Source organism: Actinopolyspora mortivallis DSM 44261, from assembly GCF_000384035.1.
GTDB lineage: Bacteria > Actinomycetota > Actinomycetes > Mycobacteriales > Pseudonocardiaceae > Actinopolyspora > Actinopolyspora mortivallis.
In genome coordinates this window covers 1,402,226-1,630,419 of record NZ_KB913024.1, presented here as the reverse complement: position 1 = coordinate 1,630,419, position 228,194 = coordinate 1,402,226, and the positions used below count along the sequence as shown (strand labels likewise).

The 228,194-nt window shown below is 68.4% G+C and carries 208 protein-coding genes and 5 pseudogenes (2 of these 213 running past the window's edge); 96 read left to right on the top strand and 117 right to left on the bottom strand.

Going from position 1 to position 228,194, the window contains the following annotated elements:
- A protein-coding gene (locus ACTMO_RS0107895) for a SulP family inorganic anion transporter (protein ID WP_019854140.1) crosses the window boundary here: on the top strand, positions 1–1,312 show its 3' portion. The gene continues 176 nt to the left of window position 1, outside the view; 1,312 of the gene's 1,488 nt are visible here — the last part of the coding sequence; its start codon lies beyond the left edge, outside the window; its stop codon occupies positions 1,310–1,312.
- Between the two features lie 143 nt (positions 1,313–1,455).
- Here the strand turns inward: ACTMO_RS0107895 and ACTMO_RS0107890 are convergent, their stop codons facing one another.
- A complete protein-coding gene (locus tag ACTMO_RS0107890) occupies positions 1,456–1,827 on the bottom strand; it encodes a MerR family transcriptional regulator (RefSeq protein WP_019854139.1) in 372 nt (123 codons plus the stop codon).
- Between the two features lie 232 nt (positions 1,828–2,059).
- On the opposite strand from ACTMO_RS0107890, the gene ACTMO_RS0107885 reads away from it, so the two are divergent.
- Positions 2,060–3,082: an MBL fold metallo-hydrolase gene (locus tag ACTMO_RS0107885; protein WP_019854138.1), complete on the top strand. Its 1,023-nt coding sequence runs from the start codon at positions 2,060–2,062 to the stop codon at positions 3,080–3,082.
- On the opposite strand, the gene ACTMO_RS20715 is transcribed toward ACTMO_RS0107885, so the two are convergent.
- Positions 3,067–4,185, bottom strand: coding sequence for an ABC-2 transporter permease (locus ACTMO_RS20715; RefSeq protein ID WP_169509052.1), 1,119 nt, complete (start codon positions 4,183–4,185; stop codon positions 3,067–3,069). The two genes, ACTMO_RS0107885 and ACTMO_RS20715, sit on opposite strands and share 16 nt — an antisense overlap.
- Positions 4,186–4,489: 304 nt before the next feature.
- Between ACTMO_RS20715 and ACTMO_RS0107875 the strand changes: the two genes are divergently transcribed.
- From ACTMO_RS0107875 to ACTMO_RS0107835, 8 genes are all read left to right on the top strand, one after another.
- A complete protein-coding gene (locus ACTMO_RS0107875) occupies positions 4,490–4,693 on the top strand; it encodes a cold-shock protein (protein ID WP_019854136.1) in 204 nt (67 codons plus the stop codon).
- 230 nt (positions 4,694–4,923) lie between these two features.
- The gene (locus ACTMO_RS0107870; protein WP_245556076.1) at positions 4,924–5,637 is read left to right on the top strand and encodes a hypothetical protein; all 714 of its coding nucleotides are present in this window, start codon (positions 4,924–4,926) and stop codon (positions 5,635–5,637) included.
- 324 nt (positions 5,638–5,961) lie between these two features.
- Entirely contained in the window at positions 5,962–6,981 is a 1,020-nt protein-coding gene (locus ACTMO_RS0107860; protein WP_019854133.1) for an NAD(P)-dependent oxidoreductase, read from the top strand.
- Positions 6,978–8,117 carry a DUF1015 family protein gene (locus ACTMO_RS0107855; protein ID WP_019854132.1) on the top strand — a complete coding sequence of 380 codons (1,140 nt, stop codon included), beginning with the start codon at positions 6,978–6,980 and terminating at the stop codon, positions 8,115–8,117. The genes ACTMO_RS0107860 and ACTMO_RS0107855 overlap by 4 nt, the downstream gene beginning before the upstream one ends.
- Before the next feature lie 314 nt (positions 8,118–8,431).
- Positions 8,432–9,346, top strand: coding sequence for a non-homologous end-joining DNA ligase (gene ligD / locus ACTMO_RS0107850; protein WP_019854131.1), 915 nt, complete (start codon positions 8,432–8,434; stop codon positions 9,344–9,346).
- Between the two features lie 84 nt (positions 9,347–9,430).
- Complete coding sequence (locus ACTMO_RS0107845; protein ID WP_019854130.1) at positions 9,431–9,727, top strand: hypothetical protein; 297 nt, start codon at positions 9,431–9,433, stop codon at positions 9,725–9,727.
- 90 nt (positions 9,728–9,817) lie between these two features.
- Positions 9,818–10,006, top strand: coding sequence for a hypothetical protein (locus tag ACTMO_RS0107840; protein ID WP_019854129.1), 189 nt, complete (start codon positions 9,818–9,820; stop codon positions 10,004–10,006).
- Complete coding sequence (locus ACTMO_RS0107835; protein WP_019854128.1) at positions 10,003–10,419, top strand: CBS domain-containing protein; 417 nt, start codon at positions 10,003–10,005, stop codon at positions 10,417–10,419. The genes ACTMO_RS0107840 and ACTMO_RS0107835 overlap by 4 nt, the downstream gene beginning before the upstream one ends.
- Before the next feature lie 29 nt (positions 10,420–10,448).
- Here the strand turns inward: ACTMO_RS0107835 and ACTMO_RS0107830 are convergent, their stop codons facing one another.
- The gene (locus ACTMO_RS0107830) at positions 10,449–11,471 is read right to left on the bottom strand and encodes a VIT1/CCC1 transporter family protein (protein WP_019854127.1); all 1,023 of its coding nucleotides are present in this window, start codon (positions 11,469–11,471) and stop codon (positions 10,449–10,451) included.
- A gap of 276 nt (positions 11,472–11,747) precedes the next feature.
- On the opposite strand from ACTMO_RS0107830, the gene ACTMO_RS0107825 reads away from it, so the two are divergent.
- From ACTMO_RS0107825 to ACTMO_RS0107815, 3 genes are all read left to right on the top strand, one after another.
- Positions 11,748–12,959 (top strand): cobalamin-independent methionine synthase II family protein, encoded by a 1,212-nt coding sequence (locus ACTMO_RS0107825; protein ID WP_019854126.1) that lies wholly within the window; start codon positions 11,748–11,750, stop codon positions 12,957–12,959.
- An 81-nt stretch (positions 12,960–13,040) separates the two neighbouring features.
- A complete protein-coding gene (locus tag ACTMO_RS21965; RefSeq protein WP_019854125.1) occupies positions 13,041–13,976 on the top strand; it encodes a helix-turn-helix domain-containing protein in 936 nt (311 codons plus the stop codon).
- A gap of 110 nt (positions 13,977–14,086) precedes the next feature.
- Positions 14,087–14,968 carry an intradiol ring-cleavage dioxygenase gene (locus ACTMO_RS0107815; protein WP_033401804.1) on the top strand — a complete coding sequence of 294 codons (882 nt, stop codon included), beginning with the start codon at positions 14,087–14,089 and terminating at the stop codon, positions 14,966–14,968.
- Between the two features lie 143 nt (positions 14,969–15,111).
- On the opposite strand, the gene ACTMO_RS0107810 is transcribed toward ACTMO_RS0107815, so the two are convergent.
- From ACTMO_RS0107810 to ACTMO_RS0107750, 13 genes are all read right to left on the bottom strand, one after another.
- The gene (locus tag ACTMO_RS0107810) at positions 15,112–16,728 is read right to left on the bottom strand and encodes a solute symporter family protein (protein WP_019854123.1); all 1,617 of its coding nucleotides are present in this window, start codon (positions 16,726–16,728) and stop codon (positions 15,112–15,114) included.
- Positions 16,725–17,069, bottom strand: a complete 345-nt coding sequence (locus tag ACTMO_RS0107805) for a DUF485 domain-containing protein (RefSeq protein ID WP_033401802.1) — start codon at positions 17,067–17,069, stop codon at positions 16,725–16,727. The genes ACTMO_RS0107810 and ACTMO_RS0107805 overlap by 4 nt, the downstream gene beginning before the upstream one ends.
- Before the next feature lie 182 nt (positions 17,070–17,251).
- Entirely contained in the window at positions 17,252–18,931 is a 1,680-nt protein-coding gene (locus tag ACTMO_RS0107800; RefSeq protein WP_019854121.1) for a sodium/solute symporter, read from the bottom strand.
- Positions 18,928–19,278 (bottom strand): hypothetical protein, encoded by a 351-nt coding sequence (locus tag ACTMO_RS0107795; protein ID WP_019854120.1) that lies wholly within the window; start codon positions 19,276–19,278, stop codon positions 18,928–18,930. The genes ACTMO_RS0107800 and ACTMO_RS0107795 overlap by 4 nt, the downstream gene beginning before the upstream one ends.
- Positions 19,275–20,057 (bottom strand): LytR/AlgR family response regulator transcription factor, encoded by a 783-nt coding sequence (locus ACTMO_RS0107790; RefSeq protein WP_026448979.1) that lies wholly within the window; start codon positions 20,055–20,057, stop codon positions 19,275–19,277. The genes ACTMO_RS0107795 and ACTMO_RS0107790 overlap by 4 nt, the downstream gene beginning before the upstream one ends.
- Positions 20,054–21,145, bottom strand: a complete 1,092-nt coding sequence (locus ACTMO_RS0107785) for a sensor histidine kinase (RefSeq protein WP_051099044.1) — start codon at positions 21,143–21,145, stop codon at positions 20,054–20,056. The genes ACTMO_RS0107790 and ACTMO_RS0107785 overlap by 4 nt, the downstream gene beginning before the upstream one ends.
- 145 nt (positions 21,146–21,290) lie before the next feature.
- Positions 21,291–22,394, bottom strand: a complete 1,104-nt coding sequence (locus ACTMO_RS0107780) for a cytochrome P450 family protein (protein WP_019854117.1) — start codon at positions 22,392–22,394, stop codon at positions 21,291–21,293.
- Positions 22,391–23,767: a cytochrome P450 family protein gene (locus ACTMO_RS0107775; RefSeq protein WP_019854116.1), complete on the bottom strand. Its 1,377-nt coding sequence runs from the start codon at positions 23,765–23,767 to the stop codon at positions 22,391–22,393. Before ACTMO_RS0107775 ends, ACTMO_RS0107780 begins: the two co-directional genes overlap by 4 nt.
- A complete protein-coding gene (locus tag ACTMO_RS0107770) occupies positions 23,764–24,369 on the bottom strand; it encodes a GTP-binding protein (RefSeq protein WP_026448977.1) in 606 nt (201 codons plus the stop codon). Before ACTMO_RS0107770 ends, ACTMO_RS0107775 begins: the two co-directional genes overlap by 4 nt.
- On the bottom strand, positions 24,347–24,706 hold the full coding sequence (locus ACTMO_RS0107765; protein WP_019854114.1) for a DUF742 domain-containing protein: 360 nt from the start codon (positions 24,704–24,706) through the stop codon (positions 24,347–24,349). The genes ACTMO_RS0107770 and ACTMO_RS0107765 overlap by 23 nt, the downstream gene beginning before the upstream one ends.
- Entirely contained in the window at positions 24,703–25,128 is a 426-nt protein-coding gene (locus tag ACTMO_RS0107760; RefSeq protein ID WP_019854113.1) for a roadblock/LC7 domain-containing protein, read from the bottom strand. The genes ACTMO_RS0107765 and ACTMO_RS0107760 overlap by 4 nt, the downstream gene beginning before the upstream one ends.
- On the bottom strand, positions 25,125–26,417 hold the full coding sequence (locus tag ACTMO_RS0107755; protein WP_019854112.1) for an ATP-binding protein: 1,293 nt from the start codon (positions 26,415–26,417) through the stop codon (positions 25,125–25,127). Before ACTMO_RS0107755 ends, ACTMO_RS0107760 begins: the two co-directional genes overlap by 4 nt.
- Before the next feature lie 338 nt (positions 26,418–26,755).
- On the bottom strand, positions 26,756–27,217 hold the full coding sequence (locus ACTMO_RS0107750) for an SRPBCC family protein (RefSeq protein WP_019854111.1): 462 nt from the start codon (positions 27,215–27,217) through the stop codon (positions 26,756–26,758).
- A 230-nt stretch (positions 27,218–27,447) separates the two neighbouring features.
- On the opposite strand from ACTMO_RS0107750, the gene ACTMO_RS0107745 reads away from it, so the two are divergent.
- Positions 27,448–29,061: a BCCT family transporter gene (locus tag ACTMO_RS0107745; protein WP_019854110.1), complete on the top strand. Its 1,614-nt coding sequence runs from the start codon at positions 27,448–27,450 to the stop codon at positions 29,059–29,061.
- Between the two features lie 52 nt (positions 29,062–29,113).
- Here ACTMO_RS0107745 and ACTMO_RS0107740 read toward each other — a convergent pair whose 3' ends face one another.
- From ACTMO_RS0107740 to ACTMO_RS0107725, 4 genes are all read right to left on the bottom strand, one after another.
- The gene (locus tag ACTMO_RS0107740) at positions 29,114–30,091 is read right to left on the bottom strand and encodes an arabinan endo-1,5-alpha-L-arabinosidase (protein WP_026448976.1); all 978 of its coding nucleotides are present in this window, start codon (positions 30,089–30,091) and stop codon (positions 29,114–29,116) included.
- 234 nt (positions 30,092–30,325) lie between these two features.
- A complete protein-coding gene (locus tag ACTMO_RS0107735; protein ID WP_019854108.1) occupies positions 30,326–31,117 on the bottom strand; it encodes a VOC family protein in 792 nt (263 codons plus the stop codon).
- A gap of 150 nt (positions 31,118–31,267) precedes the next feature.
- Entirely contained in the window at positions 31,268–31,426 is a 159-nt protein-coding gene (locus ACTMO_RS23255; RefSeq protein WP_019854107.1) for a hypothetical protein, read from the bottom strand.
- A 69-nt stretch (positions 31,427–31,495) separates the two neighbouring features.
- Positions 31,496–32,242: a GntR family transcriptional regulator gene (locus ACTMO_RS0107725; protein ID WP_033401511.1), complete on the bottom strand. Its 747-nt coding sequence runs from the start codon at positions 32,240–32,242 to the stop codon at positions 31,496–31,498.
- A 291-nt stretch (positions 32,243–32,533) separates the two neighbouring features.
- Between ACTMO_RS0107725 and ACTMO_RS0107720 the strand changes: the two genes are divergently transcribed.
- A complete protein-coding gene (locus tag ACTMO_RS0107720) occupies positions 32,534–33,676 on the top strand; it encodes an adenosine deaminase (protein WP_019854105.1) in 1,143 nt (380 codons plus the stop codon).
- Positions 33,677–33,811: 135 nt separating this feature from the next.
- Here the strand turns inward: ACTMO_RS0107720 and ACTMO_RS0107715 are convergent, their stop codons facing one another.
- Together ACTMO_RS0107715 and ACTMO_RS0107710 are read right to left on the bottom strand one after the other, a co-directional pair.
- On the bottom strand, positions 33,812–36,163 hold the full coding sequence (locus tag ACTMO_RS0107715; protein WP_033401799.1) for a heavy metal translocating P-type ATPase: 2,352 nt from the start codon (positions 36,161–36,163) through the stop codon (positions 33,812–33,814).
- Between the two features lie 326 nt (positions 36,164–36,489).
- A complete protein-coding gene (locus ACTMO_RS0107710; RefSeq protein ID WP_019854103.1) occupies positions 36,490–36,771 on the bottom strand; it encodes a metal-sensitive transcriptional regulator in 282 nt (93 codons plus the stop codon).
- A gap of 373 nt (positions 36,772–37,144) precedes the next feature.
- Between ACTMO_RS0107710 and ACTMO_RS20700 the strand changes: the two genes are divergently transcribed.
- Positions 37,145–38,053: a cation diffusion facilitator family transporter gene (locus tag ACTMO_RS20700; RefSeq protein ID WP_019854102.1), complete on the top strand. Its 909-nt coding sequence runs from the start codon at positions 37,145–37,147 to the stop codon at positions 38,051–38,053.
- A 146-nt stretch (positions 38,054–38,199) separates the two neighbouring features.
- Positions 38,200–38,352, top strand: coding sequence for a hypothetical protein (locus ACTMO_RS22890; RefSeq protein ID WP_157062835.1), 153 nt, complete (start codon positions 38,200–38,202; stop codon positions 38,350–38,352).
- A gap of 115 nt (positions 38,353–38,467) precedes the next feature.
- Here the strand turns inward: ACTMO_RS22890 and ACTMO_RS0107695 are convergent, their stop codons facing one another.
- The 9 genes from ACTMO_RS0107695 to ACTMO_RS0107655 form a co-directional block, all read right to left on the bottom strand.
- Positions 38,468–38,779 carry a hypothetical protein gene (locus ACTMO_RS0107695; protein ID WP_019854100.1) on the bottom strand — a complete coding sequence of 104 codons (312 nt, stop codon included), beginning with the start codon at positions 38,777–38,779 and terminating at the stop codon, positions 38,468–38,470.
- Between the two features lie 206 nt (positions 38,780–38,985).
- Positions 38,986–40,398, bottom strand: coding sequence for an NADH-quinone oxidoreductase subunit N (locus tag ACTMO_RS0107690; RefSeq protein WP_019854099.1), 1,413 nt, complete (start codon positions 40,396–40,398; stop codon positions 38,986–38,988).
- A complete protein-coding gene (locus ACTMO_RS0107685) occupies positions 40,398–41,906 on the bottom strand; it encodes a complex I subunit 4 family protein (RefSeq protein WP_019854098.1) in 1,509 nt (502 codons plus the stop codon). Before ACTMO_RS0107685 ends, ACTMO_RS0107690 begins: the two co-directional genes overlap by 1 nt.
- A 3-nt stretch (positions 41,907–41,909) precedes the next feature.
- Positions 41,910–43,781 (bottom strand): NADH-quinone oxidoreductase subunit 5 family protein, encoded by a 1,872-nt coding sequence (locus ACTMO_RS0107680; protein ID WP_026448974.1) that lies wholly within the window; start codon positions 43,779–43,781, stop codon positions 41,910–41,912.
- A gap of 3 nt (positions 43,782–43,784) precedes the next feature.
- Complete coding sequence (gene nuoK, locus ACTMO_RS0107675; RefSeq protein ID WP_019854096.1) at positions 43,785–44,090, bottom strand: NADH-quinone oxidoreductase subunit NuoK; 306 nt, start codon at positions 44,088–44,090, stop codon at positions 43,785–43,787.
- Positions 44,087–44,671: an NADH-quinone oxidoreductase subunit J gene (locus tag ACTMO_RS0107670; protein WP_019854095.1), complete on the bottom strand. Its 585-nt coding sequence runs from the start codon at positions 44,669–44,671 to the stop codon at positions 44,087–44,089. Before ACTMO_RS0107670 ends, nuoK begins: the two co-directional genes overlap by 4 nt.
- Positions 44,672–44,680: 9 nt before the next feature.
- Positions 44,681–45,604 carry a complex I subunit 1 family protein gene (locus ACTMO_RS0107665; protein WP_019854094.1) on the bottom strand — a complete coding sequence of 308 codons (924 nt, stop codon included), beginning with the start codon at positions 45,602–45,604 and terminating at the stop codon, positions 44,681–44,683.
- Positions 45,597–46,835: a hypothetical protein gene (locus tag ACTMO_RS20695; RefSeq protein WP_019854093.1), complete on the bottom strand. Its 1,239-nt coding sequence runs from the start codon at positions 46,833–46,835 to the stop codon at positions 45,597–45,599. Before ACTMO_RS20695 ends, ACTMO_RS0107665 begins: the two co-directional genes overlap by 8 nt.
- Positions 46,832–47,182, bottom strand: coding sequence for an NADH-quinone oxidoreductase subunit A (locus tag ACTMO_RS0107655; RefSeq protein WP_026448973.1), 351 nt, complete (start codon positions 47,180–47,182; stop codon positions 46,832–46,834). Before ACTMO_RS0107655 ends, ACTMO_RS20695 begins: the two co-directional genes overlap by 4 nt.
- Before the next feature lie 403 nt (positions 47,183–47,585).
- Here ACTMO_RS0107655 and ACTMO_RS0107650 point away from each other — a divergent pair, with 403 nt between their 5' ends.
- Positions 47,586–48,041, top strand: coding sequence for an STAS domain-containing protein (locus ACTMO_RS0107650; RefSeq protein WP_019854091.1), 456 nt, complete (start codon positions 47,586–47,588; stop codon positions 48,039–48,041).
- A gap of 25 nt (positions 48,042–48,066) precedes the next feature.
- On the opposite strand, the gene ACTMO_RS20690 is transcribed toward ACTMO_RS0107650, so the two are convergent.
- The 3 genes from ACTMO_RS20690 to ACTMO_RS0107635 form a co-directional block, all read right to left on the bottom strand.
- Positions 48,067–49,053, bottom strand: a complete 987-nt coding sequence (locus ACTMO_RS20690; protein ID WP_033401510.1) for a TIGR03557 family F420-dependent LLM class oxidoreductase — start codon at positions 49,051–49,053, stop codon at positions 48,067–48,069.
- A 2-nt stretch (positions 49,054–49,055) separates the two neighbouring features.
- Positions 49,056–49,337: a hypothetical protein gene (locus ACTMO_RS0107640; protein WP_019854089.1), complete on the bottom strand. Its 282-nt coding sequence runs from the start codon at positions 49,335–49,337 to the stop codon at positions 49,056–49,058.
- Between the two features lie 89 nt (positions 49,338–49,426).
- A complete protein-coding gene (locus tag ACTMO_RS0107635) occupies positions 49,427–49,843 on the bottom strand; it encodes a DUF2267 domain-containing protein (RefSeq protein ID WP_019854088.1) in 417 nt (138 codons plus the stop codon).
- Between the two features lie 204 nt (positions 49,844–50,047).
- Between ACTMO_RS0107635 and ACTMO_RS0107630 the strand changes: the two genes are divergently transcribed.
- The 3 genes from ACTMO_RS0107630 to ACTMO_RS0107620 all read left to right on the top strand — a co-directional run bounded on the left by ACTMO_RS0107630 (position 50,048) and on the right by ACTMO_RS0107620 (position 52,163).
- Complete coding sequence (locus ACTMO_RS0107630) at positions 50,048–50,437, top strand: YidH family protein (RefSeq protein WP_019854087.1); 390 nt, start codon at positions 50,048–50,050, stop codon at positions 50,435–50,437.
- A 55-nt stretch (positions 50,438–50,492) separates the two neighbouring features.
- Positions 50,493–50,831, top strand: coding sequence for a DUF202 domain-containing protein (locus ACTMO_RS0107625; RefSeq protein ID WP_019854086.1), 339 nt, complete (start codon positions 50,493–50,495; stop codon positions 50,829–50,831).
- A 129-nt stretch (positions 50,832–50,960) separates the two neighbouring features.
- Positions 50,961–52,163: a site-2 protease family protein gene (locus ACTMO_RS0107620; protein ID WP_019854085.1), complete on the top strand. Its 1,203-nt coding sequence runs from the start codon at positions 50,961–50,963 to the stop codon at positions 52,161–52,163.
- 64 nt (positions 52,164–52,227) lie between these two features.
- Here ACTMO_RS0107620 and ACTMO_RS0107615 read toward each other — a convergent pair whose 3' ends face one another.
- Both ACTMO_RS0107615 and ACTMO_RS0107610 read right to left on the bottom strand, forming a co-directional pair.
- Positions 52,228–52,443 carry a hypothetical protein gene (locus ACTMO_RS0107615; protein ID WP_019854084.1) on the bottom strand — a complete coding sequence of 72 codons (216 nt, stop codon included), beginning with the start codon at positions 52,441–52,443 and terminating at the stop codon, positions 52,228–52,230.
- Positions 52,444–52,570: 127 nt separating this feature from the next.
- Positions 52,571–53,872 carry a S8 family serine peptidase gene (locus tag ACTMO_RS0107610; RefSeq protein ID WP_019854083.1) on the bottom strand — a complete coding sequence of 434 codons (1,302 nt, stop codon included), beginning with the start codon at positions 53,870–53,872 and terminating at the stop codon, positions 52,571–52,573.
- A 383-nt stretch (positions 53,873–54,255) separates the two neighbouring features.
- Here ACTMO_RS0107610 and ACTMO_RS0107605 point away from each other — a divergent pair, with 383 nt between their 5' ends.
- Together ACTMO_RS0107605 and ACTMO_RS0107600 are read left to right on the top strand one after the other, a co-directional pair.
- Complete coding sequence (locus tag ACTMO_RS0107605) at positions 54,256–54,501, top strand: RNA-binding S4 domain-containing protein (RefSeq protein WP_019854082.1); 246 nt, start codon at positions 54,256–54,258, stop codon at positions 54,499–54,501.
- Positions 54,502–54,548: 47 nt separating this feature from the next.
- Positions 54,549–55,439 (top strand): MBL fold metallo-hydrolase, encoded by an 891-nt coding sequence (locus ACTMO_RS0107600; RefSeq protein WP_019854081.1) that lies wholly within the window; start codon positions 54,549–54,551, stop codon positions 55,437–55,439.
- A 58-nt stretch (positions 55,440–55,497) separates the two neighbouring features.
- Here ACTMO_RS0107600 and ACTMO_RS23880 read toward each other — a convergent pair whose 3' ends face one another.
- Positions 55,498–55,629: a hypothetical protein gene (locus tag ACTMO_RS23880; RefSeq protein ID WP_281167486.1), complete on the bottom strand. Its 132-nt coding sequence runs from the start codon at positions 55,627–55,629 to the stop codon at positions 55,498–55,500.
- A 474-nt stretch (positions 55,630–56,103) separates the two neighbouring features.
- Here ACTMO_RS23880 and ACTMO_RS0107590 point away from each other — a divergent pair, with 474 nt between their 5' ends.
- On the top strand, positions 56,104–57,354 hold the full coding sequence (locus tag ACTMO_RS0107590) for a hypothetical protein (protein ID WP_019854079.1): 1,251 nt from the start codon (positions 56,104–56,106) through the stop codon (positions 57,352–57,354).
- Positions 57,355–57,449: 95 nt separating this feature from the next.
- Here the strand turns inward: ACTMO_RS0107590 and ACTMO_RS21690 are convergent.
- A pseudogene (locus ACTMO_RS21690) lies at positions 57,450–58,609 on the bottom strand (alpha-hydroxy-acid oxidizing protein).
- 212 nt (positions 58,610–58,821) lie between these two features.
- The gene (locus ACTMO_RS21960) at positions 58,822–59,556 is read right to left on the bottom strand and encodes a DUF4328 domain-containing protein (RefSeq protein WP_169509051.1); all 735 of its coding nucleotides are present in this window, start codon (positions 59,554–59,556) and stop codon (positions 58,822–58,824) included.
- Positions 59,557–60,240: 684 nt separating this feature from the next.
- Between ACTMO_RS21960 and ACTMO_RS21955 the strand changes: the two genes are divergently transcribed.
- Positions 60,241–60,648 (top strand): peptidoglycan-binding domain-containing protein, encoded by a 408-nt coding sequence (locus ACTMO_RS21955; protein ID WP_245556073.1) that lies wholly within the window; start codon positions 60,241–60,243, stop codon positions 60,646–60,648.
- A 274-nt stretch (positions 60,649–60,922) separates the two neighbouring features.
- On the opposite strand, the gene ACTMO_RS0107570 is transcribed toward ACTMO_RS21955, so the two are convergent.
- Both ACTMO_RS0107570 and ACTMO_RS22885 read right to left on the bottom strand, forming a co-directional pair.
- Entirely contained in the window at positions 60,923–61,171 is a 249-nt protein-coding gene (locus tag ACTMO_RS0107570) for an SGNH/GDSL hydrolase family protein (RefSeq protein WP_019854076.1), read from the bottom strand.
- A 197-nt stretch (positions 61,172–61,368) separates the two neighbouring features.
- Complete coding sequence (locus ACTMO_RS22885) at positions 61,369–61,509, bottom strand: hypothetical protein (protein ID WP_019854075.1); 141 nt, start codon at positions 61,507–61,509, stop codon at positions 61,369–61,371.
- 448 nt (positions 61,510–61,957) lie between these two features.
- On the opposite strand from ACTMO_RS22885, the gene ACTMO_RS20670 reads away from it, so the two are divergent.
- On the top strand, positions 61,958–64,057 hold the full coding sequence (locus tag ACTMO_RS20670) for a tetratricopeptide repeat protein (protein WP_157062832.1): 2,100 nt from the start codon (positions 61,958–61,960) through the stop codon (positions 64,055–64,057).
- A 283-nt stretch (positions 64,058–64,340) separates the two neighbouring features.
- Positions 64,341–64,934: a DUF6461 domain-containing protein gene (locus tag ACTMO_RS0107550; RefSeq protein ID WP_019854073.1), complete on the top strand. Its 594-nt coding sequence runs from the start codon at positions 64,341–64,343 to the stop codon at positions 64,932–64,934.
- 100 nt (positions 64,935–65,034) lie between these two features.
- On the opposite strand, the gene ACTMO_RS0107545 is transcribed toward ACTMO_RS0107550, so the two are convergent.
- The 3 genes from ACTMO_RS0107545 to ACTMO_RS0107535 are packed head-to-tail and all read right to left on the bottom strand — an operon-like array spanning position 65,035 to position 67,945.
- Positions 65,035–65,658, bottom strand: a complete 624-nt coding sequence (locus ACTMO_RS0107545) for a LutC/YkgG family protein (protein WP_019854072.1) — start codon at positions 65,656–65,658, stop codon at positions 65,035–65,037.
- The gene (locus ACTMO_RS0107540; protein ID WP_019854071.1) at positions 65,655–67,181 is read right to left on the bottom strand and encodes a lactate utilization protein B; all 1,527 of its coding nucleotides are present in this window, start codon (positions 67,179–67,181) and stop codon (positions 65,655–65,657) included. The genes ACTMO_RS0107545 and ACTMO_RS0107540 overlap by 4 nt, the downstream gene beginning before the upstream one ends.
- Positions 67,178–67,945, bottom strand: a complete 768-nt coding sequence (locus ACTMO_RS0107535; RefSeq protein WP_019854070.1) for a (Fe-S)-binding protein — start codon at positions 67,943–67,945, stop codon at positions 67,178–67,180. Before ACTMO_RS0107535 ends, ACTMO_RS0107540 begins: the two co-directional genes overlap by 4 nt.
- 156 nt (positions 67,946–68,101) lie before the next feature.
- Between ACTMO_RS0107535 and ACTMO_RS0107530 the strand changes: the two genes are divergently transcribed.
- Positions 68,102–68,806, top strand: a complete 705-nt coding sequence (locus ACTMO_RS0107530; RefSeq protein ID WP_019854069.1) for a FadR/GntR family transcriptional regulator — start codon at positions 68,102–68,104, stop codon at positions 68,804–68,806.
- Positions 68,807–69,016: 210 nt separating this feature from the next.
- On the opposite strand, the gene ACTMO_RS0107525 is transcribed toward ACTMO_RS0107530, so the two are convergent.
- Positions 69,017–70,048: a LacI family DNA-binding transcriptional regulator gene (locus tag ACTMO_RS0107525; protein WP_019854068.1), complete on the bottom strand. Its 1,032-nt coding sequence runs from the start codon at positions 70,046–70,048 to the stop codon at positions 69,017–69,019.
- 553 nt (positions 70,049–70,601) lie between these two features.
- Here ACTMO_RS0107525 and ACTMO_RS0107520 point away from each other — a divergent pair.
- From ACTMO_RS0107520 to ACTMO_RS0107505, 3 genes are all read left to right on the top strand, one after another.
- On the top strand, positions 70,602–71,813 hold the full coding sequence (locus tag ACTMO_RS0107520; RefSeq protein WP_051099040.1) for a right-handed parallel beta-helix repeat-containing protein: 1,212 nt from the start codon (positions 70,602–70,604) through the stop codon (positions 71,811–71,813).
- Between the two features lie 432 nt (positions 71,814–72,245).
- Positions 72,246–74,231, top strand: coding sequence for an FUSC family protein (locus ACTMO_RS0107515; RefSeq protein WP_019854066.1), 1,986 nt, complete (start codon positions 72,246–72,248; stop codon positions 74,229–74,231).
- Between the two features lie 579 nt (positions 74,232–74,810).
- Positions 74,811–75,905: a monodechloroaminopyrrolnitrin synthase PrnB family protein gene (locus tag ACTMO_RS0107505; protein ID WP_019854064.1), complete on the top strand. Its 1,095-nt coding sequence runs from the start codon at positions 74,811–74,813 to the stop codon at positions 75,903–75,905.
- A 4-nt stretch (positions 75,906–75,909) separates the two neighbouring features.
- On the opposite strand, the gene ACTMO_RS20660 is transcribed toward ACTMO_RS0107505, so the two are convergent.
- Positions 75,910–76,719, bottom strand: coding sequence for a class I SAM-dependent methyltransferase (locus ACTMO_RS20660; RefSeq protein ID WP_157062831.1), 810 nt, complete (start codon positions 76,717–76,719; stop codon positions 75,910–75,912).
- 333 nt (positions 76,720–77,052) lie between these two features.
- Between ACTMO_RS20660 and ACTMO_RS0107495 the strand changes: the two genes are divergently transcribed.
- The 18 genes from ACTMO_RS0107495 to ACTMO_RS0107410 all read left to right on the top strand — a co-directional run bounded on the left by ACTMO_RS0107495 (position 77,053) and on the right by ACTMO_RS0107410 (position 95,920).
- A complete protein-coding gene (locus ACTMO_RS0107495) occupies positions 77,053–77,277 on the top strand; it encodes a (2Fe-2S)-binding protein (protein ID WP_425394318.1) in 225 nt (74 codons plus the stop codon).
- Between the two features lie 107 nt (positions 77,278–77,384).
- Positions 77,385–77,870 carry a bacterioferritin gene (gene bfr, locus ACTMO_RS0107490; protein ID WP_019854061.1) on the top strand — a complete coding sequence of 162 codons (486 nt, stop codon included), beginning with the start codon at positions 77,385–77,387 and terminating at the stop codon, positions 77,868–77,870.
- A 221-nt stretch (positions 77,871–78,091) separates the two neighbouring features.
- Positions 78,092–79,579, top strand: a complete 1,488-nt coding sequence (locus ACTMO_RS0107485) for an amino acid permease (RefSeq protein ID WP_019854060.1) — start codon at positions 78,092–78,094, stop codon at positions 79,577–79,579.
- Between the two features lie 429 nt (positions 79,580–80,008).
- Positions 80,009–80,557: an Hsp20/alpha crystallin family protein gene (locus ACTMO_RS0107480; protein ID WP_033401508.1), complete on the top strand. Its 549-nt coding sequence runs from the start codon at positions 80,009–80,011 to the stop codon at positions 80,555–80,557.
- Between the two features lie 234 nt (positions 80,558–80,791).
- Entirely contained in the window at positions 80,792–82,219 is a 1,428-nt protein-coding gene (locus tag ACTMO_RS0107475; protein ID WP_033401793.1) for an amino acid permease, read from the top strand.
- 85 nt (positions 82,220–82,304) lie between these two features.
- Positions 82,305–83,087: a lipoate--protein ligase family protein gene (locus ACTMO_RS20655; RefSeq protein WP_051099038.1), complete on the top strand. Its 783-nt coding sequence runs from the start codon at positions 82,305–82,307 to the stop codon at positions 83,085–83,087.
- Positions 83,088–83,658: 571 nt separating this feature from the next.
- Positions 83,659–84,969, top strand: coding sequence for an ATP-grasp domain-containing protein (locus ACTMO_RS0107465; protein WP_019854056.1), 1,311 nt, complete (start codon positions 83,659–83,661; stop codon positions 84,967–84,969).
- A gap of 76 nt (positions 84,970–85,045) precedes the next feature.
- On the top strand, positions 85,046–85,237 hold the full coding sequence (locus ACTMO_RS0107460) for a hypothetical protein (RefSeq protein WP_019854055.1): 192 nt from the start codon (positions 85,046–85,048) through the stop codon (positions 85,235–85,237).
- Positions 85,234–86,133: a RimK family alpha-L-glutamate ligase gene (locus ACTMO_RS0107455; protein WP_019854054.1), complete on the top strand. Its 900-nt coding sequence runs from the start codon at positions 85,234–85,236 to the stop codon at positions 86,131–86,133. The genes ACTMO_RS0107460 and ACTMO_RS0107455 overlap by 4 nt, the downstream gene beginning before the upstream one ends.
- A 24-nt stretch (positions 86,134–86,157) precedes the next feature.
- Positions 86,158–86,811, top strand: coding sequence for a hypothetical protein (locus ACTMO_RS0107450; RefSeq protein WP_019854053.1), 654 nt, complete (start codon positions 86,158–86,160; stop codon positions 86,809–86,811).
- Positions 86,808–88,130 (top strand): aminotransferase class I/II-fold pyridoxal phosphate-dependent enzyme, encoded by a 1,323-nt coding sequence (locus ACTMO_RS0107445; protein WP_019854052.1) that lies wholly within the window; start codon positions 86,808–86,810, stop codon positions 88,128–88,130. Before ACTMO_RS0107450 ends, ACTMO_RS0107445 begins: the two co-directional genes overlap by 4 nt.
- Complete coding sequence (argC, locus tag ACTMO_RS0107440) at positions 88,123–89,163, top strand: N-acetyl-gamma-glutamyl-phosphate reductase (RefSeq protein ID WP_019854051.1); 1,041 nt, start codon at positions 88,123–88,125, stop codon at positions 89,161–89,163. The genes ACTMO_RS0107445 and argC overlap by 8 nt, the downstream gene beginning before the upstream one ends.
- On the top strand, positions 89,160–91,004 hold the full coding sequence (locus ACTMO_RS0107435) for a M20/M25/M40 family metallo-hydrolase (protein ID WP_019854050.1): 1,845 nt from the start codon (positions 89,160–89,162) through the stop codon (positions 91,002–91,004). The genes argC and ACTMO_RS0107435 overlap by 4 nt, the downstream gene beginning before the upstream one ends.
- Positions 91,004–91,822 (top strand): 1-deoxy-D-xylulose-5-phosphate synthase N-terminal domain-containing protein, encoded by an 819-nt coding sequence (locus tag ACTMO_RS0107430; protein WP_019854049.1) that lies wholly within the window; start codon positions 91,004–91,006, stop codon positions 91,820–91,822. Before ACTMO_RS0107435 ends, ACTMO_RS0107430 begins: the two co-directional genes overlap by 1 nt.
- Positions 91,819–92,763 carry a transketolase family protein gene (locus ACTMO_RS0107425; protein ID WP_019854048.1) on the top strand — a complete coding sequence of 315 codons (945 nt, stop codon included), beginning with the start codon at positions 91,819–91,821 and terminating at the stop codon, positions 92,761–92,763. Before ACTMO_RS0107430 ends, ACTMO_RS0107425 begins: the two co-directional genes overlap by 4 nt.
- Before the next feature lie 2 nt (positions 92,764–92,765).
- The gene (locus ACTMO_RS0107420) at positions 92,766–93,536 is read left to right on the top strand and encodes an SDR family NAD(P)-dependent oxidoreductase (protein WP_019854047.1); all 771 of its coding nucleotides are present in this window, start codon (positions 92,766–92,768) and stop codon (positions 93,534–93,536) included.
- A gap of 35 nt (positions 93,537–93,571) precedes the next feature.
- A complete protein-coding gene (locus tag ACTMO_RS0107415; RefSeq protein ID WP_051099036.1) occupies positions 93,572–94,822 on the top strand; it encodes an MDR family MFS transporter in 1,251 nt (416 codons plus the stop codon).
- A 219-nt stretch (positions 94,823–95,041) separates the two neighbouring features.
- Entirely contained in the window at positions 95,042–95,920 is an 879-nt protein-coding gene (locus ACTMO_RS0107410) for an SDR family oxidoreductase (protein ID WP_019854045.1), read from the top strand.
- 77 nt (positions 95,921–95,997) lie between these two features.
- On the opposite strand, the gene ACTMO_RS0107405 is transcribed toward ACTMO_RS0107410, so the two are convergent.
- Both ACTMO_RS0107405 and ACTMO_RS0107400 read right to left on the bottom strand, forming a co-directional pair.
- A complete protein-coding gene (locus tag ACTMO_RS0107405) occupies positions 95,998–96,963 on the bottom strand; it encodes an exonuclease domain-containing protein (protein ID WP_019854044.1) in 966 nt (321 codons plus the stop codon).
- A 263-nt stretch (positions 96,964–97,226) separates the two neighbouring features.
- Complete coding sequence (locus tag ACTMO_RS0107400; protein WP_019854043.1) at positions 97,227–97,919, bottom strand: glycoside hydrolase family 11 protein; 693 nt, start codon at positions 97,917–97,919, stop codon at positions 97,227–97,229.
- Positions 97,920–98,581: 662 nt separating this feature from the next.
- Here ACTMO_RS0107400 and ACTMO_RS0107395 point away from each other — a divergent pair.
- Positions 98,582–101,656 carry a non-ribosomal peptide synthetase family protein gene (locus ACTMO_RS0107395; RefSeq protein WP_019854042.1) on the top strand — a complete coding sequence of 1,025 codons (3,075 nt, stop codon included), beginning with the start codon at positions 98,582–98,584 and terminating at the stop codon, positions 101,654–101,656.
- A gap of 12 nt (positions 101,657–101,668) precedes the next feature.
- Positions 101,669–102,949 carry an FAD-dependent oxidoreductase gene (locus ACTMO_RS0107390; protein WP_019854041.1) on the top strand — a complete coding sequence of 427 codons (1,281 nt, stop codon included), beginning with the start codon at positions 101,669–101,671 and terminating at the stop codon, positions 102,947–102,949.
- Between the two features lie 64 nt (positions 102,950–103,013).
- Here the strand turns inward: ACTMO_RS0107390 and ACTMO_RS20650 are convergent, their stop codons facing one another.
- The 9 genes from ACTMO_RS20650 to ACTMO_RS0107345 all read right to left on the bottom strand — a co-directional run bounded on the left by ACTMO_RS20650 (position 103,014) and on the right by ACTMO_RS0107345 (position 111,815).
- Entirely contained in the window at positions 103,014–103,985 is a 972-nt protein-coding gene (locus ACTMO_RS20650; protein ID WP_019854040.1) for a zinc-dependent alcohol dehydrogenase family protein, read from the bottom strand.
- Positions 103,986–103,990: 5 nt separating this feature from the next.
- Complete coding sequence (locus tag ACTMO_RS20645) at positions 103,991–104,767, bottom strand: HisA/HisF-related TIM barrel protein (RefSeq protein ID WP_019854039.1); 777 nt, start codon at positions 104,765–104,767, stop codon at positions 103,991–103,993.
- On the bottom strand, positions 104,754–106,034 hold the full coding sequence (locus tag ACTMO_RS0107375) for an FAD-dependent oxidoreductase (protein WP_157062830.1): 1,281 nt from the start codon (positions 106,032–106,034) through the stop codon (positions 104,754–104,756). The genes ACTMO_RS20645 and ACTMO_RS0107375 overlap by 14 nt, the downstream gene beginning before the upstream one ends.
- 66 nt (positions 106,035–106,100) lie before the next feature.
- Positions 106,101–106,772 carry a heme oxygenase-like domain-containing protein gene (locus ACTMO_RS0107370; protein WP_019854037.1) on the bottom strand — a complete coding sequence of 224 codons (672 nt, stop codon included), beginning with the start codon at positions 106,770–106,772 and terminating at the stop codon, positions 106,101–106,103.
- Positions 106,773–107,189: 417 nt separating this feature from the next.
- The gene (locus ACTMO_RS0107365; protein ID WP_019854036.1) at positions 107,190–107,963 is read right to left on the bottom strand and encodes an anti-sigma factor; all 774 of its coding nucleotides are present in this window, start codon (positions 107,961–107,963) and stop codon (positions 107,190–107,192) included.
- Positions 107,960–108,565, bottom strand: coding sequence for an ECF RNA polymerase sigma factor SigK (gene sigK, locus ACTMO_RS0107360; RefSeq protein ID WP_019854035.1), 606 nt, complete (start codon positions 108,563–108,565; stop codon positions 107,960–107,962). The genes ACTMO_RS0107365 and sigK overlap by 4 nt, the downstream gene beginning before the upstream one ends.
- A 7-nt stretch (positions 108,566–108,572) precedes the next feature.
- Positions 108,573–109,826 carry an SAM-dependent methyltransferase gene (locus tag ACTMO_RS0107355; RefSeq protein ID WP_019854034.1) on the bottom strand — a complete coding sequence of 418 codons (1,254 nt, stop codon included), beginning with the start codon at positions 109,824–109,826 and terminating at the stop codon, positions 108,573–108,575.
- Positions 109,823–110,542, bottom strand: coding sequence for a DUF1365 domain-containing protein (locus ACTMO_RS0107350; protein WP_019854033.1), 720 nt, complete (start codon positions 110,540–110,542; stop codon positions 109,823–109,825). Before ACTMO_RS0107350 ends, ACTMO_RS0107355 begins: the two co-directional genes overlap by 4 nt.
- Positions 110,529–111,815: an NAD(P)/FAD-dependent oxidoreductase gene (locus ACTMO_RS0107345; protein ID WP_019854032.1), complete on the bottom strand. Its 1,287-nt coding sequence runs from the start codon at positions 111,813–111,815 to the stop codon at positions 110,529–110,531. The genes ACTMO_RS0107350 and ACTMO_RS0107345 overlap by 14 nt, the downstream gene beginning before the upstream one ends.
- Positions 111,816–112,071: 256 nt before the next feature.
- On the opposite strand from ACTMO_RS0107345, the gene ACTMO_RS0107340 reads away from it, so the two are divergent.
- Together ACTMO_RS0107340 and ACTMO_RS0107335 are read left to right on the top strand one after the other, a co-directional pair.
- The gene (locus ACTMO_RS0107340) at positions 112,072–113,340 is read left to right on the top strand and encodes a class I SAM-dependent methyltransferase (RefSeq protein ID WP_019854031.1); all 1,269 of its coding nucleotides are present in this window, start codon (positions 112,072–112,074) and stop codon (positions 113,338–113,340) included.
- Complete coding sequence (locus tag ACTMO_RS0107335; RefSeq protein WP_019854030.1) at positions 113,337–114,101, top strand: DUF1295 domain-containing protein; 765 nt, start codon at positions 113,337–113,339, stop codon at positions 114,099–114,101. The genes ACTMO_RS0107340 and ACTMO_RS0107335 overlap by 4 nt, the downstream gene beginning before the upstream one ends.
- A 113-nt stretch (positions 114,102–114,214) precedes the next feature.
- Here ACTMO_RS0107335 and ACTMO_RS0107330 read toward each other — a convergent pair whose 3' ends face one another.
- A complete protein-coding gene (locus tag ACTMO_RS0107330; RefSeq protein WP_019854029.1) occupies positions 114,215–115,021 on the bottom strand; it encodes an IclR family transcriptional regulator in 807 nt (268 codons plus the stop codon).
- Between the two features lie 404 nt (positions 115,022–115,425).
- Here ACTMO_RS0107330 and ilvB point away from each other — a divergent pair, with 404 nt between their 5' ends.
- From ilvB to ACTMO_RS0107315, 3 genes are all read left to right on the top strand, one after another.
- Complete coding sequence (gene ilvB / locus ACTMO_RS0107325; RefSeq protein ID WP_425394329.1) at positions 115,426–117,213, top strand: biosynthetic-type acetolactate synthase large subunit; 1,788 nt, start codon at positions 115,426–115,428, stop codon at positions 117,211–117,213.
- 57 nt (positions 117,214–117,270) lie between these two features.
- Positions 117,271–117,699: a cupin domain-containing protein gene (locus ACTMO_RS21950; RefSeq protein WP_019854027.1), complete on the top strand. Its 429-nt coding sequence runs from the start codon at positions 117,271–117,273 to the stop codon at positions 117,697–117,699.
- A 176-nt stretch (positions 117,700–117,875) separates the two neighbouring features.
- On the top strand, positions 117,876–118,919 hold the full coding sequence (locus ACTMO_RS0107315) for a zinc-binding dehydrogenase (protein WP_019854026.1): 1,044 nt from the start codon (positions 117,876–117,878) through the stop codon (positions 118,917–118,919).
- A gap of 94 nt (positions 118,920–119,013) precedes the next feature.
- On the opposite strand, the gene ACTMO_RS0107310 is transcribed toward ACTMO_RS0107315, so the two are convergent.
- Positions 119,014–119,463: a MarR family winged helix-turn-helix transcriptional regulator gene (locus ACTMO_RS0107310; RefSeq protein WP_019854025.1), complete on the bottom strand. Its 450-nt coding sequence runs from the start codon at positions 119,461–119,463 to the stop codon at positions 119,014–119,016.
- Positions 119,464–119,564: 101 nt separating this feature from the next.
- Between ACTMO_RS0107310 and ACTMO_RS0107305 the strand changes: the two genes are divergently transcribed.
- Both ACTMO_RS0107305 and ACTMO_RS0107300 read left to right on the top strand, forming a co-directional pair.
- Positions 119,565–120,122, top strand: coding sequence for a quercetin 2,3-dioxygenase (locus ACTMO_RS0107305; RefSeq protein ID WP_019854024.1), 558 nt, complete (start codon positions 119,565–119,567; stop codon positions 120,120–120,122).
- Entirely contained in the window at positions 120,119–121,006 is an 888-nt protein-coding gene (locus ACTMO_RS0107300; RefSeq protein ID WP_019854023.1) for an alpha/beta hydrolase, read from the top strand. The genes ACTMO_RS0107305 and ACTMO_RS0107300 overlap by 4 nt, the downstream gene beginning before the upstream one ends.
- A gap of 357 nt (positions 121,007–121,363) precedes the next feature.
- On the opposite strand, the gene ACTMO_RS0107295 is transcribed toward ACTMO_RS0107300, so the two are convergent.
- Complete coding sequence (locus ACTMO_RS0107295; RefSeq protein WP_019854022.1) at positions 121,364–121,753, bottom strand: hypothetical protein; 390 nt, start codon at positions 121,751–121,753, stop codon at positions 121,364–121,366.
- 454 nt (positions 121,754–122,207) lie between these two features.
- On the opposite strand from ACTMO_RS0107295, the gene ACTMO_RS0107290 reads away from it, so the two are divergent.
- Positions 122,208–123,497 carry a YncE family protein gene (locus ACTMO_RS0107290; protein ID WP_019854021.1) on the top strand — a complete coding sequence of 430 codons (1,290 nt, stop codon included), beginning with the start codon at positions 122,208–122,210 and terminating at the stop codon, positions 123,495–123,497.
- A 33-nt stretch (positions 123,498–123,530) separates the two neighbouring features.
- On the opposite strand, the gene ACTMO_RS0107285 is transcribed toward ACTMO_RS0107290, so the two are convergent.
- Positions 123,531–124,088: a PadR family transcriptional regulator gene (locus ACTMO_RS0107285; RefSeq protein WP_019854020.1), complete on the bottom strand. Its 558-nt coding sequence runs from the start codon at positions 124,086–124,088 to the stop codon at positions 123,531–123,533.
- A gap of 196 nt (positions 124,089–124,284) precedes the next feature.
- On the opposite strand from ACTMO_RS0107285, the gene ACTMO_RS0107275 reads away from it, so the two are divergent.
- Positions 124,285–125,370 carry an LLM class flavin-dependent oxidoreductase gene (locus ACTMO_RS0107275; protein WP_019854018.1) on the top strand — a complete coding sequence of 362 codons (1,086 nt, stop codon included), beginning with the start codon at positions 124,285–124,287 and terminating at the stop codon, positions 125,368–125,370.
- Positions 125,371–125,468: 98 nt separating this feature from the next.
- The gene (locus tag ACTMO_RS0107270; protein ID WP_019854017.1) at positions 125,469–126,560 is read left to right on the top strand and encodes a carboxylate-amine ligase; all 1,092 of its coding nucleotides are present in this window, start codon (positions 125,469–125,471) and stop codon (positions 126,558–126,560) included.
- A 55-nt stretch (positions 126,561–126,615) separates the two neighbouring features.
- On the opposite strand, the gene ACTMO_RS0107265 is transcribed toward ACTMO_RS0107270, so the two are convergent.
- The 12 genes from ACTMO_RS0107265 to fxlM form a co-directional block, all read right to left on the bottom strand.
- Positions 126,616–128,637, bottom strand: a complete 2,022-nt coding sequence (locus ACTMO_RS0107265; RefSeq protein ID WP_019854016.1) for an oxidoreductase — start codon at positions 128,635–128,637, stop codon at positions 126,616–126,618.
- 188 nt (positions 128,638–128,825) lie between these two features.
- Positions 128,826–130,109 carry an HAD-IIA family hydrolase gene (locus tag ACTMO_RS0107260; protein WP_051099034.1) on the bottom strand — a complete coding sequence of 428 codons (1,284 nt, stop codon included), beginning with the start codon at positions 130,107–130,109 and terminating at the stop codon, positions 128,826–128,828.
- The gene (locus ACTMO_RS0107255; RefSeq protein ID WP_019854014.1) at positions 130,106–130,375 is read right to left on the bottom strand and encodes a hypothetical protein; all 270 of its coding nucleotides are present in this window, start codon (positions 130,373–130,375) and stop codon (positions 130,106–130,108) included. Before ACTMO_RS0107255 ends, ACTMO_RS0107260 begins: the two co-directional genes overlap by 4 nt.
- Complete coding sequence (locus ACTMO_RS0107250; protein ID WP_019854013.1) at positions 130,372–131,106, bottom strand: class I SAM-dependent methyltransferase; 735 nt, start codon at positions 131,104–131,106, stop codon at positions 130,372–130,374. Before ACTMO_RS0107250 ends, ACTMO_RS0107255 begins: the two co-directional genes overlap by 4 nt.
- Positions 131,103–132,137: a thymidylate synthase gene (locus ACTMO_RS0107245; RefSeq protein ID WP_019854012.1), complete on the bottom strand. Its 1,035-nt coding sequence runs from the start codon at positions 132,135–132,137 to the stop codon at positions 131,103–131,105. Before ACTMO_RS0107245 ends, ACTMO_RS0107250 begins: the two co-directional genes overlap by 4 nt.
- Before the next feature lie 275 nt (positions 132,138–132,412).
- Positions 132,413–132,601: a DUF397 domain-containing protein gene (locus ACTMO_RS0107240; protein ID WP_026448965.1), complete on the bottom strand. Its 189-nt coding sequence runs from the start codon at positions 132,599–132,601 to the stop codon at positions 132,413–132,415.
- Between the two features lie 148 nt (positions 132,602–132,749).
- Positions 132,750–133,889, bottom strand: coding sequence for a hypothetical protein (locus ACTMO_RS21945; protein WP_019854010.1), 1,140 nt, complete (start codon positions 133,887–133,889; stop codon positions 132,750–132,752).
- Between the two features lie 192 nt (positions 133,890–134,081).
- Positions 134,082–134,735 carry a thiopeptide-type bacteriocin biosynthesis protein gene (locus ACTMO_RS20625; RefSeq protein ID WP_019854008.1) on the bottom strand — a complete coding sequence of 218 codons (654 nt, stop codon included), beginning with the start codon at positions 134,733–134,735 and terminating at the stop codon, positions 134,082–134,084.
- Between the two features lie 19 nt (positions 134,736–134,754).
- Entirely contained in the window at positions 134,755–135,984 is a 1,230-nt protein-coding gene (locus ACTMO_RS0107225) for a lanthionine synthetase C family protein (RefSeq protein WP_019854007.1), read from the bottom strand.
- Complete coding sequence (locus tag ACTMO_RS0107220; protein ID WP_033401782.1) at positions 135,981–139,055, bottom strand: thiopeptide-type bacteriocin biosynthesis protein; 3,075 nt, start codon at positions 139,053–139,055, stop codon at positions 135,981–135,983. The genes ACTMO_RS0107225 and ACTMO_RS0107220 overlap by 4 nt, the downstream gene beginning before the upstream one ends.
- 95 nt (positions 139,056–139,150) lie before the next feature.
- On the bottom strand, positions 139,151–139,318 hold the full coding sequence (locus tag ACTMO_RS24055) for an FxLD family lanthipeptide (RefSeq protein WP_342670124.1): 168 nt from the start codon (positions 139,316–139,318) through the stop codon (positions 139,151–139,153).
- Between the two features lie 79 nt (positions 139,319–139,397).
- Complete coding sequence (fxlM, locus tag ACTMO_RS0107210) at positions 139,398–140,612, bottom strand: methyltransferase, FxLD system (RefSeq protein ID WP_026448963.1); 1,215 nt, start codon at positions 140,610–140,612, stop codon at positions 139,398–139,400.
- Positions 140,613–140,866: 254 nt separating this feature from the next.
- Between fxlM and ACTMO_RS0107205 the strand changes: the two genes are divergently transcribed.
- From ACTMO_RS0107205 to ACTMO_RS22880, 3 genes are all read left to right on the top strand, one after another.
- Entirely contained in the window at positions 140,867–141,739 is an 873-nt protein-coding gene (locus tag ACTMO_RS0107205) for a helix-turn-helix domain-containing protein (protein ID WP_019854003.1), read from the top strand.
- A complete protein-coding gene (locus ACTMO_RS20615; protein ID WP_019854002.1) occupies positions 141,736–141,990 on the top strand; it encodes a DUF397 domain-containing protein in 255 nt (84 codons plus the stop codon). Before ACTMO_RS0107205 ends, ACTMO_RS20615 begins: the two co-directional genes overlap by 4 nt.
- A 135-nt stretch (positions 141,991–142,125) precedes the next feature.
- The gene (locus ACTMO_RS22880) at positions 142,126–142,278 is read left to right on the top strand and encodes a hypothetical protein (RefSeq protein WP_019854001.1); all 153 of its coding nucleotides are present in this window, start codon (positions 142,126–142,128) and stop codon (positions 142,276–142,278) included.
- Positions 142,279–142,570: 292 nt separating this feature from the next.
- Here the strand turns inward: ACTMO_RS22880 and ACTMO_RS22875 are convergent, their stop codons facing one another.
- The 5 genes from ACTMO_RS22875 to ACTMO_RS0107170 form a co-directional block, all read right to left on the bottom strand.
- Complete coding sequence (locus tag ACTMO_RS22875; RefSeq protein WP_157062829.1) at positions 142,571–142,891, bottom strand: hypothetical protein; 321 nt, start codon at positions 142,889–142,891, stop codon at positions 142,571–142,573.
- Between the two features lie 37 nt (positions 142,892–142,928).
- Entirely contained in the window at positions 142,929–144,680 is a 1,752-nt protein-coding gene (locus ACTMO_RS21940) for a hypothetical protein (protein WP_019853999.1), read from the bottom strand.
- 59 nt (positions 144,681–144,739) lie between these two features.
- Entirely contained in the window at positions 144,740–144,910 is a 171-nt protein-coding gene (locus tag ACTMO_RS0107180; protein ID WP_157062828.1) for a hypothetical protein, read from the bottom strand.
- Between the two features lie 244 nt (positions 144,911–145,154).
- The gene (locus ACTMO_RS0107175; protein ID WP_019853997.1) at positions 145,155–146,753 is read right to left on the bottom strand and encodes a serine hydrolase domain-containing protein; all 1,599 of its coding nucleotides are present in this window, start codon (positions 146,751–146,753) and stop codon (positions 145,155–145,157) included.
- 162 nt (positions 146,754–146,915) lie between these two features.
- Positions 146,916–147,614: a mycothiol-dependent nitroreductase Rv2466c family protein gene (locus ACTMO_RS0107170; RefSeq protein ID WP_019853996.1), complete on the bottom strand. Its 699-nt coding sequence runs from the start codon at positions 147,612–147,614 to the stop codon at positions 146,916–146,918.
- A gap of 186 nt (positions 147,615–147,800) precedes the next feature.
- On the opposite strand from ACTMO_RS0107170, the gene ACTMO_RS0107165 reads away from it, so the two are divergent.
- Complete coding sequence (locus tag ACTMO_RS0107165; protein WP_019853995.1) at positions 147,801–149,177, top strand: dihydrolipoyl dehydrogenase family protein; 1,377 nt, start codon at positions 147,801–147,803, stop codon at positions 149,175–149,177.
- A gap of 52 nt (positions 149,178–149,229) precedes the next feature.
- Here the strand turns inward: ACTMO_RS0107165 and ACTMO_RS0107160 are convergent, their stop codons facing one another.
- Positions 149,230–150,177 (bottom strand): LysR family transcriptional regulator, encoded by a 948-nt coding sequence (locus ACTMO_RS0107160; RefSeq protein ID WP_084792091.1) that lies wholly within the window; start codon positions 150,175–150,177, stop codon positions 149,230–149,232.
- Between the two features lie 123 nt (positions 150,178–150,300).
- Between ACTMO_RS0107160 and ACTMO_RS0107155 the strand changes: the two genes are divergently transcribed.
- The 5 genes from ACTMO_RS0107155 (at position 150,301) to ACTMO_RS0107135 (ending at position 154,778) form a co-directional block, all read left to right on the top strand.
- Positions 150,301–150,996, top strand: coding sequence for a type 1 glutamine amidotransferase domain-containing protein (locus tag ACTMO_RS0107155; RefSeq protein ID WP_019853993.1), 696 nt, complete (start codon positions 150,301–150,303; stop codon positions 150,994–150,996).
- A 94-nt stretch (positions 150,997–151,090) separates the two neighbouring features.
- A complete protein-coding gene (locus tag ACTMO_RS0107150; protein ID WP_026448961.1) occupies positions 151,091–151,759 on the top strand; it encodes an SDR family oxidoreductase in 669 nt (222 codons plus the stop codon).
- Between the two features lie 70 nt (positions 151,760–151,829).
- Positions 151,830–152,876 (top strand): zinc-dependent alcohol dehydrogenase family protein, encoded by a 1,047-nt coding sequence (locus ACTMO_RS0107145; protein ID WP_019853991.1) that lies wholly within the window; start codon positions 151,830–151,832, stop codon positions 152,874–152,876.
- Between the two features lie 68 nt (positions 152,877–152,944).
- A complete protein-coding gene (locus tag ACTMO_RS0107140) occupies positions 152,945–153,565 on the top strand; it encodes an L-threonylcarbamoyladenylate synthase (protein ID WP_019853990.1) in 621 nt (206 codons plus the stop codon).
- 52 nt (positions 153,566–153,617) lie between these two features.
- Entirely contained in the window at positions 153,618–154,778 is a 1,161-nt protein-coding gene (locus ACTMO_RS0107135; RefSeq protein WP_026448960.1) for a glycosyltransferase, read from the top strand.
- Positions 154,779–154,797: 19 nt separating this feature from the next.
- Here the strand turns inward: ACTMO_RS0107135 and mmuM are convergent, their stop codons facing one another.
- The gene (gene mmuM, locus ACTMO_RS0107130) at positions 154,798–155,697 is read right to left on the bottom strand and encodes a homocysteine S-methyltransferase (RefSeq protein ID WP_019853988.1); all 900 of its coding nucleotides are present in this window, start codon (positions 155,695–155,697) and stop codon (positions 154,798–154,800) included.
- A gap of 331 nt (positions 155,698–156,028) precedes the next feature.
- On the opposite strand from mmuM, the gene ACTMO_RS0107125 reads away from it, so the two are divergent.
- The 3 genes from ACTMO_RS0107125 to ACTMO_RS0107115 all read left to right on the top strand — a co-directional run bounded on the left by ACTMO_RS0107125 (position 156,029) and on the right by ACTMO_RS0107115 (position 158,991).
- Complete coding sequence (locus tag ACTMO_RS0107125; protein WP_019853987.1) at positions 156,029–156,859, top strand: NAD-dependent epimerase/dehydratase family protein; 831 nt, start codon at positions 156,029–156,031, stop codon at positions 156,857–156,859.
- A 446-nt stretch (positions 156,860–157,305) separates the two neighbouring features.
- The gene (locus ACTMO_RS0107120) at positions 157,306–157,872 is read left to right on the top strand and encodes a hypothetical protein (protein ID WP_019853986.1); all 567 of its coding nucleotides are present in this window, start codon (positions 157,306–157,308) and stop codon (positions 157,870–157,872) included.
- Between the two features lie 6 nt (positions 157,873–157,878).
- Positions 157,879–158,991 carry an MAB_1171c family putative transporter gene (locus tag ACTMO_RS0107115; RefSeq protein WP_019853985.1) on the top strand — a complete coding sequence of 371 codons (1,113 nt, stop codon included), beginning with the start codon at positions 157,879–157,881 and terminating at the stop codon, positions 158,989–158,991.
- A 44-nt stretch (positions 158,992–159,035) separates the two neighbouring features.
- Here ACTMO_RS0107115 and ACTMO_RS0107110 read toward each other — a convergent pair whose 3' ends face one another.
- Entirely contained in the window at positions 159,036–159,455 is a 420-nt protein-coding gene (locus ACTMO_RS0107110) for a helix-turn-helix domain-containing protein (protein ID WP_019853984.1), read from the bottom strand.
- 209 nt (positions 159,456–159,664) lie between these two features.
- Here ACTMO_RS0107110 and ACTMO_RS21935 point away from each other — a divergent pair, with 209 nt between their 5' ends.
- Positions 159,665–160,555, top strand: a complete 891-nt coding sequence (locus tag ACTMO_RS21935; protein WP_019853983.1) for a helix-turn-helix domain-containing protein — start codon at positions 159,665–159,667, stop codon at positions 160,553–160,555.
- Here ACTMO_RS21935 and ACTMO_RS0107100 read toward each other — a convergent pair.
- From ACTMO_RS0107100 to ACTMO_RS0107075, 6 genes are all read right to left on the bottom strand, one after another.
- Positions 160,520–161,515 (bottom strand): pyridoxal-phosphate dependent enzyme, encoded by a 996-nt coding sequence (locus tag ACTMO_RS0107100; protein ID WP_019853982.1) that lies wholly within the window; start codon positions 161,513–161,515, stop codon positions 160,520–160,522. The genes ACTMO_RS21935 and ACTMO_RS0107100 overlap by 36 nt on opposite strands.
- Positions 161,473–162,459, bottom strand: a complete 987-nt coding sequence (locus tag ACTMO_RS0107095) for a GHMP family kinase ATP-binding protein (protein WP_019853981.1) — start codon at positions 162,457–162,459, stop codon at positions 161,473–161,475. The genes ACTMO_RS0107100 and ACTMO_RS0107095 overlap by 43 nt, the downstream gene beginning before the upstream one ends.
- On the bottom strand, positions 162,456–163,286 hold the full coding sequence (locus ACTMO_RS0107090; protein WP_019853980.1) for a Rossmann-like domain-containing protein: 831 nt from the start codon (positions 163,284–163,286) through the stop codon (positions 162,456–162,458). The genes ACTMO_RS0107095 and ACTMO_RS0107090 overlap by 4 nt, the downstream gene beginning before the upstream one ends.
- A 90-nt stretch (positions 163,287–163,376) precedes the next feature.
- On the bottom strand, positions 163,377–164,366 hold the full coding sequence (locus tag ACTMO_RS0107085) for an ABC transporter substrate-binding protein (RefSeq protein ID WP_019853979.1): 990 nt from the start codon (positions 164,364–164,366) through the stop codon (positions 163,377–163,379).
- Positions 164,363–165,154, bottom strand: a complete 792-nt coding sequence (locus tag ACTMO_RS0107080) for an ABC transporter ATP-binding protein (protein ID WP_019853978.1) — start codon at positions 165,152–165,154, stop codon at positions 164,363–164,365. Before ACTMO_RS0107080 ends, ACTMO_RS0107085 begins: the two co-directional genes overlap by 4 nt.
- Position 165,155: 1 nt before the next feature.
- Entirely contained in the window at positions 165,156–166,196 is a 1,041-nt protein-coding gene (locus ACTMO_RS0107075; protein WP_026448957.1) for a FecCD family ABC transporter permease, read from the bottom strand.
- 303 nt (positions 166,197–166,499) lie between these two features.
- Between ACTMO_RS0107075 and ACTMO_RS0107070 the strand changes: the two genes are divergently transcribed.
- The 4 genes from ACTMO_RS0107070 (at position 166,500) to ACTMO_RS20600 (ending at position 171,652) form a co-directional block, all read left to right on the top strand.
- A complete protein-coding gene (locus ACTMO_RS0107070; RefSeq protein WP_019853976.1) occupies positions 166,500–167,741 on the top strand; it encodes an MFS transporter in 1,242 nt (413 codons plus the stop codon).
- 790 nt (positions 167,742–168,531) lie between these two features.
- A complete protein-coding gene (locus ACTMO_RS0107065) occupies positions 168,532–169,989 on the top strand; it encodes a glycoside hydrolase family 6 protein (RefSeq protein ID WP_211212919.1) in 1,458 nt (485 codons plus the stop codon).
- Positions 169,990–170,126: 137 nt separating this feature from the next.
- Positions 170,127–170,798 (top strand): lytic polysaccharide monooxygenase auxiliary activity family 9 protein, encoded by a 672-nt coding sequence (locus tag ACTMO_RS0107060; protein ID WP_019853974.1) that lies wholly within the window; start codon positions 170,127–170,129, stop codon positions 170,796–170,798.
- An 89-nt stretch (positions 170,799–170,887) separates the two neighbouring features.
- Positions 170,888–171,652: a GH12 family glycosyl hydrolase domain-containing protein gene (locus ACTMO_RS20600; RefSeq protein ID WP_157062827.1), complete on the top strand. Its 765-nt coding sequence runs from the start codon at positions 170,888–170,890 to the stop codon at positions 171,650–171,652.
- A 107-nt stretch (positions 171,653–171,759) separates the two neighbouring features.
- On the opposite strand, the gene ACTMO_RS0107050 is transcribed toward ACTMO_RS20600, so the two are convergent.
- The gene (locus ACTMO_RS0107050; protein ID WP_019853972.1) at positions 171,760–172,791 is read right to left on the bottom strand and encodes a LacI family DNA-binding transcriptional regulator; all 1,032 of its coding nucleotides are present in this window, start codon (positions 172,789–172,791) and stop codon (positions 171,760–171,762) included.
- 983 nt (positions 172,792–173,774) lie between these two features.
- Positions 173,775–174,764, bottom strand: a pseudogene (locus tag ACTMO_RS20595) (glutathione S-transferase family protein); the annotation flags it as partial.
- A 244-nt stretch (positions 174,765–175,008) separates the two neighbouring features.
- Between ACTMO_RS20595 and ACTMO_RS0107035 the strand changes: the two are divergent.
- Positions 175,009–175,761, top strand: a complete 753-nt coding sequence (locus ACTMO_RS0107035) for a DUF427 domain-containing protein (protein ID WP_019853970.1) — start codon at positions 175,009–175,011, stop codon at positions 175,759–175,761.
- Positions 175,762–175,887: 126 nt separating this feature from the next.
- Positions 175,888–176,055 (top strand): hypothetical protein, encoded by a 168-nt coding sequence (locus ACTMO_RS23250; protein WP_019853969.1) that lies wholly within the window; start codon positions 175,888–175,890, stop codon positions 176,053–176,055.
- 31 nt (positions 176,056–176,086) lie between these two features.
- On the opposite strand, the gene ACTMO_RS0107025 is transcribed toward ACTMO_RS23250, so the two are convergent.
- The 8 genes from ACTMO_RS0107025 to ACTMO_RS24225 form a co-directional block, all read right to left on the bottom strand.
- Positions 176,087–177,619, bottom strand: coding sequence for a serine/threonine-protein kinase (locus ACTMO_RS0107025; protein WP_019853968.1), 1,533 nt, complete (start codon positions 177,617–177,619; stop codon positions 176,087–176,089).
- An 805-nt stretch (positions 177,620–178,424) separates the two neighbouring features.
- The gene (locus ACTMO_RS0107020; RefSeq protein ID WP_019853967.1) at positions 178,425–178,619 is read right to left on the bottom strand and encodes a DUF397 domain-containing protein; all 195 of its coding nucleotides are present in this window, start codon (positions 178,617–178,619) and stop codon (positions 178,425–178,427) included.
- 275 nt (positions 178,620–178,894) lie between these two features.
- Positions 178,895–179,941 (bottom strand): NsdA family TPR-like regulatory protein, encoded by a 1,047-nt coding sequence (locus ACTMO_RS20590; RefSeq protein ID WP_157062826.1) that lies wholly within the window; start codon positions 179,939–179,941, stop codon positions 178,895–178,897.
- Positions 179,942–180,320: 379 nt separating this feature from the next.
- The gene (locus tag ACTMO_RS0107005) at positions 180,321–180,500 is read right to left on the bottom strand and encodes a DUF397 domain-containing protein (RefSeq protein ID WP_019853964.1); all 180 of its coding nucleotides are present in this window, start codon (positions 180,498–180,500) and stop codon (positions 180,321–180,323) included.
- A 26-nt stretch (positions 180,501–180,526) separates the two neighbouring features.
- Complete coding sequence (locus tag ACTMO_RS22870; RefSeq protein WP_157062825.1) at positions 180,527–180,805, bottom strand: Scr1 family TA system antitoxin-like transcriptional regulator; 279 nt, start codon at positions 180,803–180,805, stop codon at positions 180,527–180,529.
- A gap of 55 nt (positions 180,806–180,860) precedes the next feature.
- Entirely contained in the window at positions 180,861–181,055 is a 195-nt protein-coding gene (locus tag ACTMO_RS0106995; protein ID WP_019853962.1) for a DUF397 domain-containing protein, read from the bottom strand.
- A 6-nt stretch (positions 181,056–181,061) separates the two neighbouring features.
- The gene (locus tag ACTMO_RS21685; protein WP_019853961.1) at positions 181,062–181,760 is read right to left on the bottom strand and encodes a DUF5753 domain-containing protein; all 699 of its coding nucleotides are present in this window, start codon (positions 181,758–181,760) and stop codon (positions 181,062–181,064) included.
- On the bottom strand, positions 181,732–181,917 hold the full coding sequence (locus ACTMO_RS24225) for a helix-turn-helix domain-containing protein (protein WP_483756996.1): 186 nt from the start codon (positions 181,915–181,917) through the stop codon (positions 181,732–181,734). Before ACTMO_RS24225 ends, ACTMO_RS21685 begins: the two co-directional genes overlap by 29 nt.
- Before the next feature lie 90 nt (positions 181,918–182,007).
- On the opposite strand from ACTMO_RS24225, the gene ACTMO_RS0106985 reads away from it, so the two are divergent.
- From ACTMO_RS0106985 to ACTMO_RS0106950, 6 genes are all read left to right on the top strand, one after another.
- The gene (locus ACTMO_RS0106985) at positions 182,008–182,325 is read left to right on the top strand and encodes a hypothetical protein (RefSeq protein WP_245556065.1); all 318 of its coding nucleotides are present in this window, start codon (positions 182,008–182,010) and stop codon (positions 182,323–182,325) included.
- On the top strand, positions 182,322–182,624 hold the full coding sequence (locus tag ACTMO_RS0106980; RefSeq protein ID WP_019853959.1) for a hypothetical protein: 303 nt from the start codon (positions 182,322–182,324) through the stop codon (positions 182,622–182,624). Before ACTMO_RS0106985 ends, ACTMO_RS0106980 begins: the two co-directional genes overlap by 4 nt.
- An 850-nt stretch (positions 182,625–183,474) precedes the next feature.
- Positions 183,475–184,350 (top strand): DddA-like double-stranded DNA deaminase toxin, encoded by an 876-nt coding sequence (locus ACTMO_RS22330; protein ID WP_084792088.1) that lies wholly within the window; start codon positions 183,475–183,477, stop codon positions 184,348–184,350.
- Positions 184,347–184,802 carry an Imm1 family immunity protein gene (locus ACTMO_RS0106960; protein WP_019853955.1) on the top strand — a complete coding sequence of 152 codons (456 nt, stop codon included), beginning with the start codon at positions 184,347–184,349 and terminating at the stop codon, positions 184,800–184,802. Before ACTMO_RS22330 ends, ACTMO_RS0106960 begins: the two co-directional genes overlap by 4 nt.
- A gap of 244 nt (positions 184,803–185,046) precedes the next feature.
- Positions 185,047–185,271, top strand: a complete 225-nt coding sequence (locus tag ACTMO_RS23660; protein ID WP_019853954.1) for an Imm1 family immunity protein — start codon at positions 185,047–185,049, stop codon at positions 185,269–185,271.
- A 28-nt stretch (positions 185,272–185,299) separates the two neighbouring features.
- Positions 185,300–185,749 (top strand): NUDIX domain-containing protein, encoded by a 450-nt coding sequence (locus ACTMO_RS0106950; protein WP_019853953.1) that lies wholly within the window; start codon positions 185,300–185,302, stop codon positions 185,747–185,749.
- A gap of 215 nt (positions 185,750–185,964) precedes the next feature.
- On the opposite strand, the gene ACTMO_RS0106940 is transcribed toward ACTMO_RS0106950, so the two are convergent.
- A complete protein-coding gene (locus tag ACTMO_RS0106940) occupies positions 185,965–186,906 on the bottom strand; it encodes an HsdR family type I site-specific deoxyribonuclease (protein ID WP_019853951.1) in 942 nt (313 codons plus the stop codon).
- Positions 186,907–187,301: 395 nt separating this feature from the next.
- On the opposite strand from ACTMO_RS0106940, the gene ACTMO_RS23245 reads away from it, so the two are divergent.
- Positions 187,302–187,595, top strand: a complete 294-nt coding sequence (locus tag ACTMO_RS23245; protein ID WP_169509049.1) for a hypothetical protein — start codon at positions 187,302–187,304, stop codon at positions 187,593–187,595.
- Positions 187,596–187,881: 286 nt separating this feature from the next.
- On the opposite strand, the gene ACTMO_RS0106930 is transcribed toward ACTMO_RS23245, so the two are convergent.
- Entirely contained in the window at positions 187,882–189,774 is a 1,893-nt protein-coding gene (locus ACTMO_RS0106930; RefSeq protein WP_026448954.1) for a DUF2075 domain-containing protein, read from the bottom strand.
- A 358-nt stretch (positions 189,775–190,132) separates the two neighbouring features.
- Here ACTMO_RS0106930 and ACTMO_RS24050 point away from each other — a divergent pair.
- Positions 190,133–190,908 (top strand): annotated as a pseudogene (locus tag ACTMO_RS24050) (IS5 family transposase); the annotation flags it as partial.
- A 474-nt stretch (positions 190,909–191,382) separates the two neighbouring features.
- Here the strand turns inward: ACTMO_RS24050 and ACTMO_RS24045 are convergent.
- Positions 191,383–192,027, bottom strand: a pseudogene (locus ACTMO_RS24045) (HsdM family class I SAM-dependent methyltransferase); the annotation flags it as partial.
- 69 nt (positions 192,028–192,096) lie between these two features.
- Here ACTMO_RS24045 and ACTMO_RS20575 point away from each other — a divergent pair.
- The 4 genes from ACTMO_RS20575 to ACTMO_RS0106905 all read left to right on the top strand — a co-directional run bounded on the left by ACTMO_RS20575 (position 192,097) and on the right by ACTMO_RS0106905 (position 199,921).
- Positions 192,097–193,323, top strand: coding sequence for an AAA family ATPase (locus tag ACTMO_RS20575; RefSeq protein WP_019853945.1), 1,227 nt, complete (start codon positions 192,097–192,099; stop codon positions 193,321–193,323).
- Positions 193,320–193,676 (top strand): hypothetical protein, encoded by a 357-nt coding sequence (locus ACTMO_RS0106915; RefSeq protein ID WP_019853944.1) that lies wholly within the window; start codon positions 193,320–193,322, stop codon positions 193,674–193,676. Before ACTMO_RS20575 ends, ACTMO_RS0106915 begins: the two co-directional genes overlap by 4 nt.
- Before the next feature lie 242 nt (positions 193,677–193,918).
- Positions 193,919–199,261, top strand: coding sequence for an AAA domain-containing protein (locus ACTMO_RS0106910; RefSeq protein ID WP_245556061.1), 5,343 nt, complete (start codon positions 193,919–193,921; stop codon positions 199,259–199,261).
- Between the two features lie 390 nt (positions 199,262–199,651).
- Entirely contained in the window at positions 199,652–199,921 is a 270-nt protein-coding gene (locus ACTMO_RS0106905; protein WP_157062823.1) for a hypothetical protein, read from the top strand.
- A gap of 19 nt (positions 199,922–199,940) precedes the next feature.
- Here the strand turns inward: ACTMO_RS0106905 and ACTMO_RS0106900 are convergent, their stop codons facing one another.
- The 6 genes from ACTMO_RS0106900 to ACTMO_RS0106875 all read right to left on the bottom strand — a co-directional run bounded on the left by ACTMO_RS0106900 (position 199,941) and on the right by ACTMO_RS0106875 (position 206,385).
- A complete protein-coding gene (locus ACTMO_RS0106900; protein ID WP_019853941.1) occupies positions 199,941–200,744 on the bottom strand; it encodes an SAM-dependent methyltransferase in 804 nt (267 codons plus the stop codon).
- Positions 200,745–200,874: 130 nt separating this feature from the next.
- Positions 200,875–201,861 carry an LLM class flavin-dependent oxidoreductase gene (locus tag ACTMO_RS0106895; RefSeq protein ID WP_019853940.1) on the bottom strand — a complete coding sequence of 329 codons (987 nt, stop codon included), beginning with the start codon at positions 201,859–201,861 and terminating at the stop codon, positions 200,875–200,877.
- Between the two features lie 173 nt (positions 201,862–202,034).
- On the bottom strand, positions 202,035–202,790 hold the full coding sequence (cas6e, locus tag ACTMO_RS0106890; RefSeq protein WP_019853939.1) for a type I-E CRISPR-associated protein Cas6/Cse3/CasE: 756 nt from the start codon (positions 202,788–202,790) through the stop codon (positions 202,035–202,037).
- A 245-nt stretch (positions 202,791–203,035) separates the two neighbouring features.
- Positions 203,036–203,467: a hypothetical protein gene (locus tag ACTMO_RS0106885; protein WP_019853938.1), complete on the bottom strand. Its 432-nt coding sequence runs from the start codon at positions 203,465–203,467 to the stop codon at positions 203,036–203,038.
- 164 nt (positions 203,468–203,631) lie between these two features.
- The gene (locus ACTMO_RS0106880; protein ID WP_033401506.1) at positions 203,632–204,321 is read right to left on the bottom strand and encodes a GH12 family glycosyl hydrolase domain-containing protein; all 690 of its coding nucleotides are present in this window, start codon (positions 204,319–204,321) and stop codon (positions 203,632–203,634) included.
- A 63-nt stretch (positions 204,322–204,384) separates the two neighbouring features.
- Entirely contained in the window at positions 204,385–206,385 is a 2,001-nt protein-coding gene (locus ACTMO_RS0106875) for a glycoside hydrolase family 31 protein (protein WP_019853936.1), read from the bottom strand.
- 312 nt (positions 206,386–206,697) lie between these two features.
- Here ACTMO_RS0106875 and ACTMO_RS0106870 point away from each other — a divergent pair, with 312 nt between their 5' ends.
- The 3 genes from ACTMO_RS0106870 (at position 206,698) to ACTMO_RS0106860 (ending at position 212,389) form a co-directional block, all read left to right on the top strand.
- Entirely contained in the window at positions 206,698–209,694 is a 2,997-nt protein-coding gene (locus ACTMO_RS0106870; RefSeq protein WP_019853935.1) for a glycoside hydrolase family 3 protein, read from the top strand.
- 99 nt (positions 209,695–209,793) lie between these two features.
- Positions 209,794–211,188 (top strand): sugar porter family MFS transporter, encoded by a 1,395-nt coding sequence (locus ACTMO_RS0106865; RefSeq protein ID WP_019853934.1) that lies wholly within the window; start codon positions 209,794–209,796, stop codon positions 211,186–211,188.
- A 184-nt stretch (positions 211,189–211,372) separates the two neighbouring features.
- Entirely contained in the window at positions 211,373–212,389 is a 1,017-nt protein-coding gene (locus ACTMO_RS0106860; RefSeq protein ID WP_019853933.1) for a LacI family DNA-binding transcriptional regulator, read from the top strand.
- 129 nt (positions 212,390–212,518) lie between these two features.
- Here ACTMO_RS0106860 and ACTMO_RS0106855 read toward each other — a convergent pair whose 3' ends face one another.
- Entirely contained in the window at positions 212,519–213,817 is a 1,299-nt protein-coding gene (locus tag ACTMO_RS0106855) for an MFS transporter (protein ID WP_019853932.1), read from the bottom strand.
- A 697-nt stretch (positions 213,818–214,514) separates the two neighbouring features.
- A complete protein-coding gene (locus ACTMO_RS0106845; protein WP_019853930.1) occupies positions 214,515–215,540 on the bottom strand; it encodes a LacI family DNA-binding transcriptional regulator in 1,026 nt (341 codons plus the stop codon).
- 417 nt (positions 215,541–215,957) lie between these two features.
- On the opposite strand from ACTMO_RS0106845, the gene ACTMO_RS0106840 reads away from it, so the two are divergent.
- Complete coding sequence (locus tag ACTMO_RS0106840; protein WP_019853929.1) at positions 215,958–217,172, top strand: AGE family epimerase/isomerase; 1,215 nt, start codon at positions 215,958–215,960, stop codon at positions 217,170–217,172.
- Positions 217,173–217,269: 97 nt separating this feature from the next.
- On the opposite strand, the gene ACTMO_RS0106835 is transcribed toward ACTMO_RS0106840, so the two are convergent.
- From ACTMO_RS0106835 to ACTMO_RS0106790, 9 genes and pseudogenes are all read right to left on the bottom strand, one after another.
- Positions 217,270–218,676, bottom strand: a complete 1,407-nt coding sequence (locus ACTMO_RS0106835; RefSeq protein ID WP_051099216.1) for a GH1 family beta-glucosidase — start codon at positions 218,674–218,676, stop codon at positions 217,270–217,272.
- 74 nt (positions 218,677–218,750) lie between these two features.
- A complete protein-coding gene (locus ACTMO_RS0106830) occupies positions 218,751–219,725 on the bottom strand; it encodes an ABC transporter ATP-binding protein (RefSeq protein ID WP_019853927.1) in 975 nt (324 codons plus the stop codon).
- Positions 219,722–220,819 carry an ABC transporter ATP-binding protein gene (locus tag ACTMO_RS22860; protein ID WP_019853926.1) on the bottom strand — a complete coding sequence of 366 codons (1,098 nt, stop codon included), beginning with the start codon at positions 220,817–220,819 and terminating at the stop codon, positions 219,722–219,724. The genes ACTMO_RS0106830 and ACTMO_RS22860 overlap by 4 nt, the downstream gene beginning before the upstream one ends.
- Complete coding sequence (locus ACTMO_RS22855; protein WP_019853925.1) at positions 220,816–221,616, bottom strand: ABC transporter permease; 801 nt, start codon at positions 221,614–221,616, stop codon at positions 220,816–220,818. Before ACTMO_RS22855 ends, ACTMO_RS22860 begins: the two co-directional genes overlap by 4 nt.
- A gap of 176 nt (positions 221,617–221,792) precedes the next feature.
- Positions 221,793–222,782 (bottom strand): ABC transporter permease, encoded by a 990-nt coding sequence (locus tag ACTMO_RS0106815; RefSeq protein WP_019853924.1) that lies wholly within the window; start codon positions 222,780–222,782, stop codon positions 221,793–221,795.
- A gap of 7 nt (positions 222,783–222,789) precedes the next feature.
- The gene (locus tag ACTMO_RS0106810; RefSeq protein WP_157062821.1) at positions 222,790–224,463 is read right to left on the bottom strand and encodes an ABC transporter substrate-binding protein; all 1,674 of its coding nucleotides are present in this window, start codon (positions 224,461–224,463) and stop codon (positions 222,790–222,792) included.
- A 383-nt stretch (positions 224,464–224,846) separates the two neighbouring features.
- Positions 224,847–225,854 (bottom strand): annotated as a pseudogene (locus tag ACTMO_RS0106805) (glycoside hydrolase family 5 protein); the annotation flags it as partial.
- Between the two features lie 252 nt (positions 225,855–226,106).
- On the bottom strand, positions 226,107–227,078 hold the full coding sequence (locus ACTMO_RS0106800; RefSeq protein WP_019853921.1) for a carbohydrate kinase family protein: 972 nt from the start codon (positions 227,076–227,078) through the stop codon (positions 226,107–226,109).
- A 132-nt stretch (positions 227,079–227,210) separates the two neighbouring features.
- Positions 227,211–228,194, bottom strand: partial view of a cellulase family glycosylhydrolase gene (locus tag ACTMO_RS0106790; protein WP_019853919.1) — the 3' portion only. It continues 939 nt past the right edge of the window; the window shows 984 of its 1,923 coding nt (coding positions 940–1,923); the start codon falls outside the window, past its right edge; the stop codon is at positions 227,211–227,213.

Here is a 228,194-nt window from a genome sequence, read left to right as displayed (position 1 = left end):
GGCCGTGACCATCTCGGTCGCCGGGGGACGCCGCGCCATGATCTCGGGGGCCACCGGAGCGATCGCACTGGTGCTGATCCCCGTGGTCCACGAGTACGGCACGGACTACCTGATAGCCACCGTCCTGCTCGGCGGAGCCCTCCAGGCGCTGCTGGCGCTGCTCGGGGTCGCACGGTTGATGCGCTTCCTGCCGCGCAGCGTGATGGTCGGCTTCGTCAACGCACTGGCCGTTCTGATCCTCCTCGCGCAACTGCCGTACCTGACCGGTGTCCCGTGGAGTGTCTACGCGCTGGTCGCGGCAGGACTGGTCATCATGATCGGCCTGCCCCGCCTGACCACCGCGGTTCCCGCGCCCCTGGTCGCGATCGTGGCGCTGACCGCCGTCACCGTGATCGCGGGAATAACCGTGCCGACCGTCGGCGACCAGGGAGAACTCCCCCACACTCTGCCGGTTCCCGGCCTTCCCTCCGTGCCGCTCACCTTCGAGACCCTACGTGTCATCGCCCCGTACGCGGTGGGCATGGCCCTGGTGGGGCTCATGGAGTCGCTGATGACAGCCAAACTGGTCGACGACATCACTGACGAGCACTCCAACAAGACCCGCGAGTCCTGGGGGCAGGGACTGGCCAACATCGTCACCGGCTTCTTCGGCGGCATGGGTGGGTGCGCCATGATCGGCCAGACCATGATCAACGTGAAGTCCAGCGGCGCCCGCACCCGACTGTCCACGTTCCTGGCCGGGGTGTTCCTGCTGGTCCTCGTACTGGCGCTGGGGCCGGTCGTGGCAATCATTCCCATGGCGGCGCTGGTCGGAGTGATGATCATGGTTTCGATCGGCACCTTCGACTGGCACAGCATCCAGCCACGAACCCTGCGCAGGATGCCGAAGAGCGAAACGGCCGTCATGCTGGTGACCGTGGGGGTCACCGTGGCCACGCACAACCTCGCCATCGGCGTCGTGGTCGGGGTGGTCATGGCCATCGTCATGTTCGCCCAGCGGGTGGCCCACCTGGTCACCGTCGACAGTGTCCTCGACCCGGACGGCACCACCAAGATCTACCGGGTGACCGGTCAGCTGTTCTTCGCCTCCAGCAACGACCTGGTGTTCCAGTTCGACTACGCCGGTGATCCCGGCACCGTGGTCATCGACCTGTCGGGAGCCCACATCTGGGACGCCTCCACCGTGGCCGCGCTGGACGCCATCGAGACCAAGTACCGTCAACGCGGGACCACGGTCACCATCAACGGCATGAACGAGCCCAGCAAACGACGCCACCAGGCACTGGCCGGCCAACTGGGGGGCGGACACTAGAACCCAAGCGCCTCCCCGGGGGGCGACCACGTCACCGGGCGGGAGGTCTTTCCGCCTCCGCCGGGTGTCCCGCGGGACACCCGGCGGAGCTCATCACGCACCGGGCCTGCGCCGCGGCGTTCGCCCCGACCGGGGCGGAACGTTCACGGCAGACGTCGCCACAGTGTGTCCGCGAAGTCCTCTGCCGTGCGCAACTCGGCACGAAGACTCGTGCAGCGCTCCCGCACCGAGGTGTGGAACTCCTCGAGTCTGTCGCGACGCTGCTCCGTGAGCTCACCGTGTTCACGGTCGTCGAGGATCTCCAGTAGTTCCCTCATCTGGTCGAGCTGGAAGCCCAACGGCTTCATCCGTTTGATCATGTTCAGCCGTTCGACGTCCGGCTCGGTGTAGAGCCGGAAACCGCCCTGGCTGCGCGCGCTCGGCACCACCAGCCCGACTTCCTCGTAGTAGCGGATGGTGCGCAACGACAGACCGGTGCGCTCGGCGACCTCGCCGATCCGCATGTGTCCGGACACGGTCGCGCCCCTTTCCTGCTCACCGGATGTCGACCGGCCGAACCGTCTCGACTCCCCACCCGTGGCCGATCCACGGTCGTCCCCTCAGGATATTCGCCCCGGACGCGGGCGAGCTCCCACCGTCGCCCCGGCGGCGGCCCACGTGTCCGGTGACGTGCGTCGCACTCCCTCGATCACCTACCGACCGTATGGTATGCCTGCCGACCATCAAGTCCGTCCCACGGAGGTGCTCGTGTCCGACACAGCATGGACCCACCCGGGTGCCCACGAGGTCTCCCCCGGGGTGTACCGGATACCGCTGCCGATGCCCAGCGACGGGCTGCGCGCCGTCAACGTGTACGCACTGTGGGACTCCGCAGGGATCGCCCTGGTTGACGGAGGTTGGGCGCTGCCCGAGTCCCGACGGCTGCTGGGAGAGGCGCTGGAGACACTGGGGGCGCGTCCGGCGGACATCACCAGAATACTGGTCACCCACGCGCACCGTGACCACTACACCCAGGCGATCGCGCTGCGGGAGGAACTCGGCTGCCACGTCGCGCTCGGGGAGGGTGAGCGGGCCAACCTGGAACGGCTCGGCGCCCGGGACCACATCCCCCTGGAACGGCAACGCCGGGAACTGGTCGAGTGCGGGGCGGAGCACGTACTCGACGAACTGAGCGCGGAGTTCGACACCGGGACTCCGGAGCACGGACCCCACTGGCAGCAACCGGACGAATGGCTCAGTGACGGCACCGAACTCGTCCTCGCCGAGCGCACGCTCCGTGTGGTGAGCACTCCGGGACACACTCGGGGACACGTGGTGTTCCACGACGAGGACAACGGTCTGGTGTTCACGGGTGACCACGTACTGCCCGCCATCACCCCGTCGGTGGGTCTCGAACAGGCTCCCGGCCCCCTCCCCCTGCGGGACTACCTCGACTCGCTGCACCTGGTGCGGAAACTGCCCGACGACCGGATACTGCCCGCCCACGGTCCCGTACACGACAGCCTGCGCTCCCGGGTGGACGAACTGCTCTCCCACCACCAGCGGCGGCTCGACACCATGGCCGCCACCGTGGAGCGGGGAGCGAGCACCGCCTACGAGACCGCCCGCGCCCTGAACTGGACCCGGCACGAACGCACACTGGACGAGCTGGACGTCTTCAGCAGGATCCTGGCCGTGCTGGAGACCTCGGCGCATCTGAAACTGTTGGTCAGTCAGCGGCGCCTGGCCAGCGAACGGAGCGCGGGAGTGTTGCGCTACTCCTGCCGGTGATGTTTTCCGTGTGCCGTGCCATCGTCCTCCCGCGCCGGGGCCGGGACGGGGGCACGACGTGCGCGCAACACGGCACCGAGCAGCGCCACCACGGTTCCCCCCAACGCGTAAGCGGCTATGACCAGCACGTCGCCGGTCACATGGTGGGATCCGAAGTAGACGATGTTGCGCACCGCGTCCGTTCCCGCCCCGTTCGGCAGGGCGGTGCTGATCTCCCGCCAGAAGGCGGGCAGTAGTTCGGGGGCGTAGGCACCGCCCGCACTCGGGTTGCCCAGCACCACGAAGAGCAACACCGTGAGACCGATCCCCACCACCCCGAACAGCACCTGCAAGGCCATGGTCACCGCGGCGGCCGCGAACACCAGCAACGCTCCCAGCAACCACAGTCGGACCGGGTGTCCGGTGAGCGCTCCCAGCAGTGGACCGACGACCAGTGCGCCACCCAGACCGGAGAGCACCGCGTAAACCGCCACCGAGACGAGCCGGATCGCCGCCCGGCTCGGGTTGGCCGGCAGAGCACCGCGCGACACCCCCAGCAACGCGGCCACGAGGTAGCCGCCGACCGTCCATCCCACCACCAGGTAGAAACCGGTCAACCCCCGGGAGTCCCCACTCTGGACCGGTACCACGTCGCTGACCTCCAGCTGCCGCCCTTGTCGGGCCGCCATCCCACCGAGGACGCTCCGCACCGCCTCGGCCTTGGCCGAGCCCCCGGCGGTGGCCAACAACAACCGGTCCGCGGGCTCGGAGGGACGGAGCACGTACACACCCGCCGTCTCCCCGGAGGTGAGCGCCTCCCGGGCGGCCCGCGGGTCGGGAGCCGTCCGGGCCCGCAACGGCTCGTCCGGCAACGCGTTGATCCTGTCGACCATCCTGTCCGCGGCTGCCTCGGGTCCCGCCACCCGTACCGACAACCGGTGCGGAGAGGGATCGTGGAAGGCCCCCACATAGGACAGAATGAATCCCATCTGCAACAACAGCACCCCGACGATCAGCAGGAACGTCCGGAACGAAACGGCGTCCCGCACCTCGCCCGCCACCGCTCTTCTCGGGGCACTCCGCGTCCCGCCCGAGGTCCGCGTGTCGCCTTCCGGATCACTCACGCTCGTGACACCTCCCGCCCGAGGAGCCGTCGGCACCTGTCGGTCCTCACTGTGCACGACACGGAGGAGTTCGGCCGGGCGACATCCCGCTCGCCTCCGTGATGTCGGAACGGGTTTCGGTGTGTAGGATGGCGTCAGGTCGTTTTCTGAGTCGTGTCACACGCACGTTCGCAGATGTTTGGTGCGGGCGAGCCGCTGTCTTTGGTGTAGCTGGAGTAGGCGCCGTCTGAGATCCACGACCGAGGGTGGCCGCGAGAGGGTCGGCCACCGGTGACCTGCAGTCAGCTCCCGGAAGGAGACAGCCATGCCCCAAGGCACCGTGAAGTGGTTCAGCTCGGAGAAGGGCTTCGGTTTCATCGCCCCGGACGAGGGTGGCCCGGACGTGTTCGTGCACTATTCCGCGATCGACGCCCCCGGCTTCCGTACGCTGGACGAGGCTCAACAGGTGGAGTACACGGTCAGCCAGGGGTCGAAGGGGCCGCAGGCCGACACCGTCCGCGCTCTCTGAGGGCCTCTGCCCGGATTCTTAACCGCGTGGGTGAGCGTCTCCCGTGGGAGACGCTCACCCACGCGCGTTCGTGCGGTCACGTGCCCGGACTGTTTTCCCACATCACGGGAAAAACACGGATTCGCACCCCCTTTCGCCCTGTGCTGTGACGTGGATCGCGGCACCACCGGATTTCGTCGGGTAGACGTGGACGACCGATGGTCGCCCCACACTTCCGAACGGACTCGACGGTGGTCGAGCCGTTCCGTGACGCCGAGTACCCCGAGAACCCCTACCCGGGAGCTCGCCCCGACTGCTCCTTCGTCCACGTCGACGGGACGGGTTATCCGGTCCTTCCCGACGGGACGGCCCCCTCCGGCTGGCGGGTGGTGACGGACACCGAGCGCCCCTGCCTGAACCACTGGCTCACGACACGGGGGGCCGCTCCCCTCCACCGACGTCGCCCCGTACTCGCCTACGGCTCGAACGTCTGCCCGGAGAAGATCAGCTGGTTGCGTTCCGAGTTGGGACTGGCCGGCCCGGCCGTGGTTCTCCGGGCGAGCTGCACCGACATGGCCGCCGTGTGGTCGGCCGGGCTGCGTCCTCGGGACGGGCAACGTCCCGCCGTGCTCGCCTCGGCACCGGGAACGGTCGAGCAGCACGCGGTCTGGTACGCGACCGCCCAGCAACGGCGGGTGCTCGACCGCTGCGAGGGCCGGGGACGGCGTTACCGACTGGTCCGGCTGCACCGATCACACCCCGTCCGGTTGGATGACGGTACCGAACCCGAACGGCTGCTCGCCTACACCGCGGCGGACCGGGAGATGGCCCCGCTGCTCGTCGACGGGGCTCCGGTCCGCTGTTCCGAGGTGGAACAGTACGGTGCGCTCGCGCTGGACGGGACTCCGGCGGTGGGCGACGGTCTTCGCTGCACCGAGATCGTGGGAGAGCCCTCTCCGCGCTGAGCACTTCCCCGCCTCCGCCTCTCACCGCCGCGCTCCCTCCGGTCCGGCGGCCCCTCCTCGCGTCCGTGGTGTTCACCCGGAGACCGCGTGATCTTCATGCTGTCGGGCGAGTTCGTCTCCCGAAGTGGGGCGCGGCTGTTGACGTCCTCCCTCAGCACGGCCAATATTGCGTTATAAGCAATACTTTGCGTGATAAGCAACAATTTTTGGCCATCGTTACTCACGTGGCTCACGCGGACACGGCTCTCGGGTCACCGGCCCAGGCACGGTACGACCACCGAAACCACTCGCGGGAGGCCCGACCGATTCACGAGGGAGCAGCCGATGAGGATTCTTGTCGCCGACGCCTTCCCGGAAGACTCCCTGACCGCGCTCACCGAGGCGGGGGATGAGTGCCGCTACCTGCCGGAGACGACCCCAGAACGACTCGGGGAGTCCCTGCGAGGCTGCGAGGTTCTCGTCGTCCGCAGCACGCGGGTCCCCGCACCGGTGTTCGCCGAGGCCGACGCGCTGCGGTTGGTCATCAGAGCGGGTTCCGGCACCAACACCATCGACCGTGCCGCCGCGGGCGAACACGGTGTCCACGTGTGCAACGTACCCGGCAGGAACTCCACGGCCGTGGCCGAACTCGCGTTCGCCCTGCTGCTCGCACTGGACCGCAACATCGCCGACAACGTCGCCGACCTGAGGGCGGGACGCTGGGACAAACGACGCTACTCCCGGGCCCGCGGAATCCACGGGCGCAGGGTCGGCGTGCTCGGCCTCGGAGACATCGGGCTGGAGTTCGCCACTCGGGCCGCCGCCTTCGGGACCCATGTCCACGCGGTGGACAAACCCCGCCGCGACCCGGAAGTCCTCGAACGGGCTCGCTCCCTCGGCATCACCTTCCTTCCCAACACCGAGGAACTCGTCAGCACCTGCGACGTGCTCTCCCTGCACCTGCCACTCACGGAGGAGACCCGCGGGCTGGTCGACCACGAGCTGCTCTCCCGGGTACGGCCGGGGACGATCCTGCTCAACACCGCACGCGGAGAACTCGTCGACGAAGACGCCCTCATCGAGGCCATGGAGACCAAGGGAGTTCGCGCGGGTATCGACGTGTTCACGCACGAACCGGAAACGGCCACGGGCACCGTCGAGTCACGGCTGGCGAGCCACCCCAACGTCTACGGAACCCACCACATCGGGGCCTCGACCGAGCAGGCCCAGCGGGCCGTGGCGGCCGAGGTCGTCCGTATGGTCGAAGCCTTCCGGAACGGGACGGTGCTGCACTGCGTCAACGAGGACAGTCTGCGTAGCGGCCGCTCGACGCGGACGACCGCACCCACCGGTGGTGCGTCATGAGCGCCCCGCAACGACAGAGCCCCCGTGCCGTCGCGGAGGCCGGGGCAGGGGGGATCACCGTACGTCCGCCCCGAGTCTCGGTGATCGCCCCGCACGCGGTCGAGTCACTGGACGGATGTCTGGACCCGAACCGGGTACGCGACCTGCTGGAGACGGGAGGCTACGTCCGCCCGATGCTTCCCGCCGTGCTGGTGTACCGGCTGCGCAGCGGACGTCACGAACAGACGGGGGTCGTGGTCGAGGTCTCACTCGAGGACTACCGCAACGGGCGTATCCGACGTCACGAGGCCACCCGGCCGGACCGGGAACGCCGTATCGCCGAACTCACCGAAGCGAGCGGCGCCGAACAGATGCCGGTGATGCTCACCCATCCGGACCTGCCCGCACTCGCCTCCTCCCTGCGGGAGACGACCCGGCACACCCCGGACGTGGGCATCCTCTCCTCCGGAGGTGTGGAACACAGCGTCTGGATACGCCGGGACGCCGAGCTGGCCGGTTTGGTGCGGCGCGAACTGGGAGCCCTGTCGAGGGTGTACATCGCCGACGGCCACCACCGGATGGCCGTGGCGGAGCGCCGCTCGCGAACACGTCCGCACCGTGACACCGACACCCGCTCGTTCACCCTGGCCGCCCTGTTCCCGGGTAGCGAGATGCGGGTGCTCGGCTACCATCGCTGCCTGCCGGAACCCCCCGGTCTGTCCACCTCGGAGATACTGGACGTGCTGGCCGAGCACCCCACCGTGGCCCGGGTGGAGGAGTGCCCGCGCCACGCTCCGAGCAACCCGGCACCCGGCATGGTGCTCCTGCGACTGCACGACCGGTGTTTCCGCCTGTGGCTGGATCCCTCGGGCTCACCGGACCGCTCGGTCCGCGGGACGTTGGACGCGGTGGTGCTGGACGAACAGCTGTACCCGTACGTGGCACGTCTGGTGGACTCGGCGGGCTCCACCGTTCCGGCGGATCCCTCGGGAACGCGGTGCTGGTGCGCATCCAGGAACGCGGTCTGTTTCGTTCCCCGCCCTCCCGACGTCGAGCAGATCATGGCCGTCTCCGACACGGGCGCGGTGATGCCGCCGAAGTCCACCTGCTTCGACCCCAAGACGGCCCCGGGACTGTTCGTCCGCGAACTGCACTAGACAGCACTCGTTTCACCACCGACCACGGCGGGTAGCCCGACCGTACGCGGAACGGGTCCAGCCCAGGCGCGGGGAACGGCGTTGCCCGCCCCACGGAAAGGGACGCGGCTCCGGACACGATCGCCGAGCACGGGATACCACGGTGAACACGCTGTTCGAGGAACTCAGCACGGAGGGCCGCACGGCACTGCGACGAGGATCCCCCTCCGACCGGGAGGATCCGGCGCTGGCCACACTCGTGCACCGCCTGGGCCGTCTGCCGGTTGGTCGTGCCGGGAGGGCAGGGACCCCGCCTATGTGCTCAGGGAGGCGGGATGAGTAGCAGGACCATCCAGCTCGGCGGACACCGGGTCGAGGTGTCCAGGGCCGACAAGGTGCTGTTCCCCCGGGACGGGCTCACCAAGGGCGACATCGCTGAGTACTACCACCGGGTCGGTACCACCCTCGTGCGGTACACGAAGGACCGTCCCCTGGCCTCGGAGCGGTATCCGGACGGCATCGAGGGACAACGGATCTTCCAGAAGAACGTGTCCGAGCGGACCCCGCGATGGGTCCGTCGTGTCGAGGTCCCCAAAAGGGAGGGTGGGCGAAACCTCCAGGTGGTCTGCGAGGAACCCGACACACTGGTCCACCTGGCCGACCAGGGGTCCCTGACTCCGCACGTGTGGCTGTCCCGGATCGACGACCTCGAACGTCCGGACAGGATGGTCTTCGACCTGGACCCGTCCGACAACGGAGTCGAGGAACTCCGTTCCGCCGCCCACCACACCCGGCGGGTCCTGGAGGAGGTCGGGCTTCCCACCTTCGTCATGACCACAGGATCCCGTGGTTTCCACGTACTCGTCCCCCTCCGACGTGAGGACACCTTCCACCGGGTGCGCGAGTTCGCCCGCGGGATCGCCACGGTGCTGTCCGAGCGGAGTCCCGAGCTGCTGACCGCCGAGCAGCGCAAGGAGGACCGGGCGGGACGGATCTTCGTGGACTACCTGCGCAACTCCTACGCGCAGACCACGGTCGCCCCCTACTCGGTACGTGCCAGGAACACGGCCCCGGTGGCCATGCCGATCTCCTGGCACGAACTGGACGAGGCCAGTCCCCGCGGATTCACCGTCGGGGACGTTCCGCAACGGCTGGCCACCCACGGCGACGAGTGGTCCGGCATCGGAAACCGGGCCACCTCGCTCACCCGCCCACGCCAACGTCTCGCGGAACTTCATCCCGGATCCTGAACGAGCGACTTTCGGGAACCGGAAACACGGTCACGCGCGGTTGATGCTCGTTTCATCCGGGCGCACTACGGAAACACCGACCGTGTGAGCGACGAGGAGAAGGACACCGGCAACGGACGGGAACACTACGAGAAGGGACTTCCCGGCTACCACGACGTGCTGGGACGACTGACCGGGGCTCCGCCCGCATTGAGCGCCCTCACGCCGCGACTGTGGCTGGCGGCTTTCGGGGCCGTCTTCTGCCTCGGCTCGGGAGTGACGCTGCTCGTGACCATCGCGCCACTGCGCTGGTTCGGGGTGCTGCTCGTGGTGCTGGGGGTCGTGGCGGTGGTCGACCTGGCGTGGGTGGCACACCGCAAGCGGCGCGGGGAACCCGGGTGACGGCGGCGGACACCGGCGGGTTTCGAACCGCTCGGTGTGGGAAACCACGGGGGTGAGGGAAACGCACCCAGCCGAGGCCCGGAGACTCCGATGAGCACCACGAGAACCGCACCTCCACAGCGGGAGGACGTCGAGCTGGCCGATCCGCGCCAACTTCCCGACGACGGTCTCGGGCAGAGTCCCGGCCTCGAGACGATCTGGCTGCGGAAACCTCACCCCGACACGGACACCCGGCCGCAAGTCGATCACTCGGCCACGGACACCGGAGGTGAAACATGAGCACGGCGCGCGACGTGATGCAACCGAACCCCGAGTGCGTACGCACCGAGGAGACCGCGGCGGACGCGGCACGGAAAATGGCCCGGCTCGGGGTGGGAGCGTTGCCCATCTGCGGCAAGGACAACAAGGTCAAGGGCGTGGTCACCGACCGCGACCTGGTCATCAAGGTCGTCGCCCAGGGCAGGGACGCGGGAACCTTCCCCGCCGGGGACCTCAACCAGCAGGAGGCCGTGACGATCGGCGCCGACGACTCCTCCGAGGAGGCGCTGCGTCTGATGAGCGCGCACCAGATCCGCAGGCTTCCCGTCATCGACCAGCAGCGTCTGGTCGGCATCATCGCCGTGTCCGACCTGGCTCGCAACGTTCCGGAACCACGGGTGGGAGACCTCATGGAGGCACTCTCGGCGAGCTGATCGGCGGGGACGGCCCGTGCCGGAGGCAGTCACCCACCGGTGAGCACCCCGAAAGCGGTGCCGAGCAGATAGGTGGAGCCCGCCGCCGCCACACCGATGGCCAGCTGTCGCAGCGCACGCGAGGAGGGAGCGGCACCGGACAGCACTCCGACGACGGCACCGGTGAGCAACAACGCCGCTCCGCTCAAGACACCGGCCACGAACACGGCACCGAGCCCGTGGAGTCCCAGGAGGAAGGGCACCACGGGCAACAACGCCCCCACCGCGAAGGCGACGAAGCTCGACGAGGCGGCCCCCGCCGCGCTGCCCACCGCCTCGCCGGCGGAACCGTCCCCCTCCACGGCGGGCAGTCCGCCGGCGGAGTTCCGCAACACGGCGGCGGCGCTGCGCTCCGCCTCCTCGGCGGACAGCCCACGGGCACGGTACACCAGGGCCAGTTCGTTGGCGTTCACGTCGAGGTACGCCACGAAGCCGTGGGTTCTTTCGTCCGGGCGCGCGGCCGCGAGCAGTTCGCGCTGGGAACTGACCGAGACGTACTCCCCCGCCGCCATGGACAGGGCCCCGGCCAACAAACCGGAGAGCCCGGTCAGCAGCACCACCGTGGTCGTGGCTCCGCCGCCGATCACCCCGAGCACCAGCGCGAAGTTACTCACCAGACCGTCGTTGACCCCGAACACGGCGGCACGCAAGGTCCCGGACATGCGGGCACGGCCGCGCGCCGCCAGTCCACGGACCACCTCACCGTGGACGCGCTCGTCTGCCTCCATCGCCGCGGTGGCGTTCTCCTCGGAGCCGTAGGAGGAACGGTTCTCGGCGCGCTGGACCAGGGCCAGTACGAAAATCCATCCGAACCGCCGGGCCAACAGGGCCAACGTCCTCATGCGCAGGGTGGCCCGGCGTGGTTTCGCCTCCGACCCCAGCAACTTCCTCCAGTGCCCGGCGTGACGTTGCTCCGCCTCGGCCAGTCCGAGCAGGATCTCGCGTTCCACGCCCTGCCTGCGATCGGCGAGTTCGCGGTAGACCCTGGACTCCGCCAACTCGTCGGCCAGCATCCTGCGCCACGCCCGGATCTCGGCACGACGCGAGCGGCGACGTCCCGAAACACCTCTGTCGACCACGACCCGATGCTCGCACCGGCAGGACGGTTCCGCCGTCCGTGTGCACCTCACTTGCGGTCCGGACCGCAAATCCGTCGACACCGGAACGGGAAGCACCCGCGGCTCTCCCGTGGCCACGCGGCGATGAGCTGCGGTGTTCGTCGTTGTTTGCCTTTCCTGCCCGGAACGGAGAGATTGACCGCACGGCACCCGGAGGAAAGGAACGCGACAGTGCGCTCCAGCAGCGATCGAATCCTGACCACCCAGGTGGGCAGTCTCCCCCGCCCGGACGATGTTCTCGAACTCAACCGGCACCGTGCCGACGGATCCATCACCGAACAGCGTTATCGGAACGGTCTGGAACGGGCGACCGCGGATCTCGTCGAACGACAGCGTCGCATCGGGTTGGACGTCGTCGGCGACGGGGAGTTCGGCAAGGCCATGACCCAGAAAGTGGACTACGGCGCCTGGTGGTCCTACTCGTTCCAGCGTCTCGGCGGGTTGGAACTGGAGGACGTGTCCCTGTTCGACATCACCCACCGGCCCTCGAAGGCGGGAGACATCACCCTCGGCAGCTTCGGTGACCGACGTGACCGTGCTCTTTTCGCCGACGCCTACACCGACCCCACCTCCGGAGTGTTCACCAGCGGTGGACCCGCGATGGCTCCGGTGTGCCGGGGCCCGCTGGCCTACGTGGGGTACGAGGCCCTCCACACCGACATCGCCCGGTTCAGGAAAGCCCTGGACGAGTCCGGGGTGGACGAGGGCTTCATGACGTCGATCGGCCCGGGAAGCTGCTCACGGATCGGAAACGAGTACTACGAGGACGAGGAGGAGTTCCTCTACGCCTGCGCCGAGGCCATGCGGGAGGAGTACAAGGCGATCATCGACGCCGGTCTGATCCTGCAGTTGGACGATCCGGCCATCGCGGAGAACTGGGACCAGATCAACCCGGAACCCTCGGTGGAGGCCTACAAACGATTCACCATGAGCCGGGTGGAGGCCCTGAACCACGCGATCCGGGGCCTTCCGAAGGACCGCATCCGTTTCCACCTGTGCTGGGGGAGTTGGCACGGCCCCCACGTCACGGATCTGCCCATGCGGGATCTGGTCGACGTGCTGCTGGCGATCGACGTGCGGACCTACGCCTTCGAGGCGGGCAACGTCCGTCACGAACACGAGTGGAAGGTGTGGCGGGACGTCACGCTTCCGGAGGGGAAGTTGCTGCTTCCCGGAGTGGTCAGTCATGCCACCAACGTGGTCGAGCACCCCGAGCTCGTGGCCGACCGCATCGTCAAATTCGCCGAGTGCGTCGGGCGGGAGAACGTGTTGGCCTCCACCGACTGCGGGTTGGGAGGACGGCTGCACCCCCAGATCGCCTGGGCGAAACTCGAGGCGCTGCGCCAAGGAGCCGACCTGGCCACCGAGCGCCTGTGGTCCTGACTCGTCACGGGGGCGGAGGGCGTGCCCCGAAGCCCTTCCTCCCGGTTTTCCACGCGACCGACTGCCTGGTATCGACGTCTCATGAACACGACCTCGTTCGGCTCGCGAAAACCACTGGCGGTGTCGCGGCGGGAGCGGAACGAGCTGGTGCGCTGGATCGGCCTTCCCTCCACACCGCAGGCGGTGGTGCTGCGCTGCCACATCGTGCTCGCCTGCGCACGCGGCTCCAGTGACGCCGCCGTCGCCCGGGAACTGGGAGTCTCCGCGCAGTCGGTGGGCAAATGGCGACGGCGTTTCCTGGAGGGCGGTTTGGCCGCGCTCCGGGACCGCCCGCGTTCGGGAGCACCGCGTTCCCTGTCCTCGGGACAGGTCCGGAGCGTGCTGGAGGCGGCGCTGACCGAGCGCCCTCCGAACGGTCTGCGGTGGAGCAAACGTTCCCTGGCCGCCAGGACGGGAGTCTCCCCCTCCTCCGTGGTGCGCATCCTGCGGCGGGCAGGCGTCACTCCCCCGCCTGCGGAGGAGGAACACCGGCGGACTCCATCCGGATGGAGCGCCCTGTACGTCGCGCCTCCGGAGTCGGTCATGGCGGTGGCCGTGGACGAGCGGTCCGATCCCGAGAACGGGGCGGGCAGAGTGTTCGTTCCCGTCGAGGACTCCGGACAGCGGGCCCTGCGTTCCGAACTGGTGACACGCCTGTCCCGCCGTGACGTCCCGGAGCGGGGCGGGGAACTCTCCGGCTTCCTGCGTGACCTGGCACGTCACGTTTCCGGGCCCTACGACGTCCATCTCGTCTGTCACGGGCACGGAACCCACAAGATCGAGGCGATCCGCCGGTGGCAGGAGCAGCACCCCGGTCGGCACCTGCACTTCACCCCCACCAAGGAGCTGTGGATCAGGCTGGTGGAGCGGTACTTCCTCCCACCACAAGGCGGGGAGCAGGGCAGCTCGCTGGGGATGCTGGCCGAGGCCGTCCGCGGTTGCTCCCGTGGACCGCTCACCTGGTTCCGTCCCGGTTGACCCGGCCGTGGGGAGCCGGTCGTCCACGTCCGCACGCTCCGGGGCGGGCTGCGCGAACTTGTGGTCCACCGCGCTGGGACTCCCGCGGCGGAGCACCTACCGTGCCGGTCATGGTCGAACAGGACTCCGAGAACGGTTCCCCACGAAAGCCGCGGGAATCCACCCGCGCGAAGACCACGCGACGCGGGATCCTGGCCGCGTTCGGCGGGCTCGGCCTCGGCACGGCCGCGGCCGCGCTCGGTGGCTCCGGTTCCGTGGTCACCGCGGACGCCGAATCCGCCGGACCTACCAGAGGCGCCCCCTCCTGCGTCCTGGCTCCCGAACAGATGGAGGGGCCGTACTACCTGGACTACCGCATTCTGCGCGAAGACATCACCGAGGACCGACGCGGGTCGGGGCTGCTGTTGGACATCGTCGTGGTGGACGCGGTCGACTGCTCCCCGCTGCCGGGCATCGCCGTGGACGTCTGGCACTGCGACGCGCTGGGCGTCTACTCCTCCTACACCGGCTACGGCAACGACGAAACGCCCCCGCTGGACGAGGACGGTCACGCCCCACCGACCGACGACACGACCTGGTTACGCGGTGTCCGGCTCACCGACTCCGAGGGTGTCGCGAGTTTCCGCAGCATCGTCCCCGGCTGGTACCAGGGACGCACCGTCCACATCCACGTCAAGACGATCACCGGTGGACACCGTTCGGACGGCGTGTGGGAGGGCGGGCACACCTCGCACACGGGGCAGCTCTACTTTCCCGAGTCCTTCAACTCCCACCTCGCCCGCCTGTGGCCGTACTCGGGCAACACCGTCCCGAGAACCACCAACGAGCGGGACCTGCTCTACGACAGTGGGGACGAGGGACCGATGACCCTGCTCGACCTCGAACCGGCTCCTCCCCCGTTTCCTCCGGGGACGACACGGGCGCGGGTGGTGCTGGGAATCGACCCCACCGCCACCCCGCCCCCGGAAGGGATGCCGGAACGCGCCCGCTGAAAACGGGGAACGGCCGCGGTTCGGCCCACGTCCGCGCCGTTCCCCGAAACGATGCCGTCCCCGGAAGGCGAACCCGTCCTCGGGGGACGAACGGGGTGGGGTCGAGTCCGACGAGCGCCCCACCCCGTCACGGTGTCACGTCCTCAGTGCGTCGAGGCCTTCTCCGCACCCGCCCCGGTGAGCGAGCGCACCTCCATCTCCATGTACTTGGCCTCGTTGTGCTCACTGGACAGCAGCGTCCCGAGCCAACCGAGCAGGAACGAGGCCGGGATGGAGACCAGTCCCGGGTTCTCCAGGGGGAACCAGTGGAAGTCCACCCCGCTCAGCATCGCGCTCTCGCTGCCGGAGACCGCCGGTGAGAACACGATGAGCACCACGGCCACGGCCAGTCCTCCGTAGATGCTGCACAGCGCACCGGCGGTGTTGAACCGCCTCCAGAACAGCGAGTACAGCAGCGTGGGCAGGTTCGCCGAGGCCGCCACCGCGAACGCCAGGGAGACCAGGAAGGCCACGTTCTGGTTGCGCGCGAGGATCCCTCCGATGATGGCGAGAGCCCCGATCACCGCGGCCGTGATCCGGGCGACCCGCACCTCGGCCTGTTTGTCCTCCGCCTCGCCCTTCTTGATCACGTTGGCGTAGATGTCGTGGGCGAAGGAGGCGGAGGCCGTGATGGTCAACCCGGCCACCACGGCGAGGATGGTGGCGAAGGCCACCGCCGAGATGAAGCCGAGCAGCACCGGCCCGCCCAACGCCTGGGCCAGCAGCGGCGCTGCCGAGTTGGAGGCCCCCGGAGCGTCGCCGATGGTCTCGGGCCCCACGATCGCCGCCGCACCGTAGCCGAGCACCAGGGAGAACAGGTAGAACAACCCGATCAGGAAAATCGCCCACACCACGGAACGACGCGCCTCCCGCGAGGTGGGCACGGTGTAGAAGCGCATGAGCACGTGCGGCAGCCCCGCCGTGCCCAGCACCAGGGCGACTCCCAGGGACAGGAAGTCGAGTTTGCTGATCTCCGAGGTCCCGTACTTGGCTCCCGGTTCGAGCAACCGTTGACCGTCGGCGCCGGCCTTGTCGACGGCCCCCTGCAACAGCGCGGAGAAGTCGAAACCGTACCGGGCCAGCACCCACAGGGTCATCGCGGCGGCACCCGCTATCAGCAACGCGGCCTTGATGATCTGCACCCACGTGGTGCCCTTCATCCCGCCCACCAGCACGTAGACGATCATGATGACGCCCACGATCGCGATGACCACGCTCTGGCCCACGGCGCTGCCGATCCCCAGCAGCAGGGAGACGAGCACTCCGGCTCCGGCCATCTGCGCGAGCAGGTAGAAGAAGCTGACCGCCAGCGTCGAGGTGGCCGCGGCCGCGCGGACCGGGCGCTGCCTCATCCGGAAGGCCAGCACGTCACCCATGGTGAATTTCCCGGTGTTGCGCAGCAGCTCGGCGACGAGCAGCAACGCGACCAACCAGGCCACCAGAAAGCCGATGGAGTAGAGGAACCCGTCGTAGCCGTAGAGCGCTATCGCCCCCACGATGCCGAGGAAGGAGGCAGCCGAAAGGTAGTCGCCCGAGATGGCGATACCGTTCTGCGGCCCGGAGAAGGCCCTGCCCGCCGCGTAGTAGTCCGAGGCGGTCTTGGTGGTGCGGCTCGCCCGGAGCACCACCACGAGCGTCACCACCACGAAAGCCGCGAAGATGCTGATGTTGATGGCGGGGTTGCTGCCTTCCAGCCCCGCGTCCTGTGCCAGCCGGATCATTCTTCCTCTCCTTCGAGCTCGGTGCGGACCTTGCCGGCCAGCGGATCGAGTCGCCGGTTGGCGAAACGCACGTAGAGCGCGGTGATGCCGAAGGTGGAGACGAACTGCAACAGTCCCAGCACGAGTCCGACGTTGATGTTGCCGAACAGTTGGATGGACATGAATCCGTGGGCATAGTCGGCCAGCAGTACGTACAGCAGGTACCAGGCGAGGAACAGGACCGCCACCGGAAAGACGAAGCCGCGCAGACGACGCCGCAGCGCGACGAACTCCGCGCTGGAGTGGGCCCGGGCCCACTGCTCCGGCGCCGGAGCACGTTGTTCGAACTCATCGGTTGTCACGAAGGTGCCTCCTGACACGAACGGGTGATGCACGACACGTTAAGGAGGCGCCGTCCGTCTCGGGGAGAACCGTGGGCCCGACGGACGATCAAGCGCGACGAGCGGTGGACGAACGGTCGTCCGGACAGGACGGACGTGCCACCGTCCCGTTCGGGGAACAGCCGACGTCCGCGGGAACCGGGCTAGCGTGCCGGCGCGGCGGGTTCGTCCAGGTGCAGCCGCAGCATCTCGGTCCTCGCCCAGCCGGGGGCGCGAGTGTGGGCCGAGACGAGCAGCATGGTGACGAACGACAACGGCACCACCCACGGCGCCGGCTGCGCGGTCAACACCGCTTTCCAGCCGTCCAACGGTGGCCCGAACAGAGTAACCGCCATGCCCGCGGAGGACCCGACCAGCCCCACCGACATCCCACTCACCGCACCCGCGACGGTGAGTTCGGACCACCAGATACCCAGTACCAGCAACGGACAGAAGGTCGCGGCCGCGATCGTGAACGCCCAGGTGACCAGAATGTTGGTGTCCAGAAACACCGCGGGCAGGGCCAGCAGTACCGTCACGGCCGCCGCGAGCGGCGCGGTTCCCCGCAACCGGGTCACCCCGCCGGGCAGGAGATCGTGCGACAGCGCCCCCGAAACCACCAGCAGCAGGCCCAGCGAGGTCGCCAGGAACGCGGCGAAGGCACCGCCGGTCAACAACACGGTGAACAGGGTTGCCGACCAGCCGGTGTCCACCTGCGTCGGCAGGGCCACCACCACGGTGTCGGTGCCCCCGGACAGGTAGAGCTCGGGAAGCAGCACTCTGCCCAGCGCTCCGTAGACGCCGGGGAACAGGTAGAACAGGCTCAGCAACACCACGGTCAGCGCGGCGGTACGCCGGGCCGCCCTCCCGTCCGGGCTGGTGTGGAAACGAACCAGCACGTGCGGCAGTCCCATGGTGCCGCACACGGTCGCCACCAGTACCGCCCACGTTCCGAACAGGGGATGTCCGGCATCGGCGACGTTGAGCAGCGGCCTTCCCCAGTGCTCCCCTCCGGGAGGAGCGGCTCCGGGCACGGCGGGGACCTCCGCTCCCTCCGGGAAGACCAGCACCTGACCCGCCTCGACGTGGTGCTCCCCCGCCCGCAGGACCCGAGCGTTGCCTTCGGGGGAACGCACCTCGGTCGGTCGTCGCACCCGCAGGGTCGCCCCGACCCGGAACTCCACTCTGGTCCGTTCCTCGAACCTGGTGAACTCCGCTGGGTCGACCGCCTCCTGGCGGGTCTGTGCGCCCACCGTCACCACCAACCAGATCGCGGGCACGGCGAACAGCACCAGTTTCAGGCAGAACTGGAAGGCCTGCACGTAGGTGGCCGCACGCATTCCCCCCAGCGCCAGGGTCGTACTGATCACCCCTCCGGCGATCACCACGCCCACCCAGTAACTGACGTCCCCGACCACACTGAGCACCAGCCCCGCCGTGCGGAACTGGGGAACCAGGTAGAGCACCGCGATCACCAGCACCACCACCGCGCTCAGCCTGCGCAGCGCCGGAGACCCCAACCGCGTCTCGGCGAAGTCGGGCACCGTCAGGGCCCCGGAGCGGCGCATCGGCGCGGCGACCAGGCTCAGCATCGCCACGTAGCCGGCGGTGAATCCCACCGGATACCACAGGGCTCCCACCCCGTCCCGGACCATCATGCCCGCGACTCCGAGGAACGAGGCGGCCGAGAGGTACTCCCCCGACACGGCCGCCGCGTTGACCAACGGAGTGATCCCCCGCGAGGCGACCAGGAACTCCGAGGTGGTCCGCGTCGCCGAGATCCCCCGGAGCCCGACGAACAGGGTCAGCAGCACCACGGGAGACACCGCGAGCAGGGCCGTCATCGACGTCTCTCCAGCGACTCCGCCCGACGCGACTGGCACCACGCCAACAGCACCATCCCGGGGAAGGGCACCAGAACCAGCGCCACCCAGGAGAACGGAACCCCGAACAGCCGGAGCTGGCCCGCCGCGGCGAACAGCCCCAGCAGCGGCGGGAGACCGAACACCAGCACGACCAGCAGGCCCACCGTGCCCACGGCGTGACGACGCTGGGCCCGATACAGTCTTCCGGCCCGTTCCAACTCGTGCACCTCCAGCGGGGGCTTCCGCCACCGTCTGCCGGGCGTGGGCCGTGACCGGGCCAGCCTGGTCTGCGGGCTCATCACCACCGTTCTTCTGCCACCGCTCATCGGATCCGCCCGTCACCTCCGCTCTCGGTGCGCTGGGCGTGCCGTAGCAGCAGTTCCCGCAGCTGCCGCGCGTGTCTCCTGCTGACCGGGACGTCGCCGACCTCGGTGTGGGCGACGAGCCCTCCCGTCGAATCGCTGCGCAGTTCCCGCACCGCTGCCAACGCGAGGAGGTAACTGCGATGCACGCGGTGGAAACCGTGGTCCTGCCAGTACTCCTCGAGCCGCGATATGGGCATCCGCACCACGTGCTCGCCCGAGAGGGTGTGCAGTCGTACGTAGTCTCCGTCGGCGGAGACGAAGCACACCTCACCGCGCCGTACGTACCTGGTCCGCCCGGCGCTCTCCACCGGCAGGGCCGCCATGGCCTCGGGGGTGGGTTCCGCTTCCCCAGCACCCCGCCCGTTCGTGGTGGCCATCCTGGTCACCTTCTCCAGGGCCGCGGAGAGACGTTCCTGGCGCACCGGTTTGAGCAGATAGTCCACGGCACCGATGTCGTAGGCCGTCACGGCGTAATCGTCGTAGGCGGTCACGAAAACGATGGCCGGTGGAGAGTCGAGCCTGGCCAGCAACGATCCCAGTTCGATCCCGTCCAGGCCCGGCATCGAGATGTCCAGGAACACCGCGTCGAACCGGTCGCCCTGGATCAGTCGCAGGGCCTCCAACGCCTCCCCCGCGCCGAGGGTCCCCGCCACTCTGGGGGAGGTTCGCAGCAGTCGGCACAGCTCGTCGAGAGCCGGTCGCACGTCGTCCACGGCCAGCACGCGCAGACCTCGTCTCATCGCGGCACCACTCCCGGTTGGGACAGGGGGATCCGCACGGTCACCCGTGTACCGGCCCCTTCCGCCGTCTCGAGGACCAACCCGTACCACGATCCGTAGGCGGCACGGAGCCGACGGTCCACATTACTCAGACCGAGACCGTTGCCCCTGGTGTCTCCGGACAGGATCCTCTCCGCCAGGGCCGGGTCCATCCCCGCCCCGTCGTCCTCCACCACGGCCACCAGGTCGCCCTCCGCTGCCTCCCCGGAGACCTGCACGAGGCCGGTACGCCGTGGATCAGCCCCGAAGGCGGGCTCCACGCCGTGTCGCACCGCGTTCTCGACCAGCGGTTGCAGCACGAGGTACGGCAGCGGCACGGCGAGCACGTCGGGGGCGACTCTGATGCGCACCCGCAGCCGCTGTCCGAGCACGGCCCGCTGCAACGCCAGATAGGTCTCCACGGCGTGGAACTCGTCGGAGACCGTGGTGTACTCCCTGTCCCGAGCCAGGCCGTACCGGATGAACTCGGCGAAATCGAGCATGAGCTCGTGGGAGCGATCCGGGTCGGAACGGACCAGTGAACCGATCACGGTCAACGCGTTGTACACGAAGTGCGGCGAGATCTCGGCGCGCAGTGCCCGCAGTTCGGAACGGGCCGCCTGCTCGGCCGAGCACTCCAGCCTGGCCCGTTCCAGCGAGTCCTCCACCCACTCCGCGGCGTGTCGGACCTCGGACATCCGTACCTCGCCGCGGACCACCAACACCCCGGCCAGCTCCTCCTCCGGGCGGAGCGGCACGGCCACCAGCGGCGGTCTCCCCCGCCTGTTCTCGGTGCGCAACACCTCGCCCACCGCGCCCACAGCCTCGTCGGCGCCGCTCATCCGACCGGCCTGTTCCATGCGCCCGGACAAGTCCGCCAGCGCCACCGCGTCGGCCCGGAGCAGGCGACGTAACGCGCGCACAGCGGCCTGGGCCCTCGGTCCGGTGAGCCCGTCCCGGAGGTTGTCGGTGACCTTGCGTGCGATCCGTACCGCCTCCATCGGAGCGAGACGTTCCCGACCGGAACCGCCCGGCTCGGAGGTGATCACACGACCGGCGGATACGGGCATGAAAGCTCCCCTCGCTGTCGATACGGCCCGCCGGATGGTAGTCCGTGACGGGCCGGGTGCCGTAGGGATCTCCACCGAACTCCGTACCGGCGAACCGCGTCGTTCCCGCGAGCCCGACGAGCGGACGGGAACGTTGTTCGTGGGTTCACTCCTCCCGTAACACGGCGGGAAGCCGCCGGTGCCCGTTCGCGATGAACCCTCCCGCCGGAGGGATCTCCGCGGCGGGAACCGTCAGCCGGACCTCGGGGAAACGCGCGAAGAAGGCGGGCAGCGCGGTCTTGGCTTCCAGCCGGGCCAGCGAGGCACCGAGGCAGTAGTGCGCCCCGTGGCCGAAGGCCAGGTGGTCATCGTTGTCGTCTCGGGTGATGTCGAAGGAGTCCGGACTGTCGTAGCGCCGTGGGTCCCGGCAGGCGCCCGCGTAACCGGCGAGGATGGGTTCACCCCGTCCGATGACCACCCCGTCGTCGAGCTCGATGTCCTCGACCGCGTAACGCAGCGGCACGTTGGCCAGCGGGGGCTGCCAGCGCAGGGTTTCGGTGACCACCCGGTCCCAGGAGTACTCCCCCGCTCGCACGAGCTCCAGCTGCTCGGGATGGCTCAGCAACGCGACCACGGCGTGATCGAGCAGGTTGACCGTGGTTTCGTGTCCCGCGCCGATGAGCAGGATCAACGTGTCGACCAGTTCCCGCTCGTCCAGCCTGCCGTCCTGCTCGTCGCGGGCGGCCAGCAGGACGCTGGTCAGGTCGTCGGCGGGTGCCGCGCGTTTGTCGGCCACGAGTTCACCGAGCAGTTCGTACAGTTCGTGCTGGGTGGCCCGCACCTGTTCCGGGGTGGCCGAGGTGTCGAAGACGCCGTCGACGACCCGCCGCAATCCCGGACGCATCCGGTCGGGAACCCCGAACAGCCGGCAGATCACCGAGATCGGTAACGGATAGGCGAAGTTCTCCCGCAAGTCCACCTCGGCACCGGGCGGGATGTCGGCCAGCTCGTCGAGCAGCTCCTCGGTGATCTCCCGGACGTCGGGGTACAACGCGGTCACTCGGCGTGGGGTGAAGGCGGAGGAGACCAGCGAGCGGAGTCGGCGGTGCCGCTGGCCGTGCGCGGTGAACATGTTGCGCACCCCCACCCAGCCGGCCAACGCCCAGTCCTGGGGGATCGAGCCGTCGATCCAACTCGGCCAGTGCTGGGTGGGGTCCTTGGACACTCTGCTGTCGGAGAGCAGCTCACGTAATCGACGGTGGTCGGTCACCGCCCACGCAACCACTCCACCAGGGAGTTCCACCCGGGCAGCCGGTCCACGTTCGCGGAGGAACGTCGCCTCCGCGTGGACGTCACGCCCTGTCGGGTCCATTGTGTACGGGCAGGAAGAGTGCTCCACGAGTCACTGCCTCCAGTCGCTTCCTCGTCACGGTCGGGTACCGGGACCGGCGGAAAGTGCACCGGAAGCGCGGTCAGAGCTCGATGGAACGGGCCCGTTCTCCACTCCAGCCGCTCCACGGGCACGGCCAGGTCCATATCGGGCAAGGTATCCAAAACCGTCTCCATCGCGACAGAGGCGATCATGCGGGCGGTCCCACGGGCCGGACAGGTGTGCGCCCCCGCGCTCCACGCGAGATGGGCCCGGTTGCCGTCCCGCCGCGCCGAGCACAGCGCCGGATCGTTGTTCGCGGCGGCGATCCCGATCACCACGGGCCGGTGCGCCGGCAACACCCGTCCCGCCAGCTCCACGTCCTGGGGTGGGAAGGTGATGGCGTAGTTGGCCAGCGGGGGCTGCTGCCACAGCACCTCGTCGATGGCGTCCTCCACCGGCAGTCTGCCGCCCGAGAGGTTGCCGGCGAACCGTTCGTCGGACAGCCACAGCCGCAGCGCGTTGGCCACCAGGTTCTGCATCGGTTCGGCCCCGGCGCCCATGAGCACCACGAGCTGCTGGATCATCTCCTCGTCGTCCAGTCCCGCCTCGTGCTCCAACAGCCACGTGGTCACGTCCGCCGCGGGGTGTTCGCGGCGCAGCGCCACCACCTCGGCGACGCAGCTCCCCAGTTCCAGGTTGGCCTGTTCGGTGTCCACCCCGTCCCACAGCGCCGTGATCGCGTCGACCATGCGCGAGGTGATCTCGGGAGGGCTGCCGAAGAGCTTGGTCAGCACCAGCAACGGGAGTATCCGCGCGTAGTCGTTGAGCAGGTCGGCCTCACCCTTCGGGGCGAAGTCCCGGATAAGACTCTCCGCACTCTGACGCACGTACCGACGCAGGGTGAAGGAGTCCACCCTGCCCAGGGCGTCGGTGATCGCCTCACGCAGTCTGTCGTGCTCGGGACCGTCCTGGAACAGCACGTTGTCCCGGTACATCATCATCGCCACCACGGGGCTGTCCTGGGGGACGGTCCGTTGCCACACGCGGGAGTCCTTGGGGAAACGGGCCGGGTCCCGCAGCACGGAGAGCGCGGTGTCGTAGTCCAGCACGAGCGTCGCCGGAACACCGGGGGCCAGCTCCACGTCCGCCAGCGGCCCCTCGGCGCGCAGGCTCTCGTACACCCCGTCCGGGTCGTCGGCGAAAGTACGGTCGTGCAGCGGAGTTCGCCGCATCGGACACACCGGTGCGGCGGAGTCGTCAGATCGGGTCATGCGGACTCCTGGGACTGTTGTGGACAAACGGAAAGCACGTGTTCGACCAGTGAGATCATCGCCCGCGCCGCCGAGTCCCTCTCCCGAGCGTCGCAGGTGACGAGGGGAACCTCCGGAAGGAGGTCGAAAGCCTCGCGTAGTTCCTCGTCGGGAGGCATCTCCGCGTTGCGGAAGTCGTTGATGGCCACCGCGTAGGGCAGTCCCCGTTCCTCGAGGACGCCTATGATCTCGAAGGACTCCTCGATCCTGGCGATGTCGGCCAGCACGAGCGCCCCGAGGGAGCCGTAGGCGAGGTCCTCCCACAGAGACAGGAAACGACGCTGTCCCGGGGTGCCGAACATGTAGAGCACGAGCCGGTCGTTGAGGGTGCGACGCCCGAAGTCCAGCGCCACGGTGGTGGTCGTCTTTCCGGAGATCCCGTGCGGATCGTCGGCCACGGCACCCGTCCGGGTGATGGTCTCCTCCGTGTACAGCGGCGGGATCTCGGACAGGGTGCCGACGAAGGTGCTCTTGCCCACCGCGAAGGGCCCCAGCACCAGCACCTTGACGGCGGTGCGGACCGTGGGGGCCAGGTACACCTCATCGGAGGGCTCTGAGCCCATCAAGCACCTCCTGCAGCAGTTCCCGGTCCGGCGCCTGCTCGCGTCCACTGGACAGGACCTGCAACCGGTTCTCGTCGAGCAGATCCGCCACGATCACTCTGGTCACGCTGGCGGGCAGTTCGAGACGGGCGGCGATTTCGGCGACCGAGAGCGCTCCGCCGGAACACAGCCGCACCACACGTCGGTGTTCCGGCCCCAGTCCGAGCGACTCGGTCTCCGGGGCCGCCCGCACGAGTGTGGTGATGCCGAGCGATCCCACCGTCGGGTGAGCCCGGCCGCCGGTGATCAGATAGGGGCGTACCAACGCCTCCCGGTCCCGTCGCCGGGGTGGGCTCATGAGCGTTCACTGTCCCCGGACCTGGGAATCGTTCCGAGTTCGGCGCCCAGTTTCTGCACCACCGCGTGGAAGCGCTGAGTGGCCGGCCCCATGTCCACCTGTTTGGTCGTGGAGACACCCAGGTAGGCGTGCGGACCGGCGGCGATCAGGAAAACGTATCCCGTGCTCAGCTCCACGAGGGTCTGGTTCCACGCTGACTCGGAGGTGGAACCGTCCGTGCAGAACTCCGCGGAGGCGGCCGAAGCGGCGCGTAACGAGGCCAGGCAGGCGGCGAACCGGTCCGCGTCCGCCTCGTCGATCTCACCGGTCGCCGTGATGACCAGTCCGTCCCGGGCCAGCACCACTGCGCTGCGCACCTCCGGCAGCAGCACGTCGTCGAGCATCCACCGCAGTTCAGGCCGCCGAACCGTGTTCGTGTTCATGCTTCGCCGTCCTCCCCGTCGTCGTTCCCCCGGCCGGGGCTGTTCGCTTCGGTGGCCTGCTGCCAGGCGGCCAGTCCCACGGCGCTGCCGGAACTGTCCGGGGCAGCCGCCGGCGCCGGTCTCGCGGCGGCGTTCCGCTTCCGCCCACCGCGCTTCGGCAGACCACTGGAGGTCGTTTCCGTCCCGTTGCTCCCCGCTCCGGAGGCCGTCACCGTGCTCGCCGGTTGCCGGGTCTCCTCCGGCTCGGACTCCTCGGAGTCCAGGCGGGTGAGTAGTTCGTTGGGAACGAAGACGACCGCACGCACCCCGCCGTAGCTGGAGGGGGAGTCCACGGACACCCGCAGGCCGTACCGGGCGGCCAGCAGCCCGATCACCGCGAACCCCACCCGGGGCGGGTCACCGATCTCGTCCAGGGGAACCCGCTCGTTCGACAGCAGTCGGGCCGCACGACGCTGTTCCTCCAGCGGCATCCCCACCCCGGCGTCCTCGACCGTCACGGCGACCCCGTTGTGCGCGGGCTGCACCCCCACCCACACCTGCGCGTAGGGCGGCGAGTAGCGCGTGGCGTTGTCCAACAGCTCGGCGACCACGAGCACCAGCGGTTCCACCGCGCGGGTGACCACCCCGAGTTCCTCGGGACCACAGCCCAGCGACCGCGGACAGTGCGGACTGACCGTGACGCGTTGGTAGTCCCTGATCTGCGACTGGGCCCCGCGCAGTACCTCCTGGAGCAGGGTCGCCGAACGCTGCTGTCCGATCCACGCCCCGAACAGCACGGCGAACCCGCGTAATCTCCTGCTCAGTTGGGATCCCGCGTGGTCGATGGTGTACAGGTCGGCGAGCACGTCCGCGTCGTCGTGGCGGTGCTGCATCTCCGAGACCGCCATGTGCTGCTCGGCGGCGAGTCCGCGCACGGTGTCCAGCACCCCGGTGAGGGTCCTCCGCGAAGCCTGTTCGACGTGCTCCCTGGTCAGCCGCACCACTTCCTCGATGCCGCCCACGAGCGCCTCCAACGACTCCGCGGCACCGTTCTCGTCACCACCGCCCAGCGGCCCGGGAACACGGACGTGTGTCCCCCCGTTGAGGGACTCGGCCAGGGCGGGCAGCCGTTTGGTCCGCAGGTGTTCGAGCTCGGCTTCGTGGTTGTCGAGCTGTCTGAGCAGCTCCGCGATGCGGTTACGCTGGCGCAGTACGGTGACCGCCCCGGTCACCACCAGCGCGGCCAGGCCTGCGCCTACGGCCGAACGAACCACCGCCCCCCTGGCGGCACGCTGGGGGCTCGGAAACATTGGGTGTTGTTGTGTCATGCGTTCCTCGTGAACGAACGTGCGGGCATCATGCGCGATGACGGCCACGAAGGCGACATCCCGCCGGGGCCAGCGCCCACAGCAGACTCCGCTCCTCCGCGCGGGCGGGGAAGAACGGCCCGGCACGACTCCTGTCCGGTGGGAGCGCCGCAGTCAAGATCGTACGCACTCGCCCACACGCTTCGGCGCGGTGGCCGTCCACCCCGACTGTCGCCGGACTCCGCGGACCGTCCATCCCCGAGAACGAGCCGTTCCCGACGGAAAAACCGTGTCCACGGAAAACACCTCGGCTTTTCACACCTCGTCCGTCGGCGGACGGCTCACTCCCGTTCGGAGAACGCACGCAGCGCCCGCAGGGTTCGCTCGATGTTGCGCTGGTTCGCCGCCCCGCGTTCCGGTTCCCCGGTGGTTTCCGCGCTCACGGGGGTGTACCACTCGGGACGCCGGTCCCAGGTGCTCTCGACCACCACGCACCCGGTGTCGGTGGGGTGTATCTCGTACCGCCAGTGCGAGACGGGCGTGTCCCCGTCGTCGACGTCGAAAGCGAAACACCTTTCCGGATCCGCCACCCGCACGGTGGCCACCGTCGACCACGACCTGTCACCGTTGCGGTTGAACCCACGGAACCTGACTCCGGGGCGGGGCGGCGGCTCGTCCAACCACTCACAGGCGTGCACCTCGGCGGACACGGTGGCCAGCGTGTCGAGGTCGGTCACCATCCGGTAGGCCCGTTCCGCCGGGATCGGCAGTTCCAGCCGGGCGCTCGCGGTCGGTTCCACCATGTCACTTCCTTCCGAACTGTTCGGGAACCACCGGCAGGCTACCGCTCGGTCCACCACGGCCGCCGCGACCGACGGCCCTCCGGTCCCACTGTCCTGCACGACACGGTCGAATGAAGGACGATGGTTCCGGACCGAGTCCCTCGGTCCCGCGCCACAGGTGCCCCGCGGCCGCTCGGGGATGGTGATCAACAGTGATTCGAGAATACGTCAGAACCCACACGAACCCCCCGGTGTTCATCATCTCGGGGATCATAGCGGTGGCCTTCGTCCTCTGGGGGGTGCTGGCTCCGTCCAACGTCGCGACCGTTGCCGGGACGGTCAACGGCTTCATCACCACGAACTTCGGCTGGCTCTACATCCTGGCCGCCACGTTCTTCCTCGTCTTCGTCGTGGTGATCATGTTGAGCCGTTTCGGGAACATACGTCTGGGACCTCCCGACTCACGTCCCGAGTACGGCCGCATGCCCTGGTTCGCCATGCTGTTCACGGCGGGAATGGGAATCGGACTGGTCTACTACGCCGTCAGTGAACCCGTTTCGCATTACCTGAGTCCCCCCACCGGAACGGGAGGTACCCAGGAGGACGTCGCCGAGGCGATGAACCTCACCTTCTTCCACTGGGGACTGCATCCGTGGGCGATCTACATCGTGCTCGGGCTGTCCCTGGGGTACTTCGCCTTCCGCAAGGGACTGCCGCTGCGTCCCGCCGCCGCCTTCTATCCTCTGATCGGCAACCACATATACGGCTGGGTCGGACACCTGATCGACATCCTGGCGGTTTTCGGCACCCTGTTCGGGCTCGGTACCTCGCTGGGCATCGGTGGCCAGCAGGTGGGAGCCGGATTGGAGACCCTGTTCGGCATCGAGAACACCGCCGGGCTACAGGTGATCGTGATCCTGGCCATCACGGCCATCGCGGTCGTGTCGGTGATGCTCGGCATCGACCGGGGCATCCGCAACCTCTCCCTGGTCAACCTCTGGCTGGCCTTCGCCCTGATGGTCTTCGTGTTCGTGGTCGCCTCCTCCCGGGACATCGTCAACGCCCTGGCCACCAACATCGGGACGTACCTGCAGAACCTGCCGCTGACGAGTTTCGAGACCTATCCGGGCAACCAGCAGGCCCAGCAGTGGCAGGCGGACTGGACGCTGTTCTACTGGGGCTGGTGGATCTCCTGGTCCCCGTTCGTCGGGATGTTCCTGGCCCGCATCTCCTACGGCAGAACCATCCGGCAGTTCATCGGCGGAGCGCTGTTCGCCCCGGTGGGGGCCTCGATGGTGTGGCTGACGGTGTTCGGCGACGCCGCCTTGCAGCGTCTGCGGACCAACCCGAACAACCCGCTCGGGGACGCCAGTTCCGAAACGGCCATGTTCGTGCTGTTCAACCAGCTGCCGGTGGTCCAGTTCGTGAGTGTGATCGCCTCGGTGGTGGCGATCGTGGTGGTGGTGTTGTTCTTCGCCACCTCCTCGGACTCCGGATCGTTGGTGGTCGACATCCTCACCAACGGTGGTGACCCCCATCCGCGGTGGCAGCAGCGAATGTTCTGGGCCGTGTTGGAGGGTGTGATCGCCGCCGTGCTGCTGGCGGCCGGGGCGGTCAGCGGCGAGAACGCGCTGAGCGCGCTGCAGACCGCCTCCCTCGTCGCGGGGTTGCCGTTCTGCATCGTGCTGCTGATCATGTGTCTGGGGCTGAGCAAGGGGCTCAGCAACGAACGCCCCATGCTCCGACCGCAGGAGCCGAGTCCGTTGACCGGCCTGCGTGAGGCCACGGTCCGACACTCGGTCCGGCAACGCGCCGAAGGCGAGGAGGGCTCCGGACCGGGACGACACGAACGGCGCGAGCACTGAGGACCGGGCCGTGTCCGGCGCGGACACGTCGGACACGGCCCCGCCGAGCCGGTCACACCACTCGCGGCCATCCCTGCTGGTCCCATTCCAGCAGGTTGATCCCCAACGTGTGCGCGCCGTCGGCGTCGGCGTCGTAGTAGTGGTAGACCAGCAGTCGCTCGTCCCCGTCGCGGAGGATGCTCTGCCCACCGGGTCCGATGACGTTGTCGTGGCTGGCCAGAATCTCCGTTCCCCCGTTGCGCAGCATCGGCGTTCCCGAGCGGTCGGTGTAGGGACCGGTGGGGCTGGTTGACCGGCCCACCATGACGCGGTAGGTGCTGTCAGTGCCCTGACAGCACTGTCCGAACGAGACGAACAGGTAGTAGTAGTCACCGTGCCGGATGATCGCGGGAGCCTCCACGGCGTCGGATCCGGCCGGACCGTTGGCCAGGTGGTACAGCGTACGGTCACCGTCGTGTCTGTGCCCGGTGTCCGGATCGATTCTGATCATGCGGATCCCGCTCCAGAAGGAGCCGAAGGACAGCCACCAGCGCCCGGAGGCGTCGACCAGCAGGTTCGGGTCGATGGCGTTGTGGTCGTCGCCGCTGTCCGTGGCGTACACGATGCCCTGGTCCCGCCAGGTTCCGGGGTCCCCGGAGGTGCTGGTCGCCAGTCCGATCGCGGAGTCGTTCGTGCCGAAGGTGGAGGCGGCGTAGTACAGCCAGTACCTTCCGTTGTGGAAGGAGATGTCCGGGGCCCAGATATCCCCGGAGGAGTTGTAGTCGTACACCCAGTCGGGGACCTCGGCGAAGGCGTCACCGTCGCGTTCGAAACGAACGCGGTCGGTCGAGGTGCGCGTCTCGATGCCGCCACCGGTCGACATCAACAGGTAACCGGAGTCCCGGGACAGCATGGAGGGATCGTGGGCGGCCAGGTCCCCGGACACCGCTCCCGGCATCGGATAGTCGGCCGCCGAAGCGGGGGCGGCCCACAACAGTACGGTCAGGGCCGCCCCGAGTGCCACGGCGACCCGTCCGGAACGTGCACGCATGGAACGCAACACCTCCACCGGTTTTCCGGCGGTGGAAACCGAAAGGCTCTCAACACCGGAAACAATTGTCCGAAATATCGAAAATCATTCGAAACCTTTCGGAAACGAAAGGTAGAGGTGAAGTTATCCGAGGTCAACGCGCCTTGGTGCAACTGACTCCGGAATCCGGAGTCCTCCTGCCCGAAAGAGTGGACTCGATACACCGATTCGGGGTATCAGCGGTCGACGGACTCCTCACTCGTTCGTGGATTCCAGGACGACGAAATCCGCCCCGGAACGGTCGAGGCAGACCGCCATCCGTCCCACGTTCTCCGCGTTCTCCGGCCCCAGTTGGATACCGCCCCCGTGGGAGGTGACCCGGGAAACCGTGGCGTCGCACTCGCGCACCGCGAACACCGGGTGCCAGTACGGCAGCCCCTCGGCGAGGTCGAGATACTCCGAGGACACCTGCATCATCCCGCCGTGGGTGTGCTCCTGGTTCCCCCCGGCGGGAGTGAGCAGGGCGTAGGCACCCCCGCTGCCGGGAAGCGGCATGTCCTCCATGCTCCACCCGAACAGTTCGAAGTAGAACTCCTTGGCAGCGGCCACGTGGCTGGTGTACAGCTCGATCCAGTTCAGCGCGCCCGGTTCGTCCACGACCTCCAGTCCGCGGTCCGTTCCCGCCTGCCAGACCGCGAACTCGGCCCCCAACGGATCGGTGAACTGGGCCAGTCGCGCCCGTCCGTCGACGTCGAACGGCTCCCGACGCACCGTTCCCCCCAGCTCCCGCACCGTCCGGGCGGCCGCGTCGGCGTCGGTGGTGCTGAAGTAGATCATCCAGGCCGAACGCGCGTTCTCCTCGGTGAGCGGGCCGATCCCGGCGACCCTCCGCCCGTCGAGGCGGAAGACCCCGTACTCGCCGTCCTCGTCGAGTCCTTCGAACTCCCAGCCGAACACCGTTCCGTAGAACTCCACGGCTGCCCGCACGTCCGGGGCGCCGAGATCGATCCAGCACGGGGACCCGACAACGGCGTCAGTGGTGATCATGTGCTCCCCTTCGTCGACGTGTCCTCGACACCCGTCGCGGACGGATGTCCTACCAGGACACGGTGACACCCACCGGCGGTGCTCGCCCGCCGAGGAACGGGGCTCGCGCGACAGCGCCGGACCCGTCCCCGGCGGACCGGAGTCGGCGACTCACCGGCGTTCCCGCAGTTGGCGCATGTGGTCCTCGCCGCAGGCGGTGAGCACCACGTCGCCGACCCTCTCGTAGCGGGCGTTGTCCCGGTCGACAGGACGACCGCACAGGTCACAGAACTCGACCACGTCCCCGCTGTCCCGTGTGGAACCGTTCATGCGCCGAAGTATGCCCGCCGAAGCCCTCCACGGCCCGGTGGACGGAGACGACCACGGTGTGGTACGCGGTCAGCGGGACTGGAGCAGCGGCATCGCGGGGGCACCGCTGGGAAGGACGTACTTGGCGACGAGCACCGGAACACCGTCGGCGCTGACCACCTGGGTGACCAGCACCACCGGGGTTTCCGGAGGTCGTTCGAAGACTTCCCCGCGCTGCCTGCCCAGCAGGGTGGCGCTCAGTCCGCTCGACCCGTGCAGGGACAGGGCGGGCTCGTGGGAACCCAGCACGTCCAGCACTGTGCGCCTCCGGTCCACGGCGGCCTCCAGCTCGGCGGGCAGCTCCGCGTCCCTGTCCCGCAGCATGTCGTCGGGAAGCGTCCACTCCTGGACCAGACACGCCGCACGTCCGTCCGAGTCGACGACGCTCTCCCAGAACCGGACCTCGCGATGGGCGGGGACCGGCAGGTGTTGCAGCACCAGATCCGTGGGTTCCTCGGAGGAACGGGTCAACGCCCGCACCCGTGTCTGCCCCGGCAGCAGGTGCTCCACCGGGCACAGTCGTTCGAAGCCCTTGCGGGGCGTTCCGCTGCGCACGGTGCGCCCCACCCCACGGCGCACCGTGATCACCCCGTCCTCCTGCAGCAGGATCAGAGCCTCACGCAGGGCGGGGCGACTCACGCCCAGTTCCGCCGCGAGCGCGGGTTCGGAGGGCAGGGTGGATCCGGGAGGATACCGCCCGGACCGGATGGACTCGACGATCCGCTCGTAGAGATCCACCGCCGGCCTGCGTCGTGCTCGATGCCCCGACACCTTCACCTCACTCCCGAACGATGTCAGACAAGTTAGCCAATCCGGGTGGCCGCGTCAATCACTCCCCCTTCGCGTTTTCCCCGCTTCGGGAATCTCCGGAGTACACTGCGATCGAAGGACTCTCCGCGCGAGGCGCTTGACGGGGAGGAGCCGCATTGGTAGACACTCGGTCCAAACCGAGCTTGTCTGACAACAGACTCACTTTCCGGACCGCTGCGGGCCGAGTTCCCCGGTTCACTCGGCCACTGGACACACCCCATCGAGATCGACGCGCTTGACGAGGAGACACGGCTCGTGATGACGACTCCCACGATCGAACAGATCCGGCAGGCCCCGAAGGTCCTGCTGCACGATCACCTGGACGGCGGACTCCGCCCGCGCACCGTCGTGGAACTGGCCGAACGCACCGGGTACCGGCACCTGCCGACCAAGGACCTGGACGGGATCGAGCAGTGGTTCGCCGCGGCCACCAACGCCGGATCCCTCGAGGAGTACCTGGAGCGTTTCGTCCACACGGTGGGTGTGCTGCAGACCCCGGAGGCCCTGATCCGGGCCGCCTCCGAGTGCGCCGAGGACCTGGCGGCCGACGGTGTGGTCTACGCCGAGGTGCGCTACGCGCCCGAACTGAGCACCCAGGCCGGTATGGAACTCGACGAGGTCGTCGAGGCACTGCTGGAGGGCTTCAAACAGGGAACGGCACGGGCCGCCGAAGCGGGACGTCGCATCCGGATCGGCCTGTTGCTGTGCGCGATGCGTCAGGAGTCCCGGTCCTCCGAGATCGCCCGATTGGCCGTACGCTACCGCGACTCGGGGGTGGTCGGTTTCGACATCGCCGGACCGGAGGCCGGACACCCCCCGACCCAGTCCCTGGAGGCGTTCGAGTACCTGCGCAGGGAGAACTTCCACTTCACCATCCACGCCGGCGAAGGGTTCGGACTGCCCTCCATCTGGGAGGCCATCCAGTACTGCGGAGCCGCCCGGCTGGGCCACGGGGTGCGTATCCTCGACGACATCACCGTCGACGAACACGGCCGGGCCGCTCTCGGACGACTCGCCTCGTTCGTCCGGGACCGTCGGATACCGCTGGAGATGTGCCCCCGGTCCAACGTCCACACCGGCACGGTGGACTCACTGGCCGAACACCCCATCGCCCTGTTGCGGAAACTGCACTTCAGGGTGACGGTGAACACCGACAACAGGCTCATCAGCCAGACCAGCATGACCCGGGAGTTCTCCGAACTCATCGAGCACTTCGGCTACTCCCTGGACGACATGCAGTGGTTCACGGTCAACGCGATGAAGTCGGCCTTCCTGCCGTTCAACCAACGGCTGGCCCTCATCAACGAGGTCATCAAGCCGGGCTACGCCGCACTGCGCTCGGAGTCCCTGTTCGGCAAGGTCGACGACTCCGTGGGACCGCTTCCGACCGCAGGGCACTGAAGGAAAGAGCCGCGGTGGCCGGCCCGCGTGAGACCGGGGCGGACGGCGAACCGGCCCGCCCGACGGGAAGGGCGAGCTCCGTCGGGCGGGCCACCGCTCTGCCGCGGGTGCGGAATCACACCGAGGACGGAGCCCTCACCGGCTCGCGTGAACAGGGGAGCTCGGGATCCCACTCCGCTCGGACTCGTGTTCCGCCGGCTGCCCCGACCCGCTGCCGCGGAAACCACGCAGCCGGAGGCTGTTGCTGACCACGAACACGGAACTGCAGGCCATGGCCGCACCAGCGATCATCGGGTTGAGCAGACCCGCCGCCGCCAACGGAAGGGCGGCGACGTTGTAGGCGAAGGCCCAGAACAGGTTGCCCTTGATCGTGCGCAGGGTTCGGCGGGACAGCCTGATCGCGTCGACGACGGCCCGTGGATCCCCCCGCACCAGTGTGAGGTCCCCGGCCTCGATCGCCACGTCGGTGCCGGTCCCCATCGCCAACCCGAGGTCGGCCCGGGCCAGTGCCGCGGCGTCGTTGACCCCGTCACCGACCATGGCGACCGTGCTTCCCCGCTCTCTCAGCCGTTCGACGACGTCCGCCTTCTCCCGAGGCAGCACCTCGGCGACGACCTCCTCGACACCGATCCGGGAGGCGATCGCCTCGGCGGCGGCCCTGTTGTCCCCGGTGAGCAGCATCGGCTTCAGTCCGAGCTCACGCATCCCCCGAACGGCTTCGGCCGCCGTCGGTTTGACGGTGTCGGAGACGGCCAGCACCGCGCGGGCTCTTCCGTCCCAGGCCACCATGATCGCGGTGCCGCCCTTCCGTTCGGCCTCGTCCCTGGCCGTGTCCAACGAGTCGGGCACGACGACACCGTGCTGTTCGAGCAGACGCTGCCGCCCCACCAGCACCGTCCTCCCGTCGACGACGCCGCGGACACCGAGTCCTTCCACATTGGAGAACTCCTGGATCTCCGGCAGGTTCCGCACCCGTGTCCGTGCGGCGTCGACCACGGCCCGCGCCACGGGGTGCTCCGATCCGTCTTCCAGGGCCGCCGCGATCCGGAGCACCTCCTGTTCCGACTCACCGTCGGCGGGCCGGACGTCGACGAGTTCCATGCGTCCCTCGGTCACGGTCCCGGTCTTGTCCAACACCACCGTGTCGACCCTCTTGGTCGACTCCAGCACCTCGGGCCCCTTGATCAGGATTCCCGACCGGGCGCCCCGGCCGGTCCCGACCATCAGAGCGGTCGGAGTGGCCAGCCCGAGCGCGCAGGGGCAGGCGATGATCAGCACGGCCACGGCGGCGGTGAAGGCCGTGGTCACACCGCCGCCGGAGAGCAACCAGAACACCAGGGTTCCGAGGGCGAGCGCGATCACCACGGGGACGAACACGGCCGAGACGCGGTCGGCGAGCCGTTGGACCCGCGCCTTGCCCGCCTGGGCGTCCTCGACCAGCTTGGCCATCCGGGCCAACTGGGTGTCGGATCCGACCCGGGTGGCACGGACGACCAGCCTTCCTCCGGCGTTGACGGTGGCTCCCGTCACCGAGGAGCCGGGCCCCACCTCCAGCGGAACGGACTCCCCCGTCACCATGCTGGTGTCCACCGCCGAGGCACCGTCGACGACCACCCCGTCTGTGGCGATCTTCTCACCAGGCCGTACCACGAAGTGATCGTCCACCCCCAGTTCCTCCACGGGAACGCGCCGTTCCTGCCCCTCACGGAGGACGGTGACGTCCTTGGCGCCGAGTTGGAGCAGGGAACGCAGGGCGGCTCCCGAACGACGTTTGGCCCGGGACTCGAAGTACCTGCCGGCCAGGAGGAAGGTGGTCACTCCCGCGGCGACCTCCAGATATATCTGTTCCCCACCACCACCGCGTTCGGCCACGAACTCGAATCCGTGCGTCATCCCGGGGACACCGGCTCCGCCCAGCAGCAGCGCGTACAACGACCACCCGAAGGCAGCCAGGGTGCCCATCGAGATCAACGTGTCCATGGTGACCGCACCGTGGCGGAGATTGGTCCAACTCGCCCGGTGGAACGGCAGCGCCCCCCACACCACCACGGGGGCCGCCAGAGTGAGCGAGATCCACTGCCAGTAGGTGAACTGGAGGGCGGGAATCATCGCCAGCGCCACCACCGGCACGGACAACGACGCCGAGACGAGCAGTCGCACGCGCAACCCTTCGAGCTCGGTGTCGCGCTCCTCGGTGGAGGAGGGATCCTGCCGGGACGGTTCGGAGGCGCGGGAGTCCGCGGCCGGGGGGACGGCGTCGTAGCCGGCCGCCTTCACGGTGTCGACCAGCTCATCCGTGCCCATGCCCACCGGGTGGCGCACCCGGGCCTTCTCCGTGGCGTAGTTGACCGTGGCGGCGACCCCGTCGAGCCTGTTGAGTTTGCGCTCGATGCGTGCGGCGCACGAGGCGCAGGTCATCCCGCTTATGGACAGTTCCGTCTCGGTCGTGGTCGCCGCGGAGGCCGTGTCCTGTCGACCGGTCATCATCGGTCCCTTCCGCTGTGCCGTGTTCACCGGGAAGCCGGGAGGCACCGTGGAACAGTGCGCTTCGAGGACCCGGCTCCGGGCCGCTCGTGGGTCCGTCGTTCCGAACATCCCGGATGTTATACCCTACGGGGGTACCGTGTCAAAACGGAAAAGGGACCCCACCGGGGCACCATCACGGAACCGTCACCCTCCCGGCGTCCGCGCGACGCGGATCCTCCGGGGGCCTACCCAGTACCACAACGGGAGCGGGGTACCAGAGGGGACAGTCACCGGGAGGCGAGCTCGGAAACGGTCGTCACCGGAACGCACCCGGCGGACTCAGTGGCTCACGAACGGACCAGGCGCGCGATCGCGTCGCTGGCCTCGCGGACCTTCTCGTCGGCGTCCTGGCCACCCTCGGTCAAGGCCTCGGCGACACAGTGCTTGAGATGCTCGTCGAGCAGCCCGAGGGAGACGGCCTGCAGCCCCTTGGTGGCCGCCGAGATCTGGGTCAGCACGTCGATGCAGTACTCGTCGTTCTCGATCATGCGGGCCAGCCCTCGGACCTGCCCCTCGATACGCCGCAGCCGCTTGAGGTAGTCCTCCTTGTCCTGCGTGTATCCGCGCATCTCACACTCCCATCGCCCGCTCGACGGTCCAGCGCCCACGTTACCCGGGGCGACACCCGCGAACACGCGCCGAGCCACCCCGGAGGCTCCCTTCCATCATACGGTAGGGGGGTAAGGGGCCCGTAGGACGCGGAGGTGGAGCACGGAGGACAAACGCCTCGCTCCTCCGGTCGGGCCGCCCGGACGAAGGCCTCCTCGGCGACGGAAGGATCGGCCCACGGCAGCCGACACCTTGCACCAATAAGCGAATGTTTATATATTCATCGCCGAACGGATGCGTAAGTATTGATGAATTGGAGCCTCCTCGGTGCACCCGCGAGAGTCAGACTCCCCCACGACACAGCACGGCCACAGTCACGGTCACAGTCACGGGGTGAGTCCCCACGCCGACAGGAGAAAACTGCTCCTCGCCCTGCTCCTGCTGGGCGGGTTCATGGTCGGTGAGACCGTGGCGGCTCTCGTGGCCAACTCGCTGGCGCTGCTCTCGGACGCCGCGCACATGCTCAGTGACACGGCCTCGATCGCCTTCGCCCTGATCGCCATGACACTGAGCAGCTGGGGCAGCTTCGGCTCCTACACCTTCGGCCTCAAGCGCTCGGGCACCCTGGCCGCCTCGGTCAACGGCCTCACGCTCACCGCACTCGGCGGCTATCTCGGCTACGAAGGCATCACCCGCCTGATTGACCCACCCGAGGTGGGCGGACTCACCGTGTTGGTGGTGGGAAGCATCGGCGTCCTGGTGAACCTGCTCGCCACCTGGATCCTGGCGAAGGCCAACCGGGACAGCCTCAACATCGAAGGGGCCTTCCAGCACGTGCTCAACGACCTGTACGCCTTCCTCGGCACCACGGTCTCGGGAGTGCTCGTGTTGACCACGGGATTCATGCGCGCCGACGGACTGGCCGCACTGGTGGTCGCGGCCCTGATGCTCAAGTCCGGGCTCTCCCTGGTCGCCGAGTCCGCGCGGGTGTTCCTCCAGGCGGCCCCCAGGGGCCTCGATCCGGCCGAGATCCGCTCCGAGCTGCTCTCCGACCCCAGGGTCACCGGTATCGGCGATCTGCACGTCTGGGAAATCACCTCCGGTTTCCCGGCGCTCTCGGCCCACGTCGTCGTCCACGACCACTGCGATCCCGACGCCGTCCGGAAACACCTGAGCGAACTGCTGGACGAACGGTTCGACATCGACCACACCACGATCGAGGTCGCCCGGTCCTCCACCGCCCCCGCCGCCGAGAGAATCGCCTCACGCGGCTGCCCCCCGTTGCGGGAAGCCTCCCGGTAGTGGCGCTCGGCAGCGCATCCGGCTCACTCCGACCGACGACGGGTTCCCGAGGAACACGGGGCGACGAGGTTTGGCACCGCGCCCTCGCCGGGAATCCACCGGAAAACATCCCGCCGCAGCCAAACAGTTGGAGTGGAGTGATCGAGATGCGCCGCTCGTCGAATCCGCGAGAGCAGCACACCGCGGAGGAGGACCGCCGGGAGACGCGGGCCTCGACACCGTCGGCCGACGAGATCCGCGCGGAGTTCGACGAGGAGGAGGCGGAGCGGGACACCGTCATCACGCTCGGGTACAACTGAGCCGTCGGCGGGTGGCCCCGTCGCGCCGGACAGGTCGGCTCACTCGATTCCTCCGGCGCCGACCGGAACCTCCGTTCCGCTTCCGAAAGCACCGCAGGGGCCACCGTGGCCCGCGCTAACGACCGCCGGTGAGCAGTCGAGCGCGTTCCTGTTCCTCCGGGACCCTGCCCTCCAGGATCCGGCACAGTCGGGACTTCCCGGTGGCCGGGGACAGGCACTCCAGCCCGGTCGCCCTGGCCCGAGCCAGCCAGTATCCCTGCTCCGGAGTGCAGTCGCCGTCGAGCACGTCCTCGTCGGCGATCACGTACCGCACTTCCGGGTCCACTCTCCCGACGAGCCGGAAACCAGCCCGCCGTGCCCAGTCACGAAACCTCTCCAGCTCGGCGGAGTCACCTATCAGCAGGAGTTTCGTCGCGGTGAAGGGCATGGCCGCTCCCTGTGTCGATCGTCCGAAACACGCGGGGTGTCGTGCGTAGGCGTTGTCGGTCCCGGAGTCGTCGAAACCGGGCCGAGGGGTGAACCGACACCCCGGCCGGCCCGCTACCACTGAGTTCCCCGTTACGGAGGGCCGGCAAACCCGCGTGGGCGCCGGCCCCGGGAGACAGCGCGAACACCCGCCCGGCATTCCGCGGTTCAGGGCAACACCGGCCCGTCCAACAGCGGGAGGAACAGCCCGGCACCGATTCCGGCCAGCAGGGACACCGAGGCCGCGATCCCGCCGCCGAGAGCCGCCCGCCCTCCGGTGGGAACCGGACCGCCGTCCCGGGCGGACACCGCCGGCAGGAACACGGGAACGAGCCAACGCAGGTAGTAGAAGAGACTGATCACGGTGTTGACCACGGCGACCGCGGCCAACCACCCGTACCCACCGTCCACGGCCGCCACAAACACTCGCAGTTTGCCGAGGAAAACCGCTGTGGGAGGTGTTCCCACCAGCCCCAGCAGGCACACGAGCAGTACCACGGCCGCGCCCGGCCGCCATCGGGCCATCCCCCGATAGTCCCGGGGTGTCTCGGCGTACGGAAACCGGCACACCACGGCGAAAGCCCCGAGGTTGGTCACCGCGTAGGCGAGCAGATAGTACAGCAGCGCCGGTCCGGCGAACTCGCTCTCGCCGGCCACCGTCACCGCCAGCAGCAGGTACCCGACCTGGCTGATGGTGGAGTAGGCCAACAACCCCCGCACCGTCGGCTGGTTCAGCGCGGCGAGGTTGCCGAGCGTCATGGCCGCGGTGGCCAGGAGCGCGAACAGCACCGGCCATCCACCACCCGCCGGGAACACCCCTTCCACCAGGCGGAACAGGGCCACCAGTCCACCGATCTTCGGCAGGGTGGTCACGAGGGCGGCCACGGCCGCGTCCGCCCCTCTGGTCACGTCGGGGATCCAGAACTGGGTGGGCACCGCCCCGGCCTTGAACAGCAATCCGGCCAGCAGAGCCACGGCGGCGATCGCGACCACGCTCGGTGGGGCCGTGGGCAGAGTACGGGCGAGCACCGCGTAACCGGTGGAACGCCCCACCCCGTAGAGCAGGGTCGCCCCCGCGATCATGACGACCCCGAACAACGCCCCCAGCAGGTAGTACTTCAGCGCGGCCTCCGTTCCCACGGCATCCCCGCGGAACCCCGCCAGGGCGTACAGGGGGACCGAGGCGAGCAGATAGCCCGCGACCAGCAGGGACAGATCCGTGGCACCGAGCAGCACGAGCGTGCCCAACGCCCCGAGCTGCACGAGCACGTGGAACTCGGTCTCCCTGGGGTGGGAACGCACCGACTCCGCCGACAGCAGGATCACCAGCAAGGTGCCGCCCAGCACCACCACCCGGCCCGTCTGCGTGGCGACGTCCACCGCGTAGCTGCCCCCGAAGACCGGATGGGGAAGTGGTGGTGCCGCGAACACCGCGGCCAGTCCGAGCAGGCAGGCCAGTACCGCCATCAGCCGCACCGGCCACTGGTGTCGCAGCGGCAGCCAGGATCCCAGCAGCAAACCGAGGACGGCCCCCGTGGCCAGGATCGTCTCGGGCAGCAGTGCGGTGAATCCGGACTCCATCAACCGATCGCCCCGACGAGGTGGACGGCTCCGGCTTCGATGGGGGCGAGCAGCCAGCGGGGCAGCGTCCCGATCAGCAGGGCCGCACCGAGCAGCGGAAGCATCGCCGTCAGTTCGTTCGCTCGCAGGTCGGTGAAGTCGTGGGAGCCCTCCGTGGGGCGGGGAGGGATCGAAGGTCGTTCACCGAGGCAGATCCGGTGCAGCGCACGCAGCAGCAACGCGGCCGTGACCAGGATGCCCGGCAGCGCCAGGGCCGCGGCGAGGGTGGCGGTGGCCAGTGCTCCGGCGAGGATCTGGAACTCGGCGACGAACCCGGAAAACCCCGGTATCCCGAACGAGGCGAACACGGTCACGGCCGTGACACCGGCGAACACCGGCGCGGGTCCGGCCAGCCCGGAGTACTGTCCCATGGCGTGGGTTCCTCCCCGCGCGTACAGCGCTCCCGCGAGCAGGAACAGCACCCCGGTGAGCAGCCCGTGGCTGACCATCTGGGTGACGGCCCCGGTCACGGCCAGCACACGAGCCTGCTCCGCCGAGCCGACGGCCAACCCCGCCGAACCCAGGGCGAGGATCACGTATCCCATGTGGTTGACCGAGGTGTAGGCGACCATGCGTTTGAAGTCCTCCTGGGCGAAGGCGACCAGGGCTCCGTAGAGGACCGAGACCACCCCCAGCAGCACCACGAGCCAGGCGTACTCGTTCCAGGTTCGGGGCAGCAGGGGCATGGCGATCCGCACGAACCCGTAGGTGCCCATCTTCAACAGCACTCCGGCGAGGATCACCGAACCGACGGCGGGCGCGTCCGTGTGCGCGGGGGGCATCCAGGTGTGGAAGGGGAAGACCGGCGTCTTGATCAGCAGCCCCACCCCGATCGCTCCCAGTACCAGCGCGCCGAACACTCCCTGTCCCGACAGCGGGGCGGCCCGGGCGAGTTCGACGATGTCGAAGGTGTGCGGCTCGGCGGCCAGGTAGAGGCCGAGGAAACCCAGCAGCAGCGCCAGCGAACCGAGGAACGTGTACAGGAAGAACTTCAGGGCCGAGGGCCCGGCGTTGCCACTGCCCCAGCCGGCTATCACGAAGTACATCCCCACGATGGACAGGTCGAAGTAGACGAAGAAGAGGATCAGGTCCAGCGCGGTGAACAGTCCGAGACAGCACGTCTGCAGGAACAGGAACAGCAGCACGAATCCCTTGACGCCGCGCGTGCGGTGCACCGAGTGGACCGCACAGGCCAAAAACAGTGCGGAGGTGAGCCCCACCAGCGGCAGGGACAACCCGTCCACGCCGACGTGGTACCCCACCCCCGCTCCGGGGATCCAGGGCACCCGCTGTTCGAACGTGATGCCCGTACCCGCCGCGTGAACCAGCCACACCACGAGGACCAGCAGTGCGTCGACCGCCGCCGCGCACACCCACCCCACCGTGAACACCCGCGGGGAGACGGTGGAGGGAAGCGGGGCCAACGCCGCCGCCACCGCCAACGGGAGGAACACCACCAGACTCAGCACGGGTCACCTCACCACCAGCAGCAGCAACGCCAGCGCGAGGAGCGCGACCACGGCCTGGGCGTAGTACTGGTGCAGCAGGCCGGTCTGTGCCCGCCGGGCCGTCCGTCCGAGACCGCCCACGACGGCGGACAGCGTGTACACCCCTCCGTTCAACGGGCGTTCTACCGCCCGTTCGAGCGCACGTGCCGACCGGATCCCAGCCCCGGCCAGCGCGTGCACACCACGGTCGAGCACACGGTCGTCGAACGTCGCCAACGCGGCGGCCAGCGCGGCGAGCGCGCGTACGGGCAACCGAGCCAGTGGGGTTCCGAACACCCCCCAACGGCGCAGCCCGGAACGGATCCTGGCGGGAACGGGCGGCGGACGCCGCCCCCACCACCAGACCACCGCGGCCGTGACCACGGCGAGCGCGGCGGAGAACGCTCCTTCCGCCGGAGTGGGAACGGCCGGGGCGGAAACACCGATCGCGCGCGAAAGGCGCTCGGACGTCCACGGCAGGGTGAGGACTCCGAGCACGGCCGCCGCCGCGGACAACAGGGCCGGGGCGGGGATCGCGCGTCCAGGTGGGAGGCCTCCCCCGGATTCGGTCCCCTGCCGCACGACGGGCGGCCCACCCGGTGGGGGTGTCAGCACCAGCCGGACGGCTTTGACCCCGTAGAGCGTGGCCAGTGTCGCCGCCGCCGTTCCGAGGGAGTACAGCGCCGCGTCGTGTTCGCCGAGCCCGGCCAGAATCCCGTCCTTGGTCGCCCACAACGACAGCGGAGGCAGTCCGGCCAGCACCGCCGCGGCGAGCGTGAAAACCCCTCCGAGTCCACCCCGGACCCGCCCCACTCCCCGCAGTTCCACCAACCTCTCGGTGCCGAACCCGACCAGCCAGGCTCCGGCCACGAGGAACAGTGCCGCCTTCGTCGCCGCGTGCGCCACCAGATGCGCCGTACCGCCGAACACGCCGCCGGTACCAGCGGCGAGCACGACGAAACCCAGCTGGGCCGAGGTGGAGGCGGCCAACAACTGCTTGAGGTCCCGCTGGGCCACGGCCACCAGTCCCAGCACCAGCGCGGTGAGCGCCCCGATCCAGGCCGTGGCCGCAGCAACCCCGCTCTCCTCGGCGAGCAGGGGGTGCACGCGCAGCAGCAGGTACCCGCCCGCCGCGACCATGGTCGCCGAGTGCAACAGAGCCGAAACCCCGCTGGGACCTTCCATCGCCCGGGAGAGCCAGAAGTGGAACGGCAGTTGGGCCGACTTGCCCAGCGCGGCCACCACGAGTCCGCCCGCGGCCACGGTGGACCAGGGGGCCGCGAGCTCCGGAAGCTCGTCCAGGGCCAGCGAACCCGCTCCCCCGGCCAGGGCGGAACCGGCGGCCACGTACATCCCGAGGTCGGCGCTTCTGGTGGTGAGCAGTGCGGTGTTCGCGGCCCGCACGGCGGTGTTCCGCCGCCACCAGAAGCCGATCAGCGCCCAGCTCGTCGCCCCCATGACCTCCCAGCAGACGAGCAACGGGACCAACCCGGAGGCGGTGACGGTTCCCAGCATGGCCCCGGAGAACACCAGCATCAGCCCGGTGAACCTGGCCGCCGACTCGCGCGGGCCGATCGCCGTGGCGCAGAACCACAGCACCGCGAGGACCACCGCGGTGACCGGGACGAGCAACAGACCCGACGGACCCTCCACGGCCAGCCCGAACCCGATTCCCCGGAACAGCGGCACCTCGGAACTCGGACGCACGACCGTGGCCGCCACGGCCGCCACCAGATCCGCCGCGGCCACGGCGATCCCGACGGGAAAGGCGGGCACCGCACCGCGTGTGCCCGTACAGGCCAGCACGCCCCCGGTCAGGACGGGTAGCAGGACCAACGACCACACCAGGAAGGCCATCAACTACCCCCGCAGGTCGGCGGCCTGGTCGCTGGTGTCCACGTCCCTGGCCCGGAACAGGGCCGTGACCACGGCGAAACCCACCGCCATCTCCACCGCCATGGCGGTGACGGTCACCAGGACGAGCACCTGCCCCTCGGAGGCCTCCGGATTCACGAGGTGGTGGAACGCGGCCGCGGCGAGCACGACCCCGGCGATCATCAGCTCCAGCCCCATCATCAGCATCACGATCGACTGCTGGGACAGGGCCCCGTAGAGTCCCGTCGCGAACAGCGCGGAGGCGGTGAGCAGAAACGGTTCCGGAGTCATCGCCGCTCCCCCGGCGACACGGTCGTGGGGCCGAGGCCCCCCGGAACCGGGTCGGTGGGACGACCGCGCGGGCTCCCCCCGAAACGGTCGTAACGTCCCCTGGGCATAGACAGGGTCACCGTGGCGAGGATCGCGGCGAACAGCACCATGCCCAGAGTCATCATCGTCGGCATCTGGGAGGACATCAGTTCCGCCCCGAGCTCCGCTGTGGGATCGGACACGGGGCGTCCCACCCGTTCCGGCCAGTCCACGAGCAGGGTCCCGGCCGCCAGCAGGCAGAAGGTGCCGACCGAGACCGCCATCGCGCCCGCCCTGTTGTGGTACATGGCCATGGGCACCAGTCCGGCCGGGTTCATCATGTACATGACCATGAAAACGGCCATGATCACCATCTCCATGACCGTCATCAGCACGAGCACCACCCCGAGGTAGTTCAGCCCCAGCAGCAGCACCTCGAAGGCGACGAACAGGAACGAGGCCAGCAGGGCGAAGGTCACCCGGGCCATCGAGTCCAGCCGGAAGACCAGTAGGGCGCACACCACGGCGAGCACACCGAAACCCCAGGCAAGAACCGTCTGCACCGTTACTCCTCACCGGATCAGCACCATCACCGACACCACCAGCACCTGCAGCAGACTCGCCGGCAGCAGCACCGTCCAGGAGAACTCGGCGAACCTGTCCACGCGCACCGTCGGGAAACGACGGGACAGCCAGACGACACACGTCACCACCCCGGCCGTCTTGACCACGCTCCACAACCACGGCGGCAGCAGCGGTCCCTGTCCACCGCCCAGGAACAACGGCACGGAGAAGGCGAGGGCCACCACGAACAGCAGCCACCTGCCCGCCAGGAACAGCAGACGATCCACGCCGGACAGCTCCGTGGCCGCACCGCCGGCCAGGTCCGTGCCCACCGGGGCGCCGAACGGGGCCCGGAAAGCCATCGCGGCCGCACTGATCAGATACACCACGAACGCCACCGGCATCCACGCCACGAACCAGACGTTCCGCTGGGCCTCGACGACCTCCCCCACCCGCAACGTCCCCGCCGCCGTGGCCACGGCGATCAGGGCGAACATGTGCGGCAGCTCGTAACACAGTCCCTGGGCCACGAACCGATATCCACCGACCAGGGAGAAAACCGAGTTCGCCCCCCACCCAGCGGCCCACACGGCCGCCCATCCCAGAATCTCCGCCGCGTTGAACCACACGATCCCCACGTCGGGATCGGCCACGACGTACTTGCCGAGCGGCAGCACGAGCGCGGCCAACAACGCCGCCACGGGCACGGCCGCCACCCCCACCCGCCACAGCACCGTGTCGGCCGCGCGGGTTCCGCGCCGCTGGGTCACCAGCGACCGGACCGTCTCCCGCAGGGGTGTGAGGAGTTCCCTCCCGGAGGAAGTACCACCCGCCCGGGCCGAGAGCACCGAGTCGAAGGCGACCGCACCGCAGGCGAACCCGCCGAGTGCCACGGGCAGGACCGCCGGCCACCACAGCGGAGTCTCAAGCACCGGAGAACCCCCACCCCTCATCCGGCGGGGTCCCGGTGCCGCGCGGGTCGAGGCTGGCCACCGTCAGCCGCGCCGCCGACAGCTCGGCCCCCTCCAACAGAGCGGGCAACACCTCCAGTACCGGACCGGAACGAACCCAGGCGGGCGCCTCCGTGGTTCCGGAAAGGGCGGAGGTGTCGTCGACCTCGCGTGCCCCGCGCTCGATCTCGGTCAGCCACTCCCGCCACCGTGCCGCCACGTCGCCGCCGGCCCGGCTCGCCCGCAGCACGGTTCCACCGAAGCCGGCCCGGTGGGCCCTCCCCGTGGGGAGCACCCCGATGTCGCTGGTGAGCCAGGTCAGCGTCCGGCTACGTCGCAGCCTCCCGGCCAGGCGGGCGATCCGGGCACGCAGCCGTCTCCCCGGTCCTCCCGCCAACGTCTCGTCCCGGATCCTCCGGGCGAGTCCGGCCGGATCCGGCCATCCCACGACCGTGAGTAACCCCGCCAGGCTGTCCAGCCGGGCAGCCACCACCCGGCGTGCGGCCCGCCCCCTGGTAACACGGTGTCCTTCGGCGGCGTGGCGCCACGGTTCGCCCCAGAACTCTCCCTCGGCGTCGGGGTCGTCGAGCCGTTCCGCCTCGACCCGCTGAAGGACGTCTCCCTGCAGAACGGTGTGAACGAGCAGGCCGGGAGGCCATCCCGGAAGCGGCGGTCCGAGGGGGACGTGTAGCCGGTCGAGGGCGAGACCGTCCCGGTCCGGGCCGCGTCCGGCCATGGCGAGCCCCTCAGCAGTGCCCGCGTGGTGCTCGTGGCCCTCCGCCTCCCCGTGCGTTCCCCCGTGGGAAGCCGTCCGCCTCCCGGAGGAGTCCGAGTACCTTCTCTCTCCCCGGTTTTCCTCGGTCGTTCCGGCGTCGGCCCCGGACTCCGGAAGAGGGCTCCGTTGCCGCCCTCCCCCTGCCAGCTCGTCCCGCACGCTGTCGAAGAGGCGCGGAACCTCCCCGGCCTCCTCCACGTGGAGGAACAGCCGCGGCTCCGGTACGCGTCGCCACAGGGATCGGACCGTCCCGGCCAACCGGGCTCCCGCTGCCCCGGCCAGTACCAGCACGTCGGTGTCCGCCGGGGACAGAGCGCTCGGCCATCCGCGGCGACGCAGCTCATCGTCCACGGCCAGCCGGACCCGCGTCCCGCCCACTGCCTGGAGCACCATCACGTGCGGCCGGGCCAGGGCCAGGCGCAGCACGGTTCGACTCACACCCAACGCAGCGCCCCCTCGCGCCACGCGTGGACCACGCCGACGAGCAGGATGCCGAGGAAGACGAACATCTCCACGACCGCTCGTACGCCCACCGTGGACACCACCAGCGTCCACGGATACATGAACAGCATTTCCATCTCGAAGGCCAGATAGATCATCGCCAGCGTGTACCAGCGCACGTGGAACCGGCTGAAGGCGTGTTCGACCGGTTCCCCTCCGGGGAGGAACTGGTCGACGGACCGGTCCGGCCCCGCCACGGCCAACGCTCGCGCCGTCGCGTAGGCGATGCCCAGCCCCAGCAGTCCGATCCCGAACAACACCGGTAGCGCACCGAGACCGCTCATCGAAGCCCCCCCGCCACGGAAACGGCTCGCCACCAAGCGTGTCGTCCCTCACCCGGCCCGTGCACACTCTCACCCCCGCGGAACACCGCACCGATCCTCGCGCATCACAGGGGATCTCGCCCGTCGTCGAATGTTGTTCACATTCATCCGGACTCCGTACGAGGGCACCCGTGGGAGCGACGGGCCAGGCCGAGTCCGGCGGTCCCGCGGATCTCCTCCGAATTGCGCGACGCGGTGGAGGGTGCATCCTGGTGACACGGTTTCCCCACGGATCCGCGATGACCTCCCGCCGGTTTCCGCGCGGTTCGACCTCGCGTTGTCCCGGTGACCGCCCGGAACCGGACGAACGGCGGGAATCCGTCACCAGCAGCGGCCCGCGAACCCTCCCGATTGCGGGGAGAACATGTCCGAATTCGACATACCCGAGCAGAGCACCCGCACTCCGGAGATCGAGTCCCTTCCGGCCTACCGCCCCGGAGCGCGACCGGACAGACCTCTGCGCTGCGGTGATCACCATCCCGAAGCGGGAACGCTCGTGGTCTCGGCGAGCGGAACGCTGGACATGGCGGCCTCCACCGCCTTCGCCGAGTCCCTGCGGCGGCGCCTGGAAAGCGCGGCCGCCACCCTGGTACTCGACCTCTCCGACATCGAGTTCATCGACACCAACGGTGTGATCACACTGTTGGAGACCGCCGCACGTGCACGTCTACGGGGGGTCGAGCTCGTTCTCGTGCCGAGTCCCACGGTGACCCGACTGCTGACCCTGCTGGAGGTGGGCGACCGCTTCCTCCACGCGGACAGTGTCGAGCAGGCGACTGCCTCCTCGACGCGGGAAGCTGCCCGGCAACGCTCGCGGTGAGCACCGCCACCAGCGGTGGACAGTCCTACCGGCCGTCGCCTCCCAGCTCACGCAGCGCGGGGAGCAACTCTCTCTCGGCGAACCGGAAGAAGCCGACGGGATCGGTGTCGACTCCCACCTGTACGAGAGCCACGTCGGTGAAACCCGCGTCGAGGTAGGACGACACCGCGGAGACGATCGGCTCCACCTCGGGCCCGCACGGGATGGCCGTGGCCACGTCCTCGGGACGTACGTAGTGTGTCGCCGCGGCGAAAGCCGCCGGGCCGGGCAGTTCAGCGTTGACCTTCCACCCTCCGGCGAACCAACTGAACTGTTCGTGAGCCCGTTTCACCGCCGCCTCGCGGTCGGGGTCCCAGCAGACCGGCAGCTGCCCTATCTTGCGGTCCCCCACCCAGTGGGAACGACGCTCCCAGTCCGCGCAGAGCTGCCCGTCGGGCTGCACGGCGATCATGACATCGGACATCGGGGCGAACCGGTTCACCGACTGCGGCCCGGAAACCGCCGTTCCGATGGGGACCCTGCGGTCCGGAAGGTCCCACAGCCTGGCCGAGTCCACCCGGTAGTGGGTCCCGACGTAGTTGACGCTGCCGCCGTCGAACAGCGCGGAAATGATCTCGATGGCCTCGGAGAGCATCTCGTGCCGCAGGTTCACCGGGGGCCAGCCCCGTCCGACGACGTGCTCGTTGAGGTTCTCCCCGGCCCCGAGCCCGAGCAGGAACCGGTCTCCCGACAACAGGCCGACCGTCGCGGCCTTCTGGGCCACCACCACGGGGTGATACCGCATGATCGGCGCGGTCACGTAGGTCATCAGCTCGATGTCGCTGGTCGACTGGGTCACCGCTCCCAGCACACTCCACGCGTAGGGCGAGTGTCCCTGCGGCGTCAACCAGGGAAAGACGTGGTCACTGATCACCTCGAAGTCGAATCCGCTGCGTTCGGCCGCCGCGGCGTGCTCCACCAGGGAACGCGGCCCGGACTGTTCGGTCATCAGGGTGTATCCGATGCGCGCCATGCTCACCCCCCGAGTCGTGCGCGCAGCTCCGGGAGGAACCCGGCGTCGGCCTCCCGCAGCTCCTCCAGGTCGATGTCGTGTGGCAGCGCCGTGGAGGGACGCCGGTCCAGCAGGTACCGCACCGTCTCGGCCACCACGGTGCTCTCCTCGGGAGGTGGGGGTGCCAGATCGTCCAACACCTCCTGCCCGAGCACCACCCGGTGTTCGGTGGTGTGGCCGGCCTCGTGCACCTCGGCGGCGTAGCTGTGCTCACCCAGACGCATGACCTCGACGCTCTCGCTCATCACCTGCTCCCTTCCGGAACCCTTCCGGGGTAGGACAGTGTCGCGCCCGGGACCCACCACAGCGCGGCGCGGGCCGCGCGGACGGAGCCTCAGGCCGGGTGCATCTCACCGGTGCTGCCGGAATCCAGCAGTTCCCGCAGCTGTGGGGGCAGGGCGTGCCGCACCTTGTCCATCTGGCCGCCCTGAGTGGCCTCGCGCAGCACTTCCATGACCACGCGGCTGGAGTAGACGGCGCGGGGTTTCTCCAGCCCCGCCCTGGCTCCGACACGTTCGAGGAACTCGTCCAGGTCGAAACGCTCTCCGGTTCCCGTGCCGCTGAACACCTCGGTGCGGCGCAGGTGCTCACCGATCTCCCGGGGAAGCTGTGCGGCCACGTGCTCGGCGAGTCGCTCCGGAATCCTTTCACCCAGGGTCTCCAGCGTGGCGCGCGTGACGGCCTCGGCCGCGCCCCGGCTCGGGAGTTTCGCGCGTGCCTGGACCTGGCCGATGAAGGTGTCGTGTTGCATGGCTCCCCCTTCCGTGAACCCTTCCCTCCGGGGCTACCCAACGAGCGGCACCACCCAACCGGACCACCGAGGGTGTTTCGCGCTCCTCGCGGCGGAGGAAGGCACCCGGTGGGGTTCGGCAGCTCGGCCGCTGTCTCCGGCGGAGAGCGCGGACGGCCTCCACCGTCGTGACCACCGGGGTTTCGTCCCGGCTAGGATGGCGTCATGTCCGCGCCGTCCCACGGAACCCGGCGCTGGCCGCGCCGGGTCTACGAGGCCGGTACCGACCCCGACCCGCGTTTCTCCTTGGCCAACGAGCGGACCTTCCTCGCCTGGCTGCGTACCGCGATGGCGTTGATGGCCGCCGGGGTCGGGATCGAGATGCTGAACACGGGGGGTCTGCTGCGCACCCCGTTGGTCACCGTGCTGGCGGTGCTGTTGCTGCTCGGCGGAATCGTGGTCAGCGCCGTGGCGTTCACCCGCTGGGCCGTCACCGAACACGCGTTGCGCACCGGACGCTCGCTGCCGCCTCCCCGCCTGGGTGCTTTTCTCGGTTACGGACTCGCCGTGGTGGGACTCGTCGCCGTGGTGCTGCTGCTTCTGTCGGACAGATGAGGCACCTTCCCGTGGACGGACTCACGGCACGCACGGTCGCGGAGCGGAGCGAGGAATGTCCCGAGAGGGCGAAGAACGCCGGGGACCTCCCGGGCTGCCGACCGAGCGCACCGCCCTGGCCTGGTTGCGCACCTGCCTGGCCTTTCTCGGGGGCACCCTGGTGTTGCTCCGGTTGGTGGCCCACACGCGACCGGACCTCGCGGTGGGGGCGGCCTGCGTGCTGCTTCCCACGGCCGGGGTGGCCAGTGGTCTCGCCGTGCGGCGGTACCACGCCGGTAACCGGAAGGTTCCACCGGAGAACCAGTCGCTGCCCGACGGGCGGCTGCCGGCCGTGCTCACGCTACTGGCGATCCTGGTGGCCGCGCTGGGCACACTCCACGTGCTGTTCGGATGAGTCCGCGTGTGCGCACACCAGCCACCGGATGCTTGCCCCGGGACGGGAAGGCTGTGACGCTGGGGACGGAGGCACCCGAGCGGGGTTCCCCCGCGGTGCGAGACCTCCGGACGAGTTGGTTGATCGGCTATGACGGGCACGATTCCGCTGGGACACGTCGCCGGTATCCGTCTCGGCCTGCACTGGAGCGTGGCGGGCATCGTCGGCCTGATCGTGTTCCTGCTCGGCTCCTACTGGCTTCCGAGCACCTTCCCCGGCCATGCCGAGGTCCTCTACTGGCTGGCCGGGGTGGCCGCCGCGGCGCTGCTGGTGGTGTCGATACTGGTACACGAGCTGGCCCATGCGGTGGTGGCCGTGCGCAACGGCGTACCCGTGGACGGGATCACCCTGTGGCTGCTGGGTGGGATGGCTCGGCTGCGCGGAGAGGCGGCCACCCCCCGCAGCGATCTGCTCATAGCCGTGGTCGGCCCCGTGACCAGTGGGGCACTCGCGGTGGTCTTCGCCGGGGTTACCTGGATGCTGGCCCTCGTCCAGGCCGGTGAGCTCACCGTCGCGGTGGCCGGTTACCTGAGCGCGCTGAACCTGGTGGTGGCCGTGTTCAACCTGCTACCGGCCGCCCCGTTGGACGGGGGGCGCGTGCTGCGTGCCGCGCTGTGGTCCCGCACCGGGGACCGCTTCCGGGCCGCGGTCTGGGCCGCGCGTGCCGGTGCGGGGCTGGGGTTCCTGCTCGTCGCCTACGGATTCGTCAGCGTGCTCACTCGGGGGTTCGAGGGTGTCTGGGCGGTGCTCGTGGGGTTCTTCGTCATCCAGGCGGCGGGAGCGGAGAAACAGCAGGCCCGGGTGAGTGCCGCGCTCGCCGGAATCCGGGTCCGTGATCTCCCCGGGTCACGGATCATCCGCGCTGACGCCGACTCGACAGTGTGGTCCGCCTTCGAGTTCGGGGACCCTTCCGGGAACACGGCGCTGGCCGTGACCGGGACGCCGGAGGGGATAGTGACCCCGGAGCAGTTGCGTGCCGTGCCCCTGGCACGACGTACGCACACGAGACTGCGGGAACTCGCCCAACCACTCTCTAAGTTCGACTCCGCCACCTCGGACGAGCCACTCACGGCTCTGCTCGCCCGTCGCGGGAGTTCCACGTCCCGATCGGTGCTGGTCCTCGAGAACGAGCACCCGGTGGGCATGGTGCCGGCGGACCGGATCGAAAGGATCCTTCGGGAACGCCTGGCACGTGCCACCCGACAGAACTCAGCTGTCGGAAACACCGTCCCACCGGATACCGAACCCCCCGCGGACTGGTGGTACCCGGGTCAGGGCGAGCGGAACCGCTGAAACCATTCCCGGAGTTTCCCCACACCCCCACCGAGTGGAACCGTACGGGTCACCGACACCCCGGTCAGGGAATCCCGAAGGTCTCCTCGGTGTCGACGGAGGCGATTCCACGGATTCCCCGGATTCCCACGAAATCCGCCTGCCCCAAGGAACCGGTGATCACTCCGAGCTCTTCGAGTACCTGTTCCACGTGCATCCCGTTGCGGCGTAACTCCTCGGAGACGGTCGCGATGTCCGCCGCGCCCTCGTCGTCGAGAGTGACCACGATCCTGTCGGACACTGCCCTCCTTTCGGGGGTGTGACTTCCCTACCCGCTTCCCGGAGGGGCGGGGCAGGCGGCCGAGTACGTCTCGCACGAAGCGCTCCACCATGCGAATCTCATGTCCTGCGGGGATGCACCAGGGATGTCACAGCGGCGCCTTGACCAGCCCCGCCCCCACGTCCACAGACGGGATCTCGAGACGCTGAGCGGTACGCATCAGCCGCGCCCACAACGCCTCGCCGCTCGCTCCCGTTCGCTGTGCCCACAGCGCCGCGATGCCGGACACGTGTGGCGTGGCCATGCTCGTCCCCGAGATCGTGCGGTAGCGCCGGTCCAACGGCCAGGTGGAGTACACGTCCACCCCCGGGGCGGCGATGTCCACCTGTCCTCCCATGACCTGATTGCTGCGCGCCGAGAAGTTCGCGACGGCGATCCGAGGATCCACGGCCGCCACGGCCATGATGGAGGGGCTGTTCGCGGGAACTCCCACGAAGCCGGGATCCTCCTCCTCGCGGTTCGCGTTGTTTCCGGCGGCGGCGATGATCAACGATCCCCGCGCCAGGGCACGTCGTCCCACCATCTCGTACCGCCAGGAGACGGAACGGACATCGGCCCCCAGGGACATGGAGATGATGCGGCAGTCGTTGCGCACCGCCCAGTTGATCGCGGCGAGGATACCGGTCTCCGAACCGGATCCCTCGTCCCCGAGAACCTTTCCGACCAGGATCTCGGACTCCCCCGCCACCCCGTAACGCCGGCTGCCCGGAGGCTCGGGCGGATGCTGCGGACCGCAGGCCGTACCCGTGCAGTGGGTGCCGTGCCCGTTGCCGTCCTGGGCCCGCTCTCCCTGGACGAAGGACCGTGCGTGCAGCTCACGACCCGCGAAGTCCGGATGGTTGCGATCCACTCCCGTGTCCAGCACGGCCACGCTGATCCCCGCACCGGTCAGTGCGGAACTCGTGACCTCTGTGGCCCGCAGCCCCCAGGTGGCCTCGTCGGTGTCCTCGAACTCGGAGGGAGCGGCACGGACCGTGGACCACGCGCCGTTCGGGACACGCTCGGAGATGCCCGTGGTCGTCGGGCTCCTCTCCAGGGCGTACATGATGCGTTCGGATTCCACCGAGAGAATCCGGGAGTCCCCCTCGGCGGTCTGTCTGAGTCCTCGGGCACGCTCCGGATCGGCCCTGATCACGCCGATTCCGAGATCGGTGAACATCGTCGCCTCGGCACCGGAGGCCTGTTCGACGTCCAAGGCGCCGTGTTCGAAGTCGGTGGTGCTGGCGATGTCGACGGCTCCGCTCAACGAGCGCAACGTCTCGGCCTCGTCGGCCTCCCGGCCGAACACCTCGTCACTGAACACCACGACATACCGTCCTGTCGGGGACTCCCCGTTCTCGTCGGAGTCTCCGGCAGCCCCCTCGCCGGGAAACGGAGCGGAACCGTCCATGATCGCGTCTCTCCTTCGGAACGGCCGGATCGGTGGAAGGATCGGAAAAACACGACCCCATCCGAATCGATCACACTTTTCAGTGCGGAACGGCGGCACACCGAGCTCACGGGAAAATCATGGTCCCGCACGGCACGGTTTCGAGCCGACATGATCCACATCCGGCATCCTAACCCGCACCGGATCCGAGTATCCACCCTCGACGAGATGTTCCGAAAAATTCATTCGCACGAGTTAGCCCACTTTCCGCGAAGACGGAAACTCCGGGAAACCGCTCCGAACCCAAAAAGGAAGAATATTTCACAAAATAAATTCGCATCTCTCCGCCTCTCCAACCAGGGGCGCCCACCCGCATACGAAGCAGGTTCGGGACAATTCCCCACATGGAGGACGTGGAGATCAGCGACGGAAGCATCCGGCTGGGCCAGCTGCTGAAGCTGGCCGGGGTGGTCGAGCACGGCGCCGAGGCCAAGAGCCTGATCCAGGCTGGTGAGGCACGGGTCAACGGCGAGGTCGAGACCCGCCGAGGACGCCAGCTCGTACCGGGAGACGAGGTCTCGTTGTCCGGACGGGAACTACGAGTGACCGCGACACCGGGGGAGACGGGTGGCCCGCGGGTTCCGGGCTGACCCCCGACGTTCCGAACCACGACAGCCACGCGAAAGGAACTCGGACCATGTCCACTCCCGAGATCATCCGCCCGGGTGAGCGGGCCACGGTCTGTCTGCGCCTACCCGGAGGCTGGTTCCACAACAACACCGGCTGGATCCGCGGTGACGACCGCGTGCTGCTGGTGGACACCTGCGCCACGGAGGCACGCACCCGTCACCTGCTCGACAGTGTACGGGCGGAAGCCGGCGACCTTCCGTTGGAGGTCGTCCTCACCCACGCCCACGGGGACCACGCCAACGGCGCCGGACAGGTGGAACGCGCCGGCGGCACCGTCCACGGCACGCCGCGCACGGCCGAGGACGTCCACAGCGGTCCCCACACGCATCCGGAACTGCTCGGGGAACTCGACTGGGGGAACATCGCTCCTCCCGCCCGGATCGAACCGGTTCCCGCCACCCGCACACTGGAGCTGGGCAACGCTCGGGTGAGCCTGCATCCCGTCCCGGGGCGGGCCCACACCGCCGGCGACCTGGTGGTGCACCACGAGCGGGAGGGTGTGCTGTTCGCCGGGGACCTGCTGTTCTCCGGGGTCACCCCGCTGGCCCTACACGGCAGCATCGGCGGGTGGATCGAGGCACTCGACTGGCTGCGTGAGTTCGGAGCGGAGACGCTCGTACCCGGCCACGGCCCGATACCGCCCGTCGGGGAGAAACTGCTCGCCGAACAGCGTGCCTATCTGCGGTGGCTGCTGGAACACACCACCGAGGACGAGCCCGACCACGCCGCACTGGAACTGTGCGCCCGCGAACGCTGGCCGCAGTGGCACGATCCGGAACGCCATGCGGCCAACCTGCGCCTGGCCCACGCGGAGAACCACGGTCACGAGCCGGACGTGACCACGGCGGCCCGGGCCATGCTGAGTTCGGCGGGAGGCCACATCGCCGTCAGCCTCTGAACGGAAACCTCGGCCCTCCCGTGTGACGGGAGAGCGAGTGCCGTCGAGCGGGCGGAGTTCAGGAGATCGTCGTCTCCAGGAAGGTCCGTACCGACTCGGCGACGCGGCGCAGCATCGTCAGCCCGTGCTGCGCCGCCGCGGCGGCCTCCTGCGGGGATTCCGCCACCCACCACAACAGCAGCGCGAACACCAGCAGTGAAAGCAGTCCCCTCAGTGATCTCCCCCTTCTCCCGGTTTCCGGGCCGAACCGAGTGTCCCGGATTCCGGCGGAACTCGCTCGCGCGGAGCGGGGACGTGCGACAGCGACACGCCGGAACGAGCCGGAAGGTTCCCGCATCGTTGTCGAAGCTCTCCGAAGTCCGGGAAACGAACGGCCCGCCCCGTCCCGGCTCGCTCCGCCCGGTTGTCACCACCGACCCGCCTTTTCGTAAAAATCCTTTCGAGTTCCCCTCTTCCGCGAGGACAATGACTCCCCCGGAAGTAGCAACTCGCTCCCTCGGACGTATCAGGGTTCCTTCCCCCGAACGAAACCGACATGACGAGGAGAATTTTCCATTCCGTTCCCGTTCCGGAAACGGTGTTGACTCGCTCTCGACGTATCTCCGAGGATCCCTGCCGGAATTCACGAAATCGGCAACCGAACCGCCGCACGGAGGATTCGCTCATGAGATTCGACGAGTCGAAAGGCCCCGGAAGACCCGACGAGGGTTCCCTCGGGCGAAGGAATTTCCTGAAACTCGGCACGGTGGGTGCGGCGGGACTCGCCGTGGCGGGAACGGCGACGGGAACAGCCGCGGCCTCGACTCGTTCCACGGCCCGGCGGACCGCCGGAACGCTGGCGGTGGACACCCTTCCCGACCCGGCACCGGTGGACCTGAAACAGGGTGGCGGCAAGACCTACCACTCCAGTCCCGGTGACACCCCCTCCTTCTACGTCAGCGACTTCGACGGTCTGAAGAACGCTCTGGAGCAGGCCGGCGACGGCGACATCATCCGTGTCAGGGACGACGCACGGATCGACATGACCGGCGCCGAGAACACCCTGTCCATCGCCTCCGGAGTCATCCTGTCCGGGGGACGTGGCAACAACGGCAGCCTGGGCGGGCTGATCTACACCACCCGGGACCACAACCCGCAGGCGGACGTTCCCCTGCCCATGTTCCAGACCCGGGGTGACCGGGTCCGGTTCACCGGACTGCGCATCCAGGGCCCCCGCCTGGCCAACTACTGGGATCCCGAGGGCAACGTGGGCGACCCTGCCGACCACGAGGAGTACAAGCACTATCTGATCGGTGGAATCCACTTCCTCGGGGACAACTGCCGCGTGGACAACTGCCAGATGTACGGTTTCACGCACGCCGCGATCTCCGTGGGCGCACGGAACTACCCGGTCTCCGCGCGAGTGGATCACAGCAGCATCCACAACAACCCCATGGAGCACTTCGGCTACGGGGTGAACCTGTACAACGGTGAGTCCGTGATCGAGTGGAACTACTTCGACTACAACCGGCACTCGATCGCGGGATTCGGATACGAGAGCAACGGCTACACCGCCCGCTACAACCTGGTGGGGCCTCACCCCATCAGCCACGCCTTCGACATGCACGGGCTGAGCCAGAACAACGGTTCCGGCGAGGTCGCCGGGGGAACGATCAACATTCACCACAACACGTTCCAGTTCACCCACGACGTTCATCCGAACACCAGGCCGCAGGAGGCCGTCGCGATCCGCGGCATACCCGCCGACCGGTGCGACATCAACGAGAACTGGTTCTACCACGACTCGAAACCGGTCGAGGTCAACAAGCAGGGCAACGCCTACCGACAGGAGAACGAGAAGTGGATGCACATGTGGGCCTCGGGCAACCACTTCGGTCGCGGTGAGCCCGCCGCCGGGATCGGGCACCCGCGCTGAGCCCTTCCCCGGACACCCCGGGAGGCCTCGACGCCGTCCCGGGGTGTCCCACCCACCGGAGGCCCCGCACGAAGAGACCGGCCCGCCGAGGTGCTTCAGAGCCGACGCAGTCCCTCCCGGCGCAACGCGGCCAGATCCGGGTAGCCGTCCACGGCCATGAGCAGATCGGCCTCGGCCAACAGGGAACGCGACTGGTGCACCACGCCGTGCTCCCCTCCCACGGCCAGGGCGTAGGCGTAGGGTCTGCCGATCCCGACGGCCGTGGCCCCGAGCGCGAGGGCCTTGACCACGTCGGTTCCGCTGCGCACCCCGGAGTCGAACAGCACGGGCAGCTCCTCGGCGGCCTCGACGATCTCGGGCAGCATCCGCAGCGCGGGGATCCCCCCGTTGGCCTGCCTGCCACCGTGGTTGGAGCAGTGGATTCCGTCGACGCCGTGGTCCCTGGCGCGACGTACGTCGTCGGGATGCTGGATTCCCTTGAGCAGGACGGGCAGGTCGGTGGCCTCGCGAATCCAGTCGAGGTCCTGCCAACCGAGGGAACGGCCGAAGACGTTGACCCATTCCCCCACCACCGAGGAGGGATGCTCCTCGGGAGCCCCCGGAAGACGACAGCGAAAGACCGGGTCACTGGTGTAGTTGGCCAGGCAGTAGCCACGCAGCTGTGGGAAGTTGGCCGTGTTCAGGTCACGGGGGCGCCAGCCGGTCACCCAGGTGTCCACGGTGACGATCAGTGCGCGGTATCCGGCGTTCTCGGCACGGTGGATCAGGCTCAGGGCGAGATCACGGTCGTCTGGGGTGTAGAGCTGGAAGAATCCGGGGGTTTCACCGAGTTCGGTGGCCACCTCCTCCAGCGGGTCCTGGGTGAGGGTGGAGACGGTCAGGGGCACCCCGGTGCGGGCGCAGGCCCGCGCCGTGGCCAGGTCACCGTGGAAGTCCTGGGCACAGATACCCAGCACTCCGACAGGGGACAGGAACAGGGGTGCGGCAGAGTGAGTCCGAACAGCTCGACGGACAGGTCACGGTCATGGGCACCGTTGAGCATCCGCGGCACCAGTCCCCACCGATGGAACTCTGTGACGTTGAGGCGCTGAGTGTGTTCGTCCCCGGCTCCACCGGCCACATAGGAGTGGATCCAGCTGGGAAGCACTTCGGCGGCCTTGCGTTCGAGAGAGGGGAAGTCGACCGGATGCGCCGGGAGTTCTCCCGCGAGTCCGCCCGCGTAGATCTCGGTCTGGTAGTCGCCGTAGCGTGTCATCCTCGTCTGCCCTTCCACGCGAGCCGGCCGGAAACGAAACCCTGTCGGGTTGTTCGGCAGCATAGTAGGGAGTCGGCCGGACGTCTGCCTTCGTGATCCTCGTCCGACACACGGCGCCGGGAGGAAACTCCTCCGAACTCGCGCGTTCGCCTCCGCCACGGACGGAGGCTCCGGAGCGGGGAACCGGTGCTGTCCGGCTCCCCGGGACCACCTCAGTAACCGGCGAACGCGACGGCGCCGATTCGTCCGTCGTGGGGAGCGTGGTGCTGTTGCTGCCATTTCGTGATGCGCAGCACCACCAGCAGGGCCAGTACGGCGGCGGCCACGCTGATCGGGGAAAGGAGCATCCCCGAGACGGTCCAGTCCCGGTACAACCGGGTGACGTCGAGCGGATCCAGCGACCCCACACCCCGTCCGGGTCCGGTGTAGGCCATCTCCTGGATCTTGCTCACCCTGTCCGCGAGGAGATGAGCCCACCACAACAGCCACCACGCCCACAGCAGACCGGTTCCCCGAAACGATCCCCTCGCCCCCTCGCCTCCGGCGGAGACCCGGTTGTCCGGCTGGCTGGCACGCCAGATGTCGGTCACGATCTGCTTCGGAAACCAGAAGTTGACCACCGGAACGATCCATCCGGCGATGAGCCACCCCTTGGCACGGCGCTGCTTGACCGTACCCAGTCGTTCCGCGTTCGCCCGAACCCGGAACAACCACACCAGGAACACGACGGCCGTCGCCAGGAACACCGCGGCGATCAGGCAGAGTGAGACGAACTCGGCGATCTCGAACGGGGTCACGTCGGACGGGTAGATGTCCGAGTCCGGATCCAACAGCCCCTGGTACAGGTGGTAGCCCCACGCCCGCAGTGGAATCTGGAGTGTGAACAGCCCCGCGAGCACCCCCAACAGCCAGGCGGTGGCCAAGCCGAGACCACGGACCTGTTTCAACTCTCCGTTCCGGGGGGTCGAACCGAGGGGAACCGAGTGCGGGACCGCGCCCGTCCGCCCCACGGAGCCGCTCGGAGGCGAACTCGCGGCTCCCGCTGACTGTCCCGGCACCAACCCCGGCCCACCCAACGGGCAGCCGCACCCGGGACACGTCCCCTCCCAGGCCGACACGATCGCACCGCATCTCGAACAGGACACGAACTCTCCCAACACGACACGGGGACAAAAACGCCGTAGAACCTATCCGGCCGGGATCACCTCGGTCACCCGATTTACGGAACGCGGGCAGCGGCCTTCCCCTCCGTGCCCGACACCGGGGGATCGAGAACGGAACCGTCCTGTTGCCGACTCACAAGGGCTTCGCGTCTCTCGCCCCTGTCCTGTTCACCGCGACACCGGTGAACATCGGCTTCTCACGAGCGGGCCAGCACCCCTCCGTCAGCGTGGCCGGCGTCAACGGTAACTCCTCGGGTACGTAGCCACTCGACGGCGAGCACCCCGCCACCGCGCCGGAAAGCCGGACACCACTCCACAGTGCCCGGCTGGCTCAGACGTGCTCCGGAACCACCGTTCCCTCCGCCGGGAAACCGGACCGGGCGCACCGACTTGCCGATGTCCCCGGGGGACTGGCGTGTTCACGCCACGAAGGTCCCGACCGGGGAAGAACGTGTGATCATGGAGCACATGCAGAAAAGAATAAAGAGATTCATGGCCACTCTGGGGGTTTTCGCGGCGGCCGGGGCCATGAGCGTCACCGTCGCTCCCGCCGCCACGGCATCCACCGACACCACCACGGCACTGCCCACCTGCACGAAGGTGTTCCAGTACCTTCCGGCTTCCTCCGGCGACTCGTGGGACTGCCTGCTCTCCCAGGGGATCTCCAACAACGCCGTGCGCGCCCTGCAGGTGTCCCTGAACGAGTGCAACGGCCAGAGCCTGGCCGAGGACGGCATCTACGGACCGGCGACACGCTCCGCCGTGATGGATGTCCAGCGTTCGGCCGGGATCGCCGTGGACGGCGTGTACGGGCCGAACACGCGGAAGAACATGCTCTGGCTGACCGCCACCGGCTGCAACCCGCGGGACTGGTGAGACGGGCCCGCTGCGGAGGATCCCTCTCGGACCGTGTCGAACACGGGAGTCAACGTTCACCGAACCGCTGATTCCGACCGTTGGGACTCCGTGCCTCCGGTGCGGAAACGGGCTGTTCCCGCTTCCGCACCGGTGTGTTCGGCGGAGTGATACACCGTCTGTCCCGCTGGTCCGCTCACCGGGGCGCTCGGGGACGCGGTTGGGACAGTTCCACCGCCTCGGCCACCGCCCGGGCCCCGGCGGCGCCGGGATGCGGACCGTCCCCGCTGTCGTACTAGGAAGTGAGGGTGCCGCCGAGCACCCGTACTCCGTGTGCGTGGGCACGGCGAACCAGACGCTCGTATCCGCGGACGAGTTGCTCGGCCGTGGCGTCCTCGGAGACGTCGTTGATGCCCTCCAGCGGGATCACCGTCTCCACACCGCTCCGGCCGAACACCTCCCGGTCCACCCTGTCGAGCCCGGCGACTCCGGGGTAGGGATTGCCGGCCCGTTCGGTCAACAACCGGTTGCCGCTGATTCCCATCCAACAGCTGATCGTGTCGTGGTGCTCGCCACCGAACCGCTGCGGGTGGGCAGGGCCACCGTTGCGTTTCGGACGCCTCCCATACTGGTCAGCACCGCGTTGCGCACGGTCTGTCCCCGCAGTCCCTTCCCGGCGGGGCAGTCGGAACCGGGCACCTCCTCCCCTCGAACCGGGCTGGCCGCCCAGTCGGCCACACATCAGGGATGACCACCGGAGGACTCGTTTCCGGCCGTCACGACCGGCGCCGGCACCAGCATCACGGCCAGGGCCGTGACCAGGACGAACGGGGACAGTGAGCGGTGTTCCCGGGACAGGAGCGGATTCCGCGTTCGCGTCATGAGATCCCTCTGTCGTGATCGACTGCTGGAAAGCGCATCCCAGCACCCGGCCACATCCACCGACAAGGCGATCTTCCCGAAAGGAGCAACGGCTCCCCGGGACACCCACTCCGGCGAGGCCGAGCCCCCCGCCGTGGGTGATGCACGAACGCCCACATGGCGAGTTCCGTCGTTCGGACCGTCGAGGTGGGAAAAGCGCTCGGAGGGAACCACACGACTCGGTGTTTCACGGACTCGCCGGGCGAGATCCTTGTTCGCACGCTCCGCCGGTACTACCCACGACAAGGCGGACGGCGCGGTCGTCGAGGACGGTTCATCGAACACACGGCGGGAGGCGGGAGTGCCGCCAGGGCGGGGAACAGCAACCTCCGGGGAACACCCACCCGAAATCCGGGATGATTCCGCACCCGGCCACGTCACCCACGAGTGCCCCTCCGGTCGGATCCCGATGGTCACGAGCCACCACGAAACGGTCTCGCAGACGATTCCCCAACGCTGCGGTTTCCTGCCGGCACCGCCTCCTCCGTGGCTTCCCCCCGACCCCGGTCCGTTAGTGGGCCGGGACGCGGAACTCGCCACGCTCGACCAGTGGCGGGAGACCACGTCGGGGCCGCTGCTCGCCGTGGTCAGCGGCCCCGACGGGATCGGGAAAACAGCGCTGGCCCTGCGCTGGTCGCACCGACGGCGAGCTCACTTCCCCGACGGGCGGTTGTTCGTCGAAGGCCACGGCCCCTGTCCGGACACTCCGCGCCCGGCGGCCGAGATCCTCGGAAGTCTGCTGTGTGCCCTGGGGGTCCCGCCCAGCGGGATACCGCCGGACGTCGGGGAACGGCTGCGACGCTATCGCTGCCTGACCGAGGGAAGGTCCCTGGTCGTGCTCGTGGACAACGCCGCCTCCGCAGCCCAGGTGCGCCCCCTGCTGCCCCGTTCCCCCGACGCAGCCCTGTTGGTCACCAGTACGGAGCGGCTGAGCGGACTGGCCCACGACGGAGCACGCTTCCTCGAACCGTCCCCTCTGGACGATCGGGAAAGTCTGCGCGTGCTCTCCGGTACCCTCGGGCAACACTTCCCACCGAAGCATCCCGAAACGCCCGGCGAACAGACGGTGCCGGGCGGCGGCCTTCCCCTGGCCCTGGCCGTGCTCGCCGGTTGGCCGGACGAACGGCCACCGTGGAGTGCGGAAGAACGCCGGACCGCACTCCCACACGTGGAGGGCAACCGCTCCACCTCCGAGGATCGGTGGGCGGAACACCACGTGACCGCCGTTCTCGACCTTCGTCATCGACGGCTCTCCGCCGGAGCGGCGGCACTCCACCGGATCCTGTCCCGACATCCCGGGACCGGCCTTCCCACGGAACTGGTACGGCACCTGGCCGAACTCACCGGAATAGATCACTGCCCGGCTCTGGAGGAACTCACTCGCGCGCATCTGCTCGAGCACACCGGAGAGCGCTACCGGTTCCACGAGCGTGTGCTCACCCACACCCGGGCCATCGACGAGCACGCCGCCACCACCGGGCCCCGCACGGAAACCCTGTGGCACATCGTGTGCTGGTACCTGACTCGCGCCACCGAAGCCGACCTGGTCCTCACCCCGCGACGTCGGCGGTTCGGTCCCTCCCACGCACCGAGCTCGCGAAACCCCGAGCGCTGCGGGGCTGCCGAGGCACTCGCGTGGTTCGACCGTGAACACGCCAACCTCACCGCCGTGCTCCACGTGGCCCACCGGTGGGGATGGCAGCAGCAGGTCTGGCAGTTGTGCGAGGCGCTCGGAGGTTTTCTCGATCACCGGCGGTACCACCGCGCCCGGATCGCCACGCACCGCATCGGTGTCGCGGCGGCGAACGGGGTCGGCCACTCCCGAGCCGAAGCACGCCTGCGTTGTCGTCTCGGTGCCGCCCACCTCGAACTCGGACACTTCCGGAGAGTGCTCGACGTCTGCACCCCGGCGCTGCGGCTGGCCGAGTCCGCGTTCGACCGCGCCGGCATCTCCACGGCCCTGTCCCACCTCGCCGAGGCCGCCCACGGTGGTGGGGACCATGAGCTGGCCCTGCACTACGTCCGCCGGGCTCTACGCCTGAACGAGAACACCGGCGACCGGCACGGCATCGCCCTGTGCCACCGACGCATCGGCGTGCTGCTCTCCGAAACGGGGCACTACGCCGAAGCCGCCACCAGCCTGGACCGGGCACTCACCCTGTTGAACGAGCTCGATGAGCACCCCGGACGTGCCCGTGTCCTGATCGAACGAGGGAAGCTGCACCTGCGCCGTGGTGAGTTCGTCGGTGCCGAGACCTGTCTGACCGAGGCGTTGGCGGCGGCGCGGGAGTCGGGCTCGTCCACCTCCCAGGTCGAGGCACTCGGTGAACTGGGGGAACTCGCCGCGCTGCGGGGAGAGCCCGCAACGGCGTGGCGACACCGGGACCGAACGGAGCAGCCGCAGGAGGACTCCTCCCCTACCGCTGCGGAGCGGAGACCCCCAAACGGGAACGAGCTCGCCCGTGGCCCCGCGGACACGTCCTGGCGAAGCGAACGGAGGTACGGCTGAGCCAGCCCCGATCCGTCCCGTGTACTCCGGACGGAACCTCCCTCCACCGAGGCGGGTGGGCTTGCTCCCGACTTCCGGATACCGCCGTTCCACCGTGCGGAACGCGCCGGCACCTTAGGCAGGCACAACGGAACGACCGTCGGGAGAAACCAGCCGGACAGTGAGGTCTCCACCCTCCACGGTGCTGTTCGGGGGATTGCGAAACCCGCCCGTCACCCTTGTTATCGGTGAGGACGAAACACCCCTGGGAAGAAGAAATCGACACCACCGTGAGGTAGCACCCATGGCACAGGTGGACATGACGGAAATCTTCGGCGAAGGGTGGTGCGTGACGCTCACCCGAAGATCCCCCACGGAGACGTTGCACATGATGGGAGTGGAGCCGCGACGACAGCGGCCCGTGACAGTGGAGGAAGTGACCGCACGTCGGGACAGGATCGTCGACTACGAGGTGCCGGTCACCCTGCTGGCCCGCTCTCTCGGCAACGTCTGGTCCCTGGTTCTGGAACTGGAGGGATACTCCGGCTGGGTGGGAACCGCACCCGAGGTGCTCGAAACACTGTCCTCGGAGGGCGGACTGGCCGGTTCGGCGATGTATCTGCCCGACGAGCAGGAGGTGCTCTGCGCGCGGGACGGGAACGTGGCGGTGGGTGTCGACCCGCGCACCGGACGGCTGTGGGGCGGAAAGGCGGACACGTTCAGGCCGATGCTGAACGAAGCGGGGCTCGGCCGCGACGGCGACGGCTCCTGGCGACCGGGACTGGACGAGCTGTCGACGGCCCAGCGTGCCGTGCTGGCCCTGGAAACCGTGCTCGGGGTACGACTCGAACAGTCCATGTTGGAAGGACCATGGCGCGGGGGGCTCTCCTCGCGCTGAACGCGCTCCGGCTGTCCCTCGGGTACCCGGCCCGTACGGGTACCCACCCTCCCTGGACGTCCCGCCGGACCGAGGCGACACCACCGGCGAACGGGTTCGTTCACCGGTCCACCCGCACCACCACGCGGAGGGTACGAGGCCCGTGCACGCCCTCCACCCGGTCCAGCTCGATGTCCGAGGTGGCCGAAGGGCCGCTGATCATGGTGATCGGGCGCGTGGGTTCCAGTTCGGCCACCGCCTCCGGTATCCCGGCCACCACCGAGGACAGCTCCACCACGCACACGTGCAGATCCGGAACCAGGGTCAACGCTCGTCTGCCCTGGTCGGACGAGGCGTCCAGGAACACCGTTCCGGTCTCGGCGCAGGTCACCGCCGAGGAGGTGAGCACCCCGTCCACCTCGTCCAAGGCGCGCACCGAGAACTCACCGGAGTCGACCTCGACGCTGCCGGAGAACTCGGCCAACCAGGAACGATCCAGTCCCGGTGGCACCACGATCCGACGCGCGTCGGACAGCGCCGCGGCCACGGTGGTCGCGGTCTCCTCCGCACGGCACCGGTACACCCCGGCGCCGTACTCGGTGAGCCGGTCCACCACCATGTCCAGTCGCCGCTGGTCGGAAAGACCGCGTTCCCTCCGGTAGTCGCGGGGGATCTCCACCGGTCGGGGCGGAGCCGCCGCCAGCGCCTCGCGAACCCGTCCCAGCACCACGTCCCGTGCGTTCACCACTCACCTCGCTCCGCCTCACGGCGTGCCCGCGCCATCGCGGCACGTCCTTGCTCGGACTCCCACCACTCCCGGAACGTCTCACGCGGAGGGACGGGAAGATCGCGCGCCGAGGTCCACGCGGCGAACGGCGGGGGCAGTGCCGTGATCCGCCCGTCGGAGCCACCCAGTACCCGCCCCAGTCGGGAGGCGCGCTGCGCTTTGGTGAAACGTGTGGCCGAGGACATGGCCAGCGAGGCCGCCCGCATCATCGCCGCCTCGGCGGTGTATCGGCTCCGTTCCACGTGCTGGTGCCGCAGCTCCACCAGCAACGACGGGATGTCGATCTTGACCGGGCACACGTCGTAACACGCCCCGCACAGGCTGGAGGCGTACGGCAGGGAGGCGTTCGGGTCGTCGCGGGTCTCGTGCATCCCCGCCAGCTGCGGGGTGAGAACCGCCCCGATCGGCCCGGGATAGGTCGAGCCGTAGGCCTTGCCGCCGGTGCGTTCGTAGACCGGGCAGACGTTCAGGCACGCCGAGCAACGGATGCACCGCAGTGCCTCCCGTCCCACACCGTCGGCCAGGGTGGCGCTGCGTCCGTTGTCCAACAGCACCAGGTGGAACTCCCGCGGTCCGTCCCCGGCGGTGACACCCGTCCACATCGAGGTGTAGGGGTTCATCCGTTCTCCGGTGGAGGAGCGGGGCAACAGCTGGAGGAAGACCTCCAGGTCGGCGAAGCTCGGGACCAGCTTCTCGATTCCCATCACCGTGACGAGCGTCTCCGGCATGGTCAGACACATGCGCCCGTTGCCCTCGGACTCCACCACGCTCAGGGTGCCCGTGTCGGCGATCCCGAAGTTCGCCCCGGACACGGCCACCCGAGCGTCCATGAACTTGGCACGTAGGTACTTCCGCGCCTGTTCGGCCAGACTTCGTGGGTCGTCGTCGAGATCGGGATCCACGCCGGGCATCTCGCGCAGGAAGATGTCGCGGATCTCGGCACGGTTGCGGTGGATGGCCGGCACCAGGATGTGCGAGGGGCGGTCCCCGCCCAGTTGGACGATCAACTCCGCCAGGTCGGTCTCCACCGCGGAGATGCCCTCCGCCGCCAGGTGCTCGTTGAGTCCGATCTCCTGGGTGGCCATCGACTTGACCTTCAACACCTCGTCGGCCCCCCTGTCGGCGACCAGACGGGTGACGATCTCGTTGGCCTCGACCGCGTCGCGGGCCCAGTGCACCACGCCCCCGCGTTCGGTCACCGCGCTCTCGAAGCGTTCCAGCAGTTCGGGCAGCCGTGCCAGCGCGTCGGCCTTGATCGCGGCACCGGCCGAACGCAGCCGCTCCCAGTCGGGGACCTCCTCGACCATCCGGGCACGCTTGTCCCGGATGGTCCCGGTGGCCTTGCCCAGGTTGCGGCGCTGCTGGGAGTCCTCCAGCGCTGCGTGCGCCGCCGACGGGAAGGGGCGCTGCCCACGCAGGTATCCGGTGTCCCGGGGGGCACGAGGGGGTGGACCGGGAAGTCCCAGGAAGGCACGGCTCATACGATGACCTCCGGTTCGGCGAGGACGTGTTGCTCGGTGGAGGCCAGGATCTGCGCCAGGTGCACCGTACCCACGCCGGTGCGCAGCCTGGACAGTCCACCACCGATGTGCATCAGACAGGAGGAGTCGCCGGCACAGCAGAACTCGGCGTCGGTGGCGGTGATGTTGCGCATCTTGTCCGCGAGCATGGCCGTGGAGGTCTCGCTGTTCTTGAGCGCGAAGGTACCGCCGAAACCGCAGCACTGCTCGGCCTCGGGCAGTGTCACGAGGTCGAGGGCGCGGACCTGCCGGAGCAGCCGCAGAGGCTTGTCCCCGACGCGCAGCATCCGCAGCGAATGACACGTGGGGTGGTAGGTCACCCGGTGCGGGAAGTAGGCGCCGACGTCGGTGACCCCGAGCACGTCGACGAGGAACTCGGCCAGCTCGTAGGTCTTGCCCCCGGCCCGTCCCGCCCGCTCACGCAGTGCCGGTGTGCCGTGGTGCTCGGCGACGGTTCCGTGCTGGTGTCGGACCGAACCCACGCAGGAACCGGAGGGGGCGACCACGGCGTCGATCGACTCGTCGGCGAAGTCGGCCGCGTAGTTACGCACCAGCGGCAGCGCGTCGGCCTGGTAGCCGGTGTTGACGTGCATCTGCCCGCAACAGGTCTGCCCCGGAGGGAACACCACCTCCTGGCCGAGCCTGGTGAGCAGGATCGCGGTGGCTTTGACCGCCTCCGGGAACAGGGAGTCCCCCAGACAGGTGGCGAACAGTGCGACGCGCATCTCCGAGCCTCCCTCTGTGGTCTGACCACACCTCGGCTACCCTAGCGCGGACGGCTCCACCGGGGAAAGCGGGGGAACAGCCCTGTCCCGAGTGTGCGGGAGGACCAACACCGGAGCAGCGGGAACAGCACGCTCTCCGCCGATAGACTCACCCCTATGACCTCCGTGGCTCCGCGTGCTTGGGAACGGGTGCTCGCGCGTATCGAGTCCGATCTGCGCGACGGCAGGATCTCCCCCGGACAACGGATCCCCGGCGAACGCGCCCTGGCCAGTGACCTCAACGTGGGGCGTTCCTCGGTGCGCGAGGCGATGCGTGTACTGGAGGCCCTGGGTGTGCTGCGGGCCCAGACCGGCTCCGGCCCCGACTCCGGAGCGATCATCCTCACCCGGCCCACCGGCGGAATGAGCGCGCTGATGCGTCTGCAGGTGGCGGGACAGGGGTTCCCCGTCGCCGACGTGGTTCGCACCAGGGAGGTGTTGGAACGCTCGGCGGTGTCCGAACTGGCCTCCCGAGAGAGGACGGACCTGTCCGAGATCGACGAGCTGCTCGACGCGATGGAGAACAGGGATCTGTCCAGGGAGGAGTTCCTCGCGCTCGACGCCCAGTTCCACCTGAACCTGGCCGATGCCGCGGGCAACCGAGTGATCACGGCGATGATGAGCGGGCTGCGGGACTCCGTCGAGACCTACACCGGGCGGATCGCCGCCGCGTTGGAGTCGTGGGAGGAGACCGCCGACCGGCTGCGCGCCGAGCACCGGGGGATCACCGAAGCGGTGCGTCGGGGTGAACCGGCGTTGGCCGAGGAACGCGTGACCGCCCACATCCGCGGCTACTACGCCGAGGCGAGCCCGGAAGGATGAGTTCGCGCCGAGGGGTGGGGCGCCCGAACTGGGCGAGACCGTGCACGCGACCGTGCGCTCCCAGAGGAGGTGCACCCGTTCGACGCCGAGGGCGGGAGACGTCTGCACCGCTGACCGGAGCGGACTGCCGAGTGGGAGGTGACAGGTGGGCTCGCGCGGGGCCGTGGGGCACTTCGCGCGGCCACACCGGGCAACGCGCTTCTGCGGGTTTCAGCCCGAGCCCGGTGTGCTGGCCCGCACGACCACCTCACCGGAGAAGCGGCGGATCCGTGTCTGTTGGGCTGGTTCGTCGAGCAGGAAGTCCAGGGCCTGCTCTCCCAGTCGCTCCAGCGGGATCCGCACGGTGGTCAGCGAAGGCCACACGTCTCGCAGGCTGGCGATGTCGTCGAAACCGGCCACGGCCAGCTCCTCCGGAAGCCGTATTCCGCGGTCTCGGAACGCCGACAACGCTCCCACGGCCATGACGTCGTTGACCGCGAACACGCAGGATGCCCCGCTGCCCCGGTCGAGCAGTTCGGAGGCGGCCGCGTAGCCACCGTCCCGGGTGAAGGCACCGTGGACGACGTCCTGGGAAGCCAGGTCGACTCCACCGGCCCGCAGTCCCTCACGGAAACCGGTGAACCTGTCCCGCGCCGTGAGCAGGTCCGTGGGACCGGCCAGCACCGCGAAGTGCCGGTATCCCAGTCCGAGCAGCCGTTCGGCCAGGGAGCGCGCAGCCGCACGGTTCTCCACCACGACGGTGTCGGTGGGCAGTTTGTGCTGGCCGACCGCGGAAACCCTCCCCCCTGTGGCGGTGTAGGCCGCGATCTCCGCGCGCAGTTCCTCCAGTTGTCGGCGGTCGGTGGTGCGGCTGCCGACGAGCACGATGCCCCGTGCCTGCTGTCGACGCATCGAGGCCACGTACTCCGCCTCACGTTCGTGGCGGCGTTCCGTGCTGGCCAGGTTGATGATCAGGCCGTGGGGCTCGGCGGCGCGGACGATGCTGGCGGCTATGGTGGAGAAGTAGGGGTCGGCGATGTCCGGGACGACCAGCCCGACCACGTCGGTTCCGCCGCGGGCCATAGCCTGCGCCGGTGCACTGGGTGAGTAGTCCAGTTCGGACGCGGCCCGGCGCACCCGTTCCCGCAGTTCGTCGCCGACGCTGCGTGTGCTGCCGTTGAGCACCCGCGAGGCGGTGGCCAGCGAGACTCCGGCCCGACGTGCCACATCGATCAGATTCACTTTGCCGGACCCGCGTGGCATCCGTCCTCCCTGCCTGCGAAGTGGCTCGTAGTAGGACGTCGGTGCCTCGGTCGCGGAGGTCTCCCACCGGCGCCGCCACGGGCGTCCGCGTCTTCCGGCCCGAGGAGGTTTCTCGGCACCGCCACGTCGAGCACAACGACCTCGGCACCCGGACGACCGTACTCGACGAGGCACCGATAGTACCTTCCACCGGGCTCTCGTGGTGGCTGTCCGTGCGTTCCTTGCGCCCGGCAGGCGCAACGGCCTAGCATGTGGAAAGCGTTTTCCACACCTCGTCGAGACTTCGTGTCGCACACCGTCCGACTCCCCCACGTACGGTCCGGGGTCGCACGCGAGCTGGGTGCCACGAGCCAGTCGGTGCGCCGTTTCGAACCGAGGAGAGATCGCCGTCGATGACTGCGGGCCGAATCCAGGGTGCACGGTCGGGCGTAGCGACCGGAACGAACTCCTTGACAGTGTCGCACGTCACACGGATACTTCCACGCCATTGGTAAGCGCTTACCAAACACGGCTCCGGCCGTTGACGAAGTCGCCCCCTGGCACGGAGAGCACCATGACGAGCCGATTACTCTCCCCATCACGGGCAAGACACGTGTTCGCCGTCCTGTCCGTCGCGACACTGACAGCCCTGGGAGTCTCCGTTCCCGCCCAGGCAAGCCCGGAGAACGAACGACCGCACCGGAAAACGTCCGCCGCCCCCATGGAAACCCACCGGGAGTGCGGCACCGGGTCCTTCCAGGCCGAGGTGTTCTCGGACTCGGGAACCTGGACCGCGCGCAACGGCACCGAGGTGGTCCACCACGGTCCGGGGATGCGCGTGGCGATCCAAGCCGCCGTGGACAGCCTCACACCGGGACGACAGCACAAGGAGCGGGTGGTCGTCCGTGACTCGGGGACCATGCGTGCCGACCGCTCGATCGACCTGCCCAGCCACACCGTGCTGGACGTGTGCGGAACCATCGACGTGACCGGTCAGGCCACCGGGAACAACGCGGTGATCCGGGGCCGACACGTCACCGGCGTGGAGGTGCCCCATCTCAGTGTGACCGGATCCCCCTGGTTCGGGGTCTTCTTCCGCAACGTCAGCGACGTCCATCTCGGCCGGATCGACCTGCGACTGTCCGGGGGACTGGGAATCCGGGTGGACAACCACGCCGACCGCGACCGGCCCACCACCGACGTGCGCATCGACGACGTCCACGTCGCGGGCACCGACAACCACGGGGTGGAGACCTACGGCGTGGACGGTCTGACGATCGGCACCGTGACGGCCAGAGACGTCGCCTACTCGGGACTGCTGCTCAACGACACCACCAACGCCACGGTGGGAACCGTGGACGCCGAGAACACGGGCGCGGGAACCGGCTACGCGGCCTTCCGGATGGCCAACCGGAACGGGCGGATAAACGGCTCCTATCCGACCAATATTCACGTGGGAGAGGTGATCGCCCGCGGGGGCGGTCGCGGAGTGTTCTGCGTCTCGGAAAGCGGCGGGGTCGTGATCGACCGGGTCGACATCGCCGACACCGGCAACAACGCCGTTCTCGTGGAGAACTGCTACAACGTGGAAATAGCCGCGAACGGGGGGCGGGTCTCCGGGCCGGGGACGATCCGGCTGGCGGCCCGGGCGGAATTTCCGCTCACCAGGGACGTGACCATTCACAATCTGACGGTCACGGACTCGGAGATCGTGGAAAGACCCTGTGGACGAAACATCACCGTCGCCGACAACACCCTGGTGAACACACCGCTCAGGGTGTGCTGAGACCTCCACGGGATCTCCACCGGAGACAGCGGACGGCCCCGACCGGACCCGCCCTCGGGGCCGTCGCCGGTGAGAAGAAGCTATCGTCCACAAAGTACTGATCATGAAACGGCGCCCCACGGGACGGAGACGCTCTTTCCCGCGCAGGTGCGAAGCGTTTTCGTGAAAATCGCCACCCGCACACCGGTGATCTCGCACACGGAAACCACCGCTCCCGCTCGACACAATACCCGGGAAACATCCGGAAACATGACGCGTATCTCTTCATCGCGTTTTCAACGAATATTTACCGAGCACAGAAAGGTGACACACGACAAGGTGTGATGTGCGCCGTTTCCGGGGTCCGGCGACATATATTCGGGTAATAATGGGGAGAGCGAACGGACGAAAGATCAACACTTCGGACACCCCGAGAAAAGCATCGGAGGTCGGGTGCTTCCCGCCGATACGCTCTCGACGCGAGACTCCTGGTCGGCCGTACTGACACGACTGCTGAGAACGCTTCTTCCCGCCTGGCTCCTGCGGATGCTGCGCCCCTCTCCCATCTCCGTGGACGGGAGCCGTATCGGGGCGGCGGCCCTGGGGGTGGGTCTTCCCCCCGCCGTCGGTATGGCGACGGCCAACCTCGGCGAGGCCGTGCTGGTCTCCCTGGGAGGCCTGTGTATCACCTTCTCCGACCCCATCGGCTCCTACCACTACCGGCTGCGTCGCGTCGGCCTGACCGTGCTGCTGGGAGGCTTCGGTTTCGCCGCGGGCCTGCTCGCTCCCTCCCTCTGGACGGGCGCCCTGGTTGTGGTGGGTGTCTCCGTGCTGTCCGTGCTGTCCAGCCGCCTGGGTGACCTGTGGGGAGCGGCGGGGGCACAGATGTTGACCTTCTGCATCGTGGCCACCGGAACCCCTCTGGAGAACACCCCCGCCGGCGAGCAGATCGCCTGGTTCCTCGGCGGGGAACTGCTCACCTTCGGGCTGATCGCAACCACCTGGCCGTTCCGTCGCACCACCCCAGCCCGCCGAGCGGTGGCCCGGGTTTTCGAGTCCACGGCACGCATGCTCGAAGCCCCGTGTGAAGGCACCCGCACCGAACAACGACGTGTGCTGACCCGGGCGTTGAACGAGGCCCACGACATCCTGATCACGGTCACGGCGGGAGCCACGGCACGCAGCAGGATCCACGACAGGCTCTACATGGCACTCACCCACGCCACACCGGTGGTGGAGACCTCGGTGGCCCTGGCGCACCGGGCCACACCGGTGCCCGCCTCCCTGTTGGAGAACATGCGCGGCCTGGCGACGTGCCTGCGCACCGGATCCCTTCCCCCACCGCACACCCCGGCGACCGGGAGAACCCACTCCGCCACCCTGCGGGCCCTCGACCAGGAGCTCGCGGAGCTCACCGACTCACTGCGGAGTGCGAAGCTGGCCGAACCGACCAGGCTCGACACCACGAGGGGACGTCGTGCACGTTTCCGGATCTGGCGGGAGGGACTCGCCATAGGCCGAACCGGCTGGTTGCTGGCGATCCGTATGGCCCTGTGCCTGACCGTGGCCGAGGCGGTCGGTCTGGCTTTGCCTCTGGAACAACCGTACTGGGTCGCCCTGACGGTCGCCCTCGTGCTCAAGCCGAACTCGGGCTCGTTGTTCGCCCGTACCATGCTGCGTGGCATCGGCAGCGTGCTCGGAGTGGCGCTGGCCGTGTTGCTGTTGGCCGGACCCGCTCACGGATGGGGCATGTTGCCGTTCACGTTGCTGCTGGCCGCCCTGGTTCCCGACACGTTGAGCCGGAACTACGGGCTGTTCACCGGCGTGGTCACCTGTCTGGTGCTGCTGAAGATGAACCAGGTGGAGTCGATCCCCGACCTTCCCACCGTGCGTCTGGTGGACTCGCTGCTCGGGTGCGGCATCGTGCTGGTGGTCTGCCTCGTGCTGTCCCCGTTGTTCCGGCGTGCGCCTTTGGAACGGGGGATCGCCGCGTGTCTGAACACCGTGGCGGAGTACGTGTCGCGGTCCCTGTCGGGGGTGACGAGGGACCGCTCCGCGCTGCGCCGCCGCAGCTACCGTGAGCTGGCCGAGTTGCGTGCCACACTGCGCCAGCGGCTGGTGGAGCCGGCACCGGCCAGCAGGACGGCGGAGCGCTGGTGGCCCTCGATCGTCGTGCTCGAACGACTCGTCGACGAAGCGACGGCACGGGCGGTACACCTCGAACGAGGTGGCGGCGAGACCAACCCGCAACACACCCAGCTGCTCGTGTCCGGCCTGCGTTCGCTGGCCCGGCAACTGCGCAGCGAGGAAACCACGGAGTCCTGCCTGTCCCCCGAGCGAACGGCCGAGCGGCTCACCGAGCTCGAGGCCGGGATCAACGAGGCCCCGGAGCTCTCACCGAGCGCGGGGAACCGGGGAGTCGAACTCGTCGGGAGGTGAAGCCCCGGCCGAACCCGACCGGGGTGTCGTCGGCATCCGGCCTTTCGCGAAGCGTGTCGCCGTGCGGCTTCCCGCTCGACGAACGGAGCACGCCGCGGGAGGCGCTTTTCGGTGGGACTCGGCCACCTCGTCGAACCGGGTACTCCCTGTCCGCGTCGAGGATGATCCTTTCAGCGGAATCCTCCCCGAAAAGACGAACAATTGTCATGAATTTGCTCGTACATTCCGGTGAACCCGATTAACATCGGCTCCGGATGCCCGAGATCGAGCAGGCGGTGGACGAGGAACACCACCCGAACCTTTCGGCGACGACGGAAACGGCACCTCCCGGCCCCGAGAGTTTCGGCTTCTTCCGTGAAACGGAAAACACCGAACTCCCCCACACCCTCCCGTGTGCCGTAGCGTCTCGGGGAGAGGAGCGCGTTCCGCTCCCCACACCCTCCCCGGCACCCCCGTTCCTCGCCCGGAAGGACCTTCCCCACCAGGACGTGCCGTTCCGTGACGAGCACCACGACGGATCGCTTTTTCCGTGTCCGGACACACCTCGGGGTCCGCACCACGCGAGTTCGAGGAGACGAGATGAACGCTTCCCCCACAGCCGAATACGGCTCGCCGGAACAGCTCGAGGCCACCCGGTCGGCCGACCCGTTGGGAGCCGACGAAGTCTGCTCCCGACTACCGGAGATGAACGCCGAGGCCGACCTCGCCGCCTTGGCGGACGCTCTACGGGATCTGCTTCCCGGGTTCGATCGAGTGGCCGAACTGTCGACCGACGAGTGCCTCGCCGCTGTGCGCGATCTGGGCATGTTGCTGGGCTCGATCAAACGCCACGGCAGCGAGCCGGCCGTGCTCGTCCCCGAGGTCCTGCCGGTGCTGATGGAACTCGGCAGGCGCACCGACATGGTTCCCCGGGACACGGTGCTGCACTACTGCGTGTGGAATCCCGAAGGGACCCGACGGCGGATGTACACCGGTGATCCGCAGGAGCGCACCCTCCAGAACGCCGTGCGCCACGTGTTCCCCCACCTGCACGAGGGACTGCGGCTGTGTGCCGAACTCAACCGCACCTCGCCGGAGGACGAGCGGTTCGCTGTGCTGGCCACGAGGATCGACGGGAACGTGCGCACCATGCTCGAGTCCATCGACACGGTGCTCGCCGAGGTCAGCCCGGTGTTCTTCGCCCGTACGCTGCGCCCCTACTTCGAGGAGATCAGCCTGGGCGGGCAGAACTACCTGGGACCGGCAGCGGCCCAGGTGCCGCTGTGGCTCGTCGACGAGGTGGTGTGGTTGTCCGACCGCGGTATCGCCGAGTACGAGAAGTTCCTGCTCGACTCCGTTCCCTACGGCCTCCCGTTGTGGCGCGAACTGCACGCGGGCTGGCGTCACTCCCCCTCGGCGGTGACCCGGCTGATGGAGTCCTTCGAGCGGGCGGGGGGTCACGACCGTGCGGGAGCGCGATTACGCGACAGCGCAGCCGCCCTCGCCGGGGTACTCCGCACGGCCGTCACCTTCCGCGGACGCCACTACCGGATAGCCCGGCAGGCCTACCAGGAGGAGGTGCGGTTGTATCCGCTGGGAAGCGGTGGGGGAAGCGTCGATCTGCTGCACCGCGTGTTGCTGCTCACCCGGCAGAACTCCCGGATCGCGGAGGAACGGGCGAAGCGGGGGAGCTGAGGGGTCAGCTCCTGGTTCCCCACACCGACACCAGTGGGGCGGAAAGGACGAGGAAGTCGGGCTCCGCGAGGGCTTCCCAGGCCCGGTCGAAGGTCTTCTCGTCGACAGGGGTGTGTTCCAGGATCTGCGTGCGCAGCCTCAGGAAGGTGTGCCGGTAGAACTCCGCGGCCGCGCTGCCACCACGCACCAGTTCCCCGTCCGGTGAGGCGTCGATGGCGGTCATTCCGCGCGCCGCGAGAGCCGCGGGCATCCGGTGCGCGAAGCGGGAGTCGCAACCGTTGCGTGCCAGTACGGCCACCACCGCGTCGTGGACCCGCTGGAAGCGTTCGGCGTCGTCCACGGGAGGGGTCCGCTCGGCGAGCGAGGCTCCTTCGGCGTCGAACTCCGAGAGGATCACCCTTCCTCCCGGAGCACATAACTCGACCAGTTGGTCCAGCACGTCCTCCCGTTGGGGAAGGTGCGACAGGGTCATCCGAGCGTGCACCAGGTCGAACCGTTCGGTCGGTGGCGGGTCGTTCAGCAGGTCGTGGGTGCGGATCTCCACGGTCTCCGGCAACCGGGCCCGGTCCAGAAAACGCGTGTCGCTGTCGAGGGCGACGACGCGTCCGCTGGGACCCACGCACTCCGCGAGCATGCGGCTGACCGAACCCGCTCCCGCCCCCACGTCCAGGCAGACCTGCCCGGTTCCGAGCCCGAGTTTGCGCAGTGCCCGCCACGAGGCGGGATCCCAGAGCCCCTCCAAACAGCTCAGACGTTCGCGTTCGGCGTGCCACTCGGGAGCGAAGGTGTAGCTCTCCCCTGTTGTCGTGTCCATCACCGAGTACGCTAGGGCGGCCACGCTGCGAGAGCAACAACCCGAGAACGATCACTCGTCCGAGTGGTTTTCCTTGCCCGCTCCGTTCTCCGTCGAGGAATCCGCCCCACGACCTCGGGCCGCTGTTTCCGACGACGGCCGTTCCCGCCGAACCCGTCGAGATCGGAGTGTGAACCGCCTTACCGGGGGTTGCGATCTGCCCCGAATCTCTCGTTTACTTAGGTAAGGCTAAGCGCAATATCGCGAGGCTTACCTAAGAGGTCCTGGTGGCAGGGTTCCGCCCGCCGGAGCACGCGGCAACGGCCCTTCCACGAGGAACGCCAACGACCCCTGGTGGGACAGTGGAGGTCCGCTGCCGTGTACACGTGCATCTGCGCCGGAGTGACCGAACCCGAAGTCCGTGCGTGCATCCGCTCCGGAGCGGACACCGTCGAGCGGATCGGTGACAGCTGCCTGGCGGGCACCGGCTGCGGAACGTGCGTGGAGCAGCTGGAAACCCTGCTGGAGGAACACGCCGAGGACGGCGTTCTCGGCGAGGCACAACCCAGCGGGGTCTGAACTTTCCGGACACGCCCGTCACGCTCGCCCGCACACAGCCCCGCTGCCCGTACCGTGTCCCGCGTGCGGCCGGATCCGGCGACCCCACGGCAACGGGCGGAGGAGTCATGCGCGGCGACGAAGAAGTCATCTCGTTGCTCAACGAACAGCTCACCAGCGAACTGACCGCGATCAACCAGTACTTCCTGCACTCGAAGATGCAGGCCAACTGGGGCCTCACCAAGCTGGCCGAGCACACGCGCACCGAGTCGTTCGAGGAAATGCGACATGCCGAATGGCTCAGTGACCGCATCCTGTTCCTCGAGGCGCTGCCGAACTACCAGCGACTGTTCAGCCTGCGGATCGGACAGACCATCAAGGAACAGTTCGAGGCCGACCTCGCGATCGAACGCGAGGTGCTGGAGCGGCTCAAACCCGGGATCGCCCTGTGCCGGGAGAAGAGCGACATCACCACCGCCAACCTCTTCGAGGGCATCCTGCGCGACGAGGAACACCACATCGACTACCTGGAAACCCAGCTGGAACTGATCGAGACGCTGGGAACCGAGCTGTACCTGAGCCAACTCGTGGAACGCCCCCCGACGAACTCCTGACCCGGGGCGCACCGGCCCCCGGAACCCCACCGGGGGCCGAGCCCACTCCCGACGCCTCACCGCACAAGATCCGAAAGCGATGCCGGCTGATCACGCAACGTTCTCCGGGTTCGGGCGAAACAGGTGAACTCCTAGTGTTGCCCAATACCCATAACGTCGTTCACAACGTGTTGACAGCGCGGCCGCCGATCCGGAACTCACGAGGCCGTCGAGGAGCATCCGTGGAAGACCAACGCACCCCCGAATTCCCCCACGAGGCAGTCACAGCCGCCCCGACCGGGACGAGCCGCCCGGGGTGGGCCTCCAGGCTGGGGCGATGCAAACCGATCGACCAGCTGGCCCAGGAAACGGGCCAGCTACGGCGTTCGCTGGGGCTGGCCCAGCTCACCATGATCAGTATCGGTGCCACGCTGGGAACCGGGATCTTCGTCGTCCTCGGGGAGGCCGTGCCCAAGGCCGGCCCGGCCGTGGTGCTCTCCTTCGTCCTCGCCGGGGCGACCGCGCTGTTCTCCGCCCTGTCCTACGCCGAACTGGCCGGTATGATCCCCGCCTCCGGGTCCTCCTACTCCTACGCCTACGCCACGCTCGGCGAACTGGTCGCCTGGGTGTGCGGGTGGTGCCTGATCCTGGAGTACGGAGTCTCGGTCGCCGCCGTCGCGGTCGGATGGGGACAGTACCTGAACGAGCTGTTACGGCTCGTCGCGGGAGTCACGATTCCCGAGGTGCTCAGCCAACCTCCCGGAGAGGGCGGGGTGATCAACCTGCCCGCCGTCGCGGTGGTGGTGCTGGCCATGTTCCTGCTGTTCGGCGGAGCCAGGGAGAGCGCCCGCGCGAACGCGGTGATGGTCGTGATCAAGGTCCTCACCCTGCTGGTCTTCTGCGCGGTGGCTTTCACCGCCGTCGGCGACGGAAACTTCACCCCGTTCCTCCCCCTGGGCATGGCGGGAGTGAGTGCCGCGGGCGCGACCCTGTTCTTCTCCTACATCGGTTTCGACGCCGCCTCCACCGCCGGCGAGGAGGCCCGTGACGCCAAGCGGGACCTGCCCCGTGCGATCGTGCTGTCGCTGCTCGTGGTCACCGCGCTGTACTGTCTGGTCGCCCTCGCCGCGGTGGGCGCCATGCCGTGGACCGCCTTCGACAGCTCCGAGGCCGTGCTCAGCCAGGTGCTGGCCCGGGCCACCGGAGCCGGGGCGTTCTGGTCGGTACTGCTGTCGCTCGGGGCGCTGGTGGCCATCGCCAGCGTGGTGCTCGCGGTGATGTACGGACAGACCCGCATCCTGTTCGCCATGTCCCGGGACGGACTCGTTCCCCGGGTGTTCGCCGAGGTGGACCGCAGAACCGGGACTCCCCGCAAGAACGTGCTACTCACCTCGCTGGCCGTGGCCGTGCTCTCGGCCGTGGTTCCGCTGGGAGCACTCGCCGACGCCACCAGCATCGGCACCCTGTTCGCCTTCGGACTGGTCAACATCGCCGTGTTGGTGCTGCGCCGCACCCGCCCCGAGCTGCCCCGCGGTTTCCGGGTGCCCCTGGCACCGTTCACTCCCGTGTTGGGAGCCGGGTTCTGCCTCTACCTGATGTCGAGTCTGGGCGCGGACACCTGGGTGGTGTTCTGCGGCTGGATGGTGCTCGGCCTGTTGTGCTACTTCGGTTACGGAATACGGCACTCCCGCCTGCGGGATCCGCTCCCGCACGGCTCCTCCGCCGACTGACCCCGGTGTCGCCGGTGGTCCCGGCGTGCCGGCGCGGCGCCCTGTGACGGACCGAAAGCGGTTCCCGGTTTCCGCGACGGTTTCCCACGTTTTCCGCCAGGCCCCCCTGCCCTACGAGGCTCGGGGGAGGGCATGGTGAAATACGGGCGCGGAATCCGTTGACAGGGACGAACCCGTTCCCGACACGTACCAGGCCCGTCCACGTGTCTCCGAGGGGAATCCCGTTTCGGGACCGATCGAACGCTTTAGTTTTCGTGCGGAGCCCGGTCTCACCCGGGGAGGGGAACTCGGTGTCGCCGAAACGGCCGAGTGGCTCCCGCTTCAGCGGGTGTCGTCCGGAACGCACTTCCTCTCGTACAGGTCTGTACGGGACTTCGGCTCACAACATTCGAGCTGCCCACACGCAGCTCGGCACGCAGGTCCTGGGAGATGGTGGGATTGAGCAATCCGATCCGGCCGTTGGTCGCGTCGCTGGTACTGCTGCTGCGCGACATGAAACGGGGCACAACGACATTCGAGCGCCCGAAACCCGAAGCACAGGGTCCCGACGGGACCACCCGAGCCGTACTCGCGGAACGGGAGAACCACCGCGCCGAAAAACTCGGCCAGGCCCGTTCCCAACCGATCCGTCGCAAGCAACAGTGGCTCATGGGACAGGACCTGCCCATCGAGAACACCCTCGGACGTTCCTGGGAGCCGGAAGCGACCACCCGGACGAACCCGGACGAGACGGAGGTCCGGATCTGCCTGCCCGGTGTCACGACGGGGGAGGTCGACGTGAGTCTGCGTCGGCGAACCGTACTGACCGTGTCGGGAATCAGTGCCGGGCGGGTGTTCTACCGTGAGGTCCCCCTGCCCTCCGGGGTGGACGAACACGGCGCCACGGCCCGGTTGGAGGACGGGACACTGCGCGTGCGTGTCCCGGGCGGTGCCGATCTCGGGGACCAGCCGTCGAGACTTCCGGTGGAATCCAGCTGAAGCACTGCGCTGTGCTCCCTCGTGGTGTGAGGATCGACCGAGCGGACGCGGCCCGACGTCCGCTCGGTACTCTCCCGGCCTGTCCGTCGTTTTCATGGCACGGTGCCTTTCCCACGGAGGGCTTTGCTCCTCGCACGCGTTGCCGTCCTCCGATCCGGCGATGGTGTGATTCCGGCCGCGACGAGCAGGATGTCGGTACGTGACATCCGACGGCGGTCCCGCTGTGGGGGCGTGATGGGCGAGCACGGAAAAAGCGGGTTCTCCCGCGTCCTCGGAGGACGGGACGTACTCGCGATGGCCTTCGGAGCCATGATCGGTTTCGGGTGGGTCGTCCAGACCGGCGACTTCCTCACCGACGCCGGGACCCTGGGCGCGGCCACGGCCTTTCTCGTCGGAGGCCTCGTGGTCGGGCTGGTCGGGCTGACCTACGCGGAACTGGTCTCGGCGATGCCGCGGGCGGGCGGGGAGCACAACTACGTGATGCGCGCGCTGGGGGCGCGTCCCGCTCTCGTGACCTCGTGGGTCCTGGTGCTCGGTTACGTCTCGGTGGTGGCCTTCGAAGCCGTGGCACTGCCCCGGAGTCTCGGTTACCTGCTCCCCGGACTGGCCACCGGAGGTCTGTGGTCGGTGGCGGGGCAGGAGGTGTTCGCCGGGTGGGCACTCGTGGGTGTCCTCGGCGCAGTGGTCATGACGGGGGTGAACTACCTCGGGATACGCCCCGCCGCCGTCTTCCAGGGCGTCACCGTGCTGTTCCTGGTCACGGTCGGTGCGAGCCTGCTGCTCGGCGCCGTCCTGGGCGGCGATCCCGCCAATATGCGCCCGTTGCTGTCCTCCGACCCAGCCGGCCCCCTGGGGGTGCTGATGGCCGTTCCCTTCCTGTTCGTGGGGTTCGACGTCATCCCGCAGTCGGCCGGGGAGATCGGAGTGCCGTTCCGTCGGATCGGCACACTGCTGTTGCTCGCCACCGGCACGGCCACCGGCTGGTACGTCCTGGTCGTGCTCACCGTGGGAGCCGGTCTGCCCGCCGAGTCTCTCGCCGCCTCCGAACTGGCCGCCGGGGACGGGATGCGCGCACTGTGGAACAGCGAAACCATGGGAACCGTTCTCGTCCTCGGTGGGGTGGCGGGAATCCTGACGAGCTGGAACGGTTTCCTGGTCGGAGCGAGCAGACTGATCCACGCCATGGCGACCTCGGGAATGCTGCCCCGCTGGTTCGCGAAGCTGCACCCGAGGTTTCGCACCCCGAGCAACGCGATCCTGTTCGTCGGTGGCCTGTCCGTGACGGCGCCGCTGTTCGGTGAACGGATGCTGACCTGGTTGATCGATGCGGGAGGTTTCGCCGTCGTCGTCTCCTACGTGATGGTCACGATCAGTTTTCTGGTCCTGCGTCATCGCGAACCGGGGATGTCCCGCCCGTTCCGGGTGGGACACGGACGAACGGTCGGGGTTCTCGCCACGATCCTCTCCCTCGGCCTGGCCGTGTTGTTCCTGCCCGGTATGCCCAGCGGGCTGGTGTGGCCCTACGAATGGGTCATCCTCGGTGGCTGGTTGCTGCTCGGTGGGGTGTGGCTGCTGCGTTTCGGTCGCGTGCACACCGACCTCCCCCGGCAGGACCGTCCCGACGCGTCTTCCCCCTCCCCGCCGGAGCGGCGTCCGGGATGACGGAGCCGATGGGATCGTCAACCCCACGGTTTTTCCGGCGGGCACGGAGGGGACTGGTGGATGGGCGGGCCTCTAGGATGTGTGCGTGGACCTGCTACGTGGCTCGCTCGACCCCTCCGGAGGCCAGGCACTGGAAGTCGGACTGGCGCACGCGCTGTTACGCCGGGTGGGGCGGGGCCTGGCCGCCCCGGCCGTCCGGGTGTACCGTCCCACCTGCCCGGTGGTCGCTTTCGGCCGCAGGGACACCCTGCGCCCCGGGTTCCCCGCAGCGCTGCGCGCCGTCCACGAGGCCGGCTTCACTCCCGTGGTCCGCGCCCCGGGCGGACACGCCGTGGCCTACACGGCGAACTCGGTGATCGTCGACCACGTCGGGCAGGACCCCGGTTTCCTCTCCGGCATGGACGAACGTTTCCGCGGCTACGCCAAGCTGTGGGCGGAACTGCTGCGGGAACGCGGGGTGGACTCCCGGATCGGAGCGGTGCCGGGCGAGTACTGCCCGGGCGAGCACAGTGTGAACGCCCGGCAACGGGTCAAACTCGTCGGAACCGCCCAGCGCATGATCCGGGGCGCCTGGTTGTTCAGTGCCGTCGCCATCGTCGACGACGCGGAGCTGGTGCGACCGCTGTTGACCGAGGTCTACCGCTGTCTGGAACTGCCCTTCGCTCCGGAGTCGGTGGGGGCGATCCGCGAGGAGGCACCGGGGGTCTCGCCCGAGGAGCTGGAGGAAGCCGTGATCGCGGCCTATTCCGAGCGTTTCGGACTGGTCGTTGCCCGCTACGGGAAGGACCTGCTGGCCGAGGCCGAGCAACTGCTCGGTGAGCACCTTCCTCCCCTTGTCTCCGGACGGAGCGAGCAGGAACCGGTCTGACGGCGCGTTTGCCTACCGTGGACGGGTCATCGCCCCGGTTGCCCCGCGCAAGCGGGCTCCGCCCTCCCCGCTTCCCGCTCCCACCTCCGAAAAGAAACCTACCGGTATTTTCATCAGGCGGTACTCCCCCCGCGCACGACTCCTGACAGATTTCCAAGATCAACCACACTCCACACGCTCTCCGTGAAGCGACAAGAAACAATCCACTGAACTGGGAAAACATCTCTCCCAGAGTCCGGGTCGGCACGAGGCGCCCACCAACCCCCTCTGACGACGGGCACTCTCCCCTTCGCCAACATTGAAACCGCTTGTGCGGTTTGTTACTGTCCTTCGCAACGACGCGGAAGCACGGACGAGGACTTCTTCGAAGGAGAAACACCCAGGAACACGCCCTCCGGAAAACCTCCACGTCCGGGAGATCCACACCGGAGAAATCATCCGGAGGCGCCGGCTACGCCCGGGGACGAAAACCTCTTTTCCCGGAAAGAACCACGGAAAAGAGACACACATCTACCGGTCCCGCAATCCCGGAGATTCGGGAAAGGAATCCGCTTTCATGAAAGGTGGCGCCATGGAGGAAAAGAAAGAGATTTCCGACGAGGAGGCACCAGCCGTGCTTTTCCTCGGCGACCTCGTCGTCCTTTCCCGGCAGGGAGGGCTCTTCCGGGAGACCCGGCGACGCGGGATGGTTCCGGTGGTCGTCGTCAGCAACAACACGGACATCGACCGGCTCACGGAGCTGCGTGAGGACCCCACGCATCCGCTGTCCACCCTCGGCGAGGTCGTACGGGTCCCGGACGCGCAGGTGAGCACGGTACTTCCGCTGGTCCAGCCACTCCTGCAGCGCTACACCGTCCGTGGTGTGATGTCGGTGGGAGAACCGTTCGTCGAAGCAGCGGGAGTTCTCGCCGACTGTCTGGGGCTGCCCGGAGCCGGCTCCCGGGCCTCGCTGATCTGTCGCAACAAGTTGATGCAGCGGATGACCGTTCCCCAGTACTCACCCCGCAGTCGTGCAGTCCCGGTGGAGGAACGGAAAGACTTCACCCTCCCCGCCGACGAGTACCCCGCCGTGGTCAAACCCGCGGGACGTTTCTACAGCCTGGGCGTACGGGAGGTCCACGACCAGCGACAGCTGACCGCGGCTCTCGACGAACTCCGCTCGGACGAGATCTCCCTGGTGGAAAGCCGGGTGGAGGGCCCCGAGCTGTCGGTGGAGTCGCTGGTCCAGCACGGCGAGATCGTGTGGAGTGGCATCACGGCCAAGGAAACCAACGAGTCCGGTGGGAACTTCTTCACCGAGATCGGGCACACCTCCCCGGCGGACCTGGACCCGGAGTCCGAACAGGCCCTGCTGCGGGTCAACGAGGAAACGGTACGGGCCATCGGCGTCCGGGACGGTATGACCCACGGCGAGTACCGTCTCGCGAAGCGGGGTCCGGTGCTGATGGAGATGGCGGCACGGCTGCCGGGGGACGCCATCACGTTCCTGTGGGAACTGGCCACCGGCCGGTCCCTGGAACCGGTGCTGCTGGATCTCGCGCTCGGCGAGACGATCGAGTACCCCCGGCCGCGGCGACGCGCACGCCAGTACTTCACGGAGCACCCCCACGGGGTGCTGCGCGACGTCACCGCCGGTGAGAACGACGTGTACTGGGTGGCACGGGACGACAGGTGGCCACGGTTCGAACCGGTCGACGCCGAGGACCCCACCGGGGTTCGTGCCGTGCTGGTGGGACGCGCACCCGGTGTCGTCCTCGGAGACCAGACCGACTCCGGTCAGCGTTCGGTCTCGGTGGTGTTCGACGCTCCGCTGGACGAGGACGTGGAGAAGGCCACCAAGGAGTCGATCGACAACATAGAGATCCTGGTCGATCCCGTCTGACTCCCCGAGTCCGCACGGTTCGGAGAACAGGACTCTCCTGCCGTGTTTTCCGGAAAGAAAGAAGAAAGGTGAGCAAATGTCCACTGCCATCAAGAGTTCCCCCGAATGTCTGGTGTGTGACAGCGAGCTGGCCCTGGACGGCTCGACGGAGAAGGGCGAAATCGTCGAGTGCGTCACCTGTGGCCAGGAACACGAGGTCACGGACATTTCCGCATCGGGCGTGGAACTCGCCCTGGCTCCGGAGATCGAGGAGGACTGGGGCGAGTGACGGCAGCACCTACCGACGTTCTGCTGTCGGTGACCATGCTGCGTGCGGACGAACGCCAGCTCCTGGACGCCCTGCGCGCCCGGGGGCTGGCCCCTCGCACCTGCCTTCCACAGGATCTCGGCGAGGTTCTGTCGGGCCGGGAAAGCCCCCCGGCGATGGGAGTGATCAGGAACCTCTCACACCGGGAGGCCTTCGACACCGCACGCCGCCTCGAACAACTCGGGACAACCGCCTACAACACCGCGACGACGATCGACACCTGTGGGGACAAAGGGCTCCAGGCGCTGCTGTTCTCCCGACACGAGATCCCCCACCCCCGTTCCCTCCACGCGTTCAACGACGAACAGGTACACGCTGCCGCCGCCACACTCGGTTGGCCCGCCGTGGTGAAACCGGTCAGCGGCTCGTGGGGCCGGGGTGTCACGCGCGTCGAGGACGAGGACTCGCTGCGCGTGTGGTCCGCGGCCCGGGAGGCAGCCGACGCGGCGGGGAGGTCCTTCCCGGTGCTGGTCCAGGAACACGTCGACAAACCGGGTCACGACCTGCGTGTCGTGGTTGTGGGTGAGGAACCGGTCGCGGCGATACGACGCGCCTCAGCGGACTGGAAGACCAACACACATCTCGGCGCGCGAGTGGAGAGGACCACCGTCACGGAGCAGATCAGAGATCTGTGCGCCCGGGTGGTGGCCGCGCTGGGACCCGGTTTCTACGGAGTGGACCTGGTCGAGGACCGTTCCACCGGCTCCCTGCTGGTACTGGAGGTCAACGCCAATCCCGAGTTCGCACGTTCCTCCGAGATTCACGGGGTCGACGTGGCCGGACGTCTCGCCGACCGTCTGACGGAAGAACTGACCGAGCGGACCGCCGGCCACGAAGAAGCGCGAACGGCTTCCTGACCCCGGAAAGGAATTTCCGTGAAAATGGAGAGCATAGACACGGCCATGGTGCTCAATCGAATCCTCACCTCGGGAATCGTCATGAGCATCGAGAAGAACGACAAGGAACTTCCCGGCCTGGAACGTCTGCTGAGCAAACACACCTCGCGCTCCGAGGTCGTTCTGCTCAACAGCCGTACCGCAGCCGTCCACGCCGCCCTGGCCGGTCTGGGGAAGGGCCACGGGGAGAACGCGCTGTGTCCCGAACTCGACGAGGAGTTACGGGCGTTCGTGACCTGGCTGGGCATCACTCCCGACGAGGCCGGTGAGGAGGAGACTCCCGGCTTCGACCTGGTCACCGTCACCCCCGAGCACGCGAGCGAGCGGATCGCCGAGGCGGGGCGGAGCACGGCCGCCGCCGTGGTGTTGGACCTGACACCTCTGGGTTTCGGCCCCGCCGGGGCCGTGGTGACCGACCTGAGAAGAGTCCGGGACAGGGCGGAACGACTGAAGATCTTCGGGGCGTTCGACCTGCGCACCATGTGGACCCAGCGGGAGTCCGAACCGGACCTGGTTCCCGGTGTCCAGTTCAACTACCGACTCAGCCCCCTCGTGGCGGGATGTGTGCGCATGGCCCTGATGCAGGCCCTCTCCGCGGACAAGGCCTCACGAACGTCCGGAACGGGAGTGAACTCATGATTACCGATTTTCCCGAGGCACCGCTGCCCCTGCTCGACGGGACGGAAACAACGGCGGAACTGGCGGAGTTCGGTGGCGATCCGGTCATCCCGAAGGGACTGCGCCGCACGGTCTTCCCCGTCATCACGAAGGAAGACACCTTCCACATGCTGCGCTCCCAACGAAGCTCCCCGGAGAAAGTCGTCGAGGAGTTCGCCGAGCGGTACCGGTCCTACGTCGGGGCCCACAGCGCCCTGCCAGTGGCCAGCGGCACGGCGAGCCTGCACATGGCTCTGGTGGGAGCGGGCGTGATGCCCGGCGACGAGGTGATCGTCCCCGCCTTCACCTTCATCGCCACCGCACAGGCTGTGGTGGCGGCCAAGGCCGTACCGGTTTTCGTGGACATAGACCCGCACACCTACTGCATGGCACCCGAGCGGGCCGAGGCGGCGATCACCGAACGCACCAAGGCGATCATGCCGGTACACGTACACGGCCTGCCCGCCGACGTACCGGCCCTGCGCGGGGTGTGCGAACGGAACGGCACCGTCCTGGTCGAGGACGCCTCGCACGCGCATTCGGCGGGCATCGGGGACAGCATGTGCGGTTCCCTGGGCACGGCGGCCGGACAGAGCCTCATGGCGGACAAGAACTTCCCCCTCGGCGGGGAGGGCGGAATCGCCTTCTTCTCCTCCGACGAGGCCCACCAGCGTGCGGTGTCCTGTCTGGCCAGGAACGGCATCGACTACCGCATGTCCTGGATCGTCGCGTCCTTCGGCACGAGCCAGTTGCAACGGCTGGGGTACTACGACGCGATCCGGGCCCGGAACGCCGCGGAACTGAGCAGGGCGTTGGACGAGACGGGCCTGTTCACCCCGCCCTACGTCCCGGAGGGCTACACCCACTCCTACAACATGTACCGGATCGGGCTGCGTCCGGAGGCGGTCGGCCTGGAGGATCTGCCCGTCTGGAAGGTCAAGGAAGCCGTACACGAACTCCTGGTGGCCGAGGGGGTACCGGCCAGGGAATGGCAGAACACCCCGATCCCGTGCCACCTCCCGTTCACGCACCGGCACGGATTCGGCAACGGATACCCCTTCACCTTGAATCCGGAAGCGGCCCGTGATCACACTCCGCAGGACTTTCCCGTGGTGCGCGCGATGTTGGAAAGCACGCTCGTGCTGTGTCGGGAACTGCGTTCCCCGGTCGAACACGAACGGTTGCAACGTTACGCGGCCGCTTTCCGCAAGATCGCAAAACGCCCGGATGCGATACGCACCCTGGTCAACGAACGAAACTACCCTCGCCCGCCGCACCAGGAGGCAGCTCGCCTTGGCTGACAACGACAACACCTTACGCGTCGCGGTGATCGGAGCCAGCGGCTACACCGGTGGAGAGCTGGTCCGCCTACTGCTCAACCACCCGGGAGTGGAGCTGGTGTTCCTCTCCTCGCAGCGTCACGCGGGAAAGAGCATCGGGTCGGTGCTCACCAACCTGCGCAACCATCCGGAGGCGGCGAAGTCGCGCTTCGCCGGACTGGACGAACTCCCCGAGGTCGACGTCGCGTTCACGTGTCTTCCCACCGGGGAGCTCCCGGCCAGAATGGGAACGGTCTCGGAACGCGCCAAACGCGTTCTCAACCTCGCGGGGGACTTCAGGCTCATCGATCCCGAGGAGGCGGCCGAACACTATCCGGAATCCGCGCAGTGGCCGGAACCGTTCTCCTACTATGTTCCGGAGTTCTCTTCGGTTCCGGAGAACCGTTTCGTGAATCTTCCCGGATGTATGGCGGCCGCGACGCTCTACGCACTGTATCCGTTGCTGGTCGACGACCTCGTGGAGGACGAGATCGTCGTCGACGCCAAGACCGGATCGAGCGGAGGAGGACGCACCTCCTCCGAACATCCCGCCGAACGCATCGGAAACTTCCGGGTGCACAAACCACACGGTCACCGACACGGCCCGGAGATCTCCCAGGCGCTGGGAGACTTCACCGGACGTCGTCCCCGGATCCAGTTCTCGACCTACAGTCTGGACGTCTCCCGAGGCATCCTGATCTCGGCCTACGCCAAGCTGCGGCCGGAGGTCTCCCCCTTCGAGACGAAACGCTCCTACGGCACGGCGTACGGAAAGTCCCCCTTCGTACGGGTACGCACCTCCCCCAAGACGCCGGGAGACTTCCCCACGCTCAAAACCGTGGTCGGCTCCAACATGGCCGAGGTCGCGGTCTCCGTGCGCGGCGAGCAGGCCGTCGCGGTCAGCGCGCTGGACAACCTGGTCAAAGGAGCGGCGGGACAGGCGGTCCAGGCTCTCAACCTCATCCACGGATTCGAGGAGTCCCTGGGGCTCCCCTTCACGGCGGTGACACCATGACGGCCCCTGCCCTTCACGTGATCAAGCTCGGAAGCAGCACACTGCTCACTCCGGGAATCTTCGACGAACTGGCCGAGCTCTCGGCGACGGGAGCACGGATTCTGCTGGTCGCCGGCGGTGCCGAAGGGATCGAGCAGCACTACGGAGCACTCGGTAGGCGGATACCGGAACTGGAGCTGCCCAACGGGGACAGTGTCCGCTACTGCCCTCCCGAGGAGATGCCACACATCGTGGACGCCTACGAGCGGATCACCCTTCCCTCGGTCGTCGAGCGCCTCACGAACCGAGGGCTCTCGGTGTTCGCGCAGGTGGGAGCGCACGGTCTCGTGTCCGGCCGGGTGAACAGACCACTCAAGACCCGGAAGGACGGGCGCAACGTACTGGTCCGGGACCACAGGGCGGGCAGCGTGGAATCCGTGGCCGCCGAACGCCTGTCGAGACTGCTCGACGCCAACGACGTGGTGTGCCTGGCGCCGCCGATCGCCGACCTCGACGGGGGAAGTCCGCTCAACGTCGACGCGGACATGCTGGCCGCTGCCGTGTCCAACGGGACGCACGCGGATCATCTCCGGCTCGTGACCGGAACCGCCGGTCTGCTCACCGATCCCCGGGATCCACGATCCACTCTGGCGGAGGCCTTTCCCGGAACGGGACGAGAGTACGCCTCGGGCAGGATGCGGCAGAAGGTACGGGCCGCCGAGGCGGCACTGAACGGCAGCGCCGACGTGGCCGTCACGGGACCACACACCTTGTCCTCCCCCCAGGGAAGGACCAGGTTCTGGCGACCGGAACCGGACGGGGATCTCGCGCTGCTCAGCAGAGCGGTACAGATCCCCTCGGTCTCCGGCGACGAGAACGCACTCGCCGAGTACCTGGAATCCTGGTGCCGTTCCGAGGGAATCGCGTCGCGAACGGACGAGGCGGGCAACCTCGTCGCCGAACGCGGCACGGGACCCCGCACACTGATGTTGCTGGGTCACATGGACACCGTCCCGTTCCACTGGCCCCCGGAGTGGGACGGAGACAGACTCAGCGGACGCGGCAGCGTCGACGCCAAGGCGTCCCTGGCGACCTTCCTCGAGGTCCTTCGTGACGCCACGGTCCCACCGGGGTGGCGGATCCGTGTCGTCGGTGCGGTGGAGGAGGAGATCTCCTCCTCCAGGGGAGCCTTCCACGTACGGGACAACTATCCCGCCGAGGCCGTCGTGATCGGAGAACCGAGTGGTTCCGGAGCACTCACACTCGGCTACTACGGCCTGTTCAAACTGCGGATCACCGCGTCGGTTCCCAGCGGACACAGTGCCGGCTTCGACGCACTCTCGGCACCGGACGCTCTGATCGGCTCCGTGGAGACCATCCGCTCCGCGGTCCTCAAGGAGGCGCCCGAAGCGCTGAGTGCGGTGATCGACATGAGCTGCGCCTCGGGAGTGGACCAACACTCCGCCACGGGGATCCTCAATTTCAGGATTCCTCCGGACGTGGACGTCGAGGAACTCCGGGAAACCGTGGAGGCGGTCCGCACACAGCGGGTCTCGGTCGAATACCTACGCGCCACCCCGGGGTACGTGAGCGCGCGCAGCAGCCCGCTCACACGTTCGTTCGGACGAGCGCTCCGAAGGAACGGGCTACGTCCACGGTACCTGCTGAAAAAGGGCACGGCGGACATGAACACGCTGGCGACGACGTGGCGCGACGTTCCGATGGTGGCCTACGGCCCCGGCGACTCGGCACTGGACCACACCGAGCACGAGCACGTCACGGCCTCCGAGTACCGGGCGGCCCGGTCGACGTTGGCCGACGCGGTGGCCGCGTTCCTCTCCACCCAGCACGGAGGTGAATGATGACTCCCCAGGCGCACTCACTGACCGCCTCCCTCGACAGCGGGACCGCCCTGCACGAACGTGCCCTGGCCGCGCGCAAGCTGGTGATCGACATGGCCGCCAGCGAACGCGGCTGTCATCTGGGCGGCAGCCTCTCGGCCATGGACATCATGATCGCCGCGCTGGACAGGGTGGCCGCGGACGAAGGAAGCAGGATGGTGCTCAGCAAGGGGCACGCCGCGGCCGGACTGTACTCGGCCCTGTATCTGACCGGGATGCTCGCCGAGAATCCGGCTCCGCTCTACGGATCGGTCGAACACCACTACACGGGACACCCCACTCACGCGGTCCCCGGGGTCACCTTCCCGACCGGAAGTCTCGGCCACGGCGTTGCCTACGCGGCCGGATGGGCGATGGCACGCCGGACGGCCGGCGCCGACGGTCTGGGCATCGCCGTCGCTGGTGACGGAGAGCTCCAGGAGGGTCTGGTCTGGGAAACGTGCCAGGTGGCCGCGGCCCGGAGACTGGGCAACTTCGTGCTGGTGGTGGACAGGAACAAGGGACAGAACGACGGGCTGGTGGTCGACATCTCGCCGATGGCGGAACTGGCCGAGAGGTTCCGTTCCTTCGGTTTCGACACCGTCGAGGTCGACGGGCACGACCTGACCGAACTGAGCGGGATCTTCGCCCGCGACCGTCGGGATTCCGAGTGTCCCCTGGCCGTGCTGGCCGACACGGTCAAGGGTAAGGGGCTTCCCCCGGTGGAGGGGAAGGCCGCATCACACTACGTGACCATCGACGCCGAACGCGCGGCCAAGTGGAAGGAGATCGTGCGATGACCCTGTCCGGTCGTGACGCCTATCGGGACGAGCTCACCCACCTGGCCACCGAGGACGAACGGATCCTGTGTCTGGAGGCGGATCTGGGAGGCAGCAAGCACCCCTTCGCCGCGGGACATCCCGACCGCTTCTTCAACCTCGGCATCGCCGAGGGCGCGATGGTGGACATGGCAGCCGGGCTGGCCGCCGCCGGGTACAAGCCGTTCGTCAGCACGTTCGCTCCTTTCGCGGCACTGCGCGCGGCGGAGAGCGTCAAGCTGAGCCTGGGTTACTTCGGCGCCGGAGTCACCATCGTCGCCCCCTACGCCGGCGTGGCCGGGGCGTGGTTCGGTACCACGCACCAGTGCCTGGAGGACTTCGCCGTGCTGCGCGGCATTCCGGGAATCGTCGTCGCCGCCCCGCACGGGGAGGAGGAGATGCGTGCGGTCGTGCGTGGAGCCGCGGTCTCCGACCGGCCCCACTACATCCGCACCGGACGCAACGCCAAACCCGCGAGTCTGCCACGTCCCGCTACGGGGATCCCGCTCGTCAACTGGGAACACGTCCCGGAGGAGTCCGATGAGGTGTGTCTGGTCTCGGTGGGCGAGACCGGCACCGAGCTGGCGCTGCGCGCCCGCGAGGCACATCCCGCTCTGGCCCACGCCCACCTGTGTTTCGTGGACCATCACCACCTGCAACAGGCCGCCGACGAGCTGTCCGCCCGCTACCACCGGTTCGTCGTGGTGGAGGAGCACCGCCCGGACGGAGGGGTGGCCTCGGCGCTGGCCCTGCTGATGCCCGGATGCACCGTCCACACGGTCAACGCCGGACACGAATGGCTTTCGTGCGGAGGTGACCACGCCGAGGTGCTCACCCAGCTGGGAATGGATCTGCCCGCCGTGCTCGAGGCGGTCGAACGTTGCCGCTCGAACCACCCACCTCTCGTGAAGAAAGGAACCTAGTCATGGACCTGCAGCTGGACGGAAAGACCGCTCTGGTCGCGGCAGCCAGCAGCGGCCTGGGATACGCGGTGGCCCACGCACTGGCCGAGGAGGGAGCCGCCGTCTCCATAGCGGCCCGCGGCGAGGAGCGTCTGAACCGGGCGGTGTCCGAACTACGCGAGGTGTCGACCTCCGGAGAGGTCAGCGGTCACGCCCTCGACGTGCGGGACGAGGAGGCCGTCCGCTCCTGGGTGGAGGAGGTCGCCGCCGAGCGGGGCGGGGTGGACATCGTGGTGACCAACGCCGGTGGCCCGCCCAAGGGACCCGCCACCGCACACGAACTCGCCACCTTCCGCGAGGCTCTGGAACTCAACCTGCTCTCGGCCGTGTCGCTGGTTTCGACCTCCTTGCCCCACATGCGCCGTAACGGCTGGGGCCGGGTGCTGTTCATGACCTCGTTGTCGGTGAAACAGCCCGTCGACGGACTCGCGCTGTCCAACACGGTCCGCCCCGGCCTGCTCGGCTACGCCAAGTCGCTGGTCCAGGAACTCGGTGGGAGCGCTATCACGGTCAACACCCTGGCTCCGGGAATGACCAGAACCTCCGAACTGGAGAAATGGGCATCCAGCCTGCCGGGAGGCGTCGAGGAACTGACCGAGGGGATCCCGTTGGGACGGCTCGGCGAGCCGGGGGAACTGGGCAGCACGGCCGCCTTCCTGGCCAGTCCACGAGCGGGCTACATCACCGGAGCCGTCCTTCCCGTGGACGGCGGCGCGGTACAAGGACTTTCCTGAACCCCTTCCCCCGATCCGGGAAAGGAACCACGATCTTGTCGGTATCGTCCTCACTCGCGAAACGAGAACTCGCTGGTCTGCCCGGGCCGTACTGGGTCCTGTGGGTGGGCACCCTCATCAACCGCCTGGGAACGATGGTGCAGCCGTTCCTGGCGTTCTATCTGACCGGAACCCGGGGAATGTCCCTGGCCCACACCGGTGTGGTCATGACGGTGTTCGGAGTGGGAGCACTGTTCTCCCAACTGATCTCGGGATGGCTGTCCGACCGCATCGGAAGACGCGTCACCCTGGCCAGTGGGATGCTGGCCACCTCGGTGTCCGTGTTGACCCTGGCCTACAGCACGTCGCTGGGCATGCTCGCTTTCAGCGTGTTCGCTCTCGGGTTGGCCATCGACGTCTACCGTCCGGCCTCGAACACCCTGGTCGCCGATCTGGTTCCCGTGCGCTCGCGGGCACGTGCCTTCGGGTTCCTCTTCTGGGCCATCAACCTCGGCTTCACCGCCGGCGTACTCACCGGGGGAACGTTGGCGGAAACGGCCTTCATGTGGCTGTTCTGGATCGACGCGATCACCTGTGCCGTGTTCGGCGTGTTGGTTCTTCTTCTGGTCCCCGAACCGAACCAGGTGAAACAGAACAAAAAGCAGGAAGGCAGTCTCGGTGACGTTTTCCGGGACCGGGCCATGGTCGGTTTCGCCTTCGTCACCCTGGGCTATTTCTTCGTCTACCTGCAGTCCCAGATCGGTCTGCCGCTGGCCATGGAAAAGGCCGGGCTTCCCCCTTCCGCCTTCGGCACGGCCATAGCGGTCAACGGTGTGCTGATCGTGATCGTGCAGCCCCTCGTGGTGGGACGACTGGCCCGGATGGATCTGGGCAAGGTCGCCGCCGTCGGCATCGCGTTGGCCGGACTCGGCTTCGGGGCGACCACATTCGCCACGTCCACGGCGATGTTCGTGTTCTCGGTGATAATATGGACCGGTGGCGAGATCGTGACCACGGTGGTCAGTGCCACCATCGCCTCCAACATGGCACCGCCACACCTTCGCGGCCGGTACAACGGACTGTACGGTTTCGCCTGGTCACTCGCAGGCTTGTTGGCACCCACGCTGGGAACCCGGTTGCTGTCGGTGAACTCGGCCGCGCTGTGGTTGACCTGCGCCGCGGTCTGTGGCGCCGCGGCCCTCGGGCAGTTCGCGTTGGCTCCCGAAATACGCCGCAGAACCGAGGCCGCGGCGCGTGCGCAGGAGCGGGACGAGCAGCAGCCCGTCCCCGAGAAGTCGCCCGCCTAGGCACGGACGAAAGTTCCGCTCCGGGTCGACCGGGACCATGGCGGCCCGGAACGGAGGCTCTCCGTAGTCGGACTCCCTCCGACCAGCCGTAACCAGGCCCGGACGCTGGACGCGCGGACCTCCCCCGAGCGACCGCGCGCGAGGTTCTCTCCGGACGGGGATACTCCCCGGACACCGGGGACGACGAGAACCAGCCACCCCGGAGGAACGGAGGTCGAAATGAGCGCGACGGTTCACGACACATCCGGTTCCACCCCGACCGCGGAGATCGCGGTGACCGGGGTGACCGGACGCCTCGGAGGACGTGTCGCCCGCCGACTGGCCGGATCGGGACTACGGCAGACCATGCTGGCCCGTTCCCCCGAGCGGGCTCCCCGGCTTCCCGGGGCCGAGACCCGTTACGCCGAGTTCGGTGACCACGATTCCAGTGTTCGGGCCCTGCGGGGAGCACGGCGAGTCCTGATGGTCTCGGCCTCCGAGTCCGCCGAGCGGGTGAGTCAGCACCGTTCCTTCGTGGACGCCGCCGTGGAGGCCGGGGTGCGACACCTGGTGTACGTGTCGTTCCAGGGGGCGGCCCCGGACGCCACCTTCACCCTCGCCCGGGCCCACTGGGAGACGGAACAGCACATCCGCGCCAGCGGACTGGACTTCACGTTCCTACGCGACAACTTCTACGCCGAGCTGATGCCGGAGCTGGTGGAGGCCGACGACGTGCTGCGCGGCCCGGCCGGGGACGGTCGTGTCGCCGTGGTGTCCCTGGAGGACGTGGCCGAGGCCGCCACGGCGGTGCTCACCACACCCGCCGAACACCTCGGCAGCACCTACGATCTGACCGGTCCGCGGGCTCTCACCCTCTACGAGGTCGCGGAGGTGCTGTCGGAGGCAGCCGGTCGCGTGATCACCTACCGCCCCGAAAGCGTGGCGGAGGCCTACCGGTCCCGCGCTTCCCACGGAGTTCCGGAATGGCAGCTCGACGCCTGGGTGTCCACCTACACCGCCATCGCCAACGGCGAGCTCGCGGAGACCAGTCGAGCGGTTCCCCGGTTGACCGGTCATCCGGCCACCCCGCTCGCCGCGGTCGTCGAGGGAAGGATCTGAAACCGGTGGAGACCGCCGTCCGGGACGGAAACGGTGGGTGGTAACACCCGAGGTGGGCCGTCCCCGAGACAGCATCCTCAGCCGGGCGTCGGGGTTCGACCCCGTGCCACGAGCGCACGGAAGTCCTTCTCACCGAGGATGTCCAGCGACTGCCCCGCCGCGCGCCGCCGGAGCGCCTTGGTCATCTTGCCGCTGGTGACGCTCTCCGGGGACAGCCCGGTGAAACCGTCCCCCACCACCAAGTGGGTGGTGCGTTTGGTGACGTCCCTGTTCGGTGTGCCCCCGCAGGCGGCGACGAGGTTCCAGATCTCCTGGCGGGAGACGCCGAGGGACCCGGTGACCACGACCACCGCTCCGTACAGCGGATGGTCGGGGTCCGCCTCGGGGTCGGGCTCGGGAGTGACCAACTCACCACGGGAACCGCCCCGGGCCCTGCCTCCGGAGGTGACTCGGCAGCCGCTCCAGGTGTCGGTACCCACGTATCCGAGACGGGTACCGGTGGCCACGGCGAACTCGTCGAGGGTGGTGCTGCCCTTCCGGGAGGCCAGCTCCACGAGGATGCCGGCGCACACCTCGGCGTCCTCCCCCGCCTCGTGGTGTCGGCGCTGGGCGACGTCGAGCTCGGCCGCCACCGTGGGAAGGCGATGGTTGGGCAGGTGGCGCAGTTCGCGACGCGCCCATACCAGGGTGCAGCCGTAACGCAGGGTGGGCCACAGCGCCCCCTCCGCGTCACAGGCCCGCCGCAGTGCCCCCGTGTCGAAGGCCGCGTTGTGCGCCACCACGGGCAGTTCTCCGACCACGGAGAGCGCGTCCTCCAGCCGGTGACGGAAGGGCGGCTGCCCGGCGACGTGGTCGGGGGTGATGCCGTGGATGGCGATGTTGTGGGGGTCGAAGTGGTCGAGTGTCTCCGGAGGACGGCACAACCAGGAGTGGGTGTCCACGACCCGACCGCCCCGCACCACGGACAGCCCGAACGCGCACACCGAGCCCCGGTCCGCGTTGGCGGTCTCCACGTCGAGCGCGACGAAATCCAGCCCCCGCATTCGGTGTCCCTTCCCTGCCTGCCGACGGGGTCGAGGCGCACGTCCCGCCCCGCGCGCTCGGCTGCCCTGGTCACGAGCCTCCCGGCACGACAGTCGCGGAACGTGCGTCGGCCTCCCGAGAGGGTATCGCCCCAGACGGTGGTCGGGAACACCACTCCCTCTCCTCCGGCGGATTTCCGTGGACCGGCCCCCGTTCCGGGGGAGCCACCGGGCACCACACCACGGCGGGGACCGGCCCTCTCCACCACGCGCTCCGGCTCGGTTCAGCCGCTCACCGTCATACCGGAACTCCCGCTGCTCCGGTATCCCTCCGTCGCGAGGATCATGTAGTGGTCGAAGCTGCCCAGCAGCATGTCACTGCGGGCCCAGGCGTCGAAGTGGTTGCCGGTGGTGATCGTTCCACTCGTTCTCCGCGTCCGACGGACGCTCCAGAACTGCGGGAAGGTGGCGGTGCCTTCGACGGAGGGGGCGTCGTACCTCATCGTCCGATAGATGTCGTACGTTCCTCCGTCGCTGAAGACCGTTCCCCTGTGGTCGTCGCCACCGGGGCGATAGGTTCCGTAGCTCTCCACGACGTAGTACTCCACGAGTGGATTCGAGGTCCATCCGTAGAGAGTCAGATACCCGTTTCCGGAGGGATTGAAATATCCCGAGTAGTTCACGGTCCTGCGCCCTCCGTTGCTCCACCCCTTTCCGCACACGAAATTGCCGCAGTCGGTCCACGTGGTACTGTAACCTCCTCCGGAGGACAGGGTCATGGAGACCGAACCACCCCCGTCGGTCCAGAACGAATAGTAGAATCCGTGGTGCGTTCCCGTCTGGTTCTCCGTGATGGTGGTGTCGGCGCGGGCGGTTCCGGGCAGCAGCAGCGCGGAAGCCCCCAGTGCCACTGTGGCGGCACCTCCCATGAAGCTTCTGCGACCGAACGAGTGCACGGGAAAATCGTCCGTGTACATACTCTCTCCTCGCATCACTGGACAGGGACCGGACAACGACATGAATCCGGTCATTCGTTCGACGTCCCGGATCGCGCGAACAGTCCGCGTCACCAGCGACCGGAATCCGTCGACATCGAATGATGTTCCTCACGGTCCAGTGACCTGTCAACGGATCCGAGGGAATTTTTTCGCCGCGGCGCGCGACACGGACGGTGCCGCGCACCGGCGAAAAACAAAATTTTCCCTGCTCGATTCGAGCTCTCCGTGGAACGGTTTTCGAATACGGTTGTTCGCACGAGGAAGAGTGTGCCGGGCCCTCGACGAAGCGGTCGGTCAGGCTCCCGAACACGGGACAACGTGTCCACGCCTACACGGCCAAAGGACGCCCTTCCGGGCGGGGAACTCCGGCGGAGCCTAGCTTGCGTCCTTCCTTTCCCGCCGGGAACTCACGCTCCTTCGGACGCCCTTTCCGAACCAACACGTCAGTGACACGTCAGGGAAAGGTCAGTGTCCCGCAACAACATGGCGTTGCCGTGTGGAGAACGTTCCGCGCGAAAAGATCCTTCAGCGCTCCACGGGAGCCCGGAACGGGGCGAAACCGTTCTCCGCGCACGGCCACGGAGTCGCGAACTCCCACCTCGGAGGGAACGCACAGACGAACAACAGGGGAGGAAGCCACTGTGACCGCTCACATCGAGACCGCGGTGGGAAAACCACCCGCCGACTGGAACGAGACCGCCACCGACTACCCGAAGAACACTCCGATCCACCGCCTGTTCGAACAGCGGGTCCGCGCCTGCCCGGAGGCACCGGCGGTGGGAAGTGGCGCGGACGTCCTGACCTACCGCGAGCTCGACGGGGTGGCGAACGCCCTGGCACACGAACTGGTCTCCCAGGGAATTCGAGTGGGCGAGCTGGTGGGAGTCCTGATCAAGTCCTCGGCCGAGGCCGTCGCGGCGATCCTGGCCACGCTGAAAACCGGGGCCGGTTACGTTCCCCTGGATCCGGACCACCCGGACCACAGGCTGCGCGGGATGTGCGAGCAAGCCGGTATCCGCGTGGTGCTGACCACCGCCCCCCTGCGTTGCCGAGTGAGTGACGACCGCACCGTCGTGACGGCACGACTGGACGCCTCCCGTCCCTCGCCCCCCGAGGGGGAGGAGATCTCCGGTTCCGAACCGGCCTACGTGATGTTCACCTCCGGATCCACGGGAACGCCCAAGGCCGTGGCTGTCCCCCACCGGGGGATCACCCGGCTGGTACGGGGAACCGACCACTTGGTCCTCGGCCCTGAGGACACGGTGCTGTCCACGATCAACCTGTGTTTCGACGTCTCCTGCTGGGAGATCTTCGGCGCGCTGCTCAACGGTTCCCGGCTGGTGTTCGTCGACACCGAAACCCTGCTCGAACCCAACGCCCTGGCCGAGCTCGTCGACTCCGAACGGGCGAGTGTGCTGATCCTGAGCACGGGAGTCTTCCACGAAGTGGCCTCCCGAAGGCCGGGCATGTTCGGATCGCTGCGCTGCCTGGCTGTCGCCGGGGAGGCGATGAATCCCAACGTGGCCCGGAGCGTACTCGCCCACGGCCCACCCGGACAGTTCCTCAACGGCTACGGTCCCACCGAGAACTCGGTCATCTCCACCGTCTACGACGTCGCCGAACTGGATGAGGACGCCGAGACCGTGCCGATCGGACGTCCGATCAGCAACGCCACCGCCCATGTGCTGCGGGCGAACCTGGAACCGGCCGACATCGGCGAAGAGGGCGAACTGTGCGTCGGTGGTGACGGCGTGGCCCTCGGCTACCACGGGGCACCCGAACTCACCCGACAGCGGTTCGTCCCGGATCCGTTCTCGGAGTACCCCGGAGCGCGGCTGTACCGTACCGGGGACCGGGCACGTTGGCGCCCCGACGGGGTACTCGAGTACCTCGGGCGCCAGGACCGACAGGTGAAGATCCGCGGCTTCCGCGTGGAACTGGGTGAGATCGAGGCCGTGCTGGGAGCCCATCCCGACGTGGACCAGGCCGTGGTCGAAACCCGCGTCTCCGTGTCGGGAGACCGGCGTGTGCTCGCCTGGGTCTCCTCCGAACGCGGCGGCGCGGACCCGGGCTTCACCGAGAGGATACGGGAGTACGCACGCGACCGCCTTCCCGAGTTCATGGTCCCGGAGACGATCCGGCTGGTGGAGACCTTCCCACTCAACCACAGTGGCAAGGTGGACCGGTCCCGGTTGCCGGGGATCGACCGACAACCGAGAGAGGTGCGCAACCGGCCCGCCACTGAGACGGAACAGGGTGTGGCCACGATCTGGTGCGAGCTGCTCGGGCTGGCCGCCGTCGACCGTGAGGACGACTTCTTCGCCCTGGGCGGACGTTCGCTGCACGCCACCCGGATGATGACACTGCTGGAGGAGAAGTGGAACATCCCCGCCTCCCACGGACGGTTCCTGATCCGCTGTCTGCTGGCCTCGCCCACACTGCGTGAGTTCACCGAACGGCTCGAGGAGTCGATCTCCACGACGAGTTCCCCGGCCAACGAGACCGTGGACTTCTGGGCGGAGACACGACTGGACCCAGAACTGCGGTTCGACGCCCCCGCCGTGGAGAACCCGAACGACCCCGAAATGGTGTTGCTCACCGGAGCCACCGGATTCCTCGGGGCGTATCTGCTCGACCGGCTCGTTCGGCGTACTCGCGCCACGGTGCTGTGCCTGACCCGGGCTGAGGACGAGCAACGGGCACTGACCAGGATCGCGGCCAACATGCGACGTTACGGGCTGTCCTTCGACGAGGTGGGCCACCGGGTCGTTGCCGTACCCGGGGACCTCTCCCGCCCCGCCCTGGGGCTCGGAGACCGTTTCGACGAACTCGCCGAACGGGTCGACCTCGTGGTGCACAACGGCTCGCACGTCAACTTCGTGTTCCCCTACTCGAGTATGCGCGCGGCCAACGTGGGGGGCAGTCACGAGGTCCTCCGGTTGGCCACCACCGCCAGGCTCAAACCGACTCACTACGTCTCGTCGATCACCACCCTCGTCGGTAACGGAGTGGCCGGGGTTCGTCACGTCCCCGAGGACGCCCCACCCGCGTACCCGGAGAAGTTGTCCATGGGCTACCAGGAGACGAAGTGGGTCTCCGAGTGGCTCTTCCGTCAGGCCGCCGAACACGGGCTGCCGGTGAGCATTCACCGCCCCTACGAGATCACGGGAACCACCGGGGAGGGGATCTGGAACACCGACACGATGATGTGCGCGTTGTTCCGCACCATCGCCGAGACCGGTCTCGCCCCGGACGTGGCACTGCCACTGGACTTCGTGCCCGTCGACGTCGCGGCCGAGGCTCTGGTGCATCTGATCACCCACGAGCCGCCCCGAGGGCACGCCTACCACCTGACCAACCCGCACGACGCCCGTCTCGGACTGCTCGTGGACCGGCTGCGGGCGCGGGGGTATCCGGTGCGCTCCCTGGACTACGGGCAGTGGGTGACCGAAATGACCCGAGTGGTCTCCGAGGATCCCGAGTGTCCCCTGGCCCCGTACGTCCCGGTCTTCGCCGACTCCGCCAACACCGGCGACATGACGGTCAAGGAGATGTACTTCGCCGAGACCTTCCCCTCCTTCGGGCGGGAGAACCTCGTCCGTGGGTTGGCCGACTCCGATCTGGTTATCCCGCCCGTCGACGAGCGGCTGCTCGACCTGTACCTGGACTACTTCGAACGCTGTGGCTTCCTCGACCCCGCTTGGAAGAACCACTGAGAGGAGTCGACCATGCGCGTGGGCATCATCGGCGGAGGTATCAGCGGCCTCACGGCCGCGTGGCTGCTCGACGACTCGATCGGCGCCGGGGTGGACGGCGTCACCCTCTTCGAACGGGGGCACCGGCTCGGCGGCCACGCCGAGTCGGTCCCCACCGGCGACGGTTTCGCCGATCTCGGAGCACAGCACCTGGCTCCGAAGGCGTTTCCCACCCACACCCGCCTGCTGCGGTGGCTGGGGCTGGATGAGGAGACGATCCCCTCTCCCCTGAGCGTCACGGTGCTGTCGGGTCGGAAACCGTTGCTGGTCACTCCCCATCCGGAGTTACGTCCCCAACCGGAGGGGGAGGAGGCCAACGCGTCGTTGCGCCACCTGGGAACCTTCCTGTCCCGGGCCGCCGAGCTCGAAAACGACCCGAACGCCTGGCGACTGCCGACCGAGGACGTGGTCGAGCCGCTCGATGTCCCCGATCCGTTCAAACAGGAGGTCCTCTATCCCCTGATGGCCTCTTTCGTCGGCTGTTCGCTGGAACAGACCCGCGGTCTGTCGTTGCGGGCCGCCGTGGCCTTCCTCGTCCGCAACGCACCCGCCGACCCGACCCAGCCTCCTCCCTGGACGAACCTGCGAAGCGGTGTGGAACGGCTCGCCACGACGCTGTCCGGACAGCTGCGCAACACCCGTCTGCGCACCGGAACCGAGGTGATCCGGGTACGGCCGCTGGAACACGGCCACGAGATCGTGGAAGGCTCCGGAGACACCCACCGGGTGGACCACGTGGTCTTCGCGACCCCTCCCTGGCGGGTACCGGACATGCTGGACGAACGAGCTGATTCGGAGACCACACGGATACTGCGTCGGTTCCGGTTCGTCCGTGCGGTGGTGGGGCTCCACCGCGACCCGACCTACCTGTCCTCGGCGAGGGAGTGTCGGTCCACGAACACCGTCACCGTCTCCGAACCGCACGAGGGTGCCAGATGGGCCGAGACGTCCACCTGGTACCGACCGATCACCGGGGACGAGCTGTTCAAGAGCTGGATCACCCATCAACGGAGACAGCCGACGGAACTCGTCGCCGCACGCGAGTACCACCACCCGGTTCCCACCGTCGACCACATCGCGGCCCAGTCCGAGTTGGAACGGGTCCAGGGGCGGAGCGGAAAACACTTCGCGGGCAGCTGGACCGTGGACGTGGACAGCCAGGAAAGTGCGGTGCGTTCGGCCTGCCTCGCCGTCCGACGGATCCTGCCGTCGGCCCCTCGGCTCACCGTGCTGGGCGAACCAGCTCGGCAGTAACCACGCGGGCCGCCACCCGGGTTTCCGGATGGCGGCCCGGCCGGTACCGCAGGAGGCACCACGTTCAGCCGGTCAGCACGACCTTCCCACGGTGGGACCGTCCGGCATGGGCCACCGCCCGGGTGGCCTCGGAGAGATCGAACCGCTCCCCGACCACCGGGCGGCACCGGGGATCGCTCAGCAGATCGACGGCACGTGCCACCAGCCGGGAACGCTCCGCACTCGTCAGCCGGGCCAGATACACCGGCAGCCAGAACCCCTCCACACGGAGGTCCTCGAAGACCAGGCTCTCGGGGGCGATCCGCAGCGGCTCACCCGAGAGCATCCCGTAGGAGACGAACCTGCCTCCGCTGCGCACACACCGCAGTACACGACTGCCCAGCTCACCACCGACCGCGTCCAGTGCGGCCTCGGCTCCCCCTCCCGTGTACTCGCGCAGGACCTCCTCCACGGGCTCGCACTCACCGTCGACCACGGCGGCGGCCCCGAGGCGAGTGAGTTCCTCCGTGTGCGCACCGCCTCGGACCACACAGACACAGCGGATCCCGGCCCGCTCGGCCACCGGCAGGAGCATCCTCCCCAGCGTCGAGGCGGCGGCGGTGTGCACCAACGTCGCTCCACGTTCCAGGTTCAGCACCTCCAACAACGCCAACACCGTGACGGGGTTGATCGTGGCCTGGCAGGCCACCTCGTGGGGCAGCTCGTCGGGAACCCGCACCAGCTCGTCGGCCTCGGCCAGCACGTACTCCCGCCAGGTTCCCCGGGCGGCGACGGCCACTCGCGCTCCCACGGGCGGGGACGCTCCCTCACCGACGGCCTCCACCGTTCCGGAGCCCTCGAAACCGACGGCCGCGGGGAAACGTTCGGCTCGGCGGCCGTATCTCCCCTCGACGTAGAGGAGATCGGCGGGGTTCACCGGACGCGCGTGCAGGCGAACCAGCACCTGCCCGCCCCCCGGCCGGGGGACGGGCAGGTCGGAGAGCACGTCCAGCACCTCCTCCGGAACACCGTGTCGGCGGAAGACCACGGCGCGCATCGTGCTCACCTCCGTGCCGGCCGGAGGGTGACCCGCTGTCGCTCCAGCTCGGACAACGGCAGTCTTCCCGCGTGCAGTGCCTTGTTGGCCAACACGTAGTCGGCCGCGCCCGAGTCGAGCGCCGCGACGAGGTGTTCGACCGAGCCGCACCCCCCGGAGGCGATCACCGGTACTCCCGAGGACTCGCCCACCGCCCTGGTGAGCCTGTGGTCGTAGCCCTGCCCGGTTCCCTCACGTTCGGCGCTGTTGGCCAGCACCAACCCCGCACCCAGCTCTCCGAGTCGGCGGGCGAACTCCGGAGCGTCCATCCCGCTGGGGACACGACCGCCGTGGACGTAGGCCGTCCACGGGCCGAGCGGCCCGGTTGCGGCGTTCACGGCCCCCATGAGCCCTCCGTGCGGTGCTCGCCGGAAGAAGTCCTCCACCGTACGGGGATCCTCCACAGCGGCGGTGCTCACCGACAGCGCGCTCGCTCCCTCCCGCAGGAGGCGCTCGGCCTCGGCGACGGAGGGCAGCAGACCGTGTCCCACCGACACCAGCACCGAGAGGCCGGTGCCCCGCACGGCGGAGACGACCGGGAGAACCGTGTGCAGCTCGTCCCAACCGTCGAGCACGTCGAGGAAGATCCGTCGTGTGCCCCACGCGGCGTAGCACCGGGCGATGTCGACAGGGTCGTACGGATCCTCCACCCCGGACATTCGCACGGGATCGGCCGCTCTGCCCCTCGTGAGGTCCACGCACGGGATCAACACGTCCACGATTCGGGTGTCATCGGTTGTCATCGGGTGCCTCCTCGGTGTCGAGCAGTTGTGCCACCCGCGGGCTGGCGGGGGCGAGAGCCCGTGCGACCCGTGCGGCCGACTCCACCGTGGTCTCCTGGGAGTCGATGCCGAACGCGTAGTGCCCGGCGAAGTACAGGTTGTCGGTGCCCTGGTGTGCGGCGAGCCGCCGCTGCGCCCGGACCACCTCGGGGGTGGGAAGCAGCTGCCGGAAACTCTCCCGATCCAGGACCTTGCTCGGCTGTCGGGAACGTCTGCTCACCTGGCTGCGGAACACGTCAACACCGTGCACGGGTCCGTACCACACGGTCGTTTCGCTGTGGTCCTCACCGAGAGTGAGGTTGTTCGTCGACCAGTGTTCGAGCCTGTCGGGCATTCCCACCGGATCCCGGTGCAGGGCGTAGTCGACCTGCCGGTACGGGAAGGCGGTCAACGTCGCCCCGAGATCCCGGAGTCCGTCGAGCGAACCGGCGATCTCCGCCGTCACCGGTGGAGGGACGGCGAACACGACCGCCTCGACCCAGCTGGCCTCCCCGGTCGTGTCGACCAGTTCGTAACCGGACCCGCTCTCCCGCACCCGCACCACCCCGGTGTCCGGACTGAGCCGCGCCAGATGGAGATCGGCGGCCAATGACCACGCCAGGCTCTCCAGGCCACCACGCACGTTCTCCGTGAGCGGGGCGCGATCACTGCGCTGTCCCCCGAGGAAGGCCGCCGTGGCGGCACGGGCGGACAGGTTTCCCGCCTCACGTGGGTCACAGCCGAACAACGCGGCGGGCAACGCGTACAGCAGGGGACGGTTCCGTCGGTCCGTACCGAGCGAGTCCAGCATCTCGTCGAGCCGGACCTCCCAGTCCAGTCCCCTGCTGTCCCACTCCTGTGCCCGCGTCAGGAACTCGGCCAACCTGTCCCAGTCACGACCGAGCACCTTCGTCCGGGGCCATCCGGGATCGGGGCCGTGCGGCCCGACGAGCAGCGGGCTCTCCTCACCCTCCAGGAGGACGGTGCGTGAGGACGGAACCTCCACGAAGTCCTCGTCCCCGAAACCGTGCAGCCGCATCAGCCGCGCGTTGAGCGGATAGTCCTCACTGGACACCTCCTGCGTACCGAGATCGAACCAGACCGGTCGGCCTCCGAGCCGGACCGCGACGGACCGTGCGTTGCCACCGATACGTCGTCCGCGTTCGAAAACCACCGCCTCATGGGTTCCGTCGATCAGCCAGGCCACGGTGAGGCCGGCCATACCCGCCCCGACGATTCCTACTCGCAACGTGGGCTCCTCCGAAGTGCTCGATGATGTGACGACGCGTCACCCGTGGTGACGAATCCCGGACGATCATTCGGGACGCGGGTTCGCCGCCGCCTTCCAGAACCGCCCGATGCTCTCCTCGAGCAGACGAGCGCGGAACACGGCCTCGTCCGGATCGTCGCCCCGGTCCAGACCGTCCTGGACGGTTTCGAGGGCCTGACGCATGAGTTCCTCGGGGTGGCCACCGTCGTAGTAGGTGAAGAACTCCTCCGGAACGGACAGTTGTCTCTCGCGTACCCCGGTCGCGATCTCGGCGCATCCGGAGAAGTACACGGTCATGTCGGTGTGCAGCGCGAGTGCCCCGGCGGCCTGACTCCCGGTCAGCGCGATCCAGGACAGGGTGCCGTTGAAGGCGTAGGTCTCCCACTCGGGGGGCCAGCGGACGAGGTCGCGCTCGGTCATGCCCAGGGCACGGGCGCATTCGAGCAGCTTCGGCAGTGCTCCGGTGATCAGTTCGCTCAACCGCGCGTAGAAGTCCACCACCGGGCGGTGCGGGAACCGGGTCATGAACAACCCGTAGGCGGCGAGTTCGGCGTGGTGGGCCTTCTCCTCCACGGCCACGAAGCGTTTGAGGTGTTCGACGGTGAGCGTGTTGTCTTCCAGCCGTTCGAGCAGTGCGTTACCCACCGGACGTTCGGTGCGTGTCTGACGCACCCGTTCGACGAGTTTCTCCGCGTCAGCGGTCTTTCCGTGGGTCATGGGGTCCTCCCGGACAGCGCGTGGCCGATCCCTGTCTTTGCCGTTCAGAAGGAATTCCGCGAAAAACCGGATCCACACCGATTCCGTTCCACGGGAATTCCCTTGCCCACCTTTGTCCCGCACCGAACTGACACGAGGCTGACGCGGCTCTGACACCCGGAAAGAGTTATGACGCGGCGACACCCGGAAACGAGCCGGACGGGATCACGGGATCCGCACTGCTGACACGGAAAAACACGACATCACCAGAATGTCTCTTCCCCAACGCTTACGCGTACGACCCAGGAAGCCGACGCGGGAGGTGCGGGCACAACCTCCTCGTCGCGAGTCGGAGGAGTGCTGAGGGGAACGCCTTGCCGGAAGGCGGGTTCCGCGTGCCGATAGTCGCACCGAGCACCGCGCGGAACCCGCCCGAGCTCAGACCGGCATGTCGAGCACCATCACCGGTTCCGTGCTGGGCCGTGCAGAACCGCCCTCGGGTTCGACGGTGACCGCCATGTGATCCGCCCCCTCCGGGGGCTGGCTGACGACACTGGACTCCGCCATCCCCGCGGCCGGTTCGAACACTCCCGCCGACACCGGCCTCCCCTCGTCCAGGAACCACAGTTGGTACACCCGGTTCGGCGGCGGCTCGGCCATGTCCGAACCGAGGAAGGCCACGCCGCCCCTCTGTTCGGACACCACGACCGCGGCTCGGTTCTTCCCTTCGGAGCTGCGGACCACGCGCGCGTCGGGAGCACTCAGCAGCCGCATCACCCGCGTGGCGGTCTCGACACGGTCGATCCGCTCATCCTGGCGGGTGACTTCGGCGAGCTGCCGTTGAGTGTGCCAGGCGACTCCCCCGAAAACACCCGCCAGCACGATGCCGACCACGGCGGCGGCCACGGCCAGACGAGTCGTCCACGGATGTGGGGGGAGGAAGGACGGAGCCCCCCGTCCTCCCCGACCTCCGGTGCGGGGAGGACGTTGTCTGGTGCGGGCGACCTCCTCCAGCACCCGTTCCTTGAGTCCCTCGGGTGGGGAGGCGGCGGCGTCCGTGCCCAGCCGGGCGACCGTCTCACGCAGCTCGCGCACCTCCCGGGTGCAGTCCTCGCACACGGCCAGATGGCGCTCGAACCGTGCGCGTTCCGTCCCCGTGAGGGCGTCCAGCGCGTAGGCGCCGGTCAACGTCGACATCTCGGTGGTGCTCACCGGCTCACCCCCAGGCAGTCCCGGAGACGGATCAGTCCGTCCCGCAGCCGGGTCTTGATCGTCGCGGTCGGTGTTTCGAGCAGCCCCGCCGCTTCACGGTAGGTGTAGCCGCGGTAGTAGGTGAGCATGACCGACTCGCGTTGCAGGTCGGTCAGGGTGGAGACGCACCGGCGCAGCTGTCGCTGTTCGAACTGGGACAGCACCGCCTCGCTCACCTCGTCGAAGGGTCTTCCGAGCTGCTGACGTCCGGTTCTGGTCTCCCGGTCAGCCGTGGCCTGGGAGGACCGCACTCGGTCCACCGCCTGCCGGTGGGCCAGGGTCATGATCCAGGACAGGGCGCTGCCCCGTTCCGCTCGGAAGCGGGTGGCGTTGCGCCACACCTCGACCAACACCTCCTGGGTGACCTCCTCCGACTGGGCCTCGTCCCGCACGATACGCCGGACCAGACCGAACACCGGTCCCACGACCACGTCGTAGAGTCCGGAGAAGGCCCGCTCGTCACCCCTGGCCACGGCCAGCAACAGTTCCTGGGGATCGGAGTTCGCCGCCGGCTCGGGAGTCGACGGAGTCCCGTCCTTGTCTCGTTCGGTTCCGTGCTCCACTACCCGCTCACTTCCCTGCTGATCCGAGGAACCCGAACTGCCCGACGTCCAGGTATCCGGCGCGGAACCCCGCCTCACTGTAGGCGAGGTAGAACTCCCACATACGGCGGAAACGCTCGTCGAACCCGAGCCGTGCCAGTTCCTCCCAGCCTCGCAGGAAACGCGCACGCCACTGTCGCAGCGTCTCCGCGTACCCGTCACCGAAGAAACGTCGCCCGGCGGGGACCAGACCGGTGTACCGGGCCACCGCGGTGTCGATGGCCCGCACCGAGGGAATCAACCCCCCGGGGAAAACGTACTTGTGGATCCAGGTGTAGCTGTTCCTGGTGGCACGCATCCGGGAGTGCGGCATGGTGATCGCCTGCAGACCGACCCGTCCTCCGGGAACCAACAGGCGGTCCAGGGCGGAGAAGTAGGTGGGCCAGAACTCGTGTCCGACCGCCTCGATCATCTCGACACTGACCACCGCGTCGTAGCGGCCGGTGACGTCACGGTAGTCACACAGCAGCACCTCCACCCTGTCGGACATGCCCGCGGCGGCGACGCGTTCCCGCGCCAACCGCTGCTGTTCGGCGGACAGGGTCACCGTGGTCACCACGGCACCGCGTTCGGCGGCCCTGATCGCCAGTGACCCCCAGCCCGTCCCGATCTCGAGCAGGTTCGTTCCCGAACCGACGTGGGCGAGGTCGAGAATCCCGTCGATCTTGCGTCGTTGGGCGGCGGCCAGGTCGTCTCCGGCGGAGAACCACCCACCGGAGTAGGTCATGGTCTCGTCGAGGAAGGTCGCGAAGACGTCGTTGGACAGGTCGTAGTGTCGCGCGATGTTGCTGCGGGCTCCCGACCGGGTCCCGCGTTCGGCGGCGGGCTGGCGTCGTTCCACCCAGTGCCGGGCGTGCTGCAACGGTGCGGGAACCAGTGTCGACATCCGCGCGGCGAAGGGGGTCAACAGCGCCGCCGGGTCGGGGCTGGACCAGTCCCCGGCCATGTAGGCCTCTCCGAAACCGATCTTGGCGTCCGCACCGAGCCGGTGGAAGAAGGCCTCGGGGCGTTCGACGCGCATCAACGGTGTCCCGGTTCCGCCCGCTCCGAGTCGTTCGCCTCCGGCGAGCACGATGCGTACGGGAAGGTCCCGCACCGCCCGTCGGAACAGCCGCTCGGCCGCGAAGGCCCGCAACGGGGCGTGGGGGGCCGGTCCCAGCCTCGTCCACGGAGGTGCCGGTTCCGTGTTCTCGGGGCACCGGGAAACGGCACTGGTACTCATCGAACTCCTTTCCACCGGGCCGCTGGGCACCCGGATCCACGTGGTGTCCCCGCCGACCAGAGCGCGATTCCGTGCAGCCTGATCAGAGCGGCGACCCGCTGCGGTGTGAACGGGCGGAACAGTTCGGTGCCCAGCATTCCCGCGGGGGTGCTGGGACGGCCGCGGCCGACCATCGTGGCGGTGAGCAGGGGCCGACCGTCGCGCACGAGCTGTACCCGGATCGACAGCTGCCGTCCCGGCGGTGTCAACGTCATCCGGTAGCTGGCCCGGTTCGGCAGGAACGGGGAGACGAGGAACTCCTTCTCCGTCTGGCAGTTCCCGTTCTCGTCGGGACGCAGCAGGTAGCGATGGCGCCCGCCGTAGGTGTTGTGTACCTCGGCCACGACACACGCCAGTTCCCCGGTGTCCCGGTAACACCAGTAGAGGCTGATCGGGTTGAACACGTAGCCGAACGTGCGGGCGTGGGCGAGCATCCACACACGCCCACCCCCCAGGTCCACGCCGCACCGCCACAACCAGCGGTCCAGGTTCTCACGGATGCCGCGTTCCGGGTCGTCGAAGTGATCACGGGAGTCGAAGGAGGCCACCGCCCGCAACGGCCCGGGAAGTCGCGGCAGTTCGTCGAGATCGACCAGCCAGGTGTGCAGCCGATGTCGGAACGAACGCCGCGGCCGACCGTGCCGGTGGTGTCCCACCACCACGTCATAGCGGTACACGTGACTCACCTCCGACGCCGAGGGCCATCGCGGCGCGCATCCCGGACAGGCATCCGTCCTCGTGGAACCCCCAGCCGTGATACGCCCCGGCGAAACGCAGCCGGGCATCCCCCAGGTCGGGTAACTGCCGCTGGGCGGCCACGGACTCCGGGGTGTAGACCGGATGGCGGTAGCGCATCCTGCGCACCACCTGATCCGGCTGGAGCTGGTCGGCCGCGTTGAGTGTGACCACGTAGTTCTCGGGTTCGGCCAGTCGCATCAGCCGGTTCATGTCGTAACTGATCCGCACGCCCACGGTCTGTTCCGCGCACGTCTCCTTGAGGTAGTTCCAGCTCGCACGCGCCCCCGAACGACGGGGCAGCGGGGAGGTGTCGGTGTGCAGCACGGCCTCGTTCTCGGAGTAGCGAAACGCCCCCAGCACCCGGCGTTGCCGTTCGGTGGGGGCGGCCAGCAGGCGCAGGGCCTGGTCGGCGTGGGTGGCCACGACGACCCGGTCCACGCTGTGCGCGCGCCCGGTGTGGTCCCGGATGTCCACTCCGTCCGCGTGGGGCTCCACCGCACGGACGGGGGTACGCCGGTGTATCACGGGCAGCCGCTCGGCGATCCGGCGGACGTACTCGTGCGAGCCACCGACCACGGTCCGCCATTCGGGAGATCCACCGACGCTGAGCATGCCGTGGTTGCGCAGGAACTCGAAGAGGTAGCGCGCCGGATAGTGGGCACCGAGCGCGGGGCCGACCGACCACACCGCCGAGACCAGGGGAAGGGCGAAGTGCCGGACGAAATAGTCCGTGTATCCGCCCGAGGCCAGAAACTCCCCGAGGGTGGTGTCCTCCCCGTTCCGGGGGTGGTCGAGCAACCGGTTGGCCTGTCGGTGGAAACGTCGGATCTGGGCGAGCAGACGCAGGTAACGAGCGTTGTTCCGATTCGCGCCCCCCGGGAACAATCCGCGCAGTTTTCTGGCTCCGGCGTACTCCAGCCCGCATCCCCGGCAACTCACGCTCATGGACATCTCGGTGTCCCGGGTGGTCACGCCGAGCTGGTCGAACAACCGAGAAAGCCTGGGATAGTTGCGTGGGTTGTGCACGACGAAACCGCTGTCGACCGCGACATCACGCCCGTCCTCGGCACTCAGGTGATGGGTGTGAGCGTGCCCGCCCAGCCTGTCCTCGGCCTCGAACAGCACCACTGTGTTACGCCCACTCAGCAGATAGGCGGCCGTCAGTCCGGACACCCCTGAGCCGATCACGGCCACCCGCGAATGGCTCACCACGGCCTCCCCTTCCGATGCGGGGCCGTGAACACCGACTGACGCCGCCGCGGATGTCCGCGCGGAAGGGGCGGGGCGTACGTCTCCGAACGGAGAAGCCGGTCACACGATTCGTTCGGTTCCATGCCCCTCGTTCGGGGCGGACGTGAGCACGGTTTGGCCGCTGTGACCGTAAACACACCAGCCAGTCCGACACGCTGAGCGCGCCGAATCACCACTCGGCGGAGCCCGTGTCACGGAGGTGTTGGTGTCGCGAAGCATGGAAAACGGACTCGGCGTGGCCGAGGTCGTGCGGAACACCGTCGAACGAGCGCTCGGAACGCCCCTTCCCGTGGGCGTGAGCGCCTGGGACGGCAGCCGGGCGGGACCGACGGAGGGCCCGCGTGTCGTGTTGCGGCGTGCCCGCGCGCTGCGGCATCTGCTGTGGAGTCCGGGCGAGCTCGGCGCCGCGCGGGCGTTCGTGTCCGGCGACCTCGACGTCGAGGGAGACCTCGTGGAGGGGCTACGTCGCTGCTGGGAGCTCGCTCGGGAACACGGGCTGCGGGGAAACTCCCCACCGCACCGACGCTGGTGGGAGCTGGGCAGGGCCGCCGTGCGGCTCGGAGCGCTCGGTCCCCGTCCCCCGGTTCCCGCCTGCGAAGCACGGCTGTCCGGAACCCGGCACAGTCGGACACGGGACCGTTCGGTGATCAGCCATCACTACGACCTCGGCAACGAGTTCTACGAGCTGCTGCTGGATCCGACACTGACCTACTCCTGTGGATACTTCACCGACGAGCGGGACGATCTGGAAACGGCCCAGTACAACAAGCTCGACCTAGTGTGCCGTGAACTGGGGCTGCGCCCGGGGCAACGGCTGCTGGACGTGGGGTGCGGCTGGGGTTCTCTGGTCGTTCACGCCGCGCGGAACCACGGTGTGCGCGCCAGTGGAATCACCCTCTCCCGGCAGCAGTACGAGTACGCCAACAACAGGATCGAACGGCTCGGGCTCGGGGAGCTCGCCTCCGTCAGACTGCTGGACTACCGGGATCTCACCGACAGACCCTACGACGCGGTGGCGAGTCTGGAGATGGGGGAGCACGTCGGTGCCGACAACTACCCCACCTATCTGGCGAGCCTGTTCCGGATGCTTCGTCCCCACGGGCGACTGCTGCTGCAACAGATGTCGCGTGGCTCGAAAGCACCGGGGGGCGGAGCGTTCATCGAGTCCTACATCGCCCCGGACATGACCATGACCCCCGTGGGGCACACACTCGACCGCCTCGAAACGGCGGGGTTCGAGATCCGCGGGATGCGGGCTCTGCGGGAACACTACGCCCGCACCGTGCGGCTGTGGGCACGCCGTCTGTACGAGCACGAGCCCGAAGCCCTCCGGATCCTCGGGGCACAGCGCTACCGGGTGTGGCGACTGTACCTGGCCGGGGGTGGGCTGGCCTTCGCGGAGAACCGTATGGGCGTCGACCAGATCCTGGCGACCCGCCCCGCCCGTGACGAGGGGCGTGCCCTCTTCTCCGGGGAGGGAAAATGACCGGCACGGAACTCCTCACACTCGCGGTCACCCTGGGGACGGCCCTTGTGCTGGTGTCGATCACCTTCCTCGTGGCCCGCGCACGCGGCAAATACGACACGGTGGACACCGCGTGGGGGATCGGATTCGCCCTGATCGCCGTACTGTCGTTCCTGCTCACCGGAACCGGCGTCGTGGCCGGGGTCATGACGGTGCTCTGGGGCCTGCGGCTGGCCACGCACCTGTACCGGCGCAACTGGAACAAGCCCGAGGACCCGCGCTACGCCGCGATGTCGCAGCGGTACGGGTCCCGTCCGGCGGCCCGCATGTACACCAGGGTCTATCTGACCCAGGCACTGCTCATGTGGTTCGTTTCGCTGCCGGTGCAGCTGACCGGTTCCGAGGTCGGGGTGTTCACCGCGCTGGGTGCCGTGGTGTGGGCGGTGGGCCTGTTCTTCGAGGCCGTGGGGGACGCCCAACTGCGGCGTTTCCGGAAGGACCCCGCCTCGCGGGGTGGAGTACTCACCACGGGACTGTGGCGCTACACGCGGCATCCGAACTACTTCGGCGACGCCTGCGTGTGGTGGGGGTTGTACCTGGTTTCCTGCCAGCAGTGGCCCGGTCCGCTCACCGTCCTCTCCCCAGTGGTGATGACCTGGCTGCTGGTGCGGGGAACGGGCAAACCCCTGTTGGAGGAACGCCTGCGACAACGACACCCGGAGTACGCGCGGTACGTGGCCCGCACCAGCGGTTTCCTCCCCCTCCCTCCGAGGAGGAGGTGACGCTGCCGGGACGTGCTCCTCGGAGAGCACGATTGGGCGGCTGATCACCTCCTCCCTCGAGGATCGGAACCGGACCCACCCTCGACGGGTGCGGATCCCCGCCGGCGGTCAGGTCATCGCTGCCGGCACTGTTCGGACACGCGATCTCGTCTCAGCACCGCGCCGGCGTGTCTGCCGGTGCTCAACAGCGCCCTCCTGGCCAGTGCCTCCCGGAACACGGGGGCTTGCGCCGTCACCGACAACGCGGCGACGGGAACCCGGGAAAGCCCCCAGACAGGGGTGGCGGCCGAACGCCTCCCCGACGGCGTCTCCGCTCCGTCGAAAGCGACCGAGCACCGCCGCGCCTCGTGGAACTCACGCAACAGGTTGGCCTCGGACGTCGCGGTGGTGGGGTTGGTGGCGTGGAAGTATCCGGTACCGAGGTAGCGCTGGGCGGCGCCGCTGTGGTGGGCCAGCAGTACCTTTCCCGCGGCGGTGGTGTGTGCCGGAACCCGCTCGGAACGTTCCGTGTTCCCGGCCCGGGGGATCCGGCCTCCCAGGCGGCACACCACGGTGACCTCCGGTCCGATGAGTACGGACAGCTCGACCGTGTAGCCCGTCACCTCACGCAGCCGGGTGAGATACGGAAGAAGCCTGCTGCGCAGGACGTGGAACCTCGTCTCCTCGTCTCCGAACTCGATCGCGCGCCCGCGGATCCGGTAGGTGGCACCCACTCGTTCGACGAGCTCACGGTTGATCAGGGCGTTGAGCAGACGGTGGGTGCTCGACTTGGGAATTCCCGAGTACTCGGACAGTTCCTTGAGGGTCAGAGGGAAGCCACGGGTGTTGAGGATCCGCAGGAGAGTGAAAGCCCTGTCGAGCACCCGCAGTTCCGTGTGTTCCACGGCGTCGCTGCTGCCGGTCCCGGTCGTCTCGGTCATCTGCCACCCTCTCCGTCGAGCCCAGGAGATCGCGTTGCGCGGCTTCGGTTCCGCTCGGTTCGTCGGTTCCACACGCCCGGTCCGGGGAACCAGTCCACACGATCGCCTCCGACGCTGACATGGCGCTGACGCAGCGGTGACCCCGAAGCGCCTTGTCGAACCGGCGAAACCGTCCCGTCGACGAAGCCACACCGGAACCAGTGAAAACCCGATGTCAGCACTGTGTCAGTGCCAAGTCAGCGGAACTCGCACAATCAAGGAAACACCACGTCGAGATCTCGGCCACAGCGGGAAGACGGAAAAGTAACCGCGACCAGTGGAATACCTCCATGCCCAGCACGAAACGATGCGTGCGAATTCGTTCCAGTCCGTAACCAGCTCGAACGACGGGATCCGAATTGAACATCAGAACACCGAACAAGGAAGTGGAAGAACACCCCACCGCAGTGGGCCCCCGGGCACCGACCGGAGCCGCAGCCGTGGTCGAGGAACTCGACCATCACGGTGTCAGCACGGTGTTCGGCATTCCGGGTGGAGCGATTCTGCCACTGTACGACGAGTTGGCACGATCCCTCGGGATCCGTCATGTTCTGGCCCGGCACGAGCAGGGAGCGGGGCACGCCGCGGAAGGATACGCGCGTACCACGGGTAAGGTCGGGGTCTGCCTGGCCACATCCGGTCCCGGAGCGACGAACCTGATCACACCGCTCGCCAACGCCTCGATGGACTCCACCCCCGTCGTGGCGATCACCGGACAGGTACCGAGTTGGTTACGCGGTACCACGGCGTTCCAGGAGACGGACATCTGCGCGATAGCTCAGCCGCTGGTGAAACGAAGCTTTCAGGTCACTCGACCCGACCAGGTCCACGAAGCCGTACGAGAAGCGTTCCGTACCGCGCTGCGCGGACGACCGGGGCCGGTGTTGGTCGACATCACGAAGGACGCGTTACAAGGCCGAACGAGACCCACGAGTTCTCCGTTCCGGGAGGGGGAGTTCCCGCCCCGTCCTGAACGGAGACTGCCCTCGGCGGATCGTCTTCATGCTGCCGCGGACCTTCTACGGCGGGCGCGACGGCCCGTGCTGTACGTGGGAGGTGGAGCGGTGGCTTCGAACGCCAACGAGAAGATCCTGGAACTGTTGGAACTCACCCAGGCCCCCGTCGTTACCACGTTGATGGCCAAGGGAACCGTGCCGGACAATCACGCACAACACCTCGGTATGCCCGGTATGCACGGCACGGTCTCCGCTGTGCTGGGGCTGCAACACAGTGATCTGATCGTCGCTGTCGGGGCGCGCTTCGACGATCGGGTTACCGGGCGAATCGACACCTTCGCCCCGAAGGCCCGGGTCGTGCACATCGACGTGGATCCGTCCGAGATCAACAAAATCCGACGAGCCGATGTCGCCCTCCAGGGTGATGCATGTGCTGTTGTCTCCGCCCTGAACGAACGTCTGCGCACGGAACCACCGACATATCCGGACGAGTCGTGGTGGCAACGACTCTCCTGCTGGCGGCAGAGACACGACATTGGTTCCCCCTCGCCCGCCGAGAACGAAACCCTGCGCTCCCGGCATGTCCTCACAGCCATGCGGAACACGTGTTCGGACGGAACCGTGTTCACCACGGGAGTCGGTCAACACCAGATGTGGGCTGCCCAACTGCTCTCGTTGACGGATCCACGCTCATGGGTCACCTCAGGTGGGGCCGGAACCATGGGTTACGCCGTCCCCGCCGCCATGGGGGCCAAACTCGCCAGGCCGTGTGATTCGGTGTGGGCGATCGAGGGTGACGGCGGGTTCCAGATGACCTGCCAGGAGTTGGCCAGCTGCGTGGCCGAGGGAATCGCGATCAAAGTGGCCGTGTTCAACAACGGCACTCTCGGCATGGTCCGGCAGTGGCAGGACGTGTTTCTCGAACAGCGATACTCGGCTACGACACTGGATCGTGACATCCCGGACAACGCGGCACTGGCGCGCGCCATGGGATGCGTCGGTTTACGCTGCGCACAGCCCGAGGAAGTGGAGACCGTTCTCGCCGAGGCGGAGGCGACGAGTGACCTACCCGTGGTGATCGATTTCCATGTCGACGCCGCGGAACTGGTATGGCCCATGGTTCCGGCAGGAGCATCCAATGACGACATGCTGATTTCCCGGAATGAGCGTCCGGATTTCGACCACTTCGAGGAGTGACCACACTTCCTGTACACTAACCTGTTTTCTCCCTACACGGTCAACTGGAGAAACGCCATGATTCACTATTCAGCTCCTCCGCTGCGCGAATTCGCTGAACGGTTACTTCCGTCCTCCGGGGGAAGCACGACCCTCGCGGAGGGCATCGTGACCGCCGACTGCTCGGTTCCGGAGGTCGCGGACTGCGTGTTCCGCCTACGTCGCCTCCGGTTCGCTGCCGGAGACAGCACGGGATGGCACTACCATCCCGGAACGCTGTACGTGATCGTGGAGTGGGGCCAGCTTCACTACTACCAGGCGGACGGCGTGTCCCGCACCTACCGGGCCGGTGACGCCTTCCTGGAACCCGCCGGCCCGGGGAACATCCACTGCGGAACCACCCCCGCACACGGCGGGGCCAGGCTGCTCGTGCTGTACGTCCTGCCGAAGCGGACAACCACGATCAGCATTCCGACGGAACCTCCCGAGCCATGGAGTTCCACCTGAACGGATGAGGACACTGCCACCAGCGTCGTGTCAGCTTCGTCAAGAAAGTCGACCGAACAACATATTTTCCGAAAACAGTTTCGGAGCGTGCCGGATTTCAACAGTTCGCACGAACGGAAAACTCCAGCGACCATCAGGAAACACACCGCGACAGCCCCGGCGTCAGGAGAAAAGCGATGAAAGCACTGGTTTTTCACGGAACAGCACGTTTCTCCTGGGAGAACATCGACGATCCTTCCCTGCCGTCCCCCACCGACATGATCGTGCGAGTGGCGACGACGACCATCTGCGGAACGGACCTGCACATCATCCACGGCGAGGTCCCCGATGTCGCAGCCGGTACCGTACTGGGTCACGAGGCCGTCGGCGAGGTCGTCGAGGTCGGAAGCGACGTTCGAACAGCGAAGCCGGGTGACCGTGTCCTGGTTTCGTGCATCACCTCGTGCGGGCGCTGCGGCTACTGCCGTGTGGGGACCTACAGTCAGTGCCTCGGAGGGGGAGGTTGGAAGCTCGGCAACGCGGTTCACGGTACCCAGGCCGAGTACGTCCGCGTCCCCTTCGCCGACACCTCCACCCATGTTCTTCCGGAGGAGGCGGCGAACAACGAGGCGATCCTGGTCTCCGACGTCTACCCGACCGCCTACGAAATAGGGGTGCTCAACGGCGGAGTCTCTCCCGGGGACACCGTGGTCATCGTCGGGCCGGGTCCCATCGGGCTCGCCGCTCTCGGAGCGGCCAGGCTCTACTCCGCCGGTCGGGTCATCGTCGTCGGAAGGTCCGCACCCCGCCTGGAGGTGGCGCGACGTCTCGGAGCCGACGCCGTGGTCAGCCACACGGAGAACCCCGAGCAACTGGTACGTGAGATGACACAGTCACGGGGCGCGGACGTGGTGATCGAAGCGGTCGGTTCCGCCGAGACCTTCGAACTGTGTACCCGTCTCGTCAGACCGGCGGGAAGGATCGCCAGCATCGGTGTGTACGGAGAACCCGCGACACTGCATCTCGAAGAACTCTGGAACAGAAACATCACGATCACGACGGGGCTCGTCAACACCCACAGCACTCCCAGACTGCTGTCCCTGCTCACAGCGAGACTACTCCCCGTTTCGGAACTGGCCACTCACACGTTCGCACTCCCGGACATCACGGAGGCCTACGACACGTTCGAAAAGGCATCGGAGAATCGTGCCATGAAGGTACTACTGAACAACCCCGAGTGACCCCTCCGAGTTCCGGCACGGGCGTCGCGGCTTCGGATTCGACCGAGGACGCACCGTCGACCCATCCGGTTGTCCGGCCGGACGGGAAGACACGTCAGTTCCCGCTCTCGTCCACGTTCGGCGGCTCGCCCCAGGAACTCTCCAGAGCCGCGCGCAGCTGCTCCACCGTGTCGCTTCCGATACGCCGGGCCAGCTCCCGCTCCAGTTCCTCCAGGACGGCCTCGGCCTCGCGATGCAACCGCCGCCCCAGCGGGGTACGCCGGACCAGCCTCCTCCTGGCCGACTCCGGGTGGGCGGAGCGCTCCAGCAGCCCCGCCTCCATCAGGCCGTGCACGGCCTGATGGGTGGTCTGCCGGGTGACTCCCATCCACTGGGCCAGTTCGGAGATCGTGGCCCCCTGTTCGTCGAGCACGGAGAACAGCTGGAGCTGGGTCGGCGAGACCGGGGTCTGCCCTCTCCTGCGCAGCGTCTCCGTTAGTGCCTCCTCGAACCAGTGACGGGCCTGACCGAGCAGGCGGGGGAGGTTGTGACCGGTGGTGTGCAATTCGTCCCCTTCGCAGAGTTCCCCGGACGGGGGTTTGCCGGATCGCGAACACGTATGTCAGGCTACCTGACAAACAGGGCTCACCAGTTCAGGAAGCAGTCATGACGATCGAGTACGCCACCCGCTACCGGACAACCTCCCACATCCCGGCGGAACCGGGCAGGCCCTACTTCATCCGGAAGGGAGAGGGAGACCGCGCCCACCTCTTCGGAGACCTGGTCACCGTCTACGCGGGAGGGGAACAGACCGAGAACACCTTCAACTTCTTCACCTGTGAAGGCCCCCAGGGCGACATCATCCCGGCTCACGTGCATCCGAACACCTACGAGGTCTTCTACGTGACGGCGGGAGCCGTGCGTCTGTTCGTGGAGGACACCGAGGGCGAACAGCAGGAAAGGCTACTCGGTGAGGGCGACTTCGGTTTCGTACCCAAGAACTGTCCCCACGCCTACCGCATGGAACGTCACCACAGCCGTGTCGTGGGGGTGGCCGCCGGCCCCGGCGGGACGTTCGAGCGTTTCTTCGAGAACCTCGGAGCCCCCACCGAACAACTCGGCCTGCCCACCGAACCCGTCGTTCCCCCGGCGGAACGGTTCGAACGGGTCGGTCACCAGTACGACGTGCGTTTCCTGCCCGAACACCGGTGGTACACGGAATGAACGAGACACGGCCAAGCCCGCGGAGTCTCGTCGTCGCCCCGCATCCGGACGAGGCCACCCTGCCTCCCGCCGCCGTACGGGAGGCGGGAGTGCGGACGCTGCGCGGCGTCCCCTACGCGGAGGTGGAGGGCAGCAGACCCCTCGAACTGGACCTGTGGCTACCCGCGCGGACGAACTCCCCGGCTGCGCTGGTGCTGTTCGTCCACGGCGGAGCCTGGATGCGGGGACGTCGGGACGACATGGGACCGCGTACCCGCGACTGGAGTTCCGGCCCGTTCGCGCGTCTGGCTGCGGAAGGACTCGCGGTCGCCTGTCTGGACTACCGCCTCAGTGGCGAGGCGCTCTTCCCGGCGCAGGTGGACGACCTCCACTCCGCGCTGCGGTGGTTGACCCTGCGTGGTGACGAACTCGGGATCGACACCACACGGACGGTGGTCTGGGGAGAGTCCGCCGGCGGTCATCTGGCGGCGCTGCTGGCACTCACCCGCCCCACACCCTCGCCCCGTGGGGCCGTGATCTGGTACGGCCCCGGCGGGGACCTGACCGCCGAACGGGAGAACTACTCACCGTGGGATCCGGACACCCCGGAAGCCCGCCTGCTCGGTGCCGCCCCGGCCTCCGACGTCCTCCGAGCGCACGCGGCCAGCCCCTCGGCACGGGTGCATCCCCAGGCTCCACCGTTCCTGCTGGTACACGGTGAAGGGGACACGATGGTGTCCTGCTCGCACAGTCGTGAACTCGCCGCGGCCCTGCGGCACCAAGGGGTCTCGGCCGAACTGCGGACGGTTCCGGACTGCGAGCACGGCTGGTACGGGGTCTCCGAGGAGGAGGTCGAGGACGTCTTCGCCCGTTCACTGGCTTTCGCCGCACGCGTTCTCGGATGAGCCTCCGTAGCGGCAGCCGGGTGTCCGAAAGGGTCGGAAAAATCCTTCTCGTCCGTGGTGGCAGCGCCGGGTGCGTCACCGAAGGAGCGGAAAAACAGCGGAGTGTGATCGCCTTCGGCGACGGGGTGGTCGGTTTCCCCACACCGCCAGCCACGACGTGCTGTCCTGTGGCGGGGCGCCCAGCTCGGTGAGGCTCACGCTCACCCCGTGGTGACCGTGACGAGCCACCCGACCCAACCGGCCTCCTCGCCGGGCCGGGTGGCTACCCGAGAAGTTCGGCCAGTTCGACCGTTCGTGTGTTCGACCTGAACGAACCGCTCTGGGCCACGTGTCCGGAGCGTTTCTCCGCACTAACCCCTACCGGATATAGAGCGCGTACGAGGCTCCATTACCCTGGATGTCGTAGGAATTCTTGCCCGGTTTGACCTTCACCCTGCCGATCAGGTCGTCGAGACCGCCCGGCCCGTCATCGTCCCAGATTCCGATGGTGGTTCCGTCGTGGACTGTCACATGGGGATGTTTGGAGACGTTATCCGGCATGTGTTCCGGCCCCCAAAGATTGGCTCCCCCCGTGACCCGGATGAACGTCTCGTCCGCCGCGGGCCAGTCCTGGGTGTTGAAACAAGTGATCTTGGTGATTGTGCGCGCCGCGGGAGACTCCGCCTCCGTGGCCGCCACCGCAGCTCCGGGAGCCAGACAGACCAGAGCCGCGCTCGCGGCGAGACCGACACGAGTCGTGGAACGCATGATGCTACCTCCATACGGTGCTTGATCGACAGATCACGAAAGAAGCTCTCGAAAAAGACCCCCATTTCGTCGCTCGGCCCCCAAAAACCGAGCGACCTCGAATATATGCACCATCGACGCGGAGGTCATCAAAGAATCCGCGATGTTCACCCATCGAGTGAGACTCCTACACCACGGCGAGCCGAAAACAGTTCGTGAAAGCATCCCGACCGGGACAGATTCTCTCCTCTCCCGAAGCGGACTCCGCTCTCCCCACCACGGAACGGAGGCGGCCTCCTCCGGCCCCGACGGAGCACACCGGCCACGAGCACCGCCTCCTCCTGGCCGCACCCGTTCCCTCCCTCCGACGGATTGTGGGGGTGTGCTCCTCCCCGTACTTTCGAGTAACCCCTTCCCCGGAGCACGTTCCCGGTAGGGACGCCGAACGACCCCACGGACTCCCCGGAGGAGAACAATGTCCGGACCGAACAGCCGATGGGAGCGGAGCCGGAGAAAACCCCGTCGAAGGGCTCCCGGTCCGCTCGGGGCCGTGGTGACCGCGCTCCTGCTGGCGATCACGACCACCCCGGTGGGAAACGCCGTGACCGCCGGAACATCCGCCGAGCGACGGGACGTGCTCTTCGTCGGCAACAACTGGGACGGCACCGCCGAAGTGATCGAGGCACACGGCCAGTACCGCAGGATCGGGCGGATCAACGTGATCCCGGACAAGCGACGACGAATGCGCGAGATCCACAGTAATCCCGTCAAGCTGGCCTACTTCCTCGGAGTACGCCACGGGCCGGGGGAAGGCCACGACCAGTTCGTCGACGACATGTACTCCACTCCCGACGGTGCCTCCGTGGTGGTGTCCCGGCCGAGCTTCGCCGACGTCGTCTCCATCGGACTGAGCACGGGAGAGATCGAGTGGCGTTTTCCGGTGTCCGGCCACCGCGCCGACCACATGGCCGTCTCCCCCGACGGAACGCGGGTCGCAGTGTCCGCCTCGACCTCGAACACGGTGCACGTGCTCGACATCGACACCGGAGAGGAACTCGGCTCCTTCCCGACCGGGGACAAACCCCACGAGAACGTCTTCACCTCCGACGGAGAACACCTCTGGAACATGTCCATCGGTGAGGTCTTCACCGACCTCGACGCCCCCTGGCTGGACTTCACCAAGGGGGACCGCCGCATCACCGTGGCGAACGCCCACACCTACGAGGTCGTCGACACCATCGACATGCGCGAACGGCTCGACGCCTTCGGCCGCCCGGACCTCTCGGACGCGATACGACCGGTCGCCTTCACCCCGGGGGAGTCCACGATGTACTTCCAGGTCTCCTTCTTCCACGGGTTCGTCGAGTACGACGTCACCGAGGACAGGATCACCAGGGTGAAGACGCTGCCGAAAAACCCCGACACCGACGAGGACCGTACGAGCTGGGTCAACGACTCACGCCACCACGGCATCGCGATGGAGCCCTCCGGAGAGAAACTCTGTGTCACGGCGACGATGGACGACTACGCCACCGTGGTGGACCGGGACACACTGCGGCAGGGGCCGTTGGTGGAGGCCTCGAAGCCGTACTGGGCGACGGTGAGCGGCGACGGTGAACACTGCGTGATCTCGGAAAGCGGAGCGGACCGGATCAGCGTGCTCGACTTCGACACCGGCAGGAAGGTCACCACCGTACCGGTGGGCGACCATCCGCAGCGGGTTCGTCTCGGCGAGGTGCCCGCGGGATGGCAACCACCAGCCTGAAACGCGTGGAGCCCCTTCCACACCGTCCCGTGTTCACGGATCCTGCCGATCCCGCTCCCGTTCCAACTCGGCGAGGGTCTCGTCGATCCACTCCAGCCAGAAGCTCTCCAGCTTGATCCCGGCACGCAGCACGAGGTGTCGCAGTCGGTCCCCGGAGGCGGCGTCCTCCTCGCCCTCCTCGGGGAAGTCGGACTCCTCGATGTCCAGGTACTCGGACAGCCGCTGCCGATGCAGCAGGCGATGTCGCCGCAGTTGTTCGTCCACACCGTTCAGCCCCACCACGGCGGCGGCCCGCAGTCGCAGCACCAACGCGTCCCTGATCGGTTTCGGATCGGCCTCCGCAGCCACCCACTCGACCAGCGCCGCACGCCCCTCCGGGAGAACCTCGTACTCCTTCCTCCCCCCACGCCCGGGCTCCCCGGGAAGCGTACGGATCCATCCGGCCCGTTCGAGCCTGGCCAGCTCACGGTAGATCTGTTGGTGCGTGGCCGGCCAGAAGTATCCGATCGACCGGTCGAACCTGCGCGTCAGCTCCAGTCCCGAGGAGGGTTTCTCCAGCAGAGCGGTGATGATCGCGTGCTGCAGCGACATGCGGAAACCACAGCCTCTCCGATGTCCGAGGGGTTCGCGAACACCATTCTAGGTTCGTCACGCCTCCCGCCCGCCGAACCGTTCACCCCTCGCGGTGAGCGGGACCACCACCGACTCGAGCGGTCCTCCCGCGGGGAACAACACGACCATCCGGGGTGTTCGTCCCGGCGAGCCCGATCCCCAAGGAAGGTACGAGATGCAGTTCGGCGTCTTCAGCGTCGGTGACGTCACCCCGGATCCCACCACGGGACGTCTCCCGAGCGAACACGAACGACTCACCGCGATGACCACCATCGCCCAGAAAGCGGAGGAGGTGGGGCTGGACGTGTTCGCCACCGGTGAGCACCACAATCCCCCCTTCGTGCCCTCCTCCCCGACCACCATGCTGGGCTACGTGGCAGCCCGGACCGAACGACTGGTCCTGTCCACCTCGACGACCCTGATCACCACCAACGACCCCGTCAAGATCGCCGAGGACTTCGCCGTCCTGCAACACCTCGCCGGTGGCCGGGTGGACCTCATGTTGGGGCGGGGCAACCAGGCCGCGGTGTATCCCTGGTTCGGCCAGGACATCCGCCAGGGCATCCCGCTGGCCCTGGAGAACTACCACCTGCTGCACCGACTGTGGCGTGAGGAGGAGGTGGACTGGGAGGGCCGGTTCCGCACCCCCCTGCGGGGGTTCACCTCCACACCCCGCCCGCTGGACGGGGTCCCGCCGTTCGTGTGGCACGGATCCATCCGCAGTCCCGAGATCGCCGAGCAGGCCGCCTACTACGGCGACGGCTTCTTCCACAACCACATCTTCTGGCCCGCCGAACACACCCGGCGCATGGTGGAGCTGTACCGGCGGCGTTTCGAAGACCACGGGCACGGCTCAGCCGAGCAGGCGATCGTCGGACTCGGCGGTCAGGTGTTCATGCGTCCCCGGTCCCAGGACGCGGTGGCCGAGTTCCGCCCATACTTCGACAACGCCCCCGTCTACGGGGGAGGACCGTCGCTGGAGCGGTTCATGGCCGAGACGCCGCTCACCGTGGGCAGTCCCCAGCAGGTCATCGAGCGCACCCTGTCCTTCCGCGAGTACGTCGGCGACTATCAACGTCAGCTCTTCCTGATGGACCACGCGGGCCTGCCGCTCAAAACCGTGCTGGAACAGCTCGACATTCTCGGCGAGGAGGTGGTACCAGCTCTGCGCAGGGAGTTCGCCGCCCGCAAACCCGCGCACGTACCGGAGGCACCCACACACGAGCGCCGTACGGCGAGCTCGGGCCAGAGCGGCACGTGAACCACGGGGACGCCGGGCTCCCCACCGCTGCTGGCGCGACGTCCGTGCCTGGGCAACGATGGGGGTGTAGACACGTCCCTTCCCGTGGGGGTGGTGGTGTGCCCGTGGAACACACTCTGGGGGTGGAGGAGGAATTCCACCTCGTCGACTCCACCACAGGGGAACTGTCCCGCTCGTCTCCCCCGCTGACCGGTGGGGAGGACACCCCCTCGGGGCACCTCGGCCCCGAACTGCTGTGCTCCCAGGTCGAGCTGTCCACTCCCGTGTGCTCGAACCTGGTGGAACTGGGCAGGACACTGACCCGGCTCCGTGAGGACCTCGCGCACCGGGCCGAACAACGCGGTGAACGGTTGGTGGCCAGTGGAACGCACCCGGGGGACCACACCCCGACGATCACCCCTTCCCGACGGTACGAGGAGATGGCCACCCGCTTCGGTGTGGTCGCCCGCAGGCAGGTGGTGTGTGGATGCCACATCCACGTGGGGGTGGCCGACCCCGAGTTGGCCGTGGCCGTGATGAACCGGTCCAGACCGTGGCTGTCCGCGTTCCTGGCGCTGTCGGCGAACTCGCCGTTCTGGCGTGGTGAGGACACCGAGTACGACAGCTACCGCGCACAGGTGTGGTGGCAGTGGCCGAGTGCGGGGATGCCCGGGGTGTTCGACTGCTACTCCGACTACGTGGAGCTGACCCAGCGGCTCGTCGACTCCGGGGTGTTGCAGGACCGGGGGATGCTCTACTGGGACGTGCGTCCCTCCGAACACCTCGCCACGGTGGAGTTCCGGATCTGCGACGTGGTGCCCAGGGTGGAACAGACCGTGATGCTGGCGGGCCTGGCCAGGGCCCTGGCCGCGCACTGCGTGGCCGAGGAACGCGGCGGGCTTCCGCTGCCGCGCTCCGTTCCGGAGCTGGAGCGGGCGGCCCGCTGGCGGGCGGCCCGCTCCGGGCTGTCCGGCGAACTGATCGATCCGGTCACGGCACTGGCCCACCCCGCCGAGAAACGCATACGGACGCTGCTGGCGTATCTCGAACCGGCCCTGCGTGCCCACGGGGATCACGACACGGTGCACGAGCAGGTGAACCGGCTGCTACGGGAGGGCACGAACGCGAACCTGCAACGGGAGGCGTTCGGTGTCAGGAACGACCTGCGCGACGTGCTGCGGGCCACGACCGTGCCCTCCGCCGAGGGGTGAGTCCGGCGCGGGCCCTTCCACCTCGCCCCGGAACAGCCCGGGTTTCCGGGAATCCTCACAACGCCGCCGCCAGCCGGGTGCCCTCGTCGATCGCACGTTTGGCGTCCAGTTCAGCCGCTTCGGAGGCACCTCCGATGAGCTGTGGGCTGTGCCCCCGTGCCCGCAGTTGTTCGTACAGTTCCCTACGGGGTTCCTGACCGGTGCACACCACGATGTTGTCCACGGGCAGCACCCGCCGCCGTCCCTCGTGGTCGAGGTGCAGCCCCTCGTCGTCGATCCGGTCGTAGGTGACCCCGGACAGCGTGGTGACCCCGCGGTCGCGGAGCTCGGCACGATGGATCCAGCCGGTGGTGGTGCCGAGACCGGCTCCGACCTTGCCGGTGCTGCGCTGCACCAGGTACACCTCGCGCGGTACCCGTTCGGGAAGCGGTCGGGTCAGCCCGCCGGGTGTGGTGCGCTCGACGTCCACGCCCCACCGTGCGAAGAAGACCTCCGGCCGGTGCGCTGCCTCCTCGTCCGGGGCGGTGAGGTACTCGGTGACGTCCACGCCGATCCCCCCGGCTCCGATGACGGCGACGCGCCGACCGACCGTGGCCCGACCGTGGAGCACGTCGAGGTATCCCAGCACGCTGGGGTGGTCGATTCCGGGGATGTCGGGAATCCGGGGAACCACGCCGGTGGCGAGCACGATCTCGTCGTGTTCCGCCGCGGCCAGCTCCTCCGCGTCGAGCTCGGTGCCGAGCCGCAGCCGCACGTCGTGCGCGTCGAGTTGGTGCCGGTAGTACCGCAGGGTCTCCTCGAACTCTTCCTTGCCCGGCACGCGCCGGGCGACGTCGAGTTGGCCTCCCACGGACTCGGCGGCGTCGTAGAGGGTGACCCGGTGCCCGCGTTCGGCCGCGGCCACGGCGCAGGACATCCCGGCGGGACCGGCCCCCACGATCCCCACGTCCCGAACACGGCGCGCGGGGGACAGCACCAACTCCGTCTCGTGGCAGGCGCGGGGGTTGACCAGGCAGGACGTGGTTTTCCCCGCGAACACGTGATCGAGACAGGCCTGGTTGCACCCGATGCAGGTGTTGATCGCCTGGGGGGTTCCCGCCGCCGCCTTGGCGACGAAGGCGGGGTCGGCCAGCAGCGGGCGGGCCATGGACACCAGGTCGGCGTGACCGGCGGCCAGCACCCGTTCGGCGACCTCGGGGGTGTTGATGCGGTTGCTGGTGACCAGCGGAACGGAGACCTCTCCCATCATCCGCTCGGTGATCCGGGTGAAGGCCGCCCGGGGGACGGAGGTGGCGATCGTGGGGATCCGGGCCTCGTGCCAACCGATGCCCGTGTTGATGACGTCGGCCCCGGCCTTCTCGACCTCCCGGGCCAGTCGGAGCACCTCGTCCTGGGTGGCTCCCTCCGGCACCAGGTCGATCATGGAGAGTCGGTAGATCACCGCGAACCGTTCACCCACCCGCTCGCGGACGCGGCGGAGGATCTCCAGCGGGAAGCGCATCCGGTTCTCGAGGGAACCTCCCCACCGGTCCTGCCGTTTGTTGGTGGCGCTGACGAGGAACTCGTTGATCAGGTAGCCCTCCGAGCCCATGACCTCGACGCCGTCGTAGCCGGCCGCGGCGGCCAGCTCCGCACAGCGGGCGAAGTCCTCGACGGTGCGTTCGACCTCCCGCTCGCTCAGTTCCCGCGGCACGTGCGGGCTGATCGGGGCCCGTAACGCGCTGGGGGCCACGGGGTCCTCGTGGTAGGCGTAGCGTCCGGTGTGCAGGATCTGCATGGCGATGCGTCCCCCCTCGCGGTGGACCGCGTCGGTCACCACCCGGTGCCGCTCCGCCTCCTCGGGCGTGGTGAGTGCCGCGCCTGCCCGGTAGGCCCTTCCTTCCTCGTTGGGGGAGATGCCACCGGTGACGATCAGTCCGACCCCGCCGCGCACTCGTTCCGCGTAGAAGGCGGCCATGCGTTCGAACCCGTCGGGGGCTTCCTCGAGTCCGACGTGCATGGATCCCATGATCACCCTGTTGGGCAGGGTGAACGGTCCCAGGTCCAACGGGCTGAGCAGGTGGGGGTAGGCGGTCATCGGCTTCCTCCTGGGGTTCTCGCGGAGCACGGTCAACCGCACCCCAGCTTATTGCAACTAGTTGCATAAAAGCGGAGGTGGTCCTCCACCCGCACTGGCGGGAACCGCTCCGGGCACCGGAACGAACGGACAACAGCCCGAGACCCGTCCCCGAGCCACGTACTCCGGTCCGGACGAGAACCCCCTGGTCACCGGATGTAGGCCGCGCGGCGGCCCGCGCGGGCGTCGTCGAGCCACCGGGGGTGCATGGGCAGCAGCCCGGTGGGCAACGCGTCCGGGGAGAAGAACGCCGCTTCGAGCGTCTCCGCTCCGTGCGCGCCCGGCACACCCTCCACGACCCGGCAACGGAAACAGGAGGTGACGAAATGACTGACCCTGCCGGAGGGGTACACGAAGCTCTGCGACTCGGGCTCGGAGTAGACACCGATCAATCCGGTGAGCCGGATCCGCAGCCCGGTCTCCTCGAACACCTCGCGCGTGACCGCCTCCTCGACGGTCTCCCCCGGTTCCACGTGCCCGGAGGGCAGTCCCCACATCCCGTTGTCGGCCCTGCGTTGCAGCAGCACCCTGCCGGCCTCGTCGAACACCACGGCCGCCACCCCGGCCCGGACGGTGTCCGGCCACGAGAACCCGGGGCTCTGCCACCTCCGGAGCACGACCTCGGGATCGAGCAGGCCGGGAAGGCCGGAGACCCTCGCGTCCGGGATCCGGAAGTCCCGTGAGGAGGGAAAATCCACGGCCTCGGCGGAGACCAGGATCGCCCGCAGCCCCTGCTGGTGGGCGCCGAGGACGTCCGAGTGCGGGCTGTCGCCCACCACGACCGCCTCGCTCCCCTCGGCAAGCCCCTCCACGGCGGCACGGAACATCGGTGGGTGCGGTTTGCCCACGACGTGCGGGTTCCGGTCCGCGGCGGCCTCGACGGCGGCGAGGATCGCACCGGTGGCCGGGCGAGGCCCCGTCGGGCTGGGAAACGAGGCGTCCGGGTTGGTGGCCACGAACCACGCCCCCCGGCGGATCCGCCCGACCGCTTCGTCGATGTCGGAGTAGGTCAGGTTCTCGTCGCAGCCGACGACCACGGCCTCCGCCGGTTCCGAGGGGGACGTGACGACCGTGATCCCCATGTGGCGCAGTTCGGTGGCCAACCCGGCGCTGCCGAGCACGAAGACCGACTCGCAGCCCACCGCGTGGAGACGAACGGCGGTGGCCCACCCGCAGGTGACGATCTCGTCGAGGGCGAACTCCACCCCCAGCTCGGCGAGATGTCGCAGCAGCTCGTGCCGCGCGGGACGGGGGTCGTTGGTGAGCAGGCGCAGTTCCTTGCCCGCCGCCCTCAACCGCGCCAGGGTCTCCACGGCCCCGGGCAGGGGCGCCTCACCGAGGCGGACGACCCCGTCGAGGTCCACGAGGAACGCGTCGAAGTGCTCCGCCGGCGCCCCCGGCGGGAGCCTCCTCCCGTCTCCGAGCGCGCTCAACGGTCGGACTCCGAACGCGGAGTGTTCCGCCCCCGGGCACCGGCCCGCTGGTGCGGGCGGTTCCCGAACTCGGTGAGCGCGGAGACGAAGGGGCCGAGCGCTGCGCGGTCGGCGGGCACGGACACGTGGGTGACCTCGGCGACGGCGTCCAGCCCCCGCACGAGGAAGGCGTGGGTGTGGCCCTCCTCGAACAGCGGCACCATCGAGGTGCCGAGAGCGGCCACCTCGGCCGGGCCCGGCCGGTTCGGGCGGGAGGCGCTGTTCACTTCTCCCCCGTCACGATCAGGAAGGGTGGGTGGCTGCGTTCGTTCCCCTCGGCGAGCTCGTCCTCCGGACCGTGGCCCCCGTCCCACAGGGGCTCGTGCGTGGTGATCCCGCCGAAACCGGCCTCGGCGAGCACGTGGTGATAGGTGGAGGGAGGCCAGTGGTGGTCGGTCAGCTCCAGGGTGTGTCCGTCGGGGCGGTACAGCAGAACGCGGCGCCGCTGTCCGGGGGCGTAACGACGTCCGGGATCGCCGCTGCGGAACGTCGAGAACCGTATCCCGGTGGTGTTGGGGTTGGTGTCGAGCACGGCGTAGCGGCCTCCGGGGCGCAGCACCCGATGGACCTCGGCGGCGATGCGTGTGATGCGTTCCAGGGAACCGATGTTGATGAACACGTAGCAGCACATGGCGGCGTCCACGCTGTCCTCGGGCAGGAAAACGAGCCGTTCGTCGTGGACCAGCCGGTAGTCGATCCGGGGGTGGGCTCGCTGCCGCCGCGCGATCTCAAGCATCGCCGGGGAGGAGTCGACCGCCACCACGGTGGAGGCACAGGCGTCGACCACGCGTTCGGCGACCTTGCCGGGCCCGCAGCCGTAGTCGAGCACACGGGTCACGGCGGGATCGCCGATCCCCAGCGTCTCGAACACGAACGGGTATCCGATCCTGCGCTCGGGCAGGTCGTCGTAGGCCTCGAACCCGGCGGCGACCTCCTCGGCCCGCCAGCTGGTACTCATCGGAACACCTCCCCGGCCGGAACCCTGTCCCCCCACCGCCAACCCAGCAGGCGCACATAGCTGGGATCGAGGGCGTGTAACAGCTCGACGGTGACCGGTTCGTCGTGGACGAGTCTGCGGTAGACCTCGAACACTCCCAGCACCTGGGCCCAGTACTCCGGCATCCCGGAGTTCGTGAGTCCGCTGTCCAGGCGGTGGCGGTTGGTGCGCAACGCCTCCTCGATCTCCAGCACCTCGCCCAGCACCTCCCAGTTGTTCCGGGCGGGCATGGCCGGCAGGAGGAACGGGGGGTCGGCCTCCCCCGCCGGGTCGGCGAGCACGGCCCGCACGCTGTCCTCGTCCGAGGCGTACACGTGCAGCGATCCCACCGTGTGGGTGTAGCTTCCCGGTCGCACCCCGAGCTCGGTGGCCATGAACTCCTGCAGGAAGGTGAAGGAGAACAGGTCGCTGACCAGCCCCCGGTAGGCGTCGTTGGCCCGCATGTAGGAGACGGCGTGCAGGGCACCGTCGCGCAGCAGGAACTGGAGCCCCAGCGTGCAGGCGACGTCGATGTTGTCGGCGACCCGCAGCTCCTCGGAGCCGAAGATCTGTAGTACCGCCCGCTTGGTGTCCGGATCCTCGCGCAGCTGCTCGGTGACCGTGCTCCACTGGCTGGGGCCCGCGCCGGTGCCGAGGATCCGCGCTCCGTAGGCGGTGCCGGTCAACGAATAGCCGTCCATGGAGTAGCGGCGTATCCCCGGCGCGTAGTAGCCGATGAACTCCAGGTCGTCCCGCCCGGACAGGTACCACAGCGCCTCGGCGAGGTTGAACACGATGTTGGTTCGTCGTGCCGGCACGAACGGAACCCGCTGTCGGGGGTCACGGAGACCGAACTGTTCGGCCAGTCGTTCCCGGCTGGCGAATCCCCGGGGGGCGTTGCGGAAGGTGGGCTCCAGAAACACCCGGCGCAGTCGGTCCACATAGGCACTGTGGAAATCGGCGTAGTAGCCGGACTCGTCGGCTCGGGTGAACTCGGGGTCGGTGGTGGTCACCCTGCTGCTCCCTTCGCCGGTGTTACCCGGGACAGGTTCGGCGGTCGACGACCTCAGCCGTCCTCTCAGCCCGCTTCGGCGCGAGCTCCCGCGTGGCGCACGGCCGACGGTACCCGACGGTGATCACCGCCACGCAAGTCCACAGCGGACCGCACCGGCGCGAGCACCGAACCCGCGAGCAGCTTCCGTCTCGAACACCTCTGGAACCGAACGGAAAACAGCGTCCCCGGTCACCACTTCACACCTCGGACGGGGCGCTGGACTGTCCGTCAGGCTCAGCCGAACCTGTCGGCCTTCGCCGCGTCGAGGAAGGCGGCCCACTGAGTGCCGGTGGTGGCGAAGGAGCCCGCAGAACGGTCCTTGGTGTCACGCACGGCAGCACCGTCGCCGGATGCGGCGATTTCGACACAGTTGTTCGCCTGTCCACTACGACTCGACTTGCGCCACTCGGGTTGCTTACTCACGTCTCCTGCTCCTTCGGGCCAGCGGCGCGCACCTCAGCGCCATGGGCCCGTGCCGTGGTCGATGCGGCCAACACCCACGATTCCCAAGTTCCCAAGAGGATACCGAACGGAGTCTTCCTCCACCGTAATTCTGCTGCCGTGCGGAAGCTCAACATTGCTGTCGCGGGAGTTCGTGGACCAGGCTGTTTTCGCTTTCTGCCACCGTGTCGGTGAGTTCGGTGAGGATCTCGGCTGGTATTTCCTCGCCATGGTGGAGACCGGCGGTGGCGATAATGTGAGTCAACGTGTGTCGCTCGGTGTCGGACATGTGCTGGGCACAGAGAGGATCGTCCAACACCTCCCGCGCGACGTAGGCGTCTGCCGAGGTGATGGCTTGTCGGGTGATGTCGGTGGTGATTGGTGCGTGGTGAGGTGTGTGGCTGGTGAGGTCGAGTACGCATAGGCCGAGGCGACAGTGGAACACCGGTGGTGTGGAGTGTTGGGGGAGTGCGAGGTAGCGCTCGACCATCTCTGTGTCAGCTGGCTGGGTGTCGTGTTCTGCGGTGGTCAGACACAGCGTGGTGAGGTAGGACGCGACGGCTTGTTCCCACGTGTCCGTGGTGGAGCTGTGTTCGAGCAGGTCGAGGGCGTGCTCGTGGTCGCCGTTGATGATGCGGGTGAGGATGGCGACTTGTCTGCCGTCGAGCATGCGGTCGCCGATGCCTTTGTGGTGTTCGAGGTGGGACAGCGCGTCGGTCCATCGTCCGGCTCGGGTCAGGGCTCGGGTGCCGTCGGCCAGCAGCACCGTCCAGAGGAATCGGACGAGCTCGCCTCGTGCTGCGTTCTGGTCGTCGATAAGGTCGTTGAGGTCGACGTTCCGGCCGTCGAGCATGGTCGCCGTGGCCGTGCGCAGGGCGCGGTAGGCGTGGGTGAACAGCTGGTGCGCGCGGCTGGCCTGCCCGGTGCGGATGTGCAGCCGTCCAAGATTGACGAGGGGTTGCAGGGCGAGCTTGGCCGTTGTCGGTTCCAGAGGGCTGTAGGCATGGAAGAGGTCGAACTGTCGCCAGCACAGCTGGTGGGCGCGGTCGGGCAGGCCGCAGTCGCTGAGGATGAGCGCGGCCTTGTTGCAGGCTTCGGCGGCCGTGGTGAGCCGGTGCTCCGGCGGACCGTGCGTGGCGTTGTGTGCGAGTTGGCCGATCTCGTCGACGCGCTCGGTGAGTGCTCGGCAGGCGGGCCGTGGTCGCGGCAGGAGCGGGAACCACGCGGCGAGTCGTTCGTGGAGGTGGTCGTTGCTGGGCAGGGATGTCATAGACGACTCCGATCAGTCGAAGACGATCCTGGCCGCGGCGTGGGCGAGCAGGGTCTGATAGGCCGGGCTGAGACCCCAGCGGTTGAACGCGAACAGGACGTGGTGGGCGAGCACGGCGCGCAGACCGCGCTCGAGGACGCCGTCGCGGGCCAGGTGTGCTAGCTGTCTGCCCGCCTGGTCGAAGGCGGTGAATCAGTCCGCCGCGAAGGCGAGGTCACTGGTGGGATCGCGGAGCAGGGGCGCGGTGTCGACGGTCATCAATCGGCGTAGCGTGGGGTGCAGCGCGTGCACGTTCTCCGGCGGGAGCGCGTGGGGCGGGCGACGGTTCTGCGCGATCCGGGCCCAGATGTCTCCCTGCTCGTACCAGTCCTGCCCGGCCGCGCGGAACAGGCGGCTGCACAGCAGCATCGCCAGCTCTCGGCGCCCCACGATCCCTTCCGCGGTGCCTAGGTGGTTGAGGTAGGTCAGGACGTGGTGGCTGTCCTGGTGGAACAGGGTGTGGGCCAGCGCCATGCCGGCGGTTCCGCCGAAGGCGTGGATCTCGGGTTCGTAGATGACCGGGGTAGCTGGGGGAAGGTGCGTGTGAAGGAGGGCGAGCGCCTCGGAGGCGGTGTCTTCGTCCGGTGTCTGGATGCGCACTCGCCAGCACGGGCGCGTGGCTTCGCGCGGGGCGATGCCGCTGTGACTATCGGGGACCTGTTCGGCTTTGCGGGTGAAGAACCAGGCCTCGATCAGTCCGGCGTGGCTGGCTTCGGTGAGGGTGGGTCCGAGGTGGGTCACTGCGGTGTGTTCGACGGTGTCCCAGTCGTCGAATCGAACGTTGAGTTGGCGCCAGGACGGGGTCACGCGATGGCTCCTTGTCGGGTCAGGCCAGCAGCAGGCAGGCATCCCAGCCGGTGTGCGGATCCTGGTGGGTGCCGAGGGTGTGCAGGGCCAGGGCGATGCCGGCGGTTCCGTCGAGGAATTCGGGATCCGACGGGGGTGGTGACAGCCGTGCGAGGAGCCGCCGGCACAGGTGGGGCAGTTCGCCGGTGATCTCGCCGGTGTCGGCGTCGGCGGCCATGCGCCAGGCGGTCTGGCCGATCCCTGCCAGGCCGTGGCACAGGCCGGTGTCGGTGACGCGGTCGAGCTGGTCGGGGTCGCGCAGCAGGCCCAGCATCGCGGCCTCGGCGGTGCGTTGTCGGGCGGTGTCGCCGGTGGCGATCCCGGCGAGTTGCAGTGCGCGGGCCAGCCCGGCGGTGCCGTAGCACCAGCGCGGCGCTTGTCGCTGGGAGGGATCGATCTGTCCGGTTTCGACGTTGGCGCGGCTGATCACTCCGGGCCACCAGGGGCCCGTTTGTTGCCAGGTGTCGAGCCAGCTGCAGATCCGTTCGAGCGCGTCGCGCTGGCCGTCGACAGCCACACCGCGCAGCAGGGCCAGGGACAACAGCGCCAGTGGTCCGGCGATGCCGTGGGACAGGCCGATATTGCCGTGCCCGCCGGGGAAATCGGCGGTGATCTCTCCGTTGGGCGAGACCTCGGTCCACCAGCCTGGTAGGCCCTCCGACGTGGTGGGCAGGGGTTCGGTCAGCCGGACGAGGTAGTCCAGCACGGCGTGGGTGATGGCGTGCCGGCGGTGGTGGCGCAGGTGGTAGGCGCCGAGCCCGGCCAGGCCGCGGAAGAGGTCGAACTCGGCCAGCAGGGGGCGCTGGCCCCGGTTGAGGCGCGCGTGGGCCAGGGTGAGACGGGCTTGGGTCAGCTCGATGGTTGTGCTGTCCAGCGCGGCCAGCGCGCCGGGACATCGGCGGGGATCGTCGGCGACCGAGCGGGTGAGAAAACCCAGCGCCGGTGCCCCGTAGAACAGGGTCGCGTTGCGGCCGATGGAAACTTCCTCGCTTGCGGCCGCGGTCAGCCAGGTGCGGGCGGTGTGCCAGCTGCCGTGGCCGCTGCGGGCCCGTTCGAGGTGCAGCAGGGCGATGCCGGCCGTGCCGCCGAGCAGTGACTGTGGCCGGGTGCGGCCCACGCCGCCGTGCGGGTAGAGCGTGTGCGGGTCGGAAAGAGGCTCGGCGAGCTTCTCGGCCGCGGCGAGGATGTCTACGGTGTTGAGGGTGTTCACGGGGCTCCCCGGGTGCGGGCGGTCCAGCTCAGGGCGGCGGCGCGGGCCAGGCGCAGGCACGTCCGCTCGGTCTCGGGCCTCACGCCGGTCATGCGCACGTGGTGCAGGTGCAGCAGGTCGGTCAGCACGCCGGCGGGATCGCGGTTCCCGGACTCGGCCAGGGCGTTGCGGTAGGCGGCCAGCGCTGTCCGGCGCCGGTGCCAGGCGGTCGCGAGGTCCTCGCCGCCCGGCACGGCACGCACCGCGTCCCAGTCGTCGCGTGGCTCGGCCAGCCGCAGTGCCTGCTCACGCAGGACTCGCTCGGGTGCCGGACCCGAGGTGCGGGCGTGTTCGATCAGCCACCGCATCCCGGTGGCTGGATCGTCGTGGAACGAGCACACGAGGTGGACCATGCTCGCCGCGGTCAGAGCCAGCGGCCGAGCACCGTCGTGGTGCTCGACAGCGTGCAGCTGGGCGAGCACCGCGCTCGAATCGGCGGCGAAGACCGACTCGGCGGCCCGCATCGCCGTTCCGGCGCCGAACCGGCCGGTTTCGGGATAGTAGGTGTCGAACTGCGCGCGGCCCGCGAGTCCACGCTGGCGCAGCCGGGCGAGCCAGGCGTTGACCCTGGCCAGAGCAGGGGCGCTCTCGTCGTGCTGGCCCAGCCGGAACCGCAGCCGCAGATGCGGGTCCGGGTCGGCGTAGCGCACGAACCACCACTCCGGCTCGGTGTCCCAGCTCGACAGCAGCTCGGGCAGATGATTCGTGAGCACCGTGTTCTGCCGGTGGGGGTGTCCGTAGAGCTTGAGGTAGAGCCACGTGTCGTCACCGGGCAGGTGCCCGTGCCCGCGGTCGACGTGCTGGGCCGACCACCTCGGCGGCGAAGCGGTCGTGGCGGTGGCCGCCAACGGGATCACCACCTCGTGGGAGTGCCCGTCGAACCAGCCGAACTCCTCGTCGGGCGGTGCTTCCCGCAGGGTGACTTCTCCCGTGCGTTCCAGCTCGGTACGCAGCAGGGACACGTGCGCCGGAGTGTGCAGGTGCAGCCGCATCCGCTGATCGCTGTCACCGAGATAGACCAGCTCCGGCACGGCGAAGTGCTGCCGCCACGCTTGAAAGCCCTGCATCCAGTCCTGCCACGAGGCCCCGGAACCGGGAAGGTCGCTGGCTTCCAACCGCCACCGGGCCGATGCCAGGATCGTGCGGCGATAGCGAATGCGGGGCAGAAACGGCAGCCGACGGGCCGTTCCCCACGAAAACGGCACGCACGGCCGCGCACCCGCGGTGCTGAGCTCGGTGACGAACCGCACGAGCGGATGCGCGTGGGCGACCATCTCCACCGCGTTGAAACCCACCGGTTCGACCGGACGCTGTTGCGACAGCGACAGCAGCACCAGCCGTTCGGCGTCGGCGGTGACCGCCAGATCGTCCAGCGGCACCACACCGTGGCCCGGCTCGCGGTGTTCACCCAGCGAGACCACCGCGGGCAGCACCTGTCGACTGCGAGCGACGTTGTCGGTGCGCGCATACAGCGCCGGCGCCGAGATCTGGGCCGGGCGCGCGTTCGCACACACTGTGGGCAGTTCGGCATAGGCCGCGACCGCACGCTGCTGGTCCTCGCCGTCGAGCAGGTCGACAAAGCGGCCGGTGGTGGCCCCGGCCGAACGCGAGACCCCGGCGAGGGCGAGGTCGAACTCGCCGCGATCAAGGGCGTCCCGCGTCCGGGCACGCACCTGCACACGCAGCTCGGTGTGCGGCTGGACCGCTGTCTCCCTCGTCCCCGCGGTCTCGAGACGACTGATCGTGGCCTCGTCGAGCACGATTTCGGTACGGCCTTCCCAGGCCGCCCGCTGGGCCAGGGCCAGCAACTCCGCATCCCGCTCCGTGACCGGACCGGAGTCCGGTGCGCCCCACGGGCAGTCGCGGTAACCGGCCGGGAAACCGAGTCCGGTATCGGCCACCAGCTCGGCCACCGGCACGACCGCCCGTGGCCCGTACCGTTCCAGGAACCGACCGTGGTACTGCCGCCACGCCGGGGTGCCGAACGGCTCCGGAGCCAGCCGCACCAGCGCTGCGGCCGCGGCTTCGGCCTCCCGGACCACCCCCTGCGGCAGGGTCAGGTCACAGTCCAACCGCAGATCCACACCGACCGGCCGCTGGCTCGGCGCCAGCCGGGTTATCGCCCGCGAGAACCCGGCACGGTGCTGGTCTGCTCGGGTCGGTGCGCCAACGGCGTTGTGCCCCACCATGTCCTGGTGGAGGGCACGGAGCTGGGCCACCCGCCCCGACACCCCGGCCGCCGCGTCGGCCTCGATCTCGTCCAGCGCCGCCATGACGTGGGCCAGGGGGTCGGTGGCCGTCATGGGCGGCCGCAACTGGGTGATCAGGAACCCCTGCTCGACCAGGGCCGCCAACATCGGCTCCACCGCGGCGACGGAGGCGTTGACCTCAGCCGCGACCTTCTCGGCCGCCTCGCACACCCGGATCGGCGCGGCCACGGCCCGCATGATGGCCCGCACCACCCGGCTGTGGCGCACCGAGACTTCCCCCAGCCCGGTGGCGTTGTCGGAGCGGCGCTGCCAGCTCAGCACCAACCTGCCCTCGCGGACCACGGCCGCCGAGTTCGCCACGACCAACAGCCGGGAGCACAGCTGCGGATCGGACTCCAGCTCCGCCAGCACCGTCGACAACCACTCCGCATCGACCCGCGCCACCGCCCGATGCTGGTCGCCCCAGCGCAGTGTCGTGGTGCGGCCGAACCGGGCGGCGGCCACCCCCGCGAACAACCCGAACGGGGTCGCCCGCGTAGTGGCACGCAGCAGATACCGCATCATCGAACTCGTCGCGCGACGAATTTCGCGGACACGCTGCTCCTCGCCCGTGCAGATCGCACGCACCCGACCGGCCAACACCGGGCTGGCCAGCTCCACGGCCACCGCGAACTCCTCAACCGCCCACACCCGCCGCAGCCACGAACACCACTGCCGCACGTGCGTATCCGTACTTCCGGTCAGATCCGGCCACGATCCACCATCCACCCCGCTGGGGAGCAGGGTCGCCCGGATCATGGCGGTGTCGAGCAACCGATACACCTGGGCCCCTAACGACAGGAAAAGCGTGATGCCGGGCGACAGCGCGAACACTGCCGCCCGGCTTCCTGATTCACATCAGGACTGCAACGAACTACTTACTCCGGGCAGGAATTGCAGGCCGATTCACAGGTGTGCCCACAGCCGTCATCAGTGGGACGCATGAGTTCCTCGACGGCCGGCCCCGACTCGACAAAACGAATGTCGAGATCGAAGTCGTCGGGAACGAGGGGCTGCTCGCCAGCGAAATCTCCCACCTCGTCCACTGTGCTGGTGGTGTTGTCCGGAACTACCACAGGAATCTCCTTCGTTTCTCAATCACCGTGATGCCACGGGCCCTGCCTGTCAGGGCTTCCGCGCTCCCGGCCAGGAGACGACGACGCGCGTGTGCGCTTTCTCGACGATGCGTCCCCTGGGGAGTTCACTGGTCGGCCGTATCGCGGGAAACACCTCGATACGCGCGCCGGAACCGCCCCGCAGATCGCGGTCCCATTGCCGCAGCAGCTCGACGTACTCGTCGGCCACCGCGTCCGCCTCGGGGCCGTGGGCATAGACCCCGGTCTCGAATTCGTCGGTGCCCTCGATCGGACGTTTCGTGCGGTAGGCAAAACTGCTGCCCCGGAGCAACGTCGGAACCCCGCGCAACGCGGCACGTGTCACGAGCCCACGTTCGACCGCGTCTTGCCGTGCCGCGAGCAACCCGAACACCGGGGCTTGCGTGGCGATCCAGAAATCCAACTCGTCGACCTGGTCGAACCGCACACCGGACCAGTGCTGCACCCACTGCCCGTACAACGCCTGCCGCAGGCCACTCACGTCGAGCAGCTGCTCTTCCTCGGCCCGCAGCGCGACCTCGGACCCCTCAAGCGGGATCAGCCGTTCCTCGCGGGCGCTGGCACCCCGCATCGGAACGAACCCGCACAGCCGGTAACCCGTGCTGACCAGGTGGTCTCCGTCGTGGACGAACACCACCGATCGAGTCAGGCTCCGCATCCGCAGTGGGACCACGATGCGCCCATATGGGGCCAGCTGCTCGATCCAGGCCGGGGGGATGTCCCACGCACCGGCAGTGACGATGATCCGGTCCCACGGCGCCCCCGGCGCGTACCCGTGCTCGGCATCGCCGCACACCACACGGACCCGCTCGTAACCGGCGGCATGCAAACAGCCACGCGCACGCTCGACGATGTCGCCATCGATATCGACCGAGACCACATGGCCGGTCTCGCCCACGAGTTCGGCGATCAGAGCGGCGTTGTAGCCACCACTGCCGACTTCCAGCACCCGCATTCCCGGTTGGAGCTGAGCCTGTTCCAGCATCGTCACCTGAATGTGGGTGGCCGACAGCGAACTGATCGCCAGTCCCTGTTCGTCCCGTTTGGTCACCACAGCCTGGTTCGCCGCGTACACATCTTCCAGCGACTCGCCCGGCGCGAACAGGTGCCGCGGCACCGTTCGCAGCGCTTCCGCGACCGCCTCACTGCGGAGGTCACCCCAGTCCTGCAACTGGCGCACCATCGCCTCACGGAGGCCCTCAGCCTGGTCCCTTTGTGTAGTCACATGATCACTCTCCCAGCATTGTGTGAGCACGAGCCCGTCGGAGGCCGAGGAGTCCACGACGGAACCTCCGTGTCTGTGGTGTCAGGACAGACCACCAATTGGAGAGTTATGATGCTCCAGTGATTTCCGACACACCATGAAATGATGCTGGAATTATTTTGATCAGTCTAGACGTCCGATCGGGTAATCCTCGTTGACACCGTGATCGCAGCCTGCGGGTGTGGCGGTGCAACGACCCCGTTGAGGAGCGACAGGTGGCACGCAAAACGATCAGGGCGCGTCGGCTCGGCAAGCAGATCCGGAAGCTGCGTGAGCGGTCCGGTTTCAACCAGGAGCAACTGTGCGCGGCGATCAACACCGGGCAGGAAGACCGAGCCACGGTGAGCCAAGGACAGCTGTCCAAGATCGAGGCAGGGGCCGCGCGCCTGGACACCACGCAGCTCGAACGGATCCTGGCCGCGGTCCGGGCGGGCGAGGAGATCACCACACGCTTGGAAACACTGCGGGCCCGCGCCGAAGAACCGGGCTGGTGGTCCGAATACAGTCCCTACATTCACGAGACACTGGAACTGACCGTGGAACTCGGTGAGGACGCACGGACCATCCGCACCTATGACACCAGCGTGATCCAGGGACTGCTGCAAACCGAGGACTACGCCCGAACGATCATTGAATCCAGTCGTGCCTGGGTTCGTCCCACCGACGTCGACATGCTCGTCGAACTACGGATGCGACGACAGAAACGCCTGGCCGAGCATGACTTCGGCGGACTCACCGCTGTGATCACCGAGGCTTCCCTGCGCCACCAAGTGGGCAGCCGCGCGGTCATGCGCGCCCAGTTGGAGAAGCTGTGCCAGATCACGGAAGAGGGAACCGCCGCCGTGCACGTTCTACCCTACGAACAGGGACCGTGGCCGGGACTCGGTGGATTCCTGATCTACTCGTTCCCGGACGAACAGGACTCGGAGGTGGTGCAAGTCGACGGAGACCTCGGCGCCGGCATCTACGAAGACCGTGAGCCCATCTCCGCGTTGACGTACACGTTCAACGCGGCCCTGGCCACGGCTCTCCCCGCCCGGGAGAGTCTGACCCTGTACCGCACCGTGATGAAGGAACTGGACACATGAGCAACAATCCGTACCACGACATTCCCGACGAGGTGTACGAACAACTCGTGCACACCGAGCACGCCGCACCAGCCGCCAGCACCGGCAACGGCGCCTGCATCACCGTAGCCGCTGCCGGCGGCTATATCTCGGTCCAGGACAGCAAACTCGACGACAACGACCGGCACGCACGGACCCAGATCTACACCCCGGCCGAGCTCGCCGCGTTCGTCGCCGACGCCAAGGCAGGACGCTACGACCACCTGATCTGATCGCGCCAACAACAGCTAAACCGGATGTGCCCCGGCTTACCACGGAAGCCGGGGCACATCCCATATAGTGCCCCATATCTCGATGTCGGCATGGCGAGGCATCGGGTGATGTGCTGGCGCAGAGACTCCGAGAGGATGACCAAGGCAACCGAGGTGCGGCGGCAGTACTCGCGGGAGAAAGAACGTCCGTGGCGCGAGTGGGGGCGCGCCGCCATCCGCGTGGCCCCGGAGCTGTTCCCGCACTGTGGTGACCTCTCCCTGCGCCCCTGTGAGGAACACAACGCATGACCCCCTGTCCACCACTGCACCCCGGGTTATTCCCCTACATGCCGCCCTACCCGCCGGACGTGAACTGCGCCGACGTGACCGGCCCCATCCGGGGCACCGGGTCAGATCCCCACAGCCTCGACTGCGTCACCTGCGAATAACCACCACTCCCTGGGGATACCCGACGGTGCCCCAGGACCACCGAACGGTGGGGAAGAGTGGTTACGACGTGTCGAGCAGCACGCGGAGTTTGCCGAACAAGAACTCACCACCTCCCCACTCGGGGCCGTTCCCACCTCTGCCGGGCAGCACTTCAGGGAGAGACAGGCCATTCCCAGCCTGTGCCATCTTTCAGCCAGCTCGGCGCGAGCACCAGGGTTCCTGCTGGTTCTTTGCGATTTCGTGGTCTGGAGGTGGGGTGGTGTTCGCCTGAGGCAGTGCCGGTGCCGATGGTGGTGTTCTCGGAGCCTGCTTCAGCAGGCGGTGTGGTCGGATCGGTGTCGTAGCCGGGCACGGGCACAGTCGTCTGGCCGGGCAGTTGCTGGCGGTCGACTTCGGCCAGCCGGTCGATCTCACCACGGCTGTGTACCCGGTCGGGCGATGTCGGTTCGGGCTCGCGGCGCAGCCCTTTCAACGGCTGTGCCTGCTTGGACAGCCACCCCTCGTTTCGGTTACTCCTCGGATGGGGTGCCGTAATTCGGGCCGTAGAGGATTTCCACCAAGGCGGGAGGGTTCGTCAACGGGGGGTCGTGGACGAGCACATCGCAGGGCAAGGCTTCTCGCAGGTGCCGTAGCGCCGCCCACAGCACCTCACCGTGAACTCCTGCTTCGGCCGCCAAGGCGTCGAATTCGGCCTGGTTGGTGATGGTGTTGACGCAAAAGACATCGCCTGGTTTGTCGTCGCTGGATGTTCCCAGGAGCTGTGCTCTGCTGGCCAGCAGTAGCAGCACGAGTTTGGCGGTGGGCCACCCCACGTCGACGGTGCGTGCGTACTCCAGGGCGACGTTGTCCAACGGAGGAAGTGCCGAGGCCTCCTCGGTGTATCCATGTGGTGGGGTTGGGTCGGGCTCGGCGATGGGTGCTGGGAGGTGGTCTGCCAACGTGCCAGCCTGCGCGGTCATAGGGTCGAGTTCTAGCAAGGCGTAGAACACGGTGCGGGTCATAGCCGACAGGGGGCATTTTGCGGGGGAGTCGAAGACGCGCGTGAAATACGAGGGATCATCGCTGGCTCGTTGCACGTCTTCTTCGAATTTGTTGACAGCGTAGGTGGTCATGTTCGTTTTCGGCGCGCGCAGATGGCTGTGTGCGGAGGCGGCCGCGGTTTTCACCGCGGCCCACGCCAGGCAGTACACCCCGCCGGGGGGGCGTACCCGTAGGGCGCGTGTGATGACTTCGTCGAGACGGGACAGGTGGTTCTCGGAGACCTCGGGCAGGTTCCGAAACTTGAGCTGGTCGTGGAAGTAGCGGCGCACTTCTTCGGCCAGCAGCGTCTCGGCTGTTCGGATCAGCTCGTGTTGTCGGGACTCGGTCATCCCCGCGGGATCCAGCCGCTGGGCCAAGTGATCGTCAAGGCGGTTGACGGCGTCGTCGGCGTCAGCGCCGTAGGGCACGTGCCAACTGATCAGGGTCGGGATGTACCGGTCACCAAACTGCGGTGATTCGAGACGGTCGAGGTCGCCGCCGACGGCGTCGTAGGCCTGGCTAAACGTTGACTGCCACACGAACGCGTCGGTACGGGTACTCGGAGCAGGAGTGATCATCCCCGCTCCACGTGCGTCGTTGAGCAAAGAACTGGTCTGATCCTCCGTGGGATGGAATGGAAAGTCGATGACCCAGGTACGCACCGGTGGAATCGGGCTGATCGACGGCGCGAACCGCAGCATGGTCAGCGTCACGAGCTCGGTCACCACACCGGCGGTGGGCAACGCCGCCTCAGGGTGGAACCGAGTCGCGTAGGTGGTCTCGACGAGCTCACGCTGCTGGCGCGACCAGGCCTGACGTGCCTGCTCATAGTCCTGTTTGTGCTGCTGCTGGCGGAGACGTTCCTGCCGTTTCGCCTCCTTGCGCTCGTCCGGGTTGATCAGCTGGGAGATTCGGTGCTGTAGCTGCGCATCGCAGTCCACGCAGGTGATTCCGTCGCCAGCCAGCACCGATACCAGACTGGTCCGAGAGGCCAACTGTAGCGTGTTGCCGCAGCCCGAACACGTCACCCCAGGGATTTCGGCGCGCACGGCGGCGGCCGCGATCACGTTCGCTGCCCCGTAGCCTTTCGTGTCGATCTTTTTGACCGGCACTTTCCACTGCGGCCGACAGTGCTCATCGAACCCGTTCAACGCCCAGTATTCCCACCCGATGTCGATCAGTGTGGTCGAGACACCCTCGCGGGCGGTCACCACCGGCGTGTAGTCACCGTTGTGCTCCATCCTCCTCTTTTAGCACGCAACGAAATCGGGAGATCATCCCGAGTGACGTTCTGGCGGGGTCAGTCGAGAGTGGCTAGGCCGTGTTCGATGAGGGCTCCGAGCTGGCTGGTGGTCGAGTTGTGCAGGGCGTTACGGCTGTAGTTGTAGCGCTGGGTGGTGGCATCCAGGTGGCCGAGCAGGTCTCGCACGTGGTGCAGGGCGGTGCCGGCGTCGAGCGGACGGGTGGCCACGGAGTGGACCAACCCAGCTACGACTACGAGAGCGACATGCGCTTCGACCGCACCACCCCCGGGAGGGTGTACCGGCGTGACGACGCCCCCTGGCGGGGGTGGCCGAGCACATCGGGAACGCTCACCAGAACCCCTCGAAGACGGTTCCCTCCCGGGAGACGGTCCCGCCCGGGCGAGCGCGAACGTCTCCGGACTTCCCCCTCATCGTGCTGATCCAGGTCCTGTCCCGTCGTGCCACCTCGTTTCAGCCGGACACGCTCCTGGCGGAAGGAGCGGTTCCCTGTCTCCTTCCGAGCAGCACCGGCCTGTTGTCGGTGTCCTGACCGCGCAGGGACACGCTGTTGGCGAACTCCACCTCCACCGTCCCGCCCCGGAAACGGAGGGTCACGGTGTCCGCGTGCGGCGTCCCGAGGAAACGCCAGATCATCCGCAGCGTGTCCGGCTCCGGCCAGGCCGCCGAACCCGCGATCCGGTTCCACCGGACAGGGCGATAGATGGCGTGATCGGTGGAGTAGGACAGCAACACCGGAAGCGCCGACAGGCTGCTGCGCGACTCCACCCAGTGCCCCACGCCGCAGAGCACGGAGTGACGTCCCCGCTCGTTGTCCACCACCACCGAGCACCGACGTCGGTCGATGTCGAGGGTGATCGCCTCGACACCGAGCTCGTTGTCCGCGAACACGTAGCGACCGGACCGCTCGGTGGGGGTGACCGGAGCCCCCTCGACCACGGGATGCCGCAGCCCGTCCAGTTCCTCGTCCAACCGCCGCCCCGGCATGGAGGGCGCGGAGTCCATGGCGGGCAACAACCGATCCCAGGCCAGGTCGAGCACCGTCCCGTGACGCTGGGCCGTGGTGGCGAGCACGGCGTCCTGCTCGGGCATGACCACGGAGCACTGGTCCAACGCCCCGTGCGCGCGGTAGGTGTTGTGCCTGCCGCGCCAGAACAGGTATCCGTAGCCCACCGACTCGTCCGGCGCGCGCCCCGGGGTGTCGACCTGCTTGGCCGTGGCCCGCTCGGCCCAGGAACGGGGCAACACCCGACGTCCGTTCCAGACGCCTCCTCGCAGGTAGAGCTGCCCCAGCTTGGCGATGTCGGCGGTGGTCAGCGCGAGACCGCTGCTGACCACGTTGGCTCCGTCGGAGAACTCTTCCCAGAAGCCGACCCGGATGCCGAGTGGTTCGAACAGCCGGGGGCGCAGATACTCCCGCAGGTTCCGCCCGGTCACCCGATGCAGCATCGTTCCCAGTGGGAACAGGGCTCCACTGCTGTAGGCGAAACGCGTTCCGGGCGCGTGGTCGATCGGGACCTCCAGCACGGCCCGGGTCCACTCGGTGCTCGGTGCCGAGCGGGACAGCCGCAGACTCCGCAGCGGGTCCCGGCGGTGTCCGGTGGTCATCGTCAACAGGTGTCTGGTCCGCAACCGTCTCAGGTGCGCGGAGGGGTTCCTGCCCACCAGGTCCCCCACCACGTCGATCACCCGGTCGTCGAGGCGGATCAGTCCCTCCGCGAGGGCGAAACCGACGGCGGTGGCCACCACACTCTTGGTCAACGAGTAGGTCAACTGCGCCACGTCGGGGACGTAAGGGTGCCACCATCCCTCGGCGACCACCCGGCCCCCGCGCAACAGCATGAAACTGTTCCCGGCGAACCCCGCATCCTCCAGCCCCCGGACGAAGTCCAGCACCCCCTCCGGGTCGACCCCGACCCGCTCCGGATCCACCCGGGACAGGCCGTCCCGCGAACGTGGCTGTCCCTCCGCCGTCGGTACTCCGCCCGCCGTCACCGCGGTGATCCCGGTTCCGAGCCGCACCAGGAAGCCACGACGTGTGAACGCACTCATGCCCCCATTCGACCCCCGGAACCGGTCCACACACGATCGGCCACGCCCGGCGCCTCCGCCGAAGGGGGAACACACCCCACCTTCGGATGTCGTTTCCGGCGATGCTGGTGAACTTCGACGACCTGATTCCCGGGCCCGGACAGCACGGAAGACGCGGGGGACTCACCGCACCCGGGTGCGTTCCCCGGCGATGGCGGCGCTGAGCGGGGTGTCGGGGAACGAACGCACACCCCGTTTGAGCTCGGCGAAACCGGGCCGGTAGGCCAGGGTCGTCACCGCGTCCCAGAGCCGCAGCGCCTCCTGCCCCTCCGGGGGCGTGTCGATGACCGGCCCGAAGAAGGCGGGCCCGTCCGGCGGGGCGAACGACAGGATCGGGGTGCCCACCCCGCCGCCCGCACGCTCCACCGCCGCGTTCGTCTCCTGCCGGATCACCTCGTCGTACTCGCTGTTGACGGCCGCCTCCGCCAACCCGGTGTCCAGTCCGAGCCGGGACAGCACCGCCCCCAGATCCCGCCGCCGGGCGGTCTCGGCCAGCACCGCCTCGAACGTGGCCTGGCGGGGAGCGGGCACGTCCCAGACCGCCTGCCCCAGTTCCCGGTAGAGATCACCGACGATCTCCGGTCCGTAGAGCCGTTCGGCGGCCACCACGAGCCGCAGCATCTCCAACCCGCGCTGGTGGGCCTGGGGGTAGTCGGCGGGTTTGTCCGCGTAGCCGATCCCCTCGTTGAGCACGCGCAGCGACAGCGGACGCCAGTCGACCTCGACGGAACGTAGCGAGACCACCTCCCGCACCCACTGGGAGGTCACCCAACAGAACGGGCAGACCGGATCGAAGTGGAACTCCACCTGCTCGACAGCCATACGACGTCTTCCCCCAGCACGCTCCGTGTTCAGCCCACCAGCCCCGCTTCCGGCGGCACGGCTCCATGGCAACACCGCGGTGCGACCCCCGCCAGCCGTGGACGGTCTCCGCTCCTCCGGCGTGCGGACCCACCGGGACAGTGGTGTGCTGGTTCCACGCTTTGTCCCACCGTCCCGGGAGGTCCGATGCCGGACGAAACGGTCGACGCCGTCGTGGTGGGTATGGGTCCCGGCGGCGAGTACGTGGCCGGGCAGCTGGCAGCGGCGGGCCTGGACGTGCTCGGTGTGGACCACCGCCTGCTCGGCGGGGAGTGCCCCTACTTCGCCTGTATCCCCACCAAGATGATGCTGCGGGGATCGGGGGTCCTCGCCGAGGCCCGCCGTGTCCCCGAGCTCGCGGGCACGAGCCGGGTGTGGCCGGACTGGACGCCGGTGGCGGACCGCATCAGCGACGAGGCCACCAGCGGGTGGGACGACCGGGAGGCCGTGTCGCGGTTCGAGGCCACCGGGGGGCGGTTCCTCCGGGGGACCGGCCGCGTCACCGCACCGGGCGAAGTCACCGTGACCACCTCCGAGGGTGAACACGTCGTCCGCGCACGCCGGGCGATCGTGCTCAACCCCGGCACCGAGCCGAAGGTCCCCCCGGTGGAGGGGTTGGCGGACACCCCGTTCTGGACCAACCGGGAGGCCGTGCGGACCCGCCGGCTTCCCACCTCGATCGCGGTGCTCGGAGGTGGGCCGGTGGGCGTGGAGTTCGCCCAGGTACTGGCACGGTTCGGCACGGAGACCACCGTGATCGAGTCCGGCCCCCGACTGCTCTCCCACTATGAGCCCGAGGCGGCCTCGCTGCTCACCGAACTGTTCGCCGACGAGGGAATCACGGTGCGCACCGAGGACCCGGCGAGCGGGGTCCGTCACGACGGAAGCCGGTTCACCGTGGAGCTGGCCTCGGGCGAGCGGCTGTCCGTCGAACGGCTGTTGGTGGCCACCGGACGTCGCACGGACCTGAGGGCCCTGGGTGTGGGAGCACTCGGCCTCGACGAGGACGCCGACACCGTGGAGGTCGACGAACGTATGCGTGCCGCCGACGGGGTCTGGGCCGTCGGCGACGTCACCGGGCACGGGGCGTTCACCCACGTCTCGGTGTACCAGGCGCGTATCGCGGCGGACGACATCCTCGGTCGGGACCCGGTCCCGGCCGACTACCGGGCCTCTCCCGCCGTCGTCTTCACCGACCCCGAGGTCGCCGCCGTGGGACTGACCGAAGCCGAGGCGCGGGAGCGGGGGCTGCCCGTGCGCACCGGAACGACGGAGATCCCCTCCTCGACCCGGGGATGGATCCACGGTCCGGGAAACGCCGGTCTGATCAAGGTGGTGGTCGACACCGAACGCGACATCCCGGTGGGAGCCACCGTGGTGGCCCCGTCGGGCGGGGAGGTCCTGGGGGCGTTGGCCGTGGCGGTACAGACCCAGGTGCACATGGCCCAACTGCGCCGGATGATCCTGGCCTTCCCCACCTTCCACCGGGCCCTCGAATCCGCGCTGGACGATGTGGACGGATAGCTTCCCGACGCCCCGGGTTCCGTCGGCCCGAGGGGTGAACACGGCCGCTTCCTCACCGGGAACCGCGCAGCAGGCGCTCGCGCACCAGGGTGACGTGTTCGCGCTGCGGCGCACCGGTGCGGTGGGCCAGAAAACCCGTGTTCACCGGGGGATCGACGGGCTCCAGCAAGGGGACCAGCTCGCCGGAGCCGAGTTCGGCGACGCACAGGTACCGGGGCAACACGGTGACTCCGGCCCCGGCGACCACGGCCGCGCGCACACCACGCAGGTCCGGAACCACCACCGCCGCCCGCGTGGTCAATCGCCGGTGGAACACGTGCCGCCAGTACCGGCGGAGGATGGGCAGGTCCTCGGCGTAGGTGACCAGGGGCGCTTCCTCCACCACCCCGGGGTCCTCCGGGGTGAGCGGCCCCAGGCGTTCCGCCCAGTGTGGGGAGGCCACGAGCACGAACTCCTCGTCCAGGAGGGGGGCGGCGGTGACGGTGCGCCCGCGTGGCCGCACGGAGGAGACCACCAGGTCGAAGCGTCCGTCCCGCAGCCCGTCGAGCAGTTCGTCGGCCAGGCCGGTGGTGATCCGCAGTCGCACTCCCCGCTCGACGAGATCGCCCAGCGCCGGCAGCGCACTCACGCACAGGAACTCGGCCGGGCCCGCCAGGTGCACCGGCTCGGCGGGCACCCGCCCGCTTTCCCTGCCCCGCTCGGCCACGGCGGTCAACGTGTCCAGTGGGCCCGCCACCTCGGCGGCCAGCTCGTCGGCCACCGTGGTGGGGACCACCCCCTTGGGCACCCGCTCGAACAGCTGACGCCCCAGACGTCGCTCCAGAGTGCGCACCTGGGCGGTCACGGTGGGCTGGGACAGCCCCAGCAGGCGGGCCGCGGCGGTGAACGCCCCGGAGCGGTACACGACGAGAAAGGTACGCAGCAGCCCCAGGTCCGGGGGAGCACCGGTGTTCCCCGGGCCGACGTCCCCGGCAGAGCCATCATCTTTTCTATGGACCATAGCGGAAACCCTATTGGCCGAATAATGGGAATGCGGCCTACGGTCGAGACCGTGCCCCCCGAACGGCCCAGGCCACCGAGCCCGGGCCCTACAGAGAGCTTCGAGAACGAGGAGAGTGGGAACATGGCCAGGATCCTGTTCGTGATGACCGGCGCCGACCACTGGACGCTGGCTGACGGGACACAGCACCCCACCGGCTACTGGGCCGAGGAGTTCGCCGCCCCGTACCGCGTGTTCACCGAGGCGGGACACCGGGTGGTCGTGGCCACTCCCGGTGGTGTTCTCCCGCCGGTCGACCGGTCCAGTCTGGCCCCGGAGGCCAACGGCGGCCAGGAGAAAGCCGAGCGGGTCGCCGCCACCCTGGAGTCCGCGGCCGAACTGCGCCAGCCGGTGCGGCTGGAGGACGTGCGACCGGAGGACTACGACGCCGTGTTCTACCCGGGGGGTCACGGCCCCATGGAGGACCTGGCCGTCAACGGGGACTCCGCCCGGCTGCTGACCGACACCCTGGAGTCGGGCAAGCCGTTGGGGGTGGTCTGCCACGCCCCGGCGGCCCTGCTGGCCACCGAGAGCGGGAACGGGAGCAGTCCGTTCGCCGGGTACCGCCTCACCGGGTTCACCAACGCGGAGGAGAAACAGGCCGGGCTGGCCGACAAGGCCGCGTGGCTGCTCCAGGACAGGCTGGTGGCTCTCGGAACCGAGTTCTCCGAGGGACAACCGTGGGAACCCAACGTGGTCGTCGACCGCAACCTGCACACCGGCCAGAACCCGGCCTCCTCCGAGCCGCTGGCCGAACGGATGCTCGCCACGCTGGCGTGAGTCACGGGCGGACCCCGGCGGCTGACGCCGGGGTTCCGCCCGGCACACCGGCGCGGAGAACGTGTCCGGTCACCCCCGTTCGGAAAGGACCGAGATGCGCATCACCATCGCGGGTGGACACGGGAAGATCGCGTTGCGGCTGACCCGCCTGCTCCACGAGCGGGGAGCGGAGGTGTTCGGGCTGGTCAGGAAACCCGAGCACGTCCCCGAGGTGGAGGCCGCCGGGGCACACCCCCTCGAAGTCGACCTGGAACACACCGGCCGGGACGAAATCACCCGGTCGCTGCGGGGCACCGACGCGCTCGTGTTCGCGGCGGGCTCGGGTCCCGGAAGCGGCGTCGAACGCAAGTACACCGTGGACCGGGACGGGTCGGTGCTGCTGGCCTCGGCCGCCGAGGAGGCCGGAGTGCCGCGTTTCGTGCAGGTCTCCACGATGGGCGCCGGACGGTCCCCGGACCCGGACGCCGGAGAGGTCTGGCAGGCCTACATCGACGCCAAGACGAGCGCCGAACAGGACCTGCGCTCCCGGAACCTGGACTGGACCGTCCTGCGTCCCGGCGCGCTCACCGAGGATCCGGGACGCGGTCTGGTCACACTGTCCTCCCCACCCGTGACACCGGGGCGGGTTCCACGTCAGGACGTGGCCGCCGTGTTGGCCGAGTTGCTCACCACACGGCGGGGAGGTGGCCGGACGCTCGAACTGACCGAGGGGAACACGCCGATCGCGGAGGCGGTCGCCGCCCTGGGCGCTCCCACCGGTTAGGTGTAGTCGGTGAGATCCCCCCGTAGGATCCGCCCGGAACGCGGACGACGCCGACGGGGAGGGGACAGTGATGCGGGCCGTTGTGTTCGACGAGTTCGGGGCCAGCCCCGAAGTACGCACCGTCCCCGACCCGGATGTTCCCCCCGACGGGGTGGTCGTGGAGGTCGAGGCCACCGGGCTGTGCCGCAGTGACTGGCACACCTGGCAGGGCCACGAGTCCGAGGTCACCCTGCCGCACGTGGCCGGGCACGAGCTGGCCGGACGCCTCGTGGAGGTGGGGTCGCGGGTGCGCGGCTGGCACCCCGGGCAGCGAGTCACCGTCCCGTTCGTGTGTGCCTGCGGCACGTGCCACCAGTGCGCCACGGGGAATCAGCAGGTCTGTGCGCACCAGTTCCAGCCGGGAGTCACCCACTGGGGTTCCTTCGCCGAGCGGCTCGCCGTGCGGCGGGCCGAAACGAACCTGGTGGCCCTGCCCGACGAGCTCACCTCCACCTCGGCCGCCGCTCTCGGCTGCCGGTTCGCCACCGCCTTCCGCGCCGTCCTGCGGCAGGGGGAGGTTCGGGCCGGCCAGTGGGTCGCGGTGCACGGCTGCGGAGGAGCGGGGCTCTCGGCGGTGGTGATCGCCGTCGCCGCGGGGGCCCGGGTGGTGGCCGTCGACCTCTCCGAACAAGCACTGCGCCTGGCCTCCGAACTGGGTGCGGAACACACGGTCGACGGACGCGGAAGCCACGACACCGCCGAGCGGGTCCGGGAACTCACCGGCGGAGGCGCTCACGTCTCACTGGACTGCGTGGGACATCCCGACAGCTGCGTCACTTCGGTCTCCGTCCTGCGCACCCACGGCACCCACGTGCAGCTCGGGCTGATGCCTCCCCAACAGGGCCCGGCTCCCGTTCCGATGCATCTGGTGATCGCGCGGGAACTACGGCTGCTCGGCAGCCACGGCCTGCAGGCCCACGAGTATCCGAAGATGATGCGGCTGCTCACCGGCTCCCGGATCGACCTCGACCGCCTGGTCGGCCGCCGGATCGGACTGGACGATGTTCCGAGGGAACTGGCCGCGATGAACAAACCGAGCTCCCGACAAGCCGGGATCACCGTCGCCGAGCTCGGCTGAACGGCACTCTTCCGCCCGGTGGAGCACGCGTGTCTGCGCCACGGCCCGACCGCGCCTAGGCTCGGCCCATGGCACAGTACTTCGAGGTGCACCCGCGCAATCCGCAGCGACGGGCTCTCAACCAGGCCGCCGAGATCCTCCGACAGGACGGCCTGGTGGTCTATCCCACCGACTCCTGTTTCGCCCTCGGCTGCAGGGTGGGGAACAAGGACGGGCTGGAGCGCATCCGCGCCATCCGCCATCTCGACCAGCACCACCACTTCACCCTGGTGTGCCGGAACTTCTCCGAGCTCGGACAGCTCGTCACCGTCAACAACACGATCTTCCGCGCGGTCAAGGCGGCCACACCGGGCAGCTACACGTTCATCCTGCCCGCCACCAAGGAGGTTCCCCGCAGGCTGCTGCATCCCAGGAAGAAAACCGTCGGAGTGCGCATCCCCGACCACGTCACCGCCCAGGCGCTGCTGGACACACTGGACGAGCCCCTGCTGTCGAGCACCCTGCTGCTGCCCGACCAGCGGGAGCCGATGGATGACGGCTGGGACATCAAACAACGCCTCGACCGCAGCGTGGACGCCGTGATCGACTCCGGCGACTGCGGCACCGAGCCCACCACCGTGGTGGACTTCTCCGGCGACGAGCCCGAGATCGTCCGCTACGGGGCGGGCGACCCCTCCCTGTTCGAGTAGTTCCGCCGTCGACGTGCTGCCGCCACGCACTCGTTCTGGCAGGCTCGTCGCCGTGCTCGGTTGGACAGTCGCGGGTGGAACGGTCCTGGCGGTGTGGCTGTGGCTGCTGGTGCTGCACGGCGGGTTCTGGCGCACCGACCAACGGCTCCCCGTGCGGGGGACGCCCGCGAGCCGACCGTCCCTGGCGATCGTGGTTCCCGCGCGGCGGGAGGCCGGGGTGCTGCCGCGGACCCTGCCCGCTCTGCTCCGGCAGGAGTGTCCCGGCCCCACCCGGGTGATCCTGGTGGACGACGCCAGCGACGACGGCACCGGAGCCCTCGCCGAGTCCCTGGCCTCCACCTCCGGAGCGGTACTGCCGTTGACGGTGACCTCCCCCGGAGCACCTCCCGAGGGGTGGACCGGCAAGACCTGGGCCATGGCCCACGGCCTCGCGCGGGCGGCAGAGGTGGACTACGTGCTGTTCACCGACGCCGACATCGTCCACGCCCCCGGTTCGGTGCGTGATCTCGTGGCCGCCGCGGAAGGCGGCTACGACCTGGTCTCGCAGATGGCTCGGCTGCGCACCGACAGCCGTTGGGAACGGCTGCTCGTTCCCGCGTTCGTGTACTTCTTCGCCCTGCTGTTCCCCTTCCGCCGGGTCAACGATCCCGCCGCCCGCACGGCGGCGGCCGCCGGCGGTTGTGTGCTGGTGCGCCACGGCGCCCTGGCCCGGGCCGGTGGGGTGGAGGCCGTGCGGGGGGCCGTGATCGACGACGTGGCCCTGGCACGCGCGGTCAAACGAGCGGGTGGGCGGATCTGGCTCGGGCTGGCCGAGAAGGTCCGCAGTGTTCGTTCCTACCCGAGGCTGGGGGATCTGTGGCACATGATCAGTCGCACCGCCTACACCCAGCTGCGGTACTCACCGGCGCTGCTGGGGGCGACCGTGGTCGGGCTCGTGGTGGTGTTCCTCGGCCCCGTGGTGGTCACCTCGGCCGGACTCGCGCTCGGAGCTCTCCTTCCCTCCCTGCTGGGAGCAGGCTGCTGGCTGATCATGGCCGGCACGTTCGTCCCGATGCTGCGGTACCACGGGCGACCGGGCGTGGCGGCCTTCCTGCTCCCCGCGACGGCCGTGTTGTACACGCTGATGACCCTCGACTCGGCCCGCAGGCACCGCTGCGGACGGGGAGCGAGTTGGAAGGGACGCAGCTATCCCGCCTCGCGGACCGTCGAATGAGGGCGGGCACCGCACCTCATCAGGCCTCGCGCACGACCCCGGCCAGTTCGGCGATCTCGGTGGGTCCCACTCGGCAGCACCCGCCCACCACACGTGCGCCTTCAGCGACCCACCGCCGGGCACGCTCGGCGGAGTAGCTGTCGGGGCCGATCCAGTCCTGCCGCGTCGGGTCCCAGCCTTCGCCGCTGTTCGGGTAGGCGATCACCGGTTTGCCCGTGGCCGCGCGTGCGGCCTCCACGGCGGCGGGCACCTCCTCCGGGTGACAGCAGTTCACGCCGACAGCGAGGATCTCGGGAACACCCGCGGCGACCGCGAAGGCCTCGGACATCGGCTGCCCGGCCCGGGTGCGCCCGTGCTCGACGGTGTAGGACAGCCACGCCGGAAACCCTGTTGTCGCCACCAGTTCCACCAGCGCACGTCCCTCGTCCAGGTCCGGAACGGTCTCCAGCGCCAACAGGTCCGCGCCGGACTCGGCCAGCGCCTCCAGACGCGGACGGTGCCAGTCCCGCAGTTCCCGGACGTTCAGGCCGTAACGACCCCGGTACTCCGACCCGTCGGCCAGGAACGCCCCGTACGGTCCGACCGAGGCCGCCACCCAGCGCCTCCGCCCGTCCCCGGAGACCTCGGCACGCGCGGTCTCGGCAGCTTCCACACCGCGCCGCAGCAGCCGCAGGGTCTGTTTCCTGTCGAGCCCGCGGGCCGCGAAGCCCTCGAAGGAGGCCTGGTAGGTGGCCGTGGTGGCGATCACGGCTCCGGCGCGGAAGAAGGCCCGGTGCGCCGCCACGATCTCCTCCGGGGCGTCGGCCAGCAGCCGCGCCGACCACAACGCGTCCGAGAGGTCGTGCCCACGCGCCTCGAGTTCGGTGGCCAGGCCCCCGTCGGTGACCAGTACCTGCTCCGCGGAGTCGAGAAAGTCCACTCGCCCACTCTAGGCGGACCGAGTGGGTGTTCGTGAAGTCGTGGTGAGAGTTGGTTTCGGTGTGCACTGAAAACACGGTGGATTTCGACCGAAAGAAACCCCCGGTTCCGTTCGGAAACGGAACGCGACGGCCTCGGCCACGACGCGGACCACGGAACGGTAGGCTTTCCGCCCACGACGGCACCCACGGGTGGAAACCGGCCCGGAACGACTTCGTCCGACACGAAGGCTCAGTGGCCACCCGAGGTGGCTCGCCACGCGGCGAGTTCCCGCACGCGCGGCCGGTGGCCCGGGCGGGTTTCCGACCACGATCCCCGAGCAAGGAGCGAACATGACGGTCTTGCTGGCCGGATGCGGCGACCTCGGCACGGAAACCGGACTGCGTTTCGCGGAAGCCGGTCACCGGGTGGTCGGCCTCCGCCGCTCGGCCGAGCGCCTTCCCGGGGCGATCACCGGGCACTCGGTGGACCTCACCCACCAGCGACCGCCGGTGCCCGAGGACACCGGGGTCGTCGTCATCGTGCTCACTGCGGACCGACGGAACGCGGAGGGATACCGACGCACCTATCTGGACGGAACCCGGAACGTGCTCGACGCACTCGACCGGAGCGGGAGCAGTCCCAGGATCCTGTTCGTGTCCTCCACCGCCGTGTACGGCAACGCCACCGGCTGGCTCGACGAACGCAGCCCCGCCGAGCCGGCCTCGGAGACCGGGCGGGTGCTGTTGGAGGCCGAACACGCGGTGCGCGAACGACGTCCGGACGCGGTCGTCCTGCGACTCGCCGGACTATACGGGCCCGGCCGGACCTCGCTGATCGACCAGGCCCGCACGGGGGAGGTCCCGAACTCCCCCGCCCCGCGCTACACCAACCGCATCCACCGCGACGACGCCGCCGCGGCCATCGTGCACCTGACCACCGACGTCCCGAACCCGGAACCGGTCTATCTGGGAGTCGACGACTGCCCGGTCGAACGGACCGAGGTACTCCGGTTCCTCGCCGAACAGACCGGCGGCCCTCCACCGGCGGCGGACCACCCGGTCACCGGGGACAAGCGGTTCCGCAACGACCGGCTCCGCTCCACCGGATTCCGGTTCGCCCACCCCACCTACCGGGAGGGTTACCGGGCGATACTGGCCGGGCGGGGACGACGCCATCCCTGACCCCGGGCCACCGCCGCCAGGAAGCGCTCACCGGCCGCGAAACGCCTGTCGTCCCACCACCTCCCTTCCGGATCGCTTCGACGCCATCCCGCCGGAAGAAGGTGCGAAGGAACCGGAAGAGAGCTGGGAAAACGCTGGGAGCCTCAAGACCCGCGAAGGTCGCGAACGAACGCGGCGGACGGCGGCCACCGAGGGCGACACACGGTCTCGGGGTACCCCCAGAGAACCCCGAGACCGCCCCACGTCGCGACCACCACGTCATCCACCGGGAGGATCCCGGATGTGGGCCGAATCCAGGAAAACACAGTCGAGCCCACCACGACAGTCGTGACGGGTTGACAAACCCGGTCAACCATCTCTCCAGCGAACCCCATTCGTGCTCGGCACGAATCCCCTGCGGGAAGCTCCCTGCCGAACACCGCGCCGCCGAACCTAGGATTCTCCGTGTGACGAGGGTGAACAACGGGGTGGCGCGGCTGGGACACCGGCTGCGCCGTGAACGGGAACTGTGGGCACTCCGGCGGAGGCTGCGTCGGGAGCTGGACAACCTGCGACTGCACGGTCCCACCGACATGGCCACGGTCGCCGCCCGGCTCGCCGAACGGCGTGGCAGGCCGCTGCGGCTGATTCCCATGGCTCTGGACCCGCGGGGGCCTTCCGGGCTGTGGATAGCCACGGGAAAGGCCGACTACGTGTGCTACCAGCAGCACACCACCCTGGCTCACCAGGAGCACATCATCGCCCACGAGATCGGGCACATGCTGGCCACGCACCATCCCGAGACGGGCCACAACGAGCTGCTCGGGCAGCTGCTTCCGGATCTTCCGCCCGAGCTGATCGCGCGACTGCTGCCGCGGGAACACCACGACGACGCCCGGGAACGTGAGGCCGAGGACATCGCCACCCTGCTGCTGGAGCGGGCCGAGGTGGCCAAGTCCCTGCGCACCCCGGCCCGCTCCCACCGTGCGGCACACGCCCAGGCGGCGCTCGAAGGCGACCCCGGCTGGGTGTGAACGGATATGGAACCGGTCTCGCGCACCACGGCCACGATCGCACTGCTGGTCCTGTCGTGCGGCCGGCTGCTGCGGCTGCGCCGCACGCCGACAGACCCAGCCCTGCTCGGTCTGAACGCGTCCCTGCTGCTGTTCCTGCTGATCGAACCCGCACCGTGGGGCACGCACACGACGCTGGTGCACGCCTTGGCGGGCGGGTCCTCGGCAGCGACGGTGCTGGCCACACACGGAGTCCGTGTCGCGGCCGTCGCCTCGCTGCTGTTGTTCTTCCACTACAGTGCCCATCCCCTCCCCGAGGCACACCGACGGGCGCGTGGTGAGCTGCTCGGCGCGGCCGTCGTCGTGCTCGCCCTGGTGCTGCTGACGACACTGCCGCAGATCTCGGCCGAGGTGGGGCCACCGGGGTTCCACCTGATCTCGGGGGGTTACACGGCGGTGATGACGCTGCGGGCCGGTTCCTGGTCAGCCCGCTACGCTCGCGAGGTGGCCGACCGGATGCGGCCGGGGCCCCGGGTGGGTGCCTTCGGGCTGTGGCTGTACGGCCTGGCCGTCTGCGCGGAGGCGGGTGCGGCGTTCCTGGGGAACACGGGCCGAATGCCGACCACCGTGGACACGACGGTGCGGACGGCGCTACACACCGGACGGGCCCTGTTCCTGCTCGGACTGCTGTACCCGGTGTGGTTGGCCCGCGTCGACGCCATGCGGTTGTGGGCACGGCACTGGAGGCAGTACCGGCTGCTCACACCCTTGTGGGTGAGGTTGCACGAGGTCCTTCCTCCGACGGTCGGACACCGCGAGCGACGGTGGCGGCGCTGGGTACCGTGGCGGGTGCACCGCCGTCACTGGCGGCGAACCGTCGAGATCCGCGACGCGCTGCTGCGTCTCGGACCGCAGTTGGCCGATCTGGGGATCACCGTCGACACCCCGCTGGCTGAGCAGGCCACCGCCGTGAACACCGCGCTGCGCCGCGAACGCCAGGGCGTGGTTCCCACCAGCGGCGAGGCCGTGCCGGTGGCCGTCAGTGACACCGAGGACGCCCTGGTGCGGCTGGCGCGGGCGATGGAGGATCAGGACCATCGCGACACCACCCCCCTACCACGGAGGTCCCGGGAGCGCTGAGCTGCCGGCGGCACCGGTTCCGGGATCCCGTCCCGGTCGTGTCCTCACCCCTCTCCGGAGTTCGCCTCGTTCTCCAGCGCCGCCAGTCGCTCGACCAGTTCGCAGACCAACCGACGGTTGTGCGGGGACAGCTCACCCGAACGGGCGGCGATGTGGACCACATCCGCCTCACCGAGCCGTATGGCGGTGTCCATCTGTCGTGCGTAGCGCAGCGCGCGCTCGTCCTCGGCGACGAGGAAGTCCACCGGGACGGAGAAGAACTCGGCCAACGCCTTGACGATCCGCATGGAGGGGTCGGTCTTGTTCCCCGCCCGCAGTTCGTACAGATAGGAACGTCCCACACCCGTGCCCGTGACGACTTCGTCCCAGGTGTAGCGCCCTCCTCCCGGTTTGGGGAGGGTGCGCCGCAGAAAGGAGATCCGCTCTCCCAGCGGGAACCCCTCCGCGTTCTCTTCGTCGTCCATAGCTCGTCCCGTGTCCGCCACAGTGGACAGTATTCCCGAACCGTTCGCCCCAGTTGACACGAAAACCCGGTGCGGCGTACTTTTCGCCTCGCCGGTGTCCACTGTAGCGAACATCGGCGAACGGGGACAGACCGAACGAGGCGTCTCTCGGCGTCCCACGTACCCCTCAGTCCGTCCAGTCGGAACCGGAAGGATCGCGCTGTAGCCGCATGGCCCTTTTCGCGGAAACCCTGAGGTACTGGCGCTGCTACCGCAGGCTCTCACAACGCCAGCTCGCCGCACGGGCGCACTGTCACGTGTCGTTGGTCTCGCACCTGGAGCGGGGGCGCAAACGCCCCACCCCCGAGACCGCGGCCCGTTTCGACGAGGTGCTCGGGGCGGAGGGCGCGCTGGCCGAGCTCGCTCCCACCCCGACCACGGAGGTCGTTGCCGACCAACTGCCGCCGGTGACCGAACTCCTGGGGCGGGAGGACGAGATCCGCAGGATGGACCGGATCACCCGTCAGTCGCACGTCCTGCTCACCGGACCCGCCGGTATCGGAAAGACCGCGCTCGCGGTGCACTGGGCCCGGCGATGTCGGCGACGCTTCGCCGACGGAATCCTCTACCGTGATCTCGCCGCCGAACCGGATCCCTCGACGGTGCTCGCCGAACTGCTGGAGGACCTGGGACACAGTGCCCCTCCGACGGGCCGGCACGCCCGCACGCGGCTGCTGCGCAGCCTGCTGGCCCGGCGCCGAGTGCTGCTCGTGCTGGACGACGCCTCGGACGCGGAACAGGTCCACTCGTTGCTGCCCGGCACGGCCGGCAGCCGGGTGCTGGTCACCAGCCGCCACTTCCTGAGCGAACTCACCCTCTCCGGAGCGGCCGAGCGCCTGGCTCTCGGAGGGCTCTCCCCCGAACACGGGGTACGGTTACTGACCAGACACCTCGCTCCCACCGCACCGGCGGGAACCGCCGAGCTCACCCGACTGGCCGTGCGCGCGGCCGGTCATCCGCGTCGGCTGCGGGCACTGGCCGAGAGTCCCCGGCAACGGCCCCCACACGCCGCCGTGTCGGCGGGATCACTCCGGGGGACGTCTCCCCCACTCCATCCGTGACCAGGGGTGGGCCAGTCCGTCCACGGTGTCCACCTCGTGGGGGGCCAGACCCCGCACGTCGCGTGCCCGCCGGTGGTGGGCGAACACGGACTCGGCGTAACGGTGGCCGGTGTCGGCGGCCACGAACAGCACGGTTCCCTCCCCGTCCAGGGAGTCCTCCCAGTTCGCCGCGAGATAGGCCGCTCCGCTGGACAACCCCGCGAACACCGCGTGCGAGCGGAGCAGTTCGACGCTTCCCGCCAGGGCGGCCTCGAAGGAGACCCAGTGGATCGTGTCGTAGAGGGTGTGGTCCACGTTGTCGAAGGGGATGGAGCTGCCGATCCCGGCTATGATGATGTCGGGATCGGACACGTGGTGGCCGCCGAAGGTGACACTGCCGAAGGGCTGAACCCCCACAAGCCGCACCCCCTCCGAGTGCCGCCGGAGTTCGCTCGCCAGCGCCCCGGTGGAGGCTCCGGAGCCCACCCCGCCCACCACGGTCAGCCCTGCGGTGCCGACCTCCTCGGCGATGCGTTCGGCGACGCCGCGGTATCCGAGATAGTGGATGCCGTCGTGGTACTGCCGCATCCAGTGGTACTCGGGATGCTCGCGCAGGATCTCCTCGATGCGCCGTACCCGGCGGTTCTGGTCGAGTTCCAGACTGCCCGAGGGGGGCATCCGCTCCAGCTCCGCACCGAGGATCTCCAGTTGCAGCCGCAGGGTCTCGTCCACGGTGGTCGATCCGACGATACGACAACGCAACCCGAAACGGTGACAGGCCAGCGCCAGGGCGTACGCGTATATCCCGCTGGAACTGTCGATCACGGTGTCACCGGGACTGATCCGGCCCTGGTCGAGCAGACGACGTACCGCCTCCAGCGCCGAAACGACCTTCATCGTCTCGAAACGGAGGCATACCACCCTGTCCGTGAGCCGTATCAGGCACGGACGGCTGATCGCGTCGGCGATGTGGGTGTCCATACCGGTTGTCCTCCCCTCGGCACGGGATAGGTTCTGAACAGGCGGGAGAACGGGATCCCGTGGCGGTCCAGGGCCCGTACGCACTCCCGCAGCCGGGTCCGCACCCCGGCACTGTCCGGATCGAAGAGCAGGCCGGCCACGTTGCCGCTGTGCGCCACCTGGACCCCGACCGCACCGACCCGCCCCGCGATGCGTTCCAGGCTCTCCAGCTCGGGCTTGGGCAGGACCCGTTGGTTGTGCCGGGCGCTTTCGGTGCTGACCCGACCGAGCAGCTCCACGTCGGACTCGGCCACCGCACGCCGCAACAACCCGCGCAGCCGCTGGAACAACCGCACGTCCTCCTCCCGCTGCCCGCCGGGGGGCAGCCGCAGGGTGTCCACCGTGTCTCCGCCCCCGGTGAGGCAGCCGACCACCACCATCCGGGGCAGACCGCGTCCGAAGTGTTCGAGTACCCGCCCCTCCCGTTGCGCGAACAACAGGGCGGAGTCCTCCAGCATCAGCGGATCCGAGGCCCCCTCGGCGCGCACGGCGATCGCGGCGATGGTGTGCCAGGGCAGCGAAACCCCGAAACCCGCGGCCACCGCACGCACCACGGCGATGACGTCGCTGGTCGAGGAACCCATCCCCACCCCGAGCGGAACGGTGCTGGCCAGTCTGACCAGCCCCCCGCACGGAGCGCTCCGGGCGCGACGCGCGCACTCCGCGCAGGCCAGCACGGCGGCCTCGGCGGCTTTGGTCTTGGTGTCGGGTTCCACCCTCAGCGACTCCGGGGACGTGCCGGGTTCGGGCAGGAACTCGGCGTTCACACCGGGGCCGGACACCGGCAACGTGACCAGCCCACGGCACAGTCGTCTCTCGGAGTCACGGAAGACTCCCTGCAGGAGCTCGCCGTGGTGGCAGGAGGAGTACCCGAACGTCCTGGTGGGCAGCACCGAACCGCTCATACGACCCCGCTTCCCGCGCGATAGCGGTACACCACCGTGGGATCGGCGCTGAACTGTGAGAACGGGAAGGGTTCGGCCAGCAGGGCGGTCACCCCGTCGCCGAGGAAGGCCCGGGCCGTGTGGCTTGCCGTCTGGGCGTAGACCACCAGGGGCAGCCCTCGTTGTCGACAGTGGTCGAGGATCACGTCGAACGTCCCGTTGCCCAGGGTCATGCCGGTGGCGATCACGGCCTCCGCCTCGGGCAGCACCTCGGAGAGGTGGTCGGCCACCGGATCGCCCCACCGGGTCCGCTCCAGGTTGAAGTCACAGAGCACACACTTTCCGCCTCGTTCCCGCACGGCGGCCACCAGCGGGTCGACCACCCCGATCAGCGCGACGTTCGTGCCGGGGGTGATGTCGAGCGAGCCGACGATGGCCGCGTCCCTGGCCTCGGCACGGGTCTCCGGGGTTCCGGAGGGCAGCACGAGACGTTCGGTTCCCGGGGCCGAGCCGTGCGCCTCCACCGACCCGAGGTAGGCGTCCAGCGCGGCGGCCCGCACCGGCGGCGGCGCGTGCCGCAGCAACCGCTCCACCGTGGCTCCCGACCACTGTTCGCAGACTCGGGGGTCCAGCTCGTTCTCCTCGAAGGCGCAGGCCCCGAAGACCCGCCCCACCCGGACGAGCACGTAGCGGGTGCGGTAGGTCACCGTGCCCCCGGACAGCCGGGTGCCGTGGTGGACCCAGAACACACTGGTGGCGCACAGCGCGTCGGGGGACGGACCCCGGCTCCCGGACAGCACACCGTCCACGAGGTCCTCGACACTCCGTGCTTCGTTGGTCGTTCTCATCGCGAGGTCTCGGCTTTCTTCCCGTTCTTGGCGGGCTCGGGTCGGTCTCCGGCTTCGAGCCCGTGGTGGACAACGCGTCCTTCGGGGCCTTCAGCGCCCGATCGAACGCAGGTACTCGGCGAGTTTCTCGGCGGCCGCCACGTTGCGGGGGCCGCTCACGGCGCTGCCGTAGTCGAGGACGTGGAAGCGGTCGTTCCGCACCGCCGGCGTGGAGGACAACGGGGGGAAGGACCGGAGGAAGCGGATCTTCTCCTCGACGGGTCTGTCGCCGTAGTCGACCACCGCGATCACCTCGGGGTCGGCCTCGACCACCCGCTCCCACCCCACGGTGGTCCAGCGCTGCTTCGTTCCGGACAGGATGTTGCGCCCGCCGGCCAGGGAGACGATCGCCTCGGGGGCGGCCTGCCCACCGGAGGTGAACGGTTCGTCCGTGCCCGAGTCGTAGACGAACACCCGCGCCGGATCCCCCTCGGGGTGCTGCTCGCGCAGGGCCTCGGCACGTTCCTTCAGGTCGTGCACCAGTCGCTCGGCGCGCTGCTGGACGCGGAAGATCCTTCCGAGGTCGAGCAGGTCGGTGTACAGCGCCTCCAACGGGGGAACCCGCACCGGGTCGGGACCGTAGTCGAAACAGCTCTCGGTGTGCTGGTAACTGCGGATTCCCAGCCGCTCCAGCTTCTCCGGGGTGATTCCCCTGCCCTCGCTGAAACCGGAGTTCCAGCCGGCCAGCACCCAGTCGGCCTCGGCGGCCAGCACCACTTCGAGGCTGAGCACGTCGGTGCTGAGCGTCTCGACCCTCTCGTAGTCCCGCCGCCAGGGGGAACGGGCCACCGAGGGATCGGCGGTGCTGGGCATGACGATCCCACGCATCCGGTCGGCCAGTCCGAGGGCGAACATCTTCTCGGTGCTGCTCATGTCGTAGGCCACCGGGCGTTGCGGCACCGGGTATTCGATCCGCTGCCCGCAGTTCCGCACGGTGACCGTGTCCCCCGCCCGCGCGGGGGATCCTGTCTCGGCCCCGCAGGCGGTCACGAGCAGGCACAGGACCAGCCCGGACGCGAGCGCGGCGGTGTTTCCGTTCACGAGTCGTTCCCTTCCGTGTTCTCCGCGTCGAGTGCGTAGTGCAGCTGGGGGACGCCGGTTCTGGGGTGCGGCACGACGTCGGGGGTCACCCCGAAAACCCGCCGGACGGTCTCGGGGGTGAGCACCTCGGCGGGGGTTCCCGTGCTGGTCACCGAGCCGTCGCCGAACACGGCGATCCGGTCGCAGCACAGCGCTGCCAGGTTGAGGTCGTGCAGTGCCACGAGCACCGTGAGGCCGCACTCGCGCAGGTACCTCAGCAGCGAGATCCGGTGTCGCACGTCCAGGTGGTTGGTCGGTTCGTCGAGCACGAGCACGTTGGGTTGTTGGACCAGCGCCCGGGCGATCATCACGCGCTGTCGTTGTCCCCCGGACAGCGAGAGCAGGCCGCGCCCGGCGAGATCGGCGATGTCGGTGCGCAGCATCGCGGCGCGGCACAACGACTCCACGGACTCCGCGGTGTCCCGGGAGCGCGCGGGATGGGGGAAACGTCCCATCGCCACCGTCTCGGCCACGGTGAAGTCGAGACCGACCTCGTTGCCCTGGGTGACCGCCGCCACCGTGCGGGCACTCTCCCCGGGGGAGAGCTCCTCCAACCTCGTGTTCCCGAGCCACACCGTTCCCGAGCTCGGGCGGATCGCCCGGTAGACGCAGCGCAGCGCGGTCGACTTGCCGCTGCCGTTCGGTCCGACCAGGCCGAGAACCTCCCCGCCGCGGGCGTGGAGGGTGAGGTCCCGCACCAGGGTGGCTCCCGCGTGGTGGACGGAGACCCCGTCGAGCGTCACGTGCATGTCAGTGCCCTCCGAACAGGTAACCGCTCCGGCGCAGCAGGACGACGAACACCGGGACTCCGAGCAGGGCGGTGGCCACTCCCAGCGGCAGCTCCCGGGGTGCGAACAGGGTTCGGGAGAGCAGATCCACCCAGACCAGCAGGATCGCCCCGGCCAACGGGGCCACGGTCAGTACCCGCCGATGGCCGGGGCCGACCAGCAGGCGCGCGAGGTGGGGCATGACCAGCCCGACGAATCCGACGGCGCCGCTGACGGCCACCAGCACCCCCGTGGTCAGCGCGGTCAGCAGGAAGAGGTTCCGGCGCAACGCGGTGGCCTCCACTCCGAGGCTGGCGGCCGTCTCGTCCCCCAGGGACAACACGTCCAGCCGGGAACCGCCGCGCCGCAGCACGAACACGGTCAGCACGACCACCGCCGTGGCCGGTGGCAGGGCGCCCCAGGTGGCGCCGCCCAGACTGCCCATCAGCCAGAAGAGCACCGAGCGGGCGGTCTCGCCGAAGGGGGAGAAGAACACGATCAGGCTCATCAGAGCCTGGAACGCGTAGGCCAGCGCCACCCCCACCAGCACCAGGCGCAGCGGGGTGAGTCCCGCGCTGGTTCGCGCCGCCAGATAGACCAGGGCGGAGGCCCCCAGCGCCGTCAGGAAGGACGCCGTGGACAGGGCGTAGACCCCCAATCCGGCGAACAGCCCCAGCGAGGACACGGCGCTGGCCCCCACCGAGGCTCCGGAGGAGACGCCCAGGATGAAGGGATCGGCCAGCGGATTGCGGACCAGCGCCTGCACGGCGACGCCGACGACGCTCAGTCCCGCTCCCACCACGGCGGCGAGCAGTACTCGCGGGCTGCGCACCCGCCAGACGATCGAGTAGCCGGTCATCTCGTCGGGGGCGAGTTCACCCCCGGTCAGCGCGGCCCCGAGGTAACGGACGGTGTCCTCGAGCGGAACGACCGTGGGACCGAGGGCGACCCCGACGAACAGGGAGACCAGCAGCACCGGGACCAGGACCAGGACGACCGGAAGCAGTTCCGGCCGCGCCCCCACCTCGGTCGACGTCGAACGGGGTCTGGAGCGAAGCACGCGCCGTCCTCCTCGTGGCTCACCGCACCGGATGAACGCGGGTTCTTCCGGTCACGTCGTGTCATCGACGTGCATATTAATAATGAAAATCATTTTCGTCTAGAGGACGGTCCACCCCGGAGAGATCGGTCACGCTCCGCACCGGAGCGACCCCGCACGCGAAGTCTTAATCGAAAACGATTATCATTATCATGAAAGCTCCTCCGGGAACCACCCTCGGAGGAAACAGCCGCTCGTCACCACGGCACCCCAGGAGTCGAAAGGCCCATGTCCACCACCACCGAAGCGAACACCGCCCCGAAGCCTCCACCCCCGCGAAACATACTGCTCGACAGCGGTTTCCTCCGGCTGTGGGCCGGTTCCACGGCCTCGGCCACCGCGACGTGGGCGCTTCCCTTCCTGCTGGGCCTGGCGGTGCTGCGGAACACGCTCACTCCCACCGAGGCGGGTCTGCTGTTGGCCACCCGCACCACCGGATTCCTGGTCGCCGTCCCCGTGGGAGGTCTGCTGACCGACCGCTACGCGGCCCGCCGCGTGATTCTCCTCTCCGGGACACTGGCCGCCACGGCGACACCCGCCCTCGCCTGGGGGATGGGACACTCCCTCGTGCTCGCCGCCGGCGCCGCCGCCCTGGTCGGCATCGGACAGGGAACCACCCGGCCCGCCTACCAGGCCCTGACCGCCGAAGTCGTCGACCCGGACCGCCTCCAGCAGGCCAACGCGGCACGGACGTTCTCGGTACGCGTGACCACCTTCGTCGCCCCCGCCGGCACCGCCCTGCTGGCCACGACCCTCGGTCTGCGCACACTGCTGCTGCTCACCGCGGCACTGTGGCTGGTCTCCGCCTTGTCCCCTCCCCCCGGCACCCATCGTGGACATGAGGAGGAGTCCGACACGGAGGGACTCGTCGCCGGATTCGTCGCGGGCCTCCGGGAGGCCCGTCGCCACAGCTGGTTCCCGGCTGGGCTGGTCGCGTTGAGCACGGTGATCACCTTCGGTTACTCGGCCACCAACATCGTGCTTCCCCTGATCAGCCGGGACCGGTACGGAAGCGAGTTCGTCCTGGCCGGGGCCCTGACCGCCTACACGGCGGGAGCCCTGCTCGGAGCCGTCCTCATCGGACGTTGGCGCCCACGTTCCCCGGGATGGACGGCCCTGGTCTCGCTGGGCTGTTACGGGATCGCCCCGCTCACCCTGCTGCTGCCCGTTCCTCCCTTCGTGGTGTTCGCGGGCTACGTCGTCGCCGGAGTGGGCATAGAACTGTTCAACGTCCCTTGGTTCACGGCGACCCAGCGGGAGGTGGACCCCCGGTTGCTGGGTCGGGTCTCCTCGCTGGACTTCCTGGTCTCCTACGGTCTCGCTCCGCTGGGACTGGCCCTGATCGGTCCGGCCGTCGAGGCCTTCGGGCCCGGGTGGGTGCTCGGAGCCTGCTCCCTGCTGTGCTTCACGGTCCCGACTCTGCTCACCCTCATCCCGGGAACCCGGCACTTCGCCCACCCACGACAGTGACCCGCCGGTGCGGCCGGGCGGGCACCCGGCCGCACCTTCCGTTCTCGTGCCGACGGGGCCGGGAGGGAGACGGTTTCGGGTCACCGAGGTTCATGACGGAATCCGTGTCCGGGACGAAGGGGCTCCGCTGTTCGGCGGGGTTTCCGGATTCCGCCGAACAGCCGAGAAAGGAAAGGCACGGCAGTCCCCGACTCGCTCCACTGTACGGTTTCCGACGGTTCTCGTTCGCTTTCCTCGGCTCGGGGTGATGCGCGAGCAGCACGATCACCCAGCTCGGGGCCGAGATATCCCCGAACAGCGAGGTCCCGAACTCCGGAATGTTCCTTTCCGGAAAACGAAAAAGGGAATCCGTTCGTATCCGGACGTGTTTTTCCGGTGTGCTCCGTCCGACGGCGGGACGGTTCCCCCGCCTGTCCGCTGCTGCGGGTCCCCGGTCGACACACGGACGGACTCCACACGGCCGTGCTGGTCACTCCGTCCCTTCGGGCACGCGAACCGTTCTGTCGTTTCGGGTGTCCGGAGGACGAACCGTCTTCCCGAAGCAGCCGGGAACGCGTCGGCCGTGTGGAGGACGAGAAGAGTTCGACACCACGTGAGGAACGAAAGATTTCCGAACAAGGGGTTTACTGGTTCTTTTTCTGTGCTAGTTTTGGGAGCGCTCCCAGTGATCCACATCACCGACGATGGGAGCTGAAACGATCTCGGCGAAGCGAGAGGCAGCACGTCGGGATCGTGGTCGGTGCTCGTGCGCCGGTCACTCCGCAGAACAGAAAAACAAGGAGTCACTCCTATGACATCCACTTCGCCACCAACACGACGAAAGTGGCGACGTTTCCTGCCCGCGGCCGTGGCCTTCGCCATGACCGCGGCGTTCCCCGTCGCTGCGTCCGGACAACCCCAGGCGCAAGCCCACGTGGACAACCCCTTCGAGGGTGCCAGTTCCTACGTCAATCCCGACTACTCCGACAACGTCCAGAGCTCCATCGACCGGACGGACTCAGCGGAACTCAGGGACAGGATGCGGACCGTGCAGTCCTACCCCACAGCGGTGTGGCTCGACCGCATAGCGGCCATCGAGGGAGGTGAGGCCAACGGAGGACGACTGGGCCTGCGGGAACACCTCGACGAGGCACTCGCCCAGAAGGGCTCCGGGCCCATCACGGCCTCGTTCGTCGTCTACGACCTGCCGGGACGCGACTGCGCGGCTCTGGCCTCCAACGGGGAGCTCCCGCTGACCCAGGAGGGCTTACGCCGCTACAAGAACGACTACGTCGACGCCATCACGGAGGTGTTCCAGGATCCGAAGTACGACGACGTCCGCATCGTCACGGTCATCGAGCCGGACGGACTGCCCAACCTGGTGACCAACCTGGACGACCCCGAGTGCGCCGAGGCCAAGTCCAGCGGCATCCAGGTCGAGGCCGTCCAGTACGCGCTGAACCGGTTCCACGAGATCCCGAACGTCTACACCTACATGGACTTCGCGCACTCCGGCTGGCTGGGCTGGAACAACAACCTCACGGACAGCGTCGACCTCTACACCGACGTGGTGCGTGGGACCGAGGGCGGCTTCGCGAGCGTGGACGGCTTCGCGATCAACACCGCCAACTACACCCCCACCGAGGAACCGTTCCTGAACGACCCCTACGGCAGAGTGGGCGGTCAACAGATCCGTTCCGCCCCGTTCTACGAGTGGAACCCGAACTTCGACGAAACGGACTTCGCCGCAGACCTCCACTCCCAGTTCGTCGCCCGGGGCTGGCCCCGTGACATCGGTACGATCATCGACACGGGACGCAACGGGTGGGGCGGTCCCGAACGGCCCACCCGGGAGAGCTCCAGCAACGACCTGGACACCTACGTCAACGAGTCCAAGGTGGATCGACGTGCCCACCGCGGTCTCTGGTGCAACGCCAGCGGAGCCGGCATGGGCCAGCCTCCGCGGGCGAACCCCTCGGTGTCCGCCGAGGCCCACCTCGACGCCTTCGTCTGGATCAAACCGCCGGGAGAGTCGGACGGCTCCAGCGAGGAGATCCCCAACAACGAGGGCAAACACCCCGACCCGATGTGCGATCCCGACTACGTCGCACCGGAGGCGGGCAACAACCCCACCGGGGCCCTGCCCGACTCCCCGCTGGCCGGGCACTGGTTCCACGACCAGTTCACGATGCTGGTGGAGAACGCCCACCCCGCCGTCGGGACCTCCGAGGTGAACACCAACGTCGACTCCTCGGGTGAGCAGGGCTGATTCCCCTTCCTGACCGGTTCCTTCGCGGACCGGCCACCGACACGGGTTTCCCGTCCGGGCACGACCGGTGTCGGGACGGGGAACCCGTCCTCCGACGAACCCAGCTGATTCCCACGGAAACGAGACGGGAGCGACAGATGCGGTCACGAAGCACGCTGATCCTCGCCGGGGCGCTCGGAACAGTCGCCGCGCTGTTCGGCGCGACCGTCAATCCCGGAGCGGCCCAGGCCCACGGCGGATTCACCTATCCGAAGACCCGGACCTACGCCTGCTACGTCAACGGCCTGGAGGGAGGCCAGGGCGGCGATCTCGACCCCACCAACCCCGCCTGCGCCGAGGCGGTCGAACGCGGCGGCAAGACCGCGCTGTGGAACTGGTTCGGCAACCTGATCAGTGACGCGGACGGACGGCACCGCGAGATCATCCCGGACGGCAAGCTGTGCGGCCCCACGGAGACCTACGACGCCTACAACATGGCCCGCACCGACTGGCCCACCACCGAGATGCCGGCGGGCGAGACCGTGACCCTGCGCTACAACGCCTGGGCGGCACATCCGGGCACCTGGTACCAGTACGTGACCAAGGACGGCTGGGACCCGACACAACCGCTGGGTTGGGACGACCTGGAACCCGAACCGTTCAACGTGGTCACCGACCCGCCGATCAACGGCGAGGGACCGCACGGGCCCGAGTACACCTGGCAGGCCGAGCTCCCGGACAAGGAGGGCAGGCACCTCGTCTACTCGATCTGGCAGCGCTCCGACAGCCCGGAGGCCTTCTACAACTGCTCCGACGTGATCTTCCGGTGACGACACGCCGGTGGATCGCCAACCACCACACGGGCGGTGCGGAGCCCACCGCACCGCCCGTGCCGAACCCGACCGGGAAGGATCGTTTCATGGTCAACGGAACCAGTGGCCGGCTGCTCGGGGCCGTCCTGTTCACCACGGGCGTGCTGGCCTCGAGCACGGCCGTCGGGACGGCCGCCGCCCAACCCGCCACCACACTGTGCGACAAGTACGCCTCCACACCGGTGGCGGACGGCCGCTACATCGTCCAGAACAACGTGTGGGGGGCCGAGACCACGCAATGCCTCGACGTGGACGGCACCTCGTTCACGGTGACCACGGCCGAGCACGACAGGCCCACCGACGGGGCCCCGGCGGCGTACCCCTCGGTGTATCTCGGCTGTCACTACGACAACTGCACCACGGGTGACTCCCTTCCGTTGCGGGCCGACCGGATGGGTGAGGTGCGCACGCACTGGGACATCACCACCCCGGATGCGGGGACCTACAACGCCGCCTACGACCTGTGGTTCGATCCGGTGGCGAACCAGTCCGGACAGAACGCGGCCGAACTGATGATCTGGGTCGACCGCAGAGGGGACATCCAACCGATCGGTTCCCCGGTGGACACCGTGACCCTCGACGGCACCCGCTGGGAGGTCTGGACCGGCGGAGAGGGCTGGAACGTGATCAGCTACGTCCGCGCGGAACCGGCCGAGTCCGTCGATCTCGACCTGAGCGCGTTCACCGCCGACGCCGTCGAGCGCGGCTCGGTCGCACCGCACTGGTACCTGAACAGTGTCCAGGCGGGCTTCGAACCGTGGGTCGGCGGAGCGGGACTGGCCACCAACGACTTCTCGGTCGAGATCGGTTGACCGAGCCCCCGGGCACGGGCACTCCCCGCTCGCGTCCGTGCCCGCTCCCCACGCCCGCCGGAGGAGACGGCCTCCCGCCCTCCGGCGGGGTCACTGGCACCCGCCCCTCAGGCGGAGTCCCGGTGGACCAGCCCGGTGGGCAGGATCACCGGCCCCGGCACACTGTCCGGCTGTTCGATCCTGGTCACCAGCAGGCGGGCGAGTTCGTTGCCCATGCGGCGTACCGGCTGGGACACGCTGGTCATGGCGGGATCGGTGTTGCGGGCGACGTCCGAGTCGTCGAAACCGACCACGGCGACGTCGTGGGGAACCCTCCTGCCGTGTTCCCGCAGGACCCGCATGGCACCGGCCGCCATCAGGTCACTGGCCGCGAACACCCCGTCGATCGTGTCGTCGCGCTCCAGCAGCTCACGCATCGCGCGTTCCCCACTGGCCCGGCCGAAGTCCCCGTGGGCGACCAGCCCGGCGCCACCGCGGCGGAACTCCAGGGCCGCGCGGTACCCGGCGAGCCGGTCGACTCCGGCCGCCATGTCCTGCGGACCGGTGATCGTCGCGATCCGGCGGCATCCGATCCGGAACAGGTGATCGGTGGCGGTCTCGGCCCCGGAGAGATTGTCCGCGTCCACGAACGGCATCCCGCTCCCCGAGGAGAGCGGTCGTCCGGTGAGCACCACGGGAATGTCGGCGGCCACGAGTTTTCCCGGAAGGGGATCGGCCCCGTGCAACGAAATCAGCACGGCCCCGTCGACACGACCGTCACGTGCGAAACGCTCGACCCGCTCACGCTGCCGGTCACTGCCGGCCAGCATCAGACTCAGTTGAAGATTCGTCCTGCCCAGTTCCTCCCCCAGCCCCCGGACGAGTCCGCCGAAGAACGGCTCGCCGAAAACCCTTTCCTCCGCTTCCGAGACCACCAACAACACCGTGTCGGTTCGTTTGGTGACCAGGTTGCGCGCGGCCTGGTTGGGAACGTATCCGAGTTTGTCGATGGCCTCCCGCACGGCGTGCAGGGTGTTCGTGCTGACTTCGAGCGAGCCGTTGACCACACGCGACACGGTGCCGCGGGAGACACCGGCCTCGGCGGCGACCTGTTCGAGAGTCGGCCGCCCGGCGGCCCGGGTACGCCCGGGACTCGTCATAGGTCCTCCAGATCGTCCGCCCACCGGAACTCATGGTACTGGGGCCACACGCACGGCTTGTCGGCACCGACGAACGTCACCCGACCGCCCCCGACGAATCCTCCCCGTGACGATCGGACTGACGAGTGGCCCACGGGGATTCGCACACCACGAACCCTACCCGAAACATCACCCGGCCGAACGCGAACGACGGAGGAACCGTCCTCTTTACCGGTCACGAGAGACAAAAAGAACGAAACGATCCGTTTCGACACTCTCTCGGGTGCTCCTCCGGTTATGGTGTTCCTCGGAATGCGCGAAAGGAATCACTGAATCGAGTTGCCGAATCGGACGGGAAACTCGCGGTTCGCGATTCCGGCAACACGCCCCCGCGCCCGGTCACTGACGAGACCCCGGTTCCGGGAGCGGTTGCTCGTGCCATCCGTTCGGCGGCTTCGTCGCGACGGTGGGATCGCTCATCCTGGTCCGGGCGGCCCCTGTCGCCGCTTCCGAACGGAGGACAGCCGTGATGACCACCGACGCGCGCGGACAGACACCGGAGACCGGCACCGACCCCCGCGGCGACCCGGGCGGAACCGTCCGGGTGCATCCCGCGGACCTTCCCTCCGATCCCCGGGCACGACGGGTCATCAAGACCGCAGGCGGGCGATGGTGCACCCTGACCCGCCCGGATCCGAGCACCTCGGAACCCCGAGCGGAGGACCTGGCGGACTGGCCGCCCCAACCGCTGGCCGAACTCGCCCGGGTGCTGTGTGTCTCCCCCGACGACGGTTTCCCACCGACCGTGCCGGCGCCCCGGGACGAACATCCGGAGCCCGAGCGCGGTCGCGACCGCACGCCGCCGAAACGCGCGAGAACACCGACGTTCTGGGAGGTGGCCAAGGTCTACTGTCGAGCGTTCCTGCGCACCGACGAACGGCTGAAACAGTACGAGCGGGGCAGGCTCCCCGGCTGCTGACCCCGCTCTTCCCGGTCATCCCAGGGGGGGTGTGCGCCGGGTCCACCCGCTCGTCCTCCCGCACGGGGCCGGGAGGGGTTCCGTCCCCGAACGGACGCCCGCCCAGGGCCTGACGCCCGTGGGGACTCGTCCAACCGGACAGTTCGGGGCCGCCGGGCACGATCCCGGTGGGGTTGATGCCGCTGTGCACGACGTAGTAGTGCCGCTTGATCTGTTCGAAGTCCACCGTGTCCCCGAACCCGGGGGTTTGGAACAGGTCCCGCGCGTAGGCCCACAGCGCGGGCATCTCGGTGAGTTTGTGGCGGTTGCACTTGAAGTGCCCGTGGTAGACGACGTCGAAACGCACCAGTGTGGTGAACAGGCGCACGTCGGCCTCGGTGATCGTCTCCCCCACCAGATAGCGCCGGTCACGCAACCGGTCCTCCAACCAGTCGAGAGCCGACCACAGCCGCTCGTAGGCCTCGTCGTAGGCGGCCTGGGTCTCGGCGAAACCGCAGGCGTAGACCCCCTTGTTCACGTCGGTGAACACGCGTCGGTTGATCTCGTCGATCTCCTGACGGTGTTCGGCGGGCAGCAGGTCGGGGGCGCCCGCCCGGTGGTGGGCGCGCCACTCCGTGGACAGGTCCGGGGTGATCTGCGCGAAGTCGTTGGTGACCACCGCGCCCGTGGTGGTGTCCACGATCGCCGGAACGGTGATCCCCCGGGCGTAGTTCGGGTCCCGCCGGAAGTAGGCCTCCCGCAGGCGGTGGATCCCCAGCACCGGATCGCGCCCTCCGGGGTCGAGGTCGAACGTCCACGAGCGGGAGTCGTGCGTCGGGCCCGGCATCCCCACCGAGATCGCGTCCTCCAGCCCGAGCAGTCGCCGCACGATGAGCGTCCGGTTCGCCCACGGGCAGGCGCGCGCGGCGACCAGCCGGTAGCGACCGGACTCGACGGGGAAACCCTCGGCCCCGTCGGCGGTGATGCGGGTGGCGATGTACTCACCGTCCCGGGCGGATTCCTTGCCCTCGGTCACGGAACCTCCACTGCGAGCGTGCGCGGGCCACGATCACCGGTGTCTCCGGCCGTTTCGGCGACCCGTTGCCGCTTTCGAGGGTACGCCCGTTCGGCGTGACCGACACCTCAACGGACTCGTAGTATGTCAGCAAGTCCTCGCCCTGCCGGTGTCGAGGCGCACACGTTTCGCCCGCTCGGCTCCGGAAGGCACGACGGCGGAAACGGCCGCACCGCGGCGACCAGGATCGGCGGAGGAGTCTCCGATGAGTGAGCACAGCCGCGAGGAGATCGGCGTCGAGACGTCCGCCAAGCGCGTGCGGACCGTCTTCGGTGGGCACGTGGTGGCCGACACCCGACGGCCGGTGCTGGTCTGGGAGCACCCCTACTACCCCACCTACTATGTTCCGCGCGAGGACGTGCGGGCCGAGCTGACCGAGGCCGGCGAGGTGCGGCACTCGCGGCGGCTGGGTGAGGGCACGGTTTACGACGTCGTCACCGACTCGGCGAGGGCACCGGCGGCCGCGATCGGCTACCGGAACTGCCCGCTGCCCCGACTGCGCGAGCTGGTCCGGATCGACTGGAACGCGATGGACGAGTGGTTCGAGGAGGACGAGCCGGTCTACGTCCACCCCCGCGACCCTTACACGCGGGTGGACATCCTGGAGAGTTCGCGGCACGTGGTGGTGCGGCTCGACGGCGTCACCGTCGCCGACTCGCACCATCCGCGAATCCTGTTCGAGACCGGCCTGCCGCCCCGCTACTACCTGCCGTTACCCGACGTGCGGATGGAGCTGCTGCGCCCCAGCGAGCACGTGACCCGCTGCCCGTACAAGGGAACGGCCACCTACTGGCACGTGCACACCGGCGAGGCCGAGCACACTGATGTGGCGTGGATCTACCGCACGCCGCTGCCGGAGAGCCACAAGATCGCCGGGCTGGTCTGTTTCCACGACGAACGTGTGGATCTGCATCTGGACGGCGAACTCCAGCGGCGGCCCGAGACGCCGTTCTCCTGACGGACGACCCACCGCGGTCCCGCGGACGGCGGAGTGGCCGGGTCCCGCACCGCGGGGACGGAAACGAACCGAAGACCACTCTCCGGGAGGAGGACGTCCGGGGCTCGGGCGTGGTGTGATCGGCCCATGCGACGAGGACGCAACGGACACCGGTGCCGCCCGGACACCTCACGCATCGGCCTGTGGCGCTGCGGGGTGTGTGGCCAGCAGTGGGAGATCCACGGCGTCGCCGGAAACCCCCGCGTTCGCAGGGTCAGCCGCCTCGGGTGGTTCCTCGTCCGGCTCTTCGGCTGAGACGGTGTGCCGAAGGCGCGGACGGGAGTACTCATCGCCCCAGTTCGTCGAGCCGGGCCAGCATCCGGCGTGCCTGTTCGGCGTGGAGCTGGGACTCCTCGGTGGTGGCGGCGGCCAGCACCTGCCGCAGTAGTTCCCGGGCCGCGTGCGTGTCCCCGGTGTTCGACAGCAGCGTCGCGAGCTGGACACGGACCTCCAGGATGCGTTCCAGTTCGTTCGGCGACAGCCGGAGGTATTCGTTGAGCAGCGCGCGCAGTTCGCTGGCGGCCCGCTGGTTCTCGCCGAGTTCCATGCGGCAGGTGGCGGCCATGAACCGGCACTCCAGCACGGAGGAGATCGGCACGCCGGAGTCGTCGTCGAACTCCGCGAGCAGCCTCGTGTACTCCTCCAGCGCCGCCCGGTAGTCGCCGCCGAGGAAGTGGAACGTGGCGAGGTTGCGCCTGATCTTCGTCCTGCGGTCCGGGGTGAGCTGTCGCCGCAGCGAGCGGTCCAGCAGCAACGAACGCAGCAGTTCGGCCGCCTGGGTGAACCGTGCCTCGTCGACCAGTTCGTTGGCCCGTTGCTGCTCCGCACGGATGCGTTCCTCGGCCTCGCGTGGGTCCGCGAGGGCAACCTCGTCGCCAGTCTCGGTGGTCGCGGGCCGAGACCGCGGGGAGCGCGGGGCGTGCGGGTGCCGGTAGGGAGCCGTCGGGTCGCCGCTGTCGGTGACGGTGACGGAGTTCTCCGGCGCGGGCAGGTACGGCAGCAGCCGCCGGTATACCTCCCGTGCGTCCTCGGGGCGTTCCTGCGGGTTCTTGGCCAGCAGGTCGAGCACGAGTCGTTCCAGGTCCGCCGGAACCGTCACGCCGCACTCCCGTAACGGGGTCGGCGACACGCTCAGGTGCTTGTGCACGATCGCGGGCGCCCCGGGGGCGTCGAACACCCGTTCGCCGCTGAGCAGCTCGTGCAGCACGCATCCCAGGGAGTACAGGTCGCTCGCCGGGGTGGCGGTGTTGTTCATGGCCTGTTCCGGTGCCATGTAGGCGGGGGTACCCATGCTCTCGCCCGCACGGGTGAGTTTGGTGTGTCCGCCTTCCAGCACGGCCGCGATGCCGAAGTCGAGTACTTTGACGGTGCCGCTGTCGGCGATCATCACGTTGCTCGGTTTCAGGTCGCGGTGGATCAGCGAGGCCTCGTGTGCCGAGGCCAGCACGGCGGCGATCTGCGCGGCGATCGAGGCGGCCCAGGACACCGACAGCGGCGCGTGTTCGGCGATGATGGCGGCGAGGTCGGTGCCGGAGATCCGTTGCATGACCAGGAACAGCTCGTCGCCCTCGGTGCCGACGTCGTGGACGGCGGGAACGCCGGGGTGTTCGACCCTGGCGGTGAGTTGGGCCTCGCGCACGAACCGTTTGGTCAGCAGCTGCGGGTCGTCGGCTTCGGCCAGTTTGGCCGCGGGCAGCAGTTTCACCGCGATCCGTCGGTCCAGCCGCTGGTCGTAGCCGGACCAGACCTGGCCCATCGCTCCGTGTCCGATCGGCGAGGTCAACTCGTAGCGCCGCGCGATCACCCGGTTGTTGCCCACCGGTCCTCCTCGTCACCTGCCACCGGCGCACCGCGCCCGAGCACCACTCCGGCGGATGCTCCCGTGCGGCACGGAACCGCGCGTGCCGTCCGGTGCCTCCGGCGCGCCCACCGACACCGTCACGGGAGGTTCCGCCGAACGACCGCCCGAGCGGACCGGGACGACAGCCTCCCACGACGGACACACGGACAGAAGATCATCCGTATCACCCCTGCCTACGACGGTCAAAGCAGCAGGTGAGGCACTGTGGCTCCCGGGGGGCTCGGGAACCGCGTGGACCCGTACGGCTGCGATCCCCCCTCGATCCCGGGTGAGCCGGGCACGCGGCACAGCTCTCCCGGGATCAGGGGGAGGTGAGGTTCTCGGTCTACCGGAGTTGTGACTTGGGAGCTTCACCCCGCGCGGGGTGTTACACCCGCGCCGAGCCGGGGGTTACGGGCAGAGCGGCGATGGCGGGCCGATAGTGCCCGAACATGAGCGCCAGGGCTTACCAAGGACACGGCCGGGTTCGCCTAGATCGTGCGTTGCCTGACGCGCGAGCTGCACGCCCTCTGACGGCGGTCCGCACGGCTGTGAACCGTGGCCAGGACTTACGTCCCTCCCCACACGCTGCCTGGACCACATGTGGCGGGAAGCGTATTCCGTGCTACGCTCGGCACTGCTATTTGTAATCTTGGCGGATACAAAGTAGCACGGAGTCCCCTGGTCACGATCAGGGGACTCTTCTTCGCTCGTGACCGAGCGTGCACGCAAGAGAAAGCACCCCCGGAAACGATTCCGAGGGTGCGAAGCCGTTGCCTGAGGCTCAGTCGAAGCGGCTGCTCTTCACGGCGTCGAGGAAGGCCGACCACTGCGAGCCGGTAGCGGTGAAGTGTCCCGCATCGCGGTTCTTCGTGTCGCGCACGCTGACGTTTTCGGCGGCCACCGCGACTTCGACACAGTTGTTCGCGCCCTGCGAGCGGCTGGACTTCCGCCAGGTCACGCCGGTCAGATCAGCCATGATTACCTACTCCGTGGTCTGGTGTCGCAGCTCCTTGATTCGGCGGTCCAGCATCGTGGCCGTCTCCCGTTCGGACGCCGCCGCCGCGCGCAGCCTATCGAACGCCCACCCACAGGCAACAGTTTCCGTCCGCCGCCGAGCGCGACGTACTCACCGGTCGTGAACGGGATTACCTGCAAAACGACATTGGAACGCTCGGCCTCCGGACAGGAAAACACCCCGGAAACGAATCCGAGGGTACGAAGCCGTTGGCTGAGGCTCAGTCGAAGAGGAGTTCAATCGAGTTCACGAATCCGCTGTGTGGCAGCCTCACCCTCCCATCCGGCGAGGGCACGGTGGTCCGCCGCCCACTCGGCGCGGGTCCAGGCTTCCGGCATGGCTTCCAGGGACTCTCTCGCTGCCTGGCGGGCTTGCTCGGCGTCCCCGAGCGCGTGGAGCACGAACCCTTTGTGTCCACTCAGGACGGATGGTACGTACCAGTACGAGTTGTCCGGCAACTCCTCCGGCGAAGGTAGTCGCTCGATTCGGTGATCGGCTTGGCCGAGCAGACGTGTGGCCTCGCGGGAATCTCCCTCGTGTGCCGCGATCTCGGCACCCTGAATGGTCATGTAGGCATACAGCCCCGGATCAACGCGGCTGTCACGCAGGGACGCCTCGTTGAGGTTGGCTGCCTGCCTGTAGTTACCGATCAGTAGTGCACGGTATGCGGAAAAGCTCAGTGCGGTGGCGAGCCGCTGGGGGTCGTCGGCCTCCATCGCCAGCCGCGCCGCGCGGTCCAGGTGGGCTTGCGCGTGGCCGTGTTCGCCTCGTGCGATCTTGAGCCAGCCGAGGTACTGGCTGGTCTCCGAGGCCAGTCCCACTGCTTCGGGGGTGTGCTTGGACTCCTCGGCCAGGTGGTTCACGAGTTCGGCGTGGGCCGCGACGCTGGGCAGGACGGCGCTCGCGGATGTTTCGTCTTCGAGTCTGCGCACGGTGGACAGCATCTCGGCTGCTTGGGACAGGGCCGTGGTGTCGGCCGTGCGGGGGTGCTGTGCGGCACGGCGAAGCCGCTCGGCTCGTGGGTCGGGAGCGAATCCGAGGTCGTGATCGGACGCTCCGAGAATCGCGCGGAAGGCCGCACGGTAGTCCCGTCCCGGCCGTCGGATCTGCCCGCGCTCAAGCCTGCCGAGGTAGTGCCGGTCCAGTGCTCCCGGCCTGCCGGTGTGCTCTGCCAGCCACGCGTTGACCCGTTCGGCCAACTCGGCGCGGCTCATGTGTTCACCGGGCACGCGGGCCGATTCCGCCGCGTGGCGTGCCGCCCTGAGGTGATCGTTACCGATCATAGTTCTTCAGTCTGCCACCGAGCTGCCCCCGAAGTGACCCCGTTCCGCCACTGTGCGCGAAGCGACACCACGTCGATGCTTGGGGTGATGGGTGCGACCAGTGCCGTGCAGTCCGGCCGACATCTGGGCCGGGCAGCGATCGAACGGGGGAACTCTGTGGAGCTCAGCGAGCAGACCAGGCGGGTCGTCGTGTCGTGGTTCGTCCCGGACGGCGACACCCACCAACACGCCACACTGGACGAACTGCCGTTCGGAGGCGGTGCGGTGAACACCCTCGGCGGCCACGCCTACGCCGAAGCTCCCCCGGTTCAACCGAGTGTCCACATACGAAAGCACCCCCGGAAACGATTCCGAGGGTGCGAAGTTGTTCGGCTGGGGCTCAGTCGAAGCGGCTGCTCTTCACGGCGTCGAGGAAGGCCGACCACTGCGAGCCGGTAACAGTGAAGTAACCAGCCTCGCGGTCTTTGCTGTCGCGTACGGCAGCATGTTCATTCACCCGGCCGACCTCGACACACTGACCGCCTTGCCCAGAGTACGAGCTCGTACGCCACGCGCTCATGGTGCGTTCCCTCCTGTCGCATCCGCTCATGCGGGGATCATCGTACGCACCAACTTCACGGACTCCCGCTGCGACAGCGTTGCCGAACGGACCTCGTCGAAGATGTGTCGCAGCGTGGTCACTTCGTTACTGTCCTCGATGATGTGCCCGCCGAGCGGACCTTCGACGTATCCGATATTCGGGTCGGTTTCCCCGAACACCGAAGCCCCCCAGCCGAAGACCGCCGCATGCACCACATCCGACCGTTCTGTGACCTCTGTTTCACCGCCTACCTGAAACTCCGCAGGGCTCAGCCGAGTGTCCACATACGAAAGCACCCCCGGAAACGATTCCGAGGGTGCGAAGTTGTTCGGCTGGGGCTCAGTCGAAGCGGCTGCTCTTCACGGCGTCGAGGAAGGCCGACCACTGCGAGCCGGTGGCGGTGAAGTGCCCCGCCTCGCGGTTCTTCGTGTCGCGCACGCTGACGTTTTCGGCGGCCACCGCGACTTCGACACAGTTGTTCGAGCCCTGCGAGCGGCTGGACTTCCGCCAGGTCACGCCGGTCAGATCAGCCATGATTACCTACTCCGTGGTCTGGTGTCGCAGCTCCTTGATTCGGCGGTCCAGCATCGTAGCTGTCTCACGTTCGGACGCCGCCGCCGCACGCAGCCTATCGAACGCTCGCTTGTAGGCGTCCGTGTGGGCGGGACGGTCGATGTAGTCGGCGGAGGTGAGTCCCTCCAGATAGACATAAGTCGCTGCGGGCTCTTCCAGCGTGAGCAACATCCATCCGCTGCCGAGCGCGACATGCTCACCGGTGGTGAACGGGATGATCTGGATCGTGACGTTGGAGCGTTTCGCCATCTTGCGCAGGTGTTGGAGCTGATCGCGAAGGACTTGATAATCCCCGATCTGTCGGTGCAGCGCGGCTTCACCGAGGATCACCCACACCTGCGGTCCTTCCTCGCGAAGAGCCCGATCGGCTCGCATCATCCGCTCGGCCACCCCGGGCTCGGGGTCCACGGTTTCGTCCAGCGGGTTGGACAGCACGGCCCGCGCGTAGTGCTCGGTCTGCAAGATCGTGGGGATGACTTCGGGATCGTAGACCTTGATCTCGGATGACGCGCCTTCCAGCGCGACACTGGTCGCGGCCCAGTCGGGAACCTTGGCCGGTTGATCGCGTCGCCGGGCTTCCTTACCGAGCGCTCGCAACCGTTCGGCCTGCTCCTGATCGTCCGCCACGCCGTACATCTCAAGCATGACTTCGATCTCGGGCCGCACTGGCGGTCAAGTCTCCGCGCTCCACTTTGGTCAGCTTGCCCGAATACCAGTCGAGACGTTCGGAGATCTTGGCTGGCGACACCCCTGCCTCGTGGCGCAGGTTTCGCAGGATCAACCCAACTTGGACACGGCGCACTGCGGGTGGCGTATTGCTCATGCGAGGAAGACTATCGCGTGAACCCTACAGACAAGATCCCCTGATTGAGGGATCGTCAATTGCAATTGCAGTTGGCTATGTTCCTAGCCAATGAGCGCACTAAGCAGCTTGCAGTCCGGCCGCGATCTGGGCCGGGCGGCGATCGAACGGGGGAACTCTGTGGAGCTCAGCGAGCAGACCAGGCGGGTCGTCGTGTCGTGGTTCGTCCCGGACGGCGACACCCACCAACACGCCACACTGGACGAACTGCCGTTCGGAGGCGGCGCGGTGAACACCCTCGGCGGCCACGCCTACGCCGAAGCTCCCCCGGCCGAAGACCGCCGGATGCACCACATCCGACCGTTCTGCGACCTCTGTTTCACCGCCTACCTGAAGCTCCGCGGGGCTCAGCCGACCTGGAAGGAATGATCGTGAACATCCCCGAACGCCAGCACTACTGGCTCCCCGTACCGGACCGAACCGGGTTCACCTGGCACCGGCACGCCTTCCGGGGCAAACACTGGGACGGCCGATCAGCCGACACCTCCGTGTGCGGCGCTCAGTGCGCCATGGCCAAACCCAGCGAGCTGGACTGGGTCCAGGCCCCCACCTGCTCGGACTGCACCGAACTGTTGATCGCCGAACAGTCAGGCGGCGGAAGCGCTGCGCAGCCGGACATCGGCAGCGCCGAACAGGCGGGCACCGGCAGCGCCGAGGGGGAACAGTGACCGGACGACACCGCGAACCGGACCGCGTGCGCGGATACGTCCGTGCCTTCTCCGGCGAGTTGTACGCACCTGCGAGGAAACGAACAACGGTGCCGTACTCGGTTCTGCAACGGGTGCTCGACGGGCTCCGGAGGCTCTGAGCACGCCCGCCGGGGAAACGACACACGGACAAGGGGGTGTCTCCTCGTCACCCCTGGACACACTGGACGCAGTAGCCGAACCAGCGGGTAAGACGCCGTCTTACCCGCTGTGAACCACCCGTTGGCCATCGCGGTCTCCCGCCGGTTCCCGCGGTCGTGCCGACTCCGCGTGCTGACCTCCGGACAGCGATCCCCGACAGCCTTACACAACCCCGGAACAGGTCGCCGTCCGTCTTTCCCACAGAGCCGCAGGCGACACATGGGATTCGGGAACCACACAGCAGGAGCTCCGCACCCGTGACCATCGCGCTGGTCGTCGGAACCCGGCCCGAAGCCACCAAACTCGCCGCTGACCACGCTCCTGATTCCCAACGCGCTGATCGTCTGTACCGGCCAGCACTACACCGCGACCGGAGTGGCTTGCCTACGTGGCGTTCCGGCCCGGTCGGCTGACTTTTGATGCGGGAGAGAGTCTTTCGCAACGGGCTCGTCCGTTGGAGAGCCTCCGCTGTCGGTCGGCGGCGCTACCGTCGCGCCATGCGACAACCGCCCAGCCTCCCCGCTATCCGTGCGAGGCCCGAACACGCCGTCAGCGACTCTCAGGAGCTGGCCTTCAGCGACGGCAGCGAGGATCGTGAACCTCGCCCAGACCGGGGAGGAAGCAAGTCACCGCCTTCGCTCGTGCCGAAACGGAAACACAGCCAGGCACCGTGAGCAGCCTCGAAAAACTCGGCGAACAGCTGGCCCTGGTACTGGCCAAACTCGCCGAAAGCCAGACCGCTCTCGCCCACGCCCGCCAACGGATCGGCGAAAGCGGCCAAACTTTGGCCGCCATCGTCGACGAGCACACCCACCCCGACCTGTCGGCCGGCATCCCGGCCTACCGCGAAGCCTGGTCCACCACGAGCGCGACAAGCAAAACTCTCGTTTCGGTCGACAAGGCCATCCGCGCCTACATGACCAGCATCGGCGCTCCCGGCGCCGAGTCCGTTGGACCCCCTGACGACGAGGCGAGTCCAGCACCAGCCATCCAGCCATCTTTCGAATCACGGTCGGAACCAACCCCTGTGCCTGAAGCAACGGAAGAGGGCGGCAACTCGCCGCCGAGCCCGGATCAACCGCTGCCCACATGGGTCTCAGAAGAGCGTGTCGAACAGGTACGAGCATCGTTGCCTCGGGGAACACGCGGGACACAGACTGTGGGATGGTGGCTCGGCCCTGGCAAGAGCGCCAAGCGCGTGTGCAGTGGTCCGGATGATGACCCCGCCAGCTCCTACAAGCGTGCCGAACGCTTGCTCCAAGCGAGGTTTCCCGACGACCCTGGTGTGTGGGCGCTTGCCCGACACGCTGAAGTCAAGGTCGCCGTAGAGATGTTGGACAATTCCCCTGGCGACGAAGTCTTCGTGCTCGACCGAGAGGTGTGCGGCCGAGAGCGCAACCTCAGTGACGAGCAACGACGCCGCCTCGACGACGAGCGAGCAACCTGCGACCAGCTTTTACCGTTTATCCTGAAGGCTGGGGCGAGCCTGACTGCCGTCGAACACGACAGTGAACGAGCTCGCTACGTGGGAAGGGAGCCGTCGTGACAATTCGTGCCAAGCACTTCGAATTCGAACCGGATAGCACGGTGACTAAGAACCTTCACGAGTCAACTCTGGTTACGGACAGCGATGTGGAGACGTTTCTGGCGGGACTGTCGGACCCGAATGCGAACGAAGCGATACTGACCCACGAGTCCCGCCCGATGAAGCAGCATCCACTGACGGGCCGGATGACCCCTGACCACTCACTCAAGATCGCAGTTGCTGGTGGCTACGGTTACGCCGAGTACACTGGCCCGGGGCATTGGTGCCAGGCAGTGGGAGACCCGGACTCGCCGGAGTACCACACCAGCCGTTCGGACACGATGCGTGCCGGAAACGGCCTCTCGTTTCCCACGTTGACACGCCTTGTCACCGAATTCCTGGAGACGGGCGAACTTCCGCAGCTAGTCACATGGCGTGAGCAGGCTGACCCCTCTGTCACTCACCTATCGTGATCATCAGTGCGAGTCACCAACACGACTGACTGCGCGGTGACGACGCTGACCAGGTCGATCAGGTCATCAACACTGTTCTCACGCAGGGTGATCCGCTCCGGCCGAGCGAGATCTTCGTGGGGGAACAGACGGTGACGCTGGAAACGATGGACCTTCCCGAATACCACCTACGGGTCTGCGTCAACCCGACCGCCGGGTACGCAGCGTTGCTGTTCACCGCCTCGGATCTCGACCCGGACCGGATGTGGGTATCGTTCAACTCGAAACCGCCGCTGGAGGCCCCCACCTGGCCAGCGACATCGACACCGGACGTTACCACGATCGGTTCACAGCCATCCCCATCGAGCGGGCCCGCACAGCGCTCCGAGAGTTCCGGAGCACCGGAGGCCAACGTCCAACGTCGGTGACCTGGGTACTCGGCGATTTCACCGGCGCCATCCTGCAACCGTTCCCGGACGTCGTCGCCTAGGGCGCGCGCTGAAAGAAGGCATCCTCGCATGAACACACCCGACCTGGCTGAACTCACCCGCGCCGACGCCGCCGACGGCATCGACCAACGCGTCGTCGGCGCCGTCATCGACCACGGCGGCACGATCCTGCTGCTCAAACGCCCCGCCGACGACTTCCGCGGCGGCACCTGGGAACTGCCCTCCGGCAAAGTCGAACCCACTGACGCCGACCTGTACGCCGCGCTGCACCGCGAAGTCACCGAAGAAACCGGCCTGACCATCTCGACCGTCACCGGCTATCTGGGCGCGTTCGACTACACCTCCGGCTCCGGCAAACACACCCGCCAACACACCTGGGCCGTCACCGTGGCCAACCCCGCCGAGGTGCACCTCAGCGAACACGACGAGTCCGCCTGGGTGGTCACCACCGACCAGCATCCGGTCAGCGCCGAAGTACGACAACTCGTCGACGCCCACCTCGCCAACCCCACCGGCTAGGCGCGCGTCGAAGCGGACCAAGGCCATTCGTTGATCGCGACGAGGTGGGCGGTGGCTTCGTAGCGCCCGGCGCGCTTGTCGAAACGGTTCGTCGTGCACACCACCGGGCGGCTCGGTCTGCTGGCTGCCTGCCGTAGGCGCACCAGCACGCTGCTGGTGCGCCCGGGCACTGGTGGGATCCACCCGACCACCCGCGAAAGCTCCCCCGCACCGCTTCAGGCCACTTCGCGGTGAATCATCTCGTAGGCCCGCCTGCGCGCCAACCGGATGTAGTCGTCCCGCACCTCCTGGTCGTCCAGGAACTTCTGCAGGAACTTGGTGTTGTCCTCGCCGCGTTCGATCACCTTGTCCTCGAACCTGGAGTCGAACACGTCGGCGAAGGTCTCCTCGCTGTTGTTCAGCGCCGCCGCCTGCACGTGCCCGTCGGCGATGACCCGCTGTACGTCGGCGATCATGTCGTGCTCGCCGAGGTTGGTGCCGTGCCGCTCGTTGAACTCGGCCAGCAGCTCGGCCAGCGTGACCTTCTCCGGTTCGGCCGCCGCGCCCGAGCCGCCGCCGCTGAACCCGGGCAGCACCTGCTCGCCCTCGGGCTCGACGCGCACGTCGTGCTCGCCGGTCTTGCTGATCCGCAGGTGGGTGAGATCGACCTTTCCGATGTCGACGGAGCCGTCCTCGCCGCGCGGCAGCACGTTGAGCAGGTGTTTGCCGAACAGGTACAGCTGTTCCAGGTCGGTGTCGTAGTAGGGGATCACCTGCGAGAGGAACGCGTACATCCGCACGTAGTCCCGCAGCGCGGCCCGGAACTCCTCGGCCTCCTCGGGTTCCTGCTCCTGGTAACGCACGAACCGATCCCTGGCGGGTTCGGTGAACCGGTAGAGGTCGGCGTGGGCGCGCTGCCACTGCGCTTCGGTGCCGGACTCCCGCTGCGCGGCGGCGTGGGCCTCGACGAAGTTGCGCATCTCCGACTCCACGAGCAGCGCGTAGTGCATCACCCGATGCTGCGCGGTGTACAGCAGGTTGGGGTCGGTGGGCGGGGTGACCGCGTGCTCGTGGAACTTGCGGAACTCGGCCTGGATGTTCTCGGCCTCGTTGGCCAGGTCGAGCACGAAGATGTCGTCCTGGCTCTTGAGTCGTCCCGAGGCTGCCCCGATTGGCACCCATTCTCTCCCCAAACACTCACCCGACTTCGGGTGCGAGCCACATGGACTTGGCACCCACAGTCTCAGCGGGGAGAATTTGCATACTAATCACACATTTGCTCCTTCATAATGCAGTGACTACCACGTTCGAGCTGGTCGTCTGCACCATCCCTGTAGTACTACACCGCAAAAGCGGTAACGTGACACACACATCCTTATATCACGTGCCGCCATTGGTCACCTCCAGCTTTCTGAGCCTAGCGATCCAGTTTCCGCTACCAATTAACTGTCGGGCCTCATCCCTACCAGGAAGGGGCTCGGTTGACCGTGCCACGAGATCATCAGGATCTCGCGGGCACGGGGTGGCGGCGACAAACAGGAGCGAGCGTGACTTGCGAAGATCTCGCTGATAGGTGCGGCATCCTTTTCCGGATTCTCTCAAGGGCCGATTCCCGAAGTATGGTTCCGGAGCAGTCACCGACGATGGCGATCCGCTGGTATTCGATTCCCTTGAAGCGGTGCATGATTCCGACGTGGATCTGCCCATCTCCGCGGGAATCTTCCTTGGCCAGTTCGGCACAGGTAATGACGGCCTCATCGCTCAGGTAGCGCATGACCTGATTCACTGCATCCCGGTCCGCGACGCACACCGCGATGCGACCACGCGGGTCCTGCTCGATGCCGTGCTCCCTGGTCGCCAGCTCTGAGAGCCAGGTTCGCAGCGTAGCGGCCAGAGCAGTGATTTCCTCGTTCCACGAGTCATGACCGGTCACCGTAGGATCGGGCCCGTGCAGCGCGGAATGGTATCCGGCCAGAGTGTCGCTGCCGTCATCGAGATCGTCGAAGTACTCGCCGGAAACAAGGAATAAGACGCGAGCGAGGATCTCCCAAGTTGTGCGGTAGCTTCACGTCCACGACTCGGGCGGGCAGTACCGGACAGTGAATAAAGCGCATGGAGTTTTCATCTTCTACCGATGGAAACATCCGCTCTGATCACCGCGCCATGTGGTCCAGGAACTCCTGAGTCTCGGAGTCGGGGGAATACACGCAAACTCCCCTCATTCCACGGGTAAGGAGAACCTTATAAGTGTTGCGGATAAGTCCGGCGAAGTGGATTTCTTCAGCCTTCCGCACAGCGGGGTCATAGGAGTACTCGCGGCGCGCGACCCATTGTCCGTCGCGGCGAACGAGGTCGGGGCCAATAATGACCCCGGCCCAATCGTATTCGAATCCCTGCGCTGTGTAGATGCATCCGACTTGTCCGAATCCGCGTTCGTCGGAAGCCCAGAAATAGGATTCGGGCGCATCTGGGACTCGTTTATCGGGTTTTGCGTTCCAGGGACGTTTCCAGTCATCGATGACGACGTCGTCGACGAGGCGCTTGCCATGGTCGGTTTTGATCGGATCACTCCACGGCCAGCAGTAGCCGGCTGCGATGCGCGCGGTACCGCCATGTTCGGACTGCTGAGTCCGCAGCCATGCTTCCATCTCCTGCGGGGAGGCGGCGCTGGTGACGACGAATTCGTCGTCGACCGAGGACGCAAGTTGAGTCCATGCCGTTGGGGGGGTCTGTTCGAGTCCGAGAAGTCGCGAGACCCACGTATCGAATGCTACAGAGCCGCCGCAGCGGAACTGGCCTTCCAGACGCACGACTTCAACGGCGCAGCCCTGCGTTTTTGCTGCTGTGGTGATTTCCTCCAGCGACCCCATTTCTCCCGGACGCACGATCTGGTGTTCGTCGAGCAAAAACACGGGGACTGAGGCGACGTCGATCAGTTCGTTAATCTGACGTCCGGCATATGCGCGTACTTCCTTTTTGGTGAAGCGGTTGACGCTGGTTTCGCGGATGCGGTGCGCTTCGTCGCAGACCAGGGCATCGAGTTCGCGGGGATTGGATTCGACGTAGTTGTTGAAGTATTTGAAAAGTCCCTGTGCGCGGGCATTACGGCTTCCCGCGATCTTGCGGAGCGTGCGGGTGAAGGCGCTGGATCCGGTGGCGTGGTGGACGGCACGGCCTTTTCGGGCGAGTTCGCCGACCAGGTTGAGAGCGATGGCGCTCTTCCCGGAACCAGGGCCACCGAGAACGACCACGACGGTGCGAGTGTTGGCGGCACGAGCATTACGGACGGCCTGCATTACTGCCTCGAAGGCGACTTTCTGCTCGTCTAGGAGGACAAATTGTTCACGTTCCTGGATTTCTTTGGCCGCGAGGTCGAGGAGCGGTTTTGAAGGAGCGTGGTGGAAATCGAGGAACTCGTCGGCTGCATTGCACGCAGCGTCTCTGCCACCGGTGGGATCGAGTCTGGCCTGCAGGTGTTCGACGAGTTTCCCTCGGTCATCGAGAGTGAACAGGCGCCCGTATTCGTCCAGCGCCTGGTCGCGCAGTGTCGAGACATCAGAGTTGCGCGCATTGTGCAGGTAGGTGATGCCGTAGACGGAGTCGGGCCGTGCGGCGAGGGCAGGGGTCGAATCGACGAGGTACTGGCAGTAGCCGCGAACCTGTTCGACCGGATGCAGAAGAGGGTTCGGGCCATAAGCGGAGATGCGGACCAAATCGCCGAGTACCTCTTCGACATGGGACCACTGTTTCAGCTCAACGAGCACGTAGCTGGGTTCTCCGGTCTTGGGGTGTGTCCCGCAGAGCACGGCGTCGACGCGCCGGGAACTGTGCGGAAGCTTGTGTTCCAGGAGCACCTCGACGTGACCGAGCCCGGCATCGGCTAGATCGGCCAACAGCACTGGAAGGCTGCGTTTCCAGGATCGCACCTCGGACATTCCCACCCGAGAGTCGAGCTGAAACCTGGCCTGCTCGTTAAGAAGCAAGTGTAACCGGTCGGCTTTCGCGTCGTCGAGCAGTTCCCCAGCGCTCCGACGAACCAGCGCCACTTCCAACCTCCACTGGACACGAGTAATTTACTCGCGGGTGGGGGCAGCGACGAAGTGGTGCTTCGGTGCCCGGCGGGCCGCGCTCTTACCACACAAGGGTAAAGGATCGATCGTGGCGGAGAACTCCAGGGTGTGCGGTGAGAGAGGCCTTAACGGCCGTCGCACACGAGCTGCACGGAATTCTGCGCGTAGCCTTTGGCCAGCTCGACCGGTCACCCATCCGCACTCAAGATCATCTTCTCGTCCAGGGATTGGGGAAGCTCGACAAGCTTCCCCATCTCGCCGGTCAAAGCCTTGGCGAGGTTCTTCGGAGCGTGGAGCCGGTACCAATCAGGTTATCCGTGAAAGCACGCAAACGCTGTTGAAATTCCTCAAGAGTCACGTCCAGCAACCACACAAGGCCCGGGCAGCGATTCCGGGGTTCGCGCAGCGTCCGCAGGGTGGTGGGACGCCCCACCGATGATCGGGCGGTGTTGACGGCGAATCGTGGATCCGTCCTGACCAACGGATGCGCCTGGCGAGACCCACCGCCGTCGTTCTCCGGTCACGGTGCCCACGACACACCACCGGTTTCACCAGTGGATTCCAGCTCGGATTGTGGCGCTAGGTGCACCACGCGGTGCTGGACGAACTCAGCGCCCGCAGTGAGATCGAGTGGGCCCGCGCGGTGGTTTACGTGGCCACGGTGCGCGCGAAAAAAGGAGGATCGATGACCGGGCCCAGCCCCGTCGACCGAGGCAAAGCCGGTCCCAAAATCCACCTGCTGACCGATCAGAGCGGCCTCCCGCCGGCGGTAGCGGTCTCGGCAGCCAACACCCACGACAGCAACGGGATGAACCCCCTGGTCAACGCGATCCCGAAGGTCCGTTCCCGGCGGGGACCGCGTCGGGGCACACCCGCCACACTGCACGCGGACAAAGCCTACGACGACAACGCGCTGCGCACCTGGCTCCGGCAGCGAAACATCGTTCCACGCATCGCCCGCATCGGCATCGAACCCAGCCACACGTTCGGCCGCCACCGGTGGGTCACCGAACGCAGACTGGCCTGGCTCTCCGGATACCGACGACTGACCCGCGATACGAACGCACAGCCAACCACTTCACCGCCTTTCTCACCCTCGTCGATGTCCTCGCCGAGGGGGACGTTCTCGTTGTCGCGCAGGTCCGGATCGGGCAGGGGCGCGCCCTTCCTGTCGGTCTGCAACTCACCCTCGGGGTCGGAGACCGCCACCGCGTTGGTCACGGCCTTGTTCACCGGGGTGGGGAGTTTGCCGCAGGCCCCGGCCTCGGCCAGTGCCTGGCGGAAGGCGGCGTCGAAGTCGACCTTCTTCCACCAGGTGTGGCCGACCAGCGCACGCAGCGCGGCCAACAACGCCTCACGATCGTCGTACTTTCCGACGGGTTTGGCATTGTCCACCTCGGCGAGGGTCTGCTCGGTGACCTCGAAACGCTGCCGCAGCGGCCGTTCCACGGTGATGCGCTGGTAACCGAAGTCGGACCTGTCGAAGATCTTGACCTTGTCGTGCAGCTCGTGGCTCTCGTCGGCCGCGATCGCTTGGGCCTCGTTGTACAGCCGGGTGAGCTGGGCGATCTGCTCCTCGGTGATGTACTTGCGCTTGTCGCCGAGGCTCTTGCGCATCTTGGCCCAGTACTCGCGGGCGTCCAGCAGGATGACCTTGCCGCGATCGCGCTCGGCCTTGTTGTTGGAAAGGATCCAGAAGTAGGTGGAGATACCGGTGTTGTAGAACAACTGGTCCGGCAGCGCGACGATGCCCTCCAGCCAGTCGTTCTCCAGGATCCAACGGCGGATGTTGGACTCACCCGACTCGGCGCCCCCGGTGAACAGCGGCGAGCCGTTGAACACGATCGCCACCCGCGAACCACCCTCGTGGACCGGTTTCATGTGCGCGATCATGTGCTGCAGGAACAGCAACGAACCGTCGTTGATGCGCGGAAGCCCGGCGCCGAACCGACCGGCGTGGCCGAGCGCGGCCTCGCGCTCCACGTCCTCGCGGACCTTCTTCCACTCCACCCCGAACGGCGGGTTCGCCAGCAGGTAGTCGAACCGCTTGCCGTAGTGCCGGTCGTGGCTGAACGAGTTGTCGTTGGCGATGTTGTCCGCCTCCTGGCCCTTGATCAGCAGGTCGGACTTGCAGATCGCGTACGACTCGGGGTTGAGTTCCTGCCCGAACAGCGTGACCGTCGCGTCGGCGTTGTAGCCGGTGACCACGTCCTCGGCAGCCGAGAGCATCCCGCCGGTGCCCGCAGGCCGGATGCAGGTCGACGGTGGACCGAAGCCGCCCGGCAGGCCCACGAAGCGGTGCGGCGCGGCGCCGAACAACTGCGGTCCCTCATCGCCCGCGTCCCCGCTCTTCCGGAGACGACGGGCGTCGAACTCGACAGCCTGGAACGGGCCCGGCGGGCGCGGGAACGCTGGGCGAATCCTCCGGAACGGGACAGCGACCTGGCCGAACACGTGGTCGCGACCCACCCCGAACTCGTGGCGGCATTCACGGCACTCCGCGAGGAGGCGACGGCTCGCCTGGAACAGTACCGGGACGCCTGGTCACCGATCGCAGAGAAACTGGCGAACTGGCTCGGACTGATGCGCGAGGTCCGCTCGACAGCGCAGGACCTCAGGGACGTGCGCACCGCCCACACATGGTTGCGCGACAACACCAAGCGACTGCGCAACGAACACCTGCGGCCGCTGGCCGAGCACGCGCGCCACATCTGGTCGCGGCTGCGGCAGCAGAGCAATGTGGACCTCGGGGCGATCGAGCTGACCGGCAACGGACCCCAGCGGAATGTGGCGCTGCACGCCGACGTCGACGGGGCCCGGAGCCAGGCGCTGGGCGTGATGAGCCAGGGCGAGCTGCACGCGCTCGCGCTGGCGTTGTTCCTGCCCCGGGCGACCATGGAGCAGAGCCCGTTCCGGTTCGTGGTGCTCGACGACCCGGTACAGGCCATGGACCCGGCCAAGGTGGACGGATTCGTGCGGGTGCTGGCGGAGCTGGCCGAACACCGCCAGGTCGTCGTGTTCTCGCACGACGACCGGCTCGCCGACTCCGCGCGACGTTCCGACGTGCGGGCACGGATCCTGGAGGTACAACGCGGCAGGAACTCCGAGGTCACCGTCGTGAACTCGAACGACCCCGCGCGCGGTCACGTGTCCGAGGCCAGGGTCGTGGCGAAGTCCGACATGGATCCGCAGGTGGTCGAAGCGGTGCTTCCGGAGCTCTGCCGGATGGCGGTGGAAGCCGCTGCCTGGGAGGTCTACAGCGCCAAGCGGTTCCACAACGGCCAGGACCGCGACAAGGCGGAACGACTCTGGAACGAGAACAGCCGCACCAGCGACCGGATAGGGCTCGCGCTGTGCGGCGAGGCGGGTGTGGACCTCGGTTTCTGGCTGGAGGGACACCCACGGCGGCGGCGCACACTGGGAATCTGCTCCCAGGGCGCGCACGAGGGACTGAGGTGTTCGGCCGACGAAGCCGTGAGAAGCGTCCAGACCACGGTCGACGACCTGCTGCGGGAGCCACGATGAACACCCCGACTCCGGATGACCTGCTCGACAGGGCCAGGGAACTGCTCGACCACAAGCGGGAGGTCACCGGGTGGTCGGCACCCCGCATGGCCGCGCTGCTCGCCAGGCGAGCGGCGGAAACGCTCCTCCGGACAGCGTGCGAGCGACGCTACGGCAGCGTGAGCGGAGCGAACAACCGAGCCCTGTTGATCATCGCTGTCCGCGTGCTCGACGACGGAACGGGAGTCCTGCTGGAACGTGCCTGGTACGGACTCAGCCGGGCCTGCCACCGGCACGCCTTCGAACTGGCCCCGCAGGAGTCCGAGGTGCGCGAGCTGATCGGGCTGGTCGAACGCGCCGGTGACCACATCTGAACGACGACGGCCGCCCCTCCCGTTCAGCCACCCGAGACACCGTCCTTCCCGGAACACCGACAACCCACCTGCCCTGCCGGAACCCGAACGACAGGTGCTAGAACAGCGGCGGAACACGATCACCCCGGAAATCGACGACTCCCCGTTCGAGAACACCGTCGTCCCGAACGTCGACGACGCATCCGCGCGACAGGACGTCGCCCTCCCTTTTCGACAACGCGATCCCCGCGAGGAGAACAACTTTGACAATCGACAGGGAGCAAGTGGGAGCGTACTCCCCCGACCAACCGGACGCCGAAGCCGCGGACATCGAGAACCCGGGCACCGCGGACCCGACTACCGAAGAAACGCAGCAGCGGGCCCGGGAAAACGACCCGCTGGCCGACCGAGCGCGACGGCTGTTCCAGTTCCTCGGCGAGGCGCAACGACTGCGCACCACCCCGATCCACACCGTGGAGAAGTACCAGTCGGTTCGTTGGACGAGTGAGATCCCCGAGCATCCGGCCGTCTCGCTCGCGGGCCGCGACAGCGACCCCGCCGAGAGCGAGCACGTGCTCAGCGTCGAACGACTGCCCAAGCAGGACCCGCCCCAACCGTCGGCGCGGCTGGCCGAATGGCTCGGCGGCCCGATCGACGACCCGACGGAAACGCCCCGACCGCGTGACACGGTTCCGGCCGCCGCCGCACCGAGGACCGAACGCGGCAGCGAGGAACGCGGCGCGGAACGGCTGCGACGCGAGGACCACCCGGAGATCGACGAGGACCACGAGGACTGGCTCGCCGACTGGAGCTCCTGGGCCGAACGGGAACTGGCCGACCGACCCGTGCGGGACCTCTACAACGAGTTGTTCGGCGTCTACACCGAGATCGGCGACAACCCGGAGTCGCTGGAACTGGTGCTGGGAATCGGCTGCCTGAGCTGGCAGCCCGACAGCCGGACCCGGATCAAACGGCACCTGCTGACCACCGCCGCCGGTGTCCACTTCGACGACGACTCCGGCACACTCACCGTCGTTCGTTCCGAGGAGGGCGCGGAGGAGTTCACCCTCGAACGGGACATGCTCGCCCCCGAGCTGCTCACCGACACCGAAAAACTCACCGAGCTGGCCGCCGAGGCCGCCACGCTGGAGGCACATCCGCTCGACCGGGAACAGCTGGCCGGAGTGATCCGCCGGTTCGTGCACACCCTCGACGCCGACGGCCAGTACCGGGACGAGGACGAGCCCGCGCGGGCCCAGTCCCATCCCGTCGCCACCTTCGCTCCCGCGATCATCACCCGGAAACGCTCGCGGCGTGGGATCGTGCGGATCTTCGAGTCGATCGCCGCGCAGCTCGCCGAGAGCGGCGTCGTCCCCTCGGGAGTGCGTCCCCTGGTCGACCCCGACCAGCGGCCCGTCGGCTCCGAGAGCCCCGGCTCCACCGACAGGCGGGAGAACACCGACGAGGAGACCTTCCTCCCACTGCCGGTCAACGAGAAACAGCTGCGGGTCATACGACAGGTCGACGCGAAACCGCAGACCCTGGTGCAGGGCCCACCCGGCACCGGCAAGACCCACACGACGGCCGCGCTGCTGGCGCACCTGCTCGCCCAGGGCAAGCGCGTGCTGGTCACCGCGCACACCGACCGTGCCCTGCATGAGGTCCGCGACAAGCTCCCGGAGGAGATCAAACCGCTGTCGGTGGCGGTGGTGGGAAACTCGCGCCAGGAGATGTCGGACCTGCGGGTGGCCGTGGACACGATCGCCGACAACACCGAGGAGTACGACGAAAAGCGCGCCACCGAGGTCATCACGGAGTGCTCGAACCGGATCGAGGAGGCGCGGCGGGAACGCGCCAGACTGCACCACGAGCTGGTCGAGGCCAGACAGCACGAGACCAGGGAACACTCCGTGGGTGGCTACCGGGGCACGCTGTCGAGGATCGCCCAGCAGCACGCCGCCGACGCGGAACGCTACGAGTGGCTGGCCGAGTTCGCCTCGGTGTCGGCCGACAGCGCACCGCCGCTGGACAACGCCGAGATCAACGAGTGGCGCGCCGCACTGTACGACCGGGAGAGCTCGGCTGAGGAACCGTGGGCACGGAAACGACTGGTCGACCCCGCCGAGATCGTCGCACCCGAGAAGTTCGCCGACCTGGTCGCCGCCGAGTCCCAGGCGCGCGAGGAGGAACGACGGCACGACGAACTCAAGAAACACGCCGCGTTCGACGCGGTGAGCGCGCTGGACCAGGCGACGCGGGAATCGCTGCGACAGCGGCTGCGGGATCTGGCCGACACCGTCGAGGAACTCGCGGGCGGTTCGCGGGAGTGGCTGAACACCGCCCTGCACGACGTGCTGGCGGGCCGTAGTGAGATCTGGCGTTCCCGCGTGAGTCGGATCGACGAACTCACCGAACGCTGCGAGACCGCGCTGAAACAACTGGACCCGCTGGTTGAGGTGCGGGTCGACGGTGCCGCCTCCGCACTGGTCAACCTCGCCGAGGAGGTACTCCAGCGGTTGAACGACGGCGGCAGGATCAAAACCCGCTCCGACGGCACCCCGAAGCTGGGCCTGTTCACCGCCAAGTGGATCAAACACGCCGAACCGCTCTTCCGACAGGTTCGGGTCAACGGCAGCTGCCCCACCACGGTCGAACAACTGCGGGCGTTCCTGCACTGGACCGAGTCCTACCGGGCGCTGACCGCGCTGGACAAGGTATGGCCCGAGGACATGACGGTCACCGCCGAGGACACGTTCCGCGAACGGCTGGACTGGCACCTCGCCCAAGCCAACCAGCTGAAACGGGTACTGCGTCTCGGCGAGGAACTGGCCACCGAGGAACAGCGCCTGGCCCGGAAGGGGCTGCCGAAACCCGACTGGAACGACCTCGCAGCCGTGCGGTGCTACGCCACGCTGGTCGACGCCGCGGCGGCCGTGGAGGCCACGACGGCGGCGAGCGCACCGCTGCGGGAACTCGAGCACAAGCTGGTGGGCGAGACACGCTGGTCCAACACCGGTGAGTGCGTCCACGCGCTGTTGGAGGCCGTGCGCGCACGCGACATCGACGACTACGCCGCACACCACCGCAGGCTGCTGCACCTGTTGGAGATCCGACGGCGCCTCCGGCGGCGCGACGAGCTGGAACAGCGGCTGACCGAAGCCCTGCCGCAGCTGCGTACGGAGGTCGAGGCCGCCGACACCACGGCGGAACTCTGGGCCGAGCGGCTGGCGGACTTCGAAGCGGCCTGGCGGTGGCTGGCCGTGCGGGACTGGCTGCTGCGACAGCACACGGTCGACGAGAACGAACTGCGGGCCCGGATCAACAAGCTGGAGAACGAGATCCGGCAGCAGAGCGAGCGGCTCTACGCCACGCGGGCGTGGAGCCACGCGGTCGCCCCGGAACGACTCGGGGGCAGCGCGCGGGCCGATCTGCGCAACTACTCCAACCTGGTCCGCCGACTGGGCAAGGGCACCGGTACGCACGCCGAACGGCGACGTTCGGAGATCCGCGAGGCCATGATGCGCTGCAGGCCGTCCGTGCCGGTGTGGATCATGCCGATCTACCGGATCGCCGAACAGTTCCGGATCCAGCCGGACATGTTCGACGTGGTCGTGGTGGACGAGGCCTCGCAGGCCGGGCTGGAGGCGGTGTTCCTGCAGTACATGGCACCGAAGATGGTCGTCATCGGCGACGACAAGCAGGTCTCGCCGATGGGTGTGGGTCTGGACCAGGAGGATCTGCGCACACTGGCCGGGCAGTACATCGCCGACGACCGTTACCGCAACGCCTGGCAGGACCCGCTGCACAGCCTGTTCGACGACGCCAAGATGCGCTACGGCGGGCAGATCACGCTGACCGAACACCGGCGGTGCGTGCCGGAGATCATCGAGTTCTCCAACCGCATCGCCTACCGGCCGGACAACATCAGGCTGAGCCCGGTGCGCCAGTACGACGCCGACCGGCTCGAACCGTTCCGGGCCCGCCACGTCACCGAAGGCCACCGGAAGGGCGAGCTGAACGAACCCGAGGCCGAGGCGCTGGTCGAGGAGATCGTGCGCTGCGCGGCCGATCCGCGCTACCACGGAAAGACCTTCGGGGTCATCTCACTGCTCGGGGACGCGCGGCAGGCCCAGCTGATCAAACAGAAGGTGTTGGAACGGCTCTCACCGCAGGAGATCGAGCGACGTCAGCTGCGGTGCGGCACCCCACCCGATTTCCAGGGCGCCGAACGCGACGTGATCTTCCTGTCCATGGTGGAGGCGAGCAGGGAGGGCAAGCGGATCAGCCCGCTGACCACACTGCACCACGTGCAGCGCTACAACGTGGCGGTCTCCCGGGCCAGGGACCAGGTCTGGCTGTTCCACTCGGTGAGCCTGTCCGAGTTGCACAACCAGGAGGACATGCGCTACCAGCTCCTGGAGCACTGCTACAGCATGATCGACGGCGCCGCCCGGACCGACTCGGACGAGCTGGTGGGCACGGTCTCCGAGGAACACCGCGACACCAGGTTCGACTCGCTGTTCGAGCAGCGGGTGTTCAACCGGCTGGTCGAGCGTGGCTACTCGGTCATCCCACAGTACTCCGTGGAGCCCTACAGGATCGACCTGGTGGTGATCGGCAACAAGACTCGGTTGGCGGTGGAGTGCGACGGCGACGCGTGGCACGGTCCGGAAGCCTACGAACGCGACCTGGCACGACAGCGCGAGCTGGAACGCTGCGGCTGGACGTTCCACCGCATCCGGGAGTCTGCGTTCTACGTGAACCAGGCACAGGAACTCGACTCGCTGTGGAAGGCCCTGAGAGCGCAGGGAATCCACCCACGGGGAGCCGAACCGGAAGTCGCGGAGCCGGCGAGCACGGAACCGACCGTCGTCGAGTCGGCCACGGCGACAGCGGTCGACCCCACGGAGGTAGGGACCACGGAACCGAGCGAACCGGTCTCGGCGCGGGTCGAGGACGAGATCGCGGCCACCGAGCACGAGGCAGTGATCGGGGATTCGGAACCCGAGTCGGGCGATGACGACTCCGAGCCCGCCGAGGGGGACGCCGGGAAATCCGCCGAGGCATCCGGTCCGAGCGGGGAGAAGTCGGTTTCCGAGCACGAGGAGTACGTGGAGTACAGCGGCACGCTGCCACATCCGCAGAACCTCATGCGCGAGCAGCTCGCCGAGGGACTGACGGAAATCGTGGCCACCGAGGGGCCGATACTCGGGGACCGGCTGTCCAAGCTCTACGCCCGTGCCTACGGTGGACGGCGCACCGGGGAGATCTCCAAAACCCTCAACGAGGGCATCTCCGCGGCTGTGCGCCAGGAGATGCTGGTGGAGGACAACCCGCTGGGAGACAAGCGGATCGCCCACCGCACCTTCCGGCTGCCCGAACAGCCGAAGGCGCGGGTCCGCACCGCCGGGCCACGCACCATCGACGAGATCCCACCCCACGAGCTGGCGACCGTGCTCGCGGAACAGGCCCTGCTGCACGGCCAGCGGGACGAGAAAGGACTGTTCCGGGCGGTGGTGCGCCGGTTCGGCTGGCGACAGCTCAGCGCCAAGGCGGAGCAGCGGCTGCGTGCCATCACACCGCTCGTGGACGGGGAGCACGCCTGACCTCACCACCGCACCAGGCAGGTCATGACTGATGGTGGACGTGCCGCACGGGGGCACCACCACACTGTCGGTCGAGTGGACTCGACGTGGTCGCTGGATGGGCCGCGAGTACCGGTCGGACACCGCTCGGCCGAGGCCTCGGGAGCAGGCACCGGCCGAGCGGTGGACGGCCCCGACACCGGATACCGGAGTTCGGCGGCCGCGGGCCGTGAGCCGGCGGCCGGGCGTGGCTTACGGCTCCCCCGGCCCGGCGAGCGCGGCACTGTACACACGAGCATCGTGCTGCCCGAGCACCTTCCCGAACCGGACGAGACGACACCCGAATCACGGTCCCGCAACGTCCGATGAACCCCGCCGTGGAGTGTGCCGGTGCCTGGCTACCTTGAGACCATGCGGCGCTATGTCCCACCCGACCCGTGGTTGAAGGTGTCGAGCAGGACAGCACGGCGGATCATGGTCGCCTGCGTCGTCCTGTGCGCACTGAGCGGAGCCGTCGTGGTGCTCTACCTCGCCACGCCCTACGTGACCGGACGAATCGGCTCGCCGCAGTTCCTGCTGTCATGGCTGTCCTGCACCCTGGTATTCGGAATCCAGACATACAGCTGGCGGTCGATCCAGCAGAGCGCCCTGCGGCGGGAAGCCGAGCGGACCAGCGACTGAAGCGGGAGGACGGGAAGGCTCAGCACCTGCCGACCGCGACCCAGAACGCGTTGCGGGCCAGTTCCGACACCTCGCCGGGCTCCGGATGCCAATCCACGGCGTGCACCAGCCCCGGCTCCACCAGTTCCAGATCTCCCAGCAGCGCGGCGAACTCCTCCACCGAGCGGTGTCTGGCCTTGTGGCTGGTGTCGCGGTACAACCGCGAGATCTCCTCGACACGGTCGGGCTCGTCGTAATGGTCGGTGATGTGCGAGACCACCAGGAAACTGCCCGGCGCCACGGCCCGGCGATAGGAATCGACGATCTCGGCGGGCCGCTCCTCGTCACCGACGAAGTGCAGCACGGCGGCCATGAGCACCGCTATCGGCTCATCGAAGTCGAGCAGCCCGGTGACCCCCGGTTCGGCCAGCACCTCCTCGGGCCTGCGCAGGTCCGCCGGGTTGATCGTGGCCCCCGTGACGCCTTCGAGGAGCTGTCGGGTGTGCGCCACGGCCACGGGCTCGTTGTCGACGTAGGCCACCCGTGCCGAGGAGTCCCGCGCCTGGGCGATCTCGTGCACGTGCCCCACCGTCGGAATGCCGGATCCCAGGTCCAGGAACTGGCGAACCCCCTGATCCAGGCAGAAGCGGACCGCACGCTGCAGGAAGGCCCGGTTGGCCCGCGCACCCGGGATCATGGCCGGCGTGATCGACACCGCCCGCTCGGCCGCGCTCCGGTCAGCGGCGAAGTTGTGCGACCCGCCGAGGTAGTAGTCATACATCCGTGCCGCGTTCGGTCTCGTGACGTCGAGGCCCTCGCTCCACGCCGGTTCCCCGATCGACATGCCATCCACTCTCCACGGCCGGGATCGCCTACCAAGGCGGAAGCCTACACATCCGGACACGCGCCGCGAAGAACGGCGGAACTCCGGAAGCGGGGCGAGAGTATCACCGACAGGGCGCCGATGCCCGACCTCAGGCCGCGGTGACCATGCCGGTGGCCGCGGCCGTCAGTTCGAAGGACCGCAGCCAGACCTGACGGTCGGGGGCGATCGAGGTGACCATCAGCTCGTCGGCCCGGGCGTGTTCGGCGAAACCGTCCAGATACTCCCGCACCTCCTCCGGGGTCCCCACGGCGGAGTAGGTGAGCATCTGCTGGGCCTGCTGTCCCGCCGGGGACTCCAGGGCCATGTCGGCCTCCTCCCGCGTGAGGTCGCGGCCGGTGAGCAGCCGCAACCTGCTGCGCTTGGCGGCCCGGAACTGCTCGTGGGCCCGCTCGGCGTCCTCATCCGCGATGATGTTGACCCCGGCGATGACGTGGGGTTCGGAGAGCTGCTCGGAGGGGGTGAACTGGCGGCGGTAGAGGGCCACGGCGTCCTCCAGCGCGTTCGGCGCGAAGTGCGAGGCGAACGAGTACGGCAGCCCGAGCGCGGCCGCCAGTTTGGCCCCGAACAGTGAGGAACCGAGGATGTACAGCGGCACGCCGGTGCCCTGCCCCGGAATCGCCCGCACCCCCTGCACCAGGGACTGCTCCCCCAGGTAGCCCTGCAGTTCCCGCACGTCCTGCGGGAAGTTGTCCGCGGCCTGCGGGTCGCGGCGCAGCGCCCGCACGGTCTTCTGGTCACTGCCCGGCGCCCGCCCGAGGCCGAGGTCGATACGCCCGGGGTGCAGGGTTTCCAGGGTGCCGAACTGTTCGGCCACGGTCAGCGGGGCGTGGTTGGGCAGCATGACACCCCCGGCACCGACACGGATCGAGCTGGTGTGCGCGGCGATGTGCCCGATGATCACGCTCGTCGCCGAGGAGGCGATACGCGGCATGTTGTGGTGCTCGGCGTACCAGACACGCCGGTACCCCCAGTGTTCGACCCGCTGTGCCAGGTCGATGCTCGCCCGCAGGCTGTCGCCCGGGGTCTCTCCCCTGCCGATGTTGGCGAGATCGAGGACGGACAGTGGGACACTCATGTGCTTCGCACCCCTCCGCGCGAGTACCGCAGCGGTACCTGCCGCCGCTGCGTTCCGGCCAGTCGGTCGAACGCGTTCGCCTGACGGAGGTATTCCCGGTATTGCCGGGATCACACTCCCCGGCTCGGAACAGCTCGCAGGAGGGAAGGGACGCGGGGCAACCGTGTCCGAGCTCAGGCACAACCGGAGCGGGTGTCCTCCGGCCTCGCCAGGGTGAGCAGGCCGCACCCGTAGGCCTTGCCCGGACCGATCCCGGAGAGCAGGGTGCTGGCGAGCAGGTTCCGGTCGAGCACCCGCAACCGCCCCTCGAACGTCGCCGTGCTCAGCACCACGTGGGGACCGCGTCCGTTCTTGGGGAAGGAGTGCCGCCTCCGGTCGGTGATGCGCACCTCGGGCGAACACCGCTGCGCGGCGTCCTCCCCGTCGCCCTCCCCCGGGGAGTGCGGCACCTCGAAACCCCACCGCTGTGCCCGCTCCAGGAACCATCCGCGCTGCGCGGCGGGAGTGCGACAGCCCGTCCGGCGACCACGCTGCCGCCGAGGAAGAGCACTCGCCGCCCCCTCGGAAACGGACTCGTCCGAACGGGGGACGTTCTGCACGGGGTTGGCCGTCACCCGGAACGCGAACTCTCGGCCCTCACTCAACTCCTCCAGCACCGGGCCGTAGTCCCGCACGGTGTAGTGCCGGCCCTCCGCTCCGGGCCACCCCGCCTGTTCCACCAGATGTGACCAGTCCGGGGCGTCGACGGTGAGCACCACCAGCTCGGGACGGTGGGACCCGCCCCCGTCCAGCCGCCACAGCACTCGCTCGTCCGTGGAGAAGTCCGGTACTCCCCCCAGGACGGCCCCGTGCATCTTGCGGGGGTTGCTCAGCAACCTGCGGCTGTGCTCACGGAACGGGTTGATACGAATCCGGGACAGGAAAGGCACACTCGGCCCCCAACGAGCAGAACGACTCCGCGTGGAAGACACGGGCCCGAACCACCGCACCGGCACGAGCGACCGGTTCGACGGCACCGAACCCGCCGTTCGTGATCATAGTGTCTCCGCCCGCCCTTCGGGGCGGGTTCCACGAGTTCCATGCGGTTGCGGCCAGACCGCCGACCCGACCGGTCTCGCGGTCGATGTGACGAACAACCTCCGCACTGCCGACCGGCGGAGCCGACGCACCGGGGTCAGTTCTGCGGCGGCACGATGTTGATCGAGCACTGCACCCGGTATTCGTCCACGATGTCCTCCCCGGCGGCGATGAGGCCGGTCACCGGGCCGTCGTGTTCGTGCTCGGGCACCATCGGCAGCGCCGAGCCGTCCGACTCCAGCACCCAGGCCGCCACGGGGCGTGTCTCGGTGTCCCCACCCGGATACTTGATGGACACCGACCAACCGGGGGCGGCCGGACTCATCCCGGACACCTGGGCACAGACGTCCACCCCCACGAACCCCTCCAGGGTCCGCGCGTCGACCAGACAGTGGCGCTCGGTGTGCTCGACGACCAGCGGCTCCCCGTCCCGGCCCCACCGCTGCACCGGGACGAAACTCCTCCGTTGCTGCCCCTCGACCTGTGTGTCGTAGACCGCTGCCCACCCGGTCGGCGACCACGTGTCCATGCCAGCCCACCCCTCCCTCGGGACGACTTCACGCGGTGGTTCCGTCACACTAGCGTGCTCGGCCCCGCTCCGACCCCGGGAACACGGCCGTTTCACGGGATCGGATGCCCGGGAACGGCCCGGTGACGGCCTCCACGTCACCGGACCGTCGGCGTCGTTCTCGCTTACGAGGTCACCGAGTACCGGTTGCTGACGAAGTCCATACCTCCGGGCGAGGAGGTGATCTCGAACCCGAACTGCACCTCGTGCACCGACTCCTCGGCGCTGAACCATCCCTGTTGGACGATCCAGTCCAGCACCGCCTTGATGTCCACCGTCGCCGCGTTCGTGTCACCGTGACGGACGAAGGAGAACACCTCGTTGTAGCCGTTCGAGCCCCGGTGCACGTCCCAGGTGTGACCGCCGACCTCCGTGGTGTCCACCCGGGAGCCGATCGGTCCGACGGGACCGTGCTGGTTCATCCACAGCATGATCTCGTAGCCGTGGTCGTCCACCCAGATGTCGTAGGAGGTGGCGTAGGCACCCCCCTCGGGGACGGAGACGTCGAACTCGCTGGTCAGCGTGTCCATCTCGCTGATCCGCTCGTCGATCGGCCGAGCCGAGTGCGGGTAGGACTTGACCCCGCCCGTGTCGGGGTGGTCGGCCCACACTCCCCAACCGCTGTAGGAGTTCGCCCAGATCGTCTGGGACCCGACGCCGCTGCCCCAGATGTTGTTGCGCACGAGGTAGCCGTTGTCGGACCAGGTGGCGAACTTCTCCGACGACGACCAGGCGGCCGCGTAGGCCGTCCCGCCTCCGAGTCCGAGCGTCGCCAGCAGCGCCACGAGCACCACGGCAGCCCTGGGTAATCGCATTCTCCTGCCTCCTTGTCGGTTCTCTTCCACTTCCGGCGCGTCCCGACGCGTCGGAAAGCCCGTTCAACCGCGTACCGGCACCTCGGCGCCGTCGCGGAGGAAAACGGGGATCCGCTCCAGCGGGGCGTCCACCCGGGCCACGGTTCCCCCCGTGTGCTCGGTTCCGGTCCAGGCCTCGGTCCACACGGCCCCTTCGGGCAGGTGAACCTCGCGAACCCGCCGCCCGGGATACAGCACCGGGGCGACCAGCAGGTCCGGGCCGAACATGAAACAGTCCGCGGTCCGCCAGGCCCGCTCGTCATGGGGGAAGTCGACGAACAGTGGACGCATCGGCGGCAGGCCCGTCTCGTGGGCCACGCGCATCAGTTCGCCCAGATAGGACCGCAGTCGTTCGCGCAGCCACAGCGTCTCGGTGATCAGCTCCAGGGTCTGTTCGCCGTAGGACCAGACCTCGTTGGGTCCGCCGGTCATGTCCGGGCCGAACGGCGGTCGCGGCTCCCGCACGCCGTGCAGGCGGAACAGGGGGCAGAAGGCCCCGTACTGGAACCAGCGCACCAGCAGTTCCCGGTACTCGGCCGAGTCTGGGTCACCACCGTGGAATCCGCCTATGTCCGTGGTCCACCAGGGGATCCCGGACAGCGCCGTGTTCAGGCCAGCCCGCACCTGGGCCCGCAGCGACTCCCAGGTGGCCGGGATGTCCCCCGACCACAGGGCGGCGCCGTAGCGCTGACTGCCCGCCCAGGCCGAGCGGCACAGCAGCACCACCTGCTCGTCCCCCGCGGCACGACTGCCCTCGTGAAAGGCGCGGGCCTGCTCCAGCGGGTACATGTTGACCACCTCGGCTCCCGGTCCGGTGTGAAAGCTCAGGTTGTGCGGGTGGCCGGGTCGCAGCTCCGGTTCGCAGGCGTCCAGCCAGAACGCCCGAACCCCCTTGTCGTAGTAGTTGTGCTTGACCCGTTCCCACACGAACTCCCGGGCTTCCGGGTTGGTCGGGTCGTGGAAGGCGACCGGCAGCTCCGTACCGAACCCCTTGTCGTGCCAGGGCGCGTGCACCGGAACCCCGCGTTCGGTGTCCACCAACATGCCGTTGTCGCGCATGGTGGGGAAGTTCTCGCTCAGCGGGCTCACGGAGGGCCACACCGACACCAGCAGCCGGACGCCCATGTCCGCGAGTTCGCGGATCATCCCCTCGGGGTCCGGCCACTCGTCCGGGTCGAACCTCCAGTCTCCGAGGTGGGTCCAGTGGAAGAAGTCCACCACGATCACCGACAGCGGCAGTCCGCGCCGTCCGTACTCGCGGGCCACCGACAGCAGCTCCCGCTGGTCGCGGTAGCGCAGCTTCGACTGCCAGAAACCACTCGCCCACTCGGGCAGCAGGGGCGGACGACCGGTGGCCTCGGCGTAGCGCTCCAGGATCCCAGCCGGGGTCTCGGCCGCCGTCACCCAGTAGTCGATCCGCCGTGCCGAGTCGGCCACCCACCGCGTTCCGTTCTCGGCCAGTTCCACCCGTCCGGTTCCGGGCATGTTCCACAGCAGACCGTAGCCCCGGCTGGACACCAGGAACGGGATCGAGACCTCCCCGTTGCGCTGCACCAGGTCCAGCACCAACCCCTTCTGGTCCAGCCTGCCGTGCGGGTGCTGGCCGAGGCCGAACAGTTTCTCGTCCTCGTAGGCGTGGAAGCGTTGTTCCCATCTGCCGTAACCGCCGTCCTGTCCCAGGAACAGCCGCGGTCCCGGCCACCAGAAGTGGGCGCGCTGTTCGGCCAGCAGTTCCTCACCGGTGTCACCACGCCGGAACGTCAGCACCGCGACCACGCCGGTGTCGGTGGGCACCAGCTCGACCTCGGCGGCGAGTGCCCCGTTGACGATCCGGCCACCGTCCGGGCCGGTCTCGGTGTCCACGACGACCGGTTCCGGAGGCAGGAGAGCACCGGGGACGTCGTCGGTGACCCGGTGCCGTGCCACGCGGACCCGGAGACTGTCCCGTCCCCACGGTTCGATCCGGATCACCTCGTGCCGCACCCGCACTTCGAGCACCCGTCCGTCCTCGCGGCTCTCCAGCATCACCGACTCCTCGTCATCGCGGTGGGACCGTGCCGGGCCACGTCCCCGGTGTTCCCGACATGGTGGTACCTCGATGCGTCGAAGCGCATCGACGATCCGGTGCGAAATACGCTAGAGCGAGGCGACGAAGAACACAAGAACAGCTCTGAGAAACATCTTGACGTCACAAGGAAGCACTCGAAAAGAGCTGTTGACCGGAAGGTCGTTCGGTGTCACAGTCTCCTCCATCGCTCCCGGATAAGCACGAATCGGTCGAATAATCGTCGAAGCGATTCGATTTCTCTTCGACACTTCCGGAGGTGTTTCGCGTCCATGTGCTCGGTTCCCCCGAACCCGATCCCCCGCCGCCGTGTGCTGTCGCTGGCTCTCACCGCCGCGGCCGGGTCGACCCTGGCCGGTAACCTTCCCCGCCGCGCCGAGGCGGCACCGGCGACACCCGGTTTCCGTGACCCGACGCTGCCGCCGCATCACCGCGTGGAGGACCTGCTGGGCAGACTGACTCTCGACGAGAAGATCTCCCTGCTGCACCAGTACCAACCGGCCATCCCCCGCCTGGGGCTCGCCCCGTTCAAAACCGGCACCGAAGCCCTGCACGGGCTGGCCTGGTCGAACGACCGGAACTCGGGCGGGGCGGTGGTCACCGCCACGGCCACGGTCTTCCCCCAGGCCATCGGCCTGGCCAGCACCTGGGATCCCGAACTGGTCGAACGCGTGGGGGCGGCCGTCGGCACCGAGGCACGCGGCTACCACGCCGAGAACCCCGAGGTCTGGGGCCTGCAACTGTGGGCACCGACGGTGAACCTGCTGCGCGACCCCCGATGGGGCCGCAACGAGGAGGGATACTCCGAGGACCCCCACCTCACCGGAGTGATCTCCACGGCCTACGGACGCGGCGTCCGCGGTGACGATCCCGAACGATTACGCGCGGCCCCCGTCCTCAAGCACTACCTGGCCAACAACAACGAAACCCACCGCCACACCACCTCGGTCACGCTTCCACCCCGGGTCAAACACGAGTACTACGAACAGGCCTTCCGCCCGGCGCTGTCGGCGGAGGCGGTCACCGGAGTCATGTCGGCCTACAACCTGGTCAACGGAAGACCGATGACCGTCCACCCCGACTTCGACGAGGTACTGCGCGGCTGGGCACCCCGTCGACTGTGCAACGTCACCGACGCGGGCGGACCGAACAACCTCACCGGTGCCCAGGACTACTACACCACCCAGTCGGAGGCCGACGCGGCGATCCTCAAGGCCGGGCTGGACAGCTTCACCGTCGACGACACCGACCCGACGGCAACGATCACCGCGATCAGCGACGCGCTCTCCGAGGAGCTGCTCACCGTCCCCGACGTGGACGAGGCCGTGCGGAACATCCTGGACCTGCGGGTCCGGCTCGGCGAGTTCGACCCGGACGGCGGTCCGTACGGGGGAATCGGCAAGGAGGTCGTGGACAGTCCCGAACACCGCGCGTTGGCCCGACGCGCCGCCACGGAGGCGATGGTGCTGCTGAAGAACGAGGACGGCACCCTGCCCCTGGATCGCGGGCGGGTGAACCGGGTGGCCGTGCTCGGCCAACTCGCCGAGACCCTCTACACCGACTGGTACTCCGGCTCCCTTCCCTACGAGGTGACACCGTCACGCGGCCTCCGCGCCGCGCTCGGGCAGGACACCACGGTCACCTCGAAGGAGGGAGTGGACCGGATCGCCCTGCGGGCCGCGGACGGGCGCCGCGTCACCGCGGGCCCCGCCGAACGGCCCCTGGAGCTGACCACGGCCGAGGACGCCACCACCCTCTTCGACGTCTTCGACTGGGGCGAACGGATCGTGACGCTGCGGGCCGTCTCCAACGGCCGCTACGTCTCCCGCACCCAGGAGCGCACCCTGGTCAACGACGCGGAACAGCCCCACGGATGGTACGTACGACAGCAGTTCCGGCTGGTGGCCCACGAAGGCGGCCACGTGCTGGTCTACGCCGGCAACGACGCCTCCGAACCGTGGTTCGGCGAAGGCGGCTACGTCGTCGCCGAACCGAACGGGCGGTTGACCGTCTCGGCCTCCTCCCCGGAGTCGGCGACCGTGTTCACCCGCGAGGTGGTCGTCGACGGCGTCGCGGAGGCGACGGAGGCGGCGCAGAACGCCGACGTCGCGGTCGTGGTGGCCGGCAGTATGCCGCTCATCAACGGCGGGGAGAACGACGACCGCCGGGACACGAACCTCGCCGCCGGGCAACAGGCGATGGTGAAGCGGGTGTACCGGGCCAACCCGAACACCGTCCTGGTGCTGGAGAACAGCTACCCCACCACGATCACCTGGGCCCAGCAGCACCTGCCCGCGATCCTGTGGACCACCCACGCCGGCGCGGAAACCGGCAACGCCCTGGCCGACGTTCTCCTCGGCGAGGCCGATCCGGCGGGGCGACTCACCCAGACCTGGCCCCGCACGGCGGAGGAGCTGCCGGACATCCTCGACTACGACGTCATCAGGTCCGCCCGCACCTACCAGTACTCCACGGTCCCGCCGCTGTACCCGTTCGGGCACGGCCTGTCCTACACCACCTTCGAGTACACCCACGCACGGCTGAGTGCGCACGTGATCGACGGGGACGGCACCGTGCGGGTGCACGTACGTGTCCGCAACACCGGATCACGCGCCGGTGAGGAGGTAGTCCAGCTCTACACCCACCAGCTCCGCTCCCGGAACCCACAACCACGACGACTGCGTGCCTTCCGACGGATCCGGCTGGAACCGGCGGGGCAGCGGACGGTGAGCTTCACGGTGCACGCCTCCGAACTGGCGCACTGGGACGTCACCCGCGGCCGGTGGGTGGTCGAAGAGTCCCCCCACGAGTTCCTGCTCGGCTCCTCCAGCACCGACATCCGCGCCCGGCGGACACTGCTGGTGCGCGGGGAGACCATCCCACCGCGCGACCCGCACCGGACCACGGAAGCCGTGGACTTCGACGACTACGCGGGCATCACCCTGACCGACCGGAGCAAGGACGGCGGCACGGCGGTCACCGTCTCCGACACCGACGGGTGGATCCTCTTCGGCGACACGGACCTGGGCACGACTCCGGGTGAGCTCACCGCGCTGCTGTCCAAGGGCTCCTCCGCTCCGGCGAGCGTGACCGTCCGGTTGGACACCCCCCGAGGTCACGAGCTGGGCACCATCACCGTCCCGAACACCGGGGACCGCTACTCCTACCGCACGGTCCACACCAGCCTGGCGCGGGCGCAGGGGCGCCGCGACCTCTACCTGGTCCTCCACGGGCCGGTCCACCTCGCCTCCTTCCGGTTCGGGCGGTAGCGGGACCTCGTTCTCCGCTCCACAGGGCTCTTCCTCGGCCCGGCGGTCCGGACACGATCCGCCCGGCCATCCCGCTGACGCGACGCAAGGACGACACCAATGACCACACAGGAAACCTCCCGGGCCGACGGGCGGTCCGTGTACGTGGCGGCGGCGGTCTGCGCGATCGGAGCGCTGCTGTTCGGCTACGACACCGGGGTGATCTCCGGAGCACTGCTGTACCTGAAAGGGCCGCTGGGCATCGCCGACAACGCCTTCATGCAGGGAGTGGTCACCAGCGCCCTGCTCGTGGGGGCCATGGTCGGGGCGCTGCTCGGAGGGAGTCTGGCCGCCCGGCTGGGACGTCGGCCGATGACGCTGGTCGCGGCGGTGGTCTTCGCCGTCGGATCACTCGCCGCCGCGTTCACCCCGGACGTGACCATCCTGGTGGTGGCGCGGTTCGTGATCGGCCTCGGGGTGGGACTCACCTCGGTGGTGGTGCCGATGTACCTCTCCGAGATCTCCCCGACACGGATCCGCGGCACCCTCTCCTCGCTGTACCAGTTCTCCATCTCGGTGGGACTGCTGTTGTCCTACACGGTCAACTACCTGCTCTCCCCCTGGGGCGCCTGGCGGTGGATGCTCGGTCTGGCCGTGATCCCGGCCGTGGCCCTGTTCGTCGGCATGCTGTTCATGCCCGAGACCCCGCGGTGGCTGGCCAGCCACAACCGGACCGAGCAGGCCCGGAGAGTGCTGCGGCGCACCCACCGTCCCGAGGAGATCGAGCAGGCCCAGGCCGAGATCAGCGCGGCCGAACGCCAGAGCCGCGAGCAGGCCGGATGGCGCGACCTCACCTCCCCCTGGATCAGACCCGCCCTGAAGATCGGGCTGGGGCTGGCCGTGCTGCAACAGTTCGTCGGCATCAACACCGTCATGTACTACGCCCCGACCACGCTCACCGAGCTGGGCATGGGCAACAGCGCCTCGATCGCGGCACAGGTCGGCATCGGGGTGATCGGAATGCTGGCCACCCTGGTGGCGGTGCGCTACACCGACCGACTGGGACGCAAGCGACTGTTGCTGGCCGGCAGTGTCGGCATGAGCGTCAGTCTCACGGTGCTCGGCGTGTTGACCCTGCTCGTCGGTGCTTCGGGGACGGCCATCGGCGTGATCACCATCGTCTGTCTGACCGCCTACATCAGCTCCTTCGGAGCCACCTGGGGCCCGGTGGTGTGGGTCATGCTTCCCGAGCTCTACCCGCTGCGGATCCGTGGGCCCGCCGAGGGGCTGGCCACCTGGAGCAACTGGGCCAGCAACTTCCTGGTTTCGCTGGTCTTCCCCGTGCTGCTGGTCGGGGTGGGACAGGCGTCGTCCATGCTGCTGCTGGCGGTGTTCTGCGTGGTGTCCTTCTTCTTCGTGCGCTCCTTCGTTCCCGAGACGACGGGCAGGAGCCTGGAGAACCTGGAGGAGGACGTGACCACCTCGGATCCGCCGTCTCCGACACGGGGGAGCTGACCCCACCGTTTCCGCCGGTCCGGACGCACGGAGCGCGGAAAGGCCGGGAAGGCGGAGTAGGATGCCGGGCCGGGCGGTGCTCTGCTCGCCCACCCCGTCGGAGCGGACCACACCGACGGGTGGGGGTGTGACTTCGCCCCGGACTTCGTTCGAGGCGCTTCGGGACTCGTGCCGGGAGGACGAGATGGTGTCCATCGCCGACGTCGCGCGGGACGCGGGGGTCTCCTCCAGCACGGTCTCCTACGTGCTCTCCGGCAAACGGTCGATCTCGCCGGAGACGCGGCGTCGTGTGGAGGACAGCGTCCGCCGGCTCGGCTACCACCCGCACGCGGGGGCCCGGGCGCTGGCCAGCAGCCGCACCAACGTCCTGGGCCTGGTCATGCCGCTGCGCCCGGACATCGACGTGCCGGTGCTGATGGGGTTCGTCACCTCGGTGGTCACCTCCGCACGGAGGTACGAGCACGACGTGCTGCTGTTGACCAACGACGAGGGCCCCGAGGGACTTCGTCGGGTGGCGAACTCGGCCACGGCCGACGCGCTGCTGGTGATGGACGTGGAGACGACGGACCCACGGGTTCCGGTGTTGCACTCGCTGCCCTGCCCGGCGGTGCTGGTCGGACTGCCGGACGACCCCGGGAGCCTGTCCTGTGTGGATCTGGACTTCTCCGCGGCGGCGCGACGCTGTGTGCAGCACCTGGCCGAACTCGGGCACGAGCGCATCGCGCTGGTCGGCCCCTCCCCGGCGGTGTACGAACGCGGGACCAGCTTCGCCGAGCGGTTCCTCGACGGGTTCACCACGGCCGCGCGGCAACGGAACACCCACGCCGTCAGCCGTCCGTGCCCGCCCTCCTACGAGGGGGTGTGCGAGTGCCTCGACCGGATCTTCGCCGAACGACCGGAGCCCACGGGACTGGTGGTGCACAACGAAGCGGTACTGGGTTCCCTGCTGTCCGAACTGCGTGGCAGGGGACGGCGAGTTCCCGAGGACGTTTCGGTGGTGGCCGTCGGTCCCGGGGAGACCACCGCGAACTGGCCGGTTCCACTGACCACGGTGCCGCTGCCCTCCGACGAGATCGGTCGGACGGCGGTGGAGATGACCATGCGCGAGCTGGAGGGAACCGCCTCCGCCGAGGTTCGCCTGCTCTCGCCCCGTCTCGTGCCGGGACGCAGCACCGCCCCACCGCCGCCCACCGTCTCGTAGGCCACGAGGGAAGTGTCCTCGGGGATCCTTTCTCCGGATCCTTCGACGAGGGGCCGCACCGCGCTGTCCGCGATCCGGGCGGCGAGGCTTCGAGCGCGCCGTGTCGTCGAACGGCCGTTTTCGGCACTGCTACCCGGCACCGCGGATGAACCGGAGAACCACGGCACCGGAAGCGGCGAACACGGCCGCGCCGAGGTAGAGCGCGGTGTAGTTCTGCCCTCCACCGAGGGAGAGAAGCATCGGCGCCATCAGCGGCCCCACCGTCTGGGGAAGGGAGTTGGCCATGTTGAACACCCCCATCCCCTTGGCGGCGGCGGTGTCACTGTCGGGCAGGACCTGGGCCACCAACGCGTAGTCCACACCGGCGTAGGTCCCCTGGCCCACACCGGCGATCGCGACTCCCACGGCGAACCCGGCCAGGCTGTGGGAGAACGCGATCACGACCATCCCGATCCCGAACAGGAACGCGGCACTCCCGACGAAGATCCTTCTCCTGCCCACGCGGTCCGACCACCAGCCGCAGACCAGGCTTCCCACCACCACTCCGACGGCCAGCACGAGCATCGCCCAGGCCAGGATCTCGGCGGCCTCGGAAGCGGTGCGACCGAGCCGGTCCATGAGGAAGTACGTCTTGTACGTGGTCAGCAGGGCTATGGCGGTGTGCATCAGGAACCTGCTGAGAAAGGCCCAGGCGAAGTCGGCGTGTCGGACCGGGTTGATCCACAGGCTGGTGAACAGGTCCGCCCAGGTCCGGTCCGGTAGCTCCTCCCTCGTTCTGGGAACCTCGCGCAGGAACACGACGAAGACCAACACCGGTACGATCCCCACCGCCGCGGGGACGAGGAACATCGTCGGGCCGACCGTGCCGGTGAACGCGACGAGATAGCTCCCGATCGCCTGAGCCACCTGGTTGGTGATGCCCAGCAGTCCGGAGGTGGTTCCCCGACGGTTCTCGGGGATCCGCTCGGGAAGCAACGACATCAGGGCGGCCAGCGCGGCGTTGAAACAGAGCTGGGTCAGGCACCATCCGAGGCCGACGAGGAACACGTTCGGAGCCCAACCGATCACCGTCAGCGAGACGGCGCCGAAGACCATCCCTCCCACCATGTAGGGACGTCGTTGTCCCCAACGTGAGGTGGACAGGTCGCTGAGACGGCCGAAGACGGGATTGGCCACCAGCGCCACCAGGGCCCCCACCCCGGAGACCGTCGCCAGGGAACCGGCCTTGCCCTCGGGGTCGAGCTCGGCGATCCGCAGTCCCAGGGTGATGGAGGAGGGGGTCAGCAGCGCCGTCCACAGTCCGAGCACGGCGAGCACGTAGCGGGTGACGAATCCTGGGCCGACGTGCTGTCCGGTCAGGCGGGCTGTCCGGTCGGGACCGCTTTCCCCCTCCTCCGGGGGTGTCTCCGGTGTCCGCGGTGGATACATGTGCGGAATTCCTCGTGAACGATGCGGTAGGGGTGCGGGGGTCACTCGTCGTGCCCGAGAGAGTCCGGTGTCCACGTCCTCGTTCGCGAACTCCGGTCGTTGTCGGGGCGGAACTTCACGGGATGCCCCGAATTGTTCGGACCAACGAATCCGGGAGAAACCGGAGCAGGTTCTTTTCCCCGTTCCTCGCCGTCAGTTTCGAAAAAGTATTCCGCCATACCTCGACGGTGACGTCAAGGAAAAGTTCGCCGGTGCGTGGCCGTTCTTGCCGACACGGCGAACCCACGAACCGACAGGTGGGCGCTGACGACGCGAAACGGTTCCGTCCGATCAGGACGGTTAGGCCACCCGCCGGACAATCCGGCGGGCCCCGGTCCGTCCACGGAAACGGAACCACCCGAAAACACCGTCCGATCGAATTCCTCGCAGCGAAGCACGGTTACGTCGAACGGAGGTGACGGAAAAACGCGCACTGAAGGCCCCGGCCGTCACCGGTCACGACGAGCCGGAAACGACGGTTTCGGAAATCTCTCCGGACGGGAGAACCGTGTTCTCACATACCCCTCCCCGGCGGCCGGTGGACGCCCGGACGACCACACCGACGACGCAGACCACTCCGGCGTCCGTCCGGGTGCGGGAACAGCTCACCAGTTAAGCGGTTAAGTGTCAAGAGTGCCCGCCCGGGCGGGCACCGAACTCACCGCGGGGTGGCCGGGCCCGTGCTGGACCTGGGAACCAGTTCCGGATCCGAGGTCTTCACCTTGCGTGGTGAGCCCCCGGAGAGGATCTCCAGCAACAACCCGACGGCGGCGGCCCCGCGTTCGGCGATCGGCCGACGGACCGCGGACAGCGCCGGTCGCACCAGCTCGCACAGCGACGAGTCGTCCCAGGCGACCAACGAGAGTCGCTCCGGCACCGCGATCCCCAGTTCCTGGGCCACCCCGAGCGCGGATATCGCCATCACGTCGTTGTCGAACACCAGCGCCGTGGGAGCCCGCCCCCCTGTGAGCACCCGACGTGTCACCCGCGCGGCGGCCTCGTCCGAGTAGTCCGCGGGCACGATACGCGCCTCCTCCAGACCGAGCCGCCGCGCCGCGTCGGTGAACGCCGCGGAACGCGTCTGGGTGTGCACGAACTCCTCCGGGCCGGCCACCCGTACGATCCGCCGGTGTCCCAGCGCGACGAGGTACTCCAGCACCTCCACGACCGCCGCCTCGTCGTCCGTCCACACGCAGGGCAGCTCGTCCTGGGCGGCGGGCTCGCCCAGCACCACGGCCGGCATGCCGAGTTCCCGCACCAGAGTCAGCCGGGGGTCCTCCGTGCGCAGGTCCACCAGCAGCACCCCGTCGACCCTGCCCTCGGCCCACCAGCGCCGGTACGCGGCCAGCTCGGCGGCGCTGTCGTCGGTGACCTGGAGCAACAGGGCTGTCGGCCCGTCGGCGAGCGCGTCCTGAATACCGGAGATGAGCTGCATGAAGTACGGCTCGACCCCCAACACGCGCGCGGGGCGGTCCACCACCAGCCCCACGGCGTTGGCCCGCCCGCCGGTCAACGAACGGGCGACACTGCTGGGCGCCCACCCCAGCCGTTCGGCGATCTCCAGGATCCGCCGTCGGGTCGACTCCGAGACCCCCGGACGGTTGTTGAGCGCGTAGGAGACCGCTCCGGTCGACACCCCGGCCTCACGGGCGATGTCCGAGATCGTCGGACGCTTGCCTGCCATCAACGACTTCCCATCACTGAACCGGTTTTCCCGCCCCAGGCTAAGGGGTTCGCCCCTCTTCCCGCCCACGCCGCTCGTGAGACGTGGGGCGATGTTGACGGAGGGCGCACCGCCCCCTAGAGTCCCTCACGCGTCCGCGACGCGGACACGACGCAGACCTCACGGGTTGAGCCCACCGGCAACCGGCCTGTCGTGTGGGCACCGCCGAACACCACCTGTGGAAGGTTCCGTGCGTCACAGTCCAGCCTCGTCCCGCGTCTTGGGGAGACCACCCTCCCCCTCGTCACGAACACCGCTCACCGATCCGTCTCGGCGCAGCACTCCCGGCGGACCCCGGCCTCCCCCGACGCCCCGGACACCGCCACGCGCGATGCACCGCAACCCGCCATCGACGACGGTTCCCGTCGAGGAGACACAGTGAACGACCCACACACATCCGCGCCCAACGACCCGCTGGCCACCGAACGCCGCCGCATCGTCGAGTTCGCCACCGCGGCCCGCGTTCCGCGAGGAGGATTCGGCTGGCTGGACGCCTCGGGAGGGCTCGCCTCCCGCGAACCCCTGGCCACCTGGATCAACGCCCGCATGACCCACGTGTTCAGCCTGGCCCACGGGTTCGGGGACGGTGACACGGCGGAGCTGGCCGACCACGGGATCGCCGCGCTACGCGGCCCGTTGCACGACGCGGAGCACGGCGGCTGGTACACCAGCACCGCCGACGACACCAAAGGGGCCTACGAACACGCCTTCGTGGTCCTGGCCGCCAGCAGCGCCGCGGCCGTGGGCCGACCCGGAGCCGAGGAGCTGCTGACCGAGGCCCTCGACACCGTCACCGCCCGCTTCTGGGAGGAGGACGTCGGACTGGCTCTGGAAAGCTGGGACCGAGGCTGGCACACCACCGAGTCCTACCGCGGCGCCAACAGCAACATGCACCTCGTCGAGGCCTTCCTCGCCGCCGGCGACGTCACCGAGGACCCCATCTGGCACCGGCGCGCGCTGCGCATCGCGGAAAAACTCGTCCACGAGGTCGCCGCCGCCCACGAATGGCGGCTGCCCGAGCACTTCACTCCCGACTGGCGGCCGGTGCTCGACTACAACCACGACCGACCGCGAGACCCGTTCCGTCCCCACGGCGGCACCGTCGGGCACTGGCTGGAATGGGCCCGGCTGTTGGTCCAGTTGGAAGCCGCCCTCGGAGACACCGCCCCCGAGTGGTTGCTCGCGGACGCCGAACAGCTTTTCGACTCGGCGGTCACACGGGGCTGGAACTCCGACGGCCATCCCGGCTTCGTCTACACCCTGGACTGGCAGGACCGCCCCCAGGTGCGGGAACGCATGCACTGGGTCGTCGCCGAGGCCGTGCTCACGGCCGCCGCCCTGTACCACCGTACCGGTGAACAACGCTACGCACGCTGGTACGAGGTCTTCTGGGACTACGCCCGCACTCACCACGTCGACACCGAACACGGCAGCTGGCTCCACGAGGTCACGCCCGACGGGCGACTCTCCGAGTCGGTCTGGGTGGGCAAACCGGACGCCTACCACGCCTACCAGGCCGCGTTGCTGCCCTCGCTTCCGCTCTCGCCCGCCCCGGCCGTACTCGCCCGACGGGCGCTGTTCGCCTCCCGGTGATCCGAGCCTCGGGGCGGGAAGCCTCCCACGGAGGGAACCGGCCGGGCCGAGCCCGGTGGGCCGGGACGGAAACCACCGGGTCCCGGCCCACCGGCTCTCACAGACCGTTCTCGGCGATCACGCGGGCGTACCGGTAGGCGCTGGCCTTCGGAGTACGACGCTGTGTGGCGTAGTCGACGTGCACCAGTCCGAAACGCTTGGCATACCCCTCGGCCCACTCGAAGTTGTCCAACAGGGACCAGTAGAAGTACCCGCGCAGGTCGACCCCTCTTCGCAGGGCCTCGTGGGCCGCGGCCAGATGGCTTTCGAGGTAGGCGACGCGCTCGGGGTCGTCCACTCCCGAGGCGGTGACCACGTCCGGATAGGCTGCTCCGTTCTCGGTCACGTACAACGGCGTACCGGGAAAGTCCCGGTTCAGCCCGAGCAGCAGTTCGGTCAACCCTTCCGGAACCACTTCCCATCCCATGTCGGTGCGGGGCAGACCACGGCCGGGGAAGCGCACGTACTCCGCCCCCACCCAGGGGGACGGGGCGGTTGGGCCGCCGCCCGAACGACCGGTGACGATGTGGTCGTGGTAGTAGTTGACGCCGAGCAGGTCCACGGGGGCGGCGATCCGCTCGGCGTCGTCGGTCTTCACGTGCTCACCGAGACCGAAGGGTTCCAGATCGGACAGCAGGTCCCGCGGGTAGGAACCGCGCAGCAACGGATCCAGGAAGAAGCGGTTCTGCAGCGCGTCCACCCGGCGGGCGGCCTCCACGTCGGCCTCGTCGGCCGGGTCGCGGGCGCGCACGGGAAACAGGTTCAGCGTGATTCCCACCCCGGCGTGGGGGACGCGTTCACGGATGACCGCCAGTCCCTCCCCGTGGGCCAGCAGCAGGTGGTGCCCGGCCGCCACGGCCGCGCACGGCTCGGTCCGCCCCGGCGCGTGCACACCGGCGGCGTATCCCAGAAACGCCGAGCACCACGGCTCGTTGAGCGTCGTCCAGTTCGACACGCGGTCCCCGAGGCGTTCCAGCACACTGTCCACGTAGTCGGCGAAGCGGTAGCCGGTGTCCCGGTTCGTCCACCCACCACGGTCCTCCAGTGCCTGCGGAAGGTCCCAGTGGTAGAGGGTCGGCCACGGGGCGATGCCGTGTTCCAGCAACTCGTCGAGGAGCCGGTCGTAGAAGTCCAACCCCGCCGCGTTGACGGTCCCGCCGTCGGGCCGCACCCGGGGCCAGGCGATCGAGAACCGGTAGGCCCGCAGCCCCAGCTCGGCCATCAGCCGGACGTCGGCGGGCATCAACCGGTAGTGGTCCGCCGCGGGCTCGCCGGTGTCACCGTTGGCCACGGTGCCGGGACGCGCACAGAAGGTGTCCCAGATGGAGCTGCCTCTCCCCTCGGCGGCGGTGGAACCCTCGATCTGGAAGGAGGCCGTGGCCGCGCCCCAGAGGAAACCGTCCGGGAACGGCGCGGAAACGTGTCCTCCCGCTTTCGCGGGACCGGTTCGCTCGTCGTCAGGCACGGGCACTCGGAACCCTCTCTCGTCCGGAAGGATGTGGTGGGACACCTCGGTGGACCGGTGCCCCGGCACCTCGTTCACGTGTTCTCCTCCGTCGAGGACTCGTAGAGCCAACAGCTGGTGAGGTGACCGTCCCCGACCGGGAACTCGGGAGGACGGCGGGAACACACCGACATGGCATGGGGGCACCTGGCCCGGAACGGGCACCCCTGGTCCCCGGCCGGAACCTCGGTGGAGGCGGGTTCGACGGGAACGGTCAGCGGGTCGCTTCCGCCGGGATCCGGGGCCGCGCTCCTGAGCAAACGGGTGTAGGGATGCCGTGGCCGCAGGATCACGTCGTCGCTGTCGCCCCGCTCGACCACCTGTCCCCGGTACATCACCAGCACCCGTTCGGAGAAGTGCCGCGCGGTCGCCAGGTCGTGGGTGATGTAGAGGACCGCCAGATCCTCCTCCGCCTTGAGGCGGTCCATCAGGTTGAGGATGTCCAGCCGGACGGAGACGTCGAGCATGGACACCGGCTCGTCGGCGAGCAGCACCCTCGGACCGGGGGCCAAGGCGCGGGCGATCGCCACCCGCTGGCGTTGCCCCCCGGAGAGTTCGTGCGGCTGTTTGCCGACCACACGGTCGGGCGGCACCAGCGCCACCCGTTCCAACAGACGCTCGACCCGCTCGTTCAGCTCGGAGGAGGTCAGCCTGCCACCGTGCAACCGCAGCGGGCGACTCAGGTGATGCCCCACGGTGTGGAAGGGGTTGAGCGAGGCGAACGGGTCCTGGAAAACCATCTGCACGTCGCCGCGGTAGCCACGGGTGGCCCCGCGCCCGGTGCCGACCACCCTGCCGTCCACGCGCACCTCTCCGGAGCTGGGCGGCAGCAGGCGGGCGAGCATCCGGGCCAGGGTGGACTTTCCGCTGCCGCTCTCCCCCACCAGGGCGACCGTACTTCCGGCGGAGAGGTCGAACGAGACACCGTCGACGGCACGCAGCCTCCGCCTGCCGCCCTTCTCGCGCAGGCGGAACTCCTTGACCAGGTCACGGACTTCGAAGGTGCTCACCGGATCACCTCTGACTCCTCGATCGGACGGAACTCGCCACGCAGCAGCGACTCCGGGGGCGCGGTGCCGTACCTGCTCGGGTCGTGGGCGTGGCAGGCCGCTCGGCCGTCCGCTCCGGCCGGGGAGTCCGGGTGGGCGACGAGCGGGGGCTGTTCGCCGTCGCAGACCTCGCGACGGTAGGGGCAGCGTTCGGCGAAGGCACACCTGTCCAGCGACTCGGCCAGGTCCGGTGTGCGGCCGGGAATGCCGTGCAGACCGGTGGGATCACCGGTGAGACTGGGAAACGAACGGAGCAGGCCGAGGGTGTAGGGATGCAGCGGTGTGCGGCGCAGTCGCTCCGTGCCGCCCTCCTCGACGACCCGGCCCGCGTACATGATCGCGATCCGGTCGCTGATCTCCAGCAGCAGGGACATGTCGTGGGTGATGAACACGACCGCGAAGCCGAGTTCGGCACGCAGTCGGGTGATCTCGGCGAGGATCTCGCGCTGCACGACCACGTCCAGCGCCGTGGTCGGTTCGTCCATGAACAACACGTCCGGACGCAGGACCAACGCCATGGCGATCATGACGCGCTGGCGCATCCCGCCGGAAAGCTCGTGCGGGTAGCTGTCGAGTCTGCGCGGGTCCACGCCGACGAGTTCGAGCAGTTCCGCGCAGCGCCGTCCGCGCTCGCGCCTGTCCGTCGCCGGCTCGTGGGCGCGGATGACGTCCTCCAACTGGGCACGCACGGTCAGCACCGGGTTCAACGCGTTCATCGCACCCTGGAAGACCATGGCCAGCCTGTTCCACCGGAAACGGCGCAGCTGTTCACCGTCCAGGGCGAACACGTCGGTCTCGGCGCCGTCGGCGTGGTGGAAGACGACCTCACCGCCGACGACGTGGGCGGGAGGACGCAGCAGCCGGTTCACGGCGTAGGCCAGTGTCGACTTGCCGCACCCGCTCTCCCCGGCCAGACCGAGAATCTCGCCGCGGCCGAGAGCCAGGTCCACCTCACGGACGGCGTGCACGGGCCGGTCGGCCTCGTAGTCGACGCTCAGACCGCGGACGGTCAGTACCGGTGACCACCGTTCGGAAAAGGTCGGTTGTGTGTTCATCGGGACACCTTCCGCTTGTGTGCCGGGGTGCGCAGGTTCGGGTCGATGACCTCGTCGATGGCGAAGTTGATCAGGGACAGACCGCATCCGGTCAGCGCCATCAACAGCCCCGGAGGAACGAACCACCACCAGGCGCCGAGGACGAGCGCCTGGGCGTTCTGCGCGTAGTACAACAACGTCCCCCAGGTGAGCTGCCCGAACCCGGCCAGTCCGAGGAAGGCCAGCGACGCCTCGGTGAGGATGGCGAAGACGACCGAGAAGACGAACTGGGAGGCGACCACGGGCAGGAGATTGGGCAGGATCTCGACGAACAGGATCCGCCACGTCCGCTCCCCCGAGGCCTTCGCGGCGCTGACGTAGTCACGTTCCCGCAGCGAGCGGGTCTGTGCCCGCAGCACCCGCGCCGGTGCGGCCCAGATGGTGATACCGATGACCAGCACGGTCACCGCCAGCCCGCCACCGGCCAGGTAGTTCGCGATCACGATGGCCAACGGGAGGCTGGGTATCACCAGCACCACGTTGGTCAGCAGCGAGAGCGTCTCGTCGGTCTTGCGGCCGGCGTAGCCACCCACGACGCCGACGACGACCGACAGCGCGGTGGCCAGGATCCCCACCACGAAACCGACCAGCAGCGAGCCCCGCGTGGCCTCGGCGAGTTGGGCGAGCACGTCCTGACCGGTCTGGGTGGTACCGAACCAGTGCTCCCCGCTGGGAGGGCTCAGCACCGCGCCGCTGATCGCCTGGGGGTCGGGAGTCAGCGGAGGCCCCAGAACGCCGAACAGCACGATGGCGGTCACGATGCCCAGACCGGCCCGAAGTTTGCCCGAGGAGGGCAGACGCAGTCGGCGGAGCGGGTTTCTCCGGCCGCCCGACGTCGGGAGCGGATCGCCGAGGGGGCTTCGCCCGGAAGGCTCCGGGCTCTCCTCGCGGCCAGCCCGGCCCGTGGGGGAGGTGCGCGTTGCCATCGGGAGTCTCACTCAGCCTTCCTGGTACGGGGGTCGATGACCGAGTGCAGCAGGTCCACGGCGAGGTTCGCGCCGAGCACGGTCAGCGTGATGACGAGGAAGATCGCCTGCATCAGGGGGTAGTCGTTGTTCTGCACCGCCTGCAGCAGCACGTAACCGACCCCCGGATAGGAGAACACCGCCTCGGTGACGATCGAGCCGCTGACGACGAAACCGAGCGAGATGGCGAATCCGGCGATGCTGGGCAGCACGGCGTTACGCGCGGCGTAGGCCAGCATGATCCGGCGGGAGCGCAGCCCCTTGGCCTCGGCGGTGAGGACGTAGTCCTCCGACAGCGTGGAGACCATCATGTTGCGCATCCCCAGCATCCAGGCACCGACCGAACTGAACACGATCGTCAGCCCGGGAAGCACGGCGTGGTGCAGCGCGCTGAGGAGGAACTCCGCGTTGAGGCCGGGGGTGGTGTCGTAGTCGTACCCACCGGCCAGCGGGAACACCTGCCAGAAGGAACCGAACAGGAACAGCAGGATCAGTGCCAGCCAGAAGTAGGGGATGGCCGACAGGAAGGTGGTGGTCGGAGCCACCCCGTCCAGCCAGGTGCCCCGGTGCCATCCCACGAAGGTGCCCACGCCCACACCGAGCACGAAGGCCAGCAGGGTGGACACCCCCACCAGCACCAGCGTCCACGGCAGAGCCTGTCCCAGCACCGTCAGCACCGGGGTGGGGAAGTACGTCACCGAGACGCCGAGATCTCCGGTGAACAGGTTACCCAGGTACTCGAAGTACTGGACGAGGACGTTTCCGTCTCCTGATCGGCCGAGCGCCGTCTCGAGGGCCCGCCGGGACTGCGGCAGCACCGTGGCGCCGCCCTGTTGCAGCCGCGCCAGCAGAATGTCGACCGGGTTGCCCGGCATCATCCGTGGAATCGCGAAGTTCACGGTGATCGCGATCCACGCCGCGACCAGATAGAACAGTATCTTGCGTCGGAGATAGGTCATACCGGTGTCACCTCGTTCCCGCCGACCCGGGCCGCTTTCTGACCTTCAGGTTCTTGGCCACGATCCCGAGATCCGGCACGAACTGGGCGTCGGGAACGGCGTAGCGGTCGTCCTCGGTGGGCCATCCCGTGACCCGGGCGGTGCTGTACTCGGTCAGTGAGTTCGACTGCAGCACCGGGACGTAGGGAACCTCCTCGGCGATGACCCGTTGCAGCTCCGCGTAGGCTTCCCGCCGGATCTCCTCGTCCCGGGTGGAGGCGATCCGGGACAGGGCCGCGTCGACGGTGTCGTCGCGGAAACGCGCGTAGTTGGGATTGGCCTGCTGTCCCACCGGGGCGGTGTTCGCGCTGTTGTAGAAACGGTTGTAGAGGTAGTACGGCATCGGACCGCCGTAGAGGTTGTCCAGGGCAAGTTCGAACTCGCCGTTGTTGCGTTCGGCGGTGAACGCGGCGTAGGAGACCTCCTCGGGGTTCAGTTCGACACCGACCTCGCTCAACTGCCTGCGCATGACGGCGGCCGCCGAGATGTAGTCGGTGTAGCCGCTGACCATCTTCACCGTCAACGAGAGCCGTTGCCCCGAGGGGCTGACGAAGATCCCGTCGGGACCACGCCGGTAGCCGGCCTCGGTGAGTGTCCGGCGGGCACGCTTCCTGTCGGTGTCCATGCGTCGTCCCCGGAACTCCGGTGCGGTGTAGGCCTCGTCGCGGGGCAGGAGCAGCATCGCCGGGGAGGGGGCCTCGTTGTAACCGCCGAAGGCGAGTTCGTTGATCTGCTCGCGGTCGATGCCCAGTGCCAGCGCCTGACGAACCGCCCGGTCCGCCGTGAGACCCCGGTCGTTGTTGGCGATCATCACGGTCAGGTACAGCGGAGTGGTGACGTAGGCGTTGTCCTCGTCCTGGGAGACATAGGTCCTCTCGACCCGGGGGATGTAGATCTGGGTCCAGTCGATCTTTCCCGCCAGTAGGGACTTGGTCGCGGCCTGGTTGCCGTTCAGCGAGACGTAGCGCAGGCTCGGCACCTCGGGCTTGCCCGGTTCCCAGTAGTCGGGGTTGCGGGTCATCACGTAGCTCTGCGGGGAGAAACTCTCCAACACGTACCCTCCGGTCCCGAGGGGTTCCGGGTTCGGGAACGTGGCTGGATCGTCCACCTCACTCCAGACGTGTTCCGGAACGACGAAGGTGTAGCCGGCGATGTACCACAGGTCGGCGAACACCGGTCGGGTGAAGTCGATCGTCACCGTGCGCGCGTCGGAAGTTCGTACCCCGGCTATGGGCAGCGCGGCGGTGTTGATCGCGGGGATACGTCTGATCAGGTCGAAGGTGAACGCGACGTCGGCGCTGTCGAAGGACGTCCCGTCGGTCCACGACACTCCCTCCCGCAGGGTGAAGGTGATCGACGTTCCGTCCGGTGCCCACTCGTAGCCCGTGGCGAGCTGCGGGGTGGGGGCGTCGTCGCGGGCCTGGTTGAAGAACATCAGCGGTTCGTAGAGCATGCCGCGGGCCGGTGGGTTCGACGTGGCCGAGAAGGGGTTGAAGTTCTTCGTCAACCTTCCGCTCTTACCGGTGTAGACGGTCAGCGTGGTGTCCCCACCGCTGTCCACCGCCGAGCATCCCGTGGCCACGAGCGCGGCGCCCGCTCCGAAACCTCTGAGCACCGTCCGCCTCGTGAGGCGTGCTGGCATGGCGGCTCCTTCCTGTCACGATCCTCGTCCGCCTCCGTCGACCGCGGTTGCGAGCCGTTGAGTGAAGCGCTTAAGTGAGTTGGCGTACATAGTTGCCGAGAATCTCCGCACAGACAAGAGTGACAGCGACATCCCGGTTACTTGATTAATCAAGTAACCATCGAAAAGGAGTCCCCGAAGGGGCGACAGTCCCTCGCACCACTCGCCATTCCACGGTTGACTTATTCGCTTAAGCGACCTTCCGTCCCCGTGGCGAGCACGCACTCCCCGTTCTCCCCGGTCCCCGGCACACACCGGTGGCCGCGGGTGCCTTCCCGCGGCCACCGGCAGGGAGTCGCCGGCGGGTTCCGCCCGACGAGTCCCCGAAGAACGAACTCCGCCTAGTAGACCGAAGCCTCCCGGGAGGTCTCCCGGATGCCGTTCTCACCGTTGAACAGGCGCTGCCCCCACGGGGTCAGCCTGGTCGGGTCGAAGTCCTCGGTCATGTCCAGGTACTCGACACCACCGCTGTTACCGCTCCAGGACCAGCCCAGATAGCCGATACCGAACGACTCGGCCGCGGCCAGGATCGCGTCCTCGGCCACGTCCCCGTCGGAGTGTTTGTGGCCGAACTCGCCGACCACGAGCGGCAGTCCCGCCTCGACGAAGTGCCGCAGGTAGTCGCGCACCGCGTCCCCGCTGTCGAACACGCCGTACATGTGGACGGAGAACACCGTGTTGCCCAGCGGGTCGTCGGCGAAGACGCTCGCGGCGTCGTCGCGCATCGTGTACCGCCAGTCCTGGCCCCAGTTGGGGGCGTCGACCATCAGGGTGTGCTCGAAACCGGCCGAGCGCAGGCGCTGGATCGCCTCACTGGTGGCCGAGGTCCACTGGGAGTGGGTGCTGTTGCCGAAGGGCTCGTTGCCGATGTTGACGATGACGTACTCCTCCTGGTCCCGAAGCGCCTCGCGGACGCTGAGCCAGTAGTCGACCGCCTGGTCCAGGGTGGCGGCCCGGCCACCCTGGTCGCCGTATCCGGTCGTGTCGTGCACCTCCAGCACACAGATCAGCCGGTTGCGCTTGCAGTCGGCGACCACCTCGGCCACGTCGGCGGTGTCGTCGCGTGTCCACTGGTGACCGCTGCTGAGCACCACGCGCACCGTGTTCGCTCCCAGGGACTTGATGTCGGACAGCGACTGTGTCTGGTCCGGGTACCAGGTGTGGGGGTGGTTGACTCCCCGCATGACGAAGTCGTTGCCGTTGGCGTCCAGCAGACGCCCGTCACTGACGTGGAAACCCTCCGTAGCGGGCCGATGGTGGGTCGTGTCCGCGGTGGCCTGCGACAACGTCGTCGCCAGGGAGAGTGCCAGCACGGCCAGTGCCGTGCCCAGAACGCGTAACCGTGTTTTCATGGAACACCTCGTGGTGTGCTTGCCTGTCCGACGGCGAATCCGGATCCGGCCTCCTTCGATCACGGTGGAACGAGACGGACACCGGGGTTTCCCGAATGTTCACCGTGATCTCAGCCACAGACAGCGAAACACTTACGCGCTTAAGTTTCAACCCCGTGAACGGAACCGACAAAAGCGGCGTCGTGGACCCCGACACGACACGGCCCCGCTGATCCGGACGGATCATCGGGGCCACTGAGGGGAAGAGACCGGTCAGCCGGGCCACCGTTCCACGGACGGACCCCCCGTGTCGAGTTCGGCTGCCCGGGGAGGCTCGGCCCCGGCGCGGGAACAGGTCACCGCGGCCGCCCGCGTGGCGAAGTCCAGCGCCTCCCGCCACTCGGCGGCTCCCATCGCCGCGACCCCCTCCCGCCCCAGCAGGTTCCGTTGGTCCAGCCAGGCCAGCAGGGCGGCCTGCACCGTGTCCCCCGCCCCGATGGTGTCCACCACCGGGGAGTCCGGGCCTGCAACCTCGACACACGTGCCGTGTCGGGTCACCACCGACATGCCCGCACCACCGTGGGTCACCACCACCGCCGACGGCCCCATCCCCACCCATCTCCGAGCGGAGGTCATCGGTTCGCGACCGCTGCCCGCGTCCAACCAGCACGCGTCCTCGTCGGAAAGCTTCAGCAGGTCGACGTGCGGCAACCAGCCCTCGAAACGTTTCCGGTAGGCCACGGGCTCGGAGACCAACGCGCCCCGGACGTTCGGATCGAGCGCGACGAGAACACCACGCTCCGACTCGCGCCGCAGCACGGTCTCGTAGACACCGGCCCCCGGTTCGAGCACCAGCGACAACGTTCCCAGCGCCACCGCCCGTGTCCGCGAGGGCAGCGGGCCGGGATCGGAGACCAGACGGTCGGCGGTGTCGTGAACACGGAAGTCGTAGTCGACCCTCCCCTCCCCGTCCGGCAGAGCCACGGCGAGTGTCGTGCGCTCGTCACCGCGCTGCACCAGCGAAGTGTCCACTCCGGACGCCACGAGACGGCGGAACAGCGCCCGGCCGAAGGTGTCCCCGGAGATCCGGGACAACAGGGCGGCCTTCGCTCCCAACCGGCCCAACGCGACGGCGACGTTGTACGGTCCCCCACCCAGGCGAGGGACCAACGGGGCGAGCTCCCCCTCGGGGACGCCCCCGTCCGGGACGAGGTCGACGAGCGCCTCTCCTCCTACGACGATCACGAGAGTTCCTCCCAGGGAGTGTTCCGGTACCTGTCGGGAACCGAATCCCCGACCGTCCGGGCGAGGACCACCGAGACCGGAGTGCTTTTCGACACCGGTCCCCGCTCGGAGCGAGACGGGCCTCGGCGCGCTTCAGCCCTCCAGCAGCAGCACGCGGACCTCGTGGGCGGCCAGTTCCAGCGTTTCCACGGTGGTGTTCGTCCGCGGGTCGACGAGCCGCCCCGCCACCTCCGGTTTGACCGTCACCGGCAGGTCGGAGTGGCTGGCCACGAACACGAAGCTCCGTCCGTCGCCGTGGTCCAGCACGTCCGCGCTGACCGAGGGATCACCGGTGACCACCGGCCGGTCCACCCCCGCGACCGTGGCCAACGCCTCGTAGAGGGCCACCGTGGCGTCGGGGTTCACTCCCGGGGTGAGGTCGGCCATGTGCTCCAGCGGATAGGTGCACAGCACGACCCACCCCTGTCCCACGCGCCTGCGCAGCAGGGCGGGATTGCCGTCCTGGTCGGTCGCCACCACCTCGGCCTCGGTGGGCCGCACCGGAAGGCGGGAACGACTGTGCTCGTTGCCGGCCACCGCGAAGCGCAGGGTCGTCCCCCGGGACAACCCGCCGAACTCGGTGGTGAGGGTCAGTTCGACCTCGTCGTGCTCGACCGGGTCGACCAGGCCGTAACGCAGCTGGTGCTCCACCCCGAACATCCGGTTCAGGTGCGCGAACCACGGTCCGCGCTGGAACGGTGTGACACCGTGGCAGTACGAGACGTAGACGACCGCACCGTCGCGGGCCAGTTGTTCGAGCCGGTAGCCGGCGGGAGCCGTGAGCTGCTTGGTGGACGGCAGCACGTAGAGCGAGCAGTCCCCGTCGAGTCCGTCGCGCTCCCTGGTCAGGCCGACCGGAACGTCGGCCAGTTTCGCACTCACGTAGGCCTGCCGGAGCACCGAGAAGGAGAACCGGTTGTCCCGTTCGTCGGTGATCGGTACCTGCCCCTCCAGGTACTCGGGCACCACCAGGGCCGTCCGGGCGTCTCTGCGTCGGCAGTGGGCCACGTCGATCTCGGACAGCACCCGGGAGAACTCGGCCATCTCCTCCAGCTGGGGTTTCGGCTCCCCGTCGAC

What these genes read in the sequence shown, in the direction of transcription:
- ACTMO_RS0107875 (WP_019854136.1), top strand. Translation starts at nt 4,490, where the DNA reads ATGCCCCAAGGCACCGTGAAGTGGTTCAGCTCGGAGAAGGGCTTCGGT.
- ACTMO_RS0107860 (WP_019854133.1), top strand. Translation starts at nt 5,962, where the DNA reads ATGAGGATTCTTGTCGCCGACGCCTTCCCGGAAGACTCCCTGACCGCG.
- ACTMO_RS0107855 (WP_019854132.1), top strand. Translation starts at nt 6,978, where the DNA reads ATGAGCGCCCCGCAACGACAGAGCCCCCGTGCCGTCGCGGAGGCCGGG.
- ligD (WP_019854131.1), top strand. Translation starts at nt 8,432, where the DNA reads ATGAGTAGCAGGACCATCCAGCTCGGCGGACACCGGGTCGAGGTGTCC.
- ACTMO_RS0107840 (WP_019854129.1), top strand. Translation starts at nt 9,818, where the DNA reads ATGAGCACCACGAGAACCGCACCTCCACAGCGGGAGGACGTCGAGCTG.
- ACTMO_RS0107835 (WP_019854128.1), top strand. Translation starts at nt 10,003, where the DNA reads ATGAGCACGGCGCGCGACGTGATGCAACCGAACCCCGAGTGCGTACGC.
- ACTMO_RS0107830 (WP_019854127.1), bottom strand. Translation starts at nt 11,471, where the DNA reads ATGCTGGCCGACGAGTTGGCGGAGTCCAGGGTCTACCGCGAACTCGCC.
- ACTMO_RS21965 (WP_019854125.1), top strand. Translation starts at nt 13,041, where the DNA reads ATGAACACGACCTCGTTCGGCTCGCGAAAACCACTGGCGGTGTCGCGG.
- ACTMO_RS0107815 (WP_033401804.1), top strand. Translation starts at nt 14,087, where the DNA reads ATGGTCGAACAGGACTCCGAGAACGGTTCCCCACGAAAGCCGCGGGAA.
- ACTMO_RS0107810 (WP_019854123.1), bottom strand. Translation starts at nt 16,728, where the DNA reads ATGATCCGGCTGGCACAGGACGCGGGGCTGGAAGGCAGCAACCCCGCC.
- ACTMO_RS0107800 (WP_019854121.1), bottom strand. Translation starts at nt 18,931, where the DNA reads ATGACGGCCCTGCTCGCGGTGTCTCCCGTGGTGCTGCTGACCCTGTTC.
- ACTMO_RS0107795 (WP_019854120.1), bottom strand. Translation starts at nt 19,278, where the DNA reads ATGAGCGGTGGCAGAAGAACGGTGGTGATGAGCCCGCAGACCAGGCTG.
- ACTMO_RS0107790 (WP_026448979.1), bottom strand. Translation starts at nt 20,057, where the DNA reads ATGAGACGAGGTCTGCGCGTGCTGGCCGTGGACGACGTGCGACCGGCT.
- ACTMO_RS0107785 (WP_051099044.1), bottom strand. Translation starts at nt 21,145, where the DNA reads ATGCCCGTATCCGCCGGTCGTGTGATCACCTCCGAGCCGGGCGGTTCC.
- ACTMO_RS0107775 (WP_019854116.1), bottom strand. Translation starts at nt 23,767, where the DNA reads ATGACCCGATCTGACGACTCCGCCGCACCGGTGTGTCCGATGCGGCGA.
- ACTMO_RS0107770 (WP_026448977.1), bottom strand. Translation starts at nt 24,369, where the DNA reads ATGGGCTCAGAGCCCTCCGATGAGGTGTACCTGGCCCCCACGGTCCGC.
- ACTMO_RS0107765 (WP_019854114.1), bottom strand. Translation starts at nt 24,706, where the DNA reads ATGAGCCCACCCCGGCGACGGGACCGGGAGGCGTTGGTACGCCCCTAT.
- ACTMO_RS0107760 (WP_019854113.1), bottom strand. Translation starts at nt 25,128, where the DNA reads ATGAACACGAACACGGTTCGGCGGCCTGAACTGCGGTGGATGCTCGAC.
- ACTMO_RS0107755 (WP_019854112.1), bottom strand. Translation starts at nt 26,417, where the DNA reads ATGTTTCCGAGCCCCCAGCGTGCCGCCAGGGGGGCGGTGGTTCGTTCG.
- ACTMO_RS0107750 (WP_019854111.1), bottom strand. Translation starts at nt 27,217, where the DNA reads ATGGTGGAACCGACCGCGAGCGCCCGGCTGGAACTGCCGATCCCGGCG.
- ACTMO_RS0107740 (WP_026448976.1), bottom strand. Translation starts at nt 30,091, where the DNA reads ATGCGTGCACGTTCCGGACGGGTCGCCGTGGCACTCGGGGCGGCCCTG.
- ACTMO_RS0107735 (WP_019854108.1), bottom strand. Translation starts at nt 31,117, where the DNA reads ATGATCACCACTGACGCCGTTGTCGGGTCCCCGTGCTGGATCGATCTC.
- ACTMO_RS23255 (WP_019854107.1), bottom strand. Translation starts at nt 31,426, where the DNA reads ATGAACGGTTCCACACGGGACAGCGGGGACGTGGTCGAGTTCTGTGAC.
- ACTMO_RS0107720 (WP_019854105.1), top strand. Translation starts at nt 32,534, where the DNA reads ATGACGACTCCCACGATCGAACAGATCCGGCAGGCCCCGAAGGTCCTG.
- ACTMO_RS0107715 (WP_033401799.1), bottom strand. Translation starts at nt 36,163, where the DNA reads ATGATGACCGGTCGACAGGACACGGCCTCCGCGGCGACCACGACCGAG.
- ACTMO_RS0107710 (WP_019854103.1), bottom strand. Translation starts at nt 36,771, where the DNA reads ATGCGCGGATACACGCAGGACAAGGAGGACTACCTCAAGCGGCTGCGG.
- ACTMO_RS22890 (WP_157062835.1), top strand. Translation starts at nt 38,200, where the DNA reads ATGCGCCGCTCGTCGAATCCGCGAGAGCAGCACACCGCGGAGGAGGAC.
- ACTMO_RS0107695 (WP_019854100.1), bottom strand. Translation starts at nt 38,779, where the DNA reads ATGCCCTTCACCGCGACGAAACTCCTGCTGATAGGTGACTCCGCCGAG.
- ACTMO_RS0107690 (WP_019854099.1), bottom strand. Translation starts at nt 40,398, where the DNA reads ATGGAGTCCGGATTCACCGCACTGCTGCCCGAGACGATCCTGGCCACG.
- ACTMO_RS0107680 (WP_026448974.1), bottom strand. Translation starts at nt 43,781, where the DNA reads ATGGCCTTCCTGGTGTGGTCGTTGGTCCTGCTACCCGTCCTGACCGGG.
- nuoK (WP_019854096.1), bottom strand. Translation starts at nt 44,090, where the DNA reads ATGACTCCGGAACCGTTTCTGCTCACCGCCTCCGCGCTGTTCGCGACG.
- ACTMO_RS0107655 (WP_026448973.1), bottom strand. Translation starts at nt 47,182, where the DNA reads ATGAGCGGTCTCGGTGCGCTACCGGTGTTGTTCGGGATCGGACTGCTG.
- ACTMO_RS0107650 (WP_019854091.1), top strand. Translation starts at nt 47,586, where the DNA reads ATGTCCGAATTCGACATACCCGAGCAGAGCACCCGCACTCCGGAGATC.
- ACTMO_RS20690 (WP_033401510.1), bottom strand. Translation starts at nt 49,053, where the DNA reads ATGGCGCGCATCGGATACACCCTGATGACCGAACAGTCCGGGCCGCGT.
- ACTMO_RS0107640 (WP_019854089.1), bottom strand. Translation starts at nt 49,337, where the DNA reads ATGAGCGAGAGCGTCGAGGTCATGCGTCTGGGTGAGCACAGCTACGCC.
- ACTMO_RS0107635 (WP_019854088.1), bottom strand. Translation starts at nt 49,843, where the DNA reads ATGCAACACGACACCTTCATCGGCCAGGTCCAGGCACGCGCGAAACTC.
- ACTMO_RS0107630 (WP_019854087.1), top strand. Translation starts at nt 50,048, where the DNA reads ATGTCCGCGCCGTCCCACGGAACCCGGCGCTGGCCGCGCCGGGTCTAC.
- ACTMO_RS0107625 (WP_019854086.1), top strand. Translation starts at nt 50,493, where the DNA reads ATGTCCCGAGAGGGCGAAGAACGCCGGGGACCTCCCGGGCTGCCGACC.
- ACTMO_RS0107620 (WP_019854085.1), top strand. Translation starts at nt 50,961, where the DNA reads ATGACGGGCACGATTCCGCTGGGACACGTCGCCGGTATCCGTCTCGGC.
- ACTMO_RS0107610 (WP_019854083.1), bottom strand. Translation starts at nt 53,872, where the DNA reads ATGGACGGTTCCGCTCCGTTTCCCGGCGAGGGGGCTGCCGGAGACTCC.
- ACTMO_RS0107605 (WP_019854082.1), top strand. Translation starts at nt 54,256, where the DNA reads ATGGAGGACGTGGAGATCAGCGACGGAAGCATCCGGCTGGGCCAGCTG.
- ACTMO_RS0107600 (WP_019854081.1), top strand. Translation starts at nt 54,549, where the DNA reads ATGTCCACTCCCGAGATCATCCGCCCGGGTGAGCGGGCCACGGTCTGT.
- ACTMO_RS0107590 (WP_019854079.1), top strand. Translation starts at nt 56,104, where the DNA reads ATGAGATTCGACGAGTCGAAAGGCCCCGGAAGACCCGACGAGGGTTCC.
- ACTMO_RS21955 (WP_245556073.1), top strand. Translation starts at nt 60,241, where the DNA reads ATGCAGAAAAGAATAAAGAGATTCATGGCCACTCTGGGGGTTTTCGCG.
- ACTMO_RS0107570 (WP_019854076.1), bottom strand. Translation starts at nt 61,171, where the DNA reads ATGGGAATCAGCGGCAACCGGTTGTTGACCGAACGGGCCGGCAATCCC.
- ACTMO_RS22885 (WP_019854075.1), bottom strand. Translation starts at nt 61,509, where the DNA reads ATGACGCGAACGCGGAATCCGCTCCTGTCCCGGGAACACCGCTCACTG.
- ACTMO_RS20670 (WP_157062832.1), top strand. Translation starts at nt 61,958, where the DNA reads ATGGTCACGAGCCACCACGAAACGGTCTCGCAGACGATTCCCCAACGC.
- ACTMO_RS0107550 (WP_019854073.1), top strand. Translation starts at nt 64,341, where the DNA reads ATGGCACAGGTGGACATGACGGAAATCTTCGGCGAAGGGTGGTGCGTG.
- ACTMO_RS0107540 (WP_019854071.1), bottom strand. Translation starts at nt 67,181, where the DNA reads ATGAGCCGTGCCTTCCTGGGACTTCCCGGTCCACCCCCTCGTGCCCCC.
- ACTMO_RS0107535 (WP_019854070.1), bottom strand. Translation starts at nt 67,945, where the DNA reads ATGCGCGTCGCACTGTTCGCCACCTGTCTGGGGGACTCCCTGTTCCCG.
- ACTMO_RS0107530 (WP_019854069.1), top strand. Translation starts at nt 68,102, where the DNA reads ATGACCTCCGTGGCTCCGCGTGCTTGGGAACGGGTGCTCGCGCGTATC.
- ACTMO_RS0107525 (WP_019854068.1), bottom strand. Translation starts at nt 70,048, where the DNA reads ATGCCACGCGGGTCCGGCAAAGTGAATCTGATCGATGTGGCACGTCGG.
- ACTMO_RS0107520 (WP_051099040.1), top strand. Translation starts at nt 70,602, where the DNA reads ATGACGAGCCGATTACTCTCCCCATCACGGGCAAGACACGTGTTCGCC.
- ACTMO_RS0107505 (WP_019854064.1), top strand. Translation starts at nt 74,811, where the DNA reads ATGAACGCTTCCCCCACAGCCGAATACGGCTCGCCGGAACAGCTCGAG.
- ACTMO_RS20660 (WP_157062831.1), bottom strand. Translation starts at nt 76,719, where the DNA reads ATGGACACGACAACAGGGGAGAGCTACACCTTCGCTCCCGAGTGGCAC.
- bfr (WP_019854061.1), top strand. Translation starts at nt 77,385, where the DNA reads ATGCGCGGCGACGAAGAAGTCATCTCGTTGCTCAACGAACAGCTCACC.
- ACTMO_RS0107480 (WP_033401508.1), top strand. Translation starts at nt 80,009, where the DNA reads ATGGTGGGATTGAGCAATCCGATCCGGCCGTTGGTCGCGTCGCTGGTA.
- ACTMO_RS0107475 (WP_033401793.1), top strand. Translation starts at nt 80,792, where the DNA reads ATGGGCGAGCACGGAAAAAGCGGGTTCTCCCGCGTCCTCGGAGGACGG.
- ACTMO_RS0107465 (WP_019854056.1), top strand. Translation starts at nt 83,659, where the DNA reads ATGGAGGAAAAGAAAGAGATTTCCGACGAGGAGGCACCAGCCGTGCTT.
- ACTMO_RS0107460 (WP_019854055.1), top strand. Translation starts at nt 85,046, where the DNA reads ATGTCCACTGCCATCAAGAGTTCCCCCGAATGTCTGGTGTGTGACAGC.
- ACTMO_RS0107450 (WP_019854053.1), top strand. Translation starts at nt 86,158, where the DNA reads ATGGAGAGCATAGACACGGCCATGGTGCTCAATCGAATCCTCACCTCG.
- ACTMO_RS0107445 (WP_019854052.1), top strand. Translation starts at nt 86,808, where the DNA reads ATGATTACCGATTTTCCCGAGGCACCGCTGCCCCTGCTCGACGGGACG.
- ACTMO_RS0107435 (WP_019854050.1), top strand. Translation starts at nt 89,160, where the DNA reads ATGACGGCCCCTGCCCTTCACGTGATCAAGCTCGGAAGCAGCACACTG.
- ACTMO_RS0107430 (WP_019854049.1), top strand. Translation starts at nt 91,004, where the DNA reads ATGACTCCCCAGGCGCACTCACTGACCGCCTCCCTCGACAGCGGGACC.
- ACTMO_RS0107425 (WP_019854048.1), top strand. Translation starts at nt 91,819, where the DNA reads ATGACCCTGTCCGGTCGTGACGCCTATCGGGACGAGCTCACCCACCTG.
- ACTMO_RS0107420 (WP_019854047.1), top strand. Translation starts at nt 92,766, where the DNA reads ATGGACCTGCAGCTGGACGGAAAGACCGCTCTGGTCGCGGCAGCCAGC.
- ACTMO_RS0107410 (WP_019854045.1), top strand. Translation starts at nt 95,042, where the DNA reads ATGAGCGCGACGGTTCACGACACATCCGGTTCCACCCCGACCGCGGAG.
- ACTMO_RS0107405 (WP_019854044.1), bottom strand. Translation starts at nt 96,963, where the DNA reads ATGCGGGGGCTGGATTTCGTCGCGCTCGACGTGGAGACCGCCAACGCG.
- ACTMO_RS0107400 (WP_019854043.1), bottom strand. Translation starts at nt 97,919, where the DNA reads ATGTACACGGACGATTTTCCCGTGCACTCGTTCGGTCGCAGAAGCTTC.
- ACTMO_RS0107390 (WP_019854041.1), top strand. Translation starts at nt 101,669, where the DNA reads ATGCGCGTGGGCATCATCGGCGGAGGTATCAGCGGCCTCACGGCCGCG.
- ACTMO_RS20650 (WP_019854040.1), bottom strand. Translation starts at nt 103,985, where the DNA reads ATGCGCGCCGTGGTCTTCCGCCGACACGGTGTTCCGGAGGAGGTGCTG.
- ACTMO_RS20645 (WP_019854039.1), bottom strand. Translation starts at nt 104,767, where the DNA reads ATGACAACCGATGACACCCGAATCGTGGACGTGTTGATCCCGTGCGTG.
- ACTMO_RS0107370 (WP_019854037.1), bottom strand. Translation starts at nt 106,772, where the DNA reads ATGACCCACGGAAAGACCGCTGACGCGGAGAAACTCGTCGAACGGGTG.
- ACTMO_RS0107355 (WP_019854034.1), bottom strand. Translation starts at nt 109,826, where the DNA reads ATGAGTACCAGTGCCGTTTCCCGGTGCCCCGAGAACACGGAACCGGCA.
- ACTMO_RS0107340 (WP_019854031.1), top strand. Translation starts at nt 112,072, where the DNA reads ATGGAAAACGGACTCGGCGTGGCCGAGGTCGTGCGGAACACCGTCGAA.
- ACTMO_RS0107335 (WP_019854030.1), top strand. Translation starts at nt 113,337, where the DNA reads ATGACCGGCACGGAACTCCTCACACTCGCGGTCACCCTGGGGACGGCC.
- ACTMO_RS0107330 (WP_019854029.1), bottom strand. Translation starts at nt 115,021, where the DNA reads ATGACCGAGACGACCGGGACCGGCAGCAGCGACGCCGTGGAACACACG.
- ACTMO_RS21950 (WP_019854027.1), top strand. Translation starts at nt 117,271, where the DNA reads ATGATTCACTATTCAGCTCCTCCGCTGCGCGAATTCGCTGAACGGTTA.
- ACTMO_RS0107315 (WP_019854026.1), top strand. Translation starts at nt 117,876, where the DNA reads ATGAAAGCACTGGTTTTTCACGGAACAGCACGTTTCTCCTGGGAGAAC.
- ACTMO_RS0107305 (WP_019854024.1), top strand. Translation starts at nt 119,565, where the DNA reads ATGACGATCGAGTACGCCACCCGCTACCGGACAACCTCCCACATCCCG.
- ACTMO_RS0107300 (WP_019854023.1), top strand. Translation starts at nt 120,119, where the DNA reads ATGAACGAGACACGGCCAAGCCCGCGGAGTCTCGTCGTCGCCCCGCAT.
- ACTMO_RS0107295 (WP_019854022.1), bottom strand. Translation starts at nt 121,753, where the DNA reads ATGCGTTCCACGACTCGTGTCGGTCTCGCCGCGAGCGCGGCTCTGGTC.
- ACTMO_RS0107290 (WP_019854021.1), top strand. Translation starts at nt 122,208, where the DNA reads ATGTCCGGACCGAACAGCCGATGGGAGCGGAGCCGGAGAAAACCCCGT.
- ACTMO_RS0107285 (WP_019854020.1), bottom strand. Translation starts at nt 124,088, where the DNA reads ATGTCGCTGCAGCACGCGATCATCACCGCTCTGCTGGAGAAACCCTCC.
- ACTMO_RS0107275 (WP_019854018.1), top strand. Translation starts at nt 124,285, where the DNA reads ATGCAGTTCGGCGTCTTCAGCGTCGGTGACGTCACCCCGGATCCCACC.
- ACTMO_RS0107265 (WP_019854016.1), bottom strand. Translation starts at nt 128,637, where the DNA reads ATGACCGCCTACCCCCACCTGCTCAGCCCGTTGGACCTGGGACCGTTC.
- ACTMO_RS0107250 (WP_019854013.1), bottom strand. Translation starts at nt 131,106, where the DNA reads ATGAGTACCAGCTGGCGGGCCGAGGAGGTCGCCGCCGGGTTCGAGGCC.
- ACTMO_RS21945 (WP_019854010.1), bottom strand. Translation starts at nt 133,889, where the DNA reads ATGACATCCCTGCCCAGCAACGACCACCTCCACGAACGACTCGCCGCG.
- ACTMO_RS20615 (WP_019854002.1), top strand. Translation starts at nt 141,736, where the DNA reads ATGAGCAACAATCCGTACCACGACATTCCCGACGAGGTGTACGAACAA.
- ACTMO_RS22880 (WP_019854001.1), top strand. Translation starts at nt 142,126, where the DNA reads ATGACCAAGGCAACCGAGGTGCGGCGGCAGTACTCGCGGGAGAAAGAA.
- ACTMO_RS21940 (WP_019853999.1), bottom strand. Translation starts at nt 144,680, where the DNA reads ATGGAGCACAACGGTGACTACACGCCGGTGGTGACCGCCCGCGAGGGT.
- ACTMO_RS0107175 (WP_019853997.1), bottom strand. Translation starts at nt 146,753, where the DNA reads ATGAGTGCGTTCACACGTCGTGGCTTCCTGGTGCGGCTCGGAACCGGG.
- ACTMO_RS0107170 (WP_019853996.1), bottom strand. Translation starts at nt 147,614, where the DNA reads ATGGCTGTCGAGCAGGTGGAGTTCCACTTCGATCCGGTCTGCCCGTTC.
- ACTMO_RS0107165 (WP_019853995.1), top strand. Translation starts at nt 147,801, where the DNA reads ATGCCGGACGAAACGGTCGACGCCGTCGTGGTGGGTATGGGTCCCGGC.
- ACTMO_RS0107160 (WP_084792091.1), bottom strand. Translation starts at nt 150,177, where the DNA reads ATGGTCCATAGAAAAGATGATGGCTCTGCCGGGGACGTCGGCCCGGGG.
- ACTMO_RS0107155 (WP_019853993.1), top strand. Translation starts at nt 150,301, where the DNA reads ATGGCCAGGATCCTGTTCGTGATGACCGGCGCCGACCACTGGACGCTG.
- ACTMO_RS0107150 (WP_026448961.1), top strand. Translation starts at nt 151,091, where the DNA reads ATGCGCATCACCATCGCGGGTGGACACGGGAAGATCGCGTTGCGGCTG.
- ACTMO_RS0107145 (WP_019853991.1), top strand. Translation starts at nt 151,830, where the DNA reads ATGCGGGCCGTTGTGTTCGACGAGTTCGGGGCCAGCCCCGAAGTACGC.
- ACTMO_RS0107140 (WP_019853990.1), top strand. Translation starts at nt 152,945, where the DNA reads ATGGCACAGTACTTCGAGGTGCACCCGCGCAATCCGCAGCGACGGGCT.
- ACTMO_RS0107125 (WP_019853987.1), top strand. Translation starts at nt 156,029, where the DNA reads ATGACGGTCTTGCTGGCCGGATGCGGCGACCTCGGCACGGAAACCGGA.
- ACTMO_RS0107115 (WP_019853985.1), top strand. Translation starts at nt 157,879, where the DNA reads ATGGAACCGGTCTCGCGCACCACGGCCACGATCGCACTGCTGGTCCTG.
- ACTMO_RS0107110 (WP_019853984.1), bottom strand. Translation starts at nt 159,455, where the DNA reads ATGGACGACGAAGAGAACGCGGAGGGGTTCCCGCTGGGAGAGCGGATC.
- ACTMO_RS21935 (WP_019853983.1), top strand. Translation starts at nt 159,665, where the DNA reads ATGGCCCTTTTCGCGGAAACCCTGAGGTACTGGCGCTGCTACCGCAGG.
- ACTMO_RS0107100 (WP_019853982.1), bottom strand. Translation starts at nt 161,515, where the DNA reads ATGGACACCCACATCGCCGACGCGATCAGCCGTCCGTGCCTGATACGG.
- ACTMO_RS0107095 (WP_019853981.1), bottom strand. Translation starts at nt 162,459, where the DNA reads ATGAGCGGTTCGGTGCTGCCCACCAGGACGTTCGGGTACTCCTCCTGC.
- ACTMO_RS0107090 (WP_019853980.1), bottom strand. Translation starts at nt 163,286, where the DNA reads ATGAGAACGACCAACGAAGCACGGAGTGTCGAGGACCTCGTGGACGGT.
- ACTMO_RS0107080 (WP_019853978.1), bottom strand. Translation starts at nt 165,154, where the DNA reads ATGCACGTGACGCTCGACGGGGTCTCCGTCCACCACGCGGGAGCCACC.
- ACTMO_RS0107070 (WP_019853976.1), top strand. Translation starts at nt 166,500, where the DNA reads ATGTCCACCACCACCGAAGCGAACACCGCCCCGAAGCCTCCACCCCCG.
- ACTMO_RS0107065 (WP_211212919.1), top strand. Translation starts at nt 168,532, where the DNA reads ATGACATCCACTTCGCCACCAACACGACGAAAGTGGCGACGTTTCCTG.
- ACTMO_RS0107060 (WP_019853974.1), top strand. Translation starts at nt 170,127, where the DNA reads ATGCGGTCACGAAGCACGCTGATCCTCGCCGGGGCGCTCGGAACAGTC.
- ACTMO_RS20600 (WP_157062827.1), top strand. Translation starts at nt 170,888, where the DNA reads ATGGTCAACGGAACCAGTGGCCGGCTGCTCGGGGCCGTCCTGTTCACC.
- ACTMO_RS0107050 (WP_019853972.1), bottom strand. Translation starts at nt 172,791, where the DNA reads ATGACGAGTCCCGGGCGTACCCGGGCCGCCGGGCGGCCGACTCTCGAA.
- ACTMO_RS0107035 (WP_019853970.1), top strand. Translation starts at nt 175,009, where the DNA reads ATGAGTGAGCACAGCCGCGAGGAGATCGGCGTCGAGACGTCCGCCAAG.
- ACTMO_RS23250 (WP_019853969.1), top strand. Translation starts at nt 175,888, where the DNA reads ATGCGACGAGGACGCAACGGACACCGGTGCCGCCCGGACACCTCACGC.
- ACTMO_RS0107020 (WP_019853967.1), bottom strand. Translation starts at nt 178,619, where the DNA reads ATGGCTGATCTGACCGGCGTGACCTGGCGGAAGTCCAGCCGCTCGCAG.
- ACTMO_RS20590 (WP_157062826.1), bottom strand. Translation starts at nt 179,941, where the DNA reads ATGATCGGTAACGATCACCTCAGGGCGGCACGCCACGCGGCGGAATCG.
- ACTMO_RS0107005 (WP_019853964.1), bottom strand. Translation starts at nt 180,500, where the DNA reads ATGAGCGCGTGGCGTACGAGCTCGTACTCTGGGCAAGGCGGTCAGTGT.
- ACTMO_RS0106995 (WP_019853962.1), bottom strand. Translation starts at nt 181,055, where the DNA reads ATGGCTGATCTGACCGGCGTGACCTGGCGGAAGTCCAGCCGCTCGCAG.
- ACTMO_RS24225 (WP_483756996.1), bottom strand. Translation starts at nt 181,917, where the DNA reads ATGAGCAATACGCCACCCGCAGTGCGCCGTGTCCAAGTTGGGTTGATC.
- ACTMO_RS0106985 (WP_245556065.1), top strand. Translation starts at nt 182,008, where the DNA reads ATGAGCGCACTAAGCAGCTTGCAGTCCGGCCGCGATCTGGGCCGGGCG.
- ACTMO_RS0106980 (WP_019853959.1), top strand. Translation starts at nt 182,322, where the DNA reads ATGATCGTGAACATCCCCGAACGCCAGCACTACTGGCTCCCCGTACCG.
- ACTMO_RS0106950 (WP_019853953.1), top strand. Translation starts at nt 185,300, where the DNA reads ATGAACACACCCGACCTGGCTGAACTCACCCGCGCCGACGCCGCCGAC.
- ACTMO_RS0106915 (WP_019853944.1), top strand. Translation starts at nt 193,320, where the DNA reads ATGAACACCCCGACTCCGGATGACCTGCTCGACAGGGCCAGGGAACTG.
- ACTMO_RS0106905 (WP_157062823.1), top strand. Translation starts at nt 199,652, where the DNA reads ATGCGGCGCTATGTCCCACCCGACCCGTGGTTGAAGGTGTCGAGCAGG.
- ACTMO_RS0106900 (WP_019853941.1), bottom strand. Translation starts at nt 200,744, where the DNA reads ATGTCGATCGGGGAACCGGCGTGGAGCGAGGGCCTCGACGTCACGAGA.
- ACTMO_RS0106895 (WP_019853940.1), bottom strand. Translation starts at nt 201,861, where the DNA reads ATGAGTGTCCCACTGTCCGTCCTCGATCTCGCCAACATCGGCAGGGGA.
- ACTMO_RS0106885 (WP_019853938.1), bottom strand. Translation starts at nt 203,467, where the DNA reads ATGGACACGTGGTCGCCGACCGGGTGGGCAGCGGTCTACGACACACAG.
- ACTMO_RS0106880 (WP_033401506.1), bottom strand. Translation starts at nt 204,321, where the DNA reads ATGCGATTACCCAGGGCTGCCGTGGTGCTCGTGGCGCTGCTGGCGACG.
- ACTMO_RS0106875 (WP_019853936.1), bottom strand. Translation starts at nt 206,385, where the DNA reads ATGCTGGAGAGCCGCGAGGACGGACGGGTGCTCGAAGTGCGGGTGCGG.
- ACTMO_RS0106870 (WP_019853935.1), top strand. Translation starts at nt 206,698, where the DNA reads ATGTGCTCGGTTCCCCCGAACCCGATCCCCCGCCGCCGTGTGCTGTCG.
- ACTMO_RS0106865 (WP_019853934.1), top strand. Translation starts at nt 209,794, where the DNA reads ATGACCACACAGGAAACCTCCCGGGCCGACGGGCGGTCCGTGTACGTG.
- ACTMO_RS0106860 (WP_019853933.1), top strand. Translation starts at nt 211,373, where the DNA reads ATGGTGTCCATCGCCGACGTCGCGCGGGACGCGGGGGTCTCCTCCAGC.
- ACTMO_RS0106855 (WP_019853932.1), bottom strand. Translation starts at nt 213,817, where the DNA reads ATGTATCCACCGCGGACACCGGAGACACCCCCGGAGGAGGGGGAAAGC.
- ACTMO_RS0106845 (WP_019853930.1), bottom strand. Translation starts at nt 215,540, where the DNA reads ATGGCAGGCAAGCGTCCGACGATCTCGGACATCGCCCGTGAGGCCGGG.
- ACTMO_RS22860 (WP_019853926.1), bottom strand. Translation starts at nt 220,819, where the DNA reads ATGAACACACAACCGACCTTTTCCGAACGGTGGTCACCGGTACTGACC.
- ACTMO_RS0106815 (WP_019853924.1), bottom strand. Translation starts at nt 222,782, where the DNA reads ATGACCTATCTCCGACGCAAGATACTGTTCTATCTGGTCGCGGCGTGG.
- ACTMO_RS0106810 (WP_157062821.1), bottom strand. Translation starts at nt 224,463, where the DNA reads ATGCCAGCACGCCTCACGAGGCGGACGGTGCTCAGAGGTTTCGGAGCG.